Source organism: Rudanella paleaurantiibacter, from assembly GCF_009184635.1.
GTDB classification, from domain to species: Bacteria; Bacteroidota; Bacteroidia; order Cytophagales; family Spirosomataceae; genus Rudanella; species Rudanella paleaurantiibacter.
On the sequence record NZ_WELI01000005.1, the window covers coordinates 115,343 to 346,028 of the forward strand.

The following is a 230,686-nucleotide window of genomic DNA, read 5'->3' on the forward strand; positions in this document are numbered from 1 at the left end:
CAGGTAAGGAAACGGTCACGAACAAGGTCAGGCCGAGCAATATCTGGACCCGGGCCGTGTATTACGAAGGTTTAATGGCCCTCTACAGCGTTGACCGCCAAAAACGCTACTACGACTATGCGATTGAGTGGGGTACCAAGCACAAATGGGGTATGCGCAGCGGTCCCCTGACCCGCAACGCCGACGATCAGTGCTGCGGCCAAACCTACCTGAACCTCTACGAACTCGACGGCCGTAAACACCCTGAGCGCATCGAAGCCATTAAGTCGAGCATCGATAACATGCTCAAAACCGACAAAGCCGACGATTGGGACTGGATCGACGCACTGCAAATGGCAATGCCGATTTTCGCCAAAATGGGCGTGCTCTATAATGAGCCCCGGTATTTTGAGAAAATGTACGATATGTACCGGTTCACCCGCGATGTGCACGGGGGCAAGGGTCTGTATAACCCCGCCGACCGGCTCTGGTGGCGCGATAAAGACTTTGTACCGCCCTACACCGAACCCAACGGGCAAGATTGCTACTGGTCGCGGGGGAATGGCTGGATTGTGGCAGCGCTGGTACGGGTGCTCGATAGTATGCCCAAAAACGCTCCGCACCGGGCCGAATACGAGAAGATGTACCTCGACATGATGGGTGCCCTGCTGCCTCTCCAACGGCCCGACGGATTCTGGAACGTAAGCCTGCACGACCCTACTCACTTTGGCGGCCCCGAACTGACGGGCACGGCCCTCTTTGTGTACGGCATGGCCTGGGGCATTAACCACGGCCTGCTGAACCGTAAAACTTACGGCCCCGCAGCGGCCAAGGCCTGGAGCGCCATGACGACGACCTGCGTCCACCCGACGGGGTTTCTGGGGTACGTACAAGGCACAGGCAAAGAGCCTAAAGATGGTCAGCCAGTCACGTACACCAGCATGCCCGATTTTGAAGATTACGGCTTGGGATGTTTCCTGCTGGCTGGCACGGAGTTGTATAAGGGGAAATAGGAAAAAGGGAGGAAAGGAGAAAGGGAATACCCTAACGTGCTGATTCAAAACCAAATGGATAATGTACAGTACAAAAGAATCGGCACGCGGATGAAACGGATTAAGCTAATTTTCGCAGATTGATAATCGGCGCATATCGGCTCGATCCGCGTAATCCGCGTTCAATTGGCATCGATTGGCTACATGAATCGCTTGTTTGTTCATTCACCCAACTATAAACCATAAACTGTAAACTATAAACTGTAATATGACCCGGTTGCTGCTGTTTTGCCTGCTGAGTTCTACGCTTGCCCTTGCCCAACCTGGCCCGGCACCGGGGCAAACCACCAAACCCTGGACATACTGGTGGTGGCTCGGTAGTGCGGCTAATGAAAAAGACATTACCGGCCAACTCGAACAGTTTGCCAAAGCCGGGCTGGGCGGTGTGCACATCATCCCGATTTATGGTGTAAAAGGGGCTGAGTCGGCGTTTATTCCGTTTTTGAGCAAGCGTTGGCTCGACGTATTTGCCCATACCGTTCGCGAGGGGAAACGGCTGGGACTGGGCGTTGACCTGACCACCGGCACGGGCTGGCCCTTTGGCGGGCCGGGCGTTTCGGAGGCCCACGCGGCAAAAGCCTGGAAACTCGTCGACGGGAAGCTGACCGCCGTACCTACCCGCCAACAGGTGAAACGCCCCGCACCGGGCGGGGCCGGGCCCGTCATTGATTATTTCAGCCGAAGTGCCATTGACGCGTATCTGGTCCGTTTCGATTCTACCCTCAATACGCTGCCGCAGAGACCAAGGGCTGTTTACAACGACTCCTACGAGGTGTTTGGCGCGAACTGGTCCGACGATTTTCTGGCGCAATTCCAGAAACGGCGCGGGTACGACTTGCAAAGCCAACTGGCGGCTTTTCTGGACACCACGGGATCGGATGCGGGCATTCGGGTGCATCAGGATTACCATCAGACACTTTCCGAACTGCTGCACGACGGCTTCACCCGCCAATGGACCGACTGGGCCCGTCGGCAAAAGTACCTCACCCGGCATCAGGCCCACGGTTCGCCCGGCAACCTGATTGATCTCTACACCCTGGCCGATATTCCCGAAACCGAATCGTTTGGGTCGAGCCGGTTTCCGATTCCGGGGCTCCGGGTCGATGCAAATTACGAAGTCGACCGGTTCGGGACACCCAATCCGCTGGCCATGAAACTGGCGTCGTCGGCCGCGCACCTGGCGGGTAAAAAGCTCGTCAGCTCCGAAACGGGCACCTGGCTTGCCAACCATTTTCAGGTGTCGCTATCGCAGCTTAAACCGCAGATCGACGAGTTGTTTGCCTCGGGGATCAACCACGTTTTTTACCACGGTATCCCCTACTCGCCCCCATCAGAGCCGTGGCCGGGCTGGCTATTTTACGCGTCTACCCATTACGGTCCGCAGTCGCATTTCTGGCCACACCTGCCCCAGCTCAACAGCTACGTAGAGCGGTGTCAGTCGCGCCTGCAAACAAGCGCCCCCGACCACGATCTGCTCGTTTACTTCCCCATTCACGACCTGTGGGCAACGCGGGCCCGGTCGGGCGGGGGTATTCACCAACTGGAAGTCCACCACGTTGAGCGCTGGCTGCTGCCTCAGGCCGTTGGGCAACTGGGCGAGCAATTACTCCGGCGCGGCTTCGCTTATGATTTTATCTCCGACGAATGGCTCAACCGGCTGACTGTAAGCCCCAAGGGCGTTCGGACACCTGCTGGCACCACGTACCGGGCCATTGTAATCCCGCGGACCACTTATTTCCCGGAAAGCACGCTTCGGCAGCTGGCCAAGCTGGCTCAACAAGGGGCTCGTATCGTGTTTGAGGGGGCGCTACCCACCACGGCACCGGGCTTTTTTGCGCACGCCAAACGGTCGGGGCAGGTACGGGAACTGAGCAGCCAATTGAGCAAGCTCCCATCGGTACGGGTGAGCAACAACGTATTTAACACGCTCCGCGAGCAGGGTGTCCGGGCCGAAACCTGGGCCGAACAGGGGCTTTCGTTTTTGCGCAAACGCCGGGCCGATGGCACGGTTCTATATTTTGTTACGAACCTCGGCAATACGTTCCGGCCTGGCTGGATAACCCCCGCAACCACCGGCACCGTTCGGCGGTACAACCCCCTCACCGACCAAACCGAACCGGTGGCGGTGCGGGCGGGCCGTACGGGGCAGACAGAGCTGTTTCTGGCCCTCGAACCGGGGCAATCGTGCTTTCTGGAGATTTCGCCCGGCCAAGCGGCTACCCGGCAGTCGGCCGTTCAAACCAATGGAATGGCCGTATTGGAGCTGAGTACTCCCTGGCAGTTTCGGTTCGGGGCGGGCCGCCCGACGTTAAGCGGGTCGGCTACGTTACCAAAGCTCGTTTCCTGGACCAGCATCACCGACTCAGCCGGGTATTTCTGGGGTACGGGCCACTACCAAACCACGTTCGACTTACCGGCCGGTGCCGCGCCCAACGCCCTCTACGAACTCGATCTGGGCGATGTGCGGGAAGTGGCCGAGGTACAACTCAATGGGCAACCATTGGGTACAGCCTGGTGCCTGCCGTTCCGGCTCAGTATTCCGGCCAACCGGTTGAAAACAACCGGAAACACGCTGGAAATTGCCGTTACAAACCTGTCGGCCAACTATATGCGGCTGTTCGACAAGCAGCACCCCGGTAACCAACCACCCGGCTGGAAGAAATTTTACGACATCAACATTGTCGATATTCGGTACCGCCCCTTCGACGCTACCGGGTGGGACGCCCAGCCTTCGGGCTTGTTGGGGCCGGTTAAGCTCCTCTCCAAGACAGCGATGGCCGATTCGAAGTAAAAAAAACATGAGTCATCCCGAAAATTCGAATTTTTGATGATTTTAAGCCCAAGTTCCTCCTTGGATACCCCGTCAGGGGCCTAATATTGGTAGCTAACCCGAAACATAGACCGAATACCAGAGCCCCGAAGGGGCGTAACTTGTTTAGGGTTACGCCCCTTCGGGGCTCTGGTATTAGCGGGAGACATCTTTTCTACCAATATTGGGCCCCTAACGGGGCGTCGAGTCGAGGCCACTGCTACCCTAAAATCGGGATGACTCATGTTCTGCTTGAGGGCAGATGCCTTCAGATACAACCATCAAAACTCCCAGCGGTAGTTCAGGATAGGCAACAAGCCGAGCTGAAACTTCTGGACTACCTTGCGCTGAACGGCATCGTAATAACTATACGCCTGGTTTTTAGCCCCGGTCACATTCATCAAATCGAGCGAAAGTGTGCGGCTGTACCGGGCCCGGTTCTTTTTCCAATACACCCGCAAATCGGCGCGGAAGTAATCGGGCAATTGCACACTGAAATCAGACCCGGCATACACCGTAGCCCCGGCTTGCCGTGAGGCTTCCAGGTTGATGGGCCGGTCGCGGAAACCACCTAATTGCGTTACCCGCCCGTTGAAACCCCAGATGCGGGTGTACGTATTGCGTTGGGTTACGTATTCCTTACCCCCAGTCAGGTTAATGGCGTGCCGACCGTTGAAGCGGGTATCACGCCAAACACCATCCAGTGCCTGATAGCGAGAGTCGTACAGTGAGCCACTCACGAGCAGGTAGTAATTTTTCACAAGCAGTTTCTGGTACGTCAGCTCAAGGCCCGCATTACGGCCCTTTCCTTTGTTCACCAAAGGCTCAGGGCGTTCACCCAGTTCGTTGATATCAATCAGGTTAAGCACTGAATACCCAACAGGAACTCCACCCACCAACCGGCTCGAAACAGGTACGTTGAACAGACTCTGGTAGTACACTTCGGTCCGCACCGACGATGATTCGTCGATCTGGAACGTATGCCCTAACACCAAATGATGCGACCGGGTCAGGCCAACGCCCAGATTCCGAAACGACTCACCACTTCCCCGCAGGGCTTCGGTCAGATACGTCACCGGCTGCTGGGTCTGACTATGCAACCCGTAAGCAAGCGTAAACGCTTGCCGTTCAACGGGTTGCCAGCGCACCGAAGCACGGGGCTCCAGGGCAACGCTATTCTTGTTGACAGTAAACAGATTTCCATGCACGCCCACATTGAGGGTCAGCTTTTCGGAGGGCGTCCAAATGTAATTTGCGTAAGGTTGTATCAGCCATGACCACAGAATCCCCTCCTGCACCCGACCCGACCGGGGGAAGCCCAGCGGAGCCCGGTCGCGCCATACGCCCATTGACCCGTACCAACGGGTCAGGTAAAGACCCAGTTGCAGCCGCCGGTCGTCGCGCAGGCGGTAGTTAAATTGGTTGTGGAGCGTAGCGCGGGCGTTAGTCGTGCGATCATACTGAAACGGGTTACCTACGGGCATAGCACCCGTCAACGAACCGGGATACTGATCACGGTCGTTCTTGTTTGCCGATGCCACAGCCGACACCCGCCATTGCCAACGCCCGCCCAGCATCTGCGTGTAGGTAAGCCCCCCCGCACTCATCCACGAGTCGAACCGAATGGAGAACCGGTCTTTATCCTCCTCACGGAGCGAATCGGCCTTGGCGGTGAAATCGTTGCTGCTTTTACCCATCACCCCAAACAAGGTGAGCTTACCCCGGCGGGTGGGTAGAGCAAGGTTTACCGACAGATCGCCAAACCGGATATCTTCTCCACCAAACGACACACCCATGAGCCCCAGCAAGCCCGTAAACGAGTACCGGAGGTTGACCAGATACGAAGCCCCCGTGCGCCGGTTGAGCGGCCCCTCGGCGGCTACATCCAGGCCAATAAGGCCTACCTGCGCGGTGTATTCGTGCTTTTGGTTATTGCCTTCCCGGAAGCGCATATCCATAACGCCCCCCAGCGTATTGCCGTATTCAGGCGTAAACGCGCCCGATAAAAATCGGGTTGAGCTGAGCAACTGCGCACTGAGCAGGTTTACCCCACCGCCCGACGGCAAGGCACGGTCGCCAATGGTACCGGCATTGCTCAGGTGATTGGGATTCACAATTTCGACACCTTCGAGCCGCCAAACCAGTCCGCTTGGCGCATTACCCCGCACCGACAGGTTATTGGCCTGATCGTTGGTATTAATGACCCCGGCATAGGCCGTAGCGAGCCGGGCAGGATCGAGGTAGGTAGCCGGAAACCGAAGCACCTGCTCCGGCGTGATGGTCTGCACGCTACTCAGGGTATTGTCGGGACGACGGCCTTTCACAACCGTTTCAACGAGGGTTTCGGCACCGGCCCGCAACCGGACATCAATGACCTGTTCTTTACCCGATTCGAGCAGAATTTCGGTAATCACCTGGGTTTCGTAGCCCAGAAACCGGGCCACCAGCTGGTAGCGGCCTACCGGCACCCGACCGAACGAAAACGCTCCGTTGCGGTCAGAAGTAGCCCCGTACACTTGCAGGGCATCTTCGAGCTGAAGGGTGGCATTGGGCAGGGGCTGATCGGTATCGGCATCGAAAATAGTCCCCCGAATAATTTGTGAAGATGCAGGAGCGGCTGAATAGTTGACCTGCGCAGAGGCCGCCGAAGCCGTGAGACACAGACAAAGGCAAACAAATCGGTACAAAAAAGACATACAACGGGTGGGTTAGGCATTCCTAAACATATTGGCCGGTTGGTCGTTAAGTAGGCAGCTAACCGCTACCCGGTCAGGCTAGGCAACGCAATGATCCTGACACCCTTCGAAATAGACTTATACCGGCACCTATCGCCTTTCTTTACGGGTCAGGGATTTGCCCTGATGACGGAGAAAAAGCAATACCGCAAAACTACAGCAACCGGCTTTCAAAACATTATTCTATCGCCCGCTTTTTATGGCGACGAAACCTGGCTGGAAGTAAACCTGGGAACTCGAAATGAGCAGATTGAACAAATTGGGCAACAATTTTTAAACAACCTACCCGATTTTCGGCCCGATGCAAACACGATCATTCTGTCGATTGGGAAGTTGCAGGGGCTTCCGTATTTCCGGTACAAAATTGCCTCCGATGCGCAGTTGGCCGACACCTGCCGCACCATCGAGTCGTTCATGACCGAGTCGGGATTTGCGTTTCTGCAATCGGCCGAGAGTCTCACCGGTATCGACACCCTGCTCAATGAATCGCCGGGGCAACCCAGCCGGTATGTGTATAATCAGACTCACCGATGCTATAAGGCAATTATTGCCGCACGGCTTACCAACAACCCCCATTTCGACGGGCTCATTGACCGGTATCGTCACCAATTGAATGTACAAACCCGGAACCCGTATGAGCAACTTAATTTCGAACGCCTGGTCGCTTTCTTATTGCACTATTCGATGAACTAACTAAACTCAATCATCAGCCAATCAAGTGGTTACTTCAATCACTATTTTTATTTTAGCTTTTTTTAACATTTTTTTCGTTTCGGCAGGTCTACTCATTTTTAATCTCTATCTGACTGAGAGCGAATAATTTATCTACAAAAAAGATAGATTATTTAAACATAGGCTTCTTTCATATAAAGAATTGCCTTACAATCGATTCATAATCAATAAACTAATGGGTCATCGCCTGGCGTTACCCTTCTATCACCAAGTAGTTTTATGTTTTGCTTAAACGAGTTGGAATCTCCTTTTTTTTCGCGCTTGTTCGTCCGGCCGTGATGGCCGCGGTCAAAATCACTCCTCTTTCTGTAGCGCCAAAATCGATCAATCACAGTCAGCCGGTCGTACTCTCAACGGACGTGAACGCGCTGATGACGGCTCCCGCTGAGGCCGAGTTGCCTCTGCTGGATGTAAACTTTTGCGGAGAAGATATGCCCCTCGATCAGGAGGTGGTCATCAGCCGCTGGAGACATGTATTCACAACGTTTCGTCCTCAATCTAAACAAATCAACGACCTGCGTCGGCGGGCTGACTCGGTGTTCCCGATCGTTGACGAGATTTTGGACAAATACGATATTCCGCCCGATTTCCGGTACGTACCGCTGGCTGAAAGTGGCCTGAATCCCAAGGCGGTATCGCCCAAAGGAGCGGGTGGCTACTGGCAGCTGATGCCCGCCACCGCCCGCGAACTGGGCCTGAAAGTTGGCGGGAAAAACGATGAGCGTTTTCATGTTCGGAAGGCAACCGAAGCTGCTTGCCGATACCTGCGCAAACTGTACGATCAGCTCGGGTCCTGGTCGCTGGTGGCAGCGGCCTACAATGTGGGGCCGGGGTACATTAAAGGCCAGTTGAAACGGCAACCTAATTTAGATTATTACAAGATGAAGCTCCCCCGCGAGACTCGCTATTATTTGTACCGGGTGTTGTTGTATAAGGAGTTATTTTCGCGCCCTAACGACTATTCGTCCTACCTGAGCCCGGCTCCGCTCACCACATTTCGGCTTACGCCAGGTATGTTGAGCCAGCAGGCGGCTTAAGTTTATCCGCTCAGACCAAAAAATGGGTCATTTGCTCAAAAATCGGGTAGTTCTATGGACAAATAAGCCAACTTAACGTTAGTCATATATCCGGTTGTTCCGGAGTTACTCACTACGTTATGGTTGGCTTTTATCGTTTTGTACTATTTCTGGTTTTTACAGCTTCGCTTGCCCGTGGGCAGGACCGATGGGGGGTAGGAATTGGCAGTGGTGTCCAAAACGTGCGGCAACCGTTTCGCAACGAACCCAAGGCGCCAATGGCGGCTCCCGTGAGCGTATCGCTTGGCCGCGTATTCATGCTTGAAAAACCAAGTATTGCCCTCTGGTTTTACGGCCGGGCGGAGGGCACGAATCAGAATCAGGCGTTCGGGGTTGGCTACCGGGTGTATTCGGCCAACGGGTTTGGTGAACGCGGAAGCCTGAAACCGTTTATTGATCTGTTTTTGAGCACCCCCTACGTGAAAGACCGGGTGGGGCCACCCGAACGCGAGCGATCGAGCGGCACATTTCTGACCACCGGCTTGGCCTATTTTCTGGGCGACAACCACTCTATTGAGTTAAGTATGGGCCTGTACACCACCCGGCAGTTTCAGGACCGGGGGTTTGCGGTACAGCCGTCTATCGGGTATGCCTTTATTCCGAACCCAAACCCGCCCCTGCGCTCACCAAAGGCCCGCCGATACCGCAACCCCGCCCGTTGTCCTAAGTTGTTTTAAATAAATAATGGGTAATGAGTAATGGATAATGTAGAATTGTGATAGCTTGACTCTTAGCCGGTTCAATAATATTCGTTCTACATTGTTCATTATCCATTTTACATTAATCATTCTACATTATCCATTTTACATTACCCATTCTCCCCTATTCTTTCCCAACAAACGTGGCTATTGTCTGGGCCAAACCGGGTATTAGGGGGCGAGTGGGATCGTTGTAGGTTTTTATGTTGGCGGCCCGGTCGGTGGGGCCTTCTTTTAGAATATGGCTCATGCCAGACACCAGCACGTATCGAGCGTCGGGTCGGGCCGCGCGTAGCCGTTCGGCTTCGCTCACGGCTACCTGAACATCGCGGTCGCCCTGCACAATCAGCACCGGCCCTTTGTACCGGGTAATCTCAACCGCCGGGTCATATTGCATCCACGAGCGCAAAAAAGGTTGGTTCATAGGGCCAAAGCCGATCATTAACAGCGACATAGGCACCACGTTGACCGGCTTGTTCATCCGTAGGGTGTCGAGCATCAGGCTTGCCGCCTGTCGTTCGGTGGCTGGAATAGCCGATTCAAATTGTGTTTTGAGCACATCGGCAATGTTGCGGCCCGCACCCGCCAGTGAAATAAACCCAGCAGCCCCCAGCTGCCGGGCAGCCAGCATCCCTACCAGCGACCCCTCGCTATGCCCAGCAACGTACACCCGGCCAAACCGACGGTCGGCCTGCAGCATACGGGCAAACCCGACGGCATCGGCCACGTACGAATCAAACAGAATAGCTTGGGGTTTAATCCGTTTCAGGGCCGTTTGGAGGTTTGAGCCACTAAACCGCTTATCATACCGCACCATAGCCACCCCACGTTGGGCAAGGCTGTCGGCCAGCAGTGCATAGGCATTCGACTGAAGCCCCACTCCGCTGTTGCCATTCCGGTCGGTAGGGCCCGAACCCGCAATAAACAGGATAACCGGAACCGGGCCGGCCGTACCGGCGGGCAGCGTGAGTGTCCCTTCGAGCACGAGCCCTTCGGCGGTAGTCAGCGAAATGGGCTCTGATGTCTGAGCGTGGGCGGTCTGTTTGCCCAATAACGCAGGTCCAATCAGACAGCCAATCAACAGAACGAGCAGGTTAACGTTTTTCATACAAATGAAGCGGTTCAGGTTATTTACAAGATGCCGGCACGCCGTTTTTCGTTGCGATACGCCCAGTATGAGTAGGCCATAGGCACCACGGCCAGCACACCGGTAATGGTTAGAATGATTGGCATTTGCCATGCTTGAGGCACTAACAGCAACAGAATAGCGCCCGTTACGCCCCCACCTACCCACAAACGGCCAGCCATTTGGTGCGTTTTACGCCAAACCGTCTCATTAAATAGTGTCCAGGGGGTTCGGATACCGATGAAAAAATTGGGTTTTACGGTAGTCATGTAGTTACCCAACGCTGCCATTAACACCATCAAAACCAACATAATGGGCGAGCTATCTTCGGCAAGGCCCGCCTGCGTCGATGCATACAACGTCCAGCACATCAGCCCCGACAGAAACAAACTCACCACCAGCCGAAGCCGATGATAATTACCCGATTGGGCATTGGAGAAGACACCAGCCCCCGGCGCGTAACGGGTTATGGCGTAGATAAACACCTGAATGCCCCCCATCAGCAACAGAAACGTACCTTTGGGCATCGTACCATCGGGCTTACCATTAATGCCGTAATGCGAAATCAACCGGGGCGGCAACTGATCCCAAACCAGGGCAGCATACGCGAATGGGGCCACAATGGCCATCCAGATTAAAACATCGGTGGAGTTAGTCTTCTTCATGGTTTTTGGGGGTTTGGACAACGGTTTCTGATGGCGATTGGGCTGACTCTGATAAGCCAGGCCGGGAAAGACCCGGTTGCCCCAGACTGAGCAACCACCCCAGCAACTCATCGAGAACCGACGTATTGAGTGAATAATAAATGAATTGCCCCTGCCGGGTCGACTCAACCAGGCCAGCCTGCCGCAACAGATCAAGATGGTGCGAAATGCTCGGCTTGGTCATGGCAAACCGATCGGCAATCTCACCGGCTGTAAGGTCGCCCCCGCGCAGCAGATCCAGCATCTGCCGCCGGGTAGGATCATTCAGGGCTTTGAACAGGGTATTCAACGTAGGACTGTTTAAATAGTTAGACAATTATCTAATTATTTAAACCTCTAATCAATAGCTCCTATGTCAAGCGGTTTAAAGGGCTGATAAACGGTAAAGACAAACCATAATGGCATAAAAAAAAGGCACAACAACCTGCTGCGCCTTTCCTGGATTCCGTAGCGACCTACTTCATCTTGAGCATAAACGTGCCATTGGTTAGCACAATCTGATCGGTTTTGTCGCCCCGGCGGTAGCCGTTACCTTCCGGGTCAATACCCGAGTCGTAACCCGACGCCTTCGTAATTACCTTGTCTTCCATCTTGTTCATCAGGCGACCTACCCCACCGAACACCGTTGCGCCGGCTTTTTCTTTCCAGTAGCTTCCAGCCAGGTTACCGCTAAACGTAGCCGTCAGGGAGCCATCGGCCCCTTTTTTCACAGTGATAACTTCGTCGTTGTTCTGCGATTTCCCTACGTGGTACTCCATGCGGGGCGCCCGCGTTTCTTCTACATACTTGATAGCGGCCAAACCGGTGTATTTACCCATACTTTCTACCTTCTGCCGGTTTTCGCGCGTGTCGGGCCGGTCGGCATCTACAACCAGGTACGTTCCTTCCTGCAACTGATCAACGTTGGTGTTGCCACCCAGCCAGATTCGCAACGAGCGGTCGGGCTTGTCGGTATTGGCCGTGATCCACCACACGTTACCAATCATTACCCGCCGGGGCGCGGTTTTGTACTCTTTGCCGTCGATTTGCACCGAGAGCGTATTGTTATTTTCAATCTGGGCGCAGACAGCCGTTGCCGATACGAGCCAAAGGAGTAAAGCGGATAGGGGTTTCATCGTGTTCAAGTGTTGTTTTGTATGCCAAACCTATGGAAAATAGGCACCCCCTATCCGAACGGTTTAGCATTCGGTATTTCAATTGTAATTGGCCGATGCCGCAACCCGCTTTATCCCCTTTTTACGCATCTTTGCAACCTATTTGCTCACACACGAAATGCCTATTACTCCTGTTAATCGCACACGCCAGGCCGAGTTTCAGCAACTCATCGACCAGAAAACCAAGCCCCTTGGGGCACTGGGTCAACTCGAACGGCTGGCCCTGCAACTCGCTCTGATCCAGCAATCGCCCACCCCTACCCTCACCCATCCGCATCTGCTCGTTTTTGCGGGCGACCACGGCCTCACGGCCGAGGGCGTGAGTGCGTACCCGTCGGCCGTAACCTACCAGATGGTCCATAACTTCCTGAATGGCGGGGCGGCCGTAAACGTGTTTTGCCGGGCCAACGGGCTTCAGCTGGTGGTGTGCGACGTAGGCGTGAACGGCTCATTTACCGAAAACGCACCGGGTTTTGTGAAGTACAAAGTGGCGCCCGGCACGCGCAACATGCGCTACGAACCCGCCATGACGCTCGATGAATGCGAAGCCGCCATGGACGCAGGCCGGATTCTGGTCGATGGGCTCGTGTACCGCGACTGTACCGTGGTGGGTTTTGGTGAAATGGGCATCGGCAATACGTCGTCGGCCAGTTTGCTCATGCAACGACTTACCGGTCTGCCGCTTGACCAGTGTGTAGGTCGCGGCACTGGCCTCAACGACACTGCCCTGGCGCACAAGCTTCAGGTGTTACAGGCCGTGTCGGATCGGCACGCCGAAGCCGGCCATACGCCGGTTGAACTGCTGGCTACGCTCGGTGGGTTTGAGATTGCGGCTATTGTGGGGGGGATGCTTCGGGCGGCCGAGAACCAGATGGTGATTCTGGTGGATGGCTTTATTGCCACAGCGGCCCTGCTTGTGGCCCAGGCTATCGACCCGGCGGTTGTGGATTATTGCGTATTCTGCCACGAATCCAACGAAGCGGGGCATCACTTCATGCTGGGGCACCTGAATGCCGAACCGCTGCTGAGCCTCGGCATGCGGCTGGGCGAAGGGTCGGGTTGCGCGCTGGCGTACCCCTTACTGAAAAGTGCAGCCGCTATGCTTTCCGATATGGCCTCGTTTGCATCGGCGGGTGTATCGGAAAAAGAATAGATTCGGCTTGCGAGATAGAACGGGGGCAATCCGTCGGTTACGGATTGCCCCCGTTTTGGTTTACTCTTTCACAGCCACCACCTCAACCTCAATCATCACGTCTTTATCCACCTGCTGAGGCACGTTTTTAATATCAGAAATAGCAGGCTGATTCGCTTTATTCTCCGAAAAATACCGATTCGCTAACCCTCTTACTATCTGTTGGTTATCACTGTTAGATTTTTCATCTGAGCTCGTAATCCGGTATGAAATCTGCCGGATGTTGTTAGGTCCCATTCCAACAGTGCGGAGCGTCTGCGTGAGGTTCACAAAAATGAGCGCCAACTGCGCATTGAGGTTGCCGCGGCTCACTACCTGCCCCTGATCATCGACAGGCCGTTGACCACAAATATAGATTTTCCGGTTAGGCACCGTTGTTTCAACCGGGTACAGATATGTAGGCAGTAGTTTAGCGGTGGGCGTGCTTTGGGCATGGCCCATCAACGCCGAGAGCCCCAGCGCACCCACCATCAGCCATCGGTTCAGGCAGTTTTTCATTCCAGATCAGAGGGTAATTTCTTCGTCTTTCTCTTCAAAAAAGAGGTAGTTCAGATAGTCGCAATAGGGTTTCAGCAACTGGCAGGCCTGGGTTATTTCGTCCGCAAAACCCGGTTTCAGTACTTCCTTATCGGTGTACCGGTGCATGAAAAACAGTTGTTTACGCCGGAGCAGATCGATGTGCGGATGATCGGCGGTATAGCCTTTGGGAGCCGTTTTCATGGTTTCGCCCCATATTTCGGGAAAGTACGCCCGAAACGGCTGGGCCTCAATAATGTCCGTCAGCGACTCCACATTATAGTCGATCTCCTGCCGGAATTTGGCCAGATGCTCCGGGGTGGGTTGCCACATACCCGCGCCAATAAACGACTCATTGCCGGGCTGAATATGGATGTAATAATCAATTCGGCCCGAATGCCGCCCGCCCGGCCCAATAGCCGCAGCTAAATTGAGTTTGTAAGGAGCTTTGTCTTTCGAAAACCGGATGTCGCGGTTGATTCGGAAAATACAGTCTTTCGCGTCGGTGTTGGGAAGTGGCTCAAAAGCAGACACCTGCTGCAATACCTGGTGGACAAACGTGACAAATTCGGCCTTCGCTGCGTCATAGCGTTTGCGGTTGAGCTGAAACCATTCGCGGTTGTTATTCTGAGCCAGATCACGCATAAACTGGAGCGTGGGTGCCGTCAAAACGGCCTTGGTTACGGTTTTAGCAGCCATGATAGTCAAAGTTACTCTATTTTTTGCGACCCGGCCACGCCCAGCACACATTTAACCTATTTCATATAATCCATACGGGCGAAAATTGGCCCGTTCGGTGTAACCTGTGCTCCTATCCATTAGTTTTACAGCATGAAGGGAAGTTGGTCCGTGTGGTTGTCGGCTTGTTTAGTGAGTATCTGCCCTCTGTTTGGGGGCGCAGAACGGGGGCTTTTTCCCTCAACCCGGCCCGCCCGGCCCGATTCGATCAAGAGCTCTTCACCAGTACGGTCGGCGGCATCGGTGCCCACCCGTAAAGATCCGGTACCGGGACAAAACAACACGGCTATTCTGTTCAGCAAGGCGGGCAAGCAGACGCAGGCGCTTAGTCTGCTTACCAAAGCGGGCCAAACCCGCCCGTCTGATACGCTGACCTACAACCGGGCGCTGATCCTCCTTAAACTCAAACGGCTCGACGAAGCCGCGACCGCCCTTCAGAAACTCAACACCTTCGCGCACGCCCAATTGAACCTTGGCGGGCTGCAATGCCGACAGGGTGACTGGGCCCGTGGTCTGAAAACATTGCAGGCGGCCCCGGCCACCCAGGATTGGGCCGACGAAAAAGCGGTGAACATCGCACTGGCGCACTATCAACTGGGTCAGTATAAGGACGCCGAGCGCACGCTATCCGGGGCAACGGGGTCAGCGGCCCAACTCCTGCGTGCCGATCTGGCCCTGGTTCAGGGTTTTTATGCCGATGCCCTGAAGGGCTATAAAGCGCTGGAAAACGACGAAACGTTTGGGGCCGTTATCCCTGTCAGGATGGGCAATGCCTTGCTCGGAATGCGCAAATTTGCCGATGCAGCCGCCCTGTTTGAGCAATACCTGGCCGGTACCGACCGCACGGCCCACGGCGCTGCCCGGCTCGGACTGGCCAACGCCCGCTACGGGCAGCGTGAGTTTGGCCCGGCAGCTGCGGAGTACCGGGCGGCCGTACAACTACTCCCACAGTCGACAGCGGCCCGCACCGGACTGGCCAACGCCCTGGCCAGTAACCGCGATTACCGCAGTGCACGTGCCCAGTACGAAACGGTGCTTCGGCAAGACCCGACCAGCCTGAACGCCCGCATGGGGCTGGGCGTGGTGGCCTTCCGGCAAGGTAACGTGCCCGAGTCGGTGGGGCATCTGCGGCAGGTAGCGGCTCGGCTCGACCCCACCAACCCCGACCATGCCGATGCGTACCTGCATCAGGGGCTGGCCTCGCTCAGTATCAGCCGGTTCGATACAGCCCGGCGCGCCCTGGAGATTGTGTCGCGGTTACGCCCCGGCGACCCCTCTGCCTTTTCGGGTCTGAGCGAAGTGTACCGGCGGCAGGATTTGTACGGACAGGCCCTCGAAATGCTCCAACAGGCGATCAACAAAACGGCCGAACACCATTGGCCGGGTGCCCAACCTCCCCCGGAACTTTCGGCTAAAACCCGCGCCCGGATGCAGGCTAACCGGGGTAGTTTACTGCTCAAACTGAACCTGATGGATCAGGCGTATCCGGTGTTTCAGGATGCCCTGAAAGACGACCCATCTAACCTGAACGCTCTCAACGGAGTAGCTGTGAGCCTGTTGGAAATGGATCAGCTCGATAAAGCGCATACGCTGTACGACAGCCTGATTAACCGGGGGCACCGCCGGGCATTTCTGCTCAACAACCGGGGCATTGTACGCTCATATATGGCCTTGCAACTCGATAAGAAAAAACAGACCGAAGAGGCCCGCAAGTACTATACCCTGGCCCGGCAAGACTATGAGAAAGCTCAGCAAATGGATACCTCGCGCCGGTTTTATCAGAACAATCTGGGCAACGTACTAAAGAACCTGAACCTCTACGACGAAGCCGTAAAGAGTTATCAGGCGTATATGAGCCGCAGTGCCATCAACAACATGGGGGTGCTGTACGCGGCCAACCGGAAGCCCGATTTTTCGCGCTACTACCTTAATCTGGCCATCGAGCTCGACTCCAACAACCTCATTTACCAGTACAACCGGGTAAAGCTGTACCGCACCTTTTACCCTGACTCGCTCAACCGCAAACCGAATCTGCTGGCGGCCGAACGGCGATTGCCCACCCAGTCGATCAGTGCCAAGTACAGCCGGGATGGCTACATCAACATCTACCTGTACGATTACGATTTTGATGTGTACGATTACCCACCCGACCACCGGTTTCCGCTGGCGCTGGAACCGCCCCGCCCGCCCGATCTGTTGCCCATCGACGATTTTGTGGCCATGCCCGAACCGGCCGACCCCACACCGATAACGGCTAAAGCAGCCCCGTCGGCCGTGAATACAACCCCGGCAACAGCAACCGAAACAGCACCCCCGCCGGTAGCGACGCGCCCCGCCGTGACGAACACACCCGCCAAACGCAGCCGGATGCCTAAACCAGCCCGTCCCCGCCGAAGCACGCGCTGGGGCAGCACGCGTTGCCCTACATTCTGACGGCCCAAAACCCTCGTTTTATTGCTAAAATCGGCCATTACGCACCCGTAACCGGGCAGCAACCATTGCTTTTTTAGCTAATTTCGGGCCTCTTTTGGCAAACCCTTTCATCATCCAACATTACCGTATGCGCCATTGTCTACCTGTATTATTTAGTCTTGCCGCTCTGAATGCCCAGGCTCAGACGGTAGACAGTACCCGTCGGTCGATTGATCTCGACGAGGTGCGGGTAGTAGCGCAAAAGTTTCAGACCAAAGGCCCCGTTCCGTTTCAGACCGAGACGATAAACCAAAGTCAGATTGCTCAACGCAACCCCATGAATTCGGCCGACCTGTTGCAGCAAACGGGCAATGTATTCGTCCAGAAGAGTCAGGGCGGAGGGGGTAGCCCGGTGCTACGCGGCTTTGAAGCAAGCCGGGTGCTGATTGTGGTGGATGGGGTACGCATGAACAACGCCATTTACCGGGCCGGGCATTTGCAGAACGTCTTACGAATAGACCCTTCGATGCTCGAACGGGCCGAAGTCCTGTTCGGTCCGTCGTCGCTTATTTATGGCAGCGACGCCCTGGGCGGAGTCATGTACTTTCAGAGTCGCAACCCGGAGCTTTCGGGTGCTACCAACTGGCTCGTAAAACCCTCCGCTTATGTTCGGTATGGCTCGGCCACCGGCGAGCGGACAGCCCATGTTGACGTGAGCTTGGGCAACCGCCGACTCGGCTTTCTGACGAGCGTGACCTACGGGTCGTTTGGTGATATTGTCCAGGGCAACCGACGCCGGGATGCTTACCACGACTTTGGCAAGCGCTTCATGTACGTAGAACGCCAGAACAACGAAGACGTACCCGTAACAAACGCCAACCCAAACAAGCAGGTCGGATCGGCCTATCAGCAGCTCGATATTCTGCAAAAAGTTACGTTTACCCCTACCGAGGGCGTTCAGCATACGCTCAACGTACAGTACTCGACCACGGGCGATGTGCCCCGTTACGACCGTCTGACCGAGATGGCCTCGGGTCGGCCCCGGTTTGCGGAGTGGTACTACGGTCCAGAAAAACGCTTACTGACTTCGTACAACCTGACCCTCTCGCGACCAACGCGCCTGTACGACCGGGCGATGCTAACGGCGGCCTTCCAGCATATTGAAGAGAGCCGAATTAGTCGGCGGCTCGGGGCAGCCGCCCGGAATGAACAACTGGAGCGGGTGGGCGTTGGGTCGGTGAATGCCGATTTACAGAAACAAGCCGGTCGGCATCTGGTGCAGTATGGTCTGGAACTGACGCACAACAACGTACACTCCACCGCCCAGACGGTCAACGTTCTGACCGGGGCCGTGGGCGCGTTCAACACCCGTTACCCCGACGGGGGCAGTACCCTTCAAACCCTCGGCCTGTACGTGAGCGATGGGGTTTCACTGACTAAAGCCCTGACTCTGAACGGAGGTATCCGGTACGGCTGGTCACAGCTGGAAGCCCAGTTCACCGACAAAACCTTTTTTCCGTTTCCTTTCAACCAGATTCGGCAGCGGCCTGCCGGTTTTACGGGCAACCTGAGCCTGTTGTACCGCCCTACCGACCGGACGCGCGTGTCTCTCTTAGGGTCTACAGGTTTCCGCGCTCCCAACGTCGACGATCTGACCAAGGTGTTTGATTCGCGGGCAGGCGTTTTGGTTGTACCCAACCCCGGCATCAAACCAGAATACACGTACAACGGGGAGATTTCGGCTTCGCAATGGCTGGGCAATCGACTCCGGCTCGACGCTACGTACTACTACACCCTGTTTACCAATGCCATTGTGGTAGATGCGTTCAGCCTGAACGGCCAGCCGAGTGTACTTTATGGTGGGCAGATGAGTACGGTATTGGCGGCTCAAAACAAACGACAAGCTGTGATTCAGGGCTGGAACCTGGCGGCCCAACTGCGCCTGACCAACCAACTTACACTGAGCAGTACCCTCAACGGCACACAGGGGCGGATTAAGGATAGCAAGAACACTCCGCTCGACCACATTCCGCCCACGTTTGGCCGCACGGCTCTCACGTATCAGAGCGGACGGATACAAGCCGAAGTATGGGCCCTCTATAATGGCTGGAAACGGATTGCTGATTACAACCCGGAAGGAGAAGACAATGCGCAGTATGCTACGCCTGATGGTATGCCAGCCTGGACGACATTAAACGTACGCGGCTCGTTTAAAGCCGGTACATACCTGACCGTGCAGGCTGCTTTAGAAAATATTCTGGATGAAAATTACCGCTATTTTGCCAGCGGAATCAGTGCGCCCGGCCGCAACTTAACCCTGACGCTACGAAGCTCATTTTGAGTAAACTACAACCACTGACTAGCCAAATTTCGGGTTAACTCAACCAGCTTATTGTATTCGCTTGGTTTGGAAATAAAGGCATTGGCTCCGTGCTGAATGGCCTGTTGCCGGTCAGTAACGCTGATGGAGGTGGTCAGAATAACAATGGGAATATGTACCTCGGGGAGGGCCAACCGCACGGCCTTCAACGTTTCGAAACCACCCATGCGCGCCATGTTAAGGTCAAGCAAAACCAGTTTTGGCAAGTGGGTAGTTGTATTCAGCTGAGGCAGCAACTGATCGCCATCATCGATCGTATGCACCTTCACATCCGGGTTGGTCTGTTTGAAGGCCGCTTTTACAAGCAGTTGATCGTCGCTGTCATCATCAACTAACCAGACCCAAGGGTTGGCTTTCATGGAAAAGGTGGTTAAAGTAGTACAAGTTACAAGTCAGTACGAAAAAGATGATACTCCAATTCAGGTGTCAACGGAGCTATCCTATTTTTACACAACGCGAAATGTGCCGGTTTTCATCTTGAAAAAAACTAAAAATCTGATTAAAAAAGGGACAAAGCAGGGCCTCAGGGGCGTAACACGTATCCCATCCCGACAACCGTATGAATAAGCGGACTCGGAAACGTCTTATCAATCTTCCGACGCAGGAGATTAATATACACTTCTACCGCGTTGGTCGACGACTCAGCTTTCTGGTTCAGAACATGCTCGGCAATGTCGAATTTCGAAACCACCTGCCCCGTATGTTCCATGAGGTATTGCAACATCTGAAATTCGCGGGAGGTCAGGCTGATTGGGGTGCCCGCCCGCGAAACGGTCTTGTGCGTCACGTCAAGTTCCAGATCACCCACCCGAATCAGGGGGTTGCTACTACCGCTATTCGTGCCGCGCCGATGCAGCGAGCGTAGCCGAGCCAGTAACTCCCGAAACACGAACGGCTTTACAAGGTAATCGTCGGCACCCGCTTCAAAACCACTTACTTTATCATCCGTACGATCCAGGGCAGTCAGCACCAGCACCGGGGTATTGTTACTCTCTGCCCGAAGCCGCCGAATCAGTTCGATTCCATTGAGTTTGGGGAGGTTCACGTCGATTACCAGCACATCGTACGGGTTCGACCGGGCCAATTCATGCCCAGCCAATCCGTCCGTCGCCACATCGACCTGAAACGACTGTTCAACCAGGCCCTTACGGACAAAACGGGCCAGCTTAGGCTCATCTTCAACCAGCAAAATACGCATAACCTATTCCGGTTTTGGGGCAAAAACGCGGTTTTTAGGTAAAATAGCGGCTTATTATCGGTTTGTCAGATGAAAACACGGTTAAAGCTATTCAACCGGCTCGCCTATCTGCGTGACTTGCCGGTTTGGTTATACAGTGGTTGTTATACGTCCCTCCTTCATGTCTGTCTTACACGCTATTAACCGCCTGAACGCCCACCGGCGGCTCCTGCTGAGCCTGGGCGTAGCCGGGCTGACTGCTTTGGCCCTGCCCCACGCCCTCGACCCGGCCACGCGCGTGATTGCGGTATGGCTGGCCTATTCGCTCAGCTACCTGATTCTTTGCTGGATCACCCTGACCACCGCTCACCCACGGCACCTGAACACCCTCACCCGAACGCAGGACCTGGGCCGGATAGTGTCGTTTCTGTTCGTTATTCTGGCTTCGTTTTCCAGTCTGTTTGCCATCGTTCTTTTGTTCAGGTCGGGCACCGACGGGCAGGGTAGCCATCAGCAACTGCATATTCTCCTCTCGGCTATGGTGGTGGTTTGTTCATGGATGCTGGTCCATACGGTTTTCACGCTGCATTACGCGCGGCTCTATTACGAGGGACACACAAAAGCGGGGGCTTCCCCTAAAAAACTGGGCTTTCCGGGCGACGATGAGCCCGATTATCTCGACTTTGCCTATTTCTCGTTCGTAATCGGCATGACGAGTCAGGTTTCCGACGTGGCTATACAATCAAAAGCCATGCGTCGGCTCGCGCTTCTGCATGGCTTTCTGGCATTCTTCTTCAACACAAGCATCATTGCTCTAAGCATCAACACCGTATCGAATATTATTGGCGGTCTGGCTAAGTAGCTAAGAATTAGAAACTAAGAGAGCAACATTATGCACTCTCGCCCAGCAGGAGTGCGCGTAGTTCGGTGGCTTCCTGCGGCTGCATCCGTCCGGCCAGTACCAGCCGAAGCTGCCGACGCCGTAGGGCACTATCGAAACGGGCTTTTTCCTCATCTGACTCGGGCACTACGGCAGGCACCTCGATAGGCCGGCCATTCTGGTCGACCGCTACGAATGTGTAGTAAGCACTGTTGGTACTCACCCGCACCCCGGCCGGAATATCTTCGGCCCACACTTCGATAAACACCTCCATCGACGAGTTGAAAGCCCGGGTCACCTGCGCTTTCATGGTCACGATATTGCCCAGCCGAATAGGTTCCGAAAACGAAACATTATCAACCGATGCCGTTACCACCGTGCGGTTAGAGTGCTTCTGAGCCGCAATGGCAGCGGCAATATCCATGAAGTGAAGCAGTCGGCCGCCCATCAGGTTGTTGAGCGTATTGGTGTCGTTGGGAAGCACCATCTCGGTCATGATGGTGTGTGAATCGCGGGCAAGTTTTGGTTTAAGCATACAAAAGAAAAAAGTCATCAGGTCGGTGTTGCCCGTCGTTCATCCCCGTTCATCGTTGGACAAACCGAAACTACGCAGACAAGCAACAACAACCCGATGACCCGGATAAAATGAAGTGTTGATTAAGCGCGGGCGGGGCGGAGAATGGTAAACCGCTGTTGCAACAGGTAGTATCCGCCAAAGAGAGCACCGCTAAAGAACAGATCGCCCAGTACGCCGTTCAGGAAGAACGATTGACCGTCGTAGAAAGCAAGACCAGCCGCGTAGCAGCCCATCAGGCCCGCCAGCGTTTGCGGATAAAATGTGCTACCGTACCAAACGGCAAAGTTGGTGATCAGAAAAAACAGCGTTGACGACGCCAGCGCGGCACCCGCTACCCGGCCAGCCGTGGGCCGACGCAGGGCCAGGGCTCCGATGAGCCACGTCAGGCCAAAGCTGATATAAACCGCCCCCATGCTTCCGTGAAAACCCAGGATAGCGTCGCTCAGAAGCATAGCCCCAAACGGCGCAACCAGACCCAGCCACTTCCGGTCGAAGGTGGCCGCCCCAAACAGGGCCAGAGCCGCTACGGGCGTGAAGTTGGGCCAATGGGGTACTAAACGAAACAGGGCCGTAGCCAGCACGATAGTGAGCAGTGTGGTCAGGCGGATGGTTAAAGCATTCATTCGATTGGAAGCCATAAAATAACGGTCAGCGATTAATGTATTGAATAGTAAAGTGTTGACCGTTTGTGGTTAGTTTGGTTAGCGAACCGTAGTCGAGGTGAATTCGGTAGGCGTTTTGCAAAGATAAATCCAGAAACAGACACAGCAAAGCTCGAACCACCCCGCCATGCGTGATAATATAGGCCGGGCCAGGGTTTTCGGCCGCTAACGGGCTTATTTTTTCCTGCCAGAAAGCCGCCACCCGATCAAACAAGGCCCCGAACGACTCGCCGTTGGGTGGGCCTACGTTAACGTAATCGGCCATCCAGGGGTCGAGCGACGACCGGGGAATTTCAGCCCAGGGCACCATTTCCCAATCCCCAAAATGAAGCTCTTTGAGCCGATCGTCGAACTGCACCCGTTGCAAATCCACCTTGGCTGATGTTGCCAGATCGTTAGCCAGCAAGCGGCAACGGCTCAGGGGGCTACTAAACAGATAAGCTGGCGTCTCGGTGGGCAGGTGGGTCAGAATCCGGTCCCGTTGTTCCTCGTAATTGACCGCCAGCTCAACGTCGCTTTGCCCATAACTAACCGAGCGTCCTACGGCTACTTCGGTATGCCGAATCAAGTAAATTTCCATGTGTGGAGTTGAAATTTGTTTCAGACACTAACCCAGAGCAACGACACAAACGACAGATACACAACCACTTCGGCCAGTTGTTGCGTAGCCCCAAGGCAGTCGCCGGTATAGCCGCCAAGCCATTTCCGGAAAAACGACGCCAGCCGCCAGCGTACAAGCCATAATGGGAAAAGGAACGTCAGGTAAATCCAGAGGCCGGTGTACACCGACAAAACCAGCAGCGGCAAGAGGCCAAACAGGGCGGCAATAGCCAGTTGACCGTCGGTAATGCCTTTGGCAATGGGTTTCACTTTACTCGTTTCGTCGAGCCGGGCGTAGGGTAAGGCCCGCATCATGGAGGTGGCCAAAAGTCGGCTGAGGCTATGAGCGGCCACGTATTTGAGGGCTGCAGCCACACCAAAGGCTTCAACGGTGAGCATGGTTTTGAGGGCGAAAAACTTAACCGTCATCAATAAGCCCAGGCCCACGGCTCCAAACGTACCAAGTCGGCTGTCTTTCATAATATTCAGAATCTGCTCAGCCGACCAGCCTCCGCCGAAGCCATCGCACACGTCGGCAAACCCATCCTCGTGGAAAGCGCCGGTTGCCCAAACGGTGGCAATCATACTGAACAGAACCGCCAACTCGGGCGGAAACAGCACTGTACCCACCCAGTACACGCCCACCCCAATTAAGCCTACAATCCAGCCAATGAGCGGAAAAAAGATAGTCGATCGGTTCAGCAAGTCTTCCGAGTGGTCGATGCCTTTGGGCACCGGCAAGCGGGTGTAAAACATCAGGGCGGTAAAAAATAGCTTCATAGTGGGTAGTTTGACCGTAGGGGTAACGGCCAAACCACCCGTAGGGTTCAGCCTCGCAGATGGGCCAATGCAGGAAGCTACCCCGTCAGGCTCAACAACAAACTGTCAGACAGGCAGATACAAACTAAACGTACTTCCCTCACCCGGCCGACTGCTTGCGACAATAGCCCCACCATGATTACTGGCTACTTTCTGACAGATGGCCAGCCCGATACCCGTTCCCGAAAACTGATTGCGGCCGTGCAATCGTTGAAAAACCTGAAAAATGCGGTCGACATACTTCTCATCGAAGCCGATTCCGTTATCCCTCACGTCAATTCGGTGAAACGCCCTCGCCCGACGCGCAGGCTTTACCGTCGGTGGCAAATCAGCGGCCTCTATCCGTTCTTCGCGCACCCAAATCGCCGGGGCAATGCCAGGTGCCTGAAACTTAAGCGCGTTGGCGATCAGGTTCTGAAAAAGTTGCCGGAGTTGCGACCGGTCGCCGGGAACGGTAGGCAACGGCTCGATGTGCATTTGTGCGCCCGTTTCCTGAATGGTAACTTCCAGATCGGCCAGCACATCCTGCAAAATATGGGCTAAGGAGACGGGGGCTACGGCCTCCTGCCGGGTCGAAATGCGGGAGAAGCTCAACAAGTCCCGAATCAGTGTCGACATCCGGTTCGCAGCGGCCTGCATCCGGGTAAGATGTTCGCCCCCCTCGCCCAACTGATCGGCATATTGTTTCTGCAACAGATCGCCAAACGACTGGATTTTACGCAGGGGCTCCTGTAAATCGTGCGAGGCTACATACGCAAACTGCTGGAGGTTTTCGTTGGAGCGTTGCAGGTCATACACCGACGCCTGCAACTCCGCCGTACGCTGTTGCACCTGTAAATCAAGCTCAGCCGATAGTTGCCGGTATCGCGCTTCGCTACCTGCCAGTGCCTGACTCGCCAACACCAGTTCAGTAACGTCAGTGCATATTTCAAGTACCCCCGTTCGGGTATTCCCTTCGTAATACGGCGTGAGCAGCATATTGAAATACGCCGTTTCGAGCTGCCCATTCCGGTTTATCGGTACAGGGACAGCCCATCCCTGATCGGGCACGCCCGTCTGAAACACCTGTTGGCAACGATCTATAAATGGCTGCCCCACCAGTTCGGGCAGGGCTTCCTGTAAGGGTTTTCCGAGCACCTCACCCTCACGCTGTACCAGATCGAGCATAGCCTGATTGATGAGTTCGACCACCAGATTATCACCTTTTACCAGCAGCATAGCCACCGGTGCGTGTTCGACCAGATTCCGCAATTGGGTTTCGCTTTGCCGACGCGACAGGTTAAGGGCAATTTGAGCCCGGACTTTGGTCAGTAGCTCCTGAGCCGAAAACGGTTTGACCAGATAATCGTCGGCCCCGGCTTCCAGCCCATCAATACGTGCCTCCTGCCCCGCCCGCGCTGACAGAAAAATAAGCGGAATTTGAGCGGTTGCCGGGTTCTGCCTCAGGTTTTGAAGCAAGGCTTTACCGTCCATTACGGGCATCATGATATCACTCAGAATCAGCTGAGGTTCAAACGTTTTCAGTTGTTCAAGTGCATCAGCCCCGTTCACGGCGGTCCGAACCTCAAACGACGGTTGGAGCAACCGGGTCAGGTAGCCCCGCATATCGGGGTTATCGTCGACAACAAGAATGGGGATTTTGGGTGCGTTTGCGTCCTGCTCACCTGACTCGATCGCTACGGGCATCTCGCCCAGCATCGTGCCTGCCTCTTTCAAAAACGATTCGGTCAGCGGGCTTAATCTGTTGGTGTGAACCTCCTCTACAACCTGACCGCCCGGCAAATGCGCCTTACCGAGCGGCAACCGAACGGTAAACGTACTCCCCTCCCCTTCGGTACTCGTTACGGCGATTGTTCCCCCGTGCATCTGCACCAGCTCATGCACCAGCGACAAACCAATTCCGCTACCCTCGTAGGTACGCCCACCAGCCTGCTCTACCCGGTGGAATCGCTCAAACATGTGCGGAAGCTCGTGCGCCGGAATCCCGATCCCGGTGTCAGATACCCGCAGTACGACTTCATTGCCTTCTGCCGTCAGAGCTACCCGAATCTCTCCTTCCAGGGTGTATTTAAAGGCGTTAGATAAAAGATTGAGAACTATTTTTTCCCACATTTCGGCATCGGCATACACCACCGACGGCAGGGGTTGGCAATCGACGGTGTATTGCAAACCAGCCCGCTCGATGAGTGAACGAAAGCTACTGGCCAGATCGACCGTGAGCCCAACCAGATCGACCGGCCGGTAGGTAGCCCGCGTACGTCCGGCTTCGGTACGGCTAAAATCGAGCAGGTTATTGACCAGCTTGAGCAACCGAAGCGCGTTGCGGTGCGTGGTTTCAATCGGCTCTTTCACATCCGAGACCTGTACATCGGCCCGTTGTAAAAGCTCCTCCAAGGGCCCCAGCATGAGCGTAAGGGGCGTCCGAAACTCGTGGCTTACGTTACTAAAAAAGGCCGTCTTGGCCCGGTCGATAGCGGCCAGTGCCTCGGCCCGTTTCTGCTCCTCCTGATACGCATATACGTTCGAGAAAGCCGTACTAATCGTATTGGCCAGCATGGCGTAAAACGTGAGGTAATCAGGATCGAGCGCCCGACGCGGGCTTACCCCGGCTACCAAAAAGCCAACCGGCTCGGCACGAGTGGACAAACGAATAGGTAACCGTACCGCCGTGTGGGGTAGTTCGGGGTACGGCCCTGCTTCCAACGGAGCCATCTTGCCCAGCAAATCATTAATTACCAGCGTGTTCGACAACTCAGACAGCCAGTCGGTTTGGGCTACGTTCAGCTCCAACAGATGAGCAGGTACCGGGTACTGTTGGGATAGCCCAACCGCATTAGCTAAGCGGGCATAAGTACCCTCTTCGTCAAGTTCATAAACAAGTAAAAATGGCAGATCGAGGGCAAAATCAGTCTCGCCTAAGGCCAGGTTTTCATAAATAGCCTCTTTCGTTTTGGCTTGCCCGGTCAGGGCGGCCACATCCCGTAGCACCTGCGTACGGCGGGCGCTGAGCATCTTGTCGGTGGTCTCGGTGATGGGGTGAAAAATACCCCCCACCTGCCCCGACTCGTCGCGGATGGGCGCAAACGAAAAGGTCATAAACGTCTCTTCCAGATAGCCATAGCGATCCAGAAACATCCGCTGATCCTTTATGTACGTTCCCTCGCCCTGCTGCCCGTGTGTAAAGGCGTCGCCCACAACGGGCAGGGCGGTCTCCCAGCAGATGCGAAAGTTTTGCCCCATCGATTCGGGGTGTTTGGCTCCGCAAATCGGCCGGTAACTGTCATTGTAAATCTGGATCGTTTCAGGCCCCCAGGCAATCAGAATGGGAAAGGTAGACGATAAACATAGGCTAACGGATGTGCGTAAACTCTGCGGCCAGGTGTCGACGGGTCCAAGAGCGGTTTTTGACCAATCCATCGACCGAATCAAGGCACCCATTTCTCCACCGCCCGCCAAAAAATGATTCGACGTTTCGGCTCCTGTCATGATGGAATTAGGCAATATGAAGCTCAATATGGGGTTAAACGCGCCAGTAATCAGAGATAGTCGGCCCCGGCCGGAAGGGCCCGTTGAACCCACTCGCTTGCCTGTATTACCTACAATGCCGGTATCAGCCTTAGTATCTCTTACTGCCTGCTTGATTATTTAAAACAAATTACGGCCCAGACTCCGAAAAGTTTTTATCGATCCGTTAACCTTACTAACTGGCCTTGTTACCCGCTGCCCGAATGGCTGTTAACGAATGTACAGCTCCCTAACGCAAAACGCCTGCCCGGCATTGATAACCAGACAGGCGTTTTTGTATTGGAGACTGTTGTTTTACAAGCCCAGTACTTTTTTGTTGAATGCTTCGTCGGCACCGGTACCGGCGAAATCATCAAACGCACGCTCCGTAACCCGGATAATGTGGCTCTCGATGAAGGGGGCACCTTCAGCAGCTCCCTGCTCCGGGTGTTTTAGGGCACACTCCCACTCCAACACAGCCCAGCCATCGTAGTTGTACTGTGCCAGTTTCGAGAAGATACCGCCAAAATCAACCTGACCATCGCCCAGCGAACGGAACCGACCGGCCCGCTCAACCCAGCCCTGGAAGCCACCGTACACACCCTGCTTACCCGTTGGGTTGAACTCAGCATCTTTCACGTGGTATGCATAGATGCGCTCGTGGTAGAAGTCGATAAACTGCAGGTAATCAAGGCACTGCAACACGAAGTGACTCGGGTCATAATTGATACCGGCGCGGGGGTGATTATTCAGCTTTTCGAGGAACATTTCGAACGTAACGCCGTCGTGCACGTCTTCGCCGGGGTGCAGTTCGTACCCGACGTTGACACCCGCTTCGTCGAACGCATCCAGGATTGGTTTCCAGCGGTTAGCGAGTTCGGTGAAGCCCGTATCGACCAACCCGGCCGGGCGCTGCGGCCACGGGTACATAAACGGCCACAACAAGGCACCCGTAAACGACACGTGCGAGGTAAGCCCCAGATTCTGGCTTGCCTTGGCCGCCATCATCAGCTGATTCACGGCCCAGGCCTGCTGATCTTTTGGTTTACCCGCCAGTTCGGCCGGCCCGAAACCATCGAACATGGCCGCGTACGAGGGGTGAACGGCTACCAGCTGCCCTTGCAGGTGGGTAGACAGTTCGGTGATTTCGACGCCAATATCGGCGAGTTTGCCTTTCAGCTCGTCGCAATACGTTTTGCTTTCTGAGGCCTGCTTCAGGTCAATCACCCGCGGGTCCCAGGTAGGCAGCTGAATGCCTTTATAGCCGAGGTCGGCCATGTAGCGGGCAATGCTTTCGAGCGAGTTAAAGGGTGCTGTATCTCCGAGGAATTGCGCCAGAAAAACACCTGGCCCTTTCATTGTTTTCATGCGGTTATGTAAGCTAAAAGCGAGTAAAATCAATTAATTCCATACAACCCCGTTCTTCCTCTGTATCGGTCAGGAAAGCATGAATTGTATCATAGTTGCGGATTAGAAGGTCAGCAAGTACCTGTGTTGGCAGATTGCCCGGACGAATAAAAATCACTTTGGGCGGAAATCCACGCTGCTGACTCAACGCTGGATAATCATCGTCAAACGTAACGATGCTGTAACCCTCACGCAAGGCTGTTGCCCATACCTGGTTGTCCTCTTGACCCAATAAATGGAGCCTCACCGACGATTCTGAGCCGGGATAAAAAGAGATGACTTTTTTGACAATCCGCCAGGATATATTCTCGTCGAAAAGAAGCTTCATTCGCTGACGACAACTTTTACATGATGGTCGCGGTCAGCAGCCCAGGCTAAACAGGCCAGAATCTGTTCACGCGTCAGGTGCGGGAAATCATCCAGAATTTCATCAATATTCATACCGGCAGCCATCCAACCTAACACATCATATACGCTGATACGCGTGCCTGTTATACAGGGGCGACCGAATCGAATATTCGGATTTATAGATATAATTTCCCGATAGTTCATGACGCTTCAGAGGTTTACCAGAGCACATACATAACGATGTGTGCTCTGGTAAAGTTACTGAATTCAACTACACTTCAACCCAACTTTGCTTCCGGCTTGATTCAAGAATCCGCTCGCAAATGAGCAGTTCGCGGTAGCCATCTTCAAACGTTGGGTACGTGGGGTTCTCCGGTTGCTTACCTGCTTCAATGGCTGCGTACACCTCTTTGAACATCTGCTTCGAGGTATCGGGGAAACCTTCGTTGTGCCCACCGGGGAAGCTGATCACCGAACGTGTTTCGGCATGAACGAGCGACGGATCGTCGGTCATGGTTTGGTTGTAGCCGTCGCGGTTACCAATCCAGAGCTGGTTCGGCGATTCCGAATCAAAGGCGAATGTTTTCTTAGAGCCCGAAATCTCGATTTTCAGTTGATTCTTACGGCCGGCCGATACCTGCGACACCGTTACCACACCCCGATTCCCGTTGTCGAAACGCAGTAACACGTTGGCATGGTCTTCGGTGTTGATGGGTACATCGGCGTAATCGTCCGGCTGAAGCATCTTACCCGAATAGGTCTCAACGGGCTTCAACGGCTTTTTACGGGTTTTGTGAATGGTATTGAAGTCGGCCATCACGGCGGTTGTCTTCACACCCGTCACATACTCCAGAATATCCATCAGGTGCGAGCCAATGTCGGCAATAGCCCGCGAATCGCCCGACTTATCGGGCTCAAGACGCCAGTTGTAGTCGGTCTCGTAAAAGAGCCAGTCTTGCAGGTACGAGCCAATAATGCTGTACACCTCGCCCAGTTCGCCTTTTTCGCGCATCACCTTCATTTGGCGCACCAGCGGGTAATACCGCAGGTTGAAGTGAACGGCATTGACCAGACCCGTTTGCTTGGCCAGAGCTACCAGTTCCTCGGCTTCGGCCAGATCTTTGGCCAGGGGTTTTTCGCAAATGACGTGCTTACCCGCCAGCAAAGCCGCTTTCGACTGACTGTAATGCAGGAAGTTAGGCGTACAGATATGCACGGCCTGAATGTCGTCTTGCTTGAGCAGTTCATCGAACGTGTAAGCGCGGGGAATACCCAGTTGAGCGGCTTTCGATTCGGCCAGCTCCTGCGTCACTTCGCAGAGGGCAACGACTTCAACATTGGGTAACCGACGGAGTGCTTCAATGTGAGCAGGGCCGATGAACCCAGTACCAACAACACCAACTTGGATTTTTTGCATTGATTAAGAATTATAATTAAAGAGTGAATGAGTGAAAGAGCGAAAGAGTGAGAGAGAGGTACATCCGGCAGGTTACTTGCGCCAGCCCACTCTTTCACTCATTCACTCAATCACTCAATAAACTTTGTCCACTTTTCATTAGAGCTGCTCGACGCCAGCACCGTATCAATAAACGCCAAACCGCGAACGCCATCGTACACCGATGGGAAATCGTACAGCGGATCAGGCTGCTGACCGTTCATGTGCGCTTTTACGGCAAAGGCAAAGTTGCGGTAAATATTAGCAAATGCCTCAAAGAATCCTTCGGGGTGGCCCGATGGCATCCGGCCGTGCGCTTTGGCTGCCGCGCTCAAATCACCTACGGCCGGGCGCAACAGCCGGTGGCCTTCCTGCGATTTGTAGTGCAGGGTGTTGGGCTCCATCTGATGCCACTCCAGGCCGCCAAGCTCACCGTATACGTAGATTTTCAGGGCGTTCTCCTCGCCGTTTGAAATCTGACTGGCGTGCAGCACACCTTTAGCCCCGCCCTCAAACCGGAGCAGCACGTTGCCATCGTCGTCGAGCAAACGGCCCGGCACAAACGTGCTCAGGTCAGCGCATAATTCGTCGATTTTCAGGCCGGTCACGTACTCAGCCAGGTTCTCGGCATGGGTGCCAATATCGCCCATACAACCGGCCGCGCCCGATTTGGTCGGGTCGGTGCGCCAGATCGCCTGTTTGTAATTGTTGCCTTCTTCGTACTTCGAGAGCCAGCCCTGTGGGTACTCGACCACCACTTTCCGAATCTTACCCAGCTTGCCGCTGCGTACGATTTCGCGGGCTTCTTTAATCATCGGATAGCCCGTGTAGTTATGCGTCAGGCCAAACACCAGCCCGGTTTGCTCCACCACCTTCACCAGTTCTTTGGCTTCTTCCAGGTTGAGCGTCATCGGCTTGTCGCAAATAACGTGGAAACCATTTTCAAGGGCCATTTTGGCGGGAGGGAAGTGCATATGGTTAGGCGTCACAATAGACACAAAATCCATACGCTCACCTTCGGGCAATTCTTTTTCACGGAGGATCATCTCCTCGAAGCTTTCATAAACACGGTTATCGGGCAGATACAGGGCCTTTCCGGTAGCTTTCGATTTTTCGGGTGATTGGCTAAAAACACCACAAACCAACTCAATTTCGTTATCAAATGTGGCGGCCCGACGGTGAACAGCTCCTATAAACGCATCGAGGCTACCCCCGATCTGACCCATGCGCAATTTGCGATGCATATACTTGCTACTGTTTAAGTTGATGCTGTGAAACGTAATCACTACGGTAGTAAAGTGGCCAAAGGAACCGCTTTACCCGTTGCACAGTGCGATAATTTTTACGGCCGGAAATTAGCGTAAATCCATTTTTTTCTAAAATTTTGGCCAAAAAGAACGGTATAAAGGGTAATCTGGCCCTATCCCCTACTTTTTTGGATGATCTTTCTTTAACTCCAGTCTAAACCCCCTAATTGTCTACCAAATGAACCAAGCTGTCAATCAGTCGCGACTATTTTACGCCAGTTGCTTCGCTCTTATTACCACGGCGTTCTCGTTCAGTATCCGGGCGGGTATTCTTGCTCAGTTAGGAACCGAGCTAAGCCTTTCGGCCGAACAATTGGGTTTTATTAACTCGATGTGGTTTTTGGGCTTCCCCATTTCTATGATCGTCGGCGGTCTGGTGTACTACACCGTTGGCCCCAAAACGATCATGCAAATTGCGTTTGTGTGTCACCTGCTGGGTATTCTGCTCACCATCTACGCACAGGGCTACACCACGCTGCTGATTTCAACCTTTTTGATTGGCATCGGTAATGGTTGCACCGAAGCGGCCTGTAACCCTATGATTGCCGATATGTACTCGGGCGTTACCATGAACAAAATGCTCAACCGGTTCCACATGTGGTTCCCCGGTGGCATTGTGGTAGGTAGCCTGATCTCGCTGTTCATGGGACCTGAAAACCTGAACCTTCCCTGGCAGGCGCAGATTTGGGTGATCATGATTCCAACCCTTATCTACGCATTCCTGTTCTTCGGTCAGACATTCCCAACCGCCAAAGTGGCCGGTTCAACGTCATTGGCCAGCAACTTCCAGGCTATGCTGACCCCGCTGTACATTTTCATGTTCTGCTGCATGGCCCTGACGGCTATCAGCGAGTTCGGTCCGCAGCAGTGGGTAGGTCTGATTATGAGCAAGTCTGGAGCAAGCCCGCTGCTGATTCTGGCGTTGGTAACCGGTCTGATGGCCGTTGGCCGTTACTTCGGTGGGCCTATCATTCACAAGCTTGACCAAACGGGTGTACTGCTCGGCGGAGCGGTTTTTGCCGCCATCGGTGTTTACCTCTTCAGCAGCGTGACGGGTCCAATGGCTTACGTAGCGGCTGTATTCTTCGCTATTGGCGTATGCTACTTCTGGCCAACCATGATCGGTTTCGTGGCCGAGCGCATTCCGGCTTCGGGCGCCCTGGGTATGTCGGTTATGGGGGGTGTTGGTATGTTCTCTACTTCGATTTTCCAGCCCATCATCGGTGGGTGGATCGATGCAGAGCGGGCCGTTCAGTCAGCCGCTGGCCAAACCGGCGACGCGCTTGAGCTGGCCGCTGGTCAGGCTACACTGGCCAAAATGACCACCTTCCCAATTATCCTGATCGTGGCTTTCACGGCGCTTTGGTTCTTCATGCGCAACCGCAAGGTGACCCACGTCGACGAATCGGCGGTAGCCCAGCAGCCTCAGTTGTAATTCCAACACGGTTTTACACCGTACAAAAAGCCCCGCAGCAACTTGCGGGGCTTTTTTGTTTATTTGCGTTTCCAGCGTCTCATTTTATCACGAAACGCCCCTGTACTCTACGACAATTTCACCATGAGACCCCTGCTTCTCCTTTTCTCCCTCCTCCTTTCATCCTGTCTCCTCCGTGCCCAATCACCCGCCTTCATTACCGATAGCCTCGACCGCTACATTGGGCGCGGTATGGCCGACTGGCAGATTCCGGGTCTTGCCATTGCGATTGTCAAAGACGGGAAAGTAATTCTTTCGAAAGGGTTTGGCGTACGCGAAGCCGGAAAAAATGAGCCCGTCGACGAAAACACGTTGTTTCTGATTGCCTCAAACACCAAACTGTTTACGGGTACGGCGCTGGCCAAACTGGACGAAGACAAAAAGCTGTCGCTCAACGACAAGGTGACCAAGTTTTTTCCGGATTATCGGCTCTACGACCCCACCTCAACAGCGCTGGTTACCGTGCGCGATTTGCTCTGCCACCGGCTGGGCACCAAGACGTTTCAGGGCGATTTTACCTTCTGGAACACCAACCTGCCCCGTGCCGAAGTAATCCGGCGAATGCGTCTTCTGAAACCAACCGGGCAGTTTCGGCAGGATTACGGTTACTGCAACTCAGCCTTCGTGACAGCGGGCGAAATTATTCCAAAAGTAACCGGCCAATCGTGGGAGGCTTACATCGAAACGAACCTGCTTAAACCACTGGGCATGACCAATACCTACATGCTCACAGCCGGCGCCGAAAACCGCCCTAACATGGCCCGCCCGCATACCAACAGCTTTGGGGCCTTGCGCCGGATTCCGTACGATGTAGTCGATAACTTAGGACCGGCAGGCAGTATGGTTTCAAGTGTAAAAGACCTGAGCCAGTGGCTCATGATGCAGCTCGACAGCGGTCGGCTCAACGGGCAACGGATTTTACCCTGGAGTGTGGTTCAACGTACCCGCGACGCCAACACGATTGTTGGGAGCCGGAAGTCGACGGTACTACCCCGCCATTTTCAAACCTACGGGCTGGGCGTGCTATCGGCCGATTATGCCGGTCGGCAAATTTTCTGGCATACCGGCGGAGCTTTCGGCTTCGTAACCAATACCTGCTTTGTACCCGAAGAAAAACTCGCTATTACGATTCTCACCAACAACGACAATCAGAGTTTTTTCGAAGCCTTGCGGTATCAGATTCTGGACGCCTACCTGGGGGTTCCCTACACCAATCGCAGCAACTTTTTTCTGAAGCAGGCCCGTGTGGGCATGGTCGAAGAGCAGGCTACGCTCAAAGCCCTTGCCGACCGGGTTGCCAAAGGAAATAAACCGCCGATGCCCCTCACGGCCTTTGCCGGAACCTACCGCAACGAACTGTACGGAAGCATTACGCTGAAGCCAGCCGGTACGGGGCTCGACGTTCTGTTTGAGCATCACCCACGCATGACAGCCCGGCTTGAGTATATGGACGACAACACCTTTCGGTTGACCTACTCCAACCAGGCATTTGGCGTATTTCCGGCCCGGTTTACGCTCGACGGCACTACCGTAAAGAGTGTGGAAATCAAAGCCAGCGACTTCGTGGAGTACGATCCGTACGTGTTTACCAAAGTAGACCGTTGAAGTCGACGGAAGTTACAAACTAATCCTTTTTCAGGTCGGCCAATGTACCCCGCACCACCGTATTCATCCGGCTTTCGTTGAGCATTTTGTTGCCTCCCTCAGCAATCAGCTTGCTCTGCATGGTCACCAAAAAAGGCGTATCCTTTTTGTTGAATAGCATTTTAGGTAACAGGCTCAACGTATTGCCCGGCTTCATCGTTACGGGAAACACAACAGACGTAGTAGCCTGCTTTTTGATGAGTACCGGTTCGGGTTGGTGGCCCTCAGCAATCTCTTTGCCGTCAATCGACACCCGATAATGGGTATCTGTAAATTGGATTGGGAAGCTATTCCGATTTTCGATGCTCACCTTAGCGGCCACATCGGTGCGCTTGAGACCCATTTTGCCAAAGTCGAGGTCTTCTATTTTTATTTTAGGTACATAAACCGTTGGTAATCGCTTTTCAAACGTCTGTGTAAACGTTCGCTCACCCAAAACAGGTACGTCGAGATCAAACGCGGCCCGCACTCCGTAGGTCGTACTGTCGACGTCTTTTTGCTCGAGCGCGTTCAGTACGGCCATCATTTTTTTGTTTTGCAGCTTCATCGGTAGCGTTATAAATGTGCTATCGCCTGGCTCAATCTCGACCGTTTTGGCGTACGACTCCTCAATGATGGGCGTTTTGGCTATATATACTGTGTAACGCAGTTTATTTGCTTTGAAGCCAACCGGCAAAGGATTGTCAATGAGCATTTTCACATTCATCGTAATCACGTCGTCGTCCATGTTTGTGATTTCTATGGTGCTCATTTCCAGCCGCGGTTTTAGCGTATCATCATAGGCGCCCCCTTCAGTCTGCGCTTCGTGTTTAAGTCGGCTGTACCACACGTAAGCGCCAATAGCCCCCACAAAAAGCAAAAGAAGCGCTACAATCCATCCCTTTTTCATCCCGTTTCTGTTTATGTTATGTGCGGCTTTCGGATACCCTGGCAAAAAACTATTTAGTCTACCTTTTTTATATTCATTATCCATACCAGTTAACACAAAACGGCTGGATTCGCTTTATTTTCGATGAACTAAATGACTTTTGATACCATAGCATCCGCCTACGACCCACTGGCGCGACTGGTTTTCGGTCGTTCGTTGCAACGGGCTCAGATACGCTTGTTGCCCCGGTTACCACCGGGGGGACGTTGGCTGATTCTGGGGGGCGGCACCGGCTGGCTACTCGAACAGGTGCTCGACCAGTGCGCCCCCGACTATGTTCTGTACCTCGAAGCCTCGGGCCAAATGCTGGCGCTTTCGGAGAAGCGGGTACAACGCCATCCGGCCCGAAACCGGGTGCAGTTCAGGCAGGGCACCGAAGCCTCATTATCACAGCAGGAGCCATTTTCGGTCATTTTGACGCCCTTTGTCCTCGATCTGTTTTCTGAGTCGTGGCTAGCCGAACGCATGATTCCTCAACTACTCCAACACCTGGCCACGGGTGGTTACTGGCTCGTTACCGACTTTGTTCCGACGAACGTCTGGTGGCAACGGGGGCTCGTTGGAGCTATGCATCTTTTTTTTCGATGGACGGCAGGTTTACGTAGCAATCGGCTCCCCGATTGGCTCCCCCTGATACAACAACGGCTGCCCTCTGTCGCGCAGGAGGCAGCCGTGAACGGTATGGTGCTTTCGGTATTGTTTAGCCGATCTTCCGCAGCATCGCCGTAATATCTTCGTAAGGCTCAACGTCGTACCATTCTTCTGTGCCCAGATTTAGCCACGCACCGGCCCGGCGGGGTCGCTTCAGTTCGGCTTCTTCGGGGTCAAAATCCACATCGTAAATAGTACTCATAATAGACTGAAGCGCTTTCCAGGGTAGCGTTTTCGCCTTCGAGCGTCCGTTTTGTGTGGTTTGTACCTTTACCGTTCGTTCGGCAAATGAAGCCGTTATCTGCACTTCCAGATCGCCCTCCTTGCCTGGTTCAACATAGGTTAGCTCAAAAGGTCGCTCACGGCCGGCGGCTTCGTACGTAGCCTGCATCAGTTCCTGAATCAGGTATTGCCAGTCCTCATAGTTGGCGGGCATTCCTGTTTTCTGTGTGCCGTCTTCTTCCGTCAGAGAGACCTCCCAAAAGTCATCATCCTCGTCCAGTTCTTCTTCGTTCAGCGCTTCCAGCTTTGTTTTCTGTACCAGCGACGCCATGGCCTGTTGCCACACAAGCCCGAAGCGGCCGTTCCAGGCAAAGTCATCGTCGCGGGTGTACCCTTCAGCGATCAGCTCATCATCGTCGATATCCTCGCGATCCGGGTAGGCCACGCTCAGGTCAACGGCGAGATAATCTTTAAACGCCGGGCGAACCGCCAGGGTGAAGAAATAAGCGTATGGAGCCGGAAGTGACCGGGCCGTCTGGAAGCGTATCTGTACGTTTTTAAACATAGTAGTTGGGTCATTGATGGTCCGTATTCGGGGTTGATGAAACTCCCTAGCCTCTCCGCATGACCAATAAATAATTAGGCGGCCCCGTGACTACGGCCCGATGAGCGAGCGCAGTGTCTTACCCCGGTCAATTTTTCCGGTTGGGGTTTCGCAGAACGTGGCCACAAAGATAATGTCTTTCGGCACAGCGTAGGGGCCTATTTCCCGGCGAACCTGCTCGGCCCATTCGTTGCGCCGGTTTTCTAGCTCCGCTAATGTCCTGGCCTCCCCTTCTACAACCAGCACAACGCGCTGCCCCAACCGCTCGTCGGGCATACCCGCCACAAACAAACGGGGCGATAACCGGCTATTGGCCAGCACCATTTGCACAATTCGCTCGACCCGTTCGGGCTGTACCTTAACACCCCCGGTATTAAGGATTGAGTCGGCCCGGCCCAGAATCCGAAACCGTTTACCCGGCTCCGCCCCATCGACCCACTCAATTACATCGTTGGTCTGCACCCACTCAAAATTGCTCGCAGCCGCCCGAATCGCCAGACATTGCCGGGCGTCTGTTCGCAGCTCGACCCCATCCAAGGCGGTAAAAAAGTCAGATTTAGCCGAACCGTTCAACCGGCGGATAGCGATGTGCGACACCGTTTCGGTCATACCATACGTAGCATACACCGGTGCCGAAATAGCCTGCAAAATGGCTTCCTGAGCCGGAGACGTAGCCGCCCCGCCGAGCAAAATAGCTTTGGCCCGGTTCAGCATTTGGACTTTTTCGGGCGTTTGCTCCAGTATAGCCTGCAACTGAAGGGGCACAAAGGCCATAAAATCGAACGGGTTACTACCCGGCTCAACCAACGTCAATGGATTACCCGTCGGCTCAACAATTACCAGCCGCAGGCCGAGCGTCAGTGCCCGCACCAGCATCATGGTGCCCGCTACATAGGCCGTATTGAGGCAACAAAGCGCGGTATCGCCCGCCTGCAACCCGAAGGTCTGCCCTGTAAGCAGGGCACTGGCCTGCATTTGGGCACGGGTCAGCGTAATGGGTTTGGGGGTACCTGTAGAACCCGAGGTATGTAGTACAAACGTAGTCTGCCCCGATTGCCAGGCTCGTGCAAACGCCACCGCCCGTTCTGCATACGAGTGGGTAGGTAAAGGCCATTCGTCAACTGGCAACCGACCGTCGAAACTGTACATAATGGAAAAAGTACCTCACACAGAGGCACATGAATCGGTCAATGGTAGAGCCTCAACGGCTTACCCAAAAATGCGGAGTGTATTACTTTTCTGGTCGTTTGAAACCTTGTACACCACCAGCGGCTGCGTCGCCGGGCCGTTAATCACCTTACCGTTAAGGTCATAGCGCGAACCGTCGAGCGGGCAATAAAAAGCGTTATTGTTCGCCTGATACACAATCGTCGTACCCTCATGCGTACACTTGGGCGATACCGCCACGTACTGATTGGGTTGGGTGTGGGCCACGATCACCCGGTTGTTTACCACCACATAGAAACCGTTTTTGAGCAGGTCAACATACCGGGCATCATCGAGCCGAATGGTCAGGTCGAGCACATCGCTCGCGGGGCTCAGATCATCCGCTTTCGTTTCGCAACTGGTTAGGCAAGCCACCCCTAAACCCGCCCCAAGTACCCGAAAAAACGTGTGTCGATCAATTGTTTTTGAAAGAGCTTCCATGTGGCTTTGTATCTTTGATGCGAATCTAACGATAAACCGCGAACCGCAGGTCTGCAACCCTGTAAATCCAAAACAAAGGCAATTCACGAAGGGTTTATCAAACAATTATGGAAGAAGCCAAAGTGATCATTAACCCCATTGCACCGGAGAAAGTAGCCGAAAGTCCCGGTCTGATGGAGTACGCCCATACAGCGGGTGGAGCAGTGATTCGCCCCGAAGACAAGGGGAAAATAACCGGGCGGGCGGTGACCGCCATGCGCGAGCAAACCGACCTCCAGCTGTCCCAACTCTACAAACAAATGCAACTGCTGGCCGAACAGGCCACGGCAATTCGGAACCGGGTCGAGATTTCGGAACGGATCTACTCCGCCCAAATGAGCTTCGAGCCCGTTGTGGGGCATACCTATTATTTTTACACCCGCAAAAACGGCACCGACCTGCTATCGATGATAGCTCCGAACGAATGGGGCCGTAAATTTCCCTTTGAACGTTGCCTCGCCACCGTCCGGATGATGGCCGATCATACGTGGGATGTACAGTATCATAATGTAACAGTAAACGAGGAGTGAGGAGCGAGAAGTGAGGAGAGCTGACGCGAATTTCCAGCCGAAGGCTCCTCACTCCTCACTCCTTACTCCTCACTCCTCAAAACTATGCAAAGCAACTACCCCTGGGAGGTTATCAAGGAGTACAAAGAGATCATTTTCTCGTATTACGAAGGGATCGCCAAGATCAGTATTAACCGTCCCCACAAGCGGAATGCCTTTACCCCGCTTACGGTGAAGGAGATGTCGGAAGCGATGGAAATTGCCCGGCAAGACGAGCGCGTTGGCGTGGTTATCCTGACGGGCGAAGGCGGTGAGGCCTTCTGTTCAGGCGGTGACCAGTCGGTACGGGGCCACGGTGGCTATATCGGTGAAGATCAGGTACCTCGCCTGAACGTACTCGACCTACAAATGCAGATCCGCCGGATTCCGAAGCCAGTAGTAGCTATGGTGGCTGGGTACGCCATTGGCGGTGGTCACGTACTGCACGTGGTGTGCGATATTAGCATAGCGGCTGAAAACGCCCGGTTCGGACAAACGGGCCCCAAAGTAGGCTCGTTCGACGGTGGTTTTGGTGCCTCGTACCTGGCACGGGTGGTGGGCCAGAAAAAAGCCCGCGAGATCTGGTTCCTCTGCGATCAGTACAACGCCCAGGAAGCCCTGGACATGGGCCTCGTTAACAAAGTAGTGCCCCTCGATAAGCTGGAAGAAACCACCATTGAGTGGTGCCGGAAGATGCTCGAAAAGAGCCCCATTGCCCTGCGGATGCTCAAAGCAGCCTTCAACGCCGAACTCGACGGGCAAGCCGGTATACAGCAACTGGCGGGCGATGCCACCCTGTTGTATTACCTCTCGGAAGAAGCCAAAGAAGGTAAAAATGCCTTCCTGGAGAAGCGGAAACCAGACTTTAGCAAGTTTCCGAAGTTCCCGTAATTGGAATGTGTAATGATGAATGCGTAATGCATAATGGCCTCACGGAAGAATGGAATCTCGTTAGACTATTATGCATTACGCATTCATCATTATGCATTAAACAGACAGCTTCTTCATATACTCCGCGTCCATTTTCATACTTTCCATGGGCGAAGTTGGGTACTCCTCCTGCTCCACGATAAAGTATTTCATGCCGTTGTCGCGGGCCGTTTTGAGGGTTGTTTTGAAATCAACGTTCCCTTTGCCGAGGTCATTCTGAACGGGTTTGCCGTTTTCTTTTTTGTAATCCTTAATATGGCATAACTCGTACCGTTTGCCATATTTTTTCAGGTGCTCCACCGGGTTCTGCCCGGCCACGTCAATCCAGCACAGGTCCAGTTCAAATAGCACATTTTTCGGGTCCGTGTTGGCCAGCAGATACTCCTGCGGAATTTTACCATCGAGCGCCTTAAACGAATAGTCGTGGTTATGGTAGCCAAATTTCACCCCACTCTGCCGGGCCAGTTCGCCCGCTTTGTTAAACCCATCGGCAATACGCTTCCAGTCGTCAAATGACTTCTGAGCCCCGATGTACGGGCACAACGCGTAAGTCAGGCCAGCCTCGGCCGCCATATCGAAGCTTTTCTTCAACTCATCGGGCTTATTAGCTTGCCCGCCGTAGTTGAAGTGCGTACTAACCATCTTTACATTAATGTCGTTCAGGAACGACTTTATTTCTTTCGGGCTCATCCCCCACAAAAAGCCCTGGTTACCCTGATAGCTTTCAAACTGACGGTACCCCATCTGCGCCAGTTGGGTCATAATACCTTTCGGATCAGCGGGCAGTACTCCCCGAACACTGTACAACTGTACCCCAAAAACACCTATGTTCTTGGCAGCCAGCGCGGCTGTCTGGTTAAGAGCGAAGGCACCGGCAGCCAGTACACCGGTACGCTTGAGAAAATCGCGACGATTGATCGACATATTAGATTGGTAAATAGGAACAACGTATATGCCCAAAAGGCAGATTACCCCCAAACTTACGGGTTGCCCCGCTAAATCTTCGTAATTTCGCCTGCCGAAATGAGCTACATCTCTGAGACACGCAGCGGGCCACAGCGTTTAACCAAGTGCTAAAAAGTAAAGGTCTCCACATCGCCCTGCTTCTTTGGCAACCTCGGCGTGGTGGCTTATAACTCAATATCATGCAATTATCCAAAATATACCTCCAGGCCAATCGCGACGAAGCCGTTCGCCGATTTCACCCCTGGGTTTTTTCCGGAGCCGTTAGCCGCTACGAAGGCAATCTGACGGATGGCGACGTAGTTGAGGTTTTTGATAAAAAAGGAAATTATCTGGCAACGGGCCATTACCACGACGGGAGCATTGCCGTCCGGATTTTTTCGTTCGAACGTATCATTCCCGATGTTCATTACTGGACCCAGAAGCTAACCAGCATCCGGCACTTCCGCGAGGCCATCATTGCCACGCTACCCGGTAAACAAACCGACTGCTACCGCCTGGTGCACGGTGAAGGCGACGGTTGCTCAGGACTGATTATCGATTATTACAATGGCGTGGCCGTGGTGCAGGCCCACTCCATCGGGATGCACCGCGAGCGACACCTGATTGCCGAAGCGCTCAAGAATGTGTACGGCGACCAATTGATTGCCGTCTACGACAAAAGTGCCGATACCGTACCGGATATTTACGGCCAAACCGTGCAGAATGGCTATCTGCTGGGCACAGCCGACACACCACACGAAGTCCACGAAAATGGCCACAGTTTCTGGGTCGACTGGGTGACGGGCCAAAAAACTGGCTTTTTCCTCGATCAGCGCGACAACCGGCAACTGTTGGCTCGCTACGCACACGGCAAGCGCGTACTCAATGCCTTTTGCTACTCAGGAGGCTTTTCGGTGTATGCGCTTGGTGCGGGAGCGGAGCAGGTACACTCGGTCGACGTTTCGCAGAAAGCCATCGATCTCACCAATCGTAACGTAGCCCTCAACGGGGTGAATGAAGATAAGCACGAGGCTATTGCCGAGGATGTGATGACCTACCTGAAAGCGCACCCAGAGCAGTATGACCTGGTTGTGCTCGACCCACCGGCCTATGCCAAAAACATTTCGGCACGGCACCGGGCAGTGCAGGGCTACAAGCGACTCAACACCGAAGGGTTAAAACGAGTGGCCAAAGGGGGGATTCTATTTACGTTCTCCTGCTCACAGGTCGTTGACCGCGAGCTGTTTTACAATACTGTGGTAGCAGCCGCTATTGAGGCCGGTCGGCAGGTGCGTGTATTGCATCATCTGAGCCAACCCGCCGATCACCCCGTCAGCTTGTTCCACCCTGAAGGTGGGTACCTAAAGGGCCTGGTCCTGTGGGTCGAATAGGGGATGTGAAATTTGTAATGAGTAATGTATAATGAATAATGGGCTGACGCCAGAGAAAATACTCGCGTCAGCCCATTATCCATTATACATTACTCATTATCCATCACTAATTATCCATTACTCATTCCCCATTAAAGCACCTCTTCCGTCAGGTACGGCAGGTAAGCCTCCAGCTGCTCGGTATCTTTAAACGCCGAAACGGCCTGCAACTGATTGGTGTAGGCATCGTGACGAAGCTCAACGTAAAAGTTGTGCAAACTATAGAGTAAAAAGATGTGCTCTTCTTCGTACCGATTGGCCAGAATATCACCCTGATAATACAGAATGTCTAATTGTTGAGCGGTTGATAATTGCGTAAACTCGGCGGGTTGCATAATCACATGCGATTTGGGAATACGAAAATAGAGAATCCGCGTGCGTGGGCGGCAGGAAATTCGATTAATCCAGAAAGTTGCCCGAATGATACAGCAGACCTATATTTTCACCCGCTTACCCGTCCGAGCGGCTTCGTACACAGCCTCCACAATTCGAATATCGCGTAGCCCTTCTTCACCGGGTACCAACATGGGCTTTTTGTTTTTGATGGCGAGAGCATCGTCGTCCATCTGCCGGGTTTGCTGACCGGGCACCGGATACGGCGTATCAAACGCAAAGCCACCGGGGCCGTTCCCTTTTACACCGTTATAGGCCGAGTAGGGTTCCACCCGCAAGATTCCCTTCTCGCCCATTACGTACATAAAGTTCATGTTGATGCCATAACTCGTTTGCAGCACCGCCCGTGCCCCGCTCGGAAACTCAAGCTGTATCATCGACGTCTCGTCGAGGCCATTTCGGTACACGTCGGGGCGGGTTGTGTATTGTTGAGCCGTCACGGCAATGGGTTCCTCGCCCGTAGCGAGCCGGGCTCCCTGAAGCACATACACGCCCATATCATACATAACGCCCCCACCCATCTCTTTCTTCTGCTTCCAGTGATCAGTGCGCCCGTCGTAATAAGCCGCCGAGCAATTCACCATGCTGATTTTCCCCAGCTTTCCATCACGCAGAAACTTTACATAAGCCTGTGTGTTAGGGTCATGATGAAGCCGATAGCCTACAGACAAGGATACTCCGGCTTTTTTGCAGGCGTCAATCATATCCTGACACTCTTTGGCGGTCACGGCCATGGGTTTTTCCACCCACACGTGCTTACCGGCTTTGGCAGCCCGCACAACATACTCCCGGTGCATCGAAGGCGGCAACACAACGTACACGACATCAATATCGGGGTTGTTGGCAATCTGATCGAAGTTCTGGTAGTTGTACACATTCTTGTCGGGAATGTTGTACTGCTTTTTCCACTTTTCGGCTTTGGCAGGTGTGCCGGTTACGATACCCGCCAGATAGCAATGCTCCGTTTTCTGAAGGGCCGGCGCCAGTAAGTCAGTGCTATAGTAGCCCAACCCGACCAGTGCTACTCCCAGCTTATCTTTTTTGGGCGCGCTCTGCGCCAGCAGGGTTTCGGGAGCTAACATACCAGCGGTAGTACCCAGAGCTAATGTTTGTAAAACAGTGCGACGAGAAGCCATAATTCGGTTGTGATTTAGATGTAGCCAATTTGGCGTAAAGATGCGAAGAAGGCAAGTCGGCCGCTGGAGTTTTACTATCTTCCCAAGCCGGACATGACGACTAAACTGGCTAAAACGAAAAACCCCCAACCGGTTGGCTGGGGGTTTTATAATCAGTCGTTTCGACTCAGGGCTGTTTACTTAACCTGATCAACAACGGCTTTGAACGCTTCAGGATGGTTCATAGCCAGGTCGGCCAGAACTTTGCGGTTCAATTCAATTCCTGATTTGTTCAGAGCACCCATCAGGGCAGAGTATGAAGTACCGTGCTGACGAGCACCGGCGTTGATACGCTGAATCCAGAGCGAGCGGAAATCCCGCTTCTTGGCGCGCCGATCGCGGTACGCGTAGACTAATGCTTTCTCAACGGCGTTTTTGGCTACCGTCCATACATTTTTACGCCGACCGAAAAAGCCTTTGGCCAGCTTCATTACTTTTTTCCGACGCGCCCGTGAGGCAACGTGATTGACGGAACGTGGCATTTGTTAGTTGTTTTTTGACGTAGGCGGCAGATCAGTTGGCAGGTGGCGGTTGGCAGGTGGCAGAGCTTTTGCTCCAGCCTATTCTGCTTACTGCTCACTGCTTACTGCCCACTCTTTTGTTGCCTGTAGTCGGGTGAAACATTGAACCGGAGGCTGCTTGCGCAGACGCTCCAAACGAAATTAGATACCGAGCATGGCTTTGATCCGGGTCTCGTCGCCTGAGAATACAAGCGCTGAGTGAGCCAGATTACGCTTCTGCTTCGTAGTCTTCTTCGTCAGAATGTGTGAGTGGAAGGCGTGCTTCCGCTTGATTTTCCCGGTGCCAGTCAGCTTGAAACGCTTCTTGGCGGCCGAGTTGGTTTTCATTTTTGGCATTGGTTTGAACCGCTTATGTGTTTTTGACCGGATCGCCGGACCGCCGGATCTTCTTGTTCAGATCACCGGGCTTCTTGTAAACAGGCCGCAAAGATACGAATAAGGGAATAAGAAGAAAAGGAACGAACGGGAAAAGGCGTGAAAGCCTCCTCTCCTTCGTTCCTTTTCTTCTTACTAGTATCTATTACTTCTTCACCTGCACCACTTTCGGGGCCAGGAACATGCTCATCCGCTTTCCTTCAAGCTTTGGCTCCGACTCGATCTTACCAACCTCTTCGAGGCCTTTGGCAAACCGTTCGAGGAGTTGGAATCCGCGCTCTTTGAACACAATTGCCCGACCCACAAATTGTACGTAGGCTTTCACCTTTGCCCCTTCTTTGAGGAACGTAAGGGCATGTTTCAGCTTGAACTCAAAGTCGTGATCGTCGGTATTAGGGCCGAAGCGAATCTCTTTGATAACGACCTTCTGAGCGTTAGCCTTAATCTCTTTCTGTTTTTTCTTCTGCTCGTACTTGAACTTGGAGTAGTCAATAATTCGGCAGACAGGCGGAACAGCGTTGGGGGAGATTTCTACCAGATCAAGGCTTTGCGCCTTTGCCAGAGCTTTGGCTTTGTCAATCTCATAAATGCCCTGTTCGACGTTTTCGCCGACAACCCGGACCTGTTTGGCCTGGATACGGTCATTAATTCGGTAGGGTTCTTCAACCACGCGCCGGGGTGGTCTCCGCTGGGGTAATGCCATATATGCTGTTTAGTGGTACAAAATATCTCCCTGATAACGCAGGAGGTGGTTAAAAGTTCGGGAAATTAGAGAATTCGGCGGTTCTTGTCAATGAATACTGAGCCATAACCCCCAGAAAATACATATTAAATTTTCGTACGTCGGGCCACAAAGAAAATCGGGCCACAAACAGGGAGACGTCAGACTCTTCCGACTTCCACCATCGTGGAGTCTAACGTCTCGCCAGCGAGGTTGCAGATCGGTTACGGCTTTACCTCTTGCTGAAACAAAGCTGTAAACTCGTCAATCGTCATCGCACCCAGGTCGCCCTGCCCTTTCCGACGAACCGACACTTTGCCTTCGGCCTGTTCCTTCTCGCCCACGATGAGCATAAACGGAACTTTTGTTACCTCGGCATCCCGGATTTTACGGCCGATTTTCTCATCGCGCAAATCCACAAAGCCCCTAATATCCCCTTCCTGCAAGGCAAAGAACAACTCGTTGGCGTAGTCTTCGTACTTTTCTGAAATCGGTAGAATCGCAATCTGATCGGGCGAGAGCCACAGCGGGAAGTTACCGGCCGTATTTTCGATCAGGATAGCGATAAAGCGTTCCATCGACCCAAACGGTGCCCGGTGAATCATTACCGGGCGGTGCTTCTGATTATCGGCCCCGACGTACTCCAGTTCAAACCGGTTAGGCAGGTTGTAGTCTACCTGAATGGTACCCAACTGCCATTTGCGGCCCAGGGCATCTTTCACCATGAAGTCGAGCTTGGGTCCGTAGAAAGCCGCTTCGCCTTTTTCAGTCACGGTCGGCAACCCTTTTTCACGCGCCGACTCGATGATCGCCGATTCGGCTTTCTCCCACAAATCATCGGAGCCAATGTACTTGGTGCCGTTTTCGGGGTCGCGTAGCGAGATCTGAGCGCTGTAATCGTTGAAGCCTAACGATTTGAACACGTACAACACCAGGTCGATCACCTTCATAAACTCTTCCTTCACCTGATCGGGCCGGCAGAAGATGTGGGCGTCGTCCTGCGTGAAGCCACGCACCCGGGTCAGGCCATGCAACTCGCCCGACTGCTCGTAACGGTACACCGTACCAAACTCAGCCAAGCGGAGGGGCAGGTCGCGGTACGAGCGGGGCTTCGATTTGTAGATTTCGCAGTGGTGCGGACAGTTCATGGGCTTGAGCAGGAACTCCTCGTCCACGTCGGGGGTACGGATCGGCTTAAACGAATCTTCGCCGTATTTTTCCCAGTGACCCGAGGTCACGTACAACTGCTTGCTACCGATGTGGGGCGTCACTACAGGTGAGTAACCCGCCCGCACCTGCGCCTTGCGCAGGAAGTTTTCGAGCCGCTCCCGAATCAGGGCTCCTTTGGGCAGCCACAACGGCAAACCCGCACCCACCCGCTCCGAGAACGTGAAAATCTCCAGCTCTTTACCCAGCTTACGGTGGTCGCGCTTTTTGGCTTCTTCCAGCAGGTGCAGGTACTCATCGAGTTCTTTCTGCTTTGGGAAGGTGACCCCGTAGATCCGGGTAAGCATTTTATTTTTCTCGTCGCCCCGCCAATAAGCACCGGCCACGTTCATGAGCTTGGCAGCCTTGATAAAACCGGTGTTCGGGATGTGCGGCCCCCGGCAGAGGTCAGTGAAACCGCCCTGCGTATAAAACGTAATAGAGCCATCTTCGAGCCCCTGAATAAGCTCAATTTTGTACGGGTCTCCTTTTTCTTCGAAGTAGGTTAATGCGTCGGCTTTGGGCACTGGCTTACGGATGTACTCGCTTTTCTGACGAGCCAGCTCCAGCATTTTGTCTTCAACTTTCTTGAAGTCGTCCTGCGAGAAATGGCGACCTTCAAAGTCGACATCGTAATAGAAACCGTTTTCAACGGCCGGACCAATGGCCAGTTTTACGCCCGGATAGAGTGCCTCCAGGGCCTCTGCCATCAGGTGGGCCGATGAGTGCCAGAAGGTGGCTTTGCCGTCACGGTCGTTCCACGTGAGCAGTTGCACCTCGGCATCGGTATCGATAGGTAGGTTTGCGTCCTGCACCTTTCCGTTTACTTTAGCCGCTAACACGTTACGGGCCAGCCCTTCGCTGATACTCAGCGCAATGTCGAGGCCAGAGCTTCCTTTTGGGTATTCACGAACACTCCCATCGGGTAGCGTTACATGAATGAGTTGATCCTGGGCAATCATACGATATAGTCAATAATCAGTAGTCAAATAAGTACGCCTGCATCCCTACCGGTTAGCCCGGGTCGAGTCGCCGGGGGTAGATAGTTGGGTGCGGGGCTTGATGGTCTGTATCTCCATCTGTACCGGAGCCGCATTCGGTTCCGAAGTGGCCGATTTCCCGTCTTCGTCCGGCAAAAGTACGGAGTTATACGGGTTTGGGTTATACATTCGGCGCTGGGCCCGCCACATTCCTGCAACAGCCTGCCCATCGGCCGGGTTCAACCGGGCACTTTGGGTGTACGACGCTACGGCCTGCTCATACATGCCGAGTTGTTCCTGACAGAAGCCAATGTACGTGTGAATCCGGGGAAATTGCGGATTCAGCTGCTGCACTCGGTTGTAATTGGCCAACGCCTGTGAATAAGCCCGGTACCGTTGCAAAATGAGGCCTGCCTGAAAGTTAGCCGCATAATACGTCGGATCAATCTGCACCGTATGCCGGTAAAACGTCAGTGCACTGTCGAGTCGGCCACCGGCGTGGTAAATCAGCCCTCGCCCGTAGGTGAGCCGAGCGTCTTCGGGGAAATACCGGATAGCCTGCTCGTTGTACGTCAGGGCCGACCCTAAATCACCCAGCGAACGGTAGATAGACGACAGTTGGTTGTACGTTTCCAGATACCGGGGCTTCAGCTTCAGCGACTGCTGATACAAAGCCAGTGCCTGAGACGTGTCGCCCTGCTTGGCCGTGATGAGTCCATTGAAAAAATAAGCCTCACCGTCGTAGGGCGCCATTTGCAACGCCTTCGCCAGATACAACCGTGCTTTAGCGAACTGATTACGCTGCTGCCAGACATCGGCCATCAGGATGTACAGTTCCGGGCTATCGGCCCCCAGAATCTCGGCACGCTGCGCATTGTCGAGGGCTTTCTGGGGTTGTTTAAGCCCTTGCAAAACCCGTGCCCGAATCAGATAGTACGTACCATCGGTATTGTTACGGCCAATGGCTTCGTCAATATCGGTCAGTGCTTCCTTCAACCGGCCCATCTCCAGATACAAACGGGCCCGTTTGGCATAGGCCGAAGCCGGTGAAGACTGGTTGATGGCCCGCGTTAGTGCCTGTAAGGCAGCTTCAGTACGCAAACTATCATTCGCCGAAGGCAAAGGCGGTATGCGGGTCTGTTGCCGGGGATCGGTGCCGCAGGAGAACAGAAAAAGCAAGAAAATAAATACGTAAGCGAGTGATGCAACCGGTCGGGCGTGCCGTAACCAATGCCGAAACGTTGCCACATACGGATACACACCAAAAAACGGTTGTCGCTTTTTCAGAGAGGTATCGGTCGTAAATTCAAATTGCTCGTTCAACGTCAATGGCGGCACTCTTTCAACATCCGGGGCGAGACTTCTTCGCTCTTTCACTCGTTGGGGCTTTGTACAAAGGTAGCTAAAACCGGTAAAAGACGCCGAGCGGAAGCCGTTTTTGATACCGGTCATCGAGGTATAGTTCGCCCAGTTGCGCATGAGCTGGCTTACCAAAAATCTGGCGCATCAGGTTGTCCAGAATCAGGGCCGAAAACCCCAGCGAGTACAGGTTGATAATAAAGAACCGGTTGTCGCGGTCGAGCAGGTCGGCGCAGGTTTTGAGCAGCTCGTTCAGATGCTCTTCGAGTACCCATTTTTCACCATCGGGCCCCCGACCATAGGCGGGTGGGTCCAGAATAATGCCATTGTAGGTATTTCCCCGCCGGGCCTCACGCCGGGCAAACTTCAGCGCATCTTCCACTACCCAGCGGATATTGGTCAGGCTGCTGTAATCCATGTTCTCCCGGGCCCAGGTAATCACGGGCTTCACGGCATCTACGTGCGTCACATCGGCTCCAGACTGGCAAGCCGCCAGCGATGCCGCCCCAGTGTAGGCAAACAAATTGAGTACTTTGGGTTTAGCCACACCGGTCCCTTGCAGCGCCTTCACCCGATCGTGAATAAATGCCCAGTTGGTGGCTTGCTCTGGGAAAATCCCCACATGCTTGAACGACGTGAGGGCCAGCTTAAATCGCAGGTTGAGGCCATCCTGCGCAAAGTCGATAAACCAGGGTTCGCGCATATCGGGCGCTTTCTGCCAGTCGCCCCGCTCGGGCGATTGCCGGTCGCGCCGGAAGGTGGCATGGGCCCGGCGGTCCCAATCGGTCTGAGGCAGCGATTTATCCCAGATGGCCTGGGGCTCCGGCCGGGCCAGTACGTACTCACCGAAGCGTTCGAGTTTTTCGAAGCCACCGGAATCTATCAGTTCGTAAGCGGGCCAGGGGCCGGGAGTAAGCAGTTGAAGCATGAGAAAACAAGTGGGCCAAAAGCCTGGCAATGGGCCCGGTCACGTAAATCAGTTGGGCCGCAAAGGTAGGGGTTTGCAGCCAGACCGTGCATATAATCAGGCCTTGTCCCCCTCAAAATAGGCTCTGATTAGCCTCAGAATGCTATTTTGTCCAGATAAAACGCGCGTTTGCGACCCTCCCCTTTCTGGTATCCCCAAGCGAGGAAATACCGGTCGTGCCAGAACCGAACATCATCGGTCACGAGCGACTGATCGCGTTGTTCATCCACCACGGCCGAAATATCAATTTGGGGTTTCTCCTCGGCCATGCCATTGGGCCGAATCACGGTTTGCAGTATCCGACCTTTTTGGTTGTGGTACAGGGCCAGTTGGTCGCCCTGTTGCACCAGTCGTACTTTTTCCTGTAGGTCAATGCTCCGTTCGGAGGCCAGTTCGAGGCAATTATCCCAAAGTAGTTTACCCTCGGCATCGAACCCCGCCACCACAGCGTGGGTGTACACGTACCCGTCGAATACTTGCTGCGGACTTAACCCACGGGGTCCATTCCACGGATTCCACATGTACGGGTTGTACAGACTGTAGTAACTCAGGGGCGAATACCGCCAGCCGTACCACGAATTGATACCGTAGGGGTAGGAGTTCTGATACCGAAACTGCGGGTAAAATACCTCGGCCACGAGCACATACTGCCCCCGGTACCGCACTAGTTCGTGCATGAGCAAGCGATAATTGAGCCGCAGGTCGGAGCCCGCTTCTTTCCGGCGTTGTGCCCGGCGTTCCATACGCTCCTGTTCGCGGTCGCCCAGGTAGCGGAAAAAGTTTTTGAAATCGGTAAAACTGATGTAGCTGGTTTGGGGTTCCTGCCCCTCTCCTACCCGGCTGATATACAACCCCTGCGAACTTGCCACGCCATTGCTCTGCATGGCCCGATAGCCATAGTTACCGACCACCAACTGCGTTGAATCATCGAGTACCGACAAACGGCCGCTGAGCAGGGCATAATCGGGTTTGGGCTCGATAACCGCCCGGCTGACACTCTGCCCCAGCTCGTCGTACACGTTAGCAATGAGCTTGAGGTCGCGCCCGCGCCGGACCGTGTACGAGACCGTCATACGGCCGTGTACGGTGTCGGCTTCGAGCGACTGAATGGCCGAGCCCCGTTCGCCACCGGGCAACAACCGAGCCTGCCGACTCGACAAATGGCTATGATACAGCACAGGATGTTCGTCGACGATACCGGCCATAAAAATACCGTCGCCGAGGGTTTTAAAATGCGTGACCTGCAATCGCTCCACTACGTTGAGGTTGAAGCGTTCGGAGAAACCCGGCCCAATGCTCACACGAACGACCTGACAGAACGGCAACCGGTAACTTGAAAACAACAGATACACCGCCCCGCGACCGTCGAAGGTGGAGGCTACGTATTCCAGATTATCGGGGAGCTGACCGGTGATACTCCAGTCGCGGTCGAGATCGGTGCTGTACTTGGTCAGCTGATACCCGACCCGGTCGGTGCGGGTAAGGAGCAGAACGCCTTTATCGCCCAGAGGCAGGGTAATAATGGATTCGCTGCCGGTGGGTGCGGCCAGCTCAATTCGGCGGACGCTCTGCGCCCAAACCAGACTGGTCAAGGCCAGCCAAATCTCCACAAAAAGTATGCTACGAAGCCACGTGCGCATGGGCCATTTTCAGAATCAATTCAAACTCGTCGGGTTTGATGGGCATTACCGACAGTCGCGACTGCTTAATAAGGCCTATTTGGGCCAACATCGGCTCGGCCTTAATTTGAGCCAGCGTTACGGGTTGGCCGAATGCCATCATGGGTTCTAATTCTACAACAACCCAGCCAAACTTTGCCTGTGCCGGATCGTTGGCCACGGTTGGGTCGGGGTAAGCCGTCTTTACCACTTTAGCAAGCCCCACCACACCCGGCCGGGTAACACTGTGGTAAAACAGTACCTGATCGCCCTCCTGCATAGCCTTGAGGTTATTGCGGGCCTGGTAGTTGCGTACGCCGTCCCAAACAGCCCGGCCCTGTTCTACAAAATGCGACCACCCGTACACGTCGGGTTCTGATTTGACAAGCCAATAATTCATAGGTAATCAGACTGAATTAAATGTATAATGAGCAATGTAAAATGTATAACTAAACGACTGATTGTCAGCAGACAATGTAATTATGCATTTTACATTGTTCATTCACGTAGGTGGGTATTGAACTGGTTTTTAGTTGATCGTTTTGGGTTTATGGTGGGTAGTGTTCTGATGAATCACGTTGGAGTAAAGATACCTTGTTGGTATTAACAACCGAAAGGGAGTAAGGTCGAGAGCCGGTTACCCCGCTTCGCCCTTACTCCCTTTCGGTAATCTTTTACGTTCAATAGTAGTCGTCGCCGTCGTAGGTATCGCCATAGCGCGAACCAAACTCATCGTCTTCACGGGCAAACCGGCTCGTACCGGCCCCTTTGAACGCAAGCGCTTTTTTCAGAATCGAAATCTGACCTGAGTGGTAGGTATCGTGATTGACAATGCCGTGCAGCAGGTCGTAATACGTGTAATCGCGGCCGGGCACAATATCTTCCAGAAACTCGTCGTCGTCGCGTTTATCCAGCTCATTGATTAGCTCTTCCTGACTCAGGCTCAGCTCCATCTGCAAGGCTTCCCACTCGAAATCATCAATTTTATCAGGAAACTGCCCAAAGTTTTTCTCAGGGGTAAGAATATCGAAGGTAGCGTCGCCCTGCATTTTTTTCACCGCAAAAATGCGCCAGCTGGTCATGTGAAACACCAGTTCGGCAATGCTGTGGGTATTGGGCGTGATGCGCTGCCCGGCCATGTCGGGCGTAATTCCCCGGATTACTTCGGCCAGTGAAGGACCATGCCAGGCTTCCTCACCTTCGTAGGTTGTATTGAGCAGATCAATGATCCGTAATAGTTCGTCGTTATTTTGTACTTCCATTGTTCAGAGTCAGCAACCCGAGACCGTTGGCTGTATGTGTAGCTGGTGTGCACCGGCTACATCGGTTCGGTTGCATTCATGGTAAAGCCCGCTGCCGTGCGGTACTGTTGATTTGTGCTGCAAAGGTAAGCCATTATTTGTGCGTTGCCGTACAAATACGACGAAACGAGTGGTAACGCCTGCAATTAGACCCGGTTAGGCAAGCTTTTCTTTCAAAAACTTCACCGTCCGGTCCCAGGCCAGTTTGGCGGCCGCTTCGTTGTATCGAGTAGGTGCCGTATCGTTGTGAAACGCGTGCTGGGCTCCTTCGTAGACATACAATTCATAAGGGACCCCGGCTTTTTTCAGGGCCTCTTCGTACGCCGGAATACCGGCATTGATGCGCTCATCGAGCCCGCCATAATGCAGCTGGATAGCCGCTTTGATCTTAGGCACATCGGCCGTTTCGGGCTGCCGACCGTAGAACGGAACAGCTGCTTTCAAGTCGGGCGCATGGATCGCCAGTTGGTTCGACATGGCCCCGCCCCAGCAAAAGCCCACACAACCGACCTTTCCGGTACTGGCCGGGGCTTTTTTCAGATACTCTACCGCTTTCACAAAGTTGTTGCGGGTTTGGGTTGCATCGAGTTTCCCGAAAAGCTCACGCATCTGAGCCTCATCGGTCGGGGTACCGCCCGCGGCCGAAAGGGCGTCGGGCGCCAAAGCCACAAATCCCGCAAGAGCTACCCGGCGGGCTACATCCTCGATATGTGGGTTAAGCCCCCGGTTTTCGTGAATCACTACAACGGCGGGGTACTTACCGGGGGCCTTGGGCCGCGCCAGATACCCTTTCATGGTCATGTTATCGCCGGGGTATTCGATGCGTTCGGTAACGAGCCGGTCGTCGGCATCGGGCACCGTAGCGGCTTTGGCGTAGTTGATTTCGAGCAAAGGCAAAATCGCCAGAGCCGCGCTCATGCTACCAGTCAGGTTAGCCAAACGTTTGAGAAAATCGTCGCGCTTGAGAGGCTTGTGCGTGTACTCGTCGAATAGGTTGATAATGCGCTGATCCATAGTGATGGCGATTGCAGAGTTTGTAGAATTCAAATCACCAACATGGCCCAATCTACTTTAGTTTTTAGGGAGCGTACCTGGGCAGTGAGGCCACTCCTCCAACAACCTATCGGCTTCTGCTCTTTTCGCCGACAGAAATAGGGGCACTGGCCTTTCGGAGAACGATAACCTAACAATTCCTTGCAACCCTGTTCGACTGGGTTTTACCTTTGCAATGAGTGAATAAGCGAATGAGTGAATGAGTGACTGGTTGTAGTAACCACACTCCTTTTCATTCGCTCTTTCGCTCATTCACTAATTCGCTCATTTAGTAATGGAATTCCGTATCGAAAAAGACACCATGGGTCAGGTGCAGGTGCCGGCCAATGTGTACTGGGGCGCACAGACCCAACGCTCTATCGAAAACTTCAAAATCGCTCAGGATATCAATAAAATGCCCCGTGAGATTATCCGGGCGTTTGCATATCTAAAAAAAGCGGCTGCCCTGACTAACCTCGATGCGGGCGTGCTGCCCCAGGAGAAATCAGACCTGATTGGCCGCGTATGCGACGAGATTCTGGAGGGTAAGCTCGATGATCAGTTTCCGCTTGTGGTGTGGCAAACGGGTTCGGGCACGCAGTCGAACATGAACGTGAACGAGGTAGTTGCGTACCGCGCGCACGTCCTGAACGGCGGTCAATTGACCGACGAGAAGAAGGTGCTGCATCCCAACGACGACGTGAATAAGTCTCAGTCGTCGAACGATACCTTCCCGACGGCTATGCACATTGCGGCCTACAAGATTCTGATGGAGGTGACGATTCCGGGCATCGAGAAACTGCGCAACACGCTCGACGCCAAGGCGAAGGAGTTTATGCACGTCGTGAAAATCGGTCGGACGCACTTCATGGATGCGACCCCTTTGACCGTTGGTCAGGAGTTTTCAGGCTATGTATCGCAACTCGACCACGGTCTACGTGCCATTCGTAATACCCTGGCGCACCTGAGCGAGCTGGCGCTGGGTGGCACGGCTGTGGGTACGGGTATCAACACCCCGCCCAACTACGCAGAAAACGTAGCCAAGCACATTGCGAACCTGACCGGACTCCCGTTCATCACGGCCGAGAACAAGTTTGAAGCGCTGGCTGCCCACGATGCCATTGTGGAAGCCCACGGTGCCCTCAAAACAGTAGCCGCAGCTCTGATGAAGATTGGCAACGATATTCGGATGCTGTCGTCGGGGCCACGTGCGGGTATCGGCGAACTGTTTATCCCTGATAATGAGCCGGGCAGCTCAATCATGCCGGGTAAGGTAAACCCAACGCAGTGTGAGGCCATGACCATGGTGGCGGCTCAGGTAATGGGCAACGACGTAGCCATTAATATTGGCGGTATGACGGGCCACTTCGAGCTGAACGTGTTCAAGCCGGTGATGATTTACAACTTCCTGCACTCGGCCCGCCTGATTGGCGATGTGTGCGTGTCGTTCAACGACAAGTGCGCCGAAGGTATCCGGCCGATTGAAGAAAACATCACGAAGCACGTGAACAACTCGCTCATGCTCGTGACTGCGCTGAACACCAAGATTGGCTACTATAAAGCCGCCGAAATTGCCCAGACGGCCCACAAAAACGGCTCAACCCTGAAAGAAACGGCCGTCCAACTGGGCTACCTCACCCCCGAAGAATTCGATCAGTGGGTGGTGCCCGGCGACATGGTTGGAGAGATTAAGTAAGCAATCGAACCAAATTCAGCATAAATACAAACGGCCCCGGTCTGTCAGGATCGGGGCCGTTTGTATTTATGCTCATTTCAACGCTGATGAAACGAATCCGTGATGAACGACAGCACCGTGGGTAGGGCCGTGCGCCAGTAGGTCCAGGTGTGGCCCCCGTCGCGAATCCGAAACTCGTGCGGAATCTCCTTTTTACGCATAGCAATGTGCAGCAGAGAGTTCATCTCGAACAGAAAATCATCGTCGCCACAATCAATGTACCAACGAACGGCCTTCTTCTGATCTTCGGGCATATTGTTGACCAGAACCACGGCGTTCTGCGTTTCGTAATACCGCTTGACTTCCTCAGGCGTAGCGTCGGGGATGGTGCGTTTGAGCCGGACCTCAGCATCGGCTATATCGACCGGGCCGGCCGAGGCACTGAGTGCACAGGCCGACGAAAACAGCTCCGGGTGACGCAATGTGTACATTAAGGTTCCGCCCCCGCCCATCGATAGGCCCGCAATGGCCCGGAACCGCTTTTCGGGCTTAATCCGGTACGTTTTCTCAATGAACGGCATAAACTCGCTGAAGAAAAAGTCCTCGTACCGCCACTTGCCCCGTACATCGTTGAAGTAACCCCGCACACCTGTATTGGCATCGGGCATCACAATAATCATCGGCGTAGCAGACCCATCGGCAATAGCCTTGTCGGCAATATGTTTTACCTCACCGAACTGCACCCAGCCGGTTTGGTCATCGCCACCGCCATGCAACAGGTATAGCACGGGGTAACTGCGGTCAGAGGTTTCGTAATCGGCGGGCAGGTAGATAGCGTATTTTCGGTCGCTGCTCAGAATTTTGCTCCGTAGCGTCAGGTTCTCCTGCACTTTGCTCGTTTGCGCCCAGGCCAACGGCCCAACTAAACAAAGCAACAAAAGGCCGGTAATCGTTTTTTTCATCTTCGCGTTTTGGGGTTTAGTAGTAAGCGCCATGACGGCCATCACTTTGCGTAAAACCCACCCGTCAGAACGACCTACTCAGTACGGACATTCATTTCGGGCTGCCCGTTTTGCAAACCCCTGATGCACAAAAAAACCAACCTGCTGGTAAACAGGCTTAACGACATTGAAGCCTATCTACCAGCAGGTTGGCACTTGAAACCGTTACAGCAACGGCTTACAGGTTTTTCTTTTTCATTTCACCCACCGCGTAATTAGCGGCCCGGGCTGTAATCGCCATGAATGTGAGCGACGGATTCTGGGTCGACGTCGAAGTCATGCAGGCTCCGTCGGTAACAAACACGTTTTTGCAGTTATGAAACTGATTCCACTTGTTTAGCAGCGACGTTTTAGGGTCGTTACCCATGCGTACCCCGCCCATTTCGTGAATATCGAGGCCCGGTGCCTTATCGGGTTTGTCGTGCGTCTGGATGTTCGTGAAGCCCGATACCGTCAGCATTTCGGTCATCTGCTCGTGAAAATCCTTAATCATCTTCTCGTCATTGTCGTCATAAGCTACCGACACGCGCAACTGCGGGATGCCCCAGGGGTCGGTCAGGGTTGAGTCGAGGGCCACATAGTTGGTTTCTTTCGGGATGGTTTCGCCCATCATGTGCGAGCCCACCCGCCAGTTGCCGTACTTAGTTTGCATCAGGTTCGCTTTCAGGCTCTCACCCATACCGGCCGTATCCACGTTCGTCATGCGGCTACCGCTGAAACCGGCCGCATAGCCCCGCAAAAAGTCGGTTTCCTGCTTAAATACGTTGCGGAAACGCGGAATGTAGCTGCCGTTGGGCCGGATTCCCTCCGTGATCGTGTCCTGGAATCCTTCGTACTCCGCCGAAATGGTCGTCCGGAAATTGTGGAACGCCATGTATTTACCCAATAACCCGTTGTCATTGCCCAGCCCGTTCGGAAAGCGGCTCGACTTTGAATTGAGCAGAATCAGGTTGGAGTTGAGGCAAGCTGCATTCACAAAAATGACGCGGGCGTAATACTCGGTCATCTGCTTGGTGTTGGCGTCGATCACCCGCACGCCTGATGCTTTGCCCTTTTTCTCGTCATAAATAATCGAGTGTACCACCGAATCGGGCCGGAGGGTCATCTTACCCGTTTTGGCCGCCCAGGGCAATGTAGACGAGTTACTGCTGAAATAACCGCCGTAGGGGCAACCCCGCTGGCAGATCGACCGGTTCTGGCACTGCCCCCGCCCCTGCTGGTAATGAATGGGTTGCGGCTTTGTGAGGTGCGCGCAACGACCAATAATAACCGGGCGGGTATTGTTGTAATGCTTCGCCATTTGCTGGCTAAAGTGCTTCTCAACGCACGACTGCTCGTGCGGGGGCAGAAACTCGCCATCGGGCAGTTGCGGCAGGCCATCTTTATTGCCCGAAATACCTGCAAATTTCTCTACGTGGCTGTACCAGGGCGCAATGTCTTTATAACGGATGGGCCAGTCGACAGCGAAGCCATCGCGGGCGGGCCCTTCAAAATCGAAGTCGGACCAGCGCTGGGTTCCGCGCGCCCACATGAGCGACTTACCGCCTACCTGATAGCCCCGAATCCAGTCGAACGGCTTCTCCTGAATGTAGGGGTGCTCGGCATCTTTGACAAAGAAATGGCTGGCATCTTCGCGGTTGGCGTAGCACCGGCTGGCAATCGGGTTGGCGTCGATATACTCCTTGGTCAGTTGTCCGTTGTGCGGAAACTCCCAGGGTTGCATCATGGTGGTTGGGTAATCGGTAATGTGCCGAACATCGCGGCCACGCTCCAGCACCAGCGTGCGCAGACCGGCACCGGTCAGTTCTTTGGCGGCCCAGCCTCCGCTAATACCCGACCCCACCACAATAGCGTCGAACGTACGCTCTTTAACCGAATCTATATTGAGAAATGACATGTCACAAAGTGAATTGATATGTATAGATTGAAGAATAGCCAGATTAATCGACGGTAGACGTTAGCTTGTAGACGCATCTGCACAGTCAATGCCCAGTATCAAACGTCCAGTGGCTATCAGTCTGACCAATAGCTAGCTTTTCAGGGTAACGCAACCATGATAAAAGCCTGGTGCCATGTTGAATTTTAACTGGTTGACCATGTAATACTCCGAGTTACGAAACCCCTGAATAGTAAGCCCTTTGACCAGGTTCACAAACTGTTTGGCGGTTGGGTCAGTCGAGTTGGCCATTTGCGTAAGCACCTCGAGCCGTTGCGTCGGGTCACCATTCACAAAGGGTTTTGAGAAAGCCTGCTGCGCCACCTGATCCACCAAAACAAGCCCTTGCTTGAGCGTATTTTTGGCCGCTTCGCCATAGCAATCCTGAATCATGCGCTGCACAAACTGATCGACTTTGAGCGACTTGGCCCCCGGCGTAGTGGTTTCCGGAATAATAGTTTCCGTAATCTCGGCCAGGAGCGCATCATTGGTAACAGACAATAAAGACGAGGTCCCGATCGATTCGGGAGTCCAGCCAGAAGCCCAGGCAGGCAAATTCATAAGCCCACCGACAGCCAGTGCGACATGTTTTAGGGCAGAACGTCGTTGCATAGAGGGAATTTGTGTTAAGTACTCGGGATAGAAAGCTGCGATTTACCTTCTTTATTTATCAGGGTATTGGCCTGAAACTGGAAATTTACACAAAATAAAGTCGGCAAATGCAAAAAAGTAACCAATATGTAAAACGCAAACAAATCGGGTTTCTAACCAGTTAGGCCGCGAATTAGCCTATTGACTTAACGCAAAAACGCTCCCCATTGCATTTATCAAACCACAAGCCCTTATTTGTCAATCCATTAACATAGCGCAAACGACTTCATTCTGCCTTGGGCTCTCAATTGGTAAGAAGCCATCCACTTGCTCTGTTCTGCTCTCCGACAAAACAAAACCCCGCCCGACAACCATCATTCGTTTGTCAAGCGGGGCGACGTATTTACGCTAATGGTTTCGGGATCTTACCCCAGAATCTTCTCCAGACACTTTACGGTAATCAGGTACGTGGGCTTTACACCCAGCGACCCCAAACTGCCCGAGGCCAGTGTCGCGCCTGTTAGCAGCGGGTTATCCGACGCGTAGTAAGCGTAGCGTACTTTAACATCGGCCGGGATGCTCTGCCGAATCCGAACATGAGCCTGAATGGCTTTTTGATAGTGGGCCCCTTCCATTTCAAGACCTACCGCGTTCCACGACGAGTTTTTGAAATAGCTCAGAATTTCTTTGTTCTGCAACGAGGTGCCCAGCACGGTAATCATGGCTCCTTCGAAAACGTCGAGTCCAGCCCCGGCGAAATCGGCCGCGCAGAAATCGTTGTCCAACGGGTAGTTATCTGCCGTTCCTTCAAAAATATGCGAGGTCGGAATCATCAGATCCCCCTTGTCGCCGGTCAGAATTCCGGCCTTACCCATGATCGAGATCGAAGCCACGTGCAACGGGTACACCTGTCCATCGCGCTCGTAAGGCTTCAGCAGTTCGTCCATCGTTTCGAAAGCCTGCTCACCAAACGCGTAGTCCATTACCAGAATCAAAGGCTTCTCGTCCCGAACAGTCTGGATATTGGCCTTGATTTCGTCCGATAAAAGCTCAGGGTCAATACGACCCGTATCAATCAACTGAACCAGTAAGCTGGTGCCTGCTATATCGTGCAGCTCATGCAGGCCATTGTCGAGGGCAAATGCCTGAACCTGTTCCCGCAGAGACCGGTTACTCGACTGACTCAGCTTGAGCGCCAGATCATACAAATCATCGTATTCCACCGACTTATCGAGGGCGATAGGCGCGTACAGGCAGTTCATGACACTGTGCGGGTTGGCACTGACGATGTGCACCGGGCGGTCTTGCAAGCCATTTTCCCAGATGTACTCCTTGATGCGCCGGGCCCAGCGTTCGCCGTACAGGTGTTGCCCGATGCGCTCGCGCAACATGGGTGTGAAGTTGATTTCGCGGTCGATGTTCTCGCCCCGCAATTCGCCCATAGACACGCTGCCGAGGCTGTACACGATCTGGAACAGGCCCGTGTTGGTGGAGCCCGTTTCTTCAAAACGGGCGTAGGCCCGCTGGGTTTCCTCGAAGGTGCGGCCCAGAATCGAGCTGAGATAGGTGAGCGCCAGTTCGCGGTCTTCTTCTTTGACGGTGCCGCCCGCCTTTACAATGGCTTCCAGTTTCTGCCACTCGCGGGTTTTGCTGCCACGCTCCTGAATGGCATTCCGCCGGATTTTGTCGGCCTCCATAAACATGAAGGTGAGGTGCGTCAGGATGTCGTAAATCTCGCTACGACCGTTGGTCACCTCAATGACCATTTGCTCGGCATCAATCCGGTAGCAGTTTCGCCGACGCTTAGCCGGTACCAGCACCGGAAAACGGGAGTGTTCGAACCCTTCGCGTGAGGCCAGTGTGATTACCCGGCAGGCTTCAATCCCTTTGGGCAACCGATCCATTACGTACACCAGACCATCGAGTTCGACCCGCTGTGCATCGCCTACCGAGCCGTAAATCTCGGGGCGGAGCGTAAGCAGAGCCTGCCGGATTTCTTCGCCTGACACACCCGATGGTTTGTAAAAACCCCGGTTGAACAGGTGGCGCATAGTGATGTATAGTCGTTCGATGGCTACCCGCGACTCCTGAGCGCGGGTGAGAGGTGGAGAGGGTTCAAGATTCATTCTTTCGATACTAAACGTGGTTTTTGTGGTGGTCATGCTCCCCTCGGAGCGAAAATATTTTAGCTACTACACCAGTAACCATCCAATTAGTTCATCCTGTTTGTTAATTTCTTGTTACGCTTATGTCAATAAACAGCCCAACACCCATCCCAATCCGCACGATTTCATCCAGAACGTGAAGCTATCCGGGCGATTATTATGGGTGTTGTTATGCCCGGCGAATCGGAATTTTGACAATTTGGTCTCATTTCAACGTACTTTTACCAGACCAATCCAAATCACTGTGTCGGTAAAATCTTTTTTGACCCCCTCACTCCTTTCAGGCCGTTGGCCTTTCGTCTTTCTGGTAATCAGTTTCTTAGCTGGCAATTCATTGGTACGGGCCCAACAACCGTTTCAGGTTACTGCCGAAACGGGACAGTATATGTCGTCGGGCGAACAGACCCCTTTCTGGCTTCGTACCAACCAATTCGGTATCGTACCGCTGCAATCGCCCAACACGACCCTCCGGGCGGGGGCCCAACTGGATTACGACACCACCCGCCTGAATAACCGGCGTATTAGTTTTGGGGGAGGAGTGCAGATCGTGGGCAATACAGCCGCCAACGGACAGGTAATACTACCCGAAGCATTCGTAAAAGCCCGTTTGGGCATATTTGAACTCTACGCCGGCCGTCGGCGCGAAGTGGTGGGTCTGCTCGATTCAACGCTATCCTCCGGCTCGTACTCCTGGTCCGGCAATGCCCTGCCGATTCCAAAAATTCAACTGGAAATCCGCGATTACACCCCAATTAAATTCACCAAAGGCTGGCTTTCTATCAAGGGTAGCTATGCCCACGGCTGGATGGGTGGCCGGTACGTGCGGCACACCATGCTGCACCAAAAAACATTGTACGGTCGACTCGGTAAGGCCGAAAACCGATTTCATGTGTACGGGGGCGTCAACCATCAGGTGGTATGGGGTGGCTACAGCGACGAACTGGTTGGATCGGGACTGGTGACAAGCCCGTATCTGCCCAACAGCTTCCGGGATTACCTGAGCCTCATTAGTGGATTCCGGGCCGTCAACACGGGCATCATCGACCAAAGTCTGTACACCGATTTTGACCTGACCAACCGGGTAGGTAACCACTTGGGATCTATTGACATAGCCTTCGATTACACGAGCAACACACACTCGTTTTACCTGTACCGGCAAAGTGCTTACGAAACTGGATCACTCTTTTACGGTACCAGCATTGCCGACGGCCTACTGGGCCTTCGGATTCGGGCCAACGACGAGTTAGCACTCGTGCGGCAGGTGTTGATCGAGTTTTTGAATACCACCAGTCAGGGTGGCCCCGAATTTGTCATCGACGATCCACAGCGCCGGGGTAAAGTCGACTATTTTAACCACGCACAGTTTCGCGATGGCTGGTCGTATCTGTACCGGGCAGTTGGTACCCCGTTTATCTCGCCCGCTTTAGGGCCCAACGGTGAGTTTCCGTACGGTGGCTTCACCAACAACAACCGGGTTCGGGTATTTCATCTGGGACTGGCGGGCTCATTGCCCTTCGGGGGTGCCGCGCTCAGTAGCCCCATCACCTACGAGACCAAGCTATCCATGAGCCGCAACCTCGGCCGGTACGATGAACCGTTCCGCCCAATCCGCAATCAGTTTTCGGGTATTCTAACCATTGCCGCACCATTAGCCATTCTGGGCGGTATCCAGCTCACCGGCTCGGTGGCGCTCGACCGGGGTACGCTGTACACCAACGCGGTAGGTGGATACCTGGGCATCCGGAAAACTTGGGCTAACTCAGTTCGGCGTGCACAGTCAACATCCAGTTCCAATCCGAGCCGTAGCGGTTTTCGGGAGTAAGCCTACTCTGCATGAAGCGTTGTCTGCTTTTGCTGCTGTGTTGTCTTGTACTTCGCCCCTGCCTGGGGCAACCTCTTCCTATTACCCCAACTGCATCTGGCGCACCCGAGCTGAAGCAGGGGCGACTAATTGGTGTGGCTATTGGCTCGGCCGTATTTTACACCGCTACCATGATTCTTTTACGAAAAGCGTGGTACAAAAAGCGGGTTCCTTTTCATGCATTCAACGACAACGGCGAATGGCTTCAGATGGACAAGGTGGGCCATGCGGCAACGGCGTACCTCATGAGCCGGGGCGGCTACGAGCTGTTTCGGTGGACGGGGCTCAACGACCGGGCAGCGACCCTTACCGGTGGAGCACTCGCTTTGTTGTTTCAAACTACGCTTGAGGTTTTCGACGGCACGGCCGAAGGGTGGGGCTTCTCGCGGGGCGATATGATTGCCAACGCTGCGGGCACGGCCCTGTTTGTGGGACAACAATACGCCTTTGGTAATCAACCGGTACAGTTAAAATACGGCTGGCGGAAAAGTATTTATGCCCCCTACCGGCCTAATTTGCTGGGTAAAACCACGGGCATTCAGCTTCTGAAAGATTACAACGCCCAACAATACTGGCTTTCGCTGAATATAGCGAGTGTGTTTCCGGTCGGGCCTCAGTTTCCCCGTTGGCTCAACCTGGCCGTTGGTTACAGTGGCAGCGGCATGACCGGCGGACACGCCAATCCGCCTTATGTTGGCCCCGACGGCCGGGAGGTTGTTTTTGAGCGCCGACGCCAATTTTACCTCTCCCCCGACGCCGACCTTTCGCGCATTCAGCAGTTGTCTCCTACGGCCGAACGCTTCATCGGGATGGCCCAGTTCTTTAAAATCGCGGCTCCCTCTCTTGAATACAACCGGGTCAATGGCGTCCGGTTCCACCCGTTTTTAGTCAAAAAGGATTAAGCGTTCAGACGAATCAAACCGCTTAATCCTTTTGGCTACGTTACCTGAAAACCAGTATCGTCTATTCTACGGCTGATTAATGGATGCGGCCGCTGCGGCATCCACAAACCAATAGAGCTTACCAGATGGCTTAATCACCTGTGAGGGGTATTTATCTGGGTTAGATTCACCGTATAGCACTTCACGCAACGGCTCGGCTTTTTTCTCACCCGCTACCAGGAACGCCACCGCAGCCGCTTCGTTCACAACAGGGGCCGTCAGCGTCAGGCGGTACATATCCTGAGCCTCCAGAAAATAAGCCCGCGTCCAGTTCGTCTGATCATGCACCACCTCAGTACCTGGAAACAGCGACAGGGTATGCCCATCGTCGCCCATGCCCAGCAGCACCAGATCAAATGTATGGGTCTGATTATCGAAGTACCCGTGCAGCAACTGCTCATAAGCCGCCATTGACTGGACTGGTTCCAAATCTGTTTGCATGACGTGAATCTGCTCCGCTGGTATAGGAACATGATCCAGCAGTGTATCGTAAGCCATGCGGGCGTTGTTTCGCTCATCCTGTAACGCAACGTAGCGCTCATCGCCCCAGAACACGTGCCATTTGGACCACGTCAGCGCATCGCGGTACGGTGCCTGAGCCAGCAGCTGGTGCAGGGCTTTGGGTGTACTGCCACCCGACAAAGCGATACAAAAGCGGTCGGCGTGCCGAAGCACTTCCTGTTCATACCGTACGAGCCAATCGGCCACATCGCGGGCCAGTTGCCCGGCATCGGGCGAGATACCTATTTCCATATTTATCGGGTTGTCCAGGTAAAACCATCGGTAGCCAGCATTTCGGTGGCCGCTTCAGGCCCCCATGAACCAGGTGCATACGTAGGTAGTTCAGCCGGTCGGTGGGTTTCCCAATGCTCCAGAATCGGGGTTACAGCCTTCCAGGCAGCTTCTACCTGATCGGCCCGCATAAACAGGGTAGCGTCGCCCGTCATCACGTCGAGCAGGAGGGTTTCGTAGGCTTCGGGTTCCTGTCCCTCGTAGGCACTTTTGAAGCTAAACACCATCTCGACCGGATCCAGGTCAAGTACCTGACCGGGCTTTTTGGCCTGAAACCGTAACCGAATGTCCATGCAGGGTTGAATGTTAATCATCAGCCGGTTCGACTGCCAGCTTTGGGTCACCTCGGCCGGAAACGCCAGCTTGGGTGCTGCTTTGAACTGCACCGTGATAACGGTCATTTTTTCGGCCAGTGCTTTGCCCGTTCGCAGGTAAAACGGCACCCCATACCAACGCCAGTTGTCCACAAAAAACTTGACGGCGGCAAAGGTTTCGGTCTGCGAATCGGGAGCAACGCCTTCCTCCTGCCGGTAAGCTGGCATCGATTTACCGTTTACGTCACCCGCCCCGTACTGCCCCCGCACCACCATCTGCGGCACCTCGTCGGGCTTCATCGGGCGAATGGCGTCCAGCACATCTACCTTTTTGTTGCGTACTTCGTTGGCATCAAACGAGGTAGGCGCTTCCATAGCCACCATACAGAGGAGCTGCAACAGGTGATTCTGAATCATATCGCGCAAGGCACCGGAGCCCTCGTAGTAACCGCCCCGGCCTTCCAGACCCACCGTTTCGGCGGCCGTGATCTGTATTTCCTCGACGTAATTCCGGTTAAAAAGCGGCTCAAACAACGCATTGGCAAAGCGTAGGGCCAGAATATTCTGTACCGTTTCTTTGCCCAGATAATGATCAATCCGGTAAATCTGCTCTTCAACAAACAGCCCCCCCAGGAGTACATTTAGCTCGTGAGCACTGGCCAGATCGTGCCCGAACGGCTTTTCAACTACTATCCTAACCCGACTCGATTCCTTCGCAAACGATAGCTTACTGAGATTTGTGGCAATACCGGGCACCAACTGCGGGGCTACCGCCAGATAAAACAACACATGCGGAGCCACACCCCATTCAGCTTGTTTCTGATCAACAATCCGGGCTATCGATTCGTACGCTTCGGGTTTCCCCGCATCCATTTTGAGGTAGCCGACACGGGCCGAAAACTCATCCCAGGGTCCCTCCCGCCGACGTGAAAACTCCTCTACGCCGGCCAGCAAACGCTCCCGAAAGCTCTCATCGGAATACTCACTGCGGCCAATACCCACCACAGCAAACTGTTCGGGCATGAATCCGTCGATGTACAAATTGAATAGCGCGGGCGTGAGCTTTCGATAGTTGAGATCGCCACTACCGCCGAAAATAAAGACGACCGTAGATGGCGTCCGGTCTTTAGCCGAAGGGAGCATACTAAAAAGACGTTTTTTTGCAAACGGCGCAAGTTAGGCCCGTCTGCATAGAGGAACAACTTTGGTATAGCATTGTTAAAGGCTATAAGGGCCGTCGGCAGGCTGTAAGCACCGATCGCACTCACGACCTCATCCCTCTAACCGCTTCGATACCACTCGTATGACTATCGCTATTGGCTCCGACCACGCTGGTTTTCGCTATAAGGAAGCCATCAAGAATCTTCTGACCGATTTGGGGCATACGCCCATCGACAAGGGTACCTTTTCCGAAGAACCCGTCGATTACCCCCGGTTTATCCGACCTGTTGCCGAGGCCGTTGCCTCGGGCGAAGTAGACCGGGGTATTGTACTGGGGGGCTCGGGCAATGGCGAAGCTATGATGGCCAACCGCATCAAGGGTGTGCGTTGCGCTTTATGCTGGAACGAGGAATCGGCCCGGCTGGGACGGCAGCATAACAACGCCAACGTGATTTCGCTGGGCCAGCGCATGATGAGCGAAGAAACAGCCCTCCAGATTGTCCGGGTCTGGTTAGATACCCCCTTTGAGGGTGGGCGGCATCAGGCCCGAATCGATCAGTTGGATGCCTGACAATCGCACTTGGACCTAAAAAGCAAAACCGGCCCCCTATTCTGCATAGGGAGCCGGTCAGCTATGAGCGTAGAGCGCTACTTAGTTTTTTATCAGAAACGGTGTAATACCGGTTAGCTTCTTGAGGCTGTCGGTGCTGGCTACGGCCTCTTCCCGAAGGGGCGAGCCAATTGCTGCTACCTTGAACAGTTGCCCCTTGCGGGTCGGCTGAATCACGTAGGCATCAGCATAACCTGCCTTCTGGAGCGTTTTCTGAAAACGCACCGCATTTTGCTTACTCGCAAAACTACCGGCAATCACTGTAAATAAGGGACCGGTTCGTTTTTCCTCAACTTTCGGTGCCGTTGTTTCGGGGGCACTCTCTGGTAAGGCTTCGGCCACAAACGGATTGGCTTTCTCAGTTTCCTTCACCAACACTGGCCGAGCCACCTTTTTGACCTTAACGGCTACCGGCTTAGCGACAACGGCCGGGGCAGCCGGTTCGGGCGCAACAACCTCAGCAGCAACGGGGGCGGCTGTAGGAGTGGGTGTTGATTCGGGCAGTGCGGGCGCCGGGGTAGCCATTGCAATGGGGCTCGGCTCCTTGGCAGCCGGCACCACAATCGGGGTAGCCGTTTCGGCTTTCACCTCACGGTGCAGGTTGGCTTTCAGCCACGACGGAATCCGGAACCAATTAGCGGGGTTCAGACTACTTTCCATCGCCTGACCGGGCTCAACTACCGTGAGGTAACTAAGTGCCCCAAAGGTACAGACCAGCGCAGCGGCTGCCACCCAACGCAACAACGGCCGGGGCCGACTTACGTGTACAAAAGGTGTTTGTTCGAGAACTTCCTCCCGCAGAACAGGGCCCAGTGCCATAGTTGGAGCCACCTCTTCAGCCTCGACTTCTTCGATTTTCAGCACCGATACACGCTCGGCCTGAACGGCCGACATACCAAACGATTCGCCGAAGAAATTGTGCCGCAACTCAGGGTCAAATTGCAACTTACCCTCCACATTGGGCGTGAAAAGGCCAATACCTTCGACCGAAAAGCTGCCTGCCAACTGCACATGCTGCCGAAGTTCACTCACAAAATCACCGATACGCCGAAGAGCTTCTTCACGTGTCAGCGATTCGTGCAGCATAATGTAATTGGTCAGAATACCGTCGTCGAGCCGGAGCGCTTCGTTAAACGCCAGACGTTTGCGGGGCGGTAAAAACTGCCCTGTCTCAGCCACAAACGTGGCCTTCTGGTAGTGGGTTAAAAAACCCCCTAACTCCGGCACGACTACACAGTCGTACTGATACAGCAGCTTCTTGAGGTAAGCGCCGACGGACACCATAGTCAGATTCGATTAGGGATACAATCAGAAGGAATATGTAATTCCTCCGAGAAAGTTAAGGCCCTGAACCGGATAATACAAATAGCGCTGGTAATTCTGACCGACGATGTTATTTAACGAAACAAATGCGGCAAACTGACGACCTAAGAAATAGTCAATTTTTACGTTGGCGTCCCAGATGGCTGGAAGCTTGTAGGTGGTGTTTGACACAAAATTGCGTGCCTGTAGGCCCTCGTAAAAGTACAAATCAGCCGTAACAAATAATTTTTTGTTCAGGATATACGAATTCGTCCAACGGCCCGCAATACGGGGGCGGTGCCAAGCGGCTTCGAGCAGGTCAAGGTCGTACCGGTAAAAATCGACGCGCAGATTCGAGCGGAACTTGTCGCGCTGACTGTACCCGACCTCACCCGTCAGGTTGAGCACCCGGGCCGTACCAGCGTCGTAGAGGGCAAAAAACTTGGTCGTATCCGGGAAGGTATTATTGAACGTGTAGAAGTTCCGGTACCGGGCATACGATACCTTTCCCTCAAACGAGAATCCTCCGCCAGCCTGCCCTTTCACACCCCCGTAATAATCACCCAGCTTGACCGTGTTGGCCAGTGGGATTTGGGGTGATAACCAACGGTTTTCATTGAGCAACGTGCGTAAGGTATTCCGCTGAATATCACCATCGATCCCCGCGAAAAAATGCACATTTCCCACCGGTGCGACGTCAATATCGACAATCGGAAACGCGCGGGTATTGTTGATTTCCAGCCGCCGGTCGGTTTCATTCACGGCATTGACCCCGGCCGTGATAGTCAGCACGGGGCTCGCATATTTAAACGTCGGCTTAACCCGGTAGAGGTTCCGGTTATCAACAAACTGATCGGTACGCTGGGTCACGTAGGCGTCGGCGGCTACCAGGGCAAAAACCTTATCGGTGATACCAAGCGACCCTTTGAAGTTAGTGCCCCAGTCAAACTCAGCCGCATCGTAACGGTCGTTGAGCAGGGTGATTCCCGTGCGGAGCGAGTAGTCGATTGTATTGTCGGTATTGGCGTTTTCAAGTCCAACCCGGAAGTTATAGGTATTCAGGCGCTGCCGAATATCGTCGCGGTTAGGTACTTCAGGCCGGCGTCCGTACCCGTAGAAAAAGAAGCCTTCGCGCTGATAGCCGGCATCAGCCTGTAGCTTGATGGCGTCGGTCAGGTACTTGCCCGTGATATTGAAGCGGGTGTCGCTCTGCCCGGAGTTCTTTCCATCGACCGGACCAATGCCCGACGACAGGTGTTTCAACGACCCTTCGAGTACTACGTTTTGCGGGCCCGTTGTGCCGACGAACGCTTCGCCCAGAAACGATCCGTAGTTACCAGCCCCCAGCTTTACGTAATTGTTGTAGGTAGGCTGTGGTTCGGCCCGTGTGCTTGAAGGCGGCAGCACGCCCGGCGTGGTTTTGGGGTCGCCAAGGGTAAGCGGCCGATCCTGAAAATTATAATTCACCTTCCGCTCCTCAGCCGACTGCTTCAGCGACGGAATCTTGTTGAAAATCCGGTTGGCGGGGGGCAGCTCAATCCGGCGGCTTTTTTCAACCGTAATTTCCTGATTTTCTACTTCGCCTTCCCGCTTGGGCGGATTGGGCCGGGGATTCTGAGCCGAGGCCGCCAACGAAAAACTCAGCAGGGCGAGCGTAACTATGTAGGGTGAATGCGAGGTCATAAGGTAATGGAAGTAGCCCAGCCCGTTGGCTGCCAAAGGATTTTGAATAGGTTAGGGTTCTAAACCGAACGTTTCTCCAAATCCGGTATGGCAAGCCGAACGGGCGGGCGATCTATCAATTTTTAGACTCCAGAGCGGCCAGTTTTTGCTTAGCTTCAGCCACTACCCGGTCGTCGGATGCGTTTTCGATAATTGAATTGAGTACGGCACGAGCCTGAGCCAGTTCGTTGAGGCCCACGTTGTTATCGGCCACCAGAATAAACGCCCGGCCTTTCCAGTACTCAAAATCGCCAAACGTTTCGTTGAATTTGAGCAGGGTCGCAATGGACTCTTTGTACTTTTTCTGCCGGTACAAGGCTTCACCGATGAGATAATTCGCTTCGGCTCCGTACACGTCTTTGGCCAGGGCAATGGTCTTTTCAAACTCAGCGGTGGCCGTTTTGTAATCGTTACGGCTCAGGGCAATCTTGCCCAGCATGAGCTGAGCCCGGTTCTGAGCACCCGGCAACACGTTACCTGCCTCGACTACCTCACGGGCGTAGTAAGCGGCCGAGTCGAGCTTAGGCGCAACAAAGTAGGTTTCCATCAGGCCAAGCTTAGCCGCCACCTCTTCGTTTTTGCCGTTGGCACGGTTCAGCACAAACTGATAGTTGCGTACGGCACGGGCGTAGTTTTTCTGCGCCGTTTCCAGTTCGGCAGCGCGGGTCGCGGCACGGGTCGCGAACTCGGATTTACCATCGGTCAGGATAAGGTTGTAGTACCGAAGCGCATTCGGCACATCTTTGGTCTGGCGGTACGACTCACCCAGGTAATACCGGGCCTCGTTTAGGTTTGGGCTCGACGGGTACTCCTGCATAAACGCCAGCAACGACTGAATAGCCTGTGCGTATTTCTCGTTGAAATAGATGTTTTTGGCGTTATCGAACTCTACTTTCTCTACATCGGAGCTGCCGGGGTTTGCTTTTTTGTACTGACCCAGTACGCCCGAAAACTCTTCGGGCCGACCGGCATCATTCAAGGCATTTTGTAAGCCCAACAGAGCACCCTGTGCCTGATCGGAGCTACCGTACTCGCTCAGGATTCGCCGGTAATCGGCAATGGCCTGATCGTAGGTTTGCAGGTTGCTGTAAGCCGTAGCTCGCTTGAGCAGAGCCGATGGAATCAGATAGCTCTGCGGCCGGTCCTGAATAAGCTTGCTGAAACCACGAATCGCCACCTGATACGCTCCCTTCTCAAAATCGACATTGGCAGCCTGGAAGAGCGCATCGTCAAGAAAGCGTGAACCGGGGTATTGCCGCTGCAACTTATCAAATTCGGCTTTAGCTTCTGTATCCCGACCTACGTAACTCAAAATCAACCCTTTCTGATACGTGGCATAGTCACGATCCCCCCGACCACGGGCAATTACCTCATCATAAGCCCGCATCGCTTCGTTGTATTGCTTGGTAGCAAAGAACGAATCGGCCATTCGCACCCGAGCATCGTCGACAAGGCCCGCGTCGCCCGCCTGTGCCCCTTTCCCTACGAAATCGCGGAAGTAGGTCAGTGCCCGGCTGTAATCCTTCTTGTTATAGTAGGCGTAGCCCAGTGCGTACAGGCTTTTGGCCCCCAGCTCACCCGGCGTGCGCGATAGCGAAGCATACATTGGAATAGCCGTATCGTATTGTTTCTGCGCCGAGAACGTTTCCGCTTTCCAGAACTGTGCTGATTGACGCAGCTCGGCATCAGCCTGTACACTCAGCGATTTGTCGAAGTTCTGTAAGGCCTGCGCGTAGCGTTCGGAATTGTAGTCGTTAACGGCCTGATTATAGGTCAGGCGCTGGTACGTAGCGTTGATTTTGGGCGTCCGGCGCTTCAGCTTTTCAATGTAAGCAATGGCCGCCGGGTAGTTGTTGGAAGCAAAATACGCTTCGCCCAGCAACTCGTTAGCTTCATTTTCAAACGAGCTGTCGGGATAGCGCTGCAGAAAGGCGTTCAGCTCTTTTACCGCATCAGTCCCGTTGTTCAGATCGAGCTGCACCTTGGCGTGATTAAACTGAGCCTCTTCCTGAATCGGCTTGCTAAACGTTAGCCGCCCGGCCTGATCGAACGCGGTGAGTGCATAGCTCGGATTCTGGGTTTGCAGGTAGCTAATGCCGAGCGTGAAAGCAGCATACTGCGCTACGGTATCTTTACCGGTAGCTAACGGTTTAAGCTGGGTAATGGCTTCGTCGTACTTGCCCGTGCGGAACAATGACTGCCCATACCGGAACTTCACCGGACCGGGCACTTTGGCCCCTTTAGCAGCCAGGTACTGCTTATAATACGGTATAGCCCGATCAAATTTACCCTGCTGGTAATACACCTCGGCCGTCACAAGTCCTACATCGCTCAGGTTCGTACCACCCCGCCGGAGCAACGGCTCCGTGTAGGCCAGCAACTGATCGAACTGCCGCTCCCGATAGAGCGACTGAGCAATCCAGTTCGGAACTTCGTTCTGATACGTCGGATTCTGCGCAATGCGCTTGAAATCGGCAACAGCCTCGCTAAAGTTATTATTGCGGTAATTGATCACCCCGGCATAGTACGAGGCCGCGGGGGCATCTTCGGCATCGGGATCGAGCTTGATCTGGTTCAGCAGCGGCAAGGCCCGATTGACATCCTGCGTATTGAAGTACGATACAGCCAGGCGGTACTTATTCTTGGCCATTTGAGGCCCTGAAGCATTCTGTCCAACCGCCTTTTCCAGGAAATCAATGGCTTTGGCGTAGTCTTCCCGCTCGTAGTAGTATTGCCCCAAATCGCCGTAAAGCTGCCCGGCTTTGGGGTGCTGGCTGTGATTTTTCACGAACCGATCCACCAAAACCTCGGAGCCCGGCTCGTCGAGGTAAAGGCTCGATAAAGCAATGTGGTACTCGGCATCCACTACGTTTTGGTCGGCCGCAACAGCCTCCGACGCGTTTTCGCTTGCTTTTCGGCGGTCGAGGTATTGCCGGAATTCGTAGCGGGCAGCTCCGTAATTGCTCTTCTCAAACAGCTCAATGCCGTTACGGAAATGATAATCAGATTCAGTATAGCTCAGGGTGCGCTGGCCGGCGGCAGGAAGCGCCAAACCGATCCCCGCGAATACCGTGAGCGCGAGAACACCCGCACGGGGTTGGGAGTAGGACATAGATACCGGAATGGTTGCGTAGGGAGGCAAAGCGTTGTACTTTCGCCAACCATTTTTTGCAAAAAACGAAAGTAGTGCCAAAATCCGTATGAAAAATAATTTGCGGTATTCCTTTTTACTCATGGTATGGGCGGTTTTAGGCTACGGCCCCACCTTTGCCAGCTCTTCATCTTCAGACAACGAAGCTCCGCCTTCCCCCCAAATCACCTACACACTTTCGATGCCGCAACCGGCCAATCACTACTTCGAAGTAGAGATGAAGCTGAGTCAGATTGCCGGCCCTGCTAACCTGAAAAAGAACGGGTACATCGACCTGAAAATGCCTGTTTGGACCCCCGGCTCGTACCTGATTCGCGAATACGCCAAGAACGTAGAAGATTTTCGGGCTACTGTCGGCGGCAAACCAGCCCCCGTTGAAAAAATCCGCAAGAACACCTGGCGCATAAGCACCCGCGATGCCGTTGGCGACGATATAACGGTTCGCTACCGGGTGTACGCCTACGAACTTACCGTCCGGACCAGTTTCCTCGACGATACGCACGGCTACGTGAACGGCGCGAGCATGTTTCTGTTCAACGACGCCCTCAAAGACCAGCCTTCACGCCTGGTGATTCAACCCGCCAAGGGCTGGAACAAGGTATCTGTAGCCCTCAAACCGGCGGCTGGTGCGCCGTTTACGTATGAGGTGCCCAACTTCGACCTGCTCGTTGATTCACCTATCGAAATCGGAAATCACCGCACCTTTACGTTTACAGCCGCTGGCGTACCCCACACCGTTGCTCAGTTTGGCGAGGTCGAGTACAATGAGCAGAAATTAGCCGCCGATTACAAGCGAGTTTGCGAAACGGCTACTTCAATTTTTGGCGAGCATCCCTGCACTGATTACACATTTATTGTTCACCACACCAACGTGGGGGGCGGTGGCCTGGAGCATCAGAACTCAACCAGCCTTCAGACCACCCGCGCGGCCTACGCTACCGAAGCCAGCTATAAAGGATTTCTGACGCTGGTGGCCCACGAATATTTTCACCTCTGGAACGTGAAACGGCTCCGGCCTATCGCTCTTGGGCCATTCGACTACGAAAACGAAAACTATACCCGCGCCCTGTGGGAAGCCGAAGGATTCACGTCGTTTTATGAAGACTACATTCTGCGCATGGCCGGTTTCCATACGCCCGAACAATATTTGTCGGTAGTCGCAAGTGACATTACCGGCATTGAAAACCAACCGGGCAACCGGGTACAATCGGTAGCTGATGCCAGCTTCGATGCCTGGATCAAGCATTACCGGCCAAACGAAAACTCGAGCAACAGCACTATTTCGTACTACAGCAAAGGGAGCGTGCTGGCTTCGCTGCTGAACCTGTCAATTCTGGCCAGCACCAACGGCCAGAAAAGCCTTACAGACGTGATGCGCCTGCTTTACAACCGCTACTATAAAGAACTCAAGCGTGGTTTCCGCGACGAAGAACTGAAGCAAGCCCTGGAGCAAGTAGGCGGCAAGAACCTGGACAGCTTTTTCCAGAAATACGTGTACGGGACCGATGCTATCGATTATGCTCCGTTCTTCGAGCCGGTTGGACTGCGGTTGGTTAATGGATATGCCAACGCACAGGACGCTTATTTGGGCGTAGCTACCGGGCTAAATCCCACCAATGGCCGCCAAACGGTCACCTCGGTACGGCGTGGTTCTTCGGCCGAAACGGCCGGTCTGAATGTGGGCGATGAGATTCTGGCTATCGACAGTATTCGGGTCAGTGAAGACGTAAACAAACTGATGGCGAGCTACCGGCCCGGCAACTCGTTTAAAATGATTGTAAACCGGAGTGGAATTCTGAAAGAACTTAGTGTTACGCTTACCCGGCTTCCACTAGTCACGTATCGGCTGGAACCCCTACCCAACCGAACGGAAGCCCAGAGAGCACTGTACAACAAATGGTTACATATTAACTAAACTAAAGAGGGCCGCTTAACCAATGTTAGGCGGCCCTCTTTCTTTGAAAAAGACTATATTAATCTAATCATACTTCATATTAAAGAAACTAAGTAATACTGCCTGTTTTAATTAAGTATTAACAAGTAAGTACCAAAGTCTACTTACCTGCATACCTGTACCTTACCTGTACTAAAATATACTCCGAATACCAGAAATTGGGGTTTATCCCGTTATCTTACTTTGCAAAGACCTCAATGTTTCCATAGATTGCCTCTAAGTAAGTGGGTTAAAGTCTTTTTAATACTTTAACCGCATTTTAAGTAATTTTCAGTAGCCTTAAATGGTATAATGTTATTTTTGTACCATTAGTGTAAGTAACCTACCCCATAAAAGAAGTATTTCATGAAACACTCTGTCAAAGACGAGGAGCTGGTACGCCTGTACCTGCACACTCGTCAGAACGCCTATTTTGAGCAGCTTTACAAGCGGTACGTTGGCAAAGTTTACCGTCGCTGTTTTTCCCTCACCAAAAACCCCACTCAAGCGGAAGATTTCACGCACGATATCTTCCTCCGCATCCACTCAGGTCTCAGTCGGTTTCAGGAACGTTCGGCATTTGCCACCTGGCTCTACGCCATCTCGTACAACTACTGTATGGATCAGTTGCGGCTCACCAACCGAGCTAATCTGATTGAACTCGATGAATCGGCGCACAACCTGCCCGATACCAACGACACCGAACACCTTGAACAGCGGTTGCGTCATTTGTCGGTGGTGATGGAAAACATGAGTCTGGAAGAAACCATGCTTATCCGACTCAAGTACGAAGACGACCTCGATATTAAAGAGATAGCCCGTCAGTACAACCTGAAAGACAGTGCGATCAAAATGCGCCTGAAACGCACCCGCGACAAGATTCGTCGCATGTACTTCGAGTATCACGATTAACCTTATTCTCTCTTTCCATTTGATCTATACCGTTTACATTTCCCTGCCGACGCGTTGGTGACCGGACCAACCCGCCAGTCAACGAAACGTCCGTTTACAGAAACCATCTAAGGTCATGTAAACGGACGTTTTTACGTAGGAAGACCGTTCGTACATCTGGTTCGTAAACTATACAGCCATTTCCTCTGAGCCAAACGAATTGATGGCGAACGAGTTAAAAATATTCCCGTTCCATTCAGGAGTTTTTGACTGTTTTTTTGCCCAAATGTGTTGTTAAGTTAGCTGCTGCGTTTAAATTTATTGGCAGAATCCCCTTTACTCACAACAAAATCATTCTATTCGTTTGGTCGAAAAAGTAATCACCTTAGACAACGTACCACTGATCGAATTTTTGGGCGTTGAGAACACCAATATCAAGCAGGTAGCTGCTGCCTTTCCGATGAGCCGCATTATTTCTCGGGGCAACGAAATTCGGATCAAAGGCACTACGCCCGAAATTACCCGCATTTCCGACGTACTGAACTCACTGCTGGAGCATTTTCAGAAATACGGCAAACTAACGCATGAGAACGTTGAAACGTACCTAAACGGAGCTAATGCCAAAGGAGAAGGCATCTTGCCCGTAGACGTTGGCAATGATGAAGACGTGCTGGTGTATGGTACCCGAGGCATTGTGGTGCGGGCCAAAACTGCTAACCAGAAACGACTGGTCGAAGCCGCCAATCACCATGACCTTGTGTTTGCCATTGGGCCAGCCGGTACGGGTAAAACCTATACAGCTGTTGCCATTGCCGTACGGGCGCTGAAAAATAAAGAGGTTAAGAAAATCATCATCACGCGCCCGGCCGTGGAGGCAGGCGAAAACCTCGGTTTTCTGCCCGGCGACCTGAAGGAAAAAATTGACCCATACCTGCGGCCTATTTACGACGCCCTCGACGATATGATCCCGGCTGAGAAGCTGAAGTATTATACCGAGAATCGGATTATTGAGATTGCCCCGCTTGCCTACATGCGCGGACGAACCCTCAACAACGCGTTTATTTTGCTCGATGAAGCCCAGAATACGACCCCGATGCAGATGAAGATGTTTCTGACGCGGATGGGACCTACCTCAAAGGCCATCATCACCGGCGACCGCTCGCAGATCGACCTGCCCCAAAAGCAAAAGTCGGGTCTGATCGAATCGGTCGATTTACTCCGTAAAATCAAAGGCATTGCGTTTGTCGATCTGGATGGTCGGGATGTGGTGCGCCACCGTTTAGTGAAAGAGATTATTGCCGCGTATGAAGAAGCCGGTCAGTAGCGTTTTTTTCCGGGTAACAGCCGGCCTGCTTATGCTGGTCGGCTTTGTTATATCCGCACAAGCCCAAACTACTCCCCACGAGCACACCGATCGGTGCGCTACACCGGCGGTTGAACAACTGCTCCGGTTGCGCAACCCGGCCCGTCAGAAACAGGCCGAAGCCCTCGAACGGCTCATTCAGCAACAGCAGCTTACCAGTAAAGCCCGCCAGGCTGACGACAACACCATTTACCGGATTCCGGTGGTAGTGCATGTGATTCACAACAACTCGTCGAACTTTGTGGGGGGTACTAATAACCCGAATATCTCCGACGAGCAGATTCAATCGCAGATTCGGGTCCTGAACGAAGACTACCGCCGACAGGCCGGAACGAACGGCTTTAATACCAGCCCTATTGGTTCAGACACCGGTGTTGAGTTCTATCTGGCTAACACCGACCCACAGGGACAGCCCTCTAACGGGATTACCCGGACGTATTACGACAAACAGACCGAGTTCGACGCCTTTTCGTACAATGATCTCGTCAAGCTCTCAAACATTGTTTATTGGCCCTCCGACCGGTACCTGAATATCTGGGTAACCCGCCTGTCGGGGCTGACGCTGGGGTATGCTCAAATGCCTATGGCTGCCGACACCCTCCAGGGGCTCCCGACCGGGGCCGATGTGCCCGACGAGAAAATAGATGGCGTGGTGATTTCCTACGTCGTTTTTGGAGCCAATGCCTGCAACGCCCAGTACCGCTCGTACTGCCAGGGCCGCACCACCACGCACGAGGTGGGCCATTGGCTCGGCCTGTTGCATACCAATGGTGATGTTTCCTGCGGCACCGACCATGTAGCCGATACCCCTCCGGTTGAACAACTTAACCGAGGCACTACCTGCACAACGATGTTTTCGGAGTGTGTACGCGGTCAGCGAACGCGCAACCTGACCGAGAACTACATGGATTACTCACCCGATGCGTGCATGAATATGTTCACCCTCGGTCAGCGAGCCCGTATGCGGGCCGTGTTGGCCGTGAGCCCGCGTCGGCAGAAAATCATTCAGTCGGTGACCAACCCACTCGGCGAAAGTGACCAGCTAAGCGTAGCTATGGTGCCTAACCCGGCCCAGTTCGAAGCAACCGCCGAAGTACGCTTCCGGGGAGCCAAACCGATTACGGTTGAGCTGCTCGACCTGAATGGTCGCCTTATTCAAACCCGTAATTTTTCAACTACCACAAGCACCCGGGTTTCGCTCACGGTTACCAATTTACCCAAAGGCATGTATATTGTTCGGGCAACGGCGGGCGACGAAACGACCGCTACCCGATTGCTTGTCCATTGATCAATTGTTTTATGATTACTGTCCGTCATATTTCTACCCCTGCCGACCTTAACCACGCTTTTGCCATTCGGCGAGAGGTATTTGTGGAAGAACAAAACGTACCAAGCGAAGAAGAATATGATGAGTTTGAGACAATAAGCCGTCATTTTCTGGCTAGCTACCAGACCCCAGAAGGGACATCGTTCCCCTGCGGAACCGCCCGCTGGCGCCGTACGGGTAAAGGCATCAAACTCGAACGCTTCGCTGTCCGTAAAGATTTTCGGGGGAAAGGCGTTGGTAAAGCCCTCGTCAAAGCTGTTCTCGATGATGTGTTTGGCCTACAGCCCGAGCCCATTGAGTCGATCTACCTGCACGCTCAGGTAACCGCCATGCCTCTTTACGAAGGTTTTGGGTTTAAAGCCGTAGGCCCTATGTTTGAAGAATGTAATATCCAACATTACCGAATGGTACTCCCCAGCTCTGCCTATTCGCACGAATGAAAAGCGCTCCGTTTCTCCGGTACGCGCTGGCACTGATAGCCGGCATTCTGTGGTACAATTCTTTTTCTGACGCCCACTACTTCGCTATAGCAACCGGATTAGTGGGCGTTTTTTTGTACACGGGGGGCTGGTGGTGGCAAGCCAGGCAACGGCCCGGTTACCGGAGCATGCTACTATCGGCTGGCGCGTTGCTGCTTGTGATGGTGCTAGGTTGGCTTATTACTCAACGACATACGCCCCGCACCAACCCAGACAACCTCGTTCATCTGGCCGATACCCTCCGGGCTTACGAAGGTGTGGTTGACAATTTGCCCGAAGAACGCGCCAAAACCTACCGAGTGGAGCTGTCGGTTCGGCGTGGGCGTACCGACTCTGCAGGCTGGCACCCGTTGAGCGGCCGGGTCATTGTGTATCTCGACAAGACAGACACCCCCTTGCCCCGCTACGGTGAGGTTTGGCTCGTTTCGGGTGCGCCCCGCCCTATTGACCCACCCCTGAATCCCGCCGAGTTTGACTACAAAACATACCTCAGCCACAAGGGAATTTACCACCAGCAATACCTACGCCCGTATCAGAGGCAGCTTCTGAGCTACGCGCCAGCTAACCCGGTTACAGAGTTGGCAACGCGGGTCAATCAGTTTGCCGATAGTGTGTTTACCGCCCAAATTGGCTCAAAAACAGAGTACGGCATCGTAAACGCCATGATTTTGGGGGTTCGTGATGACATTGACCCTGACCTGTACAAATCGTATGCAGCCGCCGGTGCCGTGCATGTCTTGTCGGTATCAGGCCTGCACGTAGGTATTCTGTTTGGCCTGATGGTGTACCTCCTTGGCTTCTTGCGCAAGAGCCGCCGGGCCAAACTGATTCTGGGGGTTGTGCAGCTGTTGGTATTATGGTTTTACGCGCTGGTGACCGGTATGTCGCCCGCCGTGCTCCGGTCGGCAGGTATGTTTTCGGTGCTGATTATTGCCAACGCTACCGGGCGACAGGCATACATGCCTAATGTGCTCGGAGCCTCCGCGTTTTTTATTCTTTTGTTCGATCCGTACGCCCTATTCTCGGCAGGCTTTCAGCTGTCGTACGTGGCCGTAGCGGGAATCGGCGCCTGGCAAAAGCCGGTTTACGAGCTGTTTACGATAAAAAATAGGTTCCTCGATCACCTCTGGGAACTGACCTCAGTAGCGTTGGTGGCACAGTTGGCTACTTTCCCGCTGGGGGTTTACTATTTCCACCAGTTCCCGACGTATTTTCTGCTGGCCAACCCGATTGTAATGGATCTGGTGGCTGGTTTGCTACCGTTAGCCATGTTTAGTCTGGCTGTTTGCTGGATACCCTACCTACGCGATCTGAGCAGTTGGCTCCTACAGAAAGCAACCTTCCTGCTGAATCAGAGTGTCAGCCAAACAAGTCAGTTACCCGGTGGGCTATGGGATGGGCTGTGGCTCGATCCGCTCGAACTGGCTGTGCTGTATGCGCTACTGATTGCGGGCATTTACGCCTGGCTGCACCGAAAACCTCGGTTTGGCTGGCTGGCTACCGGGTTCGCTCTTCTGCTGATGAGTCTGTTGCTGAACGACGAACTGAACCGACGCCATCAGCAACGATTAGCCGTTCACTTTTTACCCCACAAAACGGCAATCAGCCTTACCTCAGGCGGAGAGTCGATACTCCTCACCGACCTCGACGTACAAAACGACCCGCGCTCGTTCGATTTTTATCTCAAAAACACGTTCGGTCAATGGGGGGTACGCCAGCTAAGCGTGACCCATCCGAAACCGGATAGCACGGCAGCACGAGTAACTCCAGGCTTTCACGCTACCAACGACTACGCCCTTTGGGTGTGGCAGGGCAAAACCATTTTGCTTGTCAACAGGCTGCGGGGACAGTCGTACTGGCAGTTGCCCGCTGTGGTCGATTATGCCATCATTCGCCGGAATGCCGTGCAGCAATGGTCGGACCTGGATGGTCGCGTGGTGGCTCGACAGCTCATTTTCGACGACTCGAACAAGACGCCACTCACCGACCGCCTACTGGCCGAAGCCCGCCCCCGCAACATCCGCTGCTACTCGGTCCGGCAACAGGGAGCCTACGTTACCGAATGGTAAACCGACCGGTTGGCCCCGACACTCATTTTTTTGGGCATTTACCCAGTTTTAGCGGTTAAGTACGAAACACCGCACGGCGCTCCGGCCCGTGCGTTTTCAACTCAACGCTATGAAACTGTTATTTTCGTTACTCTTACTGGGCTTTTTGCACGGGCCACCCGCCCATGCACAGGCCAACGCACCGGCCGATGCCCTACTCGGACGCTGGTACGTACCCTCCCGGCAGTCGACCATCGAATTTTTCAAGAAAGGCAATCGGTACTTTGCCCGAATCAGCGATCTGGGCGGTGGCTGGGAGAAAAATTATGCGCACACCAAAGGCAAAATTCTGCTCACGAACCTACAGTTTACCGGCGACGAATGGGCCGGTGGTGAAGTGATTCACCCGGCCTCCGGCATGCGCTTCGATGCCGCTCTGACGCTCAAAAACCCGAATACCATCCGGGCTATTGCTTACAAAGGGGCTCGCTTTCTGCACCGCGAGTTCATCATGGTTCGACAAGCGCCCCCGTCTGAAAGCCTGACGGGCAAATAACGACTCCCCGCAATCTTTCCAACCGAGCACAGCGGAATCATACTCGCTGTGCTCGGTTGAATTTGTACCCGTTCATTCTTGAGGTTAAAAAGGCATATCAAACCCAGCAATCAGCGTTAATTGGGTTGGTCCTCAACATGAGCCAGATCGGAGCGGATAGTCTGTAGTTCGCGCAATGTGATGTTCTCATAGACACTCAGGTTTGCATCGCGCACCTGCAACATAATGGGCCGGATCGTGCAGGTTTCTTCATCCTCGCAGTCGTCGCAACGCACATAAAAGTTTTTGGAAACACAGGGCGTTGGCGCAATGGGTCCGTCGATAATTCGCAAAACCTGAGCCAGATTGATCCGTTCGGGCTCCAGCCGCAACATATAGCCACCCCCCTTTCCTTTCTGACTTTGCAACAATCCGTGATTTCGCAAGTCCAGTAAAATAGACTCCAGAAATCGTTTCGGAATACTCTCCTGTTCCGATAACCAACTGATCATCACCGGCCCACGACCATATTGCTCGGCCAGTTTTCGCAAGGCCTTGAAGGCGTATTTCGCTCTTTTTGATACCATCGCACAAAAAAATTTATGGGTGAATGTTTGGAAGCAGGCGCAAAGTAACACTTAATTTGCAAAACCTACTAAATCAATAGATTATAAGTACTAAAAGTCTATCTAACACCGGGAGTATTGGTGTTAACGGATTTAGTCAGCGAAAAACAGACGAAACAGCACACGCAACTTACACCGCATATGACACTCGAACTCATAGATGAATGGGGCGACATCAGCTCAACAACCGTTAAAGATCGTCGGCCTGTTGAACGCGTACAGCCGTTAGGTACTGGCGACAAAGCCCCTTTCTTTTCAATTGCGAACCGGGCCGGGTACTGGACCACTCCCGTGCTACCGTCGACGCCGGCTGACCATATTCTGACGCTGCCCCACCTCCTTGAAGCGGGTCCGCTGGTCGTTGGGTTTTACTGCCCTTGCTGGGGCCGCTACGCCGGACCATTTCTCGACACGCTCATCGAACTTGCCGAAGCCGTTCATGCTCGCGGGGCACAGTTAGTCGTGTTTTCAAACGAGCATCCGCGTTACATGCCCAACAAAGCGCAGGAAGCCCCCATGACCATTGTGTTCGACGCCGATAAGTCGGTGGCGCAACAGTTTGGGGTTTACTCCGAAGCGGACCCCATCTGGGACCGTATTTCGGGCATCTCCGAAGAGGTGTATATCCCGGCTCTGTACGTCGTTGATGCAGGGCGTCGAATCCGGTACCAGTTTCTCGACGAGAATTTTGAGTCGCTCACCTATCAGGCCCAACCGGTACTTGCGGCCATTACACATACCATCGCTCTATGATTGCGAATACTTCACCGTCGCCCCGCTGGCAAACCGTGTTTCAGGTGGTCGGTTTCGACCGGGTCAGCTTCGTGAGCGATGTGATGGCAGCCCTTCCTCCCGAAGACCACTATCACATCGCAGGGGTGTCGTTTGAAGCCGATGGTATCCGAGCCACGGGTCGACTGACGGTTCAAACCAGCAGCGAGCACGCACTGACCCAAATCGACAGTCGACTACGGGTAGTGCGGGGCCTGGTTAGTGTTAGTCAGACCACCTCCCCTATTGAATAATTAAATACAACCACTAGAGAAAAGCACATGAAATCAGGTTTAACCTCTTTATTAATTCTACTTACCCTATTGAGTGTACTCACTGTTTCTGGTCAAAATGCGCCTGTTATTAACGCGACCGTAACGGGCAAAGTTGTTGACAGCCGCACGGGCAAGCACCTGATTGGTGCCACGGTATTGATTAAAGGCACCACCAACGGATCTGCAACAAACCAGAACGGTCAGTTTACCCTCATTACGGGTCAGAAGCCACCCTTTACGGTGGTGGTTTCGTACGTGGGGTACCAAACCCAGGAGTTGATTCTGAACGAAGATACCGGCGAGATTCAGTTAACACAGGCCGATAATCAGCTCGCCGACGTAACCATTACCTCACGCCGACGCCAGGAATCGTCGCAGGAGGTACCCATTCCGATTTCGGTGGTACGGGGCGCTTTGGTCGAAGATGCCGGGGCATTCAACGTAAACCGACTGAAAGAACTGGTCCCCTCGGTTCAACTCTACTCGTCAAACCCGCGTAATACTACCCTTAATATCCGGGGTTTGGGCTCAACCTTCGGACTGACCAACGACGGGATTGATCCGGGCGTCGGATTTTACGTTGATGGTGTGTACTATGCCCGCCCGGCCGTCACGGCACTGGATTTTGTCGACGTTGAGCAAATTGAAGTATTGCGCGGCCCGCAGGGCACCCTGTTCGGCAAAAACACAACGGCTGGCGCGTTTAACATCACGACCCGGCCTGCCAGCTTTGTACCGGGTGCCACGTTTGAACTGAGCTATGGCAACTACAATTTTGTGCAGGCCAAAGCTTCACTGACGGGCCCATTGGGCAAAAAACTGGCCGCTCGGGCCTCGTTTACCGGTACGCAACGGAACGGACTGCTCACCAACATTCGCACCAACCAGTCGGTCAATACCCTCAATAACCTCGGCTTTCGGGGGCAACTGCTCTACACCCCCTCCGACAATGTAAAGCTGACCCTCATTGGCGATTACACCGACCAGCAACCGAACGGCTACGCACAAGTCGTAGCGGGAGTAGTTACCACCAAACGCCCGGCCTACCGGCAGTTTAACAACATCATTGCCGATCTGGGCTATAAATTACCCAGCACCAACCCGTTCGACCGGATTATTGATCACGACACCCCCTCAAAAGCCGACAACCAGATGGGCGGTGTTTCGCTCAATGCCGATATTAAACTGGGCGGAGGTACCCTGACAGCCACCTCAGCCTGGCGGTACTGGATCTGGGGGCCACTCAACGACCGCGACTACATCGGTTTGCCCGTGTTCTCCATTTCGGCGGCCAACTCAAAGCACAATCAGTGGTCGCAGGAAATCCGGTATGCCGGTGCCCTGTCGACCCGGCTGAACGGCGTATTAGGGGTGTTTGCCCTGTATCAGGATCTGCAATCTGACCCCGTGCAAACCGAGGAGGCCGGGGCCGCCCAATGGCGATTTGCCCAAAACTCAACCAGCCCACTCTGGCGAACGCCCGGTTTGTTCGACGGGTTTGGGATTCGGACAACGAACCGACTCCGCAGCACCAGTGCGGCCGTATTTGGTCAGCTCGACTGGGCCATCAACGACCGACTCCATGTGTTGCCGGGTATTCGGTACAATTATGACAAGAAGATAGCCAACTACAAACGCGAAACCTACGGCGGCCTGCAAACCACCGACCCGGCCCTGCTCGCCCTCAAAAACGCCGTGTACACCAATCAGGCGTTCGATACTGATGTAGACGAGACAAACGTTTCGGGGCAGGCCACAGTCCAGTACAAAGCCAGTCAGCGGATCAATGCATTTGGTACGTACTCGATCAGCTATAAGCCGGTGGGAATCAACATTGCAGGGTTACCTACCTCGGGCGGCCGGGTTCTGCTGGAGCTTGCCCGCGTAAAGCCTGAGTTTGTAACCCACTATGAGCTGGGCCTGAAAACCCGACCAACGCCCAACTCAGTGCTGAACGTGGTGTTGCATAACTCCGACATTAAAGACTACCAGACTCAGGTACAAACCCCCGAACCGGGCGTAAACCGGGGCTACCTGGCCAATGCCGAACGGGTACGCGTTTGGGGCGTGGAGGTTGATGGAAACCTGCGTCTGGGTAATGCCCTGTCGGTGTACGGCGCTGTAGCCTACACTAATGGCAAATATGTTTCGTTTAAAAACGCTCCCGTACCGCTTGAGGAAACGGGGGGCGAAGCCGCTTTCAAGGATATTTCGGGGGGCGACCTGCCGGGCATTTCAAAATGGGCGGGCTCGCTCGGGGGTGAGGTGAGTGGCAACGGGAAATTTCTGGCGCAGGACGGCCGCTACTTCTTCGCCCTCGATAACTATTACCGGTCAGGGTTTTCATCGAGCCCCTCCCCTTCCAAATATCTGAATATTGACGGCTACGCACTGGTTAATGCGCGGGTGGGTTTCCGGGCTTCAAACGGCACGTCGGTGTTTATCTGGAGCCGTAACCTGTTGAATCAAAACTATTTCGAGCAACTCCTGCCTGCCCCCGGCAATGCCGGTCAGTACGGCGGGGTGCTGGGCGACCCACGCACATACGGCGTTACACTACGCTACTCGTTTTAAATTGACCTTCTGCCAATTCAAGCGCCGACCCTCAAAAGTCGGCGCTTGGGTTTGGAGCACCCTTCATTGGTACCTTATGCAGCCCATAAACTCCGTAACTTGCAGCGGACCCAACAGCGTATCAGTGGTCTATCGGCTATGCATTCTCCCAGTGAACAGGACTACATTCAGCAACTCTCTATTGACTGCGTCATTTTTGGTTATCAACAGCAACAGTTGAGCGTGCTTATTCCCAAACTTCATTTCAAAGGCGATTTTTGGGCGTTACCCAGCGGGTTTGTGTACCAAACTGAAAGTATCGACGAAGCCGCCCACCGGATTCTGGAAGGTCGAACGGGCATCCGTAACATTTATATGGAGCAGTTTCGGGTGTTTGGCAAGACCGAACGCAGCAGCCGTCAGTTTATGGACCAACTGGTACAGCTCAATGAAGAAATGGCGCTGCTGCAGGAGTTGCAGCAAAAAGAGTACGACTGGATTACCCGGCGTTTTGTTTCGATTGGCTACTACGCGCTGGTTGACATCAATCAGGTGAAACCGCAACGGCACGACATCGACGAGTCGATTGACTGGTATCCAGTTAAGCAACTGCCTCCATTAATCATGGATCATGCCGAGATTGTGCAGGAAGCTCTTTACACACTCCGCCGTGACCTCGATACCCGGCTAAATGCGTACAACCTGCTACCCGAAACCTTCACCATGAAGGAAGTTCAGCAGTTGTACGAAGCCATTTTCGATAAGCCCTTTGCCGCGAATAATTTCCCCCGCAAAATTCTGGAGCAAAACATATTGGAGCGGCTCGAGAAACGATACACCGGCGCGGCCAACAAAGCGCCTTATCTGTACCGGCTCCGAAACCATTCCCCCGCAAACGAACCGAGGCCGTAGCTGCTATCTGTGCAGTTACGGCCTCGACTTTGTTTACAAGGCAATCTATTTTCCCAACTGCACTTACCCTTACCGGCTCAGCGGAGAATCCTCGGGATTGGTCATGCCGGTGGGGCTGTCAGCTCCGGTTTGGGGCCCGGCTCCCGTTTGTGGGTCGGGCGTATGCAACGACGGGGAATCATCGGCGCTATCGTCGGCCCCTTCGTTGACCATACGAGTCAGGTTTTCTGTGGCCTCGTCGCCCAGCATGGTCCGGTCGTCGGGAATCTGAAGCGGGCCACCCGTACTGGGTCCCGATGTGGTCTGACGCCCGTTCATCATGGCATCCTGATTGATGTTTTCCATTTGTCGTTGTTGAGTAAAGTTGGCACCGCCGGGAGGGGCCTGGTTTTAGCACCTACCTCCCTTTAAAATCGTTTGCAGAAAAGCCTACCCCCGGCAAAATGCCTCCCAAAGCCGGTTGTACAGCACTCGGGCATAGGCGCGAATATCAGCGGGGGTTCCGTTGAGGGAAAACGGCACAAACATCCGGGCGGCATTACGAAGCGGCTCCACCCGAATCAGCCGGGCTTCGGCAAGGCGATTAGCCGACCGCGTAGCCAATCCGGTGAGTCGTAAACCGGCTTCGGGCAACTCCACCTGGTACGATTCGGACCCGGTAGCCGTGGCCAATTTTCCGGTAAAAGCCTGTAACTGGTATGCTTCGAACCACGACAAGGGCGGCAAACTCATACGGGCATCCTGCCGCCGGGCAGTCGCTCCTTTCGGCCGGCAAAGAAACTGAACCGATAACGGAGGCCGACCCTGACCCGGCCGGTGAAGCACCAACGTATCCAAGAGTTCGGCCGTTGTTTCCTCAGATGAAAGAAGAAGTTCGATATTCATACCTGTGCGTTCGTTGTTGAGTGTACGTGTATTGAATTAACTGTCATTAATAACCTTTGTTCATAGAGTTAGTGTACGTAAATCATCTTACGAGTCATACCTCCATCAACAACAAAATTTTGGCCCGTAACGAAGTCATTCTGCGGATCGGTCAGGAACAGAACCATACGGGCAATATCGTCGGGCGTGCCTACGCGGCCGGCCGGATGTTGAGCATGGTCTTTTTTACGCAACGTCTGCGGCCCGTCCGGAACGTCGATCCAGCCGGGGCTAATTGAGTTGACCCGCACAGTAGGGCCGAGCGAAATGGCCAGTGAATGAGTCAGGGCCACCAACGCACCCTTAGTAGCCGAGTAAGCAAACGTGTCGGGCTCCGACTGAAAGGCCCGCGTTGAGGCAATGTTGATGATACTTCCCCGGTGTTTGGCCAGTTCGGCAGCGGCATACTTTGCCCCCAGAAACGCCCCGGTCAGGTTAGTTCCGAGCACGCGGTTCCAGTCGGCAAGCGTCACCTCTTCAAGTGGCTTTTCGTCCATCACGCCCGCATTGTTCACCAGCACATCAATCCGCCCAAACCGTTCGAGGGTCTGGGCAATTCCGCGCTGCACATCGGTTTCGGCCGATACATCACACGGGAAAGTCAGATACCGGTCGGCGTCGGCCTTAAGCTGCTGGGGTAGTCTGTTCAGTTCATCGGGGTTCACATCCCAAATAGCGACGCGGTACTTATTTTCCAGCAGTAAGCGGGCCGTAGCCAGGCCAATGCCGTGGGCAGCACCGGTTACAATCGCTACTTTTTCGGTAGATTGAGACATTTTGGGTGTATCGTTTACAGTTTTTCGGTTATCAGTTTGGGGTAGCGTATGAGCTCTGCTTTTGGCAAAATTGCCCCGGTATGCCAACACCAACCCAAATTGGGCAGTTAAGTAGGTAGCATCTTTATCCTACGGGAAGCCTTTCGATTCATGGTTTCAATTGCCTACGCTCCACTGTACAAACTCCCACTTCCTACCGGCCCCAAACGTGGCGACGAACCGGGCGAACCCCACCGCTTTCCCATGCTAAAATACGAGCTGATCCCGGAGCAGCTGCTGTATGAAGGCACCTGTACCCCCGAACATTTTTTCGTGCCCGGCTCCGTCGACGACCGATGGGTATTGGGCGTGCATACACCTGCCTACGTTACTCAGCTGAAAACCCTGACTTTGCCGCCCGCCATGGTCCGGCGGATTGGGTTTCCGCTCACTCCTGAACTAATCGAACGAGAGTGGATCATTACGCAGGGCACCATTGATTGTGCGTTGTGGGCGCTGCAACACGGATGCGCCCTCAATGTAGCCGGAGGCACGCACCACGCTTACCCCGACAAAGGCGAGGGGTTCTGCCTGCTCAACGATGTGGGCGTGGCGGCTCATTACCTGTTGGAAACCGGGCAGGCTCGTCGGATTCTGGTCATCGACCTCGACGTGCATCAGGGTAACGGCACGGCCGTGATGTTTGCGCAGGAGGAGCGGGTGTTTACGTTTAGTATGCACGGCAAAGACAATTATCCGCTCAAAAAAGAACAGTCGGACCTGGACATTGCTTTACCGACTGGCACTAACGACGAAGTGTATCTGAATACCCTCTACGATACCCTACCCGGCCTGATCGACCGGCATCAGCCCGATTTTCTGTTCTACGTAGCGGGCGTAGACATTGTGAGCACCGACCGGCTGGGTAAACTCGCCGTGAGCCGCGACGGTTGCCGTCAGCGCGACGTGTTTGTGTTCGACACAGCCATTGACCGGGGGCTGCCTATTGTAGTTTCAATGGGGGGCGGTTATTCGCCCCGCATTGCCGACATTGTAGAGGCCCACTGCAATACATTTCGGGTAGCCGTGGGGAAGTTTTCGTAACTTTGACCGACGCAAACCCGACGCCCGGTTCGGTGGTCTGACCCCCAACTCGTTAGCCCACGGTCGGCCCGTCCTGCGCCAACAGTTTTCACAAACAACGTCATCGTACTATGCCAACCTGGTTCCAAGGCACCATCAAATACCAGAAAGAAGAAATTATAACCGACCGTCAGGGCGATCAGGTTCGGTTAAAAACTATCACAGAAGCCTACCTCGTCGATGCCGTTTCGTACACCGATGCCGAGGCCCGGCTGTACGGAGAGATCCCCGCCAACACACCTGATTTTCAGATCGCTCGTATCTCAAAAATGAAGCTCTCCGACGTGTTTCATATCGAAGACGGGGGCGACACCTGGTATAAGGCAAAAGTGATTTTTTCGACTGAGGACGATAAGGGACGGGAGAAAAAAATCGTGAACAGCATGCTCATCAACGCCAACACTGTGAAGCAGGCGTATGACCAACTTGAAGACAGCCTCAAAACGATTTTGATGCCCTACGAGATCACGGACATCAACCGGACGCCGTTGCTCGACATTTTTCCGTACAACGACGAAAACAAAATTCCGGCTAATCTGAAGCCCCTGCACGAGGCCGTCAGAACCGAAGACGTATAATTCCCAGCCCCGCCTTGTCGGGGCTTTTTTATGGGTCTGAGCCAGGGTACTACACACTCGGCGAAGGGTGTATGACGAGTTCTTTGTGATAAGATCGACGGAAGATTTCTTCGAGTGCCCGGTGGCCCGGAGGATTACAGGATGTACAGGATTATTTGGTTCTTCCGATTCTTTTTAGAGAAGAAAATCCTGTACATCCTGTAATCCTGTCAAAAAAACTTGTCCTACCCACTCGGCAAACCCCATTGTTCAGGAAACCGGCTTCCCAACCGGACGGGCCATTTGCCGGTCCAGGTAGTTCATGACGGGGGTTGCCAGCGCGCCGTGTATACAAATCGACAGCAGCACAATCCAGCCCGTAAGTGCCCAAATGCGTTCGGGTTCGGCAAATGGGGCCTGTTGCAAGGCGTAGGCCACGTAAAAAAACGACCCTATCCCCCGAATACCAAAACTGGCCACTACCCAGCGTTCGAGACCGTAAGCCCCGGCCCGGCGCAGGGTAAGCCACCCGCCCAGCGGCCGGATTACAAACACCAGCAGCACACCCATGAGCGCGTCAATCCACTGCAAGCTATCGAGCAGCCCTGTAGCCAGTGCTCCTCCAAACACCAGCAGCAACATGGCTATCAGAATCCGCTCAATCTGATCCGAAAAGGCGTGCATATACTCGTGGTACTCGTGCGTACGCTCGTAGCTCCGAATGGTGATGGCTGCCACAAATACCGCCAGAAAACCGTATCCGTGCAGCATTTCGGTAATGCCGTAGCTGAACAAGGTAACGGCCAGTGCCACAAATCCGTAGGCCGACGTTTTGATGCAGATCCGCTGCGGCAGGCCAAAGATCAAGTATGCCAAAAGCCGCCCCGACAACCACCCACCCAACACGCCCATTCCTACCCGGTACAGCAGGTCATTCCAAACCCAGGTGGTGAGCGTTGCGGGTAACGTAGCCGATGTAACCGTAGCCAGACCAATGGCCAGATACACAAACGGAAAGGCCAATCCATCGTTCAGGCCAGCCTCGGCGGTCAGAGCAAACCGAACGGTATCTTCTTTGCCCTCATTTGGGTCGCCAACCTGCACATCGCCCGCCAGCACCGGATCGGTGGGGGCCAAAGCCGCCCCCAGCAAGAGGGCTGTAGCGAGCGGCCAGCCGCCCCACCACCAGTTGAGCGCGGCAAACACCAGAATGGTAACGGTCATGGTCAGCCAGACCAGACGAAGGGGCAGTTTCCAGGTTCGCCAGCGAAATCGTCGGTCAATTTTGAGTCCGGTGCCCATCAATGCCACAATCACGCAAAGCTCGGTCAGGTGCGTAGCCAGTTCGGGGTGGCTTGTGGGCCGGGGATCGGGCAAGCCAAGCGGAAACTGATAAAACGCCCAGCCCCCAATAATGAACACGATGGGGTACGACAGCGGATAGTTTTCGAGCACTGAGGGAAGCCAGGCTACCGCCAGAATAGCGACGCCGAACACCACCAGCACCAGGGTGTATGGTTCCATAACGTTGTAGTATGGCAATGCCGCTTGTTTGCGTGAAACAAGCGGCATTGCATTCATTAATCGATCAAATTTCCACTACCTGCCCGGTGGACTTTCGAGCCGGTCAGGTCGCGAAACGGTATCCAGGCGGCAGTGTATCGGATTGCGGCAATTGCCTTTGTGGGTAAGTACAGCATACCCGTGCGTCACCTCCATCCGCAAGTATTCACAGCCTTCAATCGTCACCACCCGGTACATGGGCGGGCTACTCCGTTCCTCCTCAATTTGCCGGGCATGGTTCTCACCATATTCCCGGCAGGCTGTTGCGCTTACCATGAGCAGCAAAACCACCCGAGTGCAACGCCGGTTGACCAGGAGCCGGAACCCAACCATGAGTTGTTTATCTAATTGACTCATACAACGGCTGTTTTGTTTGGTTAATGGAGCGGGCGGCCCTTTACCATTCCCCCCTTGGCATCGTCGATACCGTGGTTGACAATAAACGCCTGACTGTCGATCTGCTCGATCTTGTCTTTCAGTCGGGTCAGCTCCAGACGCGTCACCACCACGTACAGAATATTCGTGTCGTTATGCCGCAAGCCCCGTTTTCCGTAGCCTTTTTCGCCTTTCAGTACCGAAACACCCCGCCCCATTTGTTCGGTGATCATCTGCCGGATGGCCTCGTGTTGGTCCGAAATAATAATGACGGCGGTGTATTCCTCGATACCGTGGAGCAGGAAGTCAATCGTTTTTGACGCGGCCAGGTACGTCAGCATGGCATACAGGGCGGTTTCGATATTAAGTAACAGGGCAGCCGCGCCAAACACCAGCACGTTGATGACCATAATTACGTCGCCCACCGTAAGTGGGGAGCGACGGCTAATCCAGATAGCCAAAACCTCTGTGCCGTCGAGAACGCCCCCGCCCCGAATGGCCAGTCCAATACCCGCGCCCAGAAAAAAGCCACCAAAAACCGATATGAGTAGCTTATCAGTCGTTACAAGCGGGTATGGAACTACCACCAGACAGATGGCCAGTAGCCCAATAGCAATGATGGTTCGAATAGCAAAACCGATTGAAATCTGCCGGTAGCCCATCCAGATAAACGGTAGGTTCACCACCACTACCAACAGGGCCAGTTCTACCCCGGTTGTCACCTCCAGCAGTAGGGCAATCCCCATAGCGCCCCCATCCAGAAAGTCGTTTGGAAGCAGAAATCCTTTGAGGCCCATACCCGCGCAGAGCACGCCAGCACACAGAAAACCCAGATCCTTAAGCAGGCGGAGCCGGGCTTGAGTCGTTGTTTCGATTACGGTTGATGTCATTGTGGACAGTTATAGCTGTTGTGTTCATGTTACACTCGATAGCGTTTGAGGGTCAACAATAAAGCGGGCAACAACACCAGGTTTGTCAGGCAAGCCATTAATACCGTTGTGGCAACCAGCACGCCCAAAGCGGCCGTACCACCAAAACTTGAAGCGGCAAACACGGCAAAGCCGACGGCCAGAATCAACGCTGTATAAATGAGGCTAATACCTGTTTCGCTAATGGCTGCGCTAATGGCCACCGGGGGCTCCAGCCCAAGCTGTAACTGCCGCCGGTAGCTCGTCAGGAAGTACACCGTTCCGTCGGAAGCCAACCCAAACGCTATACTGAAAATCAAAATAGTAGATGGTTTGAACGGAATCCCCGCGTATCCCATAATCCCGGCCGTCACGACCAGAGGAATCAGGCAGGGTAATTTCGATAAGAGAATAATCGGAATAGACCGGAACAACACCATCCCAACCAGGGCAATCAGAATAATGGCAATCAGCAGGCTCTCATAAAGATTGCCAAGCAGGTAGTCATTACTCTGCAAAAAAACCAGACTGTGGCCCGTCAGGCTCACCTTATAACCCGTGCCGGCAAATACCGAATCGATGCGGGGACGCAGGCTACCCAGTACTTCCTGCATCCGAATCGAGCCAACATCGGCCATTTGGTAGCTTACCCGCGTGATTTGCCGCGACGAATCCAGAAATGACTGTGCGAGCGATGAGGTGGCCGAGGCTTTGCCCGTCAGCGGGGCGTCGCCGACCATCTTTTTGAGCTCCATAGCCGGGGGCAACACGTAGTATTTGGGGTTTCCGCCCCGGTAGGTCTGATACCCAAACCGGATGGCATCAACGAGCGAACGGGGTTTCGAAAACTCGGGGTAATCATCCATGACCCGCTCCAGCGCCCGCACTTTGTACAAGGCTCGGCCCGCTTCGGCAAACACCCCGTTGGGCTCACCCGTGTCAATCATCACCTCCAACGGCAAGGCTCCTTTAAACTGCTGCTCAATAAACCGCAGGTCGGTGTACACCGGGTCGTTTTTGGGGAGGTCATCGACTACGTAGCCCTCCACCCGAATCAAGAACATGCCCAATGAGCTGAGAACCGTGATAACCGTAACGAGCCCATACACCAGCCCCCGCCGGTTGTGCACCCAGTAGTCGACCCGGCTGAGTACCCCACGCCAGCGGCCACCCTGCAAGGTTTGCAGTTGCCCCGCTTTAGGCACAGGCAGGTAACTGAGCAGAATGGGTACCATGAGTAAGCACACGACGTACACGGCCATAACGCAAATAGCCGCCACCACGCCAAACTCCATGAGCAGCCGGCTATTGGTGAAGTAAAACACCCCAAACCCGATGGCCGTAGTCACGTTGGCCAGCAAAGCCGACAGACCAATTTGCCGGATCATAACCTCCAGCGCCCGCTGTTTATCGCCGTGTTCGGCCAGTTCCTCATGGTACTTGTTGATCAGAAACACGCAGTTCGGCACGCCAATCACAATGAGCAGGGGCGGAATCAGGCCTGTGAGCAAGGTAATTTCATAACCCAGCAACGACAGCGTACCGACGGCCACACACACACCGATTGCTACCACCGTCATGGACAGCCAGACCACCCGGCCCGACCGGAACAGCAGCCAGACCATCAGGCCCGTAAAGGCAGCCGCCAGCCCCATAAAGAGTTTCATCTCGCCCGACACTTTCTTCATTACCTCGGTCCGAATGGACGGAAGCCCCGAATAGTGCAGTTCGATGTTGTTTTTCTCGGCGAAGGCCTTGCCGTATTCCCGGATGGTTTGCACCAGCTCAATGCGGGCGCGCGAGTTCAGCTTCTGCTCATCAAACGTGATAGCCATCAGCGTGGCTTTCGTAGCCGGGTTAATCAGCAGTCCCTCGTAAAAGGGAAGGCTCAGCACCTGCGTTTTCAGACTATCGACCTCGGCTTGTGTCTGCGGCATTCGGGTTACCACCGGCCGAATTCCCCAGGTGCTATCGTTGCGCTGCAGGTTAAACATGCGGGCCGACGACAATACCTGCCGCACGCCCTGTAGTTTACCCACCTGCTCGGTCATCTGGTACCAGCCCTGATACACCGGCAGATCAAACCAGCGGTCGCTTTGCCAGCCAATCACCATGAGGGTGCCATCGGCCCCAAAACGCTCCTTGAAGCGTTCGTACTGAAACTGAGTCGAATCAGACAAAGGCAGCACCCGCGCAATTTGATACGACAATTGGAGCCGGGTGCCAAAATAGGCCATAACCCCGGTCAACATTACCAGAAAACCGAGCCACACCAGCCGGTACGAAAGAATAGTGCGGGCTATCGCAGACCACATAAACAAAACCAGAAGATAAAGTAAAACACAGGCCTGCCCGGCGGTAATACGGGCCTGGGCAGGCGATTAAAACGAAGAGGGTTCTTTACGAGCCGTAGCCTGATTCAGACCTGAGCCTATTTTATCCGGCAAAAACAGGCGACTCTAAGCCCGTCTTTGCCGGTTATCAATCAGGCGTTTGAACAGAAAACCCGTTGGCAACCCCAATAGCAGAGGGTGCTATGGGGCATTGATGGCAATTTGATGCTCGAAAATAAACCGCATGGCCGCCTGATACCCATACTCAGGCCGGGGCGCATAGGCCCAGTAAAGCAACCGGATAGCGAACGACACAAAACCCGACGGAGCCAGCAACGCCAGAGGCTCCATGGTACCGGCATACCCTCTGACGGGACACACGGGCTGCCCAACATGCAAGGCAAAATAAGCCCCAAAATGCCTAAACTGATGGTCGGGAGAGTCGGGGGCGCAGGCAATGGTAGGCGACTGAAACGGATGGAGCGTAGCCGTCGTGGATTCACCGGGCCACAGCATCGGGCACAAGGTCATACACAGACCCAGTACCCAACCCATAACCAGTGTTCCAAACCAACGATGGCCCATAAAGTCTTGTCAAATCGGTTCCAGTCAGTAGCAATCCAGACGCGGGGCATGGCCCCGAACGGTGAAGAATCCGCTTATTTGGGCAGAAAATTTCTGACCCGACCGAGCAACTGCGTCGGTTGCCACCTGCAAAAGTAACGTAAATCGTTCGGGAAACCGGCATTTCTCACCAGATTCGCCGAATTCGGCCCGTGAGTCACTACCGATAAAGTGCGTAGCCGGTTTGTTCGACTACGTATGCATACAAAAAGTCCGGTTTGTTACACGCATGTAACAAACCGGACTTCCAGTTGTATGGTAGGTGACTACACCGAAAGAATATCTTTCTCTTTAGCCACAAATACATCGTCGACACGGGCGATGAACGCATCGGTCAATTTCTGAACCCGCTCTTCGCCCTGCTTCACGGCATCTTCAGATACGCCTTCTTTGGTCAGCTTCCGAATCGAGTCATTGGTGTCTTTGCGAATGTTGCGCACGTTCACTTTGGCCACTTCGATTTCCTGCTTTACTTTCTTGACTAAATCCCGCCGACGTTCTTCGGTCAGGGGCGGAATACTCAGCCGAATCAGCTCGCCGTCGTTTGACGGAGCCAGACCGATGTTTGAGTTACGAATGGCTTTCTCAACCTCACCGATCATTTTTTTCTCAAACGGCTTAATCACAATCGAGCGGGCATCGGGCGTAGTAATTGAGGCCACATTGCCAATAGGCGACATTACGCCGTAGTATTCTACCTGAATGCCGTCGAGCATGGTTGGGCTCGCTTTACCCGCCCGAATTTTTGTCAATTCAATGGAAAGGTGCTTCAACGCCTTCTCCATTGTGTCTTTGGCATCTTCTAAAAATAATTCAATCTCTTCCATTGTAAAACGTTTACAGTCACCGATTATTTGCCTACCGTTTAGCGGGCTCAGGGCTGTCTGTCAACTTAGGCCCTGCCAAAACACCAGTCATCAGAAACTAAGTACTTAGTCAAAATGAAATGTATAATGTACAGTGTAGAATGTGCAACGAACAAGTTGATAATCAACAGAATGAAGCATTAATTACTTCGCATTATTCATTGTACATTCACTAAAGCACCTAATACTACGCAAACCGCTTTAAAGCTATTCATTTGAAATAAGCGTTCCGACATCTTCGCCCGACACCAGTCGGTTCAGATTGCCCGGCTTATTCATATCGAAAACGATGATGGGCAAGTTGTTTTCCCGGCACAGCGTAAACGCTGTCAGGTCCATCACATTGAGCTCTTTCTCGTACACATCGCGGAAACTGATGTGGTTGTAGCGGGTAGCGGTGGGGTCTTTCATGGGGTCAGCCGTGTACACACCATCTACCTTAGTCCCTTTGAGGAGCACGTCGGCTTCGATCTCATTGCCCCGCAAAGCGGCTGTTGAGTCGGTGGTGAAGTAGGGGTTACCCGTTCCGGCACCAAAAATCACGACGCGCTTCTTTTCGAGGTGGCGGATTGCCCGGCGCCGAACGTAAGGCTCGCACACCTGCTCCATCTTGATGGCCGACATCACGCGGGTGTACATGCCGTGCTTTTCGAGCGAACTCTGAATAGCCATAGCGTTGATTACCGTGGCTAACATGCCCATGTAATCGCCCTGCACCCGGTCGATACCAGAACGTTGGCCCGACACCCCCCGGAAGATGTTGCCTCCGCCGATCACGATGGCAACCTCGACGCCCATTTCGACGACCGAGAGGATTTCCTGACTGTATTGTTCGAGAACAGCCGGATCGATATTGTAACCATTGGGGCCAGCAAGTGCCTCTCCGCTTAGCTTAAGCAGAATTCGTTTGTACTTGAGTTGAGAAGACATGGCCGCAAAAATACGTTAAAATTCTATTAGCACTTGATTCTTTTCGACCCGATCTCCTTTGGCAACCCGAATCGCCCGGATGGTTCCCTCACCCGGTGACTTAATCAGGTTTTCCATCTTCATGGCTTCCAGAATCAAAACGGCATCGCCTTTCTTCACTACATCGCCCGGCTGCACGCTCACGCCTACAATGAGGCCCGGCATGGGCGCTTTTATGTCGTTGATTTTAGCCGAAGCGGCCCCGCTCATCCCCATCTGTTCGAGCAACTGATCGAACCGGTCTTTAAGCTGCACGGTGTACAAATGGCCATTGAGGCTCAATTTGACCGCTTTAGCCTCGCTATCAAGTTCAATTAACTCAGCCGTGTACGACCGATCCTGATGCAGAATATGAAACGTATTATCGTTGAGCCGCACCAGATCCCAGGTAAAGGGTTCGCCGTTGACCAGAGGCCCATTGGCCGTAAATTGAATGGAGAAGGGTGCCTCGGTTGCGTCGTTGACGGTGGCTGTAAACATTGGTTCAGGATTTATTCGTCAAATATATACCAAGCAGGCAAACGGCCATACCCGCATACTGCACGGCGTAAATCTGTTCGCCATCTAAAATACCCCATAAGAGGGCAACAATCGGAATCAGATACGTAACTGAAGCGGCAAATAAAGGCGACGCCAGTTGTACCACCCGGTTAAACAGGATAGACATAAGCCCCGAACCCAACACACCCAGCGTAGCTAATGCCAGCAAGGCCAGGTTGTTTTCAGGACGTACCGCCCGCGCCCACACGTCGGTAAACAGGAGAGCTCCGAGGGCAATGAGTCCGATAAAAAAGAAAATCCAGGCCGTAGAGACCAAGGCAGGCATATGCCGGATGTAGCGGCCAATGAGATTGGTATTGATGCCATAGCAAACCGTGGCACCCACCACCAGCAAGGCGTAGGCATTGACGGAGAACTCGCCCGTGGCACTGAAAAAGACGAGCAGTATAGACCCGGCCAAACCCAACAAAATACCGACGGTTTGACGCGTTGGCACCCGGTTTCCGAAAAACAGCGCCCCAATCAGCAGCGTAAACAGCGGGCTTAGCGAATTCAGCGCCCCCGACAGTGAGCTGTTGATATGCGCTCCGGCAATCGCAAATAAATAGGCTGGTAACAGGAACCCCGTAAGCCCAACCGCCAGCAAATACGGCCCCTGCCGACGCACCGAGGTGCGTACGTCGGGCTGCCGGATCTGGTACGCCTGAAACGGTACAAAGAACAGGAATGCCAGAAAAATACGCCCGGCGGCTACCTGCTGCGGGGTGAAGGCAACCAAGCTACGCTTGATGAGAATAAACGAGCTTCCCCAAACAAGGGCCATCGTACATAGGTACACCCAGGCTACAAGGGGGCGCTTTTCGGTCAGTTCAGATACGGGTTTTACCAGCATGGGGTTGTCAGCGTACGGTTGGGGCTGGGCCTTGGAATTACCCGACCAACTCGCCCAGATAATGCTCCTGTACCTCGTTCAGGATACTGAGCAGCTCATCATGCGACTCGGCCACCACCAGCCGCGAACGGAACGGCTTAAAATTTTCCAGACCTTTGAAGTAACTCGTGTAGTGACGGCGCATCTCGAAAATACCCACTTTTTCGCCTTTCCAGCGAATAGAAAAGTCCAGATGCTGCCGGCAAACGGCAACCCGATCGGCCACGGTTGGCACGGGCAGGTGCTCACCCGTTTTGAGAAAATGCTTGATTTCGTTGAAAATCCACGGGTACCCAATGCTGGCCCGGCCAATCATGATGCCATCGACACCATAGCGATTCCGGTATTCGAGGGCTTTTTCGGGGCTATCGATATCCCCATTGCCGAAAATCGGAATCTGAATCCGGGGGTTTTCTTTGATTTTACCGATGAGCGTCCAGTCGGCATCCCCCTTGTACATCTGCACGCGGGTACGCCCGTGTACGGTGAGTGCCTTGATACCGATGTCCTGCAGGCGTTCGGCCACCTCCTGAATATTCTTGGTCGAATCGTCCCAACCGAGTCGGGTTTTTACGGTCACGGGCAGGTGGGTGGCTTTCACCACGGCTTCGGTCATGCGCACCATCTTCGGAATATCCTGCAACAAAGCCGCCCCGGCACCCCGACAGGCTACATTTTTCACAGGGCAACCGTAATTTATATCGATCAGGTCGGGGTTTACCCGGCTGGCAATGCGGGCACACTCGCCCATCGTTTCTACATCAGAGCCAAAAAGCTGAATACCCACCGGGCGCTCATATTCAAAAATATCCAGTTTCTGAACGCTCTTGGCTGCGTCGCGAATGAGCCCTTCCGACGAAATAAACTCGGTGTACATCAGGTCGGCACCGTTGGCCTTACAAACCGCCCGGAATGGCGGATCGCTGACATCCTCCATTGGTGCCAACAGCAACGGAAACTCACCCAGCTCTATATTTGCAATCTTTACCATGTCGTTGTTGAAGCTCGTTTCGACCTCGGCCACCAAACGTCCGCCGGTCCTTTGTCCTGTATCTAAGGTCCAGTATCCAACATCCTGTCCAATTTATAAGTTTAGGCAGGAAGCGGAAAGCCCCGTAAATTTACGACGATTATGCTAACAGATTCTACCCCCACGTCGCATTCGGCCGATTGGTCAGGCGGTCGTCGTCCCGAACGGTCGGCTTTTTCCAGCCTGTTGATCCTGGTAGGCACCATCCTGCTGGGTACCACCGTAGGGGCCCTGCTGGCTATGGGTGCCGCTTTTCTGGTGGGCTTGCTATCGGGCAATACGACCACGCCCGACCTGACAGCCCTGCTTACCAGCCCAACGCGTTACCCTGGTGCCTGGAACACCATCATGCTGATTCAGGCCATTAGCCACGTATTTACGTTTCTGGTGCCTGCGCTGGTATACTGGACCCTGTTTGAGCAACGGCGCGTAGCCGACTTTCAGCTACGGCCGCTTCACGCCGTAGGTGGGCTTAGCATCGTAGCCATTCTGGTGATTGCGTTTATGCCACTAAACGGCCTCATCATCGAATGGAACCAGGCCCTTCAGTTGCCCGAAACGCTGGCCCCTCTGGAGCGCTGGATGCGGGCCAAAGAAGACGAACTGGGCGAGCTTACCAAATACCTGACCCGATTCGATACACCCGCGCAACTGATTATTGCCCTGTTGGTGATTGCCGTGTTGCCCGCTATCGGCGAAGAGGTTCTGTTCCGGGGGGTGCTGCAACGGCGGTTCATCGACTGGCTGGGCGGCAACCCACACCTCGGTATCTGGCTGGCGGCTGCCGTGTTCAGCGCCATTCACATGCAATTTTACGGTTTCTTCCCCCGGTTGCTGCTGGGTGCCCTGTTTGGGTATCTGTACGTGTGGTCGGGCAACATCTGGGTTCCTATTTTGGCCCATTTCGTCAATAATGGGTTTACCGTAGTGATGGTGTATCTGCGCCAGCGTCAGGTGGTTTCCCTCGACATTGAAGACACTCAGTCGGTTCCGGTATCGGCCGCCCTGTTTTCTCTGGCACTGTGTCTGGGATTAATGTATTATTTTCGTCAGTCCAACCAGTCAGAGACGCTGGATAGTAGACGTTAGACAGGATTTTCTTCTATTGTTTTTTATCCACCCTTGCCTCTGACGCCCCAACAATCCATGATCGAAAACTGGGAAAAAGTCCTCAACACGCCCCTGCCCTACCGTGCAGAACTGGCCAAAGCCCTGCTGGCGGAGCACGATATTGAGGCCGTCGTAGTAAATAAAAAGAGTAGTAGTTACCCACCTTTCGGCAGTGTAGATGTGTATGTTCCGACAGAACACGCTATCATTGCCAAATTGTTAGTTTCTGCTGAATTTAACGATTCTCCGCCCGAAGATCTCGAATAAATCCGCTGTGGAGCCGTTTATCACCGTTTTTCTTTTCCGGTATTTGTCGGACATTTCACCCATTTCCGAACAAATAGTTTCAGTAATTTTTCAGTAGGTCGTATCTTGCTATCTGAAGAGGATAGCGATGAAGAAGACCACGTTCGATGTCGAGTTGGCCGACGCCCCTGGCCGTGACGGGCTGTACCGGGTACGAATTCGTATCTACCAGCCCGGCGAAGCGATGGGCCGAACCACTACGGCGATTGCGTTGCCTAAACGGGACTGGAATACGAAGAAGAAATACGGGTTCTGGGTACGTACGTCTCATCCTGATCATGCCAGTCTCAACAGCGACATTGAAGTGGCCCTCAAACGCGTGCGTGAGCAGGTCGAGAGCTGGCAGAGTGAAAATCCGGCCATCACGCCCCGGCAATGCACAGACCGGTTTCGTCAACTGGCGAAACTCCCCGCCGATCAACGGGCAGCCGGGGGCGCTCCCCTACTCGATCTGATGCGACAGGCTGTCCGCAGCCGAGGCACCCAGATTTCCCCTGCTACCCGGCAGAACCGGCTTGACCACATTCGCAACTTCGAAGGGTATCTGAAAACCCGGCCCGAGGGCGTGCAGATGCCCCAGGCGGCTTTGACCCCTGAACTTATACGAGGCTTTCAACGGCATATGACGGCGAGCGGTAACAAACCTTCGTCGGTCAATAATGCTCTGTTTGCCTTCCGGGCTGCCTATCACGATCTACTGGGTGAGCAGGGCGTTGCCAAAAAAGCCCGCATGACGGTCAGCCCCTTCGTCCACGTAGACGCCCTGACGGAGGAAAAACGCACGATCCAGCGACTTCGGGAGAAAGACCTCGACGCCCTGCGCCCCGACGAATGGGTACTCTGGGAGAAAGGAGCCGCCCGCCGGGGCCGTTATCCAGTCGGGCCGGGGCTGATTCCGGCCGTGGAGGGCTGGGCCCGTTGGTGCTATCTGGCCTGTTACTATCAAGCCGGCATGCGGATCGGCGACCTGATCCGGTCGCGGTACGAGTGGTACGAGTGCGACGAAGGCGGCCTCCCCGTTCGGCTGGCATACCAAATGCTTAAAAACGGGAAGTGGATTCGGATTCCGCTATCAAAAACCGCGCAGGCTCACCTGGCTGTTATCTGGCGCAAAGGGGCGAGCCCTACCGAGTACCTGTTGCCCTTTCTCGACCCGCAAGCCCCCTACGCCAAGGCCCGCACCCGCCAGCAGATCCGGGCCCTGCCCGAAGCCTTGGCCGACCAGTTGACCAACACCGTCCGGACCATTGCCAGCAACCTCAACCAGAAGCTACACGACATCGGCTGGAAGGAGCTGGGCTTACCCGAAGACGTGCGGCTGAAGATGCACTCCGCCCGTCACTCACTGGCCGATAAGGTACGTCGGGCCATGAAAGTCGACAAACGCATCGGCCCCACCGACGCCCGCGACCTGCTGGGCCACTCGACGTTTAAAACGACCGAGGGCTACTTTGATGATCTGGATCAGGAGAGCCTGGACAGCGCAGCTTCGGCGGTTTATGAAGTTTAAATCAAACTACTTAAACGCCGAAACTACGCTGAACTTAATGCCTGACAACAAACAGTACATACTTATTACTAACCAGTCAAAAGCTTGTTATCAAACTAGAGACTCGGTCTTTACTTTAACATAAAAACACAATCCTGTAAGATGAATTACACCAATCAATGCCTCTGAGCAGCTTTCCTTTTCTCTGCTTCCATTCGTTTCATTGTTAGTGAAAAGTGATGCATCTGACCGAACGTAAATACATTAGAGACTAGATTTGGAATGATAAAAAGCCCCCATAATCCAAGAAACGACAAAACGGATGTAACGACAATATTGACCGAATTGGCAAGGAGCCTTTCACAAGGATCAAATTTTAGTTGAATAACAAAGTTGACAAAAAATGCACTTATGAATGCGCCTATCTGAATGAGAATCGCAAAGGCGAAAATACCACTCAGTTGTTGAAAAATTGACGTGCTCTTTTTTGGACTTTTCCGAGTCATGGATTGAAGTAGATCACTGTTACCAAACCCAACAATCAACGCATACCCGCCTAAATTGAAGCCAAGCAAATTTGGAAAAATTGCAATAATCTGAGTAGCCAAGAGAAGAACCACATCGTAATATTGTTTTTCAAAGAAATAAGTCATTATCAGCAGTATAACTGAGCACAGTATACTCAACCAAAATGGTTTTGACTCTCTTATCTCGTTGTAATCGTAAGAGTAGAAAATCCCCTTGAACCCAAAAGGATGATCTTTTCTAATTTGCTCAAGTTCATTCGTCATTGCTTCTGTATCGTTGTTTTACCTCCATAAATATAACATTTTTTAGTTGATCTTCATTCGGCGCAACTGACTTAATTCTCTCAGGGTGGTTCTTAGTGATAATCTTCTTTGCCCGACCTCTTTCGTCTCTGATTTTAGCCTCAACTTCACCATTCTCGACTGCTAAATCTAACCCCCCTTTGATGAGAGTGGTTTGTAAATTTATCGTATCGTGTTTTTCAGATTCGAAAGAAAAATCAGCGACCATTATGTTTGATTCCTTCAGCTGCTGGTCCAACCATTCTGCAGCTGCATCCCCTATATCATCAGAATTTGTGTATGACACACTAATGAAGAGTTTCTCCACAGATTTAGCTCGATAAATCTCATCATAAACATCCTTTGACTGCTGTATAATAACCGCAAAATCTTCACCAGGGCGCAATACATTTTTTATGGCTTTTGTGAAAAAATCTTGGGCATTTTTAACAGTAAATTCTGGTGATAGTTTTACGGCAAAGCGGTGAGCTTGTGGGATAAATACATAATCTGTCTCTTGCCGATTAGGGTATAGCCCATTTTCAATATCCATATCAGCTATTTCCCGTGTGTTAATATTCACCCATTTGTTATTTTCCAAGTTTGAAAACCGGGTGATCTTCCCGTAGTAAAACTCTTCTGATCCTATAGACTCTGGATTCATCGTCCTTAAAAAAGCACGCTTTCCTCTACCTATATCTTCTATAATTTTACCTTCGTAGATGTCCCGCATAATTTCTTTATATGCCTCCTCCCCCTTTCGCGTGTCTGAAATGAGTTTAATATTGAGGATCATATATGTAAACGGAAGAGGTCTCTTTCTCTTTAGTTTTTCTTTTGTTAAAAACGCCATAATAAGTTGAAGAAAATCAGCGGCAATTAATGCCTGGTTTAATGGTTAAAAAAAGCAACTCTGGGTTATCAGTCAAAAAGCTTCGTATCAAAGGGTTTGCGCTATAAGAGGGGAAATTTATGCTTCGTTGATACAATCTTAAGCAACGGTTACTGCCTCGAACGCACATATCCACTAATCAAGAAGGGACTAAAATCTTAACTACGATCTTTACTCTGATTCTGAGGATGTAGTCTAGATTTCAAATTAATCGTCGTTATTTTTCATTCGATCTAAAAGAGGAGTTCTTATCAATGGAATTGAGAGCTTTCAGGATAGACGTATAAACTCAAGGTGCCATTCGTTTGAAATGGTAAACATGATAAACGCGCCGACCAGCAGGCCCACCGGGCTGTTCTTCGTTAATGAAGTTCACCATCTCCCAGCCCTGTTGGCCCAAGCGGTTAAGCTCATACTCTTCCTGCGAGGGCCCGTGACCAGCCCGTAATTCATAGCCCCAGATCTTGTATTGCCACCGAACGGCCGGAGCAGCCTGGGGCTCAACCTTTGCGTATGCATAGAAAGCCAGACCAGCGATCAGTATAAGCGCGAGAACAATCTTCGTGTTCATGTGTTTTTGTGCCCAAAAACGCGAATAAACAAAACGGTTACAACGGGAAAATTCCCGTATTTATGACCGGAAAACCACGGGGTGTATTTTGATTATGTAGATGCCTATTGCCTTTGGTTCGAATTATCCACTCGACACAAACCTCGGCACCGTTATTTACCGGGAACGAAACTGTTTAGAACAATGGAGACGGCCCAACGACACCATACCCCAAGCGAAGCCGGCCGGGAGCCCGTAACGGCGAGCGAAACGTCAAAAGAAGAAGCATTTGGCAGCAACCCCTTTATTGACTCCCATTATGTGGAGCGGCTTCAGGCTCTGGAGAGTCAAACAAGACCAACTGCTGTATCTGATAAGCCCCTGTTAGCATAGGCCCACCCATTGCTACCCCTCGGCTATACGTGCAGACCAGGTATAAATCTTTGGCGTTGAATATGGCCACCACATGCTCCCCGTTAGAGGGCGCTATCTCCCCCACGGTGTCGGTTTCTGTACGACCATTTCGGTTGAAGGTTATCGAATAGATTCGTGCATCGGAAATCTGATGCCCCTGAGATCGGACAAACTCCTTAATTTGCCCGTACACTCGTTCGGCTTGCTCTTCATCGCTGGCGGCCGGTAAAAAGAATTTCATAGTGTGGTCGGGTTATACTGTCTATATCATTACTCCCATGAAACATTTCCGAGACCTCTCGATCTGGGGTCAGCTCTGGCGCACCCTGCAATGGCTAATCCTGTTAGGAGCCCTGCTGTGCCTCAATATCTATGTTTGGTACCGGTGGCTTACCGAACCGAATACGTAAGCTTTTGTGCAGCTACCGCATCAGCTATCAAACGAGCTACACGGTCTAACTCAAGGAACACGATACGATGAACCGTCATATTGGTATTCCGGTATTCGGCTGGAATAGGAGTCCCAGAGGTCGTTACCCCAGCGTACGAAAAGGACATATGTGGCTGGATAGTAGCGCTCATTCGGATGGTATTATTCTTCACAAAAGCCTTAATTACCATACCATGCTGGGGGTTATTTGGTGCTGACCGCTCATCGGTAACAATTGAGCCAAATTCACGATCAGCTTTTACGGTGTACCCTTCTTCGGTCAGAATCTGACCTACAGTCGTAAATAGATTGTCGGCACCACTAATCAAGGTAATTGTATTAGCACCCTTAAATGGCTCAGAGTCGCCCGCAGGCCGAACCCGCTCACGGCTTTGATTTGGATCAGGGTAGGCCGGATCTTGTGCAACCGACGCGTCGATGATACCAAAAACCAGAAAGAGAATGAGTAGCTCTTTTAACATAGAGATCAATCAAGTATTTTAAAATCTACATTACGCTTTCCATTTACGCTCCACAGATACGATATTATAAATCTCATATACCTCTGACAAGCGAACTTCAAAATCAGGGTAGGCCTCTTTATCAGGGTTGGTTGAAGCACAGGTAATGATTCCCTCTTCTACGTTGTGGGCCGTGATACGCTTAATGATTACCCCGTCTTGATGCACGATCAGGTAATCCTTGAAGCGGTGCAAATGAAACTTCGTGTTCCAAAGGGTTTTGTCTATACTCCGCCCCACCACAATATCTCCAGCACAAATCGCATCGCGTCGGTCGCTATCCATACTGTCGCCCACCACCTCAAAAGCCCGGTATTTACCAGTATGGCGTTTGGCAACTACAATTGAATGTTTCGGCAATTCTTCAATAAATTCTGGGTCTTTCCAACCAGCCAGATAGCCAGCCTGGGCAAACTCGTCAACGAGGGGAATGGTCATTAACACCCGACCATCACTCAGTTCTCTGAATTCACTACCGGCCCAATTAAAGGCAACATCTCCTTCGTTTACGACAGCGATTGGCTTTGCTTCATCACGGGCAACAACAGCCGGATTTTTTTCCGCCAGAATGCTTTCCCCCAAAGGGAAGCTTCCACCGTAGAAAGTATGACCGGGTTTAACCCTATTCAAAAAGGTTGGCCCGACACCTTCCAAAATAAATCGACTGGACAGGTGATATAAATCCTCCATTTTTCGGAGGAAACTTTCTGAAACAGCCTGCTTCGCGTTGATATACTTGTTCACAATAGAACGCTCATATCCCAGCTTTTCAGCGATCTCAGTTTGATTCCAATTCTTTTGGGCAAAGACAGTCTGGAGCCGACTGGCCGCCCTTATTTGCTCAGGCGTCAGTGGTTTTGCCATGGATAATGTCGAATGTGTAGATAGCATTGAAAAAAAATGTTGAGTGTCCTGTTGACAAATATCCCAATATATCGCTACCTTTGTTCACAATGTTTCCACAAACGGTTTAACAACGTTTGTAATAATGGCAATTTAACGGACAAACGGTAATTAACAAGGCTATGAAGTACAATTTCAAAGACTTACGCAAACGCGTTAAGGGCATTGAAGGAGGCTATGGCGCTGTTAGTAAGGAATTAGGCGTTACAGATCAACGTCTTAGGACAATACTAAGCGGAACAACCCACCCAAGAGAGTCCACAATGATGCGACTAAACAAAGCCCTGAAGAAGCTTGAACAGGCACGTGACCAGCAGCGAGAAGAGCATGCTGAAATTTTTTTGCCCTAACCTGTGCCATTTATCACAATTATCACAACTGTGTGCCATGCAACTCCAATTTGACGACGTTACACTCAATGTTCGCGCCCATCAGGTACATGAATGGGCCATTACGACGGCCGAGGTTGCTGCTGGTTTTGGAGTGACCCCCGAAGCTATCCGTTCCCATAAGTCCCGCAACTCAGATGAGTTGCTCGAAGGGAAGCACTTTGTCAGCGTTGCAAACTGCAACGCGGTAGGAAATCAGGCAGATACGTGGTGGACGAAAAAGGGAGTCGTTAGGCTGGGCTTTTTGATCAAATCCGAACGAGCCAAACGGTTTCGAGACTGGGCCGAAGACTTAGTAGTAAAAACCATTGACAAAGCCAACGAGCAACCGCGCGCCCTTCCCTCCTACCAGATTGAAGACCCGATTCAACGCGCCGAGCAGTGGATTCGTGAGCAGAAAGAAAAGCAGGCTCTTGTATTCGAGAATGCCGAATTGAAGCCCCAGGCTGAGTATGCTCAAAAGGTGCTACTGAGCGAATCAACCCTTACGACTACCAAGATTGCTCAGGAGCTGGGTTATACAGCGCAAGCCCTTAACCGGATTCTGGCAGAAAAAGGGATTCAGTATAAGCAATCGGGAATCTGGAATCTGACCCGCGCCTACAACGGCAAAGGATACGCCAAGCTTTCCACCTTTTACCGGACAGGCAGCGATGGTACCCCACGCACCGAACACAATCTGGTTTGGACCGAAGCTGGTCGGCAGTTTATCCACTCGCTTCTGAACCCAGCATTCACGGCTACCCCCGCTAATCAACTTACAGCCAACGCCTAATGAGCGAGCCATCCCCCAACCCCTTCGATGCCCTTACGCAGCTACCGCAGTTGGTGGCCACGATGGAGGGCCTGATCGACACTTACGCCCAGCGGCTGACCGAGGCCGAGGCCCGCAGGCCTATGAACCGCCAGGAGGTACTCCAGTACCTGCGCGTGTCTGACCGCCAGCTGCTCGAATACCGCCGTCGGGGTCTGCCCTGCTACGGCTCCGGTAAGAGCATTCTGTTTCTCAAAAATGAAGTCGATGCGTGGCTGGCCCAGCGCCGGGTCAATCGCCACACCCGATAAAAGAAAACCCCGGCTATTGCAGTAGCCAGGGCCTATAGTTCACTCAAAAACCATTTTTAACACCGCAAAGCTATGGAAGCTAATCCAACCAAGCAAGTACCCGCTACGCCGGGCCGCTCCGGCGTACCGGTCGCCACGCTGCCCCTCAGCATGCCTATCGGCGAGATGACACCCGAACAAGCCGGTTACACGGCCCTGCACCTGTTGGCCTACATGAACAAAAGCCAGCTCACGGCCGCAGCCGGGTTTCTGCCCGAATACGCCGATGCCGAGGGCTTCGACACGACCGCTCTGACCGCGATGGCCGCTAAACTCCGCTACTTCGCCGAAACGCTCGAAAAGAGCGCCAAGGGCAAAGCCACCGCTGAGGTGATGATCTACGGCCGCGATGGTGTCACCCGCCACGGGGTAAAGCTGGTCGCATCCGAATACGTCCGCTATGACTATGCCAACAACGCCCATTGGAACGAATTGAACGAGGTTGTTGGCAATGCCACCGCAGCCCGCAAAGTTCACGAACGCTACCTCGACACCTGCCCTCATGAAGGCCGGGTACGAGTAGACGAACAAACCGGTGAGGCCGTACGCGATTACCCGCCCGTGCGCATCGCTCAGGACATCATCAAAGCCACCATCCTGTAAGATGTTTACGCCCGCCCCCTACGCCATCGCACACGCCCCGGAGCCCGGCCTGATGCTCGTAGAAGCAGCCCCTCAGCACGAGGGGCCCGCTCTCCCCCTCGACTGTCGGCAGACCTACAAAGCCCTGCTCGACAAGCTGACCCGCACCCAGACCCAGATCGACAGTATCGACTACGGCCCCTTCACCGGCTTGATGATTCAATTCTCAATATACGGTGATTGGTGGGGTGCGTTCCCCTGCACACTACTTAGCATTGACCAAAGTAGCGGCCGGGTTCGCCTGTTTGTAACAGTCCAAGACCTGATGAAACATCACGCATTCTGGAACGAGATGGGCCTATGAACTACCCCCAGCCCGGTCAGAACCGCCCCCAAGGCTGGGGTGCTGACTTCATCCACCTCCTCATTCTGCTGCTTTTGCTGGTAGCTCTGGGCTACACAATCAGACGGTACCAGGCCGTTGTTGGCGACCCTAATAAACTTCGTTCAAATCCATCTTTATTCCAATCGAAATAAACGTCATGACTGCAATAGCTTCAGCTGAATCACACATCGGCTTCAATAAGGCCACAATGAAGACTTCTAAAGAAAGCCAGGATCAGGAATCACCAACCAACCCAGTCCCTGAGCTTAAGACGATGTTTGATCTGTCTCTCGGTCTGGTTGGTGGAGACGGTGGATCAAGTGCCTTCCTCGTGGTTCAAGCCTTGCTCGACTATCAGGAGACATTGATCGAGAACCTGATGGATGCCCAGGCCGACCCCGATTGGTCTTCTTATGCCCTTGAAACGAGAGACCAGTTGTGCGAAACCAAAAGTCTCCTCTACACCATCATCGAGGCCATGGACGATGCGAACAGACACAACATGCGAGTAGCTCGGCAACTCAGAGATCCCCACCACTTCGAGCTATCTGAGCAAAAGCTTGAAGAGTTCAAAAAGGATCGAGCCGCCAAACACCGGCTTAAATACCACAACTTCTAAGCCATCATTTCTTCTCACTTGCCTACGGGCACCAAATCACTAACAGTCATGCCACAAATCGCAAATAACCCATCTACTCAATCCGAGTCTCACAACGACTATAAAGGTCCGTTTCACCCGGCTTGCCTCTCCCCAAACCTTAACATCTGGGATGTTCTCAGCAATCCAGATGACATCGAAAAGATGCGACAAACCCTTCGGGGGTGGTTTCTGACGGCAGTGCAAAACCCCGATGCGGCCACGGGTGGTGCAAACGTACCAGATAGCTGCCTGTACTATGAAATGCTTGACGACTTGCTCGGAGATGCCCAGAAGATTCACCGTTCAGAGCCCAACTTGGTACTAAATCCGGTGCACGTACAGATTAATCCGATTGGTACAGTCATGTACTGAGATGCTATGCCCTATCACTTTCCCCCCAGTGTACGACGCGCTGGGGGGGCTTATTCTGCCCACCTCTGATTACACGAACCCTCATGGCAAGACCTAAAAAAGTTGGGCTGGAGTACTTTCCTCTCGATTGTCAAATGGACGACAAGATCCTGATGCTCGAAGCCGAACACGGTATGGAAGGCTTCGGCGTTTATGTCCGTCTACTGCAGTACTGCTATCAACAGGAAGATGGAAAACTCGATATGTCGGTAGTTTTCCGCTGGAAAACCCTCGGAAAAACCCTCGGAATACCTGCGGAAAACCTGCGGAAAATGGTCGATACCATGTTGGAAATCGATCTTTTCGACCGAATGACCTTTGAGAACGAGCAAAAACTAACCTCAAACGGCATCCAAAAACGTATCGACAAGGTTTCTGCACTCCGGCAAAAAGAGCGTTTACGCAAGTCTGAGGCCGATTCTAAGCCAGAAAACGAGTTATCCGCTGGAAAACCGGACAATTCCGCCCGGAAAAGTGCACAAAAGGAAAGAGATACTAACGTATCTCTAAAAGGAAAGAATACTTCTTCTGCGCCGGATGGCGCTTGCGGTTCTGATGAACCCAAAGAGTACTCGCTAACCCACAAAATACGGGGACTGGTTGAGAAGGAAGTCCAGGGCTACTACTGGACTGCTAAAGACGCCAAACACGCCCAACAGCTGGGCGATAAACTCAAGGCCTCATATACCTCCACCCGCAAAAGCGAGCCTACAGACGATGACCTGCTCAAATCCCTCTTGACGATTCTCAAAAATTGCAGCCAGTTGGGGCCCTACTATCAGTTCCACGGCATTCCGCAGCTCAACGAACGCTACAATGCCATCATTGCCGAAATCAAGAAAATGCATTCCGGCAAAAAGTCGGGCGCTTCGCCCAGGGCCCGGCACGATGCCAAACCTGATTAACCCATGAAGCCATACAAGAAACTCCGGCCAACGCCCAGTCTGAGCATTCGCCCCCCCGAATTTGAGGCTACCGTAGTGCATGCCCTGCAATTAACCTCACCCCTCCGGGACCAACCCGAAAAACGAATCAAAACCGTTGAAGCCCTTTTAAAACGTTACTTATGAGCTTGCTGCTGGAAAAAACCATACTGAACCAATGCCTTACCGTGATCGGGGCCAATGAGGAAGTAATGGCCATTCTCAAAAAGCCCGAAATATTCAGTGTCCCCGATTACCAGCGAGTGTACGAGGCTGTCTGCACTCTGAGTCGTGCCGGCACGGAGCCCGACGTTATCGCCGTCAACAACTACCTTCTCCAGAAGTACGGTAACCATTCCGACATGAGCAAGACCGGCGACCTCCAGCGCAACTGGCTCGACATTCTGCTGGAACTAACTGACTTTAGTGACCGGGTAACCGGAGCCCTCTCCCATCACTGCTTTTTACTGATCGAGCAGGCCATGTGCGCCAGTATGCAGCGGGTCTTTGTCAGTGCGCTTACTCAACTCCAGTTGCCTGGAGCCGACCCCCTGAAAGTGATGGATCAGGTCGGCACCCAGTTAGAAACCTATCAGGGTCGGCTATTGGAATTAAAGGGAGAACCATTTTCAAAAGCACTGGAGCGTGTTTCCAAAGAAGTAGAAGAAGCAGGCATCCGAGGCGATGCCATCACAGGGATTCGTACCGGACTACATCAACTCGACGCCTATCTCAAAGGGCTGCACCCGGCTACGCTCACCATACTGGCCGGGCGGCCAGCTATGGGAAAAACGGCCCAGCTCTGCCAAATGGCTTACAACATCGCCTATGTTCAGCAGATACCGACGGCCATCTTTTCGCTGGAGATGTCTAACGACCAGCTTGCCCGCCGATTTCTGGCCATGGGTACACACTACAAAAACGCCGAGATTCTTTCTGGTTTATCCGCCGACCGGCCACTCGATTTACAACGGGTGTTTGCGGTAGCTGATCAGATCGGACAATCCCCCCTTTACGTGCGGGATGATGTGTATGATCTGGATAGTCTGAAGACCGAGATAAAACGACATGTTCGTAAACATGGGGTTCGGGTGGTCTTCATTGACTACCTACAACTCATTGAAGCGAAGGCCCCCAACCGGCGCGAGATGACTGGTAAAGTGAGCCGAGGGCTCAAGCTGCTGAGTAAAGACCTCAAAATACCAATTGTGGCACTGGCTCAGCTGAGCCGGGATGTTGATAAACGCGAAGATAAGCGGCCGGTCAAATCCGACCTGAAGGAGTCGGGCGATCTGGAGCAGGACGCCGACAACATCATTTTTCAGTACCGAGATTCCTACTACGCGGAGGCCGGATCATTCAGCCGGGAGAATGAGCTGGAGAACATTGTTGCCAAGAACCGCAATGGCTCTACCCATAAACAGGGCGAATCAATCTTATTCTGGCTCGACCTCCCCACTAACCGAATGGCAGACCGTGAACCATCGGCTTTTTGATCATTAATAGAAAAACTCAAACAAACCACATCAATAGCAGGAGTTGAGCAACTTCGCGCTATAATCCAGAAAAAACTTCAAGAGTCGTACTATCAACTGATAGGAGCTTTCCTATCCAATTTACAGTATTTATGAAAACCATTTAATTTGCATTAAAAAACAATATGGGTGATCTACAGAGAGTAATATTAGTCTACGATGATCGTACCGAAACGGTAGAGGGCGATGCCCTGGAGAGGTTCAAGACACTATCTTTGTTTAAAAAATCCCCGGTGCAAGAATCTCCTGCGTCAGCCGATTTACCGCTACGCAAAGACGAGGCATCCGCCCGTCTCTATCACAAACTCCGGTTGAATTATGCCCCTAACCCAGAAGAACCCTTCTCCCTGCTCGACTGTACTCGAAATGGTTTGACCCTTGCAGCATTCATGCAGCTTAGAGGGGTGGGTATGCATTTAGTCAATGAGCTGCAAACCTTGTATGAGCGTAAAGGCATCCGATTACCCTCCGGGAATGATAACTGATCGCCATCTTTAGCTCACTATTCAAACTATATGATTTTACGATACCTACTTTACACTGACCCTTCCCGAGAACAGACCATTCAGATCGGAGAAGATATACCCAACCAAGACCAACCCCATACACCCTACGGGGGCGAGATTGTCGTTGAGGGGCAGACCTATATCATCGCCAATATTCCCTATGTGAAGATGATACCTCACCCGGTTTATCCTGATTCACATGCTGGTATCTTACAGATATTTTTGGCTCGGCCAGAGCAATGGTCCGATTTTCCGATGTCAGAAGCCGTAAAGCTAATTCATGAAAACAACTTGAAGAAACGACAAAATTAAATACCGCTCCAAATGGCAAAGCGACTCCGGAAAGAGTAGAGATGGTTAACGAAAAATAACCCCTGCACCCGACATCGAACTATGTCGGGTGCAGGGGTTATAAATATGTTGCTTTACAGCAAACCGCTGGTCACGAATACCCTGGCAATTACTGGCTCTACGGCGAAACTGTTAACCCCGTAATACCGGCCGCAAATCCATCCAGCAGAGCCGCTTTGTAGGCCGGGCACTGTATGTTGTAGGGTGGGAAATTACCATCAATAATATTTTGTATGTTGTTCTGAACGGCTGGATCACTTAAAATGAAGCTGGTCAAGATGTTTTCATTCGTGCTAATGATCCCGGTACCAGAGAATTTGTAATCGAAATGATACATTGTTTGGGGTACAATAAGCTCATAATAGTAATACCCCGAATCCAAATACCCTGACGACTGGTACACCATTCCTTTTGATACCAAAACGGTTTCTTGTGTGTACACGGGTCCCCACTGGTAACCATACGTAGTTTCAGCCAAATGGGCGTATTGGCCGCGCAGGTAGTTTCGTAAGCCGACCCCTCTGTTTCGCCCATCGTTGTAAACAGCCACCTGTTGCTCGGGCGTCAGGCTACAATTTGGATTCGAATAATCCAGCGTGTAGGGATCAATTACCGCTTGAGAATATGCTTTGGAAAGTCCAATGAGCAGCATCAGCATTAAGGTTAGTAAAGGTTTCATAGTTAATGGTTTGGTTTTTATTTACAAGGTATTTACTTATTTCAATATAAAGGTTTGATCTTAAAAATACTACCCAATCGGTTCCCCCTGGTACACAGATATGTTAAACAAAAAACCCCGACCTCAAAGAAGTCGGGATTTATCCCTTTTTTCATTTTAACTTATCCTTATTGCCACAAAGGCAACCCATCATACAGGGTAGCCTAGTCAAGTTTCTGAATCATTCGGAGGGTAAAGCTGATACTTTCCAGTAGTTGGTCAGAGCCAGCATCACCCGCTCCCACTCCTCCAGCGTTTCGGGTTTCTGTAGGTACGAGTTAACCCTTCTTTGATACGACGCCTGTACTGTTTGATGATCATCCCGAAACGACAGCGCAATGATGGGCATCAGCCGGGTATTCGGATAACTCCGAATCAAATCCACCAGCGCAAGCCCATTCATCTCGCCCTCCAGCATCAAGTCCAGTAACAGCAGGTTATAATAAGGCTTGACAGCCCTTTCCAGATGGGTAATTAACTCTTCCCGGCTCCCCGCTACATCCAGGACCGTAGCCGGATCAACTTTTTGCAGGGTATACCTGACGACATGCACGGTATCAACGTCGTCATCAACCAACAGAATACGCAGTTGGGGCTTGGTAGCCATATCTTTACTTACAATCGATCTGGAAAGAGAATCACCAGTAGTTCACCTGCTTGTAATGAAGAAATCCGTCTTCACCTTCGATGACGGATTTGCTCACATTAACACTTAAAGATTAAACACCAATGAATGGTGGCCGTAAAACTACGAACAGTTACTCAATATTTACTACTGAGTAAGTAGAATTAATTTATTGGCCAATAATCAACTTTTTATCTATAGATATGGCCAACATTTAACAAAAACCTAATTTCTATACATCCAAGCCCCTATACTTTTGCGTAAGTTTGAAACTACGCTATGCGCAAGTACGACATTTACTGTGCTGCCGGACGATCCTACTGGGGGTGTGCCAATGAGGTGGATGGCAAGTTTGAGATTCTTTGTGAGGAAGGCCTCTTTGCATACGCCGAGCTGACGGGAGAGCACCTGTGTGTGTATAAGGATAACGAACTGGTACAGTATTCGATCGAATACCGAGCAGAACACCGTATGGATTTTTTCAATCTGGATGGCGTGCTTGTTGCCTACTGGCTCCCCCGGCTCAACGTGGGGGTGGACGGAGCCGAACCAAGTAGTTTGCTTACACTAACCCATAATAAAAACACTTACATCCCACGACTCCTTCCGCCTTAGAAACCTCTTCCGTCAGCAAAAAGAGAGCGCCCGGATAGGCGCTCTCTTTTTATAAGTCTCGTTTTTCCGATACTTTGGTTTACGCCAAATTACGTCAATCCAGTTGTATGAGAGCGGTGCCAGTATTCGAACAGACACCTTAAGTTCTCCATCATTTGCTCAATGTAGCCACACTTTTCAACGTAGGTGTAAGGAGTAATATAATCCTCCTCCCCCAGCTCAGCGCGCGTTACGGCCGACGTCCAATAAACCACAGGAATCGTACGCCATGAAGCTTGAACACTTAAATCCCGGCGAAGTCGACTGCCGCATACCTCCTTACTGGCCACCTCAGCTAAGACCAACCAGGGCAGACAGTGGGCCTGTTGAATCACGCTCAGAGCCTGCTCATTCGTCTCACAATACACCACATGGCAACCTAAATTCATTTTCCTCAGCAAATAGTATAGAATTTGCCGATCGTCCATGTCCGCATCCAAAACAAGTATCCAATCCTCCTGCATGACATACACAATAGTATAAGTATAAACACTTATAACAAATATAATATCTACTGCAAAATAGGCTTTAATTTGTTAATTAAAATGAAGTAAAAATGCTTAGTGTATAAATTAGGCGTGTATTGCCCGGCTCAGCACTTTCTCCAGTTGAGCTTGTGTATATTTCGCTTTGAAGCTTCGCTGCAATACACTGAAGGATTTATGCCAGTCTGCGTTGATAGGCTGTGCATAATCGTCAACACAAAGAACCAGCGGCAAACCTGACCGAACCCACTTCTCATCAATTTTGCCCTGACAATCAATAAATTCACTACCAAAGCGGTGGGGATACACCGCCAGAATAATCAACAGCGGCTTCTCTATAGCAGTTTGCAGATACACCTTAAGCTCTTGAGCCGACTCAAGGCAGCGTAGCGTATACTGTGGCGCAACTCGTTGCAGATGAATCGCGAAAATGAGATGTTCATCTGGATCTTCATCGACGAAAACAATTGATGCAGAAGAAGACATTAGTCGTACGTGTTTGGCATTTCATTTATTTACCGAACTAAGGTACGCACTCATAAAAATGTATATATATTCTATTAATTTTAAAGACTGATAATTTAGGTTACGGTAATATTTTGGTATTGTCAAATTTGCTCTCATATTCGATTAACTATATATTCTATTAAAAAGTACTATAATTTATATTTACAAGTGTTATAATTTACTCAAGTATATCTTAATATATACGCGAATAGCATTTATCAAAAGTAGCTGGCAAAGCCTGATGTCCCTGATGTCAGGTTTTCTTGTTTCAACTCTTCTTCTGCAAACACCCCCATCAGTTAAGGTGACCGCTACCTGCCCACACACAAAAAACGCCCGGCTCAATACGACCGGGCGTTTCGATTACCTTCCTACTGTACGTTCATTCTACACCATTGTCTTCGAATAGCTCCGCCACGGCCTCCTTGCTCCGGGCGAGCAATGCCACCCGGTCATCGTAGCCGTTTGGCAGTCTCCGCTTCACTCCCGGACGGGGCACACTGCCCTGGTTGATGATCTGCGAAATTGCCAGCACGTCGTCAGCATCCGCCCGCGCGTTCAGTTTCCGGGTGTTCCAGTAGTACAGGGCCGAAACCAACGCCCAGCGTGGCTCTTCCAGTAGCTCAGGGTTCGCCACCACGTCCACCCCGAACCGTTTGCTGAAGGCGGTATAATTCGCCCGGCCGGTGAGCTGAATCAGCCCCCGGCCCTTGAACCGCACGCCGTCACCCGGTTCTGTGTTTCCCAAATCCTTCCGTCCTTCGTAAGTCTCCCCGCTGGCGTACTCCTCAACCGCCCGCATCCGGTCGGATTCGTGGAGGATTTGAGCCATGAAGTGACTCAGCCGCAGGTACGTCGTTACCCGGTAATACGGTAGCAGCTCGTTGAGCGGCTCCACGAACTGGGCCGCGTGTCGGGCCGATGCCCCGCAGGCAGTTAGTATGTCGATGGTAAGCGGCTTCATATTACAGGGCTCCCATTCGTTTCAATTCCTTCCGTATCGCCCGTTTACGCCCCCAGCCCAAAAAGCGTTTGGTCAGAGCCTCCGTTTTCAGCCAGCCGACGAGAGCCTCGTGCCGGCTTCGCACTTCAACCGACTGCCGTAGCGCAGCCGCAATCCGGTTATCCGACAGCCGCTCCAGTTCTGCAATCCGACTGTCCTTCGCTGTCAGTAAGCGCCTGCCCACGGCACGGGTCGAGTCCAAGACATGCACGGCACGGGCATGTCGGCGCTTCCATTCGGTGCAGTCCTGCCCCATCACCTGCATCGCCATCAGCAGGGATATTCCCATCAGGGCCGTACGCTTTCCAGTTCGTTCCATGTTCGTTCATCGTCTTGTTCACTTTGTGATTTGGGTACCCGTACCGGCTCAACTGGCACGGCTTCGGGTTTAGGCGCAATCGGGCTTTTGACCCGGCCCAGATACACCGTCACGCCATACACCACCAGCAGAATACCCAGCAGGTAGGGCGCATACCGAATGGAGCGCAGCCACGCACTCCGCTGGCCGGGTTCGCCTGTTCGTACGGCCAGATACCCCTGCAAAACCGTCCAGCTGCTTCGTACCAGCACGTACCCCAGCCAGCAGAGCACCGACACCTCCAGCAGCACGGGCACGTACGTGAAGGCCAGAAACAGGGCTAAGTAGATCAGAACCGGCGGAATCAGCCGCAGGGCCTGCGTGCCTATCTTCCCCGACATTTGGGCCACCTCCGTATAGGTGGCTACGATACTGAGCAGCGCAAGCCCAGCAATGAAAAACGCAAGCATATCTTATGGATTGTTAGGTGGTTTACTCTCGTCCTTGGCGTCCAGCTTGGCATCAATCATGTCCATGATCCGGCCACTAACCCGCTCCCGGTTGCGGGCAACCAAATCCAGTGCCCAGTTGCCTGAGTAGCCGCATATCGGAGCCAAACCATACAGAATGATCGTATTTGGCTCTTTCCAGCCTATAACAATCAGCAGCAGGGCAGCCCCACCCACCGCACCCGTAAACCATTCGGTGACGGCCCGGCCGGGGCTAACCGCTTCTTCCCGAAACCCGCGCGCGGTGGTACCGGCAATGATGCCCAGCGCGTACCAGAGTTCGGGCGGTACGGCCGCTAACTGTTTGAGTAATTCGTTCATTGTGTTTCGAATATGGTCGGGAGCAATCGACCGAGTGGGATAATTCGACTATAAGGCAGCGAGTACCCTCCTGCTACACCGTCAGATAGCCCGAGTATATTCTGCCTCCGCGCGCCACAAACGTATGGGTGCCCCCCACAAGGTTCAGCGTGACCGTTTCCCGCTGCCCCGGTGGGAGCATCGACAGATACACGTACGAGCGTTCGTTCACCAGCCGACCCAGCAAAAACAGACCCTGCCCGGTGTTTTGCAGCCGATCCACGAGGTAGTCAGCAGGCACCACCCCGTTTACGGCCGTAGACCCGTGCCAGTTCGTGCTATGCGCCCCCCATGACAGTTCATCGCCCGTTTTCTCCCGGCACTTACTGTACATGTGCCCCGCCAGTAGCGGCAGGTCATAGCCGCTTTGCGGGTTGGCCGGAAAGCCGACAGCGGCCTCGGTGTAGAACTGCACCGAGGGGTAGCGGGTCCGCGGTGGGCCCGAGTACTGCATACCGACCTGACCCTCTGCAATCACATTGTCCGGGTTGGAGCCAAACCGCTCGGCCGACTCCCAGGCAAACAGGTGATAGCCCAATGAGAGGGCGTACACCATGACAAATATCTGCATGGGGTAGCTGTACTGGGGGAAGGTGGGCCGGGTAACGGTGCCCCCGTCCGATGTCTGGTAGGTGTAGGTTACGCTATACTTCGTTTCGCCCAACGTCTCCTGATAACCCGGAAAGAAAATAGCCATGTGCCGGTGTGTGATGCCAGCCTGCGCTTTGGCCTTGCTGTCCACCTCGAAGTTCAGGAGGGCGAGCAGCGTGGCCCGGTTCTTATCCTGATCCCCGGCATCGTACCCTTTCACGCAGCCCGACCGGTGGAGGTAGAACGAACGCGAATAATACCCGTCGCCAAACAAAGGATTGTTCCGCGCGACCTGCAAGGCCGAGCCGGTGAGAGCCGCCCGTAGTTGGCCCGTATCGTTGAACAGCAAGGGGCCGAGGTTGAGATGCCCCGCATACTCCCCGTAATACTCGGCTCCTCCGCCCCAGCCCCGCACGAGCTGGGCAATCCGCTCACTCATCCAACCGGCCTGTGGGGATGCGTTCCACTCGCCAATACCCATCCCCTTCGTTTTTACCTGCCCGTTCTCGATGAACGTACCCCAGACCGCGCCCCCCTGCTGCCCGTCGGTATCGTGCGAGAGCCGCTCCACGATCTCCGTGGTAATGCGTTTGGCGCGAGGGGTTGAAAACATACCGCCGAGCTGACTGTCGAGGGCCTGTTTGGTCCAGCCCGGATAATTCACCCCGCCCGCCGACCACGGGATCGGTACGACCGGATCACCCCCCATTGCCGCAAACAACCCACCCCCCGCGTCGATGGTGGCCCGCTCGTCCCAATTCACCGTCACGTCTGGGCTACCCGCATTCTGGTAGTTGAGAGTAATGCCCTTCGCTTTGTGGGCCGCATTGGTCCGGTCGGCCCGCCGGTAGATCAGGCACATGTCCTGACCGGGTTGGAGCGTGAACGGCTCCCCGAAATCGACGTAGGAGGTGATGTACCCCCACAGCAGGGCCGGAGCCCGCCAGATACCGTTTAGCGTTGCCATTAGGGGTAGACGATTAGTTGTTGACAGGCGTACTCACCATTCAGGGCTTTGGTCGATGACCACTCCACCAGCAGCGGTAGGCCGTCTCGCTCGAAGAACACCGTACTGAGTTGGTTGTAGCTGATCCAGCTCCGTTCGTTCTCGCCCAGCTTGCCGTTTCCGTCGAAGCGGTAGAACCCATAGCCCGGATTGGAGAGGTTCGAGAGGCCGAACTCGTCCGATGTCGGCCCGGCCACTACCTGCACGTTCAGTTTAGCCAGGTTGGTCGAGAAGCCCACTTTGCTGCCCGTTGGCGCGGTGGGTTTGGTCCACGTACCCATTTCGGTGATATACCCGCATGAGTCGGTACGGAACCACTTAAACGAGGTGGTGGTGGGTCCGCCCGTTACATTCGTATCTGTATCGGCTATGTCATACACATGCAATCCCGCTTCAATCGGATAGAGTGAATTAGCTGTATCCGGGTTTCGACTACCCCGCACCCGCACCCCTACCGCCAGCGTAGCCGACGATGCCGCCACCGGCCAGAACGCAATTAATTGCCCACCCGTGGGGTAGCCTTTCAATACTTCCTGCTGCGCTTCCTGTAGGCTCACAAACGAACGATTGCGCCATGAGCCATCCTGAGCGATAGGTGTTGATTGGCTGTAATTCCAGTAGTTGTGAGCAATGAAGGCGTGCGTAGCCTCCGCCGAAATATCCCGGTAATCCGAGCAGCCCTGCACCACGAGGGTTTTGGCCACCGACACCGTTTCGCTACTGCCTCCCCCCGTACTGTTCACGGCGGGGGTGCTGGTTATATCCTCGAAGCTCACAAACTCAAACTCCCAGCCCCGGCCCGATACGGGCGTATTTTCAGGGCCGTACTGCTGAATCGACAGCTCATTGATCTTACCCGTCCAGCCCGGTGTACCAGCCAGCGGAATAGCGATAGTCTGCCAGCTCGTCGAGGCCGTGAACGCTTTGGCTTGCCCGGCGGCATCGCCCGGCGACTGACCCGCCCGTGTCCACTGTACATGGAGGGTGGTGGGCGTATTAGCCCCCGTAAGCCGCATCCGCACGTAAAGCGTACCCATATCGCTCGCGTTATACTGCCCCTCGGGCAAAAACAGGCGCGGTTGGGCGTTGAGGTGGGTAACGATCAGCGCGCCCGTCTCGCCCTCATCGGCCAGATAGGCGTTATCGGTCGAGCAGTTTTGCCAGCGCGTGTAGCCCCTGAAATCGAGCCGTGGGCGCGCATCGGGCCGGGAACCGGTATAACCTGCTGCATACTCGCGTACGCCCTCCGGGTTCGCTGACATGACCACATCGAACGTGCCGTAGAATACCCCATTGCGAGGCAGGTTCCGCCGTACGACGTTGTTCCAGTAGATGACGTTGCTCGTCGGGTTGGCCCCGTCCACGATCTGCCGACCGGCAATCGTCCAGGCATGAGGCCCCACGATGCCGAGCCAGTTGTCACCCGCCCCACCAGCGGCCCAGTTCTCGCCGAGGGGCCGGGTGGGTTGCTCCACCTGCGTGAGGTTCACGGTCGTAATACCTCCGCCCGTCCACGGCTGCTCACCGAGGTAGAAGGCGAGGTTTGGGTACGGCATTTCCAAATGCACACAGGGAAACTCTTGCCCCTGACCGGCGTAATAGCCCGTATCCGGTACGGCATCCTTCGAGCGGTCCACCGTGATCCGGTACCAGCTCCGCAGGCCCTCCCGGCCGTTCACGGTTACCAGACGCGTCCACACCTCGTAGAACACCCCGCAGAGGTAGCCATCGAGCGGGAAGTTGAGGAGCTGTACTTTGTGGTAGCTTGTCTGGGTGTTAGAATCAAACCCGTAATCCAGAATGAGGCTACCGGTGTCACTCCAATCCCCGCCCTCATTGGGGTTGTAGGATGCACCACCCCATACCGGTGGCTTCGTGTAGCCCGGTGGGTTGGGGTTCTGCATCCCTGAGCGGAGGGAGATCACCACCTGCCGACCCGTGTCGAAGTTGTTGACCATGTTCGAGCGAGTTACCCCGCCCACCCGGCGCGCACCGAACGAGATGGCCCCGCCCTGATCGAGCCACCGCTCATACTGCCCCTGCTGCCCCGTGAACACCACGCGCCCGTCGGCCGGAGGAATCGAGGAGGGTGGGATGCTGTAATCGAAGCCGTAGGGCAGCGTCGTACCACCCCCTCCGCCCCCGGTGGCCGTGGCCTGATAGGTCAACCCAAACTGTCCGTTGTTCGGCCCGCGCGGAGTACCGTAGAGCCTCCGCGTGATCGGATCGAAAAACATGCCCGGAGGCAGAGAGCCGAGGAGCCCATGCGAGAGCACGCCCGATCCACCCACCCCAGCCGGGAGGGTAAAGCTGTAGGGTAGCCCGACCACCGCAGCGGGCAGGGTAAACGAGGGTATGGTGAACTGGCCACCCGACCCCGCCGAGTTGACCTGCAGGGTGAACAGCGAATCTACCTGAGCCACCCCGTCCGATACCCGATAGGCACGATTGTAGTTGGAAGCCGTGGTCGGTGTACCTGAGAGCGTGCGCGTCGATTGGTTGAATGATAGCCCCGGAATAGCCCCGCCCGTAATGGCATAGGTGAGCGGGTCATTATCGGGATCGGATGCGGTTGGGAACGTGTAGCTGTAGGGTTGGCCCACCACCGCAGGCGGTACCGAAAAGCCCGGCACGACGGGCGGTTGGTTGCCTCCTCCGCCCGTGGTGAGCGCCACCTCACTATTGGTACTACCGAGGGCGATAATACCCGTAATGGACTCCGTGGTGAGGGTTTTCCGGCGAATCGTTATCCGCCAGTTGCCCTGTGTAATCGCAATGCCACCCGCAAACGCAGGCGGATAGATGTAGCGCCGGTTATAATTGCCCAGCGTGAGACTGTACTGCCCCGTTACAAGCGTGCGCCAGGTGTCAGGGTTCGGCCACGTCTGCCCGCTGAGGGGTTCGAGTAGCACCTCAAACTCATCATTGGTGATCGACTGCACGAAGGCCGTCACCGACTGGGTATTTGTGTCGTAGGTGTAGGCGGCACTCCACCCGGGCGTAGCCGTACCGGCAATGGTGAGCTGAAACTGGGTACTCTCCGAGAGGCCCATAATATCCGTTGCTGTCACACCGACCTGATACACGCCCGGCGTAGATACCGTACCGGTAATGACGCCCGTACTCGCCGAAATACTCAGGCCGCTCGGCCCATCGAGCGAATACGTAAGCGGGTGCCCGGTGGGGTCGGTGAAGTAGCCACCCACCGGTATGGTGAACGCCGTGGTGGGCGTACCCGACTGGGGCGGAATAGGCGCTACACTCACCCCCATCGCCCACTTTAATTGGCCGAGCGACATCCGGACGTATTCTTTGGTCGTGTCCGACTCCACCAAAACGCCAAACGTCCGGTTTTGCAGGTCGGCATTGTCCAGATTCCGCGTATTGAACGCATAGAACCGGTCGGCCGCAATGGACCGCCCTCCGCGTACACTCATCCGGTCGGACTGAATCCACATCTGGGGCGGGAACGTGTCAGGGCTGCCCGAATCAAAGACGAGCGTAGCTCCGGCGGGAGCATCGACTACGGGAGCCGCGTCGAAATTGGCCGCGTAGGCGATCTGCTGCCCGTGTACGCTCAGGTTCGTGGTCGAAAAGCCGGAGCTACCTACCCCCCACACCGATACCGACCCGTCAGCATGTTGAAACGCAGCCAACCGCGTCGACACGTTCGGCCCCCGCAGGGTGTACGAATAGGTCAAGGCGGCCCGATTGGAGAGGAACAGGTCGATGTGGGTTTTGTTGGCCGACTCCCAGCCCCCGATAACCCCCGAGATATGTACACTGTCGTACGTACCCGCCGTATTGGGAGGCAGAGTACAGATATGTTTATGACCGGTAGCGGCCACCCATAGCTGCTCTACATGACGAGGTGTGGGTGGGGGGTTGTTTGCTCCATACACCGAGACAAACTCCGTCCAGCCGGAGCCATCATAATACCAACGTTTGCGGCTCATCATGCGCTGAGCGGCAAACATGGGCTCCCAGATTTCGACGGCCCAAAAGCCCGAAAACAGCGTGCCGTTGTCATGCACCATCCGCATCACAAACCACCACATACCCGTACTTTCCTCGTAATACGAGTACGGACCAGACCCAAATCGCGCATTGGGGTCGTACCGCCGAATCGTCTGGGTCGGCTCCTCGGTTCCCTGAATAATCGAGGGGGAGCCCGGTGTCAGGTACTGCCAGATCGACCAGGCATCGCCAGAGGAATAGCCTGACCCGGCAAAGCCGTAACAACTCCGCATGGCTACACTTCCGTACATGTCGGTGTAGGTCTGGGTAATGGTGTCCCGGCTTTGCCGCACATCAAGTGTACCCGCAGGAGATAAACGACGCGGTAAGGTGGTCACACCCCAGCCCACCGTTGATACCACCTGATACACGCCCGGTGTACGGACGTTATTCCAGTTGTCACCCGCATTGACCAGGCTAAACATGCGCCCAAAGGCCACGCCCGGCGCGCCCCCCGTCACCAGTCGAACCGGTGCCCCGATATTCACCACGGGCCCAACGCCCCCCCGGCCGAGGTACTCATACCCCACCGAGAGCGTACCGGCATTCACCGATGAGATCCGCAAAACCCCGTAAAACACGCCGTTCCCGTCCACGCAATGCACCACCATACCGGGCGTAAGGTAGGCCACCGTATCCACGGTCACCAGCCCCGTATCACCCACGGCCGTCACGTTCATTACCGAACCCGTCAGGGCCAGAATCACGGGCGCGGGTGCCCCGTCAGCTCCATCGCTCCCATCGGCCCCGTCCTGCCCGTCGGCTCCGTTCATGCCGGGCATCCCGGCCAGTATAAAACTCACCTCTGAGAGGTAGCCAGCCGACGGCCCGGCCCCCGATCCGAGGCATTGCAGCGTTACGCTCGTCCCCGAAATGGACAATACCTTGAACGTTTCATAGACCGGCTCCCCACCAATGGGCAAACAACCGAGCACCATACCGGGCGAGAGATTGGCCGCTGTATCGACGGTAACGGTATGGGTACTGTCCACCGTTGGAGCCTCGATACCATCCAGCCCCGTAGCCAGCACCACGGGGGCCGGTAAGCCCTGTTGCCCCTGTGGACCGCGAATGTCCACCGCCGAGGCCAGACTCCCCACCAGCCCCGTAGCTCCTACGTAACTGCCCGTTGCGGGCTTAGCCCCGGTGCCACCGGTCCAGTCGACCACCTGCAACACCCTCCGCTGCCCATCGGCCACTACACCGAGTTGCGGCACCCAGCCGTTTGTACCCGCTGTACCTGTTGCCCCTTGCATACCGACCCAGCCCGTAAGGGCGACCGTCGAGCCCGATGGTATGGACGCTACGGCCGCGTAGCCTCCGCCCGTGATGGGGGTGAGCAGCAGCGTTTTTTCCGACTCGCTTACTGAGTTGATTGTCCACAGCCCGTAGTACGTGCCGTTTTTGTGGGCCGTGATAGGTTGCCCCGGCGCAAAGCCATTCACCCGGTCGACTGAAATACGGGTGTAAATGCCCGCTATGCTGATGGAGTTGAACAGCGTCGTAGCCGTGGGCAGATCCACTTTAGCGGCTACCTGATCGGTAATCAGGTCAATAGCCACCTCGCCGAGCGTTTTCACGGCTACCCCTTCCGAGGTAGTAGCATCCACCCAGGCGGCAATCGAGGTGACCTGTCCCGCCCCGACGGTAGGCGGCTGGGAGGCTTGCAGAGTCTTACCCACCACGTCCACCGTTTCCGGGTCGGGTGGGATATACAGATCCTCATACTGCTCCTCCCGCCAGTCATCACCGACAATCCGCCAGAATACCCGGTAAGTAACCCCGCCCGTGATGGGCGAGCCGTCGCTTTTTGTAGTCCATTCGGGCAGGGTCTTGACGGATACGTCCTGAACCCCGGCAAGGGTCAGATCGTCCGATAGCGCGTACTCTATGTCGCCGGGTTGCTCGGTCGCTTCAAGTTTGTAGTGAATCATTACTGGGGTAGTGGTGTAGCTTTGAGGCCGATAAGTTTTTTTAGGACTGCACCAAGGAGCTTTCCAACCCCGGTAGTGCCAGTGGTCGTCGTGGTGCTACCGCTCCCACCACGCGGGGTGTAGTTGGGGGGAATAGGCACAGGCTGTGTAGTATCAGCGGGCTCGACGATAGGCACGAGAACACCGTCCGGAGTTTCATAGCTACCGCGAAACGTTTCATCAATGAGTGAAATTGGTAGCTCATGCAGAGTCACACGATTCAGCCGCATCCGCACATCCCAAGTCCACCGGGTTGGTATTCCCGCGTATGGCGGATTCATGTCAGCGACACTATACACTGACAGCGGCCCGGGTTCTCGTTGAGCAGGATTGGTCAGGTGTACCCCGCCGGTCATTCGCCGGGTCTTGGGCGACAGCCAACGCAGTAGGCTCCAGCCAGTCAGTTTCTGAAACCGGTCGAGTCGGCCGTTCAGTAACCACCGCTTAGTCGGTGTACCGTTCAGCCTGAGCATAGCCCCGTAGCGGAGCGCCTGCGGTGATGTAGTAGAGAGGGCAATCTGATCGCCGAGCACCATAGACAGCTCCTCCCGCCGTAGCCGGTCATTACTACCTACATTGGCCCGCACCGTCCAGCTCTCACCCTTTAGCGGGATTACCGTCCCATCATTCAACGATATACGAATGTCCCGGTAGGTGATTGACCGAACCCCGTTACCCAGCGAGGGTACAATAGGTTCGGCCGCAAAAAGATCAATACGAAGGGTATAGTTACCCGTACCTGGTACCGGCGAGGAGGTCAGGTCAAACGTTTCGCCCTTTGTGGGCCGGGCTTCCGTATTGCCGTTATTCTGCCACGTATTGACGAAAATAAGGGTCAGCGAACGAGCACCGATATAAGTCCGCCAGTTACCGTCCGATTGCAACCAGTATACCGTACCGTCGCTCATCGCTGCCGATACAGCCACTTTGGCCCCGGCCGTGAAGAAGTTGACGAACACGCCCGACAGCTTCAGGGTATGCACATCCGATTGAATATAGATTGCCCCGTTGCCTCTCCCCTGTGAAACGGCCGGCCGGGAACCACGAATCATGCTGATACTCTGCCGCAGGCTTGCAATTACCTCAAACTCGCCCGGTTGAGCTGGCAACAATTCCCCCGCGGAGGACTGCCCAAATACCCGGACCCGAAACGAGTTATCAGCTTCTCCGTCACCCTCAAACTGCACCGTTTTACCCGGCAACTGGTTAACTGTCCAGTTAGCGCCCTGTGATGAAAAATCGCCATTGCGTACCAGGTTGGTGGGATTACCGTAATCATAATTGAGGATAACGGTTTTTTTTGGCGCTACGATACCGACTGATGTGCTGGGCTCCCAACGCATGTCGCCCGTTCCGCCCGACTGGTAATTGTTAGGCTCAAGCACCAGCGCCGGAATGGCGACAATGGATGCGCTGTACTCGTGCCACTTCTGGGGCGAGGTTCGTGCGTCGAGCGAGAGGAAACACCAGACACCCCGCTGCTGCACCAGCACAGCGCCGAAATCCGTACACAGATTATCGAGTACCGTCTTACATGATTCGTAGGTACCGTCAGTACGCAGCCACCGGCGCGGGTCAATTTTGACGTATTGCAACGGATCAACCGTATCAGCCGGGTAGTCAGTACCATTCACGAGTATCGACTCCTCGTACCGACCCGTCCAGCTCCGTAGCGGTAAGGGGTAGCCTACCCATTCCAGACAATTGTAAAGTAATTCATGGGCCGTTATTGGCTCAGGATATGCCACCCGGCTCGGGTACCGATAGAGCGGGAAATCCTGCAATGAACCCAGACCGCAAGCGGCCGTCAAGGTCATAGCGTAGGGGGCCTCCTGATAGGGCTCTGTTGCATCGAACGGGTTGAGCCAACCCGAGGATATCGTTACAAACGAGTTATTCTGCTGCGCCTGCAACACAACCAGCAGATCGCGGTCATTATCGGCGTAGAATGACGCCAGATCGACCGTTTGGCAGATTACGCCGATACGAATCAGCTTGGCTTTTACGCCGATTAGCTTATCCTCAGTTTCTTCAATCCACGGCTCCCTACCAGCCGTCAGTTCGGTAACAGTACCCGAGTACCCTCTCCGGAAAAACTGAACGCGATACAACTGCCCCAGATCGGCCACGTCAGACGTCAGCGGACGTGCCCGGAACGGCATAGTATATTGTTGTCCGTAGCCCGCTATCATCCGTATATGTCGTTTTGGGTTTCGTCAACCTGTTGCAGCATCCACTTCATTTCATGTGCATTGGCCTTCACCTCAACTGGTGCAATGCGTACATCGACACTCCTGCGCCCAGGTTCTGCCGTCCCGTTGTGCATCATGCCGTAATCGACCAGCTCCCGACGAAACACCGACCCCATTAATTTCTCAGGCGTCGCGATTTCCTTGTTCCATTGAGCTCCCGGATACTCTGCAAAAAGACCAACACTGGGCGAATCGAAAACCCCGCCCGATGCGTACTTAGGCAAGCCGCTACTCATACCCGACTGCATCGAGCTTTGCATCGATGCCTCCAGCATGGCGCCCAGTGCTGTCAGGGCAATACCGGCCACGATAGCCCCGGCGGGGTTAGCCAAAAACGCTTTGGCGGCAATACCCGCCGTACCAAAAGCAATCATGGCTTTACCCATCTGCTTGGCCATCTGCCCAAATAGCCTCCCGATCATAGCAGGCAGTTCTTCCAGCGAACGAACTCCCATAAGCATACCGCCCAGCAGCTCCCCAAAGCCAGCCATGGCATCGGCGGCCGTTGTTTGCAGGATTCCCGATAGATTTTGCTGGAGTGCTTCGCCTGAGTTGGTTACCACCTCATTGGCTTTCCGCATGGCATCCTCAATGCTGCCACCACCCGCAATCACCGCATCGTAAATCTGATCAAACCGGGCCTTAACTATTTCCGCATCTTCGGCCATGAATGAGCGGTCAATGACCCGGTACGACTGCGCCTTTTGCGCTTCTACTTCTCGCCATTGCCGCAGGTGTTCTGCGCTGAGGTCGGGTTTTACGTTATTACGAAACTCCTCAGCGGTCGGCATCTTGGGCATCGTCCCAATCGGCCGTGTTTGACCCATTGACGTATCGCCGGGCCGGAAGTTGGCACCACCCGCCTGACCACGAAAACCGAGTAGTTCAGTAGCCACCCCGTCAGGCCGAATAGTAATTTCTAATTCAGCCCCCCGATTCTCGAAGTTTTGCCAGCTCTCATCGATCTCCTTGATTTGGGCATCAACGGCCGAGAAAGCCCGTTGCAACAGTTGCAACTCGGCCATGATCTTCGGGTTTTTTGAACCCGTCGACTGTATGTCATTAATACGGCCCTCTAACCGGTTTCGCTCAGTGACTAATCCCTCATAACCAGATTTAGGGACATAGACGGCTTTATCAGCTGCCTTATTACCACCACCTGTTTTAGCGTTTTTTAAGCGTGCAGCATTAATAGCCTCCTGTTTACGAAGCTCCTCATCTTCCCACTGTAGGTCATTCAGTTTTTGACCTGTCAGTTTATTGTACGACTCCAGCTCAATCGCCCGCTTTTCGCTGGCAGCATTGTAAGGCTTGGTGGCAATCGTGTTGACCATCTGCTGAGAGGTCTCCAGGTCGTCGCGCAACTTTTTAATCTCAGCCTGTCGCTCCTTGGGTGACATTGACCGGAAGCTGGAAAGGGCCTTATTACGCTCTTTTTGGTTGTACCCCTGTACAGCAGCGGAGTCCACTAACTCGCCGATAGACATTCGGCCTTTCAGTAGATCGGTAAACTCCTTCCACGATGTCGACTGAATAAGGTTACCCAATTGGCTTGTCATGTTGGCTAGCCCCGTCAGGATTGACCCGAAGAATTCATCAATAGCCAACTTGTTGTCTAAAGCCTTCAGTAATAGCTGAACCTCCGTGGTCACTTTTGACCAGCCCCCAGCCATGCCCTTAAGTCCGTTTTGCGCCGAGGCCCCGTAGGTTTTTTCGAGCTGCTCAGCCAGTTTGGGTAGGGCCACCGCTGACAACACCTGCCCCTGTTCGAGCATTTTACCCAGTTTGCTCTCGGAGACACCCAGCCCCTGGGCCATCAGTCGAAATGCTCCCGGTAAACGCTCACCAAGTTGCCCCCGTAGCTCTTCAGCCGACACGGTGCCTTTCGACATCATTTGCTGGAGCGCGAGCAATGAACCTTCGGTTTGCTCCGTGGTCAACCCCAATGCGGCCGATGCCTTTCCTACCGCCGTGAATATCTTTTCGGTTTGCGCCCCTTCGATGGCCGTATCGATGGTGGCCGCCTTCAGCCCGACGTAAGCTTTGGTGAGGGATTGATATTCGAGACCAAGGCTCTGGCTTGTTGCCTGAACAAATGCCTGAGAGCGATTAAAATCCTCCGTCGATGAGGATACCGCCTGTAAGCCACGCTCCAGCCGGTTGAGGTCACTGATAATCGTCAGGCCGCGCTTGGCCAACTCGAACGCCGAGTAGAGTCCCCCTAAACGGGTAATCAGCCCGCCGAGCGAGTTCATTGGCGCACCGAATCCGGCCGATAGTTGCGCCCCCATGTTACGAGCACTACGGCTCGCTCCGTTCATGTTACTCGACAACTGGCCGAGCGCCCGACTACCGGTCTGCTGCATCCGGCCTGCCCACTGAGACAGGTTTTGCGAGGCCCGGTTAAGACCCTGCGCAAAGGGCCGGTCGTCGAGCCCTAATGCTACTGATAGACTGCGGGCATCCATAGCTAATTACGTTGTCGTGTTGGTATATGCCAGCCCGGCTGCAAACTGCCGGAGGGCTTCTCGTTTTTCCTCAGGCGTCATGTCCTGACGTGATTTGGCCCGCTTTACCGACGGACTTTCCTCACCGGGCAGGCTCATGTACTGCTCGGGTTTTATGCGTCGCTTGCGGTCCTGATTGTAGATTTCAGTTGCCAGAATCCGGACCCCTTTCATCATCGACACCCAGTCCTCGTGTGCGACCTCCTGCCGGGCGATGATATAGCCGATAGCCTGCCCGTAGCCCATCGTGTAGAACTGATCCGGCAGCAGGCCCACGCGAAAGGCTTTATCTTCTAATTCTCCCCAGCTGGGCCAGACTGGGGTTCGGCGTTTGGGTCTGGCTCCGTTTCTTGGGTAGGCTCTGGATTGGCAGCTAATGCCGCTTCCATTTCCAGCCGGATGCGCCGGGCCTCCTCTGTTGTTTTCCGATACAGCGATCCCACAAAGGCGTCGAAAATCTCTACGCCCTGCTCTGGTGTTCCTGCGTTGATGATTTCCACAATCTGCCACTCAGTATAGGTAGCGGACTTGTTCTGAGTCTTCGCGTAGCCCTCCAATCCCGCCCGTACCAGTTCAATCATGTACTCATCAGGGTGGAGTGCTGACACAAACCGCATGATTTGGGCCGGATCAGTGGAGAGGTTAAAAGCCCGCGCAAAATGGCGGGTAGCCAGTACGTTGTAGGCGAGGGTATGTGAACCGGCCTGTACGATATTATTCATAGTGAGATACGAAAAAAGGGTTTCCGGCAAATCCATACGAATCAGCCAAAAACCCCCGGTTTAGAACGAATTAGGCCGTCAGGTTGCCCTCTACTGGCTGCGTGGTGATTGACAGACCCAGTGAAGCCCGGTAAGCGGTTTCCATTTCGGCGGTCGTCTCGCACGAGGTCAAAAAACCCTTGAAGGTCACGCCAATATCCTGCGTGGCATCAATGCGGATACGCCAGTTCTTGATCTCACGCGACAGTAGCATGGCCCGCAGAGCCGAGTAGTTGATTTTGCCCGCCGAGGTAGCCCGGTCAACCAGTACCTCGAACGTGTTTTCCCCCGACTTCAGGCCCGGAATCTCTTCACGCCAGCCGCCATTGTCTTTGCTGGTTACGTCGATTTTGTCCACGTTCAGCCGCTCAGTCTGGCTCGTTTCTTCGGACACCAGCAGCCAGGTACCGGGCGTTACCGATTCAACTTCAAGTCGGACAAGGGTACCATTTAATTTCTCTGCCATGATTATACTTGGTTAAGTGTGTGACTCACAGTAATGATTTTCCGGACTACCGTATCGGTGTCCAACAGTTGCGGCATATCACGCGTACCCACTACCTGCACCCGAACTACATTGAATCCCGCGACCGATAGTCCCGTTTTGCCCGGTGACGGCGTAATGAGTGCCGTAGCCAGGTTAGCAATGTCCGTTGCCGGTTTTTTGCTGACAGGTCCCGTGAACCGGGTTACCACGTCAAGCGTAATCTCTCCGGTCTGACCGAAACTGTCTTTTGTCCCGGCCGGCACGCTCACCCACGGCCCCAGAATGATGTAGGGTGCTACGGCGTTGTCGGGAGCCTGTAAGCTGTAGAGGACTACCGACTTTCCGTTGTAGGTCAACCCGCCCAGTAGGGTCGCGTAGGCAGCAGCGAGGGCAAAACCAGCGTCGGTCATAGTCGGGCGAGTAGGCGCTTCAGGTCGTTGTAGTAGATTTCGCGGTGCTTAAGAAAGGCGGGTATCAGGTGGGGCCGGGCAGGTAGATTGATTTGCCGACCTCCTGCACCCCGAAACTGAGAGGCCAGATCATCGAATCCGGGCGGCACATTTACCAGGCCACCCGTACCAAATTCGAGGTAGGGGGAGTAAGCCATCGAAAAACTCACCTTCGCCCCCATGCCGTTATTCGTGGGCTCGTAGCTGCCCGATTGCCGGTGTTTACCCGTGTCGACGGGCGCATTTAGCACGGCCTCCGCTTCAATGTTGCGCCCCGCCCGCTCAGCCAGATTAGCCGCTTCCTGTCGAAGGGTACGGCCCGCCCCACGAAACGAACGAAGCACATTGTCCAGTCCATTCAGGCGCATCATGGTGTCAGCGATTGGGTTTCAAGGGTCTGCTGCCGACGGTCGTCACTCAGCAGCGGTGGCGCAATTAGCCCCAGCCGCTCACCCCGGTAAATAATCACATCGCCCACATGCAACTGAATCGTAGCCGGTACATACCCCGTAAACGAGTAGCGAGGATTCAGATAGGGCTTAAAGCCCTCGGCGGTCATCGTGCCGTTTCGGCGTTTCACCGAAAACAGACCCGAAAACACCGTGACATCAGCACCCGCCAGAAAGCCCCCGGCTCCATCGGGCACCGTACCTGCCCGCACAATTTGTATCGGTTCGGTTAGCTTGCCCATGTGACGGTTCGGTAGGCCCGCGCGAGTGTTTTCCACTCACGGGGTATATTATCGAAGAGCGAACCGGCCAGTAAACAAATAGCCTCGGCCAGATCACCCGGCAGCGTCGTGTAACCAGTGGTTACAGTCAGCTTCAACTCCGAACCAACGGGCATATCTGGAATGTAGCCACCTGCATACGGCGCGAGGTCTGTCAGTGTCACCCCGTCCAGTTCGGCCCCGGTAACGGCCACAAAGGGAACCACCGGAATCCGCCAGGCTATGGGAGTCGACACAACCAGTACCGCCGTCGAGGGGATCAGCGTCGCCCCTGTCCAGCTACTCACCCGGTTAATAGCTGCGGTGAGGCAAGCCGTTAACCGGGTGTCGTGCTGGTTGAAGTCAATCGAAAGCAAACCCTTCAGCGACGGCAGCAGCGTCGTAGCCATAGCATCCGCTGTGCTGGTGGGCGTTATGGTTAGCTGCTGAGTCATGCGAACGGTCATTCTTAGGCTTTTTTACACTTTTCGGGCTTCTCTTCGACAGTGGCCTTCTCAGGATCCGGTGCAGGTTCACCTTTTTCAGGTTCGGTCTCTGGCTCCGGTGCAGGTTCCTCATCCGGCTCCGATTCTCCATCCGGTTCTGGCTCCTCATCCGGCTCAGGAATCTCTTCCTCTGCCAGATAAGCAACACCGTCGGCGATGTAGCTGTCAGCGATCCAGTCCGGCACCGTCACCGTTGTGTTTTCGGGCACTCCCGTCTGTTCGAGAGTGCCCGTTGTGGTGATCGTCTTCATGAGCGATTAGGCCAGCAGCGCCGTGATACCAGCCGCGAAGGTGCCTTTTACAAACGCCTTCGTGCTGGGCCCTTTGATGTAGTGAACCCCGCGCATGGTTCCCGTGATGGTTTTGAAGCCCTTCACGGCATCGTCCTCGTTCTGGTCGTAGATGTTCAACTCAATCCCTTCGCGCACTTTGAAGATCGACTGCGTGAAATCACCCACTAAGAAGCTACCCTGCGTTACCCCTACATTCTGCACAATTGGCAGGCCCGAAATACGGCGTCCGTTCATGTCCCAGAATGGCGGCATCACGTACACGTCGTTAGCGTCTTTCTTGAGGTTGAGCGCCAGCAAATCGGTCGGGTGCATGACGATGTACGTAGGCGTAAACAGGTTGTTGTACACCTGCGTAGCCGCTGTGGCCAGTACATCGAAGTAGCTGGCATCGGCAACAGCCAGCAAACCGGCTGGCTTGGCAAACGCCGTTGCATACTCCAGAATGCCCTTCAGGTTGGGCGAGGTGCCGTCACCCTTAAACACCTGCTCGTCAGCCTTCAACTCAAGCGAGGTGATGATTTCGCTTTGAATCTCACCCATCAGGTAGTCGATGTCGTTGAGGTTCTTACGAGACAACTTGGCAAACACCGTGATGAACTCGGCCGAACGGCTGAACTCCTGATAGCTGGTCGAGATTTGGGCGTACTTGGTACCCTCTGCCGTCGTGGCTGCGCCACCCTGCCGGTCAACGCGCTCCACCCAAGAGGCCGTATCACTTTCACCGAGCGAGGCTACTGTGATCAGATCGGTAATGAACGGCTGCCGGTCTGGAGCCTTGGCTACGCCCGGATCACGCGACCAAACCGGAATCCGTGAGCCAGAGGCTACAGTATTCGAGGAGGTCATGTTGACAGCTGCCTTGATTTCCAGATTCACCGAAGTGTTTTTCTGCAACAGCTGGCTCTTTACCGCCGTTTTGCCGTCAGCGGTCGTGGCATTCAACTGCTCCTCGATCTGCTGCTTAAACGACTTAGTGCGCGTAGAGCCATCCGACTCTTTCAGGCGTTTAGCCTCAAGTTGCAGATCGTCGAGACCCTTCTGAAGCTGCTCGAACCTATCCTTGTATTCACCTTTAAGGGCTTCGATGTCATCTTTGCTAGCCTTTTTGTTATCGGCCTCTTTCAGTTCATCCACCCAGCCCTTTACGGTATCCTTCATCTTATCAATGCCTTCTTTGACGCCTTTTTCAACGTCTTCAAGTGAGGTATTGAACCAACGCGCCGTACGCTCATAGAGCGGATTTGTGTTGCTCGCCATAAGAGCCATCGACAGGGCAAATGACGGATTACCCTTCCGGGCGGATAGGCTCAGAAAAAGAGCAAAGACCGCCAACATCATCATGCAGAGTTGCAGATTCATGGTTGTGATTAAAAAGAAAATTGAGATTTAAGCCGCTGGGCAAGGGCCTGCAAATCGGACGAATCCGGCTGAGTGGTAATTTCCGGCTCAGTGGTTTTCAGAGATTTGAGAACACTCTGCATTTGGGCAAACTGGGACTCTAACTGAATAAAGCATTCATCAGTGAAGGTGCCCGTTTTGAGGGCCTTTGTGAGAGAGACAAACTGCTCTTCGAGGTCTCGGTATGATTTGACCTCCACCGTCGGCGTATCGGGATTGGCCCCCCAAAGCACCGTCGACCCCTCAAAGAGTTTAACTTCGGCGATCTCGAAGTAACGCCCACCAATGGACGTGGTACGCGAATCGCCCTTGACGGTGCGAAATCCGACCGAGTGCTGATTCACCAGCCCCATGTCATACATTTTCAGGACATCCAGCGCGTGCGAGGTATCGAGAAACGTAGTGATACCCTTGAGTCCGGTCGTGTCAACCTCCAGATCGGGTTTACCCAGGCAGAACTCGGGCTGTGAACGGTGGTTGGAAAGATGCCAGATTAAGTCAGAACCCTTGCGGCCACGTTCCTTAATCGTTTTGGTGAATGCCGAGGGCAACATCAAATCGCCATCGGAGTCGACGTTGCCGAACTTGGAGAAGTAAACGACGACCTGCCGCTTTTGCGTGTCGACATCGACGGCCCCGCCCGATATAGATTTAAATTTCACCGTGTGCCCTGATTTGGTTGCGGTGAAACTAAAAAGCCCCTTGGGGAAAGGGGCTAAAATTCGACTCTTCGGCAATTGGCGAAGGGGCTATTCACGAAAGGCGGGCTGGCCTTCCGGAAACACCTTAGCCAACTCCGGTTTTACCTCCCGTACACGATCACCTACCTGATCGGGCTGCACGGTGTCATGCTTGCGTCTTCCCGTGAAGATGTCATCGGGTATGCGCTTTGGGTACGCTGCACAGGTGAACCGCTTCCCATAGTGAACGCATTTAAAACAATACATCGATGTCATAATGCCAGGGAGCAAACGCTACACATCACGCTTAAGCACAAACGTACCGACCTGATCCGGCTGAACGGTACGATGTTCCTCTTCGCCAAACTCGTACTTCTCAGGAACTCCATTCGGATAAGCCCGGCACACAAGACGCTTCTTTTTAACGCCCGAGTGCTCACATTGAAAGCAGGGAGGAATCCGTTGTCCCATGTCTTTTAGTGGCTTTTCCATTATGGTAAAGATACTATTTTTTTGAGTAGTAACCGCTCCAGCGCCGAGAGCTTTTCGACCCTGTTAGGCAAATAGTGATAGGCTACGAATGCCTCAGCTAAGGACTCATGCTGATCCAGTCGGGCATACTTGGAGATGGCATCCTGTTTTTCCTCTTCTGATAGCTTCTTACTCAGGCTACGCACCCAATTTGCATTAATTCGCTCGTAGCTGATATCTGAATCCAGAAATGTAGACAGGTGGAGCAAGTGACCATACTCATGCACTACGGCGGACTCCACACTTCCCCGGAAGAAAAAGCCTACTTTCTCCATTCTGGCTGCGTATTCCTCGGTTTGACGAGCTTTACGCGGACTCCACAGGTTACCATTTATGAGCAGCTGTACCTGATTGGTGGTTTTATACATCAAGCCGGTCGAAAAGGTAGTATCCCTCTGCATATCAAACCGAATCGCTATACTGTCATAACTCTTGCCGTATTTCACTTTCAGAGCATAGAGCTGGTTGTTGATCCGATTAGCCACTTTAGGGGCAATCCCTGTATAATCTACTTCTCCGCCAATGTGCTGCTCAGCCCACGTAGCCGCTTCATCGGTAGTTTTAGCCTCACTAAACGGGACACCTTTCCGCTTCTTGATAATATCGCGAGTGATCGGCTTTGTTGGCCCGGCTATTATGTCTTCGTCATCCCCCAACGCCATCGGCCGCGCGTAGGGCGTTCCAGCAGGTACGTACAACACCCGGCACCGACAATTCACGCAGTTGGCCGCTCCGCCGGCCGGATCACCTGGGTAACGCATCCGCACCCCTCCGACCGTAAACAGGGCCTCCTTGGGAATCGCAGGTTTGCCGATCATAGCCCGATGGGCGTCGCGTGTGCGTGGGTCGGCAGTAGCCACCCACCGCTTCGCCAAATCAAGCCCCGTCGATGCGGCCCCGGCTTCGTGGCCCGCGTTGGCGGCCCGCGTGGTTTCGGTACGGGCAATGGTGATGCTACGCCGTTCGCCCCGCTTCCCCCCGATGGCCGTGCGGATGCGCCGGGCCGTGGCTCGGATGTCGAGCCGTTCGGCGTTGGCTCCGACGAGCGCCTGACGGATGGCGGTACGGGTCGTGTTGCTGATCTGGGTCACCCGGGCGGCCGTATCGGGCTGCATGAGCATCGACTCCACCCGGCCCTGCCATACCCGCGAGAAAAACCCTACCTGCATCGACTCAGGTACGGGCGTTCCTTGGTCGGCAACCATCTGCCGAATCCGCTCAAACTCCCCCGTCGCGGCCGAGGGAAACACCTGCCGGTATATGCGACCGAGCATCGCCCGTACGTCCATGGCAGGCACCAACCGTTCCAGGTTGTTTAGCGTCGCCATGATGCCGTTCTCTTCCAGATAGGCAATCACCGCTTCACGAACCCGGCGGAGCCATAGACGCACGTAACCCGTCGACCGGCGCTCCATAGTCAGGAGCCACCGAACATACTGGCGCGATTCGCGGTCGTTTTGGGCCGGGGTCATTTAAACCAGTCGTCAAAGGGTGGCAAATCAACCGTTTGTCCTGCCAGTTCATGTGTAGAATCAGACAGGAACTCAATGCGCCCATCTGTAATAAATGAGTGGCACCGCGGTTGACCCGGATGCGTATCCGTGCCCTCCCAAGCATGAACCAAAACAGATGCCCGTACTGTGGGCCTCTCCGGCGTTCCTGTTATGTCCCAAATCGTGTCCTTGACGCCATGAACACCTTTGCAACCGGGGCAAAAGAAAAGATGCTGTCCGGTTGGTATGCCTTCTGCATTTACGGTGGGTTTTAGTCTTTCCATGTCGAACCTGTGTGGAATTGAAACTTAATCGGGCAATTGTTCAAGCGTACAGATTTCGCCGTCGGTGCACATGGCTATGCCTCTTCTTCGTACACGTCCTCTTCCTCAGTATCCGGCTCATTACCTGATGGCGGGTCAGTTGGCACGAAGTCGGTCACCGGGGTACGGCCTGCGGGCACCATCGGCACGTTCATCATGGGGTGGTCGTGAGGCTCGTACCCGAACGCTTCGAGCCGCTGGTTTTCAGTCAGGGCCAAATGGTCGAGGTATTTGGCCTTCCGCTCGTTATCTTCCTGCAACTCGGGGTAATAATCGAGATCAGGTTCGAGGTGATACTGTTCCCGTTCGGTATTATACGAGGCCACGAAGAAGGCGTTGAGGTAATCATAGATAAGTGCCTGATCGGGCAGCACCCCGTCGGTCAAACTGGATTTCCGGGCCTCGGTCAGATTGTTGAAGGTGGATTGTTTACCCGAGCTATGCACTTCTTTGCGGGTATGATACACCGCGCAAACTTTCTCCAGCATCGCGTCGTACGATTCGATAATGTTCAGGTCGACCAGCGTACTCCCCACGTCGATACTGCCCAACTCCATTGAGTTCGCAATAACTTTCCCGTACCCGCCCGAAAGTTTTGCGTCGAGATGCTCCTGCACCTCTTTTACCTGCTTTACGTCCAGATCGTCGATGTTTCCACCTTTTGGAAACACCAGTTTTCTGGCCCCCCGGTTCTGGAAGGCCTCGGCCTCGGCGGCATTGGCCTCCGCGTGCTTCGTCAGTACAGACTTACGCAGGGGTTCCAGGCGCGAAAGGCCCCAGTGCCATTGGGCGTTGATTTCGGCGAGTGGGTTGAATGACTTCAACATCATCACCCGGTCGGCCGGTATTGCTTCTCTCAAGCCCAGCGCCCGAAACACCGTCGGCCCCGACATCAGCCCCATGCCCTCGACCATCATGCCCAGCTCCGGTAGCCGCCAAAGCTCTCGAACCTGACCCTTATTGACTCCGGTATCGAGCTTGTTCCCGTACACGAACACCGTACCCACCACATCCAGCATTGTGGCGAGTGCATACATCAACTGGACACGGGTCTGCATGGGGTTCGGCCGCTCCAGCACATCGAGAATATAGTGCCGGTCGACGGGTTCCAGAGCAGCCTCACGAGCCGCTTTGCGGGCAATCCCCAGAATACGGTCGTTGGGTTGTTCCAGACACTTGCGCGACAATTCCCGGTACTGGCGAAACTTCACCTTGTCCTTGACCTGAAACAGCATTGGCGGAGCGGCCGCAATCTTCTGGCTTTTCCAGTCCTGCACCGAGAAAATCATATCGTCCTCGGTATAGGCCCGAACGTAGGTAGCTACATCGGCCGGCAATACCTGCACCTGCCGACCGGTCCAAATAAAATTGAGCCGCCCACTACGCAGAGCGGGCAAGGTGCCGGGCATCAGGGCCGTGGCCAGTTTAGTACGCAGTTCCTTTAGCATTATGCGACGGCCCACTGTCGGGCGGGTTTGAGTTCGAAATATTCGCGCATCATCATACAGTCCGAAAAGTCAGGCGACCGACCCAGAATGGCCGACACCTCTTCTTTGGGGACGACGGTTTGCTTTCCGTCCTTCTCGATGTCCTTCTTTTTGACCTGCTCCAGCTCCTCAATCAACCGCTCCTTTTGCTCTACGGACATACAGCCAGGCGCAACGCGAATCGCCCCCCGGTTGATGCGGTCAGCCAGTTTGAAGTAGCATTGAGATTTGAGGTTGGCATAGTTGAGTGTCTTTTTACCTTCGATAGGTACGCGCTCCTCCATCGGCCGGGCATTGTTGATAAAGCCATGGCAACGCACCAGATCGACAACACCTCCGCCAACGCCATCCTCATCCGCTACCACGCGTTTAGGCGTCAGGCCATGCTTTTGCAGGAGTTCATTGATTTTGGCGGCCGTTTCGGTCACGGCTGATTTGGGCATCGTGTGCCACTCGACAATATCCCAATCGGCCCAGACAGCGATGACGGTGAAGTCGGAGCCGAACCGGGCCACGTCACAGGTAATGTGCGTGGGCGTGGTGGACAGAGTGCCCGCATCCCATAGGCCCACGATGGCATCGTAGGCAATCAGAGCCGATGGGTCATCATCATACTCCCAGTCACCATCCAACAAACGGGCCTTGCTCGCCTTGTCCAGCGTATTCAGATTGGCGATGTAGTGCTTACTGATATGCGGGTTGTCTGTAACCAGCGCCTGAATGAATGCCCGCTCAGGCGGCAGCGTGCGCTCGCGGTGTGGCTTATAGAACCGGGCGTACACAAAGGTTTTGGCCGGGTTACAGGAGCCCAGTAGCTTCGGGATAAGGCCGAACTCGTCCAGCTTGTAGCGAATACGCGACTTGACGATGTTCCAGGCTTTCTCGGTAATCTGGTTACACTCATCAATGAAGCCGCCCGTGATTTCGAGTGAACCGAGACTGTCGAAGTTTGGGTCTGACGGGTATAGTTTCAGATCTTTCAACAGAATCTCAGACCCGTTACTCCAGCGAATCGTACCCGACTGCTGGTTGTAGTTGTAGTGAATCCCACCACCCCGAAAGCCGAAGCGCCCCGCAACCTCAAAGAAGGTATTCAGCGTCGTTTCTTTGAGGATCTTGAGCTCTGAACGCCCCATCAGCCACCGGGTGCCGGGGTAGAGTTGGCAGCACTGGATCAACCAGACGCAACCAAAGGCCGACTTGCCACCACCCGCCCCACCACCAAACAGAATCTCGGTCGTGTGCCCATCCATCAGGTAGTCGTAGGCCTGATCCTGTTTATGGGTCAGTTCAAAGTCCATCTTTGGCAGGCCGGATGATGTTGACAGTTACAGGCGGTATGGCGCCAGCGGGATTAATCTTACCCTGGGCTTCGAGAATCTTAACCACCGCATCTTTGGCGTCGTGCAGCTCGATGCTAATACCACGAGGCCCCTGGGTTATTTTCTTGATCAGATGCAGATTGGCGCGGGCTTCTTCACTTGTGAGGTCTAATGCGCCATCCTCTGTAACAAACGGGCTCATGTCGGCCCTTGCCCAGTCGGTGAGTCGCGAAATGCCCTCCTCAACCGGCATCTGCCGTGCTTCCAGCAGCGGGGCCAATGCCTCTTTGATGTGAGGTTTAGTGAGGTTCTCGTACGCCGTTTCTTTGGCCGTAGCTTCTGAATAGCCAGCCTCCCGGGCGGCCCGTGCACCATTGAGGTGCAGGGCGTACCGCTCCACGAACTTCCTTTCTTTCGGGGTAAGTTTTTTGGGGGCTGGGGTGTTCGATGGCTCATTCATAGCGAAAGGCCGAAATGAACACCGCCAGCACGACACCTACCGTATATTTCGACTCTTCGGCGGCTACTGGCGACAGAGTGGCCCCACGGCATCTACCAACTCGGCCACCGTATACCCAATGCGCCGACGGGCCACGGGCAACACTACCCCACCCCTCAGCCGGAGACGATAGCACTTGGTGTTCTCCGGCCGCTGCTCGAAGGCGTCGACATGCTGGGGGTTAACGAGGTAGCTTTTGTGGGGACGGAGGAAGCCGGGCAGTTGCTGGGCGAAGCCGGCCAGTGGAGTCGCGCACAGGATGGGCCGAATAAAGGGCCGGGCGTATACGTAACAGTAATTACCCTCAGCACGCAGATAGGTGATCTCCTGAACCACAACAGGCCCGTACGAGGGCACGTGAAGCATGCCCGGTTGAAGGTTTTTCATGTCTATGCTGGTAGTAATAGTGAAATTCCGCTCCGGTGATGTAATTTCGCCGTATGCGGTTGCTGGCTACTGTAAATTTAAACTTTTTCAGTAACCCTTCACTAATACAGGCAATAAAAGAAGTTAACAAACTGAAAATCAGTATATAATGTTATATTTCAAGCTTTTATTGCCAAATTGATTTTAGACAATGAGACAACGTTTGGCTGAAATGTCGAACCTTCGGCAGCGGATTCTTGCCGCTATGCTGGGGGTTCCGATTATTCTGCTGGCGATCTGGTACGACGACTGGAGCTTTGCGCTTCTGTTTATCGTAATCAGCGCCTTAACCCAATTAGAGTTTTACCGGCTGCTTGGCCTTGATGGCAATCAACCGCTGACGGCATATGGTACAGCGGTGGGCTGTTTTATCTGCCTGCTGGCTTACCTTATCGAAACCGACGTTATTGATTTCGACAATTACTTCCTGATCTGCCCGGCGGCTTCGATGATCTTTCTGATCAAGCTCTACAAAAAGAAAGACATGAAGCCATTCAGTAATATCGGCTTTACGTTTCTGGGTATTATCTACGTAGCCGTGCCGTTTGCCCTACTGATTGTGATGGCCCTGCGGGGTGGCACTTACCACCCTACGCTGGTTGTCGGGTGCCTGCTGCTGATGTGGGCCAGCGACATTGGAGCTTATTTTGCAGGTACCAAATTTGGCCGCCGAAAGCTTTTTGAGCGGGTGTCGCCCAAAAAATCGTGGGAAGGCAGCGTGGGCGGAGCTTTAGCCTCGGCTGCGGTGGCACTCGGACTGGCTATTTACGCTCCCGTACTGCAACCCTGGCAGTGGTACAGTGTCGGGGCCATTATTGTGGTAACGGGCACCTACGGCGACCTGGTGGAATCGCTGTTTAAGCGCAGCATTGCCATCAAAGACTCCGGCACGAGTATTCCGGGGCATGGCGGTTTCCTCGACCGTTTTGATGGACTGTTGCTGGCGGCTCCGTTCATCATCACGTTTTTAAAGCTTTTCGCTTAATTATACCGACGATTTACCTCGTTACCGAGCGAAACCTACGTTCTTAACAATCCTTAAAATCGCCTTTGGTCAAACGTTACTGTCCGAATAGTCGTTTACTTTGTACAAATACTTTGCCTGCTGATGAAAAAGTTGCTTACGTTACTCGTGCTTACAATTGTATTCCTGTCGGTTGCGGGATTGTTCTCGCTTGCGCAGGCACAGGGACAAGAGCGTCAGGTAACGTTTACGGGCTTTATCACGGGCGGTAAGAACAACGAGCCACTCCCGCAAGCCTACGTGTACATTCCGAAAGCAGGACGGGGGGTGCTATCGGCCAACAACGGTTACTTTGCGCTTCCGGTATTTCCCGGCGATAGTATCATTTTCAGCTATGTCGGCTTTAAACCGCAGTACCACATTATTCCGCGTCGGCTCACCGACGTGACGTACTCGGCCGTAGTGGCGCTTCAGGAAGATGTAAAAACGCTGGCCGAGGTAAAAGTGTACCCGTACGCCACCGAGCAGCTGTTTAAGGAAGCGTTTGTGAGCATGAAACTGCCCGATCAGAAAGAGCGCGACAATCTGGCCAAAAATACCGACCCGATGTACATGATGCGGATGTCGGCCATTACGCCCATGGGGGCTATGGCTAACCATCAGTATTTTATGAACCAGCAGATTTTTGGGCGCGAGGCCCTGGCCAACCGGGGGCAGGCTACCACGTTCAATTTCACCAACCCTTTTGCCTGGGCCAACTTCATCCGCTCCGTGAAACGGGGCGACCTGAAATCAAAAGAATATCGCGATATTCTGAATCAGGCTCCTGCCGACAACATCCGGCGCGAAGATATGTTGCGGGGCAACTAAACTACCGAAGTCGTTTTTGGTTAAACAAGAACAAGCTGGCTGGGGACTCTACAGGGTGCCCAGCCCGATTTCTGTTTACTCAACCGAAAACGATTCGTATGCCACTGACTGAGAAAATTGCTATTGTGGCCGGAGGAGCTGGCGGTGTTGGCGAAGGCATTGTCCGGTCGTTGCTTGAACACGGAGCCACTGTAGTGGTGCCCGTTCGTACCCCTTCCAAAATTGTACAGCTCACCGATTACGTGGCCGATGTTCAACGGGGAGAGCTTATTACACTCCACGCCAATATCGGCACCGAAACGGGCGCCCGTGAAGTGAGCGATTTTCTAACGCAGAAATTTCGGGGTGGTATCGACCTGGCAGTGGCCTCACTCGGAGGCTGGTGGCAGGGGCTCCCACTCACCTCCATTGACCTAAATACCTGGAATCGGGTACTGGCCAGTAACTTAACGGCTCATTTTCTGGCGATTCGTACGCTGGTCCCCTGCCTCATTCCAAACCGGGGCATGTATATCCACATAAACGGATTTAGCGCCGAACAGGCTTACCCGCACGCAGGCCCGGTAGCCATGAGTGCAGCCGCTCAGAAATCGCTGATGATGACCCTGGCCGAAGAGGTAAAGCCGATGGGCCTAAAAGTGTACGAACTGATTCTGGGACCGGTACAAACCCGCGAGCGAATAAAACATCATCAGGGCCACAAAGTCGACGGCCTCCCCGACTGGTTCTACCCCGAAGATGTCGGGGATTACATCACGAACCTCGTCAGCGGGCGTACCGATAAAGCCGATGAGTTGATTCACAGACTATTAAATAAGTAGGTAGGAGATGGGAGTGAGGAGTGAGGAGTGAGGAGTTGCTGACGCGTTAGCACTACTCATGCGTCAGCAACTCCTCACTCCTCACTTCTATCTCCTTAAATCAACGGTGTATCCAACTCCGCCAGAGACGCCATGATTTCTTCCTGGGTCACTTCGTGCTCCACGAGTTTACCGGCCAGATACTGTTCGTACGAAGCCATGTCGAAGTGACCGTGGCCGCACAGGTTAAACAGAATGGTTGGGCTGGTTCCCTCTTCATTGGCCCGCTGTGCCTCCCGAATCACGGTTGCAATGGCGTGCGTGGCCTCTGGTGCAGGAATAATTCCCTCGGCACGGGCAAACTTAATACCGGCGTCGAAGCATTCGAGCTGCTTAAACGCCTGTGCTTCAATCAGTCCATCGTTGAGCAGCTGACTCACAATGGCTCCCGCTCCGTGGTAGCGCAAGCCCCCGGCATGGATAGGTGCCGGAATAAAATTATGCCCCAGCGTGTACATAGGCAGCAAGGGTGTCATGCCGACGGTATCGCCCAAATCGTACCGAAATACCCCCCGCGTCAGCTTGGGGCACGACGCTGGCTCGGCCGCAATGCACCGAATTGATTTACCCTCTTCGAGGTTGTAGCGCAGGAACGGGAACGCAATACCGGCAAAGTTGGAGCCACCGCCGAAAGGAGCCACCACAATATCGGGGAAATCGCCTGCTTTTTCGAGTTGGGTGATGGCTTCAAGACCAATCACGGTCTGGTGCATCAGTACGTGATTCAGTACCGAACCAAGCGCGTATTTGGTATCGTCGGCCTGCATGGCCAGTTCGACGGCCTCTGAGATAGCGATACCGAGGCTACCGGGCGAGTTGGGGTCTTGCGCCAGAATAGACCGGCCCGCCTGGGTGCGCTCCGACGGAGAGGGGTACACATTAGCCCCCCAGGTGTTCATCATGATTTTGCGGTACGGCTTACCCTCGTAGCTGGCCCGCACCATATACACGTCGCACTCAATTCCGAACAGCTGACAGGCGAAGCTGAGGGCGCTGCCCCACTGCCCGGCACCGGTTTCGGTGGTGATGCGCTTAACGCCTTCCTGCTTGTTGTAATATGCCTGCGGTACGGCCGTATTGGGCTTGTGCGAGCCCGCCGGGCTTACGCCTTCATACTTGTAGTAAATCTTAGCGCGGGTACCGAGCATTTTCTCCAGACCCGTAGCCCGAAACATGGGTGTTGGCCGCCAGATTTTGTACACTTCCCGCACTTCTTCGGGAATACCAACCCACTTATCGGCCGTCACTTCCTGCTTGATTAACTCCATCGGGAACAACGGAGCCAACATCTCAGGGCCAATGGGCTCGTGCGTGCCGGGATGAAGCGGTGGCAGGGGCTTATTGGGCATATCGGCCACAATGTTGTACCAGCTTTCGGGGATTTCGTCTTCGGTGAGCGTAATTTTCTTTTGCATTCGGTTTTACTGTTTAGGGGAATTGGCATCCAGTACTGGACATTGGGACTTCGGACACCAGACGTTGGACTTACCACCAATCTGTAGAGAAGTTTAGTGTCGACCATCTACTGTCCAGTACTGAGGAATTGGCACACAAGATACCCGGTTTTTTGGCACCGGCCTCTGCATCGACCAGAAGATTTTTACGGCTTGAGAACCGGGTAAACAGTCTATCTCTGCACGGTCACTTCACTCGGCTAACTACCTGAAATATGGGGCTGATTTACCCCTTGCTTACCTTTTTATCTCCACGTAAAGTAACCAAAGTGGAACTCACGGAGTTAGATACACAAACAGTTTACTCAACAAAATGAGAATCGCACACTTTTTACTCGCAGGCTCCCTGTCTGCGTTGGTCATGGCTTGTGGCCAGAAAGAAAAAGGCAATCAACCCTCTGATGCCAACAACGCCCAGCTACCGGCCGCGCCGGAACTACCCGCACCGGGCGAATCCAACAAGCGTTTCAGTAATGTGATTGGCTGGCCCGAAGGCAAAACGCCAACGGCACCTGCCGGTTTCGCCGTGACCGAGTTTGCCCGCGATCTGGTTAATCCACGCTGGATGTACGTAGCTCCCAACGGCGATGTGCTGGTTGCCGAGGCTAATACCGAGAAAAAAGGGGCCAAACGTGCCACCGCCGTTGTTACGGGACAGAACAAATCGCAGCGGTTCGACGAAAGCGCCAACCGGATCACATTACTCCGCGACACCAATGGCGATGGCAAACCTGACCTCCGCAAAACCTTTGTCGACAATCTGAATCAGCCGTTTGGGATGCTTATTCAGGGCGACTATTTCTACGTAGCCAATACCGACGGCATTTTACGGTTTCCGTACAAAACCGGCCAAACCAGCCTGACCGGTTCGGGTACTAAAATCAAGGAGCTACCGGCGGGTGGCTACAACAATCACTGGACGCGCAACCTGCTCGGCAGCCCCGATGGCAAAAAGATTTACGTGAGCGTGGGCTCTGGCAGTAACGTAGGCGAAAACGGGATGGAACACGAGGTAAAACGGGCCGCTATCTGGGAAATCAACCCCGACGGATCGGGCGAGCGCATGTATGCCGAGGGACTGCGCAACCCGGTGGGCATGGCCTGGTACCCCGGAAGCCAAACCTTGTACACGGCTGTAAATGAGCGCGACGAGCTGGGTGATGAACTGGTACCTGATTACCTGACGAGCGTGAAAGAGGGTGGTTTTTACGGGTGGCCATATGCCTACTTCAACCAGATTGAAGACCCCCGCCGAAAAGGAGAGCGCCCTGACCTGGTCAAAAAAACCATCACCCCCGACGTAGCTCTGGGTGCGCATACAGCCTCACTTGGGCTTGCTTTTTACGACAAAACTAAGTTTCCCCAGAAATACCATAACGGGGCTTTCATAGGGCAACATGGCTCCTGGAACCGTACCGAATTTTCAGGATATAAAGTCGTGTTTGTGCCTTTCAGCAACGGTAAACCGTCGGGTAACCCAGAGGATTTCCTGACCGGATTTATCGCCAATGATAAAGATGTGTACGGCCGCCCGGTTGGCGTAACTCCCCTACCCGATGGATCCATACTGGTTGCCGACGATGCTGGAAATCGAATCTGGCGGGTGGCAGCTCAGTAAACCCGAATACATAAAAAGGCCCACCGAGCAATTGGTGGGCCTTTTTTTATACTTTTCAACCTACTTAAACGTGCCAACTTCTACAACAGGGTCACGATCTCCGGTATCGCGGCCATCCGGCTGCGGAAGTGGTCGGTTCTCATCACCTGGTCCGGCATGTCCGTCCTGCGAGTTTCCATCTTTTCGGCGCGAGAGGTACGTATAGATTGCCGGCACCACGTACAAGGTCAGGATAAGCGAAAACAGCAATCCGCCCACAATCACGATACCGAGGGGCACCCGGCTTTTACTAGCCGCGCCCAACGCCAACGCCAGAGGCAGTGCCCCAAAAGCGGCTACCAACGTCGTCATCAGAATAGGCCGGAGACGCATGGCGGCCGACTCTACAGCGGCTTCGAACTTATTTTTACCGGTGAGTCGCTGTTCATTGGCAAACTCCACGATCAGGATACCATTTTTAGTCACAAGCCCCACGAGCATGATGATACCGATCTGGCTGAAAATGTTCAGCGTTTGTCCGAACAGCCACAGCGACAGAACCGCCCCGGCAATAGCCAGCGGTACGGTAATCATGATGATAAACGGATCAACAAAACTATCGAACTGGGCGGCCAGAATCAGGTAGACCAGAATCAAGGCCAAACCAAACGCAAACAAGGTATTCGACGAACTTTCCGCGTAATCGCGGGAAGCCCCCGACAAGGACGTTTGGAATGTGTTGTCGAGTACCCGGGCCGCAATGGCATTCATAGCCGCTACCCCATCACCGATGGTTTTGCCCGGTGCCAAACCCGCCGACACCGTTGCCGACTTGAAGCGATTGTAGTGGTACACCTGCGGGGGGCTTGACCGCTCCTCAAATCGAACGAGGTTATCAAGCTGAATGAGTTGACCCGCATTATTGCGAACGTAGAACGAAGCCAGGTCCACGGGTTCATCGCGGTCTTCGCGGTCCACCTGCCCAATTACCTGATACTGTTTGCCGTTCATGAGCATGTACGCCAGCCGCCGGTTACTAAGTGCCAGTTGCACAGTATTCGACACGTCGAGTACCGATAGACCCAGGCTCGTTGCTTTTTCGCGGTCAATGCTGATGTTCAATTCAGGCTTATTAAACTTCAGGTCGACGTCGACGTTCTGGAAAGTCGGGTCTTTACGGGCTTCTTCGAGGAAAAGGGGGAGTTTTTCGCGCAGCTTGTCGAAGTTCAGGTTTTGCAACACAAACTGAACCGGCTGACCGCCCCCGCGCCCTACCTGAATCGTCTGTTCCTGCACCGGGAACATGCGGGCATCACTGAAATTCCGCAGGTTAGCCGTGAGGTAATCGGCAATTTGTTGCTGTGACCGGTTCCGGTCCTGCGGGTCTTTCATGTTCACAAACACAAACCCGCTGTTCACGGCCCCCGCTCCCGAGAAACCGGGCGCAACCACACTAAAGGTCAGTGTAGTTTCGGGAACCGAATCAAGAACGAATTGCGTGAGCCGGTCGGTAATAGTGGCCATTGACTCAAAGCTTGTTCCTTCGGGAGCTGTGATGGGTATCCGAAGGCGCCCCCGATCTTCGAGCGGAGCCAGCTCTGATTTAAGCAGGGTACCAATGCCGAAAATAAGGGCCAAACAGGCGGCAATAATCACCAGCGACCAGGCCCGTGCGCGCATGAACGCTTCGAGCGAGCTTCGGTAACTCCGGTCAAGCCACTGGAAAAAGGGCTCCGTCTTTTTGTAGAACCAGCTCCCCTTGCCGTGATCTTTACTCGTGAGTTTCACACTCAGCACCGGAGTCAGGGTAAGCGACACAAACGCTGAAATAATTACGGCCCCGGCCACCACAATCCCGAACTCCCGGAACAGACGCCCCACAAACCCTTCGAGGAAAATGATGGGCAAAAACACCACGGCAAGCGTAATAGACGTAGCGATAACGGCAAAGAAAATCTCGTCGGAGCCTTCGCGGGCGGCCCGTTTAGGGTCCATTCCCTGCTCAACCTTTTTGAAGATGTTCTCCGTGACCACAATCCCGTCGTCAACTACCAGACCCGTTGCCAACACAATACCTAACAGTGTTAACACATTGATACTGAAGTCGGCGACATACATGATAAAGAAGGCACCAATCAGCGATACCGGGATGTCGATGAGAGGCCGGAAGGCAATCAGCCAGTCGCGGAAGAAGAAATAAATGACCAGTACAACCAGAATGAAGGAGATAATCAGGGTTTCCTGAACCTCCAGAATGGCTTTTCGGATGAACGTACTCCGATCAATTCCGACATTCACTTCAATATCGGGTGGTAGTTCTTTTTTAAGGTCTTCAAACCGTTTGTAAAACTCGTCGGCAATCTCAACGTAGTTGGCACCCGGCTGCGGAATCAACACCAGAATAACTCCCTGTCGGCCGTTCTGCTTCGACTGGGTTTCTTCGTTTTCGGGGCCCAGCACCGCGTAGCCAATATCTTTGAAGCGAACAATTTGCCCGGCTGTCTGCTGCACAATGAGGTCGTTGAAGTCCTGCTCAGTGGTCAATCGACCTACCGATTTCACGGTCAACTCCGTATTGTTTCCGTAGATTTTACCACCGGGCAACTCAACATTCTGACGGGTCAGTGCCTGCTGAATATCCTGCACAGTCAGGCGATACGCAGCCAGTTTGATGGGGTCAATCCACAAGCGCATAGCAAAGCGCTTCAGACCATAAATGTTTACCTGGCTTACCCCCGGAATTGTTTGCAGACGTTCCTGCAACACGTTTTCGGCGTAGTCAGACAGCTGCATAATGTTACGCGTCGAACTCTGCACCGGCATAAACACAATGGGGTCGGAGTTGGCGTCGGCTTTGGTAACCACCGGTGGCGCATCAATATCCTGCGGAAGCTGACGCTGCGCCTGCGCCACTTTGTCGCGCACGTCGTTGGCCGCCCGCTCCAAATCCGCGTTGAGGTCAAACTCAACCGTGATAGTGCTGGCACCAAGTGCACTATTAGACGAGATCGTCCGAATACCCTCAATGCTGTTAAGCGATTTTTCAATGGGCTCGGTGATCTGCGACTCGATAATTTCGGGGTTAGCTCCGGTATAGTTGGTACGCACCGTGATTACCGGCGGGTCGATGGCTGGGTACTCCCGCACCCCCAGAAACCGGTAACCGATCAGGCCAAACAACACAATCACGATGGACATAACCATCGCGAACACGGGCCGATTTAGCGAAAGCGAAGAAAGACTCATAACGTGTATTTTATGGATCGTGACGGCTGTTTGGATGCCACTTCATGAGGTTAGAGTTTGGCCTGAGCATCGGTGGCGGGCACCCCGGTTGTCGGGTTCAGGGGTACTTTGGGCAGCCCGGCTACCTTCGCCACCTTCACGGGACCATCGGGCTTCAGGAACAACAGGCCCGTTGTGGCAACGGTATCACCCTGGTTAAGCCCCGACAGAATCTGGATCGCACTGGCGGTACGAATACCCGTAGTCACGTCCTGAAAAACTGCTTTGCCGTTCCGAACCACAACCACCTGCTTTCCACGCGTTTGTGGAATCACAGCCTGAGTAGGCACAACCAGCCCACTCTCATTCTGAATCGCCAGCGTCACTTTGGCGAACGTGCCGGGCCGGAGCCGGGCACCGTTGTTGTTGACCCGGGCCCGCACCCGCAGGTTACGGGTTTCTTCTTCAACCGATGGCTCGGTGGCATACACCGTACCGTTGAAACGCTGCTGGAGCCCATCGACCGTAAAGGTGACACCGCTCCCGTTCTTGATGCTTGGCCCGTATTTTTCCGGGATAGAGAAATCAAGTTTGAGCGAGCTGGTTTGCTGGAGCCGGGCAATGAGTGTCTGGGGGGTTACGTAGGCGCCGGGGCTTACATTACGCAGACCGATCACGCCCGAAAAAGGAGCCCGAATCTCGGTTCGGCGCAGGTTGGCTTTAACGAGTTCAATATCGGCAAGGGCACTTTTGAGGTTTGTAACCACAATGTCGTACTCCTGCTGGCTGATTCCACCCCGTTGCAGAAGCTGCTTGTTACGTTCTTCGGTTCGTTGGGCATTCTCCTGCTGCACATACAGCCGCTGCAACTGAGCACGCAGATCGGCATCGTACAATTTGATCAGCAGGCTCCCCTGCGAAACGGGCTGACCCTCCCGAATCGACATTTGCGTGATCCGACCCGCTACTTCGGGGTAAATATCAATCTGTTCGGCGGCCAACAGCGACCCACTGGCTACTACCTCTTCTTTCAACGCCTGCGAAACCACCACAAAGCCCGTGACGCTTGTAGGCCGGTTGCCACCACCGGGGCCACCGGGACCACCCGGTCCGCCACCGCCGGGGCCGCCCGGTCCACGACCACCACCTCCGGCCGCTGCAGCTGCAGGGTCTTCTTTCTTCGACTTTCCAAACTTATTGTATGCGACGACTCCGCCGACAATCAACACAACAAGACCAATAGCTATCCAGCGTTTCACAGAGCTACAGAAAAAAACGTATCCTTTTATAAACAACTACCACCCTGCCCAAATGTTGGTCGGCTGGTTACCTATTCTTGCTACCGCGCACAAAGGGCAGCGTACTCGTTTAAAAGCTGACGCGAGAGCCGGTCGATGTCGTACTTCTCCGTCACTAACCGGCGCGCATTTTGCCGTACCGTGTCCCGGCGCGACTCATCTGATAAAAGCACCTGAAGCCCCGACAATACCCCTTCCGGCGTTAATTCGATTAACTGGGCCGCGTCGTAGGCCCGGATAGACTCACCAAAGCCCACACGGTCAGAGAGTAAGCTTGGCGTACCCGCAGCCATCGCTTCCAGACAAGCCATCGAAAACCCTTCCGAATACGACGGTAGCGTAAACAGAGTAGCATCGGCAAGGGCCGCTTTTTTCAGGTCTCCTTTGATCATGCCCACCATCCGAATTCGGTCGTCGAGCCCATATTGGCTTATAAACTGCCGAGCTGTTTGCGCGTACCCATCGTCGGGTCCGGCAAGTACCAACACCGCATCGTCGTTCTGTTGGGCATACTGCCTGAAAGCCGGCAACAATAAGTCGAGACCTTTCTTGGCATTGAGCCGACTCATAAACAAAACGATTTTCTGCTCTTTTTTAATGTTAAATTCATGACGAAATGTATCCTTAGCGGGCATCTCGGCAAAGTCTCTAACCTTAACCCCATTGGGGATCAGCACGATATTTGGGTGAGTAGTACCGAGATAATGGTTTACATCCTCACGTTCTTCTTCGGTAATGACGTGAATCAGATCGGCCTGTTGCAGGAATCGTTTTTGGGCGAGGGTATCCACCAGCTGCTTTTTCCAACGGCTTTGCGCATAGGCCCATCGGTCGAGTACACCGTGCACGGTAACTACTTTCACCACACCGGGGCTATCGATCATAAACGGGGCCAGTGCCCCCCAGTGCCAAAGCCCGTGGCAATGCACCACATCGTATTCGCGGAGGTGAGCCCGCAGGTAGCTAAATAAGGGCCACGAAAATTCACGGAACACACGGCTGATGGGCGCGGTTCGCTTAAACCGCAACAGCCGCCCCCCTTCCGGTACCGGGTACGGGGTTTCACCCTCTGAGTAAGGGCTCAAAATATCGACCTGATGCCCTTCGGCCAAAGCCACTTCGGTATGATCGTAAATTACCTTCGGGGGACCACCAATCTCCCACGAATACGCACAGATATGGGCTATTTTCATTCAATGACCAAGTCTTAGAAATCCGGCCAGCATCTCGTCGGCCACCGCCCCGACCGACCAGGGCTTAATCATCTCCTCCGAAACCGACCCCAGCCGGGCCCGCTCGGCATCGGATAACTGCATGATTTCCAGCAGCAGTTCGGTGAGCTGACCAGGCTGATCGGGGTCGAACAAAAACCCGTTTTCTCCGTGGCGAACCAGATCACCGACACAGCCACACCGATTCGACACGAGCACGGGCATACCACACACCATGGCTTCGTTGACCACCAGCCCCCAGGGTTCGGAGCGGCTCGGTAACACCAGAACATCGGCAAGAGCAAGTGTTTGGGGAACCTCGTACCAGGGCGCTGCGGGCAAAAACCGAACCCGCTCGGTAAGGCCAAGGGCCTGCGCTTGTCTTTCAAGAGCAGATTGAAGCGGCCCATCGCCCAGAAAAACAAGTCCCCAGCTGCTATTGTCTACTTGTTGGCAGGCTTGGGCAAACGAGTCGAGCAAGGCCGGTAGGTTTTTAGGCTCAATGAGCCGACCCACAAACACAAAGTTGCGGGGAGGCAAGCCCATCTGCGTCAACTTAGCGGTGCGGTTGGGCCTAACCTCGTTGTAAACCCGTAGAAGTACGTCATTATCAACGGCCGTTTTGCGGAGCAGAATTTTACGGGCGGGCACACCAAGTTCCATCAGGTACTGGGCCTGCAAGGAACCAAAGCAGAAGAAGCCATCGCAAAGCCGCAGAATGGTTCGTTTCAGGGCTTCTTTAGGTCCACCCCGGCCGTGGTCGGCGGCTGTGCTTTCCATCTGCATCACTACGGGTACCCCCGTCAGTTTAGCATAGGCCAGCAGCGCCAGCTGGGCCGGGTCATAATAACCCGTGAGGTACAGCACATCGGGCCGAAATTGCCGCATTCGACTCAGCAACGCGCGCGTACGCTCACCCACTGATACCTCTTCCACAAACCGGTCGAACAGCAGTTCGTAGTCGTACTGATACACGGGGGCATCGGCGGCAGTGGTCTCCCACCCCGCCCGCGATCGTTCGTTTCGGGCAATCTGTAGGACCTTTATTTGAACGTCAGCTGAGGCCGACCGCGCATGGAGTGCCTGAAAAACAGCCGCTTTGTAATGAGCCCAGAGGATGTTGTGAACAATCAGAACTTTCATGCGGCCGATTCAGATGCCGATGGTTCTGAGACGACGGTTTCGGTCGATACGGCATGGATAGCACTGGGGCCCGCCGGGTTAGGGACCGCATACCCGTCGTAATCGTACGCCGGTGGGTTCGTCCAGAGTCGGATGGGGAACAAATGCTCGACCCCAACAAATCGAATCATCAACGCCAGCGGATGCCAGAACGAGATTTCGTTGGGTCGACCATTGGTAAACATCTGGACGAAAATGAGCATGTAAAAATAAGCCAGGCAGGTAGTGAGCGGGTTCGGATTGGTGCGCATGGCCTGGAGGCAGTTGTAGAAAATGAGCAGATTGAGCCCACCAAACAGCACCAATCCGGCAATTCCATGATTAATCCAGGCTTCGAGTACCGGAATGTCCAGATACAGAAATTTATACCCGTTACCGAAAACCAGCATCTCCATGTGACCAATCAACACGTTGCCCAGAAACCCCGTACTGACGGTCCGGTTTGCCGACGATGCATCAAAACTCGCAGCGTAACCAGCCTTTGTTTTCAACCCAAGCAGAGCCAGAATATTTTCGGTATTCCGCTCAATAAAGCCCATGACATACCCGTACAACAGGTTATAGATGTCATTGTACCGCTGGAGGAACGCCATTAATCCCACGATAAAAATACCGATCGTGATGAGGGGTAATGGCCTGAAAATACCCCGAACGGCTGTTTTTATCTGGGCCGGACGGACGTTGTAGAACATAAACAAGGCAATCACCAGCACCAGAGCCACAATACTCGAGCGGGTTTGGGTCATGACCAGAATAGCTGCACTCACCGCCCCTGTAAACAAGGCAAAAATCCGAAACAGCAGGCCCGTGCGGGCATCAAACGCCCATACGCCACAAGCAACTACTCCTAAGAGGGCGTTTCGGGCAAATACGTGGGGGTTACCCGATCGTTCGCCTGCTTCGCCCGCTGTACCAAAATTGATAGCTGCCCGCTGACCAAGAGCCCAGGTTGGGTCGGTAATCATGGCGTAAATCAGCCCCAGATTTGACACCAGTGTAAAGACGACAATTACCGGTACGGCCACTTCGATAATATCGTTGGGTACGCAAACCACCAAAAACAGGAAAATAAACGCGAACAGAAAGTACATACTATCTGTCCCCAGCGCACTGAAACCCGGCTCTCCAACGAAGTAAATCATGTAGAAGACCATCAGCAACAGGCAGGCGATGGCCATGTAGAAAGCCAGCAGGTTGGGTTTGTACAGCTTACGGAAAATAGAGAAAGGCACCATCAGGATAAACCCCAGGGCCAGAAAGCCAGCCGTAAACGCCGAACTACCGGGAGCCAGTCCCATAGTTTCTTTCAAAAAAAAGATCAGCGGGTATCCGTCAACCACCATGCAGATGCCCACCACAATCCGCATGTAATCTACTTTTCTGAGTAACTGCAGCATGAAATCGTTATCCGTTGTCTGTCAATTCCTGTCAACCCCGGCCTGACCATAGCCAGTACCCGAGCGACCCTTAACCGACGACTTATTTTCTGAGTGACAGCCGGTGGCGAACGTAGGTAAAGTTGCCCCGAAATACAAAGTACAGCAATTTTCGGATGCGACAGTACCGCACCCAGAAGCTTTCGCCCCAACGGCTCTTGAGGGCCGGTGCGAATTTTTGCCGTATCCGGGCGTGTTCAGCTACGCCAACCGTTGCGATATTCGATGATTTAGCGTCGGGCTGCACCCGAAAACCACCCCAAAACCCGTCGACATGCCGGAACCGCACCCCCGGCTGTACGCCCAAACGGGCCACAATTTCGTAGTCGATGACAAACCGGAGGCTTTCGTCGAGCAAGCCAAACTGGTCGAGCAGTTCCCGACGGACAAAAAACGACTGGTTGAAAACCTGCATCCCTTCGTAGATGTGGCATTCGGCACAAAACGGGGGAACCCGCATCTCCTCGGTTATGGCGTCGTTTTCATCGATAATATACATATCCCCGAAAAACACACCGGCTGTGGGGTCTTGCTGCCATGCTTTGGCTACACGCCAGAAAGCATCAGGCGCAAATACATCGTCGGAGTTCTGAAACGCTACCAAATCACCCGTTGCCCGCCGAAACCCTTTATTGATCGCATCGGTTTGCCCACGGTCAGGCTCGCTCACCCAACCAGCCAGGTAGGGCTCGTATTTCTTGATTATCTCTACACTCCCGTCTGTCGACCCGCCGTCCATAATAAAGTATTCCAGATTAGGATACCCCTGATTCAGGACGCTCAGGATGGTTCGCTCCAAGTATTCGACCTGATTGTACGAAGGTGTCACAACGGTCAGTTTGGGTAGTTTTTCGGCCTCCTGACGAGGGGGAGCGCTCGTAGCTCCCAGTTCGGTCGTCACAAAGGAACGTAGCGAACGAGTTGATGAATCGTGCACAGATAAATAGCTCAGATTGAATCGTACTAAGGTACAAAAATAGGGTACAAACCTATCGGGCCGTGCTCAAGGAGCCAATTCGCGGTAAACCTGTAGGGTCTGATGAGCGGTTTTCTCGCAGGAAAAGAGTTTAAGTCGCTCTGTACCCAGTGCCGCAAGTTCGGCCCGGCGTGCGTCGTTGAAAACTAACCCCTCTACAGCCGAAAGCATCGATTCATCGTTTTCGGGATCAAAATAAACGGCGGCTTCGCCCGCTACTTCGGGCAATGAGCTTCGGTCGCTCAGGAGCACCGGGCACTTGCCGCTGAAAGCCTCAAGGACCGGAATTCCGAACCCTTCGTTGAGCGACGGAAACACAAACGCCCGGGCGTGCTGGTACAAATGTAAAAGCGAGGCATCCGTGATTGGATGCTGATGCACCTGTCCAGAAAGCCCGACCGCAGCAAATAAGGCCTGTTCGCCTGGCGTAAAACTGCCTCCACCCGCGCACACCAGGTGCAGTTCGGGGTGGCGTTTCAACAAAGGCGTGATGGCCTTGAAAAACCGGTCGAAGTTTTTGTAGAGCGGGCGTTTACCTACGTAAAGCAGGTATTCATACGGCAATGGCTGAAGCCCCGTCGTATCGGTCTCGCCCAGCGTCGTGCCCAGATGCACCACATCGACCCGGTCGGGGCGGATGCCAAAAAATCGCTCGATCTCCTGCCGCGAAAACTCCGACACAGCAATAATCCGATCGGCCCGGTTGAGCAACACTTTTTTCAGTTCGGGCAAATGCTGTCCCACGTCGGGAAACTGATCGGCGTAACGTTCGCTGGTGGCATCGTGAAACGTAATCACAAACGGTTTTTTGCCGATATAATCCAGAAAATACCGATGGTAATACGTCGGGTGGAACACATCGAACCGGCCAGCCCGCAGGTGCCGAATGCTATTCATCCGGTTCAAAACCGAGGCTACCTGATTGGCCCGTTGGTTGTGTGCCAACGGCTTGAACGTAAAGTGATTGGCAAACGGCCGATTGGCCAGATACTCACTATTCGACAATAACAGCGAAAGGTCGAACGTCACTCCCTCTTCCTGAGTCAGGCAACGCAAAAGGTCGTAAAAATACCGAGCCACCCCGCCGTACGTGTGCCCGGTAAAGGCCTGATGGTCATACAGTATATTCATGGTACGCGATTCGATGGGAGTTTGCTGAGCCCCCATAGGGCTTCGGGCTACGTTTATTTCCAAACGGGCAAGGGCATGGTGTTTATCTGATTGACCAGACTACGCAAAGCCTCCACCGCCCCGCGACGCCAGCCAAACACCACCGGCTTTTCGGGTTGACGACCGTAGGCAGGCGGGCGATCAAAAGCGGGTTGTGCCAGCCGCTGTACGCCCGCGCGGTAGTCGGTCAGGAGACGTTGCAGAGCAGAGTCACGGGTGGGATCAACGCGAGTTTGGTAGGCAAAAAACCCCTCGTTTCGGTTGTAGAGACCTTTGAAGTTGACCCACAGTGGCTGTTCAGGTTTATCTGCTGTGCCCCCCCATTCGTGCCAGTTCCAAAGCCCCCGGTGCCAGTCGATGTTTTTCGCAATCTGCACACCATCAAAAAAGGCGGGGACGTGCATGAGCCAGATCTGATCGAGGCACAGGCTTTCGCAAAAATCGATACGGGCCCGGGTCTGCACCCGATCTTCCCACCAGGGCAGCATCCGATCAGTTTCCGCCGACCGACGAAACGCCAGAAAATCGGCATTATACAGCCCTATATTCTGCATATACTTCTCGTCGGGCAGAGCATCATCGGCTGGTGCTTTCTGCATAAACGGCGTGAGCAGCACCGAGGCTGTTTGCAACCGTTCCAGCACGGGTGTCAGTGGCGCGTAAATAGCCGAGTTAGGGTCGAGGTAAATCAGGTGTTGAACCTCCGGAAACTGCGTGTAGGCGGCTCGTATAAATGTTGGCTTCAGCGCCCCCGCTAACTCAGTGGGCGAGTACTGCCCGGACAGAGTATTCAGCATACCGGGCTCTATCATCGATGAAACCGGCAATACCTGATACGGCAAATTAATGCCGGCTATACCCTGTTCGGCGTCGGCCAGACCTATTAAGAACGTAGCATTGGGGTGCAGCCTGTCGACCGATTGACCCAGCGCAAGCGCCTGCGGGAGTTGTCGGACGGTACAGACTGTCAGAAATAATAAATCAGACACTAACCAGTTTGTAGTTTACAAGTGACAGGCCTGGGAGCCCCCTGCCTATTCGGATTATTCAAGCATATCACCGACGGCCGCCAGATACGGGCTGTACCAATCGGCCGACGGGTCGGCGTAGCGGTGATAATTCCCATTCTGCAGATCGTTCAGAACGGGCCAAAGTCGCCGGAGCCGATTGTCGGGCAAGGTACTACGCATGGTATAATGGGCCAATTTACGGTCCAGCTGTTTCATACCATCCAGGTTTGGATCTACGCGTTCGCGAAGGTAGTGCCTTATACGCAGCAATTTGTCACGCATCTTCGCCAACGGCTCTAATTTTAAGGAGCGGTCCCGGCTAAAACGGTCGCTCAACCGAATCCGGGGGCCCGGTGGTTGAGCCCGCACCCCTACCTGCTGTTGTTCGTGCGTACGGTACAACTGCAACGGCTTGTCGACAAACTGAATCACGTTCATCGACGCCCCAACGAGTGAAATCCAGCCATCGTAGATGTACGATGGAATATCAGTAGGAATAGGCAACAGGCGGCTCATAAACGTCCGCCGAATCACGGTAGCGCACCCCATCATGCGGTTCCCATCAAGCAGCACCTCCATGGCGAGGCCCTCTTTCCAGCGCTGTTGTTGCAGGGCATCGAGCCGTACCTGTGTCCAAAATAGTCGATTCAGATTCTGCAGAGCATCATCGGCCATGTAGGCATTGCAAAAGGCAATCTGAACGTCGGGCTGGGTGTCCATGAAGTGGGTCATGGTCTGTAGTTTTTCAGGAAACCAGTAATCATCCTGATCACAGATAAACACCAGATCGCCCGTGCAATGGCTCAGAGCCTTCTCAAAATTTTTGTTGAATCCCAGTTGCGCATCGTTTCGCACGGGCACAACGGCAAACGGGGCCTGTGCGGCAAGTTCCTGCACCAATGCCCAGGTGCCGTCGGTTGAGCGGTCGTCACAAACGACGATTTCGTCGGGTTGTCGGGTTTGTTTCAGCAGGCTATCCCACTGCTCACGCAGATGGGTTTCGCCGTTGTATGTACATAACGCAATCGAAATTTTCGGAACAGGCATTTGCATCATTACACGTAGCTCAAATTTGGTAGCCCAGCTGGGCAAAAAGCAGCCGCCAGTAATCGGTACCATGAATATCCCAGGCGTGGCACCCAAACGGCAGTTGCCCGCCATTGTAATCCCGAACGGCCCGCTCGGGGTAAAACTCTACGGCAAAGCGTAGCCCGGTTCGGAAGTTCGGAATACGCAGGTGCGGCCAGTACCGGTTTACTTCGATGCTGAAAAATACATCTTCGTTGTACTGATGCAGCGAATGGGCCTCGTATTCCTGAATGGTGCGCTCGAACCGTTGCAGGCAGGCATGCATGGCCTTGACCCGGCGCAACGAAAAACCACCATTACCGACTTCATTCAGGGTAATGATCTCACGGGGGGTTATGCCATCGGCCTTTTTCAGATTCAACCAGGTCGCTATTTGCTTCTTGGTGTCGAAAATAAACTCGTCTAACCGACCCGAAAAATCAATATCCCTGAGCCAGGGGGCACCAATATAATCATAATTCCGACGACACCAATCCGTTAGCTCATCCCGAAAAACAAAGGCATCTAACTGATGAATCAGGATGTACTCGTAGGCAAAGAAGGCTTCGTAGAATGATTTCGACAACATGAGTTGATTGTACGACTGCACGCTCTCGAAAAACGAATCGGCAAACCGGACAACCTGTAGCTTAGGGAACTCCGCCGTGATGGCCGACACGTCGAGCGTTTGCGGGCACACGAGCCAAATTGGGTAATGCCCCAGTACTCGGGTACACTGCGTGAGGGCAATACGCTCGTAGGGACTCAGTTGCGGCTTGTACACCGGCACGACTACACCCACCAGACTACTTGTTGGGGCTTTTTTGGTCATACGTACCGGGCCTGGGTTAAATGTTGCTGAACAGCCTCCTGCACCCATTCAAAGGGTAGTTCGGAGCACGGAGAGCCCAGCTTATTCAAAATAGTAACCCCCTCGCCCCGCTTGTACCGGCCCGAATAGGGCAGGTATTCGACATAATCGAACAGTTTGCCCAACAGAATAACCCCGTCTGTACCCATAGCGTTGGCGAAATGCGCGGGGCCACTATCAATACCGATAAACAAGCGGGCTTTGCCGATTACCTCGGCCGTTTGCAATATACTCAGCTGTCCGCATAGGTCAATAAACCGGGGGTTGCTGTTGCGTACAACTGGTTTTAAGCCTACTTCGATTACCGGATACGGGTATGTTTCGAGGAGCCAGTTCACCAACCGATCCCACTCATGCGGAGGCCAATCGCGCGGGGTATAGCTCGACTGACAGTGGATCACCACCGCATTGTCGGGTAGGTTCAGGGCCGCTACCCGCCGGGCATCAGCCTCCGGTATGTACATTCGGGGTTCATCGGTAATAGCCGGTAGGCCAGCCGCCCGCGAGAACACATCCAAGAGATCGCCGTGGAAGTAATAATTGGCATAATCGATCCCGAGCGAGTCGGCAATCGGATTCACGGGGTCTTCTTTGCAGTATTTACATTTTCGGTGCGACAGATGTAGGTTATACACCTTGTCGAACACGCCCGTATCGAGCAGACGGGTTCGTTCGCCGGGGCAAAGCTCCAGCACGTAACTGTCAATATTGGGGTTGTGCAGAATCAGGTCCAGGTATGGTTTGCGCACAAACCACACAATATGCGCGTTGGGATGCCGCCGACGCACTTCACGCCCAACGGGCTCACAGGCGACAACATCCCCCATTTGTTCAGACAGCACAATAGCCACTAGCGGGCGTTGGCCGATGCGCAGTTTACGCCAGCGCAGCAGACCATATTTATACGCAACCGACAGGTATTTATGGGCGATATGACTGTACTTGTGGTACCGATGCGTCCAGAGTTGTTTAAAACGAGGCCAGGTGGTCATTGCTACTTCCTTTCTTCGAGTAGTGCGATCAGTTTATGGATTGGCGCATTCAATAGCCGCCTTACTCGCTTGTAACGCATTACCTTGGGCGGTTTTATGTACACACAAGGGTATTTGCGATACCGGTCATTGTGGTTAGCCAGCAAACTGGTCCGGTAAATTTCGAACAGCGGGCGCATATCGGGGCGCTGCCGCTCGGGTACAGCCCCTACAAACGTGTACCGGGTCTGGTATTTCGAAATCTCGTCGGGTTTGTACGGATCGTACCCACTGAAATGGAAAAACTGGAGGGGCTCGTCGCCGTTAATCATCCATGTTTCGCCCGACTGACTCGCCTGCCGTTCGTGCAGGTTCCAGTAGGCCACATTATAGCCCCGATGCTTTTCAATCCAGACGTTCTGGTGGTACACCGGTGCAAAATTAACCCAATGCTGATCGACAAACAGGCCCGCACAGAGGTCGATACGGCACTCGTACACAAGCCGTTCTTTCCACCAGTTTACAAAGGTACGGGCTTCGGCGCTGTTACTGAGTCCAATAAAACCGAGGTTGAAAATACCTGTACCCAGGTGATGCTGCTCATTGGGGCGCTCCCAGTCGGGGGTGGGCGCACAGGTATGCGGAGTGAGTACCATACTGTAGGTGTCCAGATGGTTTTCGAGCCGGGTCAGGGGTTGAAATACAATGATGTCCGGGTCGAAATAGATCACCTTGTCGTATCGGGGCGACGACTGGTAAAAATAATCAATGAAGAAGGGCTTCACGGCCGTATTCAGTTCGGTAATATCGTACCGGTCGCACATGGCTTCAAAATCGGGAATCCCGATTTTGGCCACCTCGATCATAGGAAAGTCAGGGACCAGATCTGGTGAGAGATTGGCCGCAGCCAGATCATCAACTAACCCAATGATATACGTCCAATCCGGATTGGTACGTCGTAATGAATCGCCCAGGGTACGCGCCTGAGCCAGATAATTGACAGAACAAATTGTAAATGCGAGGGTCATGAAAAGAGGTCTGAATTCGCAAACGAAGTCGAGCCGGCAGTCGGGTTAACCCTTATTCCGTTGGGTGCTCTCTTCGGCGATCGGTTGGTGTGTTTTTGTACGAAAAATACTGTTTCAGCGAGTTAATCGGCTTCTCAAACGCATACCATGATACGCTGGCTACCGCAATGAGCACCGCCAAACTGAATGCCCGATGCCCCCAATACCCTAAATCAGGTACATGCCCGCGTAGCAGCCGGTTCATCACCCGCAACACAAACGGCACAATATAACCCGGAACAATCATATGGAATACATACAGACCGTAACTGATTCGGCCTATGTATTGTAGGGCACCGTTATCGAGCACGCTACCCACGCCCCCCTTGAACCCAAAACTGGCTCCTACCACGAGGTAAAGGGCCAGTACGGAAATGATAAATCGCTCAAACAACACCACTGCAATATGGTCGTCGGGCAGAAACAGTAAAACACCCATCAGCACCAGTGCCACCCCAGCCGCGCCATTTAGCACCGACCGAAACCGAGCTATTTGGTCCGTTGCCTGCATGGTAACCCAGGCCCAAAGTGCACCTAAACCGAACGAGTCAAGATTGGCCGGAGTCAGCACCCCGTCCAGATCGCCCTGACTGTAGCCGTAGGCCCGAAACAGAATACCTGCCGCAACCATACCCGCTATAACACCCACCAGCCGCCGGGATGGTAACAACAACACTACCCACGGCCACACCAGATACAACTGTTCTTCAACGCCCAGCGTCCAGAAAGGTGATAGCAGGTCGGCCCAGTTACCGGTTTGGTGAAGCAGAATATTGTAGCCGTACAGATAGTAATACAACGGCCGTTCGTCGATGTCGGAGGCTTCGGGAATCAGGAGCCAAACGGCCGTAATGACCAGGTAATACAACGGAAAAATCCGCAGCGCCCGCCTGATAAAGAAGTTCCGATACGTATTGCCCAGCGTACTGGTTCCTGCCTGAATAGAGGCCCGGTTGGTAAGCAGAATACGCGTAATGAGGAATCCGCTGATCACAAAAAACACCATCACCCCAATGGTACCGTTGGGCAACCAGTTGATACCAGTACCGGTCGGAAACCAGTGATAAATAATCACCAACGCCACCGCAAACGTGCGGAGGGCGTCGAGTTGGGGCATATGTCCGAGATTCTTCAACGAGCGCGTAATCGACTTGGGGTTATAACAGGCAATTTCTGGTTTTTCAGTATTTGCTCACCTATTCAGTAGCTTCGTGAATAGATTAAGTAACACCGTGACCCCTTGCTCAGCAGGATGCCGTTCGAGGACTTTTTCGCGTAACCGTTGCCCTAACTGCCGGGCCTGCTCGGGCGCTTCGGCCAGGGCGACTATGGCGCGGGCCATGGCGTCAACGTGCAGGTAATGCACTACTACGCCCGCGTCGGTCTCAACCAATTCGGGCGAGCCACCCGCCCCCGCAAAACATACTACGGGCACCTCGCACAGGCCCGCTTCGAGAACAACCAGCGGGTACGGGTCCTCGCGCGAAGTGAGCGCAAACATACTAAAGCGACTCATGTACTGAAGCACATCGGGCGTCGGCTCCAAAAAGTGAACTCGCTCGGTAAGCCAGGCTTTTTGCACATCGAGCCAGAGTTCGTCGCGGTACGGCCCTTTGGGCATCCCTACCCATACAAAGTAAATAGGCACAGCCGGGGCCAGGTTAGCCACTAAACGAGCCAGCAACACAAACAAGTCGTTGCCTTTGCGCCATTCGGCATTGCCACAGCCGCCCACCAGAATAGCGTCGGGTGGAATACCCAACTGCCGGATCAGTCCGGCACCGTCGGCTTCGCGCGCCCGGTCGACGTTCTGAACCAGCGTAGGCGTATCTATGAGCGTAAACAGGGTAATCCGGGCCGGGTCGAAGCTGTGCGATTCGATGTAATAATTGGCCGTTGCCTTCGACACAGCCAGCATATGCGTGGTCCGGGCGAGCAAATAGCGTAGTTCATCGGGTTGGGTGTACATCTGCACCGACATAGCCAGTTCGTGCACAAACGTAACCACCGGCACCTTCGGCGAAAGATTCAACTGACCGAACCAACGGGCGCTCGTTACGGTATTAACTAACACCAGATCAACGCCATCCAGGTTAAGCTCCTGCCGGAGGGCAGCCTGCCGGGCAGTCTGCTGCTTGCGATAGCGGCTTTCCCAAACGCCCAGCTTGCCCAGCACCTTATCGGCCAAGGGCCCTACCACATGGTCAGGCTCGGCTGGCCAGATGGTTACGGGGGCCAACGCCTGGTATTCGGCCAGTAACGGCCCTCCCTCACCCAAAAGCAGGCGCATGGTTACGTTTTGTGCACGCAACAGGCGCATGAGTTGCAGCAGTACCAGCTGTGCGCCGGCCCGGTTGGCATCGTGTCCTATTAACAGTAGGTTCATAGAGTCAGTAGCAGTAGGCAGAATGCAGTAGCAGTAGGCAGTGGCAGTAGCTGACGCACAAATACTGCCTACTGCTACTGCATTCTGCCTACTACCACTCAATACGTTTCGTAGCTTGGTTTTGGGAGTTTTTTGGGCGGATTACCAATGTACACTCCCCACGGCTCAGAGTCTTTGTAAAGTGCCGAGGCCATACCGAGTAGCGTGCCCTCAGCCACATTCAGGTAGTCGCGGATAGTGCTGTTAACTCCGAAAAAACTATATGACCCGATATGGCAGTGCCCCGACATAACCACGTGCGAGGTAAAAAAGACGTGGTCATCGATCCGACCGTGGTGACCAATGTGATTCCCACTCCAGAGCACTACATTGTTGCCAATGGTGGTAAACGGCTGAATGGTATTGTCTTCCAGAATAAAGCAGTTCTCGCCGATTTCGTTGCCAAAGTGCGTTGCTTTAGAGCTGATGTACGAAATAAACGGATACCCTTTCGCTTTCGCTTCCAGATACACCCGCTCCCGGTTTTTGTTCATACCGCGCCCGGTCATAGGCGCAAAAAAATGATATTCGCCCGGCGTAAATACCGTTTCTACATCTTCGAAAGCCACCACCGGAAGCCCCCGAAACTCCGTACTGTTCATGTACTCCCGGTTGACGGTAAACGCGACTACCTCGTGCTCGGAGTCGTGCGTCAGGTAGAAGTGGGCCAGTTCGGCCGTGTCCAGAATTCCAAAGATGACTACTTTTGCCATACGTTTTTGAGCGAATTAGCGGTTGAGCAGACCGTCGGGCGGCCCCAATTATTCTCTGTGTCAGGCAGGTATCGTACTTGTCACACCTAACCTGAATAGCACTTACACCAGTTCAAAAGCACCGAACATAGCCCGAACATCGTTAACGTTGTTGACCATCAGGATATCCAGAATCGACAGCCAAGGTACAAACTCTGGGGCTTGCTGCGTGTACTCTACTCGTTTTGACTGGATAAAACTCAGTTGGACACCCGCATCAGCAAATCGCTGCCGATCGTACAACTCCTGCCCACCAATCGGATTAATGTAATGAGTGGCTCCCTCCTGCCCACAAATATCCAGAATCCGCTCCTGTGCTTTCAGGTGGCCATTTTCGTAAATCGTTGACGACGGAATCAGGGCCGTTGTAATGTCGAGGTAAGCCGTCAGTTCGGTGAAGCTGTGAAAGATGTAGTCGGCGATATTGTCGGCCTCAAAATTCACAATCCGCTCCAGCATGGGCATTACATCCTCGTAATGCGACGCTTTCCGGTAACTCTGTTCTACCGTTTTGAGCAGCTTACCGCGCCATTTCGGGTCACTGCTGAGCGCTATTTCCCGGATGGTTTTGTTCTGGCTTGCTCCCTGCAACGGCACTGTAAACAGGTGTTCTTTCCCCCCAACCAGCATTCGGTTACGGTTTACCCAACCCCGGTTAATAAAGGCCACATCATCATAAAACACAAACTTGTCAACCGTATTCATCAGTTGTAAATACCCGATGTACGGCAAAAAGTAGGGTTGCATGATGGCAAGAGTCATGAGATACTGAGTTTGGGGATTGGAGTATGAAAAACCCGTTGATGCGGCATCGACGGGTCTTATCCACTCGAAACTACTTCAATTTTCGCAGGTAATAATCTTCGCCCGGCACCACTACATTATGGGTCATGGTGGTATCGGTGCCCAGCCGGATATCGCCGGGTTGGGGCTTTATCACGCTGCTGGCAAAAAAGAGATAACTCGCTTCTTTCGGAATAGGCTGCACCCCACGCTCAAACGGGTTGATCGGAATGAGTCGCCGTTGGAGCCGGGGGCCGTACAGCGGGTACTCATAATCGTCGTTAATGGTACCTAAAGCTACGGTTGCCGTGTCGGGCACCATATCGTCGAAGCGCTTGTACGGCACATAAATATCAGGCCGCCCGATGGTCATCACCCGAACGCGGTCGGCTTCAAATGCTGATGGAAACTCACGCCAGGCAAACGGCAACGCCCGAATGTTAAGAAACACGCAGAGCAGCGCCGAAAGACACCCGAGCAGAACAACCCCACCCACATAGGCTTTCCCTACCAATCGGCCCGGCACGTCGACCCGGATGTTGGGCGCCAGAAACAGCAATGACAGGAAAGTAACGCCAAACAGACCCGTTTCGATAAAATAACGCCCTTTGAAGGGATCATAAGGGGCGGAGTACGACAGGGCGATAAAATGCAGCAACAGGGCCGCTCCCAGAAACAGGTGCGGAATAGAGCGCACAATCGACAATCCTACCAGAAAAATAAGCGGAAAAATGAGCGCGAAGCCGATAACTCCCCAATACGGGTTGGCGTTGTAAAACACAAACCGGCGGTCGAACGCAAACGGCTGGATAGAGAAATCCGTCACCTCGTCGAGCCGCAGGTTGAGCTTATCCTCCAGGTAGACCAAGGGCATCCGCATTACCTGATTGGCCTTGAAGCCCAGATCGGTGTTCCGAATCCCATCCAGATTGATGTGGTCGTATCCGTACCGAATCACGTTGCGGGTGCCCTGAATAATCAGGTTTTTGGTAGAGCCCGCCCGTTCAACGGATTGGTGCTTGAGCGCCGTTGGTGGCCCAATCGGGTGGCCAAAGACCTGAATATTTTTCAGGTATCCGGTGGGCAACGTCCAGATGGATACCGCCACTAGAATAGCGGCCCCCAGGCGCAACACACGCCCGAAGAATATCCCGAACGACGGAGCCCAGAACACCGTGTAGATCATAATGATAAACACAGAGGGCAACAGTAGCAGGAACGTAATTTTGTGTCCCAACGCCAGCGCAAACGCCATAGCGGCCAGCCACAAGTACCGGTTTTCGCGCACGCCTACCCCAGCTCCTTCTGTGGCCCGACCATCCGTGGCCCGATACGAGAACAAGGCGTAGAGCAGCACGCTGAGGTAAGCCGTGAGCACAATGTCGGTTTCGGTGGTAATGGCCTGCATCAGAAAATCAGGCAGCAGGGCGTAGGCAATCGCACAGAAAATACTGGCCGACAATGAAGGGGCTTGCCCACGCAGCTGGGCCAGTCGCTGCACAATGCCAAATATGGCCACAACAGCCGTCCAGTAGCTAAGATGATGAATGAGCTTAAACGCATTCTCGAACCGACCCGTAATCAGAAACGAATAAATCTGAATGGTACAAACACTCTTGGGGTACGTATCGATATTCCAGTTTGTACCGCCAAAATGCCGCATGGTTCCGCGTTGAATGTACTGCATCACCCGGTTAAGATGCCCCGTCATGCTATCCCACTCGTTGGGCACCGTAAACAGCACCAACAGTAGGTTCGTGACTGCAATGACGGTCAACGTCCCGATCATCGCCGAGAAAACGATTTTTGGGAAGGTAGTTAGCCCCCGGAACCAGTCGGTAAACAGGTCCCACCGGTCGGCCAATAGTTGCCGCACCGAAAACCGTAAGGGCGGGTTTGGGTCCTGCCACCGGACGAGTGTACGGAGCGCATACGCCAGAACGGTAGCCGTGATAAATACCGCGAAGCCCCAGGCCGTCGCATTGCCGGTAAGGTACAAGGCCGACAGAATCCAGCCTGCCGGAATGACACTCCCTGTAAATAGTAAAAATGACACCAGCCACCACTCGCTCAACGACCGCCGGGCAATACCCGACGCCAGCCGACCAATGTAGCCGATGAACAGAAGAAATAAAACGTAATGCAATAGTAGCAGCGACCCGTCGATCAGGTTAAATAGCAACACCATAGATTGTCCGCAGTTCGTTACACATTTTCGTTGATAATCCGACTTACCCGCTCGACCTCTGCCTCGGGCAAGGCCGGATGAAATGGCAACGATAACACCCGCAATGAATAGTCTTCGGACACAGGGCAGGCTTGCCGACTCGTGGCTGGCAAAAAGTCCAGGGTGTTGAGCGACGGGTAAAAGTACCGCCGGGGAATAATGTTATCCGCTTTGAGAGCTGCCATTACCCGCAACAGCACCGTTTCGGACTCAAACACAACGGGATAATACGCGTAATTGTAGTCTACATCCGGGCTGATGGTTGGCCGCCGGATCCGGTCAAAATTCAGCCGGGCGTCGTACCAGGAAGCCACCTGCTTTCGGTCTGCAATAAGACCGGCAACTTTAGGTAGCATCACCAGGCCCATTGCTGCATGAAACTCCGAGTTTTTGGCGTTGATACCGACACTGAAGTAGTCGTCGTTGCGATGGCCGAAGCTGCGGTAATTGTACAGCTTTCGCTCCATAACGGGGTCGTGGCACACAATACAACCACCCTCAATGGTATGAAATACCTTGGTAGCGTGGAAACTACAGGTGCTCAGGTCGCCATAACTCAGGATGGAGCGACCTTTGTAGCTTGCTCCAAACGTGTGCGCGGCATCATAAATCACTTTGAGGTTGTACCGCCGGGCAATAACCTCGATTCTTTCAATCTGACAGGCATTCCCGTACACGTGCGTGGCCAGAATTGCCTGCGTGTTTTCGGTAATGAGCGGCTCAATAGCGTCCGGGTCGATATTGAAATCGTCGGGGCTAATGTCAGCAAATACGGGTGTACAGTTTTCCCACAAAATGGCGTTGGTGGTAGCCACGTACGAGAACGGTGTGGTAATCACTTCTTTGGTGATATCCAGCGCTTTCAGAGCCATCTGCAGAACAACTGTCCCGTTGGTTGTAAACTTCAGATGCTCTACACCCAAATACGCCTGCAACTGTTTCTCCAGATCTTTGACCAGCGGTCCATCGTTTGTCAATTGACCCGATGCCCAAATCCGCTTTAGCTGCTCGTAATACTCTTCTGGCTCGGGCAGGTATGACTTAGTGACATATAGCATAAACAGGCATTCACCCGATTGGGCAAACCAAAAAGGCTAAAATTAAGAGGTTCGAAGTGTATGATCTTCTACGTAGACAGGCAATCCCGTCAGAAGGTGTCATTGCCCTCGTAAAAAAGGCAACATTAATCCTGATTACAACCCATACACTGCTTACTTGACCGGCTCTGCAACGAGCGAGTCCATGTGAAACTGAAACTGTGGCCGCACGTAGCCAGGCCATTTACCGTACCAGGCAACGCCCTCACGGTAATCTTCCACATCGAACGTGAGGCCTTCCTCCATGTGGTAGAGGGGCGTCACGGTATCTTTCACAATCATCATCGAGATCGTGTACGACCCGTCGTTGAGGAAATACCCCGGAATGGTACACTCACCCGTAACGAGTCCTTTCCCATAGGGCTGCGACTTAGACCCCACATTGAAAATGCACTCGCCCGTAAGTGAGTTAAGGTGCATGCTCAGGTTAAGGTTGGCGCTGTCCATCATATTCCAGAACTCGAACCGCACGCGCATGGGTGTCCGTACGTCAATGTGCGTCAGTTTGTCCTGATATTCAGGAATCAACTCAATACGCTTAATCCGTACCTGATCGTTGCCGGGCGCTTCTTCGGGTGTGTCCCAGCTCCGGCATAGCCGCGTACGTGATACTTTGCTCAGGTAGGTTGCGATGACAGCGTTGGTCTCGCCGTTTTCGAGCAACTGACCTTTCTCAAAATACAGCGTTTTATTACAAAGTGCCTGTACCGCCGTCAGGTTATGACTCACGAATAAGATAGTACGTCCGCTCGCTGAGTTGTCGCGCATTTTACCCAGACTTTTCTTCTGGAATTCGGCGTCACCTACGGCCAGTACTTCATCCACGATCATGATTTCGGGATCGAGGTGGGCCGAAATAGCAAACCCCAGACGCACGTACATGCCTGATGAATAGCGTTTTACGGGCGTATCGAGAAACTTCTCGACCCCGGCGAAATCAACAATAGCGTCGAACTGCCGCCGGATTTCGTTGCGCGACATGCCCAGCAGAGAGCCGTTCAGGAAAATGTTTTCACGCCCCGTCAGTTCGGGGTGAAATCCCGTTCCCACTTCGAGCAGTGAGGCCACCCGTCCCCGAATTTTCACCGAGCCCGTTGTGGGTTCGATAATTCGGCTCAGGATTTTAAGCAGTGTCGACTTTCCAGCCCCATTATGCCCCACAATCCCTACCCGGTCGCCTTGCTCAATGTTGAAATTCACATCGCGCAGGGCCCAGAACTCCTCATGCGTAACTTCTTCGTCGTCAGGACGTTTCTTTCCAAACCAGCTTCGCAAATTCTCACTCACCATGTCGCGGAGGGTGGTTCCACCCTTACCCCGCTTGTGGTCAATGATGTAATGCTTACTTATATTTTCGACCGTAATAACAGACATCTTCGCTTGATTAATGACGCGTAATGGATGGTTCGTAGCAAACTGCGGTCCGAAACCGCCGGGACACTACGCCTTGCCCGGCTTAAATATCATCCACAAAACTATTCTCCCGCTTGCGGAAGAAATACACCGACAACAGCAAACAGATCAGCACGATAGCCACCGAATACACCAGACTCTGCGGATTGAAATAGGCCTTACCGCCCAGCAACGACCAGCGGAATCCGTCGATAATGCCGACCATCGGGTTGAGCATATAAATCGAGTACCAGCGCTCACCCGCTACCAGTCGGCTGCTGTAGGCAATGGGACAGGCATAAAAACCAACCTGTACTATAAACGGAATCAGCTGCCCTATGTCGCGGAACCGCACGTTGACCACGGCGAAAAACAATCCGAAGGCAAACGAGGCCAGCACTGCCAAAATCATAAACAGAGGTACAAACAGCAAATGCCAGTCGGGCATAAACCGGTACCAGGCCGCCAAGATAATAAACAGCCCGAGCGAAACCAGAAAGTCGATAAAACTAACGGCAATAGAGCTAAGCGGCATAATGAGCCGCGGAAAATACACCTTCGTAACCAGATTGGAGTTAAGCGTAACGCTATTGCTCACCTGGGTAAACGCCGTCGAAAAAAACGTCCAGATGGTAATTCCGCCCAACACCATCAGGGGGTATGGTACGCCGGGGTCACCCTGAAGCTTAGCCACTTTACTGAACACAAATACCATGATGAGCATGGTAGTCAGCGGCCGAATCAGACCCCAGGCAGCACCCAAAGCCGTTTGCTTGTACCGAACTGATACGTCGCGCATCGACAGAATGTAGAGCAACTCGCGGTTGCGCCACAAATCACGCCAGTAATGCCGCTCCGAACGGCCCGCTTTAATTTCAACTTCCTGAACTTTCATGGTATTTCAGTTTCCAGCTTTGGGTTTGTAGTGGCCGTTTTGAAACAGCCCCGACGCCAACACGGTTGCGCCTACTCTTAACCGTAAACCGTAAACTCTAAAATTATCCTTCCTGCATCACCGACCGGTACGTTTCGCGAACGAACACAATCAGCAAGCTAATAATTAAACCTAACACAATACCGGCCTGCATCGCAATGGATGTCCGAATTTCTTTATACAACGGTAACGATACCGGTTCAATCTCGGTAAAGAGCGGAGCTTCCTTGATGAGCGACAGGCGCATGTTATCCTGCTGCTGGAGAGCTGCAAAATATTGCTGGCTCAGGAAGGTTGAATTACGGGTCAGGCGGGTTTCCTGAATCTGTGCCTGAGCCGCTACCACCTGCTGATTCTGATCAATCTGCCGGGCCAGCTGCCGCTCAGTACCGGTCATTACCCGATACAGTGAGTCGGTACGCTCTTTGAGCAACGTGTACATCTCCCGCGTTTTCTTAGTCTGCTTTTCCCGGTAATCCTCCTCAATCGTTTTGAGGTGAGTTTCTACAAACACCTTCGTCAGGGCTTCGTCTTCCATGGCAGCCGTGAGCCGCATAAACGAAGACTTACGCTCAGGCTGAGAGACCGCCATTTCCGTAGCAATTCGGGCGTAGACCTGCGACATGGCAAGAATCTCCTGCTTATTGTATTCTTCGGGCTTCTTGGCCCGATCAAACGTAAGCGTGCGGAGCGTATCGCTGTCTTCCCACTCTTTATCCCGAATGCCACTATGCACGATGTAATAGTTGACCAACAAGGTGTCCTTACCGTTGATCTTCACCGTTTTCATGAGCGTTTTCTCCACAACCGGCCGCGACTTGGCGTAGATCATGAAGTTATCCCCCACAAAGATATTTGCGTCGGGTGCGCTGCTGCCGAGACCAAAAGCGCCCGCCAGGGCACCCAACTCACCCAGGCCACCGCCGGTAGCACCTCCCCCACCGAGGTTGAAGGTAATACCCCCGTTGTAAACGGGCTTACGCTCCTCGGATATGTCAATAATTTTGCCGATGACGCCACCCAGCACCATCAATACTAGAATCAGTTTCCAATAGCGCTTGAAAACATGCTTCAGCTTAAACACCTGAAGCACAACCGCTTTGGGCGAAAGCTGGTCGGGAGGTACGGGCCGAACCAATGGAGCAGGTACTTCACTCATATTGGTAACAGGGGTATTCGGATTCATAAGGTCTTTAGGCAATTACGGCGCAACACGCGTCAGGGCGATAATCAGGCCGATTACGGATAACAACGATGAAATAGTGCCAGCGGTAGAAGCCAAAATCTGCTGTGGCGTCAAAGGCACTCCGGTCTTCTTAGGAACAATGATTTCCGAGCCCGGCTCTACCCGTGGGTACACGTTGAAGAACATGAACTTGCGGGTCCGGTCCACAGAACCATTCGCGTAGAGCACATACGATTTCCGACGCTGTGACCGGTCGGTAAATCCGCCGGCCTGGGCTACATAGTCCTGGAACGTCTGACCGGGCCGGTATTTTACCGTGGTCGGTAACATCAGTTCACCCTGCAAACGAACCGTTTCAAGTCGTTTTGGAATACGCAGAAGGTCGTCTTCCAATAACAGAATATCTTCGCTCGAGCCTGGGCTCTGCAAAATCTTTTGCAGGTTAATACCTATCGATTCCGTTTTAGTCGGACTTACTTCTTCGATTTGAACAACACCTTTCCGGCTATCATCCGAAATTTCATTGACAGATCGTTGGCGAATCGCTAACTCCTCTTCGCTCAGTTTAACTGTCCGGATTAGGGTCGCTCCCTCCACATAGGCAAACGGCGACAGACCACCAGCAGCCGTTACCAGATCCGATATTTTCTGATCTTTCCGAACGATTGGGTACTGACCGGGCAAAAGCACTTCACCTTCGATACGAGCATAGGTCTGCACCTGATAATTGGGCGACCGACGCACGATGACCTGATCGAATGGCTGCAACACAAACTTGCTGTCGGTACCTTTAATGGTCAGATCCCGGTCAATGTTGAACCGGAACGCTTCAGCAACAGACGCATTGGTTGAAGTCACGTCAACGTCTTTTTTCCGCCGAATCACCTCGATCTGGGCCGACGAAGCAGACTCTTTTAGGCCACCGGCCCGCAGAATCAGGTCTTCGAGCGTCATGTTGGCTACATATTGGAAGCCTTCTGAGGGCTGGTTTACCTCACCCTGAATGGATACACTGGCTCCTTCGGCCAATTCGAATTTCGATGTTACGATAATCTGGTCTTCCCGTTGCAGCGGAATATCGGCTGCAGAGCCGTTCAGAATATCGGCCAGGTTTACGGATAAGTTTTCCACCGCCAAGTCTTCACGCGTACGCACAATCTGAACGCGGCCCGTGAAGGCATCGCCTTTGAGACCTTCAGCGTTGTTAATCAACTGACGCAAAGTCTTGTTCTGATCGAGCGAGTAGCGGCCAGGCCGGAAAACGGCCCCCTGCACTGTCACCTGGTTTTCGAAGCGATCTAGCAACTGCTCTACGTTCACAATGTCGCCGTCCTGCATCACAAATGCCTTATACTGATCCTGTGTCACATCGATCACTTTACGCTCACGGTCGGTCAGGCGGGTTACTTTCACCCGATTTTTGTACGCATTGGCGGCAAAGTCTCCGGCGTAAAAGAGCAGACGATCCATTGTCTCGCCGGGCAGCATTTCAAAGATATTGTTCCGGTTCACGGTGCCGGTAATCTCGACCCGGCTCACGTACTTACCAAACCGAATAATATCGCCATCCTGTAAACGGACGTCGTTACGCTGAACGCCTGTCAACAGGTAATCGTACAGGTCAAGTGTTGTCAGTACCCGGTTGTTACGAATCAGACTTACCCGGCGGTATGAGCCCAACACATCGGGGCCACCGGCCTGATAAATCGCGTTCATAGCCGTCGATAGCGACGACAAAACGTACGTACCGGGCTTGAACGCTTCGCCCAATACCGATACCCGGATGCTACGGACAGCACCCAGCGTTACCTCAAGATACGTATTCTGGGCGCCGTACTGACTATTTTTCAAGCCGACAAATTTGGTCGACAGCCGATTGGCAATGCGTGCCTTGGCGGCTTCTACGGTAAGGCCCAATACCGATACCGGCCCAATACCACTATTTTGCTTGAAATACACATACCCCTCATTCGACACTGTCTGACTGAAATCAGCTTCGGTGTACCCATACAACAGAATGTTCAGGGCATCGCCGGGGCCAACTACATAGTTACGGGGCGTAGCAATGGTTGTTGAGGGCTGAAAAGGATTCTGATTATTCGAGTTGTTGAAGATTTCGTACCCGAACAGCTTCTGGCGGAGTTGTTCACGCTCGCGCCGACGGGCTGCCTGGTAACCATCTTCAATGGCTTCCTCTTGTGTTTTGGGCTCATCGGGCGTCTGCTGATCGGGCGCAATGCCATCAGCGGGTTGGCTACCATCTGTTACACCGGCACCTTGGCCATTAGCACCTTGCGGTGTTAAAGCCCCATTGGCACCACGGCCAGTCTGGTTTTGTCCGTTGGCCGGAACATTAGCCGGGGTGGTTCCCCGGTTAGAGCCCGGCGCGGTAACGCCCGGCTGCCCGGCCCGACCAGGTTGTGCGTTGCCCGGTACCACAACTCCTCCTGGTAATGTAGCCCCCGGACGGGCACCACCCGGCAGTGCCGATGGCTGTGCACTCGGCGCCGATGGTGTTACCTGCGCATTTGTTTGCGGAATCTGAGCCAACAGCCCAACCAGAACGAAAGAAAGGGCCGGCTTAAGCATTGATGAAGTGAGACGGTGGCGTAATGGCCGGTCTTGAGCCGGTGAATGGCACGAATCTTTTTGCATATTTTTTAGATGCATCATCTACATCGTTGGGCTAAACCCTAATTTGAAGGCTAAACGTCGGGCCCGCTGAAATCGTACTTTTCTTTATTTAGGTAGCAAAGTAAACGAACTTTCACCGCATTCTAAACAGTTTTCTATTTGGCGGAATTTTTCGTATCTTGCTACTCAAGAATTTCAGTCGTTTTCCATTTTTGCATTTTACCCCGAAAGTTCCTCTACGCTGTTTGTAGAGTTTGTTAACTGCTTTATGACCAATAACACCACTAAGACAGTTCAGTACGATGAAGATAGTATTCGGTCTCTGGATTGGCGCGAACATATCCGCCTACGACCGGGGATGTACATCGGTAAACTGGGCGACGGTTCGGCAGCTGACGATGGTATCTATGTGTTACTGAAAGAGGTCGTGGATAACTGTATCGATGAACACGTTATGGGCCACGGCAAAAACATTGATATCAAAGTAACCGACCACCGGGTCGAAATCCGGGATTACGGACGCGGTATTCCGCTCGGTAAGGTGGTCGAGGTTGTTTCCAAAATCAATACCGGTGGCAAATACGACTCGGGGGCATTCCAGAAATCGGTAGGTCTCAATGGCGTGGGTACCAAGGCCGTCAATGCACTATCGTCGTATTTCAAAGTACAGTCGTATAGAGAGGGCAGGTCGGTATGGGCCGAGTTTGCGCAGGGCATTCTGAAAAACACCGGCGAAGAGACCACCACTGAGCGTAACGGTACTCTGGTCTGCTTTGAACCCGACGATTCGGTGTTCAAGAACTTCCATTACATACCGCAGTTTCTGGAGAACATGATCTGGAACTACTGCTACCTGAATGCGGGTCTGACCATTACCTTCAACCGGCAGAAGTACGTTTCGCAGAATGGTTTGCTCGACCTGCTTCGGAACAAAACGGATGAAGATGCGCTCCGCTACCCGATCATTCACCTGAAAGGGCAGGATCTGGAGATTGCTCTGACCCACGGCAACCAGTACGGTGAAGAATACTACTCGTTTGTGAACGGACAGTACACCACGCAGGGAGGTACGCACCTGGCAGCCCTGCGCGAAGCCGTCGTGAAAACCGTTCGCGAGCACTTTGGTAAAGATTACGATGCGTCGGACGTGCGCGCCAGCATCATTGCGGCCGTAAGTATCCGGGTACAGGAGCCTGTTTTCGAGTCCCAAACAAAAACAAAGCTGGGCTCCATCAACATGGCGCCCGATGCCGATGCCCCTTCGGTACGTTCGTTTGTGCTTGATTTTGTCAAGGAGCGGCTCGACGACTTCCTGCACATGAACCCCACCGTTCGGGATGCGCTGAAAAAACGGATTGAGCAGTCGGAACGGGAGCGTAAAGAACTGGCCGGGATCAAGAAACTGGCCAACGAGCGCGCCAAAAAAGCGAACCTGCACAACCGTAAACTTCGCGACTGCCGCCTGCACCTGACCGATCAGAAAGGCGAAGATCAGCTCGAAACCACCTTGTTTATCACCGAGGGAGACTCGGCAAGCGGGTCGATTACCAAGTCACGGAATGTACAGACGCAGGCTGTGTTCAGCCTGCGCGGCAAACCCCTCAACTGCTTTGGCCTCACCAAAAAGGTAGTCTACGAAAACGAGGAGTTTAACCTCTTGCAACACGCCCTCGACATTGAAGACGGTCTGGACTCGCTCCGCTACAACCGGATTGTGATTGCCACCGACGCCGACGTCGACGGAATGCACATCCGCTTGCTGATGCTGACGTTTTTCCTTCAGTTTTTCCCGGATCTGGTGCGTAACGGTCACCTGTATATTCTGGAAACACCCCTCTTCCGGGTTCGGAATCCGAAAAATCACAAGGAAACTGTCTACTGCTACTCGGAAGACGAAAAGCAGAAAGCGATCAACAAGCTAACCAAGAGCGGCAAAAAAGTCGAGATCACCCGTTTCAAAGGACTCGGCGAGATTTCGCCCGATGAGTTTGGATTATTCATTGGCGAAAACATGCGACTGGAGCCGGTAATCATGGAAAAAGAAACATCGATTCCGAAGCTCCTGAGTTATTTCATGGGTAAAAACACGCCCGACCGGCAGCGATTTATTATCGACAACCTGCGCATTGAAAAAGACGTAGAAGATGTAGCGCTGGTATAAACAGCGAACAGTGAACAACAAACAGTGTTTTTTACTGATAGTAGGGGATTTGTTTGCCTAACTGTACTTTTGTCGTACAATTCATTCATTACGACTTACTGTTGGTTGTTCACTGTTCGTTATCAACTGTTCGTTGATCACTGACCACTGTTACCTGTTCCAATGACCCTCCAGAATTTACGCGACCAAATCGACTCCCTCGACGATCAACTTCTCCAACTCCTTAATCAACGCATGAATTTTGTTCGTCAGGTAGGCGAACTCAAGCGTTCAACCAACTCGATTATTTATAGACCCGAGCGCGAACGGCAGATTCTGGATCGGATGAATGCTCTGAACGGCGGACCACTAAGCGAGTCGGCGCTGGAAGCGATTTTTTTGGAGATTTTCGCGGCTGCCCGTAACATGGAACTGCCTGAGCGGGTCGCGTTTTTGGGGCCTGAGGGAAGCTTCACCCATCAGGCGGCCGAAAGCCGGTTTGGTGCCGTAAGTGCTTACATGGCCCAACCCACGATCCGGTCGGTGTTTGAGAGCGTCGAAACAGGTCGGGCCCGGTTTGGGGTGGTGCCCATTGAAAACAATCAGGAGGGTGTGGTCAACGAAACCATTGACCTGCTCAACGAGAAAAACCTCATGATTGCGGCCGAAGCCGAGATTGCCGTGCACTTTACCTTTGCGACTCAGACCGATAATCTGGCCGACATCACGCACATCTACTCCAAAGACATTGCGTTCCGGCAGTGCAGCAAATTCCTGAACGATTCGTTTGATGGCTTGCAGGCCGAAATGGTGCCTGTGGAGTCAACGTCGAAGGCCGCCAAAATGGCCGCACAGCAGCCCCGTACGGCCGCTATCTGTTCGCATATTGCGGCCAAGTTATTTGGCGTACCAGTTCTGTTTGATAACATCGAGGATTCGAACCTCAACCGCACCCGGTTTCTCCTGTTAGCCAAGGACTTCCGCAATGAACCGAGCGGACGCGACAAAACCACCCTGATTGCCCGTCTTCAAAACTCCAATTCACCGGGTGTACTGGCCGAGTTTCTGCAGGAGTTCAACGCGCGGGGTATTAACCTGACCAAGATTGAAAGCCGCCCTCTCCGCGAAGGAGCCACCTTCCGCTACTGGTTCCTGCTCGAATGCGAAGGTCACGCCGACGACCCGGCCCTTCAGGAGATTCTCAACCACCATACCGCTGATGTGAAGTGGCTGGGAAGTTATGTACGGGTATCATAAATAAATGCAGAAAATGAAAAGGGAGGAAGGAGAAAGGGTTGCCCTTTTCTCTTTCCTCCCTTTTCATTTCCTCCTTTTCCCCTTTTTCTTTCTCCCCTATTCAAAAAACGCCGGGCTGAAGTTCATCAGGTACACTTCATCGGTTGCACGGGTCACGGCGGTGTAGAGCCATCGGACAAACTCGTGCGTGACAGTCGGCTCGGGCAGATACCCCTGATCAATAAACACCGCACTCCACTGCCCACCTTGCGACTTATGCGCCGTCAGGGCGTAGGCAAACTTCACCTGTAAGGCTGTCAGGTACGAGTCACGCCGGACGGCTTCGGCCCGCTCTTTTTTAGATTTTATGTAGAAATAATCTTTCTGCACGCTTTCGTACAGATTGCGGCTTTCTTCCTGACCCAGCGCGGGGGTCGACGAGTACAGCGTGTCCAGAATGATCTTAGCTTCAAACTCGGGTTGCTCTTCGTAATCGACGAGCCGGAGGGTTACCGTGGCAAATCGTAAACCGTGCATCTCCTCCTTCCGCCGGATTTTAAGCACTTCAGCAAATTCGCCGTTGGCCAGAAAACCCGCAGGCGAGTCTTCTTCGAGCGTGGTGTAGTTGTTACGGGCAATCATAATCATATCCCCCGCATCGAGCTCATCTTCGCACCCATTGATCACCCGCCGGACAAACTGATTGTATTGCACAGCCGTTTTATTAGAACGGCACAAAATCACGGTGTTCTCCCGCCCAAACTTATTGTAGGCATACTGAATACCGTCTTCGAGCCGGGCTTGTGGCATCTTGTAAATATCCCGAAACGGTCGGGTTTGGAGCCGAATCATAGGCTCAGCAATGGCAAGCTCATTGCGGAGGTCGGTCGCATTAGCCAATATCCCCGACGTCTCCTCCTGCCGCATTACCTCGGTCAGCTCCTGCTCATGCACCACCATATCGAAGTTGTGGGCCAGAAAATCGCGGTTTAAAGCCGGGCTAAGGTCACTACCCACGGGAGGAAGCTGCGCGGTATCACCAATGAGCATTAGCTTATTACCACCGTTTTCAAACACAAACTCGATCAAATCGGTCAGAAGCCCTTTACCCCCAAAGTCAGCCTCGTCAGAAATCATCGATGCTTCATCCACAATAAACAGGGTGTCTTCGTGATAGTTTTTCTGACGCTGAAAATGGAGCGCCCCGGAGCCGGGGTCGGCTACCTGCCGGTATATTTTGCGGTGAATGGTTTGGGCCGACTTTTTGGCGTAATTCGACATCACCTTAGCCGCCCGGCCGGTTGGTGCCAACAGAACCGATTTATACCCGAACCGGGGCAGCACTTTAATAAGCGTACTGATAAGCGTAGTTTTTCCCGTTCCGGCGTATCCCCGCAGCAGAAAGCAATCGCGGTAATGTTCAAATTCTTCGCGGGTGATAAACGCTCCTATTTTCTCGAAAAATTCTTCCTGTCCCGGAGTCGGTTTAAAAGGGAAACGTTTGGCCAGCAACTGAGCAGCCGTTTGGGTTTCATTCATACCTTAAATTTACCCAAAAGGGGGCAGATCCGAAAGCAAATCACCCCGAAAACAAGCCGCTTTCATCTGATTTTTAAACTTTTCCGGGCAGCCACTTCACACTTTCTCATTTGTTCGTTATCTTCAACTTCCTAACAACCCTTTATTCACCATGAAAATCAAGCAAATACTATCCGGCAAAGCCATTAACACCATTTATTCCGTCCAATCGTCTGATACGGTATTCGATGCCCTCCGGCTCATGGCTGAGAAAAACATCGGAGCGGTGCTGGTTATCGACGAAGGGCAACTGGCCGGGATCTTTTCGGAGCGCGACTATGCCCGCAAAGTAATTTTGCAGGGACGGGCTTCCAAAGATACCCTCATTGCTGATGTCATGACCAGCAAACTCATTACGGTAGCTTCCGACGATAAGCTGGAAATGGCCATGCGGATTATGTCTGAGAAGCACATCCGTCACCTGCCCGTTATTGACAATGACGAACTAACAGGTATAATTTCGATCAACGACGTGGTTTCGGCTATTATGCACGATCAGCGTAACCGAATCAACTCACTCGAAAGCTACATCTCGGGCAACCCATTCTGAGTAAGCTGATAACCGGTTCAGCGTATATGGTTCGTATAACAACCCGTTACATCGTTGTTCCGAACCCCATGCAAGGTGATCCAACAGACCGAAACGGATAGCTGTTTTGGGACAAGCGTCCGTCAAATTCCGTATCTTCGTCCTCTTTTTGTGCGTTGATGAGTAGAATCATGACAGTAACCGAGGACAAAGCTCGTTCCGAAGTGCTCCGCCTATACGGCAACCGGCTCCGTATCCGTGTCTGCGGCCTATATCGGGAGGGCGACCGTCTTTTGATGGTTCGGCACCGGGGTATCAACCCATCCGATACGTTTTGGTGCCCGCCGGGCGGTGGGTTACAATTTGGCGAACAAACCCGCGAGGGGCTCGTGCGGGAGTTTGACGAAGAAACTGGCCTGAAAATTGAAGTAGGTGAGATGTTGTTCGTCAATGAGTTTATGGAGCCACCGCTTCATGCCCTCGAGCTGTTTTTTGTCGTGCACGCCATTGGTGGTTCACTGCGGCAGGGTACCGACCCTGAGATGAGCCTCGACGGGCAGATTATTGAAGATGTACGGTTGATGACGTTCGACGAAATCAAATCGTATCCGCCCGAAGAGGTACATACCTTATTTGGCCGGTGCCATTCAATAGAAGAAGTGTTTGCCCTGCGTGGCTATTTTGGTTCATAATTTGTTAATCGTGTAATTCGTTTTTATCAAGTTATCTGCTCACTCTTGTGCTAACGTCCACCACCGTGTCGCCTATTGTAACCGTTCGTCAGGATACGTTTGATGCTGCTCAGACGGAGCAATCGGTGCTATGCATGGAAGTAAGCAAAGACCATTTCCGGTTTTCGTACCTCGATAGCCAGAAACGGATTGCGTGGCTTGAAGACTTTGCGTTTCCGTCGCTGCTGACGGAACGCTCTCTCGCCGACAACCTGCCCGCTATTTTTCAGGACCATGCGGTATTACCCGCCGGTCCGTGGCAGCAGGTTTTGGTGTCGGTCAACTCGCCGGCTTTTACACTCATTCCCAAGCCGCTGTTCCGCAAGGAGTACGCCAGCAGCTACATGACCCTCATGCGGGGTAGCGCGTTGCCTCCGCACGAGTATGCTCACTTTTTTGAGCAACCGAACGAAAATTTCGTGTCGGTTTTCAACGTGGAGCACCGGTTAGCCAATTACCTCGCGGGTGTATATCCACTGCAAAATCTCACGTTTGTACACCAGACCACAGCCCTGATTACGGCTTCGGCCGCGGTAGACCGTCACCTCATCAGTACGCAAAACTTATTGCTGTATTTTGAAGATGAGTTTGCCACGGTGATTCTGCGGTCGAACCGGGAGTTACGGTTTTGCAACCGGTTTGGGTTTAAAAATCCGCTTGATCTGACGTATTACCTCCTGTACGTCATTGAGGAACTACGGCTTGAGCCTTACTCGGTGAATGTACTGTTGTACGGTGAGATAACCCCCTTTGCCGATACGTACCTTCAATTAGCTGAGTTTATGCCTCATATGGTGTTTGGGCAAACTCCGGCCGGTATTCGGTTCGACGGCGATAACTTCGACGATCTCCCCGAACACCGGTACCTGAGTCTGTATGGCCTTAGCCTGCTGACAGCCTAAGCTACTCCCGAACCTGCGTATCGAACGCCCCCGTCAGCACCTGCCCATTACGTTTTACCTGTACCCAGACCCGGTAATGCCCCGCCCGTGGAAACGCGTACGGAAACTCCACCATGTTGTTCGTGCTCATCGCGTGGTTCATCGGGCCCATTTCGGCTTTGAGTAGTGCATTCCGGCGGCTTTCGGGCATTTCTTTGAGCTGGGCCAGGTAGGTATCAATACTATCGCGGAAACGGGCACTATTGGGTTTCTGCACGGCCCGGCTGGTATCAGCAATCCGTTTACTGAGCGTTTCTTCGGCCGCCATCGAATACGTCCCAACCGGATGCAGGTGAATATACACCGTTCCGTCGGAGCGCAGAATAGCCGCGTGGCCGCTCATGCCCAGGTAAGGTTCCAGTGTGGCAGCTTTACCGGTCGGGTCGGCCACGGCAAACTTCAGCATATACAACTTGCCCGCATCCAGCGTTTTACCGGGCTTATCGGTCCACACCATCGTGCTCCCATCGGCCAGTTTGGTACTGGCACCCGGCTTCCCGCAGGCTACCATATCTTCGTCCAGATGCAGTTTACCCACGGCATCCTGCTTTACGCCCATTGGCTCGGTAATCAGAAAACTGTCGTCGGGGTCGGTAACGCGGCCGAGGGCGGCCTGCGCGGCCGATTGCTTAATCATGGGCAAATCGAGCGTGTCGGTCAGGGTTTCGGTATAGCCCGACCGGTACACCACATCGGCAAATAGTAGGTAACGACCACCGGGCAGCTGGGGGAGCCGGGCGGTAAACTGAAGCGAGTCGGTACGTTCGGGGTGCAAATGGGCGAAGGCATCCATGCCCGAATCGGCACGTACCAGAAACGCGTGCATCAGCTTGCCGTGGTCAGGAATGAGCAGGTTGAAATCGCGCCGACGTTGCCGATTGTGAGCAAACCCGGTGGTATCAGGCCGGATGGTCAGCACCACCCCACCCGATTCAGGCCTGGCTGACGAAATCAGGGAAACGGGTTTGTAGAGCTGATACGCTCGGTACTCATCGGCCCAGCTATCCCACCAGAACCGCCCGCCAGTTAGCAGTAAAACCAATACCACACCCCCAATTCCCATGCCCACCAGTCGTTTGCGCCGAAGCGCTTTGGGGTCCGAAACGCCTACCCCATCGGCATTACTGGCGCCGATGATGGTGATCATCATACCAACGAGAACCAGTCCCATCAGGGCCAGCCCGGCACCCGTTCCGGCGGGCATATCGCGGGTTGCGGTTGATATGGCCACCACCGGCACCACCACCTCGGCTGGGCCGTCGGGGCCATTGATGGCCAACTGAATACTGGTCGAGCCAGACTCCATAAGCCAAACAGCCCCCTCGAACCGGTTGGCTTCAGTTCGGGTCAGCTCGTCGTGCGTCGGGGCCCCCTCATCGCCCGCGTTGAAGTACACAGGCCGCCCCTCAATCCGGGCTACGCGCCCCTGCTCTACAAATACGGTTACTTTGGCCGTACCGGGCACCACATCAGGCGGCAGCACCTGCACCAGCAGGCTGTATTTACCTACCTGCTTCTGCACAATTACCCCCGCACTACCTACGTGAGCCCACGCTGGTAAAGCCAGCATGAGCAACGCCCAAAGTTGGGCCAATACGCCCTTTTTTCTCATCCAGCCTGTTTGTGTTGTCTTGTTCATACGGTAGGTTTGGTTAGCGTACAATGCGTTTCATCCAGTTACCCCACCACAAACCAACACGGGCCGAAACCATCGCAATCACAATAGCTTTCCCAAAACTCAGCGCCAGCTCGGTCGTTGTCTGGTCAAAGTACGGATTAAATTTATACCGATACTTCCAGTCAGGGTCATTGTCGTAAGGCCACGCTTCGCCCAGGAAAAACCAGTTGCGCGCATAGGGCGACTCCAGCAAGAAGCCACCAAAATGCCATTGCACCACCCCAAACAGGGCTACAAACACTACCCCTGCCAAAGCCGCCAGACCCCAGTCGGAAATGCGGCCCGCAAACCGCCTGTTCAGCCAGTCGAGAGCCAGGCCGGGTACCACCAGCAACAGCGGGAATGAATAAGGCTGGTAATGGGTGATGGGATTCATAACCGGCCCCAGCTTAGGCGTAGCCGGAAACAACGGCAAGACCCAGTTAGGCAACAGAATAGCCAGCATGTACAAGACTGTGATAGTAGCGATCGGGTATGCGAGCGTAGACCCTCGGCCAACGGCCATCAGAAAAACGGGAAAAATAAAAGCCGCAGTAACGTAGTACGAGGTGTTGTGAGAAACCCAACGGCCCATGTTTTCCGACAGCAGAATGTACAGTACCGACAATAAGAAGGCCGCCGACAGTGCATACAACACCCGGATACGCCCCGCCGACCGGGCATCGGCCGTGGTGGTGGTGTTTTGCAGGGCCAGAACGCCTACCATTGCGCCAAACTGCACCATCATCATACCCAGCACCAGCACCGTGTGCGGAGGAGTCAGAATCTGGACATCGAGCCCGTAGGTGTTATGCCACCAATCATCGAACGGGGCCGAGGTCAGCATGGCCAAAGCGCCCCAGACGCAGTACATTGCGCCCAGCGACCCGTAAAAAACACCCCAGAAACGTACCGATCGTGACCGGGCCGGGTGTTGCCTGCGCAGGGTAGTCGACAAAATCTGGTAGCCTGAGAACAGGCCTGACACCAGAGCACCTACGTAGATAACCACGTGCGGGGGCGAAAACAGCCCGTCGCGGCCAATACTGATGTGCCACATGATGTCCCAGAGCAGGCCCATGACAATGCAGAATGACGCAAAAACCACGGCATACACATACGTGGGAACGGTAGCTGAAACTGGCTCTACCCGCTGGCCAGTTACGGGTTCTGCATAACCGGGTAGGGATTGAAGAGGGAGAGTAGGTTGCATACGTGAAGAAGGGTTAACGAGGCTAAAAGGTAAATATTTTTCGGGTGAAAAAGAGCCTGTATAGGTATGAACGGTACATTTAGCCGGGCAAAGTCTGTTTTTGCCTCTTTCCATTTTCATTCATTACCATGAATACGAATAATCCATTTCAAAACGAGCAATTCCGGCGGCTCGTACCGGTTGTTTATGGCCTTGTAACGCTTGTTATCGGCCTTTTTGCGTTAACGTCTGTGGTAGCTTTCATGCAGCTCACATCGAGTGGCAGCCCCGCTACCCCAACACAGACAACTGGAACGCCCACACCCCCTACGCCAGTAGTTGCCCAACTTTCCGAAGCCCAGGAACACGGCAAATCGCTGTTCACGAACAACTGCGCCCAGTGCCACGCTATAACAGACGAAGTACTGGTTGGCCCCGGTCTCAAAGGGGTTCGGGAGCGCACACCGGGCGATGAGTGGCTGAAAAAGTGGATTCGGAACTCGTCGGCGCTGGTAGCTGCGGGAGACCCTTATGCGGTACAGGTGTTCAATAAATTCCAGAAGATTCCAATGTCATCGTTCACGTCGTTGAGCGATGCCGACTTAAACGATCTCCTTGATTACATCGGTACAGCCAAATAGCGTTTATTGGTTTTGCGTCTATAGTTTCTGGTTAATAGCATAAAGGCGGAGGATTCTCTACAGAAACAAGACCGTATAAACGACAACGAAGTATCAGAAATCCGGTATTTTTGCAGGACCCCTGCGGGCAGGATGCTCGTCAGGGGTCTTTTTACATGGAAATTCTGAAAAGCCAGCGGCTGAACAACTTACGGTACGACATTCGGGGGCCTGTGTACGAGAAATCGTTGGAACTCGAAAGTCAGGGTTACAAAATCATCAATCTGAACATTGGCAACCCCGCCCCTTTCGGCTTTGATGCCCCCGACGAAATTGTCCACGATATTATTCTGAACATTCGTAACGCGCAGGGCTACGCCGACTCGCGGGGCCTATTCGCGGCCCGTAAGGCTGTCATGCATTACACGCAGACGCTGAACCTGCCCGGTATTACGATCAACGATATTTTCATCGGCAACGGCGTCAGCGAACTCATTCTGCTGTCGATGCAGGCGTTGATCAATGAGGGCGATGAGGTACTGGTTCCCGCGCCCGACTATCCGCTCTGGACTACGTCGGTTGCCCTAAGCGGAGGCAAGCCTGTGCATTATGTGTGCGACGAAGCCGCTGGCTGGAACCCCGACCTGGCTGATCTGGAACGCAAAATCACAAAAAAAACCCGGGCTTTAGTCGTAATCAACCCCAACAACCCCACCGGTGCGGTGTACGACAAAGCCGTACTTGAAGGCATTGCCCAGATTGCCGAACGGCACAGCCTGATTGTGTTCACCGACGAGATTTACGACAAAATTCTGTACGATGGCGCCCAGCATCACCCGATGGCGCGGTTTGTACACGACACGCTCTGTATCACTATGGGCGGTCTTTCCAAGAACTACCGGGCGGCCGGTTTTCGGGGGGGGTGGCTTATCCTGAGCGGGGCTCGCGCTAAAGCGAAATCCTATATCGAAGGGCTTACCCTGATGGCCTCACTCCGTTTGTGCGCCAACGTTCCTACGCAGTACGCCATTCAAACAGCTCTGGGCGGCTACCAGAGTATTCAGGATCTGGTTCACCCGTCGGGGCGGCTTTATAAACAGATTATGCTCGCCCACGAGCGGCTCACGGCCATGCCGGGTATCACCTGCACCAAGCCCAAAGGAGCCTTATATGTATTCCCAAAAATCGACCTGAGTCAGTTTCGGTTCAAAGACGACAACGAGTTTGTGTACGACCTGCTGGCCGAGCAAAAAGTGCTTGTTGTAGCCGGACAAGGCTTCAATTACCCCCAACCGGATCATTTCAGGGTTGTTTGCCTTCCCACCGTCGACGAGCTGAACGTGGCCCTGGACCGGATTGAAGCCTTCCTCGTTAGTCGGCATATTGGTAGTTAACGCTCACCCCATTCATACAATTCCTAAACTCCATCCCTGTGTCTCCAACTGCTCCTGCATCGTCCAAATCGTACCTTGGGCCTCTGCTCATTATCGGCGCTCTGTTTTTTGTATTCGGCTTCGTAACCTGGGTCAACAGCGTTCTGATTGCCTTTTTCAAACAGGCCTTTAACCTCAGTACGGTAGCCTCCAACCTGGTGGCCTTTGCCTTTTTTATCTCGTACACGGTCATGGCCATCCCCTCGTCGGCGGTACTCCGGCGTACCGGTTTCAAAAACGGCATGTCGGTAGGGTTGGGCGTGATGGCGCTGGGTACGCTTGTTTTTGTACCGGCAGCCAGCTCGGTTTCGTATCCGATGTTTCTGGCGGGTTTGTTTCTGATTGGTATCGGGCTAACTGTATTACAAACGGCTTCCAACCCCTACGTGACCATTTTGGGCCCGCGCGAGTCGGCGGCTCAACGGATCAGCTTCATGGGTATTGCCAACAAACTGGCGGGTATTGCCAGTCAGCTTATCTTCGGAAATATCCTACTCTCCGAAAGCGGCTCTACCGGTACCAACGCCCTTGAGAAAGTAGTAACGCCCTATCTGATTCTGACCGGTGTCCTGGTCGTTCTGGCCTTGCTCGTGCGGTTCTCAACCCTCCCCGAAGTATCGGAAGAGCAGGACGATGTACCCGCCGAAGAATTGGGCAATGCGCACAACCACACCAGTATTTTTCAGTTTCCGAACCTGGTTCTGGGTGTTATTGCGCTGTTTTGTTACGTGGGTGCCGAGGTAATCGCCGGCGACACCATTATCAACTACGGCATGGCCATGGGCTTCAGCAATGATGAAGCCAAGTACTTCACTACCTACACGCTGTATGGCTTGCTGGCAGGCTACCTCCTCGGCATCGTAGCCATTCCTCGCTACATTTCGCAGCAGAAAGCCTTGTTGTACGGTTGTATTCTGGCCCTTGCGTTCACGGTGGGCGCTCTGCTGACCGACGGGTATGCGTCGATTCTTTGTGTGTCGTTGCTTGGGTTTGCTATTGCTCCGGTATGGCCCGCTGTTTGGCCGCTGGCCCTGAACCGGCTTGGCCCGTTTACCAAGCTGGGGTCGGCCTTGCTGATTATGGCTATTTCGGGCGGGGCCCTGCTGCCGCTGCTGCACGGCTACCTCACCGACCACATCAGCCCACGTACGGCCTACGCGCTCTTGCTGCCCCTTTTTGGTTTTATCCTGTACTATGCCGCCATTGGGCATAAAAAGACAAAATGGTAAGTCGTAGTTGTCAGCGATGACATCTGGTTTAGAGGGATGTCTTCTCAAAAGCCAGTTCTAAAGAGATGTCATCTCTCCAAATGAGATGACATCTCTGCCCCCCCTTCCATGTGACTTCCGTTCACCATCCGCCGAATTGGCGAACACGCGTGGCCCAGATTGTGTTACCTTTGTACCGGACTAACCCTCCGTTCCAATTCGACCACGCGTATGCTTGATCTGCTGCCTACTTCGGCCTCGGCCTCTGATTCTAAATCCCGTTTATATACCCCCTCGCTGACCGAATACGTTCGGCGTAAAACCGTTACCGTTCGGATTGGCGATGTGCCGATGGGCTCCGACTTCCCGATTCGGGTACAATCCATGACCACCATCGATACGATGGACACGGCCGGTTCGGTTGAGCAGTCGATTCGGATGATTGAGGCCGGGTGCGAATACATTCGTATTACCGCCCCCAGCGTAAAAGAGGCACAGAATCTCGAAAACATTCGCAAAGAACTCCGCGCACGAGGGTACACCACCCCACTCGTGGCCGATATTCACTTCACGCCCAATGCCGCCGAACTGGCCGCCCGAATTGTGGAGAAAGTGCGTATCAACCCCGGCAATTATGCCGACCGCAAGCGATTTGAACACATTGATTACACCGATGCCTCCTACGCAGCCGAGCTGGAACGCATCCGGGAGAAGTTTCTGCCGCTCGTTCGGATTTGCAAAGAGTATGGCACGGCCATGCGGATTGGCACAAACCACGGCTCGCTTTCCGACCGGATTCTGAGCCGCTACGGCGATACACCCGTCGGCATGGTGGAGTCGGCCCTGGAGTTTCTGCGCATCTGCGAAGACGAACAGTATTACAACATCGTGTTGTCGATGAAATCGAGCAACCCGCAGGTGATGGTAGAAGCCTACCGACTGCTGGTACAGCGACTCGATGAAGAAGGGCTGCAACCCTACCCGCTGCACTTGGGCGTGACCGAGGCCGGGGAAGCCGAAGATGGTCGAATCAAATCGGCCGTGGGCATTGGCACTCTGCTCGAAGACGGTCTGGGCGATACCGTTCGGGTTTCGCTTACCGAAGAACCTGAACGCGAAGCCCCCGTGGCCAAAGCGCTGATTGACAGGTACACGCGCCGGGCCGCCGAGGCTTCGGCAATCCCACCAGTAGGCCACTACCCTATTGACCCCTTTCAGTACAAGCGCCGGTCCACGCACGAGGTCTTTAATTTTGGCGGGGCCAACGTACCTCGCGTCATTGCCGACTACAGCCAAACCCCGGTTACGGAGTACGATCAACTGAAAGCCATCGGGCATTTTTACCTGCCTGTCCCTGACAAATGGGCTATGAACGACCTGGGGGCCGATTTCATCTACACGGGTGCTACCCCAGCCGCTTTCATGTTGCCTAATGGCCTGAAAGAAATCATCGACTATACGGCCTGGCAAACCACGGGCGATACGGCCAACAAGTTTCCGCTCCTGACCGCCGACGAGTACCTGGCGGCCCGTCAGACACCGCTGAGCAACCGGCTCAACGTGGTGCGGGTTTCGTTGTCCGAACTGAGCGAATCACTCATCGAAACCCTCCGCGCCGACCCAACGGCCGTTTTGCTGGCCACCACCACCAACGCCCACGCCATGCCCGAACTGCGCCGGTTGTTTGTCGAGTTGATAAACGGGGGCCTCACACTACCCGTGATCATTCAACGGGCTTTCCCGACCGTTTCGGCCGACGACCTGCCTCTGTATGCCGCCACCGATATGGGCGGTTTGCTGGTTGATGGACTCGGCGATGGGGTAATGCTGGCTGGTGGCACCGAACCTGCCGAACAGAAACGCCATAACGAACTGGCGTTTGGAATTTTGCAGGCTGCCCGCACCCGCATTACCAAAACCGAATATATCTCGTGCCCCTCCTGCGGCCGTACCCTGTTTGACCTTCAGGAAACGACAGCCATGATTCGTCAGCGCACCGACCACCTCAAGGGCGTAAAAATTGGCATTATGGGCTGCATTGTAAATGGTCCCGGCGAGATGGCCGATGCCGACTATGGGTATGTAGGCATCGGACGCGACAAGATTGCCCTGTACCGGGGGCAACAGGTGGTGAAAAAGTCGGTGCCGGCCGCCAATGCCGTCGACGAGCTGATTGGATTAATCCGGGAAGATGGCCGCTGGCTCGAACCAACAAACAGCGAACAGTGAATAACGAACAGTTAGCAGTGAACCACGAACAGTAGGCAAATCACAATCTACGGGAGTTTGTCAAAACTGTGGGTTCCTGTGAACAATTTTCGTAAACAAAACATTGTCTTTTAGTAGTGTCACCCTTTTTAGAAGAAGCTATTTACTGCTCATTGTTCGCTGATAGCTGTTCGTTGTAATGAATCGTCTTCTGGATTACCTCAAAATCGGGCCCGTATTTGCGTACTTCCTGCGGGTATTTCGCAAGCCCAACCCAAATGACCCATCGAGTTTCAACCTTCGTATGATGCACGGCATCAACCGGATCTCGATTGTGATGTTTCTGTTCTGTCTGACCGTAATGGCCGTTCGGGCCTGTACCCGATGAACGTGGAAGACCTGCGCGAGTACGGTTTGAGCAAACCCGGCGCTACGGAGTCGTTTCCGTTCGGCCCCGAAACACTCGTACTCAAAGTAGGTGGTAAAGTCTTTGCCCTGATTAGCCTGGATGCCCAGCCCACCACCCTCAACCTCAAGTGCGACCCCGAACGGGCCGTGCAGTTACGGGAAGAGTACGACGCTGTGCGGCCGGGCTATCACCAGAACAAACTGCACTGGAATACAGTGATTCTGGGGCCGTCGCTACGCTGGAGTCTGGTTCAGGAATGGATCGATCACTCCTACGAGCTGGTTTATCAGGGATTGTCTAAATCCGTGAAAGCGGAATTGAACGGTTTAACACTTTAGGTAGTATATTCGTAGCTGTCAAGCCAGACTGTGTCATGGAAATTGCGCTGTTGAGTCTGCTGTTTATCCCATATTTGGTGATTAAGTACTTCTTTACCGACCACGATACGCCGTCGGATAAAGACCGTAAGCGCTTTGGTAAAGGGCTCGAACTACTCAAAAACCGGGATACGCAGGAGGCTTTCTCTTTTTTCGACGAAGCCGTTCGCCAACACCCTAAATCAGCCATTGCTTACGCCTGCCGGGGCCGCTGCCAGCTTTGGCAGGAAAACTATTACTCGGCTATCTATGACCTGACACAGGCCATCAGCCGCGACAATACCCTTGGCGAGTGCTACCTGGACCGGGGTATTGCCTACTACCGTACCCATCAGTTTCCTGAAGCCTTCCGCGAGTTCGACAAGGCAGTATGGCACCTGCGCGACGAGCAGCCCGATGCGTACCGTTGGCGAGCATTGGCCCGAATTCAGCTCCGACAACTGCAACAGGCTGAAAACGACCTGCGCCGGGCCGTGATGCTGGGCGACGAAAACTCGTTTCAGATTCTGCGACAGCCGCCCTTCACAAAAGGCGTTTTTCAAACCCGCCCCTGACGTTTACCAGTTTACCCAATTCATGAGGGGTTGGTATAACCGTGTCCAGGCCAGATTGGCCGCAATGCCCAGAAATACAATTCCGGTAATCCGGTTGAAGTTGAGCACCACGCGGGGCGTGAAAAGCCGCTTGAGCTTGTGCGCCGACAGAGCCAGTGCCGACTCGGTTAGAAAAATACCGACCAAGCTCATCGCCATAAAGGCAATCTGCCGGTCGAGGGTGTAGTGCAGGGAATTGCGTAGATAAGCCGCCAGCGTAACCCAGGTAATGAAGTTGATGGGGTTGAGTCCGTTGAGCAGAAAACCCGTCCAGAAATAATACAGAAAATTACCGAATCGGGTTTTGGGATAGGCCAGCCGGGGGGTGCCCTTCAGCAAATTAGCTAACCCGATTGCCACCAGAAAAATAACGCCGATTAACGTCAGGAGCACATCGAAACCTTCTATTTTGGGCAGGTACGAAGTCCCGAATAAGGCCGAAGCCACAAACAGCATATCACAAACCACTACACCAAACGCAATTTTGATACCCGCCCGGTATCCATTGTCTACGCTGTTTTGCAGCAGTGAGAAAAACACGGTGCCAAACGTAAGGCAGAGCAGAAAGCCCGTCAGCAGGCCGTAGAATAAAGCTTCAATCATACACCGAGAGTTCTACTAACCATCAAAATAGCGGTCATGCTGATCGCGTCGGTAATTTCACTGGCCATCACCATCCGAACGGCTTCGGCGAGGGGCACTTTGCGCACCTGTAGGTCTTCGGTGTCTTCGGGTTCCTGCTCACCCTGCACAAGGTCCTGGGCCAGAAAGATAAAGCCCTCTTCGTCGGTGGCGGAATTGGAGGTATGAATCCGGGCGATAGATGTCCACCGGCGGGCTTCGAGGCCGGTTTCTTCTTTCAATTCCCGCTTGGCGGAGTCGAGCGGATCAGTCCCGACGGGGCAACCGCCTTCGGGAATTTCCCATGAGTACTCATTTAACGTATATCGATACTGACCAACCAGATAGATATTCCCTTCGGCATCAATGGGCACCACTCCAACCGCTTTATTCTTGAAGCTCACCACCCCGTAAATGCCCGGTGTACCGGCTGGCGTTGAGACATCTTCATGCCTGAGGGTAAGCCAGTTATTGTCGTAAACAACGGTTGAGGAGTGTGTTTTCCAGGGGTTTTCAGATGCATTCATACCGGCTAAAATACGGCTTTTTCGTCTTGAAATAGCTACCTTTATTCTACGATTACCGACTTCATTGACGCAATGCAACCCAACCAATTGACCAAATACCGATGGATGAGCGTGTCGCTCGTGCTGAGTGTGGTCCTGTTTGCCCTGAAAGTAGTTGCCTACTACCTGACCAACTCAACGGCTATCCTGACCGACGCCCTCGAATCCATCGTCAATGTAGTCGGAAGCGCCTTTGCCTTCTACAGCATTTACCTATCGGGGCAACCCCGCGATCAGAATCACCCGTACGGGCATGGCAAAATCGAGTTTTTGTCCTCAGGCTTCGAGGGCGCACTGATTCTGTCGGCCGGCATTTTTATCCTGATCGAAGCGGCTTTCAGTTTTTTTGAGCCCCGCGACTTGCAGAATCTGGATTGGGGTATCGTGATTGTAGCCGCTACCACCGCCGTGAATGCCTTTGTGGGCTGGCGACTCGTAATTACAGGCCGCAACACCGATTCGATGGCGCTCACGGCCGACGGTCGGCACCTGCTTACAGATAGCATCAGCAGTACCGTTGTGGTAGTTGGCATTGGGCTCGTGTGGCTTACAGGCCTGGGCTGGATCGACGGGGTGTTGTCGCTCGGTCTGGCCATGATCATCATTTACAACGGCTTCCACATTACCCGGCAGTCGGTAGCCCGGCTCATGGACGAAACCGATGGGCCGACGCTCAACCGGGTGGTCAAGGTGCTGAACATCCGAAAAAGTCCCAACTGGATTGATGTGCACAACCTACGGGTGCAGAAATACGGGGCCGATCTGCACATCGACTGCCACCTTACCCTACCTTACTATTGGGATCTGGTGCAGGTGCATAACGAGGTACACACGTTTGAAGATGCCTTGAAAGAAGCATCCAACAGCGAAGTCGAAATTTTTGTCCATACCGACCCGTGCCTGAAGGAGTGCTGTCACTATTGCCGGGTGGCCGACTGCCCCGTACGAGCCTTTCCGTTTGTACGCGACGTCGAATGGACGGCCGCCAACCTGCCCCTCAACCAAAAACATTTTGTCCCCGTCGATCCACAAACCATTTGATTTACAATTGCTTGCTCGGATGTACGAAAAAAGCAGGGGTCAATTTTAAATAAGTTTCGGTCAATAATTTGGAAATCTGAATTTCAATAATCAGTTTTATACAAATTTTTCTCTGGTTATTGCTATAATTCAGGTTGTATTCATAATCGGAAAGGCTGGCCGCTATACGGTCAGCCTTTTTTATTGACCTAACCAAATCCTATTTTTAGCGGACTTTCATACAATTCCTATGTTGACTAACCGACGTTCTTTTTTGAAACAGGCGACCGCCTTTGCCGCAGGCGCTGCCTTCTTACCCGATGCATTTGCCGGATCGACTGCCAAAAAGCCTTTCTTTGATATTTCACTGGCCGAATGGTCGTTGCATAAAGCTCTGTTTGCCAAGAAAATCACGAATCTTGACTTTCCTGCCTTAGCCAAAAACGAGTTTGGAATCAGCATTGTCGAGTACGTCAATCAGTTTTTCAAGGACAAAGCGCAGGATAAAGCCTACCTCGACGAACTCCTGATGCGCTGCAAAGACAATGGTGTGAAAAACCACCTCATCATGATCGATGGGGAGGGCGGCCTGGGTGAGCTCGACGATGCCAAACGGAATCAGGCCGTAGAAAACCACAAAAAATGGGTCGACTGTGCTAAGTATCTCGGCTGCAAAACTATCCGGGTGAACGCATACGGCAACGGCACCGCCGAAGAGGTTGCCAAAGCGGCCATCGACGGATTGGGCCGGTTAGGTGAATTTGCCCAGAAAACCGGTATCAATGTGATTGTGGAGAACCACGGAGGCTTCTCCTCAAACGGGAAGTGGCTCACCGACGTGATGAAGCAGGTAGGCAAAAAGAACGTAGGTACCCTGCCCGACTTTGGTAACTTCTGCATTCGGCGAAATAAAGACAACGGCCGGGTCTGCGATGAGTCGTACGACCGGTATCAAGGCACACAGGAGCTGATGGCCTATGCAAAAGGCGTATCAGCTAAAGCCTATGATTTTGACGAACAAGGCAACTGCATTGAAACCGACTACGCCCGTATGATGAAAATTCTGAAAGAGGCTCGGTTTCGGGGCATCGTGGGCATTGAGTACGAAGGCAGCAAGGTTGATGAATACGAAGGCATCAAGAAAACCAAAGCACTGCTGGAGCGCGTAGGGGTGTAATGGGTACCGCTTCATACGCACGAGGGGCCTGTCCGTTCTGGACAGGCCCCTCGTCATTTTATACAGTAACTGAAATTACAGTCTCAACAACGCTTACCGCACTAACACCGATTGCTCAGCGTAGCCAGCCGATGAAGTCATGCCTTTGCCCCCGATTCCGGTGACAATCTGAATGTGGTCATCAATCCAGTGCTCGTAAATTTCGTCGTCGGTTTGGGCGTACAGGCCCGCCCACGTCCGGGCTATCTGCCCCACGGGAAAGTTGACAATCCGCGCGGCTTCGTTCAGAATGAGCGTATTCACGGCATCTTTCGTATCGAACCCTAAATCGTCGATCTGGTTGGCAGGCGCATACTCGTGCGAGTCGCCGATGATAATAGACCCATCGACAGCCTGCTTGAACAATACGTGAATACCCCATTCCTTTAACTCACGCAGGTGCTCGGGTGTGCTCAGGCCCGCGTACGAGGGGCACTCGGCAAATGACTCGTACCGCCGGATGGTCAGCCCCGTCAGAATATTGCCGGGCATCGCCAATTCAGGCATGGGCACAGTTTGCATCATTTGCAGTTTGCTAACAACCAGTCCACTCTGCGCAAACAGTTGTGGGTATAGCAAGCGGAACTCGTAGCCGTTGGCAATGAGTACCCGTTCGGCCTCAAACGACCGCCCATCGGCCAGTTGAATCTCGGCCCGCCCCTGCCCCGAGGCACACGCCACGACGGCCGCATTAGGCAGGTACGTAACCCCGTAACGAGCGACCACAAAGTCAATGACGCGGTAAATCATACGGTCGGGCTCTACGCTTACCTCATCGGGAAACAGTAGCCCCCCATACACATACTCAGAGCGTAGGTACGGGTACCGGGCGAGGGTTTGCGCGGCCGATAGCAGCTCACACGGGTAGCCATCGGCCCGCCGACGATCGTACAGTTCGTTGGCCAAGGCCCACTCGTCGGCATCGGAAGCGATATAGACCGACCCATTCTGCCGCACCGAAATATCGGCCTGCGCCTGAATCTCCCGATAAATTTCGAGGCTACGCCGACCGTAGGTGTACCACCGACCCGACAGGCCGGAGGGAACAACCTGCCCAAAATTACGAACGGTGGAGCTTACTGGCCGGTTATCTTTCTCCAGCAAGAGTACGCGTTTACCCGCTTTGGCGGCATGGTAGGCATGAAACGTTCCGAGAGCTCCCGCCCCCACAATGATCAGATCGTAAACAGGCATCAGATGGAGCGGATAAATTCGGGTAGTTCGGTGAGCGAATTGAGCAAATAATAGTGCGGATAAGGCTCCAGTTGCTGCCGGGTATGCGTACCATTGGTGAGGCCAAGGTTATACCAGATACCGGCCGCCTGCCCCGACAGAAGATCCGAAGGCGTATCGCCGATGTTGATCACCGCCTGCGTGTCGGTCACGCCAAAGTGCTGCATGGCTTTCTGGATCATAAACGGCCGGGGGCGTCCTTCTTCCACCTCATCGCTCGTAATACTCAGTTGAATAACCGACTCGTCGGTACCCTCAAACCGCTCATTCAGGTCATCGAGCCAACCCAGCTGCCCCAGAATGATGTTGGTCACCGACCGGTAAAAGCCCGTGGTGAGGGCAATCGGAATTTTAAGCAGGTGCAGAAAAGCGAAGGTTTCGAGGCATCCGTCGGTAGGATGCACCGGATTGTTCCGGTAATGATCTTCGAGAACCTCGGTAAACCGTCCATACGAACGCTCCACGTACCGGGTGGTATCGGCCGTAGGGTGCGCCAGTTGCTCACGCCAGAGCAGATCGAACACCTGTCGCTTGCCCATACCCTGCATGGCCAAAATGCGCTCGGCCGATACCGTGAGGCCGGTATCGGCAGCCGCCTGAGCAAAACAGGCTTCTACTTCGTGCTCATCGGCAACAGTCGTACCCGCCATGTCGAAAATCACTAACTGAACAGGTGGCTTTGTAGATGGTAGCTTCATTCGCTTATCGTTACTGGTAAAATGGGAAGGCTGGTTAAGAAACCAGTCTCGTTTCGGGTTGTATTAGGTAAAAAACGCTCAATCAATTACACATCCACTGCCTGCGGCACCGAACGTTGGGCAAACTTACGGGCAAAAGCGATGTATGCAACACCCACCAACAGGGCGTACCCCACCGATAGCCCGTAGGCCGCGTACACGAAAAAGTCGAGAAAGCTGATGGTCGGCTGCCCGAAATTTTTGTACAGCAGCACCGCAACACTGCCCAGATAGCCCCACCAGTCGGCCAGCGTAACCACAAACCCAACGGTGCTGACGTACCGAAAGGCCGCTACCAGCCGCTCAAAATACAGGCCATTGCAGGGCACGTAGGCCGCGTACAGCCCCACCCCCACGAGCGTAAACCAGGTGCCCGCCGAAATGCTCCCCTGCTGAAATAACCATGTACTCAGACCTACCAACACCGACGCCCCAATCATGATGGCGTTGATGAGTTGAAAGGCCCGAAAATGGTTTTTTACCAGCTGTAACAGGGCCATAACGGCCAGTGTCACCACGGCCACGGTTGTTTCGGCCTGCGTGAAGATACCCGGATTCGTAATCCCAACTGATTTTAGAATCTCCGGTCCAAAATTATCACGGAAGTCGCGGAAAGCCGTTAGCAGCACATACGAAGCGATAAAGGCGAGCAAGCCACCCCCAAAGTTGCGCACAAACTGATGGCGCTGTTCAGCGTTCATTGGTTGGCGGTCGGTACGTTCGAGTCGGTCAGCGGAGGTAGGGGGCGGCAGCCGGGTCAGGGCATAGACCGACACCAGCAGGGGCGCCACAAACAATGCCCCGGTGAGGGCAGGCACCCAAAACTCCGACACGCCCCAGTTGGCAATCAGCATGAGGGCTACGGTTTTCACAAACCCCGACGCGAAGATGAACGAGGCCGTCAAGCCCGCTACCATCGCATCGGTTTGCCGCCGACCTTCCAGAAAACCCAGTACAATACCGTACACCATGCCCAACGGCAAGCCGTTGAGCAGTAAAAACGGAATATTCCAGGGCGCAGGCACTACGGCAAAGGCCAGCAACGCTAATTCGGCCAGCCCGATTAATTGTAAAATCCGCAACGCCCGCTGCCCGGCCGGCATTTCTGAAATGACTTTGACACCGATACGTTTAGACAGGGCGTAGCCGAGCACCTGCGCTGTAATCAGCTAAATTTTATAGTTGATACCGGCAAAGGCCATGCCTTCGAACGTAGTTGCCGTGATGCTTTTCCGAAAAGCGTACGCACAGGCATAGGTACAGAAGGCGGCTGTTGCGCCAAACAAAGCAAGCGCAACGGGCTGACGAAGTAGTTTTTTAAGCATCGGACTGGCAATAAACGGCATTTTACCCAACCCCGCAACAGCGTTTTGTGGTCCTTTCTAATTACCAGTTCACCAGTACCGAAACCCAGGCGCTACGCCCTACCCCGTCCACACCTGAGCCGTGGGTGCGGTAGGCTTCGTTGGTCAGGTTTTGTAGTTCGGCACTAAGCGTGAGCCAGCGCCAGCGGTAGCCACCGTTCAGGTTCAGCACCTGCCAGCCGGGTGTGCCGCCTTTGGCAATACGGTTGTCGTCCTGATCGCCTTTGGCAAGCCGGGTTTGGGCACCGGCCCATACCCACTCACCCCGAAGCCACCAGCCCGACGATGCCGTATACGACAGCCCAACGCGCCCATTGAGGGGCGGAATCCGGCGAAAAGGTTCGTTGGCCGTTACGTTTTGGCCGTAGGTGTACGACGCCCCCGCGTAAGCCAGCCACCGGCTACTGATGCCGTATTCGATATCGCCCTCCAGACCCCGGATAAACGATTTGGCACTGTTTTGTTTCAGATATACCGGATACCCCTGCAACGAGTCATTGCCCTGCCGAACCCGACTGATAAAATCGGTGAGTCGGTTGTGGTATCCAAGCACGGTAAAGGCCAGTTGTTTATGACGAAGCTTAATACCGGCCTCGGTATTGAGCGACCGCTCGGGGCGTAGGTTGGTATTAGGCACTTCGTACCGGAAATCGACAATACCGAGCGTACCCAAATCGTCGATATTAGGCGACCGAAACGCCGACTGAACCGATCCGAATACCCGCAGGGCCGGCCAAATGGCATACGAAGCGCCCATATTACCCACCAGGGCCGAGGGCCGAATGGTGGCCCCGCCCGGTTGTACTTCGGGCACCGTAACGGCATTAGCCTGATACCGGGCCCCACCCGTAACCGTGAGCCGGTCGAACGTCAGCGTATGCAGCGAAAACACCGCCAGGCTATTCATTGAGGCCCGGTCGGGGTACAGGCCACGCTTGGCCACAACAGCCCCGGTTTGGGTGTTCAGGTCTTCGCGCCGACTCCGTACCCGATCGGCATACCAGTCGATTCCGGTTTGCATACGCCAGAACGAAGCGGGTTGCGCCAGGGCGAGCAGGGTCAGGCCAGTGGTCTGGGTCTGATCGTTTTCGAGAACGGCCGTCGGGTTGTTGTTCCGCCTGCTTTGCCGCCCCTCAGACTGCTGTTGCCACGATGCCGTCAATTGCACCGACTCTAAAAACTGGTGCGCGAACGAGCGTTCGAGCCGGGCGTAGGCCAGTTGCCGACGTTGCGGGTCAAATTGGGCATAGCGGTAATTTTCGAGCCGCACCCGGTGATACAAGGGTACACTATCCTGACGCAAATCCTGATAAGCCACCGTTGCAATGGTTCGTTCGGAGAGCCGGAAGCGGGCTTTCACATCGCCCGACAGTTGGGAGTACCCCGTCGGGTTAAGGCGGCCCAACCCTTGCCCGGCCACCAAGTCCCCAAATTTACGGTAGGCCAGTCCACCCCCAATCGCTACCGAACGGCTCGAATAGCCCAGCTCCATCCGGCCGCTGTATTCCATACCCTGTGAGGCTACTTTGGCGAATGCGCTACCAGAAACCGCTGGCGCATCGGCAAACTGCGGGGTTTTGGTGAGCACGTTTACCACGCCCCCGATGGCATCGGAACCGTGAGCCACTGAGCCCGTGCTCCGCACCACCTCAATTTGCGCCACACTTTGGGGGTCAATCGTGTTCAAGTATTGGTTTGGGCCCGACCGAAACGTACCGTTGTTGAGCCGGATTCCATCTACAAGCAAGAGCGTTTGCTGCCCAGTAAGCCCCCGCACAAAGGGCGACCCGCCCCCGTGGTTGGTTTTCTGGACAAACACCCCGGTGGTTCCGAACAGAGCCTCAGGCACCGTGCGGGGCGCCCGCTGCCGCAGGGCACGCGAAGAAAGCACCGACGTGACCTCAGGCCGATCAAAATCAGCCGTTTCGGTGCGTTGGGCCGTCGTGACAGTCTGCCCATTGAGTTGCACCACACTCGGTTTCAACCGAACCGCCACCGGCTGTCCGTTGGGGTCAACCGGAACATCAAGGGGTTCGTAGCCTACGGAGGTAATCCGCAATACGGGCGTCGTTTTCGGAACGCGCTCCAGCCCGAAACCACCCGCAGCATCGGTACGCGTACCCCGGCCGGTGCCCCGTAGCTGAACGGTCACATCGGCAATGGGCTCCTCCGTGGTAGCATCGCGTACGACACCCGTAATTGTCTGAGCCTGGGCTACGGCCACCGAAATAACTGTAGCCAGCAGCATGCTTACTCCTTTTTTCATGGTCCTTAGTTGCCGCTTTCGTTCTGTTGCTGGTAATGCTCCAGCCGTTGCTCGGCCGGGTCGTCCATTTCGTTTTCCTGCCGCACCGCCCGCCAATTGAAGGTCTTGTTGTAAGGTTTCATAGCCTGTTGCGGATCAAACACCCGCTTATCGGGTAGCACGGCCGAGTAGGGCGTAAAATCGGGTTTGTCGGTAAAAAAGTCGCTCAGGAGCGAAGCCGTCAGGTCATACTGATTTACGTAGGGCACGTTGAGCAGGTTGTAAATTACCTTCAGAATAGACCCGAAGTTGCCGTGCGTCGACGATACATGCCCCCGTTTCACGTAGGGCCCCGCCATCATCAGAATTGACCGGTGCGCATCAATATGGTCAACGCCACCCTGCGGGTCATCTTCGGTTACAATGACAAGCATATTTTTCCAGTACGGCGTACGCGACAAAAAATGTAGCATTCGGCCGAGGGCGAGGTCGTTATCGGCCATGTACGAGTGCAGATACGGGTAACCGGCCTCAGGGCGCGGGCGAGCCCCGTGGTCGTTAGGGAGCTGTACAGTCAGCAACTGCGGCATTTTGCCCTTGCCATTGAGCCACATTTTAGAAAATTCCTCCTCAAACTGATCCATCCGAAACTGATCGGGAATACTCGTATTGTACCCGGCAAAGTTGCGGCTGGTGTGCCGGAAAGCGGCATCGGGCATCGGAAACGCCACCGGCTGCGCGGTACCAAACTGTGTATTGTGCGACTCTTCAAAGGCGCCCGCATACTCGTTGGCCTGCCCGAAGTTGAAAAACGACACCTTACTGCGCTCCAGAGCCTCCCAAAGCCCGCCAATCTCGTTGTAATCTTCGGGATCGATGGCCCCGATGGTTTTCGGAAACCGCCGACCGGGGGCTTTCGAGAACGGATCAAAGCGCGCACTTGCCGCTGATTGAGCCTCTACCCACTCGTTCGGAATAGTGCCCATCATCCAGTGGTGCCCGTGAATACTGGCATCCGAATCACAATAGAAATTGTCAGAAAACGAGAACTGTCGGGCAATTCGGGCATGGTTTGGCGTAATATCGGCTTTGTCAATTTGCACAGAGTCGCCCACCTGCGTATCGGTACGGCCACCGGGTGCCCGATCTATGGACAACCGGGCCTTGATGGTTACGCCATTGCCAAACCGCGCCAGGGTTGAATCGCCTTTGCCCGTAGGAAGTTGCCCCAGAATTTCGTCGTAGGTGCGGTTTTCCTTCGTGATGTACACAATGTGCTTAATGGGGCTTTGCCGCACACCCGGCAGCGGGGGCAGCGGATTGCGGCCATTGTCGACAACTGCCACCCGCTGATAGGTATTAGCAAGCGATTGTTTGGTGTAGGCAGCCAGTTGAGCAGCCGTAGGCACCGGCACTATCTGAAAAGTACCCAATTGAACATCGCCGATGTAGGTTCCCTGCGGAGGTTTCACAAAACCCTGTCCACCGTTCGGACCGGCCCCATACCCGCGTGCCGAGGTCACATACAGCGTGTTCCCGTCGGGCGAAAGGAGTACGCGCGTTGGCCCCCACCCGGTCGGGATAAGCCCTTTTACGCGCCGGGTTGGCACGTCGACTACGGCCACCGCGTTAAAGGCCAGCAGAGCCACGTATAACGTTTTTTCGTCGCGGCTGAGCGTCAGGCCAAATGGCATCATACCCCGGTGTTTGTCGAGCAGCGGATCGACCCGGAGCTGAATGGTGCCTACCTGCCGGTGCGCCGAATTGCCACCGGGTTTGTAGTCGATAATGGAGATATTGTCGTTGGTCGCATTAGACACGTAAGCGTACCGGCTTCCGACCGCCACCGAATTGGGGCTGCTACCGCCCACCACCTCGGCTTCTTCGATCATCTCGCCGATTTGTACACCGGTTTTGTGTTTGGCTACCACCTTGTTGGTTCCGAGATCGACGGTCCAGACACTCATGGCCTGCTCATCGAGCGGGTCGCCCAGACCCGGAATTTTCCGCCCGTTGATAGTCACCCCCTCCCGCGACTCCTTCGAATGAGCGCCGTAGGCCGGAAACTGCAACATCATCGTATCCTTGTTGGTAGGCGTTACACCCGGCACCAACGGGTATTCGTACAAACCTACATTGGCCACGAACGCCAGTTTACCATCGGGCGAAATGGCCAACCCAAAGGGCTGACGACCCACCCTTACCGATGCCTTCACCTGCTTCGTTTTTAGGTCGATGCGCACCATGCGCAAGTTGGCCCGGTCGAGGGCAAGCAACTCGTTCATAGCAGGTAGCAGCACTAGGTCAGTGGTAAAACTATCGGTAAATCCGTTGCCGTTGAGGTCGATACTATCACGAACCTGCCGGGTTGCCATGTCGAACACAATAACCCGGCCCCGGTCGCCATTGCTTAGGTAGGCCGTCTGATTATCGGGTGCAATGGCCGTACCAATGAACGAACCCTTTTCAACCGGCGACCGCAGGGTCCGGGCGTAGTCGGGCACCCTGATCGCTTGCCCGCTGGTCAGATTCAGCACGGTCACGGCATTCTCGTGTAGGCTGATGGCCCGGCTACCATCCGGCGAAACGGCCAGTCCGAACGGGTCACTCGTAATCCGAATCACCTGTCCGGCAGGCGTTACGTAACGGCCGCTTGGCAGTACCGCCCGGCCATTCGTGGCCCGACCATTCGTGGTGCGACCGTCCGCAGCCCGACCGGTATCAATTTGGCAGAGCTGGGCGCGGCCGGGCACCTGTAGCGTGGTGTATGTTTTTTGGGCCAATAGAGGCCCTGCGCTCAGCAGGAGCAGCGTAGTCAGGCGAATCGACATAGTGAACAAGGTGGGTATTGGTAAGAAATTAGCGGCTCAGATGGTCGCGGCAGTAAACAAAGTAATAGTCGGGCGAGGGCGTTTCGAAGCCAACTTCCTTGGCCTCTTCATCCCAACGACGCAGGGCCAATATCTCATGGAAATACGGATTGGCCTCGAAGGCCACCATTTCATCCGCCGACATCGGACCACCCTGAAACGCGAGGGTTTGGCGGCTCGCATCGGACAGGCGAGCGTCGTACTCCGGGAATTTAGTCACCAGATACCGCTTGGCATTGACGTGGTTTTCGATCAGAACGGCCGTTTTCTCCGAAAAGCCCAGCGCCCGCAGATGATCTGCCCCGAGCCGTTCATGGTCTACCGTGCCGTAGCCATCCATGTAGGCTTCGGCCGATTCAACGGGTAAAAGGTGGCCTATATCGTGCAGAAATGCGGCAACTACCGTGTCGTTGTCTGAGCCGGCCCGCTCGGCCAGGGCGGCACATTGCAGGGCGTGTTCGAGTTGGGTTACGGGTTCACCAAAGTAAGGGTCTTGCCCCTGCTGATCGAACAGGGCGCGGAGTTGAGGAATCGTTTGGTCAGGCGTCATAGTGGAGGTAAGTGGTAATAGGGTAGCCGATTTTCGTAAATCCCGGCGGTTCATAGTGGGTCAGAATAATTGAAAGCGCAGTTTAGCCTAAATCCCGAAGATGTCGAAATGGGTGCGGTTATGTTTTCTTGAAATTTGTCGGGGATAAAGCCACCTTCTCTTTTACCAGTACGCTAAAAAAGGCTCCTCGGGCTATCGGCCACAAAAAAAGCGAGCACAACCCACACCGTGGTGTTGTGCTCGCTACGTCCAGATCAAGGCTTATTTTCTGCCTGACTGGTTACTCAATACGATAAGACCGGTAGTCAGAAAACGAAAGATAGAAATTATTTCAAACTTCCCATACCGCCGTCGACGCCGATAATCTGACCCGTAATCCAGGAGCCGCCATCCGAAAGGAGATAAGCTGCCATACCGGCAATATCTTCGGCGGTACCCACCCGGTTGAGCGGATGCCGTTTATTGGCGGCTTCGCGCTTATCGCCGTTGAGCAGGAAGCCCGCCAGCGGGGTATCGGTCAGCGACGGAGCAATGGCATTGACCCGGATATTAAACGGCGAAAACTCGGCCGCCAGGGCTTTGGTGAGTCCTTCCACCGCCGATTTCGCGACCGAAACCGACGAGTGCAGCCCCATGCCCAGCTTGGCCGCTACCGTACTGAACAGAACGACACTGGCCGATTTTGACTTTTTCAGGGCCGGATAAGCCGCCTGAATAGCCGCTACCGCCCCCAACACGTTCACTTCCAGATCATTACGGTAGTCCTGAATATCGAGCCGCTGAAAGGGTTTCAGGTTGATGGTTCCCGGTGCATACACCAAACCGTGCAGGGTGTCGGGCAATTGATTTAAAGCCTCAGCGGCCGAGGTGCTCGCTACGTCCCAGGTCATGTGGGTCGATTGCACACCTTCGGGCTGCCGACGTCCGGCCGTAAACAACGTAGCGCCCTGATTTTGCAGCGAAAGAGCCAGCGCGTGACCAATACCCGAGCTGGCTCCAATAATGAGAATATTTCTGCCTTGCATGGTAGCAGTTTACAGTTTAAAGTTTGCGGTTTCCAGTTTGTTTAAGCAAAATGCCCGTACAATCAAACTGAAAACCGTACACTGTAAACTGTAAACTCGTTAATTGGTTGTCCCAATGTAGCGCAGAAGTTCCTGCCGCGTGGCTTCGTCTTCAAATTTGCCGTGATAAGCAGCCGTCACCGTCGACGATTCCACGTCGTTGACACCCCGGGTCGAGACGCAAAGGTGCTTGGCGTCGATAATAACAGCTACATCTTCGGTTTCGAGAATCTGCTTTAATTCATTGGCAATCTGCACCGTCAGGCGCTCCTGAACCTGCGGGCGTTTGGCAAAATACTGCACAATTCGGTTCAGTTTCGAGAGCCCAATCACCTTACCGCTGGATATATACGCAACGTGCGCTTTACCCAGAATCGGCACAAAATGGTGCTCGCAGTACGAGTGCACCGTAATGTCTTTTTCAACCAGCATCTGGTTGTAGCCAAACTTATTTTCGAAAAGCGTAGGAGCCGGTTTATTGGCCGGATTCAGACCGCTGAACGTTTCCTTCACGTACATCTTAGCCACCCGCCGGGGCGACCCTTTCAAACTATCGTCGGTCAGATCGAGACCGAGGATGTTCATGATTTCGCGAAAATGCTTCTCAATCAGCTCAATCTTAAGGTCATCGTCCAGCTCGAAAGCATCCTCACGCAACGGGGTTTCGAGCGAGGTAGCTGCGTGCGACTCGCCCATTTCGTCGGTGAGCAAATCGTTCAAATCTGCGTCAGAATGCAGATTCTTTCCGTTTTTGTTATGCGGCAGGGAATTCAACGAAGTTCCGTTCAGTTTCATACAGTCGTATTTTCAGATCCAGCACCGGATCAAGTTGTTCACGTAAAAGGTGGTAAATAACGATAGCAATGTTTTCGGCCGAAGGATTCAGATCGCGAAACTCTTCGGTATCGAGGTTTAAGTTTTTGTGATCGAACCGATCCGTGACCTGTTCTTTGATGATGTCGCTCAGGACTTTCATATCCATCACGTACCCCGTTTCGGGGTCAACCGGACCGGTCACCTGAACAATCAGGTCGTAGTTGTGGCCGTGGTAGTTGTAGTTGTTGCACTTCCCGTACACCCGCGCGTTCTTTTCATCCGACCAGTTCGGATTATTCAGGCGGTGGGCTGCGTTGAAGTGTTCCTTCCGAAACACCGTAACCCGTTGGTTTTCCATATGTATGCGAACTAAGCGTATGCGGCAGGCATGTCGTTACAAAGTATGTGTACAACACATGCAGACCGTCGAGCGGGTAGCTAAGCCGCCCTTCAGTGAGTGCGTGTCGATTGATGAAACAGACTGTCTACACTTTTTGTTCAAGTTTAGATAGACAAAAGTTAAACAAAGATGATTCATTTCGACATCTTTATAACCCCATTACCCCGGCGGTTGTTCCCCAAATAAATATTCGGCCCGGCCGGTGTAGCGGCCGGGCTTTTTTGCTTCTTTTGGTTTCCGATTCAAACTCCCTCCCTATGCGCATCGACCGTCGTACGTTTATCCGAACCACCGCCCTGTCGGGAGTTGGTCTGACTGTTTTGCAACCCAACGTTTGGGCGAAAACACCCGCATCGTCGGTTGGGGTCGCATTTGTTTCCGATTCGGGCGGATCGCAACTCCCCTATCTCTTTACCCCACGCGCCACCGCCCTATTCGACCCGACCAATGGCCTCGCGTTTGAACGTCTGCTGAACCGCCCCGACATCGACCTGATTGTGGCCGACCTGGCTCCGGTTCACCGCTCGCCGGTAGCCCACGCAGCTATGCGGGCCGGCAAACATGTGGTATGTACGGGTCCGGTTGGCCAAGGGATTGGTGAACTGCTCAGTTTGTATAAAACCCATCGGCAAACCGGCCGACACTGCCTTATTCTGGACGACGACCGGGCCGATCGTGATATGCTTGCTATTACGTCCATGGTGAAACAAGGTCTGTTTGGCCCTCTTACCTACGTACACTGCGGCAGCGCTTCGGCTACCAACGGGCTCGGTATGGCTATGGACTGGCTGGGGATTCTCAACGGCAATGCATTCAAGAGCCTAAACGCGTCGCTCTCGAAAAGCTGGGGCCTTCATGAGCCATCCTCCTCGGTGGAGAGCCAGAAAAATGAACCGTCTGTACGAAATTACCAGTTGGGCGAGGTGCTGACCATTACTTTGCAGTGCGCCAACGGGGAGTTGGTAGTTGTAAATCGGGATTTGGCGGGTCAGCGTCCCTACGGTCGCGGTATGGCGTTACAGGGCCGTGATGCCAAATGGGATACCGAAACCAACAGGCTGGTTTTGGGAGCCACGAGCCAGGCGTTTTCGGCGGTCCGGGCCCAATACGAGCATCCGTACCCGCAGGGAACTACCCCGCGCAAACAACCCAATGCGCTGAGCGTGCTACTCGACCAACTCGAAACCAATCAGCTGGCGCCCGAGGCCACCCAAAACGCCCTGATGGTGAGCCTGATTCACGTTGTGGCGAAGCATTCGCTAGCTGCCTGGGGCGAAGAAGTGCAAGTACCCGATCTGACCATTCGCGTTTAAGCTAATTGCGTTTTCTTTTTACCACTCTGTATGACCCACTCGTTTACCGACAAACCGCAGAAGCGGGCCAGTACCAACCTCTACATTTTTCTGAGCGCTATTTTCCTGACCAATGCGCTCGTTGCCGAAATCATCGGCGTCAAAATCTTCTCCGGCGAAACCCTGCTGGGTGTTCCGCCCGCGCAGCTTCATCTGCTCGACGATTTTGTGCTCGATTTCAACCTGACCGCCGGGGCCGTTATCTGGCCTTTCGTGTTTATCACGTCCGACATCATCAATGAGTACTACGGTAAGGCGGGCGTTCGCCGAATCTCGTTTCTGACGGCCGGTTTCATTGCGTATTCGTTTCTGATTATCTACGCCGTAACCACCTTGCCGCCCGCGCAATTCTGGCTGGAGGTAAACGCCAAAGACCCGGCCGGCAACCCGATCAATATCGACAACGCCTTCGGGATGATTTTTCGGCAGGGTCTGGGCATTATTATTGGCTCACTGACGGCCTTCCTGATCGGGCAATTGCTCGATGCATCGGTGTTTCAGTACCTCCGCAAAATCACCGGTAACCGGAAAGTATGGCTGAGGGCTACAGGCTCCACACTCGTTTCGCAATTGATCGACAGCTTTGTGGTCCTGTTTATTGCCTTTTGGGTATTCGGCAACTGGTCGCTGAAACAAGTGCTGGCCGTTGGGCTGATCAACTACATCTACAAATTCACTACGGCTATTTTACTCACGCCGGTTCTGTACCTGGCCCACTCGGCCATTGATCGGTATCTGGGCAAAGAACACGCCGACGAACTGGCCAACGAGGCTTCCATGAGCTCGTTTATGTAGCCCCTACATAGCTCCCCGGCGCCAGTTATCCAGAATGACCGCCGTGGCGATGCCGACATTCAGCGATTCGGCATCGCCATAGCGCGGAATCGTCACTGACCGGCTCACCATCGGCACCAGTTCGGGCCGGATTCCGTTGGCTTCGTTTCCCATCATCAGATACCCCCCTTCCGTCCCGAAGGGCAAATTGTGCACGTTCTGCCCATCCAGGAAAGCCCCGTACACCGGCGTACCGGCGGGCAGAGCCTGTGCATACGCTACCAGATCGGTATAGTACCAGTGCACCCGCGTAAATGAGCCTTTACTGGCCGAAATCACTTTGGGGTTGTACACTTCAGCGGTAGTGTCGGAGCAAACTACTTTCCGAACCCCGTACCAATCGGCAATCCGCAGAATAGTCCCCAGATTTCCGGGGTCACGTACATCGTCGAGTAACAGCACAATTTCGCCCGGCTCGGCTAATAACGGGCGGTTTTCGCGCGTTCTGACCAAAGCCAGGGCCATATTGTTACTTTCGAGCGTGCCTACCCGCGTCAGTTCTTCCGGTGAAACGATTTCGACCGACGGCGGTTGGCGGTCTGCGGGTAAGGCGTTTTCTTTGTAGAAGGCTTCGGTTGCCAGCAGCGTGTCGACCCGAAAATCGGAGGCTAATACCTCGCGCACACTCTTGGCCCCTTCCACTAAAAACAAGCCATGCTCCTGCCGAAATTTCTTCTGGTGTAGCGAGCGAATAAACTGAGCGCGGTTTTTAGAGAGCATTTCTTAAACGGATGAATGCGTAATGCGTATTGATGAATGTAAAATAACTGGGAGGGTAAGCAGTTCCCACCCACCCCAATCAGGCTGGCGTCGAGTAAAGTTTTTACGGTCATTGGGCGTTGGGCAACTTACCTCCCTCATCACGCTTTACACCGTACTCATCACCCTTTCGGGCTGTTATACCTCCCGTACCAATGATTACCTGCTGTACACCAACTCGATTCGGGGAAACCGCACCGTCATCAGCGACGAGCTGGAGGCTCTGATTCCGCAAAAGCCCAACCGGCGCATTCTGCGTACCCCGCTCACGCCTGCCCTGTGGATATACCAAGCCTCGTCTCGTCGGTACAACCGCGACTCGGCCATTGCGGAACTGGCGGCCAAAACTACCCAATTTGAGCGACAAAGTGAGTTGGTAGCCTCTGACCCAGCCGCCCTGAAGCGGCTCAACCGGCGCTTTGGCCGCGAGGCACGCAAACTCCGGCGATATGCTGAAGAAGGTAACTGGTGGATGCGGAATCTGGGTGAAAAACCGACGTATTTCTACCCCCGCGATGCCGAGGCCAACGCCCTGAAGATGCAGACCTACCTGCGCCGGACTAAAGGGTTTTTGCGGGCTACCGCCGAGTACACCGTGGATACCCTGCTCGATGGCCGGGTGCGGGTCAATTATCTGATTGATGAAAAAGAGCCCTACCGGCTTCGGTCGATAGGGTACGATATTCCCGATTCAAACGTACGCGTGCTGGTTCAGGCCGAACAGAGTAAATCGTACCTGAAAATTGGCGACCGCTTCGATGGCGACAAGCTCGACAACGAGCGCACCCGAATCGAAGAACTGTTGCGCAATAACGGGTATTACGAATTTGGCCGCAATTACATTCGGGTGAGTGCCAGCCGTGATACAGCAGCCTCTGTAGTGGCCTCCAATGCCCAAAGCACACTCGTTGACCTGACAATCCAGATCCCGAACCCACCCCTGCGCAACGCCCATCCGCTGTACCAGATTGGTGATGTTAACGTGCGAATCGGCTCGACGCAGGAACCAACGGCAACCGGCCCAATCAGCCCTACCGATACCGTCAGCCAAAACGGAATTTTGTATTTCTACAGTGGTCGTAAATTTGCCACCCGCCTGCTCGACAGCAAGATTCGGCTCCGGCCCGGCAAACTGTACAGCCAGGCCGACTACACCTCGACCCAGCGCCAGCTGTTTCTGCTCAACCAGTTCAAGTTTGTTAATATCAATTTTACCGACACCACCGGTCGGCGGCTGCGTACCGAAATTAGAGCTACGCCACTCGACAAGTATGAGATCACGACCGAAGGCGGCCTGTTTGTTCTCTATCAGGGGCAGGGTTATCCCGGCCCGTTTGCCAACCTGACGTTCCGTATTCGGAACTTCTTCGGGGGCCTGGAAACCTTCGAAACCAACCTGCGTGCCGGTATTGAAGCCCAGACCGGTTTTGCCGATTCGAGCTCAACCAGCCAGATTCGCGACCCGTATCTGGCCCAGGAACTGGGGCTAACCACCTCGCTTATTTTTCCGCAAATTCTGTTTCCGGGTCGGCTCCGGTTTACGTTTAATGACCTGAACCCACGCACACAGATCAGCTTAGGCTATAACTACACCAACCGGCCCGATTTTTTGCGCCAAACGTTCCGTACCACCCTTTCGTACAACTGGCAAAAGGCTCCCCACCACCAGTATTCGTTTTTTCTGACCGACCTCAACCTGATCCGGTCGAGTTTCGATGGAGGCCCCAACGAGCAGTTACGCAAACAGTTTTACCAGCGGTTGGTGCAACTCCGGGATGCGGGAAACCGGGTATTGTTCAACAGCTTTTTGCCCTCTATCGCGTCGAACATGAGCTTTGCCTACACGTACAATACCAACGTGTTTGGCGAAAACCGCCGGGCCAATTTTTTCCGGGTAGCCCTCGAATCGGGCGGCACCACACTCAACCTCCTGAGTAGTGCGGCCATCCGGCGGTTTACCGAGCAAACCGGCCTGCAACTGTTTAAATACCTGCGTTTCAACGCTGATTTCCGGCATTACATCCCACTGCGTCCACGTACAACGCTGGCATTCCGCGTCAACTCCGGGCTTTTGTACAGCTACGGCCCCGACCGCTCGGCCCCGTACGAAAAGTATTTCTTTGCGGGCGGGAGCAACAGCCTCCGGGCGTGGCGTCCCCGCCGACTTGGCCCCGGCTCAGCCTACCCTCGCTCTACCGAAAGCAAGGTCATTCCGGGCGTGCAGGTACCTACGTTCATCACCGACCCCCGCAACCCGGAGGTCAAACTCCCTCAGTTCGACTACACGTTTGAACAACCCGGCGACTTTTTGCTCGAAGGGTCGGCCGAGTTACGCTGGCGGTATTTCCATTTCGGGGCCGACATCAACGGGGCCCTGTTTCTGGATGCAGGCAACGTTTGGACGCTCCGTAACGATCCGGCCCGCCAGAATGCCGAGTTACGCGTCAACAAACTCGTTCCCGATATTGCCGTGGGTACCGGTACGGGCCTTCGCATCGACTTTTCGTACTTCATTATCCGGTTCGACGCGGGTATTAAAGTGTGGGACCCCGCCCGCCGGTACATCCGCGAATCAGACGGGCAGCTGGTCGACGAACGGTTTCTGCTACCTCAGTTTACACTCAAGCGACTCTCGCGAGGTGCTAACCCACTTATCGTGAATTTCGGTATCGGGTATCCGTTCTAATTGTGAATGCGCGAATGAAGGGGAGAGTTAAGAGGGTAAAGCTATTCGCTCAATCACTCATTCGCTAATTCACTCATTGAACCCTGCCAATTTGTCAGGAACTTTTCATTATCTTCTGTACCTTTGTAGACTGATTAAAGGTGAAACCTGAAAAGCGAACGCTACCCGCTTATTTAGTACGGGTCTGCGAGCCGCTCTTTCACCCTTTCACTCTTTCGCTCTTTATTATTGACATGGAACGCTTCACTGAACTGACGATACTTCAACCAGAAGACAAAGAGGGTATTGAGGAACCGCGCACTCTTGGCGACGAACTCGTGGAAGGCAAAAAACGCCTGTATATCGAGAGTTACGGGTGCCAGATGAATTTTTCGGACTCCGAAATTGTGGCCGCTGTGATGCGTAACGCCGGGTTTGCCACAACCTCATCGGCCGACGAAGCCGACCTAATTTTTTTGAACACCTGCGCCATCCGCGACAATGCCGAGCAGAAAGTACGCAACCGGTTAAAGCAGCTCAATACGCTGAAGAAAAAGAAGCCGGAGCTGATGGTGGGTATGCTCGGTTGTATGGCCGAGCGCCTGAAAACCAAACTGCTCGAAGAGGAACAGATTGTAGATATTGTGGCCGGGCCCGATGCTTACCGCGATATTCCCAAACTCGTGGAAGAAGCCGAAACCGGTCAGAAAGCCGTTAACGTGTTCCTGTCGCGCGAAGAAACCTACGCCGACATTGCCCCGATTCGCCTGAACTCCAACGGCGTGACGGCCTTTATCTCCATCATGCGCGGCTGCGACAATATGTGCAGCTTCTGCGTGGTACCATTTACCCGCGGCCGTGAGCGTAGCCGCGACCCACACAGCATTGTCCGCGAAGCCGAGCAGCTCTTCAACGATGGCTATCGTGAAGTAACCCTGCTGGGTCAAAATGTGGATTCGTACAAATGGGAAAGTGAAAACGGCGAAGAACGCGTCAACTTTGCCCATTTGCTGGAACGCGTTGCCCTTGTAAACCCCGATCTCCGGGTTCGTTTTTCAACCTCGCACCCCAAAGACATTACCGACGAGGTGCTGTACACGATGGCGAAGTACGATAACATCTGCAACTACATCCACCTGCCCGCCCAAAGCGGTAACAGCCGGATTCTGAAGCTAATGAACCGTACGTATGACCGCGAGTGGTACCTCGGCAAAATTGACCGGATTCGGGCGATTCTGGGCGACGACTGCGGTATTTCGCACGATATGATTTCGGGTTTCTGCTCCGAAACGGAAGAAGAACACCAGGATTCGCTCACGCTGATGGAATACGCCCGCTTCGATTACGGCTACATGTTTGCCTATTCGGAGCGCCCCGGTACGCTGGCGGCCAAAAAATACGCCGATGATGTGCCGGAAGACGTGAAAAAGCGTCGACTCAACGAGATCATTGCCCTGCAACAGCGAATGTCGCTCGAACGCAACCAACGCCATATTGGCAAGGTACAGCGGGTGCTGGTTGAGGGCACGTCGAAGCGGTCGGAAGACGATCTGTTTGGGCGCAACGACCAAAATAAAGTGGTGGTGTTCCCGCGCGGAAGCCACCAAAAAGGAGACTATGTGAATGTACGGGTAACCGACTGTACAGCCGCCACGCTCTTGGGGCAGGTGGTTAATATAGAATGAGTAATGTGTAATGAATAATGAAATCCAGCACCGATAGCAATCATTACTCATTGTACATCATTCATTATTCATTGAATTTATGAATCAACAGGAAATACAGTCGGTTAAGCAACGTTTTGGCATTATTGGCAATGCGCCTGCCCTCAACTACGCTATCAACGTAGCTATGCAGGTAGCCGCTACCGACCTAACCGTGCTGATTACGGGTGAAAGCGGAAGCGGAAAAGAATCGTTTTCCAAGATCATCCACAGCCTCAGCGCCCGTAAACACGGACAGTTTATTGCCATCAACTGTGGGGCCATCCCCGAAGGTACTATCGACTCGGAGTTGTTCGGCCACGAAAAAGGCTCGTTTACAGGGGCCGTAGATCAACGTAAAGGCTACTTCGAGACAACTAACGGCGGCACTATTTTCCTGGATGAGATTGGCGAAATGCCGCTGGGTACGCAGGCGCGGCTGTTGCGGGTACTGGAAAACGGCGAATTTATCCGGGTTGGCTCATCGAAAGTGCAAAAGACCGATGTGCGGGTTGTGGCGGCTACCAACGTAAACTTGCTCGATGCCGTCGAGAAAGGCCGCTTCCGCGAGGATTTGTACTATCGACTCAATACAGTACCCATTTTTGTGCCGCCCCTGCGCGAGCGTGGCACCGACATTGAACTGCTGTTTCGCAAATTCACGACCGACTTTGCCGAGCGGTATCGGATTAAGCCTATTCAGCTCACCGAGCCCGCCAAGCAGTTGCTCCTGCGGTTTTCGTTTCCGGGTAACATTCGACAACTGAAAAATCTGGCCGAACAGATTTCTATTCTCGAATCGGACCACAACCGTGCGGTAGAACCGGAGGTATTGTCAAAATACCTGCCTCAGCCCCAACAGCCAACGAGCCGGATGCCTATCCTGTTTCCGCAGGGTACGGGTGGCAGTACCGACAATTTTTCGGAGCGCGAACTGCTCTACAAAGTTCTGTTCGATATGCGCCGGGATATGACCGAGTTGAAAAAACTGGTGGTGGAGATGCTGGGCAATGAACAGTACGGACGGCAAATCTTAAATAATCATAAAGACTTGTTTGAGACCCTGCCGACCGATAACTATGTCACGCCCGACCCGCACCCGGAGCCCGATCTGCCCCTACCCCGGCTGTTGCCTCCGCCCGAAACCGTGCATGCCTATGAGCCCATGAATGTTCTCGAAGACGAAGACGCGGTTACGGTAGAAGACATCACCCACGAAACGGAGGAAGACTCGCTCTCGCTGGAAAAGAAGGAGAAAGAGATGATTATCAAGGCTCTCCGTCGCAACAACAACAAACGAAAGTACGCGGCTCAGGCACTGGGTATTTCAGAACGCACGCTGTACCGAAAAATAAAGCAGTATGAAATTGATGAAGAATAACGGGCAAGTAAGCAGTAGCAGTAAGCAGTGGGCAGTGAAAGTGGGCAGGGTTGGTGTAAGAATCGCTGCCTACTTCTACTGCTTACTGCTACTTACTTCCTGCGGTGTCTACTCGTTTACGGGTACGACCCTCTCGCCGGACCTGAAAACGATTACCATTAACAACTTCAGCCTGCAAACGGCCGGGGGGCCTACCAACCTGTCGCTCAACTTCAACGAACGGCTAAAGGAATACTATCAGCGATACACCAACCTAAAAGTGGTGCCAAACAACGGCGATCTGGTGCTCGATGGCTCCATTACCAATTACGACCTGTTGGCTGTTGCCCCCACAGCATCCGACCAGGCTGGTCTGAACCGGTTGCAAATCACGGTACAGGCCCGGTTTGTGAACAACAAAGATGAAAGTAAAAACTTCGAACAATCGTTTTCGTTCTATCAGGATTTCCCGCAAAACCAGACGCTGACGCAAAATGAAGCCCGGTTGGTTCCCCGAATTCTGGATCAGCTGGTTCTCGACATTTTCAACAAAACGGCAGCTGACTGGTAGTAAGCAGAAGAATTAGCAGTAGGCAGTGGCAGTAAGCAGTAGGTAGTAGGTAGAAGAATTAGCAGTAGGCAGTGAGCAGTGAGAGTTTACACGTACCTCTTTCTGCATACTGCCACCGCCTTCTACACACCGCTAACTTTTTCTGCCGACTGCATACTGCCCACTGCTTACTCCCCACCGCCGACCGCCACTACCAACTTTTTCTGCCGACTGCTACTGCCTACTGCTACTTTTTGGCTACATTCGTAGCCCTGTGGTCCCCTGACACCGATAGACTCAATGCAATCTGTTGATAAAGAAACCTTTTCATACTGGGTCACCCACCCCGACGACCTGACAACGGCTGACTTACAGCTTTTGCAGGAAAGTTTAGCCCAATATCCGTACTGCCAGGCGCTCTACACACTGACCGCCAAAGCAGCCTCTTTACACCGAAAAAGTCAGACAGTGTCGTACACCCGACTGGCAGCGGCCCACGCCCTGAGCCGGAGTGCACTACGTAAATTAATGGATAACGAGTTTCAATGGTCCGACAACCTGCTTTCAAAACTGAACGAACTGTCGGCCCGGCAAGTACCCATTCCTGAAGATTACCAGCAGGAAAGTTACGCCCTCTTCAAATCAAAATCGGGCCTCAACGGTGGGCTCGTCGACTTACCTCTGATTCGGATTCCAGAGCCGACCATGCCCGAGATTGTGGTGCCCGAGCCCGACGACTCGACCTTGTCGGAAACAACTCTTCAGCAGGACTTGATTGGACACCCCGAAGCCGATGCCGTGGCTCCATCGCCGATGGAGACTGCCCGGCAGAAGCAAATCGAAATTATTGAGTCGTTTATTAAGAAAGAACCCGGTCTGGCTCCGCTCCGCTCAAAACTGGGCGATCCTGAGCCGACCAATCAGGAAGATTTGGCCGAGCGCAATGCTCCGATTCGGGTAGGGCGCGGTGGTTTAGCCACTGAAAGTTTCGCCAAGATCTTGCTCAAGCAAGGCAAAACAGGCAAAGCTATTGAAATCTACGAGCAACTCAGCTTGAAAAATCCCCAGAAAAAAGCGTACTTTGCGGCTAAAATAAGTGAAATAAAAGCGGGGCAGTCCTGAGTCAATCGGTCTGATCGAGCATATTGTCAATGAACGTTGTTGCTCTCCTCCACACGCACTTAAGACAAAAACAGTAACAGAAACTCCTTTTTTTACATGGTTACGGCAACAATTATTGTCATTTGCATCTTAACAGTCCTGCTTATCCTGATCGTACTCGTTCAGAACTCAAAAGGTGGCGGTTTCGCCGGTGAGTTTGGCGGACTGGGCTCCAACCAGCTGATGGGCGTCAAGAAAACGACTGACCTCCTTGAGCAAATCACCTGGGGCTTGGGCATCGGGGTGATGGTACTGACACTGGCTTCGTACGTGATGGTTGACAAAACCAACACCGGCGGTGGTATCAATAGCGTTAACGTTGACCGTGCGGCTACCCGGGCTCTGCCAGGTGCTTCGGCTCCGGCTCCCGCAGCAGCTCCGGCTGCTGGCACGCAACAAGCAGCCCCCGCTACACAGGGCGCAGCTACACCAGCTCCAGCTACGGCACCTGCTACTTCAGGCTCTGCTCAGAAGTAAGCCAACTTATACTGACAAAAAGGCCCGCAACCTCGGAGGTTGTGGGCCTTTTTGCGTTGGCACCTCGTAGAATCGATATGAATTGAACGCGGATGACGCGGATTTAACGAATTCGCGCTGATAAGTAGATCCGCGGAAATCGGCCCAATCCGCGTCATCCGCGTTCAATTTTTTGAATTTAAATAGCACGCGGATAACGCAGATCTAACGAATTCGCGCTAATTATAAATCCGTAAAAATCAGCCCAATCCGTGTCCTCAGCGTACCAATCTTTTGAATTAATAATGGCACGCGGATAACGTAGATTTAGGGAATTCGCGCTGATTATAAATCCGTGAAAATCCGCCTAAGCCGTGTCATCTGCGTGCCCAATCTTTCGCACGGAATCACTCAATTACTTACAAGGCCCAGGCTACGGCAAAACCTGCCGGTAGTCCTTCTTTAACCTGCGTTGTGATAATCAATTGGCCAGTCGGTACGCCCAGACGGGTCAGCTCGTCGCGGAAACCGTTTTCCATTTGCCGAAGCGCACTTTCTTTCTGTCCTGTCAATTCAATACTCAGCTTTTGGGAAGGCTGCGCGCGCAGATGCTGCACCAGCGCCGAGGCCACCGTCGGCACCGCCCGCGGCCCCTGTACAAAAGCCCGGCGGAGTTGAGCCAGCAAAAGGGCATCGGTATCGCTCAGGCCAGCCACCGGAAGAGTCCGGTCTTTCAGAAGGCAGCCGTCCAGTTCGTTTAACCCCACTTCCGACTGACACAAATCCCGCTGATCGGGCGTACCATCGTTATCCGTATCGGGGCAACCGGCCATGTCGGCCCGGCCCACAATAGTCGGGCACTCATCTCGGTCGTCGCCGACACCATCGTTATCCGTGTCGGGGCAGCCATTATAGCGGGCCAGCCCCGGCACTTTGGGGCAACGGTCATCTTTATCGAGCACCCCATCGAGGTCGGTATCCGGGCATCCGTTGGTCGCTACGGGTCCGGCAACGGTTGGGCAGGTATCGTCGGAGTCCGCTACGCCATCGAGGTCGGTATCCGGGCAACCACCAAACGCCAGCACACCCGGTACATCGGGGCAACGGTCCAGTTTATCAGAAACCCGGTCTTTGTCGCGGTCTTTAGGCCGGCGGGCGTTGAACGGGAGTGAAAGACCCGCGTACACGTGCGGAGGCAAACCATTGTCGCCAAAAATACCCAGCAGATTGTCGGAGCCGAAGATAAAAATACCTGCCTTGCCGTGCAGACCAAGGGCTACCTTCTGAATATCGGGGTAATAGTAAACGGTTCCGGCTAACTCGCCCCCCGGCCCTTCGGAGCGTGGCCCCACGGCCAATACCGCCCCCCGGTACAGACCCGCGTTCGTTTGAATCGGCATGGCTGTCTGATACACCACATTACCAAACCACGAGCGGCCCAGGTAAACATCCAGTTGCACCGAGGTCGTTTGTGGCAATCGGCGGACGGCTTCACCCGTTACCAGGCTCGTTGTTGGCCCGAACTGACTTAACAACTGCGACTCAATCTGATTAGGTGCTTTATCTTCGTAATCGGTGCGCCGAAACGTACCGCTCCGGTTGGCTGTCGCGTAGGTTGTGATGCGGTTGTATTGTATCTCGCCAATGTCCAGCACCGAAAACCCAATCCGAAACAGGTATTTAGTCATTTCCTCGGCCGCCCGACGCTTACCATCCATTTCGTAGCGGTAAAACCGTTGTTTTGGCCGGAACTCATACGCTACGCCCACATCGTACCCGGTTCCGCGACCCGCCGAGGGTCCAGCCAGTTTTTGCCCCAGGCTTGCCCCGTCAAACGAAGCCAGGTCGGTAGTATTGCCGCTAATGGCTCCGGCCGTGTAGCCGGGCGCACCGGCCGTACCACCGGCAAAAGAAGCCTGCGCACTCAGGTCGGTACGTTGCAGGCCGCGCAAAACCTTAGCCGTAGCCCCTACTTTAAGGTGATGCGTTTCAATGTCGATCAGCGACACCGCGTACGAAATGGCGTATTCAGTATAGCCCTCGGCCGCAAAATTGAACGATTGCAACCCGGCAGGTGCGGTTGGGTTGGTACCGTTAATCCACCGAATCAGTTCATAATTACCACCTAATGCGTAGCCCGACCGGTAGCGGGTAGTCAGCCCGACGGCATGACGTTTCCGGCCAAATTGCGCCATAACCGCCGGTCCACGTACCTCGGCCCGATTTACCCCTCGGGGCGACCCCGCCGAAAACAGGGCTTTACCAAACGGCGCAACGCCGACCGGCAGCGGCTGCCGGGTAAAATCGAACGCACCAAACCCCAGGTTGAGTTGGAAACTAAGCCGCGAGTCGGCCATTGAACTCGGATTCAGGTAGATACCGTGCGTACCTGCGTAGTTGCTTGTTTGGAGAGGAATGAGGGGTTGGGCAAAGGCGGGTAGAGAGGCCAGTAAACCAGATAGCAGAAGGCCGGATTGTTTCATTCGCTTGTGTATGGGTACAAAACGAAGATACGGCATTCTACCACGGAGACGCGGGTAAACTGCCGTATCGGTCACGAAAGTTATTCAATGTCGGCCTACATCAGGCCAATGCCTTTGCAATTAATTGCTGGGCAATGGGCAGCAGGGTTTCTTCTTCTGGATAGGGCAACTCGCTCTCCAGCCGGTACGTTGCCGGGTTGGGCAGGTGCTGATACCGACGAATCAGATCGAGTTTGAGGTGCTCAAAGGGCGTTGTAAGGCCGCGCCGAACCCGGTCGACGAACTGAAACCGGACAAGCCGCCCGCCGGGAGTCCCCTCGGCATAGAGCGTCAGGGCAAATTGATAGATAGCGGTTTCGTATCCACGCCTAAAATGCAGAAACAAGTACCCTTCGGCCGGTTTGATGGGCAGCAGCCCCACCGGTTCGAGGGTAAGTTTGGCAGCAATATCCTGCCAAATTTGCAGTCCATCTGTCAGCATTTGATTAAAGCGCGGCAAGGCAAAGTCGACAATGGCATCCACTTCGGCCATAATCGGGTCCTCCGTTACCTCGGATTTATACTCGATTCGGGGGGGTGGGCCACTTATTCCGGCTACACGCTTGGGGAACCTCTCATTAAGCGTACCTTTGCGCCGTCGAAAACGAAGACCAGCCTCGTAATGGTTACGGAGTTCAGGAATATCGGGACAAAGCTTGCGCTCATCGAACCGTTTCTGAACAGCCTGTAAATAAGCCAAAACGACATATTTTTTGTACTCGGCATCAATCCAATCCTGTGTCAGCCAGTTCGCATCCAGTGATCTCATAAGATAAAAGCGACGTATTGGAACGGGATAATTTATGGCATTCCCCCTAAAAAACCAAATTTTATACCCCTTTTTCGCAGTCTAACAGCCAATTTGTAAGACCTACCGGTAAAACGGTCGTCCAGACAAAAAGGCTGAAATTTTGACAGAGTGGCGCAACTGGCACAGCATTTGGTAAACGGGGAGTGTCATACTAATTCGGTGTATAACCAAATTTTTAACAACCTTAATCACATTACTGTCATGACAACAGCAATGGAAGATGTAAAAGTGAACGTAAAACCGCTGGCAGACCGCGTGCTTGTAGAAGCTGCACCGGCTGAAGAAAAAACGGCTTTCGGGATTATCATTCCTGACACGGCCAAGGAAAAACCACAACGTGGTACTGTTGTAGCCGTTGGTAATGGCAAAAAAGATGAGCCGCTCACAGTACAGGTTGGCGACACGGTTCTCTACGGCAAATATGCTGGCACGGAGATCACGGTTGATGGCAAAGAGTACCTCATCATGCGCGAATCAGACATTTTCGCGATCCTTTAATGTGTAATGATCAATCGGGGCCACCCGTGCGGTACAGTGTGTAATGAGCCTACGGCTTCAGTGTACACGTACTGAGATCATTGTTCATTATCCATTTTTTATTTTTCATTAACTACAGCAATGGCTAAGAAAATATTCTTTGATACCGAAGCCCGCGAGAAAATCAAGAAGGGTGTTGATACCCTCGCCGACGCGGTGAAAGTAACCCTCGGCCCCAAAGGTCGTAACGTAATCCTCGACAAGAAATTCGGCTCACCGGCCATCACCAAAGACGGTGTGACGGTAGCTAAAGAAATTGAGCTGAAAGACGCTATGGAAAACATGGGCGCACAGCTCGTGAAAGAAGTAGCCTCTAAAACGGCTGACCAGGCGGGTGATGGTACCACGACAGCTACTGTGCTGGCGCAGGCTATCTACTCAATCGGTGTGAAAAACGTAGCAGCAGGTGCCAACCCAATGGATCTGAAGCGCGGTATCGATAAGGCGGTCAAGGCAGTTGCCGAAAACCTCGCTGGTCAGGCACAGACGGTTGGTGATGACTTCGGCAAAATTGCTCAGGTTGCTACCATCTCGGCTAACCACGACGACGAAATCGGTAACATGATTGCCGAGGCCATGAAGAAAGTGGGTAAAGAAGGTGTAATCACGGTAGAAGAAGCGCGTGGTACCGAAACGGAAGTAAAAACCGTAGAAGGTATGCAGTTTGACCGCGGTTACCTGTCGCCCTACTTCGTGACCAACACCGAGAAAATGGAAGCTGACCTCGACCGTCCGTTCATCCTGATCTCGGAGAAGAAGGTATCGTCGATGAAAGAACTGCTGCCGGTGCTGGAGCAGGTGGCTCAGACGGGCCGTCCGCTGCTGATCATCGCAGAAGACGTTGACGGCGAAGCCCTGGCTACGCTCGTCGTAAACAAGATCCGGGGTGCCCTGAAAGTGGCTGCCGTGAAGGCTCCGGGCTTCGGCGACCGCCGGAAGGCTATGCTCGAAGACATCGCTATCCTGACGGGTGGTCAGGTGATCTCGGAAGAGCGTGGCTTCAAACTCGAAAACGCCAGCATCGAATACCTGGGTCAGTGCGAGAAGATCATCATCGACAAAGACAACACGACCATCGTTAACGGTGTAGGCCAGAAGGAGGACATCACGGGTCGGGTTAACCAGATCAAAGCGCAGATCGAAAACACGACGTCGGATTACGACCGTGAGAAACTGCAGGAGCGTCTGGCTAAACTGTCGGGTGGTGTAGCTATCCTCTACATCGGTGCCGCTACCGAGGTAGAAATGAAAGAGAAGAAAGACCGTGTTGACGATGCCCTGCACGCAACCCGCGCGGCTGTAGAAGAAGGTATCGTAACGGGTGGTGGTATCGCCCTGATCCGCGCTATCTCTTCGCTCGACGCGGTTAGCACGATCAACGAAGACGAGAAAACGGGTGTGAACATCATCCGCGTAGCCCTCGAAGCACCCCTCCGCACGATTGTTGCCAACGCCGGTGGCGAAGGTTCAGTAGTGGTGAACAAGGTGAAAGAAGGCGACGGTGGCTACGGCTACAACGCGAAGAACGACTCGTACGAAGATCTGTTCGCGGCCGGTGTTATCGACCCGAAGAAAGTAACTCGTCTGGCTCTGGAGAACGCAGCTTCGATTGCTGGTCTGCTCCTGACTACCGAGTGCCTCATTGCCGACGAGCCCGAAGAGGCTCCAGCTGGCGGTGGCGGTCACGCACACGGTGGCGGCATGGGCGGCATGATGTAATCATCAGAGCTTTGAAATACGAACCCCCGCTGTTGGCTTTTGGGCTGGCAGCGGGGGTTTTTCTTTTTGAGTATCTTTGTTTAAAAACAAACACCATGCTGACGATACAGGTTAACGACGCAAGGCTGGAACAGCAATTAATCGAACAAGCGCAGGCGAAAGGTAAAACGGCTGAACAGCTTGCCACCTCCATACTGGCCGAGGCCCTGAATCAACTGGATCCTCTGCCCTTTTCATTCCCTCGTCTAGACCCAACCCAACATAGCCGACCCCTCCAGTTCGACGTTGATTCTGAAACGGATAACGCGCCGGTTTTTGAGCATGTTACTGACACGGTTGAATTTGCGAACGAATTGCGACAAAACGCCTGGAAACGGTAATGCTGCTGGTCGACACGAATATTTTGATTGACTATTTACGCCAAAAATCAGAAGCTATTGCCTTTGTCAATCATTTTGGAAAAGGTAATCTGGCCTTGTCCCCCATTGTTATTATGGAAGTTTTTCAAGGGGTACTCAACAAAGCTGATTTTAATCGTACTCAGAAAGCACTGAACGGCTTCGCTGTACTTGATCTGGACACATCGGTTGCCCAACTGGCGATGCAACTTCAACAGCATTACGTTCTTTCGCATCAATTAAGTATACCAGATGCCTTTATAGCCGCAACTGCTTTAATCTACAACATTGAGTTAAGGACGTACAATCTCAAGGATTTTCGCTTCATTCCAGGTATTCGGCTATCAGATCAGTTAAGTTGAAATTTGACAGCCTCCTCATTGCCAACGAGCCCGAAGAGGCTCCAGCTGGTGGTGGCGGCATGGGCGGCATGATGTAATAAATGCGCTTTAAAATACGAACACCAGCTGTTGGCTTTTGAGCTGGCAACGGGGGTTTTGGTTTTGTGTTGGTAAGGCTGGGAAAGCGATCCTGAGGCTATACTCAGGCCGCCATCCCCGATTTTCGAGGAAGTATTGGCCTGACAATACAAAAAAATACTGCACAGAAAGTACTACATCAAAAAGCCAAATGACCCTTGGAAAAGGTCAAATCAATACAGGAATCGCGGCAAAACTTTCGTATATTTGAGAGTTATGCGAAAGGCTAACCAGCCCACCGCTCTAACTTTGAGTTGTTCAAAAAATTCTCCAACCAATGATTTTCGCAGGTTTCACAAAAGTAAATATTGCCAGTGTGTTGCCCTATCCTTGCTCTACTTGTGTTTACGTTTGAGTAAGTTGTATCGTTTTGTTCCATACACCCACCGCAATCAGGACATTCAAGCCCTTCGCATAACACGGGTTTTGCGTCAGGCGGGCTGACGTGCAAGTTTTCAGCTTCTGTATTTCTATTTAACTCCATCTGTAATTCAACTTTTGTATTTCTAAATCCACCCGAACGCAAAGCCCTCGAACGTTATCGCTCAGTATAAAAAGACGGCCAACACACATTCAAGCACATTTGGTTTTGCCCGACACATAAAGCCGACCCTTCGCAAAACCAAAAGAGCTTGAATTTTTCCCACCGCCCGGACGACAACTATAAAAATAAATCATAATTTTGATGATTTAGTCCAAACAATAACAACAAGATGAATTCTTTTGGAGAATATTTGAGAAACAGACGAGAACAACTGGGACTTCCATTAAGGAAAGTTGCAGCCGAACTTGACATTGACACTTCCATTTTAAGCAAGATTGAAAGAAGTGAACGTGCAGCGACAAAAGAAATGCTGCCGACACTATCTAAGACTTTGGAAGTTCAGGAAAAGGAAATGGAAATTGAATTCATCAAAGCGTTTATTCTGTCTGACATAGGAGATTTAAAATTTTTGAAAAGCGGCTTAGAAGAAACGCTGAACACCATTAAAAGCCGCAAGCAAATATGAGTATAGACAATAAAGTAGACCAAACAGACTTGACTTTCTTCACCAATGAAGAAGGACATACTTTATTAAGCAGATTCAAATCAACCCTTAAAGACACGCAACTTTTTGATGTGTTGGTTGGGTATTTCAGAGCAAGCGGTTTTCACCAACTATATGACGCACTTGAACCCGTTGAAAAAGTAAGAATTCTGGTTGGGCTTAGTGTGGACAGAAACTCTTACGATATGATGCAGTACCATCATCAGAATGGCACAATAGACTTTGAATCGCATCAACGAACCAAGAAACGCTACCAACAAAACCTAAAGGAAGAAATTGAAAACAGTGATGAAAACGACAACAGACTTGAAATAGGAATACGCAAGTTCATTGAATTTCTGAAAGCCGACTGTCAAGACCCTGCAATGGACAAAGCATATAACGGCAATGGAAAAAAACTTGAAATACGAGCCTATCCGTCAAAGAACATTCACGCAAAGGTTTACATCGGAAAATTCAAACCCGAAGACCGTGACTATGGTTTTGTGATTACAGGTTCAAGTAACTTTTCTGAATCGGGTTTTGTGGCAAATCGTGAGTTTAATGTTGAGTTACGAAGTAAAAGAGATGTTCTTTTTGCCGAAGAACAATTCAATGCACTTTGGAAAGAATCGGTTGACATTTCAGAAGACTTTGTTGATACCATTCAAAACAAAACTTGGCTCAACGACCAAATCAAACCATACGAACTCTATTTAAAACTGATTTACGAATATCTGGAGGAAGATATCAATTTGGCAGATGAATTCGAACCGTTCCTGCCAGATGGCTTTATGAAATTGAAATACCAAAATCAAGCAGCTATTCAGGCAAAGAAGATTTTGGAGACTTACAACGGCGTTTTCTTGGCTGACGTGGTTGGATTGGGTAAAACCTTTATCACGGCATTATTGCTTCAACAATTGCAAGGCAGAACCTTGGTGATTTGTCCGCCTGTATTGAAAGACTATTGGAAAGATTCACTTTTTGATTTTGGTATCAGAAGTTTTGAAGTGGAATCTTTGGGCAAGTTGGAACACATCATCAAAAAAGGTTTGGAACGGTACGACCACATAGTAGTGGACGAAGCCCACCGATTTAGAAATGAAAACACCCAATCATACGCCAACTTATTAGACATCTGCCGTGGCAAAAAAGTGATCTTGGTAACGGCAACACCTTTGAACAATACCGTTGACGACATTTTTGCTCAGTTAAAACTGTTTCAAGCACCTAAGAATTCAACCATTCCGGGCATTCCGAATTTGGAAAAGTACTTTTCAAATTTCAGAACACGGTTAGCCAAACTAGAAAAGACCGACCCTGAATATAAAAAACTCATCAAAGCAATTTCTGACGATATAAGAAATAGCATTTTACGCTATGTAATGGTTAGAAGAACCCGAACAGACGTAATGACCTATTTCAAACAGGACATGAAAATGCAGGGATTGACTTTTCCGAACCTAGACAATCCGCAGAAAATCGTGTACAAATACGAAGGTGAGTTAGAAACTACTTTCAACAACACCATAAAAAAACTACATGAGTTTACCTATACACGATACACGCCATTGCTCTATTACGTCGGAAACAAAGCATTGACCGAATTCGAAATCCAGCAACAACGCAACGTTGGTGGCTTTATGAAGGGCATTTTGGTAAAACGACTGGAAAGTAGTTTTCACGCCTTTCGCCAGAGTGTTGACCGCTTCATTACTTCCTATGAGAAGTTCATTGCTATGTACAAAAACGGCACGGTGTACATCAGCAAGAAAGTGGACGTGTACGACCTGATTGAGAGCGATAATATTGAACGTCTTGAAGAATTTGTGG

The 230,686-nt window shown here is 53.5% G+C and carries 214 protein-coding genes (2 of these 214 cut by a window edge); 80 read left to right on the forward strand and 134 right to left on the reverse strand.

Annotated features, from left to right (window positions below; translation table 11 throughout):
- Positions 1-992, forward strand: the 3' portion of a protein-coding gene (locus F5984_RS12600; protein ID WP_152124636.1) for a glycoside hydrolase family 88/105 protein. It extends 151 nt beyond the left edge of the window; only the last 992 of its 1,143 coding nucleotides appear in the window; its start codon lies beyond the left edge, outside the window; the stop codon is at positions 990-992.
- Positions 993-1,239: 247 nt separating this feature from the next.
- Complete coding sequence (locus tag F5984_RS12605) at positions 1,240-3,822, forward strand: glycosyl hydrolase (RefSeq protein WP_152124637.1); 2,583 nt, start codon at positions 1,240-1,242, stop codon at positions 3,820-3,822.
- 299 nt (positions 3,823-4,121) lie between these two features.
- Here the strand turns inward: F5984_RS12605 and F5984_RS12610 are convergent, their stop codons facing one another.
- The gene (locus F5984_RS12610) at positions 4,122-6,536 is read right to left on the reverse strand and encodes a TonB-dependent receptor (protein WP_152124638.1); all 2,415 of its coding nucleotides are present in this window, start codon (positions 6,534-6,536) and stop codon (positions 4,122-4,124) included.
- A gap of 90 nt (positions 6,537-6,626) precedes the next feature.
- Between F5984_RS12610 and F5984_RS12615 the strand changes: the two genes are divergently transcribed.
- The 3 genes from F5984_RS12615 to F5984_RS12625 all read left to right on the forward strand — a co-directional run bounded on the left by F5984_RS12615 (position 6,627) and on the right by F5984_RS12625 (position 9,060).
- Positions 6,627-7,268, forward strand: a complete 642-nt coding sequence (locus F5984_RS12615) for a hypothetical protein (RefSeq protein ID WP_152124639.1) — start codon at positions 6,627-6,629, stop codon at positions 7,266-7,268.
- A 398-nt stretch (positions 7,269-7,666) separates the two neighbouring features.
- On the forward strand, positions 7,667-8,344 hold the full coding sequence (locus F5984_RS12620) for a lytic transglycosylase domain-containing protein (RefSeq protein ID WP_152124640.1): 678 nt from the start codon (positions 7,667-7,669) through the stop codon (positions 8,342-8,344).
- A gap of 119 nt (positions 8,345-8,463) precedes the next feature.
- Positions 8,464-9,060, forward strand: coding sequence for a hypothetical protein (locus F5984_RS12625; protein WP_152124641.1), 597 nt, complete (start codon positions 8,464-8,466; stop codon positions 9,058-9,060).
- 145 nt (positions 9,061-9,205) lie between these two features.
- Here the strand turns inward: F5984_RS12625 and F5984_RS12630 are convergent, their stop codons facing one another.
- The 4 genes from F5984_RS12630 to F5984_RS12645 form a co-directional block, all read right to left on the reverse strand.
- Positions 9,206-10,189: an alpha/beta hydrolase family protein gene (locus F5984_RS12630; RefSeq protein WP_152124642.1), complete on the reverse strand. Its 984-nt coding sequence runs from the start codon at positions 10,187-10,189 to the stop codon at positions 9,206-9,208.
- 23 nt (positions 10,190-10,212) lie between these two features.
- The gene (locus F5984_RS12635; RefSeq protein ID WP_152124643.1) at positions 10,213-10,872 is read right to left on the reverse strand and encodes an SdpI family protein; all 660 of its coding nucleotides are present in this window, start codon (positions 10,870-10,872) and stop codon (positions 10,213-10,215) included.
- Positions 10,859-11,200 carry an autorepressor SdpR family transcription factor gene (locus F5984_RS12640; protein ID WP_152124644.1) on the reverse strand — a complete coding sequence of 114 codons (342 nt, stop codon included), beginning with the start codon at positions 11,198-11,200 and terminating at the stop codon, positions 10,859-10,861. Before F5984_RS12640 ends, F5984_RS12635 begins: the two co-directional genes overlap by 14 nt.
- 166 nt (positions 11,201-11,366) lie before the next feature.
- Positions 11,367-12,026 carry a hypothetical protein gene (locus F5984_RS12645; protein WP_152124645.1) on the reverse strand — a complete coding sequence of 220 codons (660 nt, stop codon included), beginning with the start codon at positions 12,024-12,026 and terminating at the stop codon, positions 11,367-11,369.
- A 157-nt stretch (positions 12,027-12,183) separates the two neighbouring features.
- On the opposite strand from F5984_RS12645, the gene cobT reads away from it, so the two are divergent.
- On the forward strand, positions 12,184-13,218 hold the full coding sequence (gene cobT / locus F5984_RS12650; protein ID WP_152124646.1) for a nicotinate-nucleotide--dimethylbenzimidazole phosphoribosyltransferase: 1,035 nt from the start codon (positions 12,184-12,186) through the stop codon (positions 13,216-13,218).
- A gap of 60 nt (positions 13,219-13,278) precedes the next feature.
- Here the strand turns inward: cobT and F5984_RS12655 are convergent, their stop codons facing one another.
- Positions 13,279-13,755: a Rid family hydrolase gene (locus F5984_RS12655; RefSeq protein ID WP_152124647.1), complete on the reverse strand. Its 477-nt coding sequence runs from the start codon at positions 13,753-13,755 to the stop codon at positions 13,279-13,281.
- 6 nt (positions 13,756-13,761) lie between these two features.
- On the reverse strand, positions 13,762-14,472 hold the full coding sequence (locus F5984_RS12660) for a DUF2461 domain-containing protein (protein ID WP_152124648.1): 711 nt from the start codon (positions 14,470-14,472) through the stop codon (positions 13,762-13,764).
- Positions 14,473-14,604: 132 nt separating this feature from the next.
- Here F5984_RS12660 and F5984_RS12665 point away from each other — a divergent pair, with 132 nt between their 5' ends.
- Both F5984_RS12665 and F5984_RS12670 read left to right on the forward strand, forming a co-directional pair.
- Complete coding sequence (locus F5984_RS12665) at positions 14,605-16,944, forward strand: tetratricopeptide repeat protein (protein ID WP_152124649.1); 2,340 nt, start codon at positions 14,605-14,607, stop codon at positions 16,942-16,944.
- Between the two features lie 127 nt (positions 16,945-17,071).
- Complete coding sequence (locus F5984_RS12670; RefSeq protein WP_152124650.1) at positions 17,072-19,264, forward strand: TonB-dependent receptor plug domain-containing protein; 2,193 nt, start codon at positions 17,072-17,074, stop codon at positions 19,262-19,264.
- Positions 19,265-19,269: 5 nt separating this feature from the next.
- Here the strand turns inward: F5984_RS12670 and F5984_RS12675 are convergent, their stop codons facing one another.
- Entirely contained in the window at positions 19,270-19,662 is a 393-nt protein-coding gene (locus tag F5984_RS12675; RefSeq protein WP_019986574.1) for a response regulator, read from the reverse strand.
- 164 nt (positions 19,663-19,826) lie between these two features.
- The gene (locus tag F5984_RS12680; protein WP_152124651.1) at positions 19,827-20,501 is read right to left on the reverse strand and encodes a response regulator transcription factor; all 675 of its coding nucleotides are present in this window, start codon (positions 20,499-20,501) and stop codon (positions 19,827-19,829) included.
- 160 nt (positions 20,502-20,661) lie between these two features.
- On the opposite strand from F5984_RS12680, the gene F5984_RS12685 reads away from it, so the two are divergent.
- Positions 20,662-21,342, forward strand: a complete 681-nt coding sequence (locus F5984_RS12685; protein ID WP_152124652.1) for a DUF1345 domain-containing protein — start codon at positions 20,662-20,664, stop codon at positions 21,340-21,342.
- 28 nt (positions 21,343-21,370) lie between these two features.
- Here the strand turns inward: F5984_RS12685 and F5984_RS12690 are convergent, their stop codons facing one another.
- The 10 genes from F5984_RS12690 to F5984_RS12735 form a co-directional block, all read right to left on the reverse strand.
- Complete coding sequence (locus F5984_RS12690) at positions 21,371-21,895, reverse strand: acyl-CoA thioesterase (RefSeq protein WP_152124653.1); 525 nt, start codon at positions 21,893-21,895, stop codon at positions 21,371-21,373.
- Positions 21,896-22,017: 122 nt separating this feature from the next.
- Positions 22,018-22,560 (reverse strand): DUF6580 family putative transport protein, encoded by a 543-nt coding sequence (locus tag F5984_RS12695; RefSeq protein ID WP_152124654.1) that lies wholly within the window; start codon positions 22,558-22,560, stop codon positions 22,018-22,020.
- A 25-nt stretch (positions 22,561-22,585) separates the two neighbouring features.
- Complete coding sequence (gene cobC / locus F5984_RS12700; protein ID WP_152124655.1) at positions 22,586-23,179, reverse strand: alpha-ribazole phosphatase family protein; 594 nt, start codon at positions 23,177-23,179, stop codon at positions 22,586-22,588.
- Between the two features lie 20 nt (positions 23,180-23,199).
- Positions 23,200-23,979, reverse strand: a complete 780-nt coding sequence (locus F5984_RS12705) for an adenosylcobinamide-GDP ribazoletransferase (RefSeq protein WP_152124656.1) — start codon at positions 23,977-23,979, stop codon at positions 23,200-23,202.
- Positions 23,980-24,084: 105 nt separating this feature from the next.
- The gene (locus F5984_RS12710; RefSeq protein WP_246168950.1) at positions 24,085-27,504 is read right to left on the reverse strand and encodes an ATP-binding protein; all 3,420 of its coding nucleotides are present in this window, start codon (positions 27,502-27,504) and stop codon (positions 24,085-24,087) included.
- Between the two features lie 333 nt (positions 27,505-27,837).
- Positions 27,838-28,890 carry a sugar phosphate isomerase/epimerase family protein gene (locus tag F5984_RS12715; RefSeq protein ID WP_152124657.1) on the reverse strand — a complete coding sequence of 351 codons (1,053 nt, stop codon included), beginning with the start codon at positions 28,888-28,890 and terminating at the stop codon, positions 27,838-27,840.
- A 13-nt stretch (positions 28,891-28,903) separates the two neighbouring features.
- Positions 28,904-29,257 carry a DUF5615 family PIN-like protein gene (locus F5984_RS12720; protein ID WP_152124658.1) on the reverse strand — a complete coding sequence of 118 codons (354 nt, stop codon included), beginning with the start codon at positions 29,255-29,257 and terminating at the stop codon, positions 28,904-28,906.
- The gene (locus F5984_RS12725; protein ID WP_152124659.1) at positions 29,254-29,481 is read right to left on the reverse strand and encodes a DUF433 domain-containing protein; all 228 of its coding nucleotides are present in this window, start codon (positions 29,479-29,481) and stop codon (positions 29,254-29,256) included. Before F5984_RS12725 ends, F5984_RS12720 begins: the two co-directional genes overlap by 4 nt.
- A 67-nt stretch (positions 29,482-29,548) precedes the next feature.
- Positions 29,549-30,694 (reverse strand): Gfo/Idh/MocA family protein, encoded by a 1,146-nt coding sequence (locus F5984_RS12730; protein WP_152124660.1) that lies wholly within the window; start codon positions 30,692-30,694, stop codon positions 29,549-29,551.
- A gap of 110 nt (positions 30,695-30,804) precedes the next feature.
- Positions 30,805-31,938 carry a Gfo/Idh/MocA family protein gene (locus F5984_RS12735; protein WP_152125077.1) on the reverse strand — a complete coding sequence of 378 codons (1,134 nt, stop codon included), beginning with the start codon at positions 31,936-31,938 and terminating at the stop codon, positions 30,805-30,807.
- Between the two features lie 259 nt (positions 31,939-32,197).
- Between F5984_RS12735 and F5984_RS12740 the strand changes: the two genes are divergently transcribed.
- Together F5984_RS12740 and F5984_RS12745 are read left to right on the forward strand one after the other, a co-directional pair.
- Positions 32,198-33,454, forward strand: a complete 1,257-nt coding sequence (locus F5984_RS12740) for an MFS transporter (RefSeq protein ID WP_152124661.1) — start codon at positions 32,198-32,200, stop codon at positions 33,452-33,454.
- Between the two features lie 123 nt (positions 33,455-33,577).
- A complete protein-coding gene (locus F5984_RS12745) occupies positions 33,578-35,098 on the forward strand; it encodes a serine hydrolase (RefSeq protein WP_152124662.1) in 1,521 nt (506 codons plus the stop codon).
- A gap of 19 nt (positions 35,099-35,117) precedes the next feature.
- Here the strand turns inward: F5984_RS12745 and F5984_RS12750 are convergent, their stop codons facing one another.
- Positions 35,118-36,026 carry an LEA type 2 family protein gene (locus F5984_RS12750; RefSeq protein ID WP_152124663.1) on the reverse strand — a complete coding sequence of 303 codons (909 nt, stop codon included), beginning with the start codon at positions 36,024-36,026 and terminating at the stop codon, positions 35,118-35,120.
- Between the two features lie 132 nt (positions 36,027-36,158).
- Here F5984_RS12750 and F5984_RS12755 point away from each other — a divergent pair, with 132 nt between their 5' ends.
- A complete protein-coding gene (locus tag F5984_RS12755; protein WP_152124664.1) occupies positions 36,159-36,794 on the forward strand; it encodes a class I SAM-dependent methyltransferase in 636 nt (211 codons plus the stop codon).
- Here the strand turns inward: F5984_RS12755 and F5984_RS12760 are convergent.
- From F5984_RS12760 to F5984_RS12770, 3 genes are all read right to left on the reverse strand, one after another.
- On the reverse strand, positions 36,766-37,503 hold the full coding sequence (locus F5984_RS12760; protein ID WP_152124665.1) for a hypothetical protein: 738 nt from the start codon (positions 37,501-37,503) through the stop codon (positions 36,766-36,768). The two genes, F5984_RS12755 and F5984_RS12760, sit on opposite strands and share 29 nt — an antisense overlap.
- A 90-nt stretch (positions 37,504-37,593) precedes the next feature.
- Positions 37,594-38,691, reverse strand: a complete 1,098-nt coding sequence (locus F5984_RS12765; RefSeq protein ID WP_152124666.1) for an AMP-binding protein — start codon at positions 38,689-38,691, stop codon at positions 37,594-37,596.
- A gap of 60 nt (positions 38,692-38,751) precedes the next feature.
- The gene (locus tag F5984_RS12770) at positions 38,752-39,189 is read right to left on the reverse strand and encodes a QcrA and Rieske domain-containing protein (RefSeq protein ID WP_152124667.1); all 438 of its coding nucleotides are present in this window, start codon (positions 39,187-39,189) and stop codon (positions 38,752-38,754) included.
- Between the two features lie 107 nt (positions 39,190-39,296).
- Between F5984_RS12770 and F5984_RS12775 the strand changes: the two genes are divergently transcribed.
- Both F5984_RS12775 and menB read left to right on the forward strand, forming a co-directional pair.
- A complete protein-coding gene (locus F5984_RS12775; RefSeq protein WP_152124668.1) occupies positions 39,297-39,758 on the forward strand; it encodes a DUF2452 domain-containing protein in 462 nt (153 codons plus the stop codon).
- A gap of 84 nt (positions 39,759-39,842) precedes the next feature.
- Positions 39,843-40,667: a 1,4-dihydroxy-2-naphthoyl-CoA synthase gene (gene menB, locus F5984_RS12780; RefSeq protein ID WP_019986554.1), complete on the forward strand. Its 825-nt coding sequence runs from the start codon at positions 39,843-39,845 to the stop codon at positions 40,665-40,667.
- 96 nt (positions 40,668-40,763) lie between these two features.
- On the opposite strand, the gene F5984_RS12785 is transcribed toward menB, so the two are convergent.
- Positions 40,764-41,624, reverse strand: coding sequence for a TIM barrel protein (locus tag F5984_RS12785; protein WP_152125078.1), 861 nt, complete (start codon positions 41,622-41,624; stop codon positions 40,764-40,766).
- Between the two features lie 227 nt (positions 41,625-41,851).
- On the opposite strand from F5984_RS12785, the gene F5984_RS12790 reads away from it, so the two are divergent.
- Complete coding sequence (locus F5984_RS12790) at positions 41,852-43,042, forward strand: class I SAM-dependent rRNA methyltransferase (protein WP_152124669.1); 1,191 nt, start codon at positions 41,852-41,854, stop codon at positions 43,040-43,042.
- A 131-nt stretch (positions 43,043-43,173) separates the two neighbouring features.
- Here F5984_RS12790 and F5984_RS12795 read toward each other — a convergent pair whose 3' ends face one another.
- From F5984_RS12795 to F5984_RS12850, 12 genes are all read right to left on the reverse strand, one after another.
- Complete coding sequence (locus F5984_RS12795) at positions 43,174-43,416, reverse strand: hypothetical protein (RefSeq protein WP_019986551.1); 243 nt, start codon at positions 43,414-43,416, stop codon at positions 43,174-43,176.
- 99 nt (positions 43,417-43,515) lie between these two features.
- On the reverse strand, positions 43,516-44,610 hold the full coding sequence (locus F5984_RS12800; RefSeq protein ID WP_152124670.1) for a Gfo/Idh/MocA family protein: 1,095 nt from the start codon (positions 44,608-44,610) through the stop codon (positions 43,516-43,518).
- Positions 44,611-44,786: 176 nt separating this feature from the next.
- A complete protein-coding gene (gene rplT / locus F5984_RS12805) occupies positions 44,787-45,131 on the reverse strand; it encodes a 50S ribosomal protein L20 (protein ID WP_152124671.1) in 345 nt (114 codons plus the stop codon).
- 180 nt (positions 45,132-45,311) lie between these two features.
- Positions 45,312-45,506, reverse strand: coding sequence for a 50S ribosomal protein L35 (gene rpmI / locus F5984_RS12810; protein ID WP_152124672.1), 195 nt, complete (start codon positions 45,504-45,506; stop codon positions 45,312-45,314).
- 184 nt (positions 45,507-45,690) lie between these two features.
- A complete protein-coding gene (infC, locus tag F5984_RS12815; protein ID WP_019986547.1) occupies positions 45,691-46,248 on the reverse strand; it encodes a translation initiation factor IF-3 in 558 nt (185 codons plus the stop codon).
- A gap of 242 nt (positions 46,249-46,490) precedes the next feature.
- A complete protein-coding gene (gene thrS, locus F5984_RS12820; RefSeq protein ID WP_152124673.1) occupies positions 46,491-48,434 on the reverse strand; it encodes a threonine--tRNA ligase in 1,944 nt (647 codons plus the stop codon).
- Positions 48,435-48,479: 45 nt separating this feature from the next.
- On the reverse strand, positions 48,480-49,775 hold the full coding sequence (locus F5984_RS12825; RefSeq protein WP_246168953.1) for a tetratricopeptide repeat protein: 1,296 nt from the start codon (positions 49,773-49,775) through the stop codon (positions 48,480-48,482).
- Positions 49,776-49,854: 79 nt separating this feature from the next.
- Positions 49,855-50,739 carry a class I SAM-dependent methyltransferase gene (locus F5984_RS12830; RefSeq protein WP_152124674.1) on the reverse strand — a complete coding sequence of 295 codons (885 nt, stop codon included), beginning with the start codon at positions 50,737-50,739 and terminating at the stop codon, positions 49,855-49,857.
- Positions 50,740-50,873: 134 nt separating this feature from the next.
- Entirely contained in the window at positions 50,874-52,418 is a 1,545-nt protein-coding gene (locus tag F5984_RS12835; protein ID WP_152124675.1) for a hypothetical protein, read from the reverse strand.
- The gene (locus F5984_RS12840) at positions 52,399-52,836 is read right to left on the reverse strand and encodes an EVE domain-containing protein (RefSeq protein WP_152124676.1); all 438 of its coding nucleotides are present in this window, start codon (positions 52,834-52,836) and stop codon (positions 52,399-52,401) included. Before F5984_RS12840 ends, F5984_RS12835 begins: the two co-directional genes overlap by 20 nt.
- A 280-nt stretch (positions 52,837-53,116) precedes the next feature.
- Positions 53,117-53,698: a DinB family protein gene (locus F5984_RS12845; RefSeq protein ID WP_019986541.1), complete on the reverse strand. Its 582-nt coding sequence runs from the start codon at positions 53,696-53,698 to the stop codon at positions 53,117-53,119.
- Between the two features lie 195 nt (positions 53,699-53,893).
- A complete protein-coding gene (locus tag F5984_RS12850; RefSeq protein WP_152124677.1) occupies positions 53,894-54,751 on the reverse strand; it encodes a dienelactone hydrolase family protein in 858 nt (285 codons plus the stop codon).
- Positions 54,752-55,064: 313 nt separating this feature from the next.
- Between F5984_RS12850 and fumC the strand changes: the two genes are divergently transcribed.
- Positions 55,065-56,465 (forward strand): class II fumarate hydratase, encoded by a 1,401-nt coding sequence (gene fumC, locus F5984_RS12855; RefSeq protein WP_152124678.1) that lies wholly within the window; start codon positions 55,065-55,067, stop codon positions 56,463-56,465.
- Positions 56,466-56,542: 77 nt separating this feature from the next.
- On the opposite strand, the gene F5984_RS12860 is transcribed toward fumC, so the two are convergent.
- From F5984_RS12860 to F5984_RS12875, 4 genes are all read right to left on the reverse strand, one after another.
- Positions 56,543-57,406: an alpha/beta hydrolase gene (locus F5984_RS12860; RefSeq protein ID WP_152124679.1), complete on the reverse strand. Its 864-nt coding sequence runs from the start codon at positions 57,404-57,406 to the stop codon at positions 56,543-56,545.
- Positions 57,407-57,623: 217 nt separating this feature from the next.
- On the reverse strand, positions 57,624-59,342 hold the full coding sequence (locus F5984_RS12865; RefSeq protein ID WP_152124680.1) for a GMC oxidoreductase: 1,719 nt from the start codon (positions 59,340-59,342) through the stop codon (positions 57,624-57,626).
- 132 nt (positions 59,343-59,474) lie between these two features.
- Positions 59,475-59,993: a gluconate 2-dehydrogenase subunit 3 family protein gene (locus tag F5984_RS12870; protein WP_185155503.1), complete on the reverse strand. Its 519-nt coding sequence runs from the start codon at positions 59,991-59,993 to the stop codon at positions 59,475-59,477.
- Positions 59,994-60,397: 404 nt separating this feature from the next.
- Positions 60,398-62,098, reverse strand: coding sequence for a DUF6909 family protein (locus F5984_RS12875; protein WP_152124681.1), 1,701 nt, complete (start codon positions 62,096-62,098; stop codon positions 60,398-60,400).
- A 301-nt stretch (positions 62,099-62,399) separates the two neighbouring features.
- Between F5984_RS12875 and F5984_RS12880 the strand changes: the two genes are divergently transcribed.
- Both F5984_RS12880 and F5984_RS12885 read left to right on the forward strand, forming a co-directional pair.
- Positions 62,400-63,959 carry a capsule assembly Wzi family protein gene (locus tag F5984_RS12880; RefSeq protein WP_246168955.1) on the forward strand — a complete coding sequence of 520 codons (1,560 nt, stop codon included), beginning with the start codon at positions 62,400-62,402 and terminating at the stop codon, positions 63,957-63,959.
- Positions 63,960-63,970: 11 nt separating this feature from the next.
- The gene (locus F5984_RS12885) at positions 63,971-64,900 is read left to right on the forward strand and encodes a DUF2279 domain-containing protein (protein ID WP_152124683.1); all 930 of its coding nucleotides are present in this window, start codon (positions 63,971-63,973) and stop codon (positions 64,898-64,900) included.
- Positions 64,901-64,966: 66 nt separating this feature from the next.
- On the opposite strand, the gene pgl is transcribed toward F5984_RS12885, so the two are convergent.
- Together pgl and zwf are read right to left on the reverse strand one after the other, a co-directional pair.
- Positions 64,967-65,692: a 6-phosphogluconolactonase gene (pgl, locus tag F5984_RS12890; RefSeq protein ID WP_152124684.1), complete on the reverse strand. Its 726-nt coding sequence runs from the start codon at positions 65,690-65,692 to the stop codon at positions 64,967-64,969.
- 2 nt (positions 65,693-65,694) lie between these two features.
- Positions 65,695-67,188 carry a glucose-6-phosphate dehydrogenase gene (gene zwf, locus F5984_RS12895; protein ID WP_152124685.1) on the reverse strand — a complete coding sequence of 498 codons (1,494 nt, stop codon included), beginning with the start codon at positions 67,186-67,188 and terminating at the stop codon, positions 65,695-65,697.
- Between the two features lie 160 nt (positions 67,189-67,348).
- Between zwf and rpiB the strand changes: the two genes are divergently transcribed.
- On the forward strand, positions 67,349-67,777 hold the full coding sequence (gene rpiB / locus F5984_RS12900; RefSeq protein ID WP_152124686.1) for a ribose 5-phosphate isomerase B: 429 nt from the start codon (positions 67,349-67,351) through the stop codon (positions 67,775-67,777).
- Between the two features lie 81 nt (positions 67,778-67,858).
- On the opposite strand, the gene F5984_RS12905 is transcribed toward rpiB, so the two are convergent.
- From F5984_RS12905 to F5984_RS12915, 3 genes are all read right to left on the reverse strand, one after another.
- On the reverse strand, positions 67,859-69,100 hold the full coding sequence (locus F5984_RS12905) for an HU domain-containing protein (protein WP_152124687.1): 1,242 nt from the start codon (positions 69,098-69,100) through the stop codon (positions 67,859-67,861).
- A 24-nt stretch (positions 69,101-69,124) separates the two neighbouring features.
- Entirely contained in the window at positions 69,125-70,801 is a 1,677-nt protein-coding gene (locus tag F5984_RS12910) for a TonB-dependent receptor (RefSeq protein ID WP_152124688.1), read from the reverse strand.
- 115 nt (positions 70,802-70,916) lie between these two features.
- On the reverse strand, positions 70,917-73,952 hold the full coding sequence (locus F5984_RS12915; protein ID WP_246168958.1) for a tetratricopeptide repeat protein: 3,036 nt from the start codon (positions 73,950-73,952) through the stop codon (positions 70,917-70,919).
- An 88-nt stretch (positions 73,953-74,040) separates the two neighbouring features.
- On the opposite strand from F5984_RS12915, the gene F5984_RS12920 reads away from it, so the two are divergent.
- The 7 genes from F5984_RS12920 to F5984_RS12950 all read left to right on the forward strand — a co-directional run bounded on the left by F5984_RS12920 (position 74,041) and on the right by F5984_RS12950 (position 82,588).
- Positions 74,041-75,906: a M61 family metallopeptidase gene (locus tag F5984_RS12920; RefSeq protein ID WP_152124690.1), complete on the forward strand. Its 1,866-nt coding sequence runs from the start codon at positions 74,041-74,043 to the stop codon at positions 75,904-75,906.
- Between the two features lie 384 nt (positions 75,907-76,290).
- The gene (locus tag F5984_RS12925; protein WP_019986525.1) at positions 76,291-76,836 is read left to right on the forward strand and encodes an RNA polymerase sigma factor; all 546 of its coding nucleotides are present in this window, start codon (positions 76,291-76,293) and stop codon (positions 76,834-76,836) included.
- Between the two features lie 343 nt (positions 76,837-77,179).
- Positions 77,180-78,139: a PhoH family protein gene (locus F5984_RS12930; protein ID WP_019986524.1), complete on the forward strand. Its 960-nt coding sequence runs from the start codon at positions 77,180-77,182 to the stop codon at positions 78,137-78,139.
- Positions 78,120-79,466 carry a M43 family zinc metalloprotease gene (locus F5984_RS12935; protein WP_152124691.1) on the forward strand — a complete coding sequence of 449 codons (1,347 nt, stop codon included), beginning with the start codon at positions 78,120-78,122 and terminating at the stop codon, positions 79,464-79,466. The genes F5984_RS12930 and F5984_RS12935 overlap by 20 nt, the downstream gene beginning before the upstream one ends.
- A gap of 11 nt (positions 79,467-79,477) precedes the next feature.
- The gene (locus F5984_RS12940) at positions 79,478-79,945 is read left to right on the forward strand and encodes a GNAT family N-acetyltransferase (protein WP_152124692.1); all 468 of its coding nucleotides are present in this window, start codon (positions 79,478-79,480) and stop codon (positions 79,943-79,945) included.
- Positions 79,942-82,053: a ComEC/Rec2 family competence protein gene (locus tag F5984_RS12945; protein WP_152124693.1), complete on the forward strand. Its 2,112-nt coding sequence runs from the start codon at positions 79,942-79,944 to the stop codon at positions 82,051-82,053. The genes F5984_RS12940 and F5984_RS12945 overlap by 4 nt, the downstream gene beginning before the upstream one ends.
- 109 nt (positions 82,054-82,162) lie before the next feature.
- A complete protein-coding gene (locus F5984_RS12950; RefSeq protein ID WP_152124694.1) occupies positions 82,163-82,588 on the forward strand; it encodes a DUF2147 domain-containing protein in 426 nt (141 codons plus the stop codon).
- Positions 82,589-82,704: 116 nt separating this feature from the next.
- On the opposite strand, the gene F5984_RS12955 is transcribed toward F5984_RS12950, so the two are convergent.
- Positions 82,705-83,154 carry an RrF2 family transcriptional regulator gene (locus tag F5984_RS12955; RefSeq protein ID WP_152124695.1) on the reverse strand — a complete coding sequence of 150 codons (450 nt, stop codon included), beginning with the start codon at positions 83,152-83,154 and terminating at the stop codon, positions 82,705-82,707.
- A 180-nt stretch (positions 83,155-83,334) separates the two neighbouring features.
- Here F5984_RS12955 and F5984_RS12960 point away from each other — a divergent pair, with 180 nt between their 5' ends.
- From F5984_RS12960 to F5984_RS12975, 4 genes are all read left to right on the forward strand, one after another.
- Positions 83,335-83,946, forward strand: a complete 612-nt coding sequence (locus F5984_RS12960) for a redoxin domain-containing protein (protein WP_152124696.1) — start codon at positions 83,335-83,337, stop codon at positions 83,944-83,946.
- Positions 83,943-84,218, forward strand: coding sequence for a hypothetical protein (locus F5984_RS12965; protein WP_152124697.1), 276 nt, complete (start codon positions 83,943-83,945; stop codon positions 84,216-84,218). The genes F5984_RS12960 and F5984_RS12965 overlap by 4 nt, the downstream gene beginning before the upstream one ends.
- Before the next feature lie 27 nt (positions 84,219-84,245).
- Positions 84,246-86,813: a TonB-dependent receptor gene (locus F5984_RS12970; RefSeq protein WP_152124698.1), complete on the forward strand. Its 2,568-nt coding sequence runs from the start codon at positions 84,246-84,248 to the stop codon at positions 86,811-86,813.
- 138 nt (positions 86,814-86,951) lie between these two features.
- A complete protein-coding gene (locus F5984_RS12975) occupies positions 86,952-87,704 on the forward strand; it encodes an NUDIX hydrolase (RefSeq protein ID WP_152124699.1) in 753 nt (250 codons plus the stop codon).
- A 69-nt stretch (positions 87,705-87,773) separates the two neighbouring features.
- On the opposite strand, the gene F5984_RS12980 is transcribed toward F5984_RS12975, so the two are convergent.
- From F5984_RS12980 to F5984_RS12990, 3 genes are all read right to left on the reverse strand, one after another.
- Complete coding sequence (locus tag F5984_RS12980; protein WP_152124700.1) at positions 87,774-88,049, reverse strand: hypothetical protein; 276 nt, start codon at positions 88,047-88,049, stop codon at positions 87,774-87,776.
- Positions 88,050-88,133: 84 nt separating this feature from the next.
- Positions 88,134-88,589: a hypothetical protein gene (locus F5984_RS12985; protein ID WP_152124701.1), complete on the reverse strand. Its 456-nt coding sequence runs from the start codon at positions 88,587-88,589 to the stop codon at positions 88,134-88,136.
- Between the two features lie 68 nt (positions 88,590-88,657).
- Positions 88,658-89,404, reverse strand: coding sequence for an SDR family NAD(P)-dependent oxidoreductase (locus F5984_RS12990; RefSeq protein ID WP_152124702.1), 747 nt, complete (start codon positions 89,402-89,404; stop codon positions 88,658-88,660).
- A 150-nt stretch (positions 89,405-89,554) separates the two neighbouring features.
- On the opposite strand from F5984_RS12990, the gene F5984_RS12995 reads away from it, so the two are divergent.
- Positions 89,555-90,487, forward strand: coding sequence for a histone deacetylase family protein (locus F5984_RS12995; protein WP_152124703.1), 933 nt, complete (start codon positions 89,555-89,557; stop codon positions 90,485-90,487).
- A 110-nt stretch (positions 90,488-90,597) separates the two neighbouring features.
- Positions 90,598-91,104 carry a DUF4494 domain-containing protein gene (locus F5984_RS13000; RefSeq protein WP_152124704.1) on the forward strand — a complete coding sequence of 169 codons (507 nt, stop codon included), beginning with the start codon at positions 90,598-90,600 and terminating at the stop codon, positions 91,102-91,104.
- Positions 91,105-91,353: 249 nt separating this feature from the next.
- On the opposite strand, the gene F5984_RS13005 is transcribed toward F5984_RS13000, so the two are convergent.
- The 10 genes from F5984_RS13005 to dusB form a co-directional block, all read right to left on the reverse strand.
- Entirely contained in the window at positions 91,354-92,607 is a 1,254-nt protein-coding gene (locus tag F5984_RS13005; protein WP_152124705.1) for a cation:proton antiporter, read from the reverse strand.
- A gap of 75 nt (positions 92,608-92,682) precedes the next feature.
- On the reverse strand, positions 92,683-93,003 hold the full coding sequence (locus F5984_RS13010; RefSeq protein WP_152124706.1) for a hypothetical protein: 321 nt from the start codon (positions 93,001-93,003) through the stop codon (positions 92,683-92,685).
- 20 nt (positions 93,004-93,023) lie between these two features.
- A complete protein-coding gene (locus F5984_RS13015) occupies positions 93,024-93,911 on the reverse strand; it encodes a YitT family protein (RefSeq protein ID WP_152124707.1) in 888 nt (295 codons plus the stop codon).
- Positions 93,912-93,940: 29 nt separating this feature from the next.
- On the reverse strand, positions 93,941-96,244 hold the full coding sequence (locus F5984_RS13020; RefSeq protein ID WP_152124708.1) for an efflux RND transporter permease subunit: 2,304 nt from the start codon (positions 96,242-96,244) through the stop codon (positions 93,941-93,943).
- A gap of 219 nt (positions 96,245-96,463) precedes the next feature.
- Positions 96,464-96,847 (reverse strand): hypothetical protein, encoded by a 384-nt coding sequence (locus tag F5984_RS13025; RefSeq protein WP_152124709.1) that lies wholly within the window; start codon positions 96,845-96,847, stop codon positions 96,464-96,466.
- A gap of 305 nt (positions 96,848-97,152) precedes the next feature.
- Positions 97,153-97,713 (reverse strand): ribosome recycling factor, encoded by a 561-nt coding sequence (frr, locus tag F5984_RS13030; protein WP_019986506.1) that lies wholly within the window; start codon positions 97,711-97,713, stop codon positions 97,153-97,155.
- A gap of 246 nt (positions 97,714-97,959) precedes the next feature.
- Positions 97,960-98,682 carry a UMP kinase gene (gene pyrH, locus F5984_RS13035; RefSeq protein ID WP_152124710.1) on the reverse strand — a complete coding sequence of 241 codons (723 nt, stop codon included), beginning with the start codon at positions 98,680-98,682 and terminating at the stop codon, positions 97,960-97,962.
- A 15-nt stretch (positions 98,683-98,697) separates the two neighbouring features.
- On the reverse strand, positions 98,698-99,201 hold the full coding sequence (locus F5984_RS13040) for an acetyl-CoA carboxylase biotin carboxyl carrier protein subunit (protein WP_152124711.1): 504 nt from the start codon (positions 99,199-99,201) through the stop codon (positions 98,698-98,700).
- A gap of 4 nt (positions 99,202-99,205) precedes the next feature.
- Positions 99,206-100,114: a DMT family transporter gene (locus tag F5984_RS13045; protein ID WP_152124712.1), complete on the reverse strand. Its 909-nt coding sequence runs from the start codon at positions 100,112-100,114 to the stop codon at positions 99,206-99,208.
- Positions 100,115-100,151: 37 nt separating this feature from the next.
- Entirely contained in the window at positions 100,152-101,144 is a 993-nt protein-coding gene (gene dusB / locus F5984_RS13050) for a tRNA dihydrouridine synthase DusB (protein WP_152124713.1), read from the reverse strand.
- Positions 101,145-101,285: 141 nt separating this feature from the next.
- Here dusB and F5984_RS13055 point away from each other — a divergent pair, with 141 nt between their 5' ends.
- From F5984_RS13055 to F5984_RS13065, 3 genes are all read left to right on the forward strand, one after another.
- Positions 101,286-102,272 carry a CPBP family intramembrane glutamic endopeptidase gene (locus tag F5984_RS13055; RefSeq protein WP_152124714.1) on the forward strand — a complete coding sequence of 329 codons (987 nt, stop codon included), beginning with the start codon at positions 101,286-101,288 and terminating at the stop codon, positions 102,270-102,272.
- A 57-nt stretch (positions 102,273-102,329) separates the two neighbouring features.
- Positions 102,330-102,560 (forward strand): putative signal transducing protein, encoded by a 231-nt coding sequence (locus tag F5984_RS13060; RefSeq protein WP_019986500.1) that lies wholly within the window; start codon positions 102,330-102,332, stop codon positions 102,558-102,560.
- A 127-nt stretch (positions 102,561-102,687) separates the two neighbouring features.
- On the forward strand, positions 102,688-104,109 hold the full coding sequence (locus tag F5984_RS13065; protein ID WP_152124715.1) for a tyrosine-type recombinase/integrase: 1,422 nt from the start codon (positions 102,688-102,690) through the stop codon (positions 104,107-104,109).
- A gap of 155 nt (positions 104,110-104,264) precedes the next feature.
- Here the strand turns inward: F5984_RS13065 and F5984_RS13070 are convergent, their stop codons facing one another.
- The 4 genes from F5984_RS13070 to F5984_RS13085 all read right to left on the reverse strand — a co-directional run bounded on the left by F5984_RS13070 (position 104,265) and on the right by F5984_RS13085 (position 106,994).
- Complete coding sequence (locus tag F5984_RS13070; protein WP_152124716.1) at positions 104,265-104,879, reverse strand: hypothetical protein; 615 nt, start codon at positions 104,877-104,879, stop codon at positions 104,265-104,267.
- Positions 104,869-105,693 carry a DUF4747 family protein gene (locus F5984_RS13075; RefSeq protein ID WP_185155504.1) on the reverse strand — a complete coding sequence of 275 codons (825 nt, stop codon included), beginning with the start codon at positions 105,691-105,693 and terminating at the stop codon, positions 104,869-104,871. Before F5984_RS13075 ends, F5984_RS13070 begins: the two co-directional genes overlap by 11 nt.
- Before the next feature lie 385 nt (positions 105,694-106,078).
- The gene (locus F5984_RS13080; protein ID WP_019986496.1) at positions 106,079-106,360 is read right to left on the reverse strand and encodes a hypothetical protein; all 282 of its coding nucleotides are present in this window, start codon (positions 106,358-106,360) and stop codon (positions 106,079-106,081) included.
- 283 nt (positions 106,361-106,643) lie between these two features.
- Positions 106,644-106,994, reverse strand: coding sequence for a hypothetical protein (locus F5984_RS13085; protein WP_152124718.1), 351 nt, complete (start codon positions 106,992-106,994; stop codon positions 106,644-106,646).
- A 37-nt stretch (positions 106,995-107,031) separates the two neighbouring features.
- Between F5984_RS13085 and F5984_RS26910 the strand changes: the two genes are divergently transcribed.
- On the forward strand, positions 107,032-107,163 hold the full coding sequence (locus F5984_RS26910; protein ID WP_262884511.1) for a hypothetical protein: 132 nt from the start codon (positions 107,032-107,034) through the stop codon (positions 107,161-107,163).
- On the opposite strand, the gene F5984_RS13090 is transcribed toward F5984_RS26910, so the two are convergent.
- Both F5984_RS13090 and F5984_RS13095 read right to left on the reverse strand, forming a co-directional pair.
- Positions 107,144-107,665: a hypothetical protein gene (locus tag F5984_RS13090; protein WP_152124719.1), complete on the reverse strand. Its 522-nt coding sequence runs from the start codon at positions 107,663-107,665 to the stop codon at positions 107,144-107,146. The genes F5984_RS26910 and F5984_RS13090 overlap by 20 nt on opposite strands.
- Positions 107,666-107,695: 30 nt before the next feature.
- Positions 107,696-108,568: a LexA family transcriptional regulator gene (locus F5984_RS13095; protein WP_185155505.1), complete on the reverse strand. Its 873-nt coding sequence runs from the start codon at positions 108,566-108,568 to the stop codon at positions 107,696-107,698.
- Between the two features lie 161 nt (positions 108,569-108,729).
- On the opposite strand from F5984_RS13095, the gene F5984_RS13100 reads away from it, so the two are divergent.
- The 11 genes from F5984_RS13100 (at position 108,730) to F5984_RS13145 (ending at position 115,394) form a co-directional block, all read left to right on the forward strand.
- A complete protein-coding gene (locus F5984_RS13100) occupies positions 108,730-108,957 on the forward strand; it encodes a hypothetical protein (protein ID WP_152124721.1) in 228 nt (75 codons plus the stop codon).
- A 37-nt stretch (positions 108,958-108,994) separates the two neighbouring features.
- Positions 108,995-109,771, forward strand: a complete 777-nt coding sequence (locus tag F5984_RS13105; RefSeq protein WP_185155506.1) for a phage antirepressor KilAC domain-containing protein — start codon at positions 108,995-108,997, stop codon at positions 109,769-109,771.
- A complete protein-coding gene (locus F5984_RS13110; protein WP_152124723.1) occupies positions 109,771-110,061 on the forward strand; it encodes a helix-turn-helix domain-containing protein in 291 nt (96 codons plus the stop codon). Before F5984_RS13105 ends, F5984_RS13110 begins: the two co-directional genes overlap by 1 nt.
- Before the next feature lie 72 nt (positions 110,062-110,133).
- Entirely contained in the window at positions 110,134-110,703 is a 570-nt protein-coding gene (locus F5984_RS13115) for a hypothetical protein (protein WP_152124724.1), read from the forward strand.
- 1 nt (position 110,704) lies between these two features.
- Complete coding sequence (locus tag F5984_RS13120) at positions 110,705-111,046, forward strand: hypothetical protein (RefSeq protein WP_152124725.1); 342 nt, start codon at positions 110,705-110,707, stop codon at positions 111,044-111,046.
- 178 nt (positions 111,047-111,224) lie between these two features.
- Complete coding sequence (locus tag F5984_RS13125) at positions 111,225-111,686, forward strand: hypothetical protein (protein ID WP_152124726.1); 462 nt, start codon at positions 111,225-111,227, stop codon at positions 111,684-111,686.
- 183 nt (positions 111,687-111,869) lie between these two features.
- A complete protein-coding gene (locus F5984_RS13130) occupies positions 111,870-112,079 on the forward strand; it encodes a hypothetical protein (protein WP_152124727.1) in 210 nt (69 codons plus the stop codon).
- Between the two features lie 83 nt (positions 112,080-112,162).
- Positions 112,163-113,023, forward strand: coding sequence for a DUF4373 domain-containing protein (locus F5984_RS13135; RefSeq protein ID WP_152124728.1), 861 nt, complete (start codon positions 112,163-112,165; stop codon positions 113,021-113,023).
- Between the two features lie 3 nt (positions 113,024-113,026).
- Positions 113,027-113,188: a hypothetical protein gene (locus F5984_RS26545; protein WP_185155507.1), complete on the forward strand. Its 162-nt coding sequence runs from the start codon at positions 113,027-113,029 to the stop codon at positions 113,186-113,188.
- Entirely contained in the window at positions 113,185-114,537 is a 1,353-nt protein-coding gene (locus tag F5984_RS13140; RefSeq protein ID WP_152124729.1) for a replicative DNA helicase, read from the forward strand. Before F5984_RS26545 ends, F5984_RS13140 begins: the two co-directional genes overlap by 4 nt.
- 554 nt (positions 114,538-115,091) lie before the next feature.
- A complete protein-coding gene (locus F5984_RS13145) occupies positions 115,092-115,394 on the forward strand; it encodes a hypothetical protein (RefSeq protein WP_152124730.1) in 303 nt (100 codons plus the stop codon).
- A 157-nt stretch (positions 115,395-115,551) separates the two neighbouring features.
- Here the strand turns inward: F5984_RS13145 and F5984_RS13150 are convergent, their stop codons facing one another.
- Both F5984_RS13150 and F5984_RS13155 read right to left on the reverse strand, forming a co-directional pair.
- A complete protein-coding gene (locus F5984_RS13150; protein WP_152124731.1) occupies positions 115,552-116,112 on the reverse strand; it encodes a hypothetical protein in 561 nt (186 codons plus the stop codon).
- A 220-nt stretch (positions 116,113-116,332) separates the two neighbouring features.
- Positions 116,333-116,758 carry a response regulator gene (locus tag F5984_RS13155; protein WP_152124732.1) on the reverse strand — a complete coding sequence of 142 codons (426 nt, stop codon included), beginning with the start codon at positions 116,756-116,758 and terminating at the stop codon, positions 116,333-116,335.
- Between the two features lie 297 nt (positions 116,759-117,055).
- Between F5984_RS13155 and F5984_RS13160 the strand changes: the two genes are divergently transcribed.
- Positions 117,056-117,391: a hypothetical protein gene (locus tag F5984_RS13160; RefSeq protein ID WP_152124733.1), complete on the forward strand. Its 336-nt coding sequence runs from the start codon at positions 117,056-117,058 to the stop codon at positions 117,389-117,391.
- Positions 117,392-118,002: 611 nt separating this feature from the next.
- Here F5984_RS13160 and F5984_RS13165 read toward each other — a convergent pair.
- The 26 genes from F5984_RS13165 to F5984_RS13290 all read right to left on the reverse strand — a co-directional run bounded on the left by F5984_RS13165 (position 118,003) and on the right by F5984_RS13290 (position 144,263).
- The gene (locus F5984_RS13165) at positions 118,003-118,401 is read right to left on the reverse strand and encodes a hypothetical protein (protein ID WP_152124734.1); all 399 of its coding nucleotides are present in this window, start codon (positions 118,399-118,401) and stop codon (positions 118,003-118,005) included.
- A gap of 403 nt (positions 118,402-118,804) precedes the next feature.
- Positions 118,805-119,386, reverse strand: coding sequence for a glycoside hydrolase family 19 protein (locus F5984_RS13170; protein ID WP_152124735.1), 582 nt, complete (start codon positions 119,384-119,386; stop codon positions 118,805-118,807).
- A gap of 1 nt (position 119,387) precedes the next feature.
- Positions 119,388-119,744: a hypothetical protein gene (locus F5984_RS13175; protein ID WP_152124736.1), complete on the reverse strand. Its 357-nt coding sequence runs from the start codon at positions 119,742-119,744 to the stop codon at positions 119,388-119,390.
- Positions 119,714-120,193 carry a hypothetical protein gene (locus tag F5984_RS13180; RefSeq protein WP_152124737.1) on the reverse strand — a complete coding sequence of 160 codons (480 nt, stop codon included), beginning with the start codon at positions 120,191-120,193 and terminating at the stop codon, positions 119,714-119,716. Before F5984_RS13180 ends, F5984_RS13175 begins: the two co-directional genes overlap by 31 nt.
- A 3-nt stretch (positions 120,194-120,196) precedes the next feature.
- On the reverse strand, positions 120,197-120,553 hold the full coding sequence (locus F5984_RS13185; RefSeq protein ID WP_019986470.1) for a hypothetical protein: 357 nt from the start codon (positions 120,551-120,553) through the stop codon (positions 120,197-120,199).
- Positions 120,554-120,626: 73 nt separating this feature from the next.
- A complete protein-coding gene (locus F5984_RS13190) occupies positions 120,627-122,150 on the reverse strand; it encodes a hypothetical protein (RefSeq protein WP_152124738.1) in 1,524 nt (507 codons plus the stop codon).
- The gene (locus tag F5984_RS13195; protein ID WP_152124739.1) at positions 122,150-128,140 is read right to left on the reverse strand and encodes a putative Ig domain-containing protein; all 5,991 of its coding nucleotides are present in this window, start codon (positions 128,138-128,140) and stop codon (positions 122,150-122,152) included. Before F5984_RS13195 ends, F5984_RS13190 begins: the two co-directional genes overlap by 1 nt.
- The gene (locus F5984_RS13200) at positions 128,140-130,371 is read right to left on the reverse strand and encodes a hypothetical protein (RefSeq protein WP_152124740.1); all 2,232 of its coding nucleotides are present in this window, start codon (positions 130,369-130,371) and stop codon (positions 128,140-128,142) included. Before F5984_RS13200 ends, F5984_RS13195 begins: the two co-directional genes overlap by 1 nt.
- Entirely contained in the window at positions 130,368-132,899 is a 2,532-nt protein-coding gene (locus F5984_RS13205) for a tape measure protein (RefSeq protein WP_152124741.1), read from the reverse strand. The genes F5984_RS13200 and F5984_RS13205 overlap by 4 nt, the downstream gene beginning before the upstream one ends.
- Positions 132,900-132,905: 6 nt before the next feature.
- Complete coding sequence (locus tag F5984_RS13210; RefSeq protein WP_152124742.1) at positions 132,906-133,214, reverse strand: hypothetical protein; 309 nt, start codon at positions 133,212-133,214, stop codon at positions 132,906-132,908.
- A 17-nt stretch (positions 133,215-133,231) separates the two neighbouring features.
- Entirely contained in the window at positions 133,232-133,660 is a 429-nt protein-coding gene (locus tag F5984_RS13215; RefSeq protein ID WP_152124743.1) for a hypothetical protein, read from the reverse strand.
- Between the two features lie 70 nt (positions 133,661-133,730).
- Positions 133,731-134,165, reverse strand: coding sequence for a phage tail tube protein (locus F5984_RS13220; RefSeq protein WP_152124744.1), 435 nt, complete (start codon positions 134,163-134,165; stop codon positions 133,731-133,733).
- Positions 134,166-134,167: 2 nt separating this feature from the next.
- Positions 134,168-134,596 (reverse strand): DUF3168 domain-containing protein, encoded by a 429-nt coding sequence (locus F5984_RS13225; RefSeq protein ID WP_152124745.1) that lies wholly within the window; start codon positions 134,594-134,596, stop codon positions 134,168-134,170.
- Positions 134,593-135,006, reverse strand: coding sequence for an HK97-gp10 family putative phage morphogenesis protein (locus F5984_RS13230; RefSeq protein WP_152124746.1), 414 nt, complete (start codon positions 135,004-135,006; stop codon positions 134,593-134,595). The genes F5984_RS13225 and F5984_RS13230 overlap by 4 nt, the downstream gene beginning before the upstream one ends.
- The gene (locus F5984_RS13235; protein ID WP_152124747.1) at positions 135,003-135,326 is read right to left on the reverse strand and encodes a hypothetical protein; all 324 of its coding nucleotides are present in this window, start codon (positions 135,324-135,326) and stop codon (positions 135,003-135,005) included. Before F5984_RS13235 ends, F5984_RS13230 begins: the two co-directional genes overlap by 4 nt.
- Entirely contained in the window at positions 135,314-135,799 is a 486-nt protein-coding gene (locus tag F5984_RS13240; RefSeq protein WP_152124748.1) for a hypothetical protein, read from the reverse strand. Before F5984_RS13240 ends, F5984_RS13235 begins: the two co-directional genes overlap by 13 nt.
- A 14-nt stretch (positions 135,800-135,813) precedes the next feature.
- Entirely contained in the window at positions 135,814-136,101 is a 288-nt protein-coding gene (locus tag F5984_RS26550; protein ID WP_185155508.1) for a hypothetical protein, read from the reverse strand.
- Positions 136,102-136,107: 6 nt separating this feature from the next.
- Entirely contained in the window at positions 136,108-137,502 is a 1,395-nt protein-coding gene (locus F5984_RS13250) for a phage major capsid protein (protein ID WP_152124749.1), read from the reverse strand.
- An 8-nt stretch (positions 137,503-137,510) separates the two neighbouring features.
- Positions 137,511-138,278, reverse strand: a complete 768-nt coding sequence (locus tag F5984_RS13255; RefSeq protein ID WP_083940501.1) for an HK97 family phage prohead protease — start codon at positions 138,276-138,278, stop codon at positions 137,511-137,513.
- Positions 138,279-138,515: 237 nt separating this feature from the next.
- Complete coding sequence (locus F5984_RS13260; protein WP_152124750.1) at positions 138,516-138,713, reverse strand: hypothetical protein; 198 nt, start codon at positions 138,711-138,713, stop codon at positions 138,516-138,518.
- Complete coding sequence (locus F5984_RS13265) at positions 138,713-140,224, reverse strand: phage minor head protein (protein ID WP_152124751.1); 1,512 nt, start codon at positions 140,222-140,224, stop codon at positions 138,713-138,715. Before F5984_RS13265 ends, F5984_RS13260 begins: the two co-directional genes overlap by 1 nt.
- Entirely contained in the window at positions 140,221-140,529 is a 309-nt protein-coding gene (locus F5984_RS26680) for a DUF6527 family protein (protein WP_152124752.1), read from the reverse strand. The genes F5984_RS13265 and F5984_RS26680 overlap by 4 nt, the downstream gene beginning before the upstream one ends.
- 74 nt (positions 140,530-140,603) lie before the next feature.
- A complete protein-coding gene (locus F5984_RS13275; protein ID WP_152124753.1) occupies positions 140,604-142,031 on the reverse strand; it encodes a phage portal protein in 1,428 nt (475 codons plus the stop codon).
- Positions 142,016-143,356, reverse strand: coding sequence for a terminase family protein (locus F5984_RS13280; protein ID WP_152124754.1), 1,341 nt, complete (start codon positions 143,354-143,356; stop codon positions 142,016-142,018). Before F5984_RS13280 ends, F5984_RS13275 begins: the two co-directional genes overlap by 16 nt.
- On the reverse strand, positions 143,346-143,837 hold the full coding sequence (locus tag F5984_RS13285; protein ID WP_152124755.1) for a terminase small subunit: 492 nt from the start codon (positions 143,835-143,837) through the stop codon (positions 143,346-143,348). The genes F5984_RS13280 and F5984_RS13285 overlap by 11 nt, the downstream gene beginning before the upstream one ends.
- Positions 143,838-143,900: 63 nt before the next feature.
- Positions 143,901-144,263 carry a LytR/AlgR family response regulator transcription factor gene (locus F5984_RS13290; RefSeq protein WP_152124756.1) on the reverse strand — a complete coding sequence of 121 codons (363 nt, stop codon included), beginning with the start codon at positions 144,261-144,263 and terminating at the stop codon, positions 143,901-143,903.
- 190 nt (positions 144,264-144,453) lie between these two features.
- On the opposite strand from F5984_RS13290, the gene F5984_RS13295 reads away from it, so the two are divergent.
- The 3 genes from F5984_RS13295 (at position 144,454) to F5984_RS13305 (ending at position 146,957) form a co-directional block, all read left to right on the forward strand.
- A complete protein-coding gene (locus tag F5984_RS13295; protein ID WP_152124757.1) occupies positions 144,454-145,287 on the forward strand; it encodes a phosphatidate cytidylyltransferase in 834 nt (277 codons plus the stop codon).
- A 123-nt stretch (positions 145,288-145,410) separates the two neighbouring features.
- The gene (locus F5984_RS13300) at positions 145,411-146,136 is read left to right on the forward strand and encodes a carboxypeptidase-like regulatory domain-containing protein (protein ID WP_152124758.1); all 726 of its coding nucleotides are present in this window, start codon (positions 145,411-145,413) and stop codon (positions 146,134-146,136) included.
- A 98-nt stretch (positions 146,137-146,234) separates the two neighbouring features.
- Positions 146,235-146,957 carry an SDR family oxidoreductase gene (locus F5984_RS13305; RefSeq protein ID WP_152124759.1) on the forward strand — a complete coding sequence of 241 codons (723 nt, stop codon included), beginning with the start codon at positions 146,235-146,237 and terminating at the stop codon, positions 146,955-146,957.
- 95 nt (positions 146,958-147,052) lie between these two features.
- Here F5984_RS13305 and F5984_RS13310 read toward each other — a convergent pair whose 3' ends face one another.
- Positions 147,053-148,411 (reverse strand): TrpB-like pyridoxal phosphate-dependent enzyme, encoded by a 1,359-nt coding sequence (locus tag F5984_RS13310; RefSeq protein WP_152124760.1) that lies wholly within the window; start codon positions 148,409-148,411, stop codon positions 147,053-147,055.
- Between the two features lie 352 nt (positions 148,412-148,763).
- Between F5984_RS13310 and F5984_RS13315 the strand changes: the two genes are divergently transcribed.
- Positions 148,764-150,068: a PQQ-dependent sugar dehydrogenase gene (locus tag F5984_RS13315; protein WP_185155509.1), complete on the forward strand. Its 1,305-nt coding sequence runs from the start codon at positions 148,764-148,766 to the stop codon at positions 150,066-150,068.
- 60 nt (positions 150,069-150,128) lie between these two features.
- Here the strand turns inward: F5984_RS13315 and F5984_RS13320 are convergent, their stop codons facing one another.
- From F5984_RS13320 to F5984_RS13425, 22 genes are all read right to left on the reverse strand, one after another.
- Entirely contained in the window at positions 150,129-153,293 is a 3,165-nt protein-coding gene (locus F5984_RS13320; RefSeq protein WP_152124761.1) for an efflux RND transporter permease subunit, read from the reverse strand.
- A 50-nt stretch (positions 153,294-153,343) separates the two neighbouring features.
- Positions 153,344-154,531 carry an efflux RND transporter periplasmic adaptor subunit gene (locus F5984_RS13325; protein ID WP_152124762.1) on the reverse strand — a complete coding sequence of 396 codons (1,188 nt, stop codon included), beginning with the start codon at positions 154,529-154,531 and terminating at the stop codon, positions 153,344-153,346.
- Between the two features lie 80 nt (positions 154,532-154,611).
- Positions 154,612-155,763: a glycosyltransferase gene (locus tag F5984_RS13330; RefSeq protein ID WP_152124763.1), complete on the reverse strand. Its 1,152-nt coding sequence runs from the start codon at positions 155,761-155,763 to the stop codon at positions 154,612-154,614.
- Positions 155,764-156,924, reverse strand: a complete 1,161-nt coding sequence (locus tag F5984_RS13335) for a glycosyltransferase (RefSeq protein WP_152124764.1) — start codon at positions 156,922-156,924, stop codon at positions 155,764-155,766. It abuts the gene before it with no gap.
- The gene (locus F5984_RS13340; protein WP_152124765.1) at positions 156,921-158,360 is read right to left on the reverse strand and encodes an O-antigen ligase family protein; all 1,440 of its coding nucleotides are present in this window, start codon (positions 158,358-158,360) and stop codon (positions 156,921-156,923) included. The genes F5984_RS13335 and F5984_RS13340 overlap by 4 nt, the downstream gene beginning before the upstream one ends.
- Positions 158,361-158,442: 82 nt before the next feature.
- A complete protein-coding gene (locus F5984_RS13345) occupies positions 158,443-159,300 on the reverse strand; it encodes a glycosyltransferase family 2 protein (RefSeq protein ID WP_152124766.1) in 858 nt (285 codons plus the stop codon).
- A 102-nt stretch (positions 159,301-159,402) separates the two neighbouring features.
- Positions 159,403-160,506 (reverse strand): glycosyltransferase family 4 protein, encoded by a 1,104-nt coding sequence (locus F5984_RS13350; protein ID WP_152124767.1) that lies wholly within the window; start codon positions 160,504-160,506, stop codon positions 159,403-159,405.
- A 53-nt stretch (positions 160,507-160,559) separates the two neighbouring features.
- Positions 160,560-161,534 (reverse strand): hypothetical protein, encoded by a 975-nt coding sequence (locus tag F5984_RS13355; RefSeq protein WP_152124768.1) that lies wholly within the window; start codon positions 161,532-161,534, stop codon positions 160,560-160,562.
- A gap of 54 nt (positions 161,535-161,588) precedes the next feature.
- A complete protein-coding gene (locus F5984_RS13360) occupies positions 161,589-162,602 on the reverse strand; it encodes a glycosyltransferase (RefSeq protein ID WP_152124769.1) in 1,014 nt (337 codons plus the stop codon).
- Between the two features lie 19 nt (positions 162,603-162,621).
- Positions 162,622-163,455, reverse strand: coding sequence for a DUF5672 family protein (locus tag F5984_RS13365; RefSeq protein ID WP_152124770.1), 834 nt, complete (start codon positions 163,453-163,455; stop codon positions 162,622-162,624).
- Complete coding sequence (locus F5984_RS13370) at positions 163,452-164,486, reverse strand: glycosyltransferase family 9 protein (protein ID WP_152124771.1); 1,035 nt, start codon at positions 164,484-164,486, stop codon at positions 163,452-163,454. Before F5984_RS13370 ends, F5984_RS13365 begins: the two co-directional genes overlap by 4 nt.
- A 2-nt stretch (positions 164,487-164,488) precedes the next feature.
- A complete protein-coding gene (locus F5984_RS13375) occupies positions 164,489-165,493 on the reverse strand; it encodes a glycosyltransferase family protein (protein ID WP_152124772.1) in 1,005 nt (334 codons plus the stop codon).
- Positions 165,494-165,545: 52 nt separating this feature from the next.
- Positions 165,546-166,649, reverse strand: coding sequence for an acyltransferase family protein (locus F5984_RS13380; protein ID WP_152124773.1), 1,104 nt, complete (start codon positions 166,647-166,649; stop codon positions 165,546-165,548).
- A 75-nt stretch (positions 166,650-166,724) separates the two neighbouring features.
- The gene (locus F5984_RS13385; protein WP_152124774.1) at positions 166,725-167,918 is read right to left on the reverse strand and encodes a glycosyltransferase family 4 protein; all 1,194 of its coding nucleotides are present in this window, start codon (positions 167,916-167,918) and stop codon (positions 166,725-166,727) included.
- A gap of 98 nt (positions 167,919-168,016) precedes the next feature.
- On the reverse strand, positions 168,017-168,670 hold the full coding sequence (locus F5984_RS13390; RefSeq protein WP_152124775.1) for an acetyltransferase: 654 nt from the start codon (positions 168,668-168,670) through the stop codon (positions 168,017-168,019).
- Between the two features lie 102 nt (positions 168,671-168,772).
- Positions 168,773-169,471: a WbqC family protein gene (locus tag F5984_RS13395; protein ID WP_152124776.1), complete on the reverse strand. Its 699-nt coding sequence runs from the start codon at positions 169,469-169,471 to the stop codon at positions 168,773-168,775.
- 73 nt (positions 169,472-169,544) lie between these two features.
- A complete protein-coding gene (locus tag F5984_RS13400) occupies positions 169,545-171,680 on the reverse strand; it encodes a protein O-mannosyl-transferase family (protein ID WP_246168960.1) in 2,136 nt (711 codons plus the stop codon).
- A 17-nt stretch (positions 171,681-171,697) separates the two neighbouring features.
- Positions 171,698-172,777, reverse strand: coding sequence for a DegT/DnrJ/EryC1/StrS family aminotransferase (locus tag F5984_RS13405; protein ID WP_152124777.1), 1,080 nt, complete (start codon positions 172,775-172,777; stop codon positions 171,698-171,700).
- A 153-nt stretch (positions 172,778-172,930) separates the two neighbouring features.
- Positions 172,931-174,190: an ABC transporter ATP-binding protein gene (locus F5984_RS13410; RefSeq protein ID WP_019986423.1), complete on the reverse strand. Its 1,260-nt coding sequence runs from the start codon at positions 174,188-174,190 to the stop codon at positions 172,931-172,933.
- An 82-nt stretch (positions 174,191-174,272) separates the two neighbouring features.
- Positions 174,273-175,103, reverse strand: coding sequence for an ABC transporter permease (locus tag F5984_RS13415; RefSeq protein ID WP_152124778.1), 831 nt, complete (start codon positions 175,101-175,103; stop codon positions 174,273-174,275).
- Positions 175,104-175,206: 103 nt separating this feature from the next.
- The gene (locus tag F5984_RS13420; RefSeq protein ID WP_152124779.1) at positions 175,207-176,328 is read right to left on the reverse strand and encodes a hypothetical protein; all 1,122 of its coding nucleotides are present in this window, start codon (positions 176,326-176,328) and stop codon (positions 175,207-175,209) included.
- Positions 176,329-176,343: 15 nt separating this feature from the next.
- The gene (locus F5984_RS13425; protein ID WP_246168962.1) at positions 176,344-178,917 is read right to left on the reverse strand and encodes a polysaccharide biosynthesis/export family protein; all 2,574 of its coding nucleotides are present in this window, start codon (positions 178,915-178,917) and stop codon (positions 176,344-176,346) included.
- Between the two features lie 313 nt (positions 178,918-179,230).
- Between F5984_RS13425 and F5984_RS13430 the strand changes: the two genes are divergently transcribed.
- Together F5984_RS13430 and pheA are read left to right on the forward strand one after the other, a co-directional pair.
- On the forward strand, positions 179,231-181,123 hold the full coding sequence (locus tag F5984_RS13430) for a DNA topoisomerase IV subunit B (RefSeq protein WP_152124780.1): 1,893 nt from the start codon (positions 179,231-179,233) through the stop codon (positions 181,121-181,123).
- Between the two features lie 162 nt (positions 181,124-181,285).
- The gene (gene pheA, locus F5984_RS13435) at positions 181,286-182,359 is read left to right on the forward strand and encodes a prephenate dehydratase (protein WP_152124781.1); all 1,074 of its coding nucleotides are present in this window, start codon (positions 181,286-181,288) and stop codon (positions 182,357-182,359) included.
- A gap of 96 nt (positions 182,360-182,455) precedes the next feature.
- Here the strand turns inward: pheA and F5984_RS13440 are convergent, their stop codons facing one another.
- Positions 182,456-183,877, reverse strand: coding sequence for an ATP-dependent DNA helicase (locus tag F5984_RS13440; protein ID WP_152124782.1), 1,422 nt, complete (start codon positions 183,875-183,877; stop codon positions 182,456-182,458).
- A gap of 151 nt (positions 183,878-184,028) precedes the next feature.
- On the opposite strand from F5984_RS13440, the gene F5984_RS13445 reads away from it, so the two are divergent.
- The 3 genes from F5984_RS13445 (at position 184,029) to F5984_RS13455 (ending at position 186,078) form a co-directional block, all read left to right on the forward strand.
- Entirely contained in the window at positions 184,029-184,466 is a 438-nt protein-coding gene (locus F5984_RS13445; RefSeq protein WP_152124783.1) for a CBS domain-containing protein, read from the forward strand.
- A 170-nt stretch (positions 184,467-184,636) separates the two neighbouring features.
- Positions 184,637-185,137 (forward strand): NUDIX domain-containing protein, encoded by a 501-nt coding sequence (locus F5984_RS13450; RefSeq protein WP_246168964.1) that lies wholly within the window; start codon positions 184,637-184,639, stop codon positions 185,135-185,137.
- Between the two features lie 65 nt (positions 185,138-185,202).
- On the forward strand, positions 185,203-186,078 hold the full coding sequence (locus F5984_RS13455; RefSeq protein ID WP_246168968.1) for a DUF3822 family protein: 876 nt from the start codon (positions 185,203-185,205) through the stop codon (positions 186,076-186,078).
- A 1-nt stretch (position 186,079) separates the two neighbouring features.
- Here F5984_RS13455 and F5984_RS13460 read toward each other — a convergent pair whose 3' ends face one another.
- Positions 186,080-187,756 carry a hypothetical protein gene (locus tag F5984_RS13460; RefSeq protein ID WP_152124786.1) on the reverse strand — a complete coding sequence of 559 codons (1,677 nt, stop codon included), beginning with the start codon at positions 187,754-187,756 and terminating at the stop codon, positions 186,080-186,082.
- Positions 187,757-187,769: 13 nt separating this feature from the next.
- A complete protein-coding gene (locus F5984_RS13465; protein ID WP_246168972.1) occupies positions 187,770-188,987 on the reverse strand; it encodes a hypothetical protein in 1,218 nt (405 codons plus the stop codon).
- A gap of 128 nt (positions 188,988-189,115) precedes the next feature.
- Between F5984_RS13465 and F5984_RS13470 the strand changes: the two genes are divergently transcribed.
- The 7 genes from F5984_RS13470 (at position 189,116) to F5984_RS13500 (ending at position 195,775) form a co-directional block, all read left to right on the forward strand.
- The gene (locus F5984_RS13470) at positions 189,116-189,607 is read left to right on the forward strand and encodes a c-type cytochrome (protein WP_246168974.1); all 492 of its coding nucleotides are present in this window, start codon (positions 189,116-189,118) and stop codon (positions 189,605-189,607) included.
- A gap of 155 nt (positions 189,608-189,762) precedes the next feature.
- Positions 189,763-190,980, forward strand: coding sequence for a pyridoxal phosphate-dependent aminotransferase (locus F5984_RS13475; RefSeq protein ID WP_019986410.1), 1,218 nt, complete (start codon positions 189,763-189,765; stop codon positions 190,978-190,980).
- Between the two features lie 38 nt (positions 190,981-191,018).
- Positions 191,019-192,248 (forward strand): sugar MFS transporter, encoded by a 1,230-nt coding sequence (locus tag F5984_RS13480; protein WP_152124787.1) that lies wholly within the window; start codon positions 191,019-191,021, stop codon positions 192,246-192,248.
- A 210-nt stretch (positions 192,249-192,458) separates the two neighbouring features.
- Positions 192,459-194,456, forward strand: a complete 1,998-nt coding sequence (gene ispG, locus F5984_RS13485) for a (E)-4-hydroxy-3-methylbut-2-enyl-diphosphate synthase (protein ID WP_152124788.1) — start codon at positions 192,459-192,461, stop codon at positions 194,454-194,456.
- A 178-nt stretch (positions 194,457-194,634) separates the two neighbouring features.
- On the forward strand, positions 194,635-194,823 hold the full coding sequence (locus F5984_RS13490) for a DUF6728 family protein (protein WP_019986407.1): 189 nt from the start codon (positions 194,635-194,637) through the stop codon (positions 194,821-194,823).
- On the forward strand, positions 194,820-195,182 hold the full coding sequence (locus F5984_RS13495; protein ID WP_152124789.1) for an MmcQ/YjbR family DNA-binding protein: 363 nt from the start codon (positions 194,820-194,822) through the stop codon (positions 195,180-195,182). Before F5984_RS13490 ends, F5984_RS13495 begins: the two co-directional genes overlap by 4 nt.
- A gap of 35 nt (positions 195,183-195,217) precedes the next feature.
- A complete protein-coding gene (locus F5984_RS13500; RefSeq protein WP_152124790.1) occupies positions 195,218-195,775 on the forward strand; it encodes a tetratricopeptide repeat protein in 558 nt (185 codons plus the stop codon).
- Positions 195,776-195,778: 3 nt separating this feature from the next.
- On the opposite strand, the gene F5984_RS13505 is transcribed toward F5984_RS13500, so the two are convergent.
- Together F5984_RS13505 and F5984_RS13510 are read right to left on the reverse strand one after the other, a co-directional pair.
- Positions 195,779-196,417 (reverse strand): LysE family translocator, encoded by a 639-nt coding sequence (locus F5984_RS13505; protein ID WP_152124791.1) that lies wholly within the window; start codon positions 196,415-196,417, stop codon positions 195,779-195,781.
- The gene (locus F5984_RS13510; protein ID WP_152124792.1) at positions 196,414-196,962 is read right to left on the reverse strand and encodes an NUDIX domain-containing protein; all 549 of its coding nucleotides are present in this window, start codon (positions 196,960-196,962) and stop codon (positions 196,414-196,416) included. Before F5984_RS13510 ends, F5984_RS13505 begins: the two co-directional genes overlap by 4 nt.
- Before the next feature lie 72 nt (positions 196,963-197,034).
- On the opposite strand from F5984_RS13510, the gene F5984_RS13515 reads away from it, so the two are divergent.
- Together F5984_RS13515 and F5984_RS13520 are read left to right on the forward strand one after the other, a co-directional pair.
- Positions 197,035-198,042, forward strand: coding sequence for a cation diffusion facilitator family transporter (locus F5984_RS13515; protein WP_152124793.1), 1,008 nt, complete (start codon positions 197,035-197,037; stop codon positions 198,040-198,042).
- A gap of 229 nt (positions 198,043-198,271) precedes the next feature.
- Positions 198,272-199,198 carry a sugar phosphate isomerase/epimerase family protein gene (locus F5984_RS13520; protein ID WP_152124794.1) on the forward strand — a complete coding sequence of 309 codons (927 nt, stop codon included), beginning with the start codon at positions 198,272-198,274 and terminating at the stop codon, positions 199,196-199,198.
- Between the two features lie 93 nt (positions 199,199-199,291).
- On the opposite strand, the gene F5984_RS13525 is transcribed toward F5984_RS13520, so the two are convergent.
- The 10 genes from F5984_RS13525 to F5984_RS13565 form a co-directional block, all read right to left on the reverse strand.
- A complete protein-coding gene (locus tag F5984_RS13525) occupies positions 199,292-200,431 on the reverse strand; it encodes a TIGR03364 family FAD-dependent oxidoreductase (protein ID WP_152124795.1) in 1,140 nt (379 codons plus the stop codon).
- Entirely contained in the window at positions 200,431-201,168 is a 738-nt protein-coding gene (locus tag F5984_RS13530; protein WP_152124796.1) for an HAD family hydrolase, read from the reverse strand. Before F5984_RS13530 ends, F5984_RS13525 begins: the two co-directional genes overlap by 1 nt.
- An 86-nt stretch (positions 201,169-201,254) precedes the next feature.
- Complete coding sequence (locus F5984_RS13535; protein ID WP_394367406.1) at positions 201,255-202,361, reverse strand: DUF5690 family protein; 1,107 nt, start codon at positions 202,359-202,361, stop codon at positions 201,255-201,257.
- Positions 202,362-202,376: 15 nt separating this feature from the next.
- On the reverse strand, positions 202,377-202,532 hold the full coding sequence (locus F5984_RS26975; RefSeq protein WP_317163104.1) for a hypothetical protein: 156 nt from the start codon (positions 202,530-202,532) through the stop codon (positions 202,377-202,379).
- A 61-nt stretch (positions 202,533-202,593) separates the two neighbouring features.
- Positions 202,594-204,837: a TonB-dependent receptor gene (locus F5984_RS13540; RefSeq protein ID WP_246168977.1), complete on the reverse strand. Its 2,244-nt coding sequence runs from the start codon at positions 204,835-204,837 to the stop codon at positions 202,594-202,596.
- A 5-nt stretch (positions 204,838-204,842) separates the two neighbouring features.
- Complete coding sequence (locus tag F5984_RS13545; RefSeq protein WP_152124797.1) at positions 204,843-207,647, reverse strand: bifunctional YncE family protein/alkaline phosphatase family protein; 2,805 nt, start codon at positions 207,645-207,647, stop codon at positions 204,843-204,845.
- A gap of 28 nt (positions 207,648-207,675) precedes the next feature.
- Complete coding sequence (locus F5984_RS13550; protein WP_152124798.1) at positions 207,676-208,236, reverse strand: HD domain-containing protein; 561 nt, start codon at positions 208,234-208,236, stop codon at positions 207,676-207,678.
- A gap of 326 nt (positions 208,237-208,562) precedes the next feature.
- On the reverse strand, positions 208,563-209,261 hold the full coding sequence (locus F5984_RS13555; RefSeq protein WP_152124799.1) for an SDR family NAD(P)-dependent oxidoreductase: 699 nt from the start codon (positions 209,259-209,261) through the stop codon (positions 208,563-208,565).
- A 99-nt stretch (positions 209,262-209,360) separates the two neighbouring features.
- Positions 209,361-210,095: a GTP cyclohydrolase I FolE gene (folE, locus tag F5984_RS13560; RefSeq protein ID WP_152124800.1), complete on the reverse strand. Its 735-nt coding sequence runs from the start codon at positions 210,093-210,095 to the stop codon at positions 209,361-209,363.
- Complete coding sequence (locus F5984_RS13565) at positions 210,055-210,474, reverse strand: 6-pyruvoyl trahydropterin synthase family protein (protein WP_019986392.1); 420 nt, start codon at positions 210,472-210,474, stop codon at positions 210,055-210,057. Before F5984_RS13565 ends, folE begins: the two co-directional genes overlap by 41 nt.
- Positions 210,475-210,773: 299 nt before the next feature.
- Here F5984_RS13565 and F5984_RS13570 point away from each other — a divergent pair, with 299 nt between their 5' ends.
- A complete protein-coding gene (locus tag F5984_RS13570; RefSeq protein ID WP_152124801.1) occupies positions 210,774-211,829 on the forward strand; it encodes a Gfo/Idh/MocA family oxidoreductase in 1,056 nt (351 codons plus the stop codon).
- A 30-nt stretch (positions 211,830-211,859) separates the two neighbouring features.
- Positions 211,860-212,663 carry a queuosine precursor transporter gene (locus tag F5984_RS13575; RefSeq protein WP_152124802.1) on the forward strand — a complete coding sequence of 268 codons (804 nt, stop codon included), beginning with the start codon at positions 211,860-211,862 and terminating at the stop codon, positions 212,661-212,663.
- 3 nt (positions 212,664-212,666) lie between these two features.
- Here F5984_RS13575 and F5984_RS13580 read toward each other — a convergent pair whose 3' ends face one another.
- Positions 212,667-213,422: a TrmH family RNA methyltransferase gene (locus F5984_RS13580; protein ID WP_152124803.1), complete on the reverse strand. Its 756-nt coding sequence runs from the start codon at positions 213,420-213,422 to the stop codon at positions 212,667-212,669.
- Between the two features lie 112 nt (positions 213,423-213,534).
- On the opposite strand from F5984_RS13580, the gene tamL reads away from it, so the two are divergent.
- The 6 genes from tamL (at position 213,535) to secG (ending at position 221,377) form a co-directional block, all read left to right on the forward strand.
- Entirely contained in the window at positions 213,535-216,147 is a 2,613-nt protein-coding gene (gene tamL / locus F5984_RS13585) for a translocation and assembly module lipoprotein TamL (RefSeq protein ID WP_152124804.1), read from the forward strand.
- A gap of 233 nt (positions 216,148-216,380) precedes the next feature.
- The gene (miaB, locus tag F5984_RS13590; RefSeq protein ID WP_152124805.1) at positions 216,381-217,811 is read left to right on the forward strand and encodes a tRNA (N6-isopentenyl adenosine(37)-C2)-methylthiotransferase MiaB; all 1,431 of its coding nucleotides are present in this window, start codon (positions 216,381-216,383) and stop codon (positions 217,809-217,811) included.
- Positions 217,812-217,890: 79 nt separating this feature from the next.
- Positions 217,891-219,210, forward strand: coding sequence for a sigma-54 interaction domain-containing protein (locus F5984_RS13595; RefSeq protein WP_152124806.1), 1,320 nt, complete (start codon positions 217,891-217,893; stop codon positions 219,208-219,210).
- Positions 219,191-219,760: an LPS assembly lipoprotein LptE gene (gene lptE, locus F5984_RS13600; RefSeq protein ID WP_246168979.1), complete on the forward strand. Its 570-nt coding sequence runs from the start codon at positions 219,191-219,193 to the stop codon at positions 219,758-219,760. The genes F5984_RS13595 and lptE overlap by 20 nt, the downstream gene beginning before the upstream one ends.
- Before the next feature lie 279 nt (positions 219,761-220,039).
- The gene (locus F5984_RS13605; RefSeq protein WP_019986384.1) at positions 220,040-220,861 is read left to right on the forward strand and encodes a hypothetical protein; all 822 of its coding nucleotides are present in this window, start codon (positions 220,040-220,042) and stop codon (positions 220,859-220,861) included.
- Positions 220,862-220,957: 96 nt separating this feature from the next.
- Positions 220,958-221,377, forward strand: coding sequence for a preprotein translocase subunit SecG (gene secG, locus F5984_RS13610; protein WP_152124807.1), 420 nt, complete (start codon positions 220,958-220,960; stop codon positions 221,375-221,377).
- A gap of 398 nt (positions 221,378-221,775) precedes the next feature.
- On the opposite strand, the gene F5984_RS26685 is transcribed toward secG, so the two are convergent.
- Together F5984_RS26685 and F5984_RS13620 are read right to left on the reverse strand one after the other, a co-directional pair.
- A complete protein-coding gene (locus tag F5984_RS26685; RefSeq protein WP_221412964.1) occupies positions 221,776-223,839 on the reverse strand; it encodes a DUF5723 family protein in 2,064 nt (687 codons plus the stop codon).
- Positions 223,840-223,939: 100 nt separating this feature from the next.
- On the reverse strand, positions 223,940-224,647 hold the full coding sequence (locus F5984_RS13620) for a hypothetical protein (protein ID WP_152124808.1): 708 nt from the start codon (positions 224,645-224,647) through the stop codon (positions 223,940-223,942).
- A 243-nt stretch (positions 224,648-224,890) separates the two neighbouring features.
- Between F5984_RS13620 and F5984_RS13625 the strand changes: the two genes are divergently transcribed.
- The 6 genes from F5984_RS13625 to F5984_RS13650 all read left to right on the forward strand — a co-directional run.
- Positions 224,891-225,187: a co-chaperone GroES gene (locus tag F5984_RS13625; protein WP_027302631.1), complete on the forward strand. Its 297-nt coding sequence runs from the start codon at positions 224,891-224,893 to the stop codon at positions 225,185-225,187.
- A gap of 120 nt (positions 225,188-225,307) precedes the next feature.
- Entirely contained in the window at positions 225,308-226,945 is a 1,638-nt protein-coding gene (gene groL / locus F5984_RS13630; protein WP_019986379.1) for a chaperonin GroEL, read from the forward strand.
- 11 nt (positions 226,946-226,956) lie between these two features.
- A complete protein-coding gene (locus F5984_RS13635; protein ID WP_152124809.1) occupies positions 226,957-227,325 on the forward strand; it encodes a hypothetical protein in 369 nt (122 codons plus the stop codon).
- Positions 227,325-227,705 carry a type II toxin-antitoxin system VapC family toxin gene (locus tag F5984_RS13640; protein WP_152124810.1) on the forward strand — a complete coding sequence of 127 codons (381 nt, stop codon included), beginning with the start codon at positions 227,325-227,327 and terminating at the stop codon, positions 227,703-227,705. Before F5984_RS13635 ends, F5984_RS13640 begins: the two co-directional genes overlap by 1 nt.
- A gap of 830 nt (positions 227,706-228,535) precedes the next feature.
- The gene (locus F5984_RS13645; RefSeq protein ID WP_152124811.1) at positions 228,536-228,832 is read left to right on the forward strand and encodes a helix-turn-helix domain-containing protein; all 297 of its coding nucleotides are present in this window, start codon (positions 228,536-228,538) and stop codon (positions 228,830-228,832) included.
- A 29-nt stretch (positions 228,833-228,861) separates the two neighbouring features.
- Positions 228,862-230,686, forward strand: the 5' portion of a protein-coding gene (locus tag F5984_RS13650) for a helicase-related protein (RefSeq protein ID WP_221412965.1). 1,388 nt of this gene lie beyond the right edge of the window; only the first 1,825 of its 3,213 coding nucleotides appear in the window; it begins with the start codon at positions 228,862-228,864; its stop codon lies beyond the right edge, outside the window.

Excerpts from the sequence above, each read along its gene's own strand:
- F5984_RS13305 (WP_152124759.1), top strand. The coding sequence starts at position 146,235 with ATGCCACTGACTGAGAAAATTGCTATTGTGGCCGGAGGAGCTGGCGGT.
- F5984_RS13555 (WP_152124799.1), bottom strand. The coding sequence starts at position 209,261 with ATGCAAGGCAGAAATATTCTCATTATTGGAGCCAGCTCGGGTATTGGT.
- F5984_RS13580 (WP_152124803.1), bottom strand. The coding sequence starts at position 213,422 with ATGCTCTCTAAAAACCGCGCTCAGTTTATTCGCTCGCTACACCAGAAG.
- F5984_RS13440 (WP_152124782.1), bottom strand. The coding sequence starts at position 183,877 with ATGAATGAAACCCAAACGGCTGCTCAGTTGCTGGCCAAACGTTTCCCT.
- F5984_RS12670 (WP_152124650.1), top strand. The coding sequence starts at position 17,072 with ATGCGCCATTGTCTACCTGTATTATTTAGTCTTGCCGCTCTGAATGCC.
- F5984_RS12965 (WP_152124697.1), top strand. The coding sequence starts at position 83,943 with ATGATTGCGAATACTTCACCGTCGCCCCGCTGGCAAACCGTGTTTCAG.
- F5984_RS12760 (WP_152124665.1), bottom strand. The coding sequence starts at position 37,503 with ATGTTTAAAAACGTACAGATACGCTTCCAGACGGCCCGGTCACTTCCG.
- F5984_RS13235 (WP_152124747.1), bottom strand. The coding sequence starts at position 135,326 with ATGGGCAAGCTAACCGAACCGATACAAATTGTGCGGGCAGGTACGGTG.
- F5984_RS13240 (WP_152124748.1), bottom strand. The coding sequence starts at position 135,799 with ATGACTCAGCAGCTAACCATAACGCCCACCAGCACAGCGGATGCTATG.
- F5984_RS13385 (WP_152124774.1), bottom strand. The coding sequence starts at position 167,918 with ATGAACCTACTGTTAATAGGACACGATGCCAACCGGGCCGGCGCACAG.
- F5984_RS13165 (WP_152124734.1), bottom strand. The coding sequence starts at position 118,401 with ATGTCTTCTTCTGCATCAATTGTTTTCGTCGATGAAGATCCAGATGAA.
- F5984_RS13570 (WP_152124801.1), top strand. The coding sequence starts at position 210,774 with ATGCGCATCGACCGTCGTACGTTTATCCGAACCACCGCCCTGTCGGGA.
- F5984_RS12715 (WP_152124657.1), bottom strand. The coding sequence starts at position 28,890 with ATGAAAACAATGAAAGGGCCAGGTGTTTTTCTGGCGCAATTCCTCGGA.
- F5984_RS13295 (WP_152124757.1), top strand. The coding sequence starts at position 144,454 with ATGAGACAACGTTTGGCTGAAATGTCGAACCTTCGGCAGCGGATTCTT.
- F5984_RS12765 (WP_152124666.1), bottom strand. The coding sequence starts at position 38,691 with ATGTACAGTTTCGACGGTCGGTTGCCAGTTGACGAATGGCCTTTACCT.
- F5984_RS13540 (WP_246168977.1), bottom strand. The coding sequence starts at position 204,837 with ATGAAAAAAGGAGTAAGCATGCTGCTGGCTACAGTTATTTCGGTGGCC.
- F5984_RS12830 (WP_152124674.1), bottom strand. The coding sequence starts at position 50,739 with ATGCTTCAACTGCTTACTCCCGGCCCCTGGCCCGCTTACGAACTGATA.
- F5984_RS13105 (WP_185155506.1), top strand. The coding sequence starts at position 108,995 with ATGCAACTCCAATTTGACGACGTTACACTCAATGTTCGCGCCCATCAG.
- F5984_RS12725 (WP_152124659.1), bottom strand. The coding sequence starts at position 29,481 with ATGAACTATCGGGAAATTATATCTATAAATCCGAATATTCGATTCGGT.
- F5984_RS12970 (WP_152124698.1), top strand. The coding sequence starts at position 84,246 with ATGAAATCAGGTTTAACCTCTTTATTAATTCTACTTACCCTATTGAGT.
- frr (WP_019986506.1), bottom strand. The coding sequence starts at position 97,713 with ATGGAAGAGATTGAATTATTTTTAGAAGATGCCAAAGACACAATGGAG.
- F5984_RS12845 (WP_019986541.1), bottom strand. The coding sequence starts at position 53,698 with ATGGAAGTACAAAATAACGACGAACTATTACGGATCATTGATCTGCTC.
- F5984_RS13005 (WP_152124705.1), bottom strand. The coding sequence starts at position 92,607 with ATGGAACCATACACCCTGGTGCTGGTGGTGTTCGGCGTCGCTATTCTG.
- F5984_RS13645 (WP_152124811.1), top strand. The coding sequence starts at position 228,536 with ATGAATTCTTTTGGAGAATATTTGAGAAACAGACGAGAACAACTGGGA.
- F5984_RS13380 (WP_152124773.1), bottom strand. The coding sequence starts at position 166,649 with ATGCCCCAACTCGACGCCCTCCGCACGTTTGCGGTGGCGTTGGTGATT.
- F5984_RS13175 (WP_152124736.1), bottom strand. The coding sequence starts at position 119,744 with ATGGAACGAACTGGAAAGCGTACGGCCCTGATGGGAATATCCCTGCTG.
- F5984_RS12735 (WP_152125077.1), bottom strand. The coding sequence starts at position 31,938 with ATGGGTCAGATCGGGGGTAGCCTCGATGCGTTTATAGGAGCTGTTCAC.
- F5984_RS13160 (WP_152124733.1), top strand. The coding sequence starts at position 117,056 with ATGCGCAAGTACGACATTTACTGTGCTGCCGGACGATCCTACTGGGGG.
- cobT (WP_152124646.1), top strand. The coding sequence starts at position 12,184 with ATGCCTATTACTCCTGTTAATCGCACACGCCAGGCCGAGTTTCAGCAA.
- F5984_RS13250 (WP_152124749.1), bottom strand. The coding sequence starts at position 137,502 with ATGAATCTGCAACTCTGCATGATGATGTTGGCGGTCTTTGCTCTTTTT.
- F5984_RS12770 (WP_152124667.1), bottom strand. The coding sequence starts at position 39,189 with ATGGAAGCTCTTTCAAAAACAATTGATCGACACACGTTTTTTCGGGTA.
- F5984_RS13290 (WP_152124756.1), bottom strand. The coding sequence starts at position 144,263 with ATGAAAAACCTTCAACCGGGCATGCTTCACGTGCCCTCGTACGGGCCT.
- F5984_RS13565 (WP_019986392.1), bottom strand. The coding sequence starts at position 210,474 with ATGGAAAACCAACGGGTTACGGTGTTTCGGAAGGAACACTTCAACGCA.
- F5984_RS13115 (WP_152124724.1), top strand. The coding sequence starts at position 110,134 with ATGGAAGCTAATCCAACCAAGCAAGTACCCGCTACGCCGGGCCGCTCC.
- F5984_RS13410 (WP_019986423.1), bottom strand. The coding sequence starts at position 174,190 with ATGTCTGTTATTACGGTCGAAAATATAAGTAAGCATTACATCATTGAC.
- F5984_RS13260 (WP_152124750.1), bottom strand. The coding sequence starts at position 138,713 with ATGGAAAAGCCACTAAAAGACATGGGACAACGGATTCCTCCCTGCTTT.
- F5984_RS26975 (WP_317163104.1), bottom strand. The coding sequence starts at position 202,532 with ATGCTTAAAAAACTACTTCGTCAGCCCGTTGCGCTTGCTTTGTTTGGC.
- F5984_RS13205 (WP_152124741.1), bottom strand. The coding sequence starts at position 132,899 with ATGGATGCCCGCAGTCTATCAGTAGCATTAGGGCTCGACGACCGGCCC.
- F5984_RS13020 (WP_152124708.1), bottom strand. The coding sequence starts at position 96,244 with ATGTGGTCTGCGATAGCCCGCACTATTCTTTCGTACCGGCTGGTGTGG.
- F5984_RS12690 (WP_152124653.1), bottom strand. The coding sequence starts at position 21,895 with ATGCTTAAACCAAAACTTGCCCGCGATTCACACACCATCATGACCGAG.
- cobC (WP_152124655.1), bottom strand. The coding sequence starts at position 23,179 with ATGGAAATTTACTTGATTCGGCATACCGAAGTAGCCGTAGGACGCTCG.
- F5984_RS12705 (WP_152124656.1), bottom strand. The coding sequence starts at position 23,979 with ATGAAGCTATTTTTTACCGCCCTGATGTTTTACACCCGCTTGCCGGTG.
- F5984_RS12915 (WP_246168958.1), bottom strand. The coding sequence starts at position 73,952 with ATGTCCTACTCCCAACCCCGTGCGGGTGTTCTCGCGCTCACGGTATTC.
- F5984_RS12635 (WP_152124643.1), bottom strand. The coding sequence starts at position 10,872 with ATGAAGAAGACTAACTCCACCGATGTTTTAATCTGGATGGCCATTGTG.
- miaB (WP_152124805.1), top strand. The coding sequence starts at position 216,381 with ATGGAACGCTTCACTGAACTGACGATACTTCAACCAGAAGACAAAGAG.
- F5984_RS13060 (WP_019986500.1), top strand. The coding sequence starts at position 102,330 with ATGATCGAAAACTGGGAAAAAGTCCTCAACACGCCCCTGCCCTACCGT.
- F5984_RS13015 (WP_152124707.1), bottom strand. The coding sequence starts at position 93,911 with ATGACATCAACCGTAATCGAAACAACGACTCAAGCCCGGCTCCGCCTG.
- F5984_RS13460 (WP_152124786.1), bottom strand. The coding sequence starts at position 187,756 with ATGAACAAGACAACACAAACAGGCTGGATGAGAAAAAAGGGCGTATTG.
- dusB (WP_152124713.1), bottom strand. The coding sequence starts at position 101,144 with ATGGTAAAGATTGCAAATATAGAGCTGGGTGAGTTTCCGTTGCTGTTG.
- F5984_RS13025 (WP_152124709.1), bottom strand. The coding sequence starts at position 96,847 with ATGGGCCATCGTTGGTTTGGAACACTGGTTATGGGTTGGGTACTGGGT.
- F5984_RS12960 (WP_152124696.1), top strand. The coding sequence starts at position 83,335 with ATGACACTCGAACTCATAGATGAATGGGGCGACATCAGCTCAACAACC.
- F5984_RS13495 (WP_152124789.1), top strand. The coding sequence starts at position 194,820 with ATGAACGTGGAAGACCTGCGCGAGTACGGTTTGAGCAAACCCGGCGCT.
- thrS (WP_152124673.1), bottom strand. The coding sequence starts at position 48,434 with ATGATTGCCCAGGATCAACTCATTCATGTAACGCTACCCGATGGGAGT.
- F5984_RS13170 (WP_152124735.1), bottom strand. The coding sequence starts at position 119,386 with ATGAAGCCGCTTACCATCGACATACTAACTGCCTGCGGGGCATCGGCC.
- F5984_RS13400 (WP_246168960.1), bottom strand. The coding sequence starts at position 171,680 with ATGGTGTTGCTATTTAACCTGATCGACGGGTCGCTGCTACTATTGCAT.
- F5984_RS13465 (WP_246168972.1), bottom strand. The coding sequence starts at position 188,987 with ATGCAACCTACTCTCCCTCTTCAATCCCTACCCGGTTATGCAGAACCC.
- F5984_RS12660 (WP_152124648.1), bottom strand. The coding sequence starts at position 14,472 with ATGGCTGCTAAAACCGTAACCAAGGCCGTTTTGACGGCACCCACGCTC.
- F5984_RS26550 (WP_185155508.1), bottom strand. The coding sequence starts at position 136,101 with ATGAAGACGATCACCACAACGGGCACTCTCGAACAGACGGGAGTGCCC.
- F5984_RS13180 (WP_152124737.1), bottom strand. The coding sequence starts at position 120,193 with ATGCTTGCGTTTTTCATTGCTGGGCTTGCGCTGCTCAGTATCGTAGCC.
- groL (WP_019986379.1), top strand. The coding sequence starts at position 225,308 with ATGGCTAAGAAAATATTCTTTGATACCGAAGCCCGCGAGAAAATCAAG.
- F5984_RS13285 (WP_152124755.1), bottom strand. The coding sequence starts at position 143,837 with ATGAATGAGCCATCGAACACCCCAGCCCCCAAAAAACTTACCCCGAAA.
- F5984_RS12615 (WP_152124639.1), top strand. The coding sequence starts at position 6,627 with ATGATCCTGACACCCTTCGAAATAGACTTATACCGGCACCTATCGCCT.
- pheA (WP_152124781.1), top strand. The coding sequence starts at position 181,286 with ATGACCCTCCAGAATTTACGCGACCAAATCGACTCCCTCGACGATCAA.
- F5984_RS13320 (WP_152124761.1), bottom strand. The coding sequence starts at position 153,293 with ATGAGTCTTTCTTCGCTTTCGCTAAATCGGCCCGTGTTCGCGATGGTT.
- F5984_RS13075 (WP_185155504.1), bottom strand. The coding sequence starts at position 105,693 with ATGATCCTCAATATTAAACTCATTTCAGACACGCGAAAGGGGGAGGAG.
- F5984_RS12790 (WP_152124669.1), top strand. The coding sequence starts at position 41,852 with ATGCAATTATCCAAAATATACCTCCAGGCCAATCGCGACGAAGCCGTT.
- F5984_RS12925 (WP_019986525.1), top strand. The coding sequence starts at position 76,291 with ATGAAACACTCTGTCAAAGACGAGGAGCTGGTACGCCTGTACCTGCAC.
- F5984_RS13230 (WP_152124746.1), bottom strand. The coding sequence starts at position 135,006 with ATGATGCGCCTGAATGGACTGGACAATGTGCTTCGTTCGTTTCGTGGG.
- F5984_RS13125 (WP_152124726.1), top strand. The coding sequence starts at position 111,225 with ATGACTGCAATAGCTTCAGCTGAATCACACATCGGCTTCAATAAGGCC.
- pgl (WP_152124684.1), bottom strand. The coding sequence starts at position 65,692 with ATGGAAATAGGTATCTCGCCCGATGCCGGGCAACTGGCCCGCGATGTG.
- F5984_RS13055 (WP_152124714.1), top strand. The coding sequence starts at position 101,286 with ATGCTAACAGATTCTACCCCCACGTCGCATTCGGCCGATTGGTCAGGC.
- F5984_RS26545 (WP_185155507.1), top strand. The coding sequence starts at position 113,027 with ATGAAGCCATACAAGAAACTCCGGCCAACGCCCAGTCTGAGCATTCGC.
- F5984_RS13300 (WP_152124758.1), top strand. The coding sequence starts at position 145,411 with ATGAAAAAGTTGCTTACGTTACTCGTGCTTACAATTGTATTCCTGTCG.
- F5984_RS12840 (WP_152124676.1), bottom strand. The coding sequence starts at position 52,836 with ATGAATTATTGGCTTGTCAAATCAGAACCCGACGTGTACGGGTGGTCG.
- rpmI (WP_152124672.1), bottom strand. The coding sequence starts at position 45,506 with ATGCCAAAAATGAAAACCAACTCGGCCGCCAAGAAGCGTTTCAAGCTG.
- F5984_RS13530 (WP_152124796.1), bottom strand. The coding sequence starts at position 201,168 with ATGAAGCTACCATCTACAAAGCCACCTGTTCAGTTAGTGATTTTCGAC.
- F5984_RS12720 (WP_152124658.1), bottom strand. The coding sequence starts at position 29,257 with ATGAAGCTTCTTTTCGACGAGAATATATCCTGGCGGATTGTCAAAAAA.
- F5984_RS13120 (WP_152124725.1), top strand. The coding sequence starts at position 110,705 with ATGTTTACGCCCGCCCCCTACGCCATCGCACACGCCCCGGAGCCCGGC.
- lptE (WP_246168979.1), top strand. The coding sequence starts at position 219,191 with ATGAAATTGATGAAGAATAACGGGCAAGTAAGCAGTAGCAGTAAGCAG.
- F5984_RS12630 (WP_152124642.1), bottom strand. The coding sequence starts at position 10,189 with ATGAAAAACGTTAACCTGCTCGTTCTGTTGATTGGCTGTCTGATTGGA.
- F5984_RS13420 (WP_152124779.1), bottom strand. The coding sequence starts at position 176,328 with ATGAATCCGAATACCCCTGTTACCAATATGAGTGAAGTACCTGCTCCA.
- F5984_RS13195 (WP_152124739.1), bottom strand. The coding sequence starts at position 128,140 with ATGATTCACTACAAACTTGAAGCGACCGAGCAACCCGGCGACATAGAG.
- F5984_RS13515 (WP_152124793.1), top strand. The coding sequence starts at position 197,035 with ATGCAACCCAACCAATTGACCAAATACCGATGGATGAGCGTGTCGCTC.
- F5984_RS13145 (WP_152124730.1), top strand. The coding sequence starts at position 115,092 with ATGATTTTACGATACCTACTTTACACTGACCCTTCCCGAGAACAGACC.
- F5984_RS13445 (WP_152124783.1), top strand. The coding sequence starts at position 184,029 with ATGAAAATCAAGCAAATACTATCCGGCAAAGCCATTAACACCATTTAT.
- F5984_RS13550 (WP_152124798.1), bottom strand. The coding sequence starts at position 208,236 with ATGACGCCTGACCAAACGATTCCTCAACTCCGCGCCCTGTTCGATCAG.
- F5984_RS12920 (WP_152124690.1), top strand. The coding sequence starts at position 74,041 with ATGAAAAATAATTTGCGGTATTCCTTTTTACTCATGGTATGGGCGGTT.
- F5984_RS12850 (WP_152124677.1), bottom strand. The coding sequence starts at position 54,751 with ATGGATCAGCGCATTATCAACCTATTCGACGAGTACACGCACAAGCCT.
- F5984_RS13200 (WP_152124740.1), bottom strand. The coding sequence starts at position 130,371 with ATGATAGCGGGCTACGGACAACAATATACTATGCCGTTCCGGGCACGT.
- F5984_RS12730 (WP_152124660.1), bottom strand. The coding sequence starts at position 30,694 with ATGCAAAAAATCCAAGTTGGTGTTGTTGGTACTGGGTTCATCGGCCCT.
- F5984_RS13110 (WP_152124723.1), top strand. The coding sequence starts at position 109,771 with ATGAGCGAGCCATCCCCCAACCCCTTCGATGCCCTTACGCAGCTACCG.
- F5984_RS13315 (WP_185155509.1), top strand. The coding sequence starts at position 148,764 with ATGAGAATCGCACACTTTTTACTCGCAGGCTCCCTGTCTGCGTTGGTC.
- F5984_RS12710 (WP_246168950.1), bottom strand. The coding sequence starts at position 27,504 with ATGACAGGAGCCGAAACGTCGAATCATTTTTTGGCGGGCGGTGGAGAA.
- F5984_RS13430 (WP_152124780.1), top strand. The coding sequence starts at position 179,231 with ATGACCAATAACACCACTAAGACAGTTCAGTACGATGAAGATAGTATT.
- F5984_RS26680 (WP_152124752.1), bottom strand. The coding sequence starts at position 140,529 with ATGGAAAGACTAAAACCCACCGTAAATGCAGAAGGCATACCAACCGGA.
- pyrH (WP_152124710.1), bottom strand. The coding sequence starts at position 98,682 with ATGTCTTCTCAACTCAAGTACAAACGAATTCTGCTTAAGCTAAGCGGA.
- F5984_RS12860 (WP_152124679.1), bottom strand. The coding sequence starts at position 57,406 with ATGAAAAAAACGATTACCGGCCTTTTGTTGCTTTGTTTAGTTGGGCCG.
- F5984_RS12940 (WP_152124692.1), top strand. The coding sequence starts at position 79,478 with ATGATTACTGTCCGTCATATTTCTACCCCTGCCGACCTTAACCACGCT.
- F5984_RS12980 (WP_152124700.1), bottom strand. The coding sequence starts at position 88,049 with ATGGAAAACATCAATCAGGATGCCATGATGAACGGGCGTCAGACCACA.
- F5984_RS13340 (WP_152124765.1), bottom strand. The coding sequence starts at position 158,360 with ATGCTGCAGTTACTCAGAAAAGTAGATTACATGCGGATTGTGGTGGGC.
- F5984_RS12795 (WP_019986551.1), bottom strand. The coding sequence starts at position 43,416 with ATGCAACCCGCCGAGTTTACGCAATTATCAACCGCTCAACAATTAGAC.
- infC (WP_019986547.1), bottom strand. The coding sequence starts at position 46,248 with ATGGCATTACCCCAGCGGAGACCACCCCGGCGCGTGGTTGAAGAACCC.
- F5984_RS12675 (WP_019986574.1), bottom strand. The coding sequence starts at position 19,662 with ATGAAAGCCAACCCTTGGGTCTGGTTAGTTGATGATGACAGCGACGAT.
- F5984_RS13470 (WP_246168974.1), top strand. The coding sequence starts at position 189,116 with ATGAATACGAATAATCCATTTCAAAACGAGCAATTCCGGCGGCTCGTA.
- F5984_RS12885 (WP_152124683.1), top strand. The coding sequence starts at position 63,971 with ATGAAGCGTTGTCTGCTTTTGCTGCTGTGTTGTCTTGTACTTCGCCCC.
- F5984_RS12995 (WP_152124703.1), top strand. The coding sequence starts at position 89,555 with ATGGTTTCAATTGCCTACGCTCCACTGTACAAACTCCCACTTCCTACC.
- F5984_RS13525 (WP_152124795.1), bottom strand. The coding sequence starts at position 200,431 with ATGCCTGTTTACGATCTGATCATTGTGGGGGCGGGAGCTCTCGGAACG.
- F5984_RS13640 (WP_152124810.1), top strand. The coding sequence starts at position 227,325 with ATGCTGCTGGTCGACACGAATATTTTGATTGACTATTTACGCCAAAAA.
- F5984_RS13000 (WP_152124704.1), top strand. The coding sequence starts at position 90,598 with ATGCCAACCTGGTTCCAAGGCACCATCAAATACCAGAAAGAAGAAATT.
- F5984_RS12865 (WP_152124680.1), bottom strand. The coding sequence starts at position 59,342 with ATGTCATTTCTCAATATAGATTCGGTTAAAGAGCGTACGTTCGACGCT.
- F5984_RS12695 (WP_152124654.1), bottom strand. The coding sequence starts at position 22,560 with ATGAATGCTTTAACCATCCGCCTGACCACACTGCTCACTATCGTGCTG.
- F5984_RS13220 (WP_152124744.1), bottom strand. The coding sequence starts at position 134,165 with ATGGCAGAGAAATTAAATGGTACCCTTGTCCGACTTGAAGTTGAATCG.
- F5984_RS13405 (WP_152124777.1), bottom strand. The coding sequence starts at position 172,777 with ATGCTATATGTCACTAAGTCATACCTGCCCGAGCCAGAAGAGTATTAC.
- F5984_RS13280 (WP_152124754.1), bottom strand. The coding sequence starts at position 143,356 with ATGGACTTTGAACTGACCCATAAACAGGATCAGGCCTACGACTACCTG.
- F5984_RS13545 (WP_152124797.1), bottom strand. The coding sequence starts at position 207,647 with ATGTCGATTCGCCTGACTACGCTGCTCCTGCTGAGCGCAGGGCCTCTA.
- F5984_RS12745 (WP_152124662.1), top strand. The coding sequence starts at position 33,578 with ATGAGACCCCTGCTTCTCCTTTTCTCCCTCCTCCTTTCATCCTGTCTC.
- F5984_RS13520 (WP_152124794.1), top strand. The coding sequence starts at position 198,272 with ATGTTGACTAACCGACGTTCTTTTTTGAAACAGGCGACCGCCTTTGCC.
- rplT (WP_152124671.1), bottom strand. The coding sequence starts at position 45,131 with ATGCCACGTTCCGTCAATCACGTTGCCTCACGGGCGCGTCGGAAAAAA.
- F5984_RS13510 (WP_152124792.1), bottom strand. The coding sequence starts at position 196,962 with ATGAATGCATCTGAAAACCCCTGGAAAACACACTCCTCAACCGTTGTT.
- F5984_RS13040 (WP_152124711.1), bottom strand. The coding sequence starts at position 99,201 with ATGTTTACAGCCACCGTCAACGACGCAACCGAGGCACCCTTCTCCATT.
- F5984_RS13620 (WP_152124808.1), bottom strand. The coding sequence starts at position 224,647 with ATGAGATCACTGGATGCGAACTGGCTGACACAGGATTGGATTGATGCC.
- F5984_RS13595 (WP_152124806.1), top strand. The coding sequence starts at position 217,891 with ATGAATCAACAGGAAATACAGTCGGTTAAGCAACGTTTTGGCATTATT.
- F5984_RS12935 (WP_152124691.1), top strand. The coding sequence starts at position 78,120 with ATGAAGAAGCCGGTCAGTAGCGTTTTTTTCCGGGTAACAGCCGGCCTG.
- F5984_RS13010 (WP_152124706.1), bottom strand. The coding sequence starts at position 93,003 with ATGAGTCAATTAGATAAACAACTCATGGTTGGGTTCCGGCTCCTGGTC.
- F5984_RS13185 (WP_019986470.1), bottom strand. The coding sequence starts at position 120,553 with ATGAACGAATTACTCAAACAGTTAGCGGCCGTACCGCCCGAACTCTGG.
- F5984_RS12955 (WP_152124695.1), bottom strand. The coding sequence starts at position 83,154 with ATGGTATCAAAAAGAGCGAAATACGCCTTCAAGGCCTTGCGAAAACTG.
- F5984_RS13390 (WP_152124775.1), bottom strand. The coding sequence starts at position 168,670 with ATGGCAAAAGTAGTCATCTTTGGAATTCTGGACACGGCCGAACTGGCC.
- F5984_RS12910 (WP_152124688.1), bottom strand. The coding sequence starts at position 70,801 with ATGACCTCGCATTCACCCTACATAGTTACGCTCGCCCTGCTGAGTTTT.
- F5984_RS12835 (WP_152124675.1), bottom strand. The coding sequence starts at position 52,418 with ATGCGCACGTGGCTTCGTAGCATACTTTTTGTGGAGATTTGGCTGGCC.
- F5984_RS12775 (WP_152124668.1), top strand. The coding sequence starts at position 39,297 with ATGGAAGAAGCCAAAGTGATCATTAACCCCATTGCACCGGAGAAAGTA.
- F5984_RS26910 (WP_262884511.1), top strand. The coding sequence starts at position 107,032 with ATGAAACATTTCCGAGACCTCTCGATCTGGGGTCAGCTCTGGCGCACC.
- F5984_RS12610 (WP_152124638.1), bottom strand. The coding sequence starts at position 6,536 with ATGTCTTTTTTGTACCGATTTGTTTGCCTTTGTCTGTGTCTCACGGCT.
- F5984_RS13265 (WP_152124751.1), bottom strand. The coding sequence starts at position 140,224 with ATGACCCCGGCCCAAAACGACCGCGAATCGCGCCAGTATGTTCGGTGG.
- F5984_RS13135 (WP_152124728.1), top strand. The coding sequence starts at position 112,163 with ATGGCAAGACCTAAAAAAGTTGGGCTGGAGTACTTTCCTCTCGATTGT.
- F5984_RS13130 (WP_152124727.1), top strand. The coding sequence starts at position 111,870 with ATGCGACAAACCCTTCGGGGGTGGTTTCTGACGGCAGTGCAAAACCCC.
- F5984_RS12875 (WP_152124681.1), bottom strand. The coding sequence starts at position 62,098 with ATGAATCTTGAACCCTCTCCACCTCTCACCCGCGCTCAGGAGTCGCGG.
- F5984_RS12680 (WP_152124651.1), bottom strand. The coding sequence starts at position 20,501 with ATGCGTATTTTGCTGGTTGAAGATGAGCCTAAGCTGGCCCGTTTTGTC.
- F5984_RS13415 (WP_152124778.1), bottom strand. The coding sequence starts at position 175,103 with ATGAAAGTTCAGGAAGTTGAAATTAAAGCGGGCCGTTCGGAGCGGCAT.
- F5984_RS13360 (WP_152124769.1), bottom strand. The coding sequence starts at position 162,602 with ATGCCTGTTCCGAAAATTTCGATTGCGTTATGTACATACAACGGCGAA.
- F5984_RS26685 (WP_221412964.1), bottom strand. The coding sequence starts at position 223,839 with ATGAAACAATCCGGCCTTCTGCTATCTGGTTTACTGGCCTCTCTACCC.
- F5984_RS13370 (WP_152124771.1), bottom strand. The coding sequence starts at position 164,486 with ATGACCACCTGGCCTCGTTTTAAACAACTCTGGACGCATCGGTACCAC.
- F5984_RS13310 (WP_152124760.1), bottom strand. The coding sequence starts at position 148,411 with ATGCAAAAGAAAATTACGCTCACCGAAGACGAAATCCCCGAAAGCTGG.
- F5984_RS12740 (WP_152124661.1), top strand. The coding sequence starts at position 32,198 with ATGAACCAAGCTGTCAATCAGTCGCGACTATTTTACGCCAGTTGCTTC.
- F5984_RS13080 (WP_019986496.1), bottom strand. The coding sequence starts at position 106,360 with ATGAACACGAAGATTGTTCTCGCGCTTATACTGATCGCTGGTCTGGCT.
- F5984_RS12625 (WP_152124641.1), top strand. The coding sequence starts at position 8,464 with ATGGTTGGCTTTTATCGTTTTGTACTATTTCTGGTTTTTACAGCTTCG.
- F5984_RS13500 (WP_152124790.1), top strand. The coding sequence starts at position 195,218 with ATGGAAATTGCGCTGTTGAGTCTGCTGTTTATCCCATATTTGGTGATT.
- ispG (WP_152124788.1), top strand. The coding sequence starts at position 192,459 with ATGCTTGATCTGCTGCCTACTTCGGCCTCGGCCTCTGATTCTAAATCC.
- F5984_RS13335 (WP_152124764.1), bottom strand. The coding sequence starts at position 156,924 with ATGAAAGTTCTGATTGTTCACAACATCCTCTGGGCTCATTACAAAGCG.
- F5984_RS13625 (WP_027302631.1), top strand. The coding sequence starts at position 224,891 with ATGACAACAGCAATGGAAGATGTAAAAGTGAACGTAAAACCGCTGGCA.
- F5984_RS12975 (WP_152124699.1), top strand. The coding sequence starts at position 86,952 with ATGCATTCTCCCAGTGAACAGGACTACATTCAGCAACTCTCTATTGAC.
- F5984_RS12645 (WP_152124645.1), bottom strand. The coding sequence starts at position 12,026 with ATGAAACCCCTATCCGCTTTACTCCTTTGGCTCGTATCGGCAACGGCT.
- menB (WP_019986554.1), top strand. The coding sequence starts at position 39,843 with ATGCAAAGCAACTACCCCTGGGAGGTTATCAAGGAGTACAAAGAGATC.
- F5984_RS13375 (WP_152124772.1), bottom strand. The coding sequence starts at position 165,493 with ATGACCCTCGCATTTACAATTTGTTCTGTCAATTATCTGGCTCAGGCG.
- F5984_RS12665 (WP_152124649.1), top strand. The coding sequence starts at position 14,605 with ATGAAGGGAAGTTGGTCCGTGTGGTTGTCGGCTTGTTTAGTGAGTATC.
- F5984_RS12685 (WP_152124652.1), top strand. The coding sequence starts at position 20,662 with ATGTCTGTCTTACACGCTATTAACCGCCTGAACGCCCACCGGCGGCTC.
- F5984_RS13365 (WP_152124770.1), bottom strand. The coding sequence starts at position 163,455 with ATGACCAAAAAAGCCCCAACAAGTAGTCTGGTGGGTGTAGTCGTGCCG.
- F5984_RS12985 (WP_152124701.1), bottom strand. The coding sequence starts at position 88,589 with ATGAATATCGAACTTCTTCTTTCATCTGAGGAAACAACGGCCGAACTC.
- F5984_RS13085 (WP_152124718.1), bottom strand. The coding sequence starts at position 106,994 with ATGAAATTCTTTTTACCGGCCGCCAGCGATGAAGAGCAAGCCGAACGA.
- fumC (WP_152124678.1), top strand. The coding sequence starts at position 55,065 with ATGGAATTCCGTATCGAAAAAGACACCATGGGTCAGGTGCAGGTGCCG.
- F5984_RS12905 (WP_152124687.1), bottom strand. The coding sequence starts at position 69,100 with ATGGTGTCCGTCGGCGCTTACCTCAAGAAGCTGCTGTATCAGTACGAC.
- F5984_RS12755 (WP_152124664.1), top strand. The coding sequence starts at position 36,159 with ATGACTTTTGATACCATAGCATCCGCCTACGACCCACTGGCGCGACTG.
- F5984_RS13065 (WP_152124715.1), top strand. The coding sequence starts at position 102,688 with ATGAAGAAGACCACGTTCGATGTCGAGTTGGCCGACGCCCCTGGCCGT.
- F5984_RS13095 (WP_185155505.1), bottom strand. The coding sequence starts at position 108,568 with ATGGCAAAACCACTGACGCCTGAGCAAATAAGGGCGGCCAGTCGGCTC.
- F5984_RS12950 (WP_152124694.1), top strand. The coding sequence starts at position 82,163 with ATGAAACTGTTATTTTCGTTACTCTTACTGGGCTTTTTGCACGGGCCA.
- F5984_RS13330 (WP_152124763.1), bottom strand. The coding sequence starts at position 155,763 with ATGAAAATAGCCCATATCTGTGCGTATTCGTGGGAGATTGGTGGTCCC.
- F5984_RS12750 (WP_152124663.1), bottom strand. The coding sequence starts at position 36,026 with ATGAAAAAGGGATGGATTGTAGCGCTTCTTTTGCTTTTTGTGGGGGCT.
- F5984_RS12990 (WP_152124702.1), bottom strand. The coding sequence starts at position 89,404 with ATGTCTCAATCTACCGAAAAAGTAGCGATTGTAACCGGTGCTGCCCAC.
- F5984_RS12655 (WP_152124647.1), bottom strand. The coding sequence starts at position 13,755 with ATGAAAAACTGCCTGAACCGATGGCTGATGGTGGGTGCGCTGGGGCTC.
- F5984_RS12605 (WP_152124637.1), top strand. The coding sequence starts at position 1,240 with ATGACCCGGTTGCTGCTGTTTTGCCTGCTGAGTTCTACGCTTGCCCTT.
- F5984_RS13045 (WP_152124712.1), bottom strand. The coding sequence starts at position 100,114 with ATGCTGGTAAAACCCGTATCTGAACTGACCGAAAAGCGCCCCCTTGTA.
- secG (WP_152124807.1), top strand. The coding sequence starts at position 220,958 with ATGGTTACGGCAACAATTATTGTCATTTGCATCTTAACAGTCCTGCTT.
- F5984_RS12800 (WP_152124670.1), bottom strand. The coding sequence starts at position 44,610 with ATGGCTTCTCGTCGCACTGTTTTACAAACATTAGCTCTGGGTACTACC.
- F5984_RS13575 (WP_152124802.1), top strand. The coding sequence starts at position 211,860 with ATGACCCACTCGTTTACCGACAAACCGCAGAAGCGGGCCAGTACCAAC.
- F5984_RS13225 (WP_152124745.1), bottom strand. The coding sequence starts at position 134,596 with ATGACCGACGCTGGTTTTGCCCTCGCTGCTGCCTACGCGACCCTACTG.
- F5984_RS13190 (WP_152124738.1), bottom strand. The coding sequence starts at position 122,150 with ATGGCAACGCTAAACGGTATCTGGCGGGCTCCGGCCCTGCTGTGGGGG.
- F5984_RS13070 (WP_152124716.1), bottom strand. The coding sequence starts at position 104,879 with ATGACGAATGAACTTGAGCAAATTAGAAAAGATCATCCTTTTGGGTTC.
- F5984_RS13155 (WP_152124732.1), bottom strand. The coding sequence starts at position 116,758 with ATGGCTACCAAGCCCCAACTGCGTATTCTGTTGGTTGATGACGACGTT.
- F5984_RS12945 (WP_152124693.1), top strand. The coding sequence starts at position 79,942 with ATGAAAAGCGCTCCGTTTCTCCGGTACGCGCTGGCACTGATAGCCGGC.
- F5984_RS13350 (WP_152124767.1), bottom strand. The coding sequence starts at position 160,506 with ATGAATATACTGTATGACCATCAGGCCTTTACCGGGCACACGTACGGC.
- F5984_RS13395 (WP_152124776.1), bottom strand. The coding sequence starts at position 169,471 with ATGACTCTTGCCATCATGCAACCCTACTTTTTGCCGTACATCGGGTAT.
- F5984_RS13150 (WP_152124731.1), bottom strand. The coding sequence starts at position 116,112 with ATGAAACCTTTACTAACCTTAATGCTGATGCTGCTCATTGGACTTTCC.
- rpiB (WP_152124686.1), top strand. The coding sequence starts at position 67,349 with ATGACTATCGCTATTGGCTCCGACCACGCTGGTTTTCGCTATAAGGAA.
- F5984_RS13140 (WP_152124729.1), top strand. The coding sequence starts at position 113,185 with ATGAGCTTGCTGCTGGAAAAAACCATACTGAACCAATGCCTTACCGTG.
- F5984_RS13605 (WP_019986384.1), top strand. The coding sequence starts at position 220,040 with ATGCAATCTGTTGATAAAGAAACCTTTTCATACTGGGTCACCCACCCC.
- F5984_RS13475 (WP_019986410.1), top strand. The coding sequence starts at position 189,763 with ATGGAAATTCTGAAAAGCCAGCGGCTGAACAACTTACGGTACGACATT.
- F5984_RS13090 (WP_152124719.1), bottom strand. The coding sequence starts at position 107,665 with ATGTTAAAAGAGCTACTCATTCTCTTTCTGGTTTTTGGTATCATCGAC.
- F5984_RS13425 (WP_246168962.1), bottom strand. The coding sequence starts at position 178,917 with ATGCTTAAGCCGGCCCTTTCTTTCGTTCTGGTTGGGCTGTTGGCTCAG.
- F5984_RS13505 (WP_152124791.1), bottom strand. The coding sequence starts at position 196,417 with ATGATTGAAGCTTTATTCTACGGCCTGCTGACGGGCTTTCTGCTCTGC.
- zwf (WP_152124685.1), bottom strand. The coding sequence starts at position 67,188 with ATGCTCCCTTCGGCTAAAGACCGGACGCCATCTACGGTCGTCTTTATT.
- F5984_RS13215 (WP_152124743.1), bottom strand. The coding sequence starts at position 133,660 with ATGAATAATATCGTACAGGCCGGTTCACATACCCTCGCCTACAACGTA.
- F5984_RS13100 (WP_152124721.1), top strand. The coding sequence starts at position 108,730 with ATGAAGTACAATTTCAAAGACTTACGCAAACGCGTTAAGGGCATTGAA.
- F5984_RS13450 (WP_246168964.1), top strand. The coding sequence starts at position 184,637 with ATGACAGTAACCGAGGACAAAGCTCGTTCCGAAGTGCTCCGCCTATAC.
- F5984_RS12870 (WP_185155503.1), bottom strand. The coding sequence starts at position 59,993 with ATGCAACGACGTTCTGCCCTAAAACATGTCGCACTGGCTGTCGGTGGG.
- F5984_RS13490 (WP_019986407.1), top strand. The coding sequence starts at position 194,635 with ATGAATCGTCTTCTGGATTACCTCAAAATCGGGCCCGTATTTGCGTAC.
- folE (WP_152124800.1), bottom strand. The coding sequence starts at position 210,095 with ATGAAACTGAACGGAACTTCGTTGAATTCCCTGCCGCATAACAAAAAC.